Source organism: Lacrimispora struthionigena, from assembly GCF_048627165.1.
Classification (GTDB): Bacteria; Bacillota; Clostridia; order Lachnospirales; family Lachnospiraceae; genus Lacrimispora.
The window spans coordinates 1,556,483-1,787,168 of sequence record NZ_JBMBWP010000001.1 but is presented as its reverse complement, the minus strand read 5'-3'; the positions used below and the strand labels follow the sequence as shown (position 1 = coordinate 1,787,168).

Sequence of the window (230,686 nt, the reverse complement as noted above, 5' to 3'; positions counted from 1 at the left end):
ATAATCACTGAATATTTTCCAGCATAATACTCAACACCATTTAGAAAAACGTCAATTAAAATCAGAAGGCGCGCCAAAGCGCGAGGGGGAGGAATTGTATGGACATGCAAAAGCAGGATCGACGCATACGAAAAACTCAAAGATTATTAAAAGAAAGTCTACTTGAACTTATGGAAAAAAAGGATTTTAAAAATATATCCGTAAAGGATATTACCGAGCTGGCAGATTTAAACCGCGGAACCTTTTATCTCCATTACGCAGATACCTATAGTCTTCTGCAGGAAATGGAAACGGAAGTATTAAGAGACTTTCAAAACATGGTAAATGGCTATCGTGACGCTTTTAAAAAGGCTTCTCTCATGCCAGTAACAATTCCCATCATTCAATATATTGAAGAAAACAAAAAGATATGTAAAATCCTTTTTGAGAACAGTTCATCCAATGATTTTGTTAATCGCTTCCATACTCTTATCTTAAAAAACGGAACTGCCATTATTAAAGAGCAATACCCCAACGCAAAGGATGTAACCTTAAACTATTTTTTGGAATTCATAACCTACGGGCTTACCGGAGTTTTTAAACAGTGGCTCAATACCGATATGCAGCAGCCGAAAGAAGAAGTTGCAGAATTCGTGGATAAGGTTATAATGGGAACTGCAAAAAATCTTTTAACCGCATAATTGTGTGATAAATATAAGACAATCCTTATGTTTCAATAAGTACTGACCGATATATGGTTAGTTAGATTTTGTAACTGCATCTAATCTTTTGCATTAAATATTACATAAGGACGATCATTATGCCTACAAAGAAAACAAAAGAAAAAGTACCTAAAACAAAACAAAAAAAATCAAAAGCTGCAAGAGTAAAGAAAGAAAAGCCTGCAAAAACTGGTAAAAAATCTTTATTGCCGAAAAACAAACGAGTCGTTATCCTATTGGTAGCAGCCCTGTTCATTGTTATTATCGGCGCCGCGCAAGCCATAATTTTATTATCCATGAAAAATAAGAATACGGTAAAAGAAAAGGTGGCCAAAGCACCGGATTATTATTTTTCAAAAGATGAGGACATCTCCTCTTTCACTACAATTGTAGGGGAACGTACCTACGAAGAACCAGCACCTGTTCCCGAAAGCTCAGAGGAGACAAAAAAATCAGAGGCTGAAAAGAAAGAGTCTGTCGATGCCGCAAAGTCTGGCACAGAGGCAGAAGGCAAGGCAGCTTCCGAAGGTGATACAGCTGATGAAGCAAAAGACACCTACAAATATGTACATTTGGAGAATGCCTCAGCAGATTTAAAAACCTATAAGGATTACTTAGAAACCCAGAAAAGTTTTATCGATGTGACCAAGGAAAGCACAACGGCAGAAAGCACGGAAAGTGAAACAAAAAGCGAGAATGCGGAATGTTATCAGCTGGCCGGTCCTTCTTCCGACTCCAAGACCTACCTCTCCATCACGCTGGAAACTGCAGGCGACAGTGTGACTGTGACAGCAGGCAAAGGCAGCGAATCCTGGAACGACTTTTTCAAAAACCAGTGGAATGAGCAGAAAAAAGTAATATCTGATATACAAAAGCAGCCCAAGTCAGAAACTTCCATTGAACAGGCAGAGAACACAGTTCGTTCTCAGGGGCAGGAAAAATTAAAACTTGCAGAAAGCGCAGATTCCTATCAGTTTATAGCTTCTCCGGGAATAACTAAAATCGAAGGAAAGAACTACTACACTGTACGGACTTACAAACGGCTTCCCGACAGTACGCTAGCCTATGTGGCCACTTATTTATGTGATTGCAACGACAACAGCGTAGGCTATCAATTTGACGAGGTAACCGGTCAGACCACCCCACTGGGGTAATCAAAAAGGACCATCGCTCCATAAGTGATTTACACATATGGATCAATGGTCCTTTTTGATAATATCATGATCTGATTATATTCTGGTACCAGTAAAAGCTGTCCTTTGGTATTCTTCTCTGGGTTTCATAGTCTACATAAACAATTCCAAACCGGTCGTCATAACCCTTTTCCCATTCGAAATTATCCAGAAAGCTCCACAAAAAGTACCCTTCCACCTTCGCTCCGTCTGATACTGCGCGCTTCAGTTCAGACAGATGGCGCTCCAGGTAATCAATTCTGGATGGATCGTGAACACCGCCATCTAAGGATATTACATCCAGGGCTGACATACCATTCTCTGTAATAAACAAAGGCAATTGGTAAGTATCGTAAAAGTTCTTTACTGCCCAGTACATGGCTTTCGGAGTAATGGGCCAGCCCATTCCGGTCTTCCCATGTCCGGCCGGTAGCCGACCAAGAATTAAATCACCTGCGTTGGATAAATTAACAGAGGTTCCCTGATAGAGATTCATCCCACAAAAATCAAGAGGCTGGCTGATTAGAAGCCGGTCCCTTTCGGACAATTCTGGTAAGTCTTCCCCAAATAACTGAAGACATTGCCGGTGAAATCTTCCCTTTATAAACAATTCATTCCAGAATGCGGAAGAATGAATCCAGTCTTCCTCTCCTATGGAGTTCTGAAGCTCTTTTGCTTTTGCAGCCAGCAATTCAGTTTCTACCACAGGCCAGTAGGCATTGCCGCAGGTAGGTGCATATCCTACCCGGCAATCCGATACTATTTCCCGTAGTTTCTGGACAGATTTCCCATGTGCCAAAGCAATATTCCTGCACATGGCAAGGATTCTGCCAACCGGATATTTGATTCCCGGAGCATGGGTGCATCTGTCATATCCAAGCCAGGTAAATATCTGAGGCTCGTTAAACGTAATGAAATTCTTTACCCGGTCTCCAAATGCATTTGCTACAACTGCTGTATATTCAGCAAACCAATCAGGGCTGCTGGGATTTAACCATCCGCCCTGCATCTCCAGTTCATTGGGATAATCCCAATGAAACAAGGTCACATATGGAGTAATATGATGCTTTAACAGTTCATCAATCAGATCTGAATAGAATTTAAGCCCCTTTTCATTGACGCTTCCGGTACCATGAGGCATAATTCTTGGCCAGGAAACGGAAAAGCGGTAAGCCCCCACTCCAAGTTCTGCAAGCAGGGCTACATCCTCTTTCATCCGGTGGTAATGATCACATGCCACGTCTCCCGTATGTCCTTCAAAAATTTTGCCTTTCTCTCTTACAAAGACATCCCATACAGACAGCCCTTTTCCATCCTCAAAAGCTGCCCCCTCTATCTGATAGGATGAAGTTGCGGTTCCCCATATAAAGTCTTTTTTCCAGTCCATCGTATTTATCCTTTCACACTACCTGCTGTCACACCGCCAATGATGAATTTTGACAGGCACAGATAGATGATTGCAACCGGAACGATGGCAATGGTAATAAGCATATAAACCTGCCCCATGTCAAATTTTAAGAAATCTGCACTTCGAAGCTGGGCAATCAGGATTGGAAGTGTTTTTTTCGTATTGGATTTAAGGACTAGGGAAGGAACAAAATAATTGTTCCAGGAAGCTACGAATGCAAAGATTCCCTGTACTGCCAAAGCAGGCTTCACAATGGGAATTACAATATAGTTAAAGGTGAAAAATTCATTGGATCCGTCGATTCTGGCTGATTCCACGATTTCTAAGGGCAAATTACTCTGAAAATAAGAAACCATAAAATAAAATACGACTGGTGCAGCCATAGATGGAAGAATCAGTGGAACAAAACTGTCCATAAGCCCCATTTTACCAATCAGGCTTAAAAATCCAAGGGTGGTTACCTGATTCGGAATCATCATAATCAGGATGATAAAAAGATAAACAGCATTTCTGAACTTAAAATCATAGGCGTGAATCGCGTATGCAGTCAGTGCTGATACGTATACCGAAAGAGCTGCAGAAGCACTGGCAATAAATAAACTGTTTACTATTCCACTTACTACAGGCAGATTCTTGTTGTGCAGTACGTTATATAAGTTAGGACCAAATGATTTTCCCGGTAAAAATGAGAATCCCTTAGCTATTTCCGGATGGGATCTGGTCGCATTGATGATCAGGCAATAAAAGAAAAAAAGGCAAAGAAACGATAAAAGCGACAATACAATATAGGCTGCTGCCTTTTTTAAATTCTTCACTTTTCCCATTATCTTGATCCTCCTTTCTCTTTACCTGAACCGGTAAGTATGAAAAATACTACGAGGCTGAGTGCTGCTGTTATAATGAAGAGTATTACAGATAACGCTCCTGCCATACCGTAGTTTTTGCTGTATAAATGATTGTTCAGAAACATAATTAACGTCATGCTGGTCCGGTCAGGCGTACCTTTTCCATTAGTAAGTACCTGGGGTACATCAAACATCTGCAGTCCGCCGATGAGTGAAGTAATCAGCACATAAATAAAAATGGGTTTAATTGTAGGCATGGTAATTTTGGTGAATATCTGAAGAGATTTCGCCCCATCAATGGCCGCAGCTTCAAACAAAGCAGAATCCACTCCTAAAATAGCCGCCATCAAAAGGATGGTCGTATTACCAAACCACATCATAAAGTTCATAAAACCGACCAGTCCCCTGGTTCCCCATACTGTGGTGAGATAACGGATCGGACTGTCAATCAGCCCCATTCTTATCAAAAGATTGTTCATTGGACCGTCATCTGAAAACAGGGCAAAAAACAGCATGGCAAAGGACGCTGCCATAATTACATTAGGAAGATAAATAATTGTCTTGAAAAAAGTACTTCCTCTTAGCTTCATTCTGAAATCAGCAAACCAAACCGCCAGAATCAGGGAAAAGAAAATCTGAGGAATAAAACCGATTATCCAGAGAATCACCGTATTGCCCAGGTATTTCAGGAGATCACTCTGGAAAATAGAAATATAATTTTCAAATCCCACAAAATTAGGTCCGATCTGGGTTAACCCTGAACGGTAATTTTCAAACATGCTGTTATAAAACGTAGTTACCAGGGGGATAAAGGAAAATATTAAATATGTAGCAAAGAAAGGTATTAAAAAAATATATCCCCATTTTGAATAGCTGACTTTCTTTCTGGCTTTTGCCTTTTTTTCTCTTACCATGATGGAGCCTCCTGTTTTCATACAGGGCGGGAAAATCCCGCCCTGTATTTTGCTACTGCTGTACTTCTAATTCCGGATATTTCTCTTGTGCTGAAGTGTAGAAATTCTTAAGTGCTGTATCTTTGTCTACAGTACCGTTAAAATAATCATGCATAGCATTCTGGAAGCTTTCATTCAGACCCTGATCATAAGGAGAAATCTTGCTCATATCGATCTTCTCTGCAGCGTCACAATACATCTGAAGAGGATTCTGTCCGCCAAGGAAAGCTGACTTGTAGTCGCCCTTTGCAAGAGCTTCCATAACTGTCTTATTATTAACAAAGTCATTCTTCTCTTCTACAATTTTCTTCATGGTTGCATCATCACAGCAGATTGTCTTCATGATATCTGCTACGATATCAGGGTTATCAGTACCATTAGCTGCACACAGCCAGGTTCCGCCCCAGTTATAGGATTCTGGTCCAATGGTTGCAGCCCAGTCACCGTAATTACCATTTCCTACTTCCTGCTTTCCGCCGTCTGCTTCTGCTTTTGCAAGAGAGTTTTTAGCAAGAACGAAATCTACGCCCCATGCAGGCATGAAATAACCAAATACTTTTCCTTCAGGTCCCTGTCCGGAAGCCCATTCAGCTGCCCAGAGTGTGGTCTTCTGATTGTAACCGCTGTCTGTGTATTTCTTTGTCTGATCAACCCATTTTTCAAGGTTTGGATCAATGGCTACCTTCTTTCCATTTACCCATGGAGCAGCTACATTGTTAGAGAAAGTACGGTAAGAATCATCATAGCCGGAAAGCATAAAGTAACCTTTGTCTTTCATCTTGGCAGCTGTTTTGTCAAAAGAGTCCCAGTCATTAATCGCTTTTTGAACTTCTGCAGGATCATCGGTTCCAAGTACTGCTTTGGCAATAGAGCGGCGATAGATATAAAGTCCTGGGCAGCCCTGCCATGAAATACCTTTTTGTGCTCCCTTGGAATCCTTAGCGATTACTTTAGTATAGTCATACTGCTTTGACATATCCTGTTCTGTAACACCAACATCCTTTAAATCCATGGTGTAATCAGAATTTACATACTTCAGAATGTAATCTGCTTCAACCAGGAACATATCCACTTTATCATCAGGCTTTGCGTCATTCTGATTTAACAGTGCTTCATCAAGAGCATTCTGATAGGCGTTGTTCTCACTGGGAGTTGTCACAAAATTAACCTTATAACCTGCCGGAAGCTTGGAAGCATAATAATCTTCATATCTGGCTTTGAATTCATCGTTCCAGACATAAATATTAATCACTTTTCCTCCTTCACCACCAGCCTCTTTCTGCGTCTCCGCCTTTGCCTCAGTTTCCTTGGCAGTCGTCGTGTCTGCAGCTGTGCTTCCGCTTTCGCTCGGTGCACTCTTTGAAGAGCATCCGGCAACCAGTGAAGCTGCCATCACCGCGCATAATAATCCGCTTACAACTTTCTTCTTCATATTTCCCTCTCCTTTTCTGATATTACTATCATGAAATATTAGCATTACCAACCGATTCCCCTGTGATCAGTTCGCCTTCCACAATAATCTGTTCCGTGAAAGTCGTCTTAGGTTTATCGATCGTGCTTATCAGTTTTTTAGCGGCCTGCATACCAATTGCTGATGTATCCTGGCGAATGGTAGTAAGCCTGGGGTTTAATATCTGTGATAATCTGCTGCCGTCATATCCGGCAATTGAGATATCATCTGGAACCCTTAAATCCCTCCTCCGGATTTCATTAAGCCCGCCGATCAGTGCGGTATCATCCGGATATAAAATACAGGTTGGTGGATCTTTTCTGTCTAACAACTCACTGGTACATGCCATAGCCTGGCTGACATCCAGATAATCTGCTTCCAGTACATAATCATCTGGTACTGAAAGTTCCCGGCTTTCAAGAAATCGATAGAAGCTGGTGAGTCTGGCTTTTGTAACGGTAGTGCTCGCCTGTCCGTGTATGTAAGCAATCTTTCTATGTCCTTTTTCGTAAACATATTCCATCAGGCTCTCAATGCCCTTTACGTTATCGGACAATACAGAAGAACAGTTTTCATTGATGTGATCGATTGTCACAACAGGAATGTCCCCGTTTAACAGTTCAACCACTTCAGGGTTGTCAAATTTAACACAGGCAATCACCACTCCGTCTACATTTCTGTATTTGCAGTGTTCATAATAGGAAACTTTCTTTTTTCCTATCTGCCCATTAATAAACGTGATATCATAACCCTGCTTTTCAGCCTCTACCTTAAACCCTTCAAGAACCGCGGCAAAATATTCATGGGTCAGACCGCTGTTAGCCTCATCAACGAACAGAACCCCTATGTTATAGCTTCTGTTTGTCTTTAAGGACCTTGCTGCAGCATTGGGAAAATACCCCAGCTTTTCCGCTGCCTGCTTAACTCTTATTTTAGTACTCTCCCCGATGTCGCTCTGATCATTAAGCGCCTTGCTCACTGTGGCAACGGAAACCCCGCAGTGCTGTGCCAGTTCTTTCATAGAAATCATATGTCTCATCCTTTTAACTTAATCGTTTTCGTATTTTCACTATACCCCTTTCTTTGGCAAAAATCAATATGTTTTTTCTTTTTTGTCTAGTTTAAATAGTTTTTATTAATTGTTTTTGTGCATATTTACATCATACAAAAGACTAATATATTTTTTCTTCTATAATTTCAAAGATTCCTCTTGTTTTTTTTCTCAACCCGCGCTATTATGACCGTATAACTCCCTAATATCTTTCTTAATCGTTTTCGAAAAATGTCGTTTTTAGGGATTTGGGTCATCCAACAGGAAGGAGTTATTCAACTATGAAATATGGATATTTTAATGACCAGGACAAAGAATATGTAATTACTTCCCCAGATACTCCTCTGCCGTGGATCAACTATCTGGGAAGCGAGAATTTCTTTTCGCTGGTTTCCAATACCGGAGGGGGATACAGCTTCTATAAAGATGCCAAGATGCTCCGGCTTACAAGGTACCGTTACAATAATGTTCCTCTGGACAGCAACGGACACTACTACTACATTAATGAAAACGGCACTATTTGGAATCCGGGCTGGCAGCCTTCAAAGACTCCCTTGGATTTTTATGAATGCCGTCATGGACTTGGAGTGACCCGTATCACTGGAAAGAAGAATGGTTTAAAAGCCAATGTGACATCCTTTGTACCACTGGGAGACTCCTGCGAGATCAACCAGGTAACATTAAAGAATGAAAGCACAGGGTCCAAAGATTTTACCCTGTATTCTTATGTGGAATTCTGTCTGTGGAATGCCATGGATGATATGACCAATTTCCAGAGGAATTTCAGTACCGGTGAAGTTGAGGTGGAAGGTTCTGTTATTTACCATAAAACAGAATACAGAGAAAGACGAAATCATTATGCCTATTATTCCGTCAATTCACAGATCCAGGGATTTGATACTGACCGGAATACCTTTGTAGGTGTCTATGGTTCCAACCAGAACCCTGCTATGGTGGAAAAAAATGCTTCCGGTAATTCCATGGCAAGCGGCTGGTCTCCCATCGGTTCTCACCGGATCACACTCCATTTAGAGCCCGGAGAGGAAAAAACCTTTGTTTTTGTACTTGGTTATGCTGAGAATGAACCTGATTCAAAATGGAGTGCACCAGATGTGATTAACAAAGCTCCATCTGACGCTGTTCTGAAAAAATACCGCACTGCTGCTGATATTGAGACTGCACTGGAAAAGCTGAAACAGTATTGGACAGATCTTCTATCCACCTACAGCGTATCGCTGAAAGAGGAAAAGACAGCCCGCATGGTTAACATCTGGAACCAGTATCAATGTATGGTTACCTTTAACATGTCCCGTTCTGCCTCCTATTACGAATCCGGAACAGGTAGAGGTATGGGATTTCGGGATTCCTGCCAGGATTTGCTTGGTTTCGTGCATATGATACCGGAACGGGCCAGAGAGCGGATCATCGATATTGCCTCTACCCAGTTTGAAGACGGAAGTGCTTATCACCAGTATCAGCCTCTTACAAAAAGAGGAAACATGGACATTGGAAGCGGTTTTAATGACGATCCTCTCTGGCTAATCGCAGGTGTCAGCGCATACATACGGGAAACCGGCGACTGGGATATTTTAAAAGAAAATGTTCCTTTCGATAATGATGCTGACAGAAGCCAGACTTTAATGGAACATTTAAGACGTTCCTTTGGATTTACAAAAACCCATTTAGGGCCTCATGGACTTCCGCTTATTGGCCGTGCCGACTGGAATGACTGTTTGAATTTAAACTGCTTCTCAACAGAGCCAGGGGAATCATTTCAGACCACCGGACCATCAGAAGGGCCTGTTGCGGAATCGCTGATGATTGCAGGAATGTATGTAAAGTATGGTAAAGAATACGCAGAAATCTGCCGTTTGACGGGATTGGAAGAAGAAGCCATTGAAGCAGAGACTTCTGTAAAAGCGGTTTATGACGCAGTCCTTAAATCTGGCTGGGATGGAGAATGGTTCCTGCGGGCCTATGATGCTGCAGGCAATAAAGTCGGCTCAAAAGAGTGCACAGAGGGGCAGATCTTTATTGAACCTCAGGGATTCTGCATAATGGGCGGTATCGGAATAGAAGAAGGACTGGCTAAGAAAGCTCTTGACAGTGTAGAGGAAAGACTTGATACCACCTATGGAATCGTTCTGCATCAGCCGGCATATCAGACTTACCACAAAGAGCTGGGTGAAATTTCTTCCTATCCGCCAGGATACAAAGAAAATGCCGGTATATTCTGCCACAATAACCCATGGATTTCCATTGCAGAAACCATGATTGGCAGAGGAAACCGTGCATTTGAAGTATACCGGAAAACAGCTCCTGCCTATACTGAGGAAATCAGTGAGATCCATAAAACAGAGCCTTACTGCTATTCCCAGATGATCGCCGGTAAGGATGCTGCTAATTTCGGTGAAGCAAAGAACAGCTGGCTCACTGGTACAGCTGCCTGGACCTTTGTCTGTATCTCCCAGCACATTCTGGGAATACGTCCCGGCTTCCATGGGCTGATTGTTAACCCTTGTCTTCCGGATTCAATCGGGGAATTTTCTGCGATCCGTAAATTCCGGGGTGCTACCTATCACATTCATGTAGTAAGAAAAGGGGAAACAGGCAATAAGATTTCATCCTTCCTGGTAGATGGTTCTGCCATTGAGGGGAATGAGATCCCATTCCAGGCTGGAAAAACAGAATATCGTGTAGATCTTACACTGGAATAAGCAAAAGGGAGAAAGCCAAAATCATGGCTTTCTCCCTTCTCTTTTCTATCCTCTATTCTTTATCATACGCTTCCAGTGCAACGGGCAGCGCCTGAATTACTACATTACCCGCTGCAGGCAGCCCCACCAGAATGCTGCTGATTATTTCCTCTCTTGTGGCTCCATGGGCTTTTGCCATCTGAACGTGGAAAGGCAAACCGCTCTCCAGCCTCATAACAGCCATAACGGCTATATATGCAAGTTCCTCTGTTTTTTTATCAAGGCTGCTCACTGAATCCAGCTTGTGGATCATCTCCATCCATGGGTTCTGAACCTCCGGTACCTCCTGTGCAAATACTGAAAATGCATTACTTACCTGCATACGTTTACTCCTCTCTTTTTTGTGTACCTCTGTTTATTCTTTAGAAAACTCATTCTTCCAGGCGGGCAGCTTCTTCATACTGCTCACTGCAATTTTTTCTGCTGCTGACTCATCAAACCCCTGTGTTTCCATAATAAACTTTGTCATACCGGCTTTCGCCTCTTTAAAAGACCGCATGGTTCCGTCAGGTCTGGCACAATAGACACAGTATTCTTTCTGCTCGTCGCCCTGTGGAAAATCCGATTTCTTTTCCATAGGCATACCGCAGGCAATGCATACCTTCATATCGCTCTCCTCCTCTATTTCGTAATCAGACTTATAAATGTGTGTTTCAATTCTCCTGCATAGCGGGCTAAAACTGGTTCGTCCGGGGAAAAGAAATCCTTATTCCATAAATAATAATGGATCATGCCAAGCCAGTTATTAAAAAGCATATGGACTGGAACCTCTTTTACAGTTCCATTCTTCATCTCCCTTGATAACAGGAGATTGAAATGATGGGCAATCGTAGACTGATTATCCGCATACATATACTGTACCTCTTCTGGCAAAAGGCTTCTCTCCGTAATCAGGCGCAGATAAAACTCCTCATGATCGATGAGAACCTTTAAATGTGCATCCAGAAAATCACTGACACTGGCACTGGTTTCTCCCATATCGTGAAATTCAGCAGCAAGGCTGATCTGAAACTCACCTATGATGCACTCCAGCAAATCATTCAGAGACTGGAAATGGGCAAAAACGGTTCCATGTGAGACCCCGGCCTCTTTGGCAATTCTCGCTGTTGAAGCGGAGAAACCTTCCGTTGCATAGATCCGGTATGCCGTATCAATAATTTTCTGCCTGGTACTTTCTTTTTGTATCTGTCTTTTTGATTTCATATTAATGACCACCAATTCATTGAGTGTATACTCAATATAATCTTTTTTTTCTATCTTGTCAATATTTTTATAGTAAAAATAATTCTGTCATCTGAAAAGAACCGGCTAGCGCTTCTCACCGGTTATACTTAACCCCATAAAATCCTTTACCACTACTCCCCCTTTAAGCTTGCTGCTGTTAAGAAGTTTCTGCATCTCTTCCTGAGTATAAGATGCATACAGCGAAGAAAGAAATCCTGGTCTTATCTCTTTGGGCTTTGTACTGAAATAAATTATATATTTTTTTAAAAAACCGATATCCCGTCTCATATCTGTGATGCAATATCTTCCGCCTATGCGCAGAACACGGTAGATCTCGTTAAAAACCTGAACCGGATTTTCCCACTCATGAAGGGATCCATTGGATACTACGCCATCAAATGCGGCATCCTCAAAAGGCATATTCATTCCATTGCCCTGTACATAACGAGCTGAAATTCCATATTCCCTGGCATTTTTCTCTGCAATACGAATCATGGCAGGGCTAATCTCGCAGCCAGTAAATGTTCTGGGATTTACCTGTTTCGCCAGCTCCAGGCCAACGTAACCAGGGCCGGGGCCTATTTCCAGTATATCTCCCCCATTTATTCCGGAAGCTATCATCTCAGCCACTCCATTCCAGCCCTTATCCCTCATGAGCTTTGCAAACTTATCGAATATCTCTGCTGCCACTTCACTCTGGATCCCCTCATTGGTTTCAATTATTCTTGCTGCTGTCATAACCTGCTCCTTTCTTCCTCATCGCCTCTATGGATTCTTCGGCCCAGCTTAGCTCAGCCTTGTAATGCATCAGATGGTGATTAAATATAATATCAGCATAAATCTTCATTTCTTCCGGTATTACTTTTTCCATCTCTGTTCTGTGATCTTCAATTCCCATAATCACCTTTTTCAACTTGCTCATATGAAGATTCAGACTCTGTAAAAAGTCAGATGCAGTCAGATATTCAGAAAAATAGAATGCGGCGTCAGCGTCAAAAACCGGACGGTAATTCATATCCAGAGTCTGCTTTAGCAACTCCTTAAATTTTTCTGCCCCGCTCTCTCCCACAAAGTAAACAGTTTTTTCAGGTCTGGTACTTTGCTTATCTCTTATGGCTGTTAAAATACCAGAAGCTTCCATCTTCTCAAGATGGTAATACACATTCGGTAATTTGATCCTGGTAAAATCCTCAAGCTGCTCTTCCATGATCTTTTTAATCTGGTAGCCATGCTGCGGTCCAAAGCGCAGTAATATTCCAAGTATATACAATGGTATCATATAAATTCGCTCCTTTTATAGTCAGTACTGACTATTTATAATTCTCATTATACTCAGTACTGACTAATTGTCAATGCTGTTTTTACCTATTTTTTTGTTTTTTCCCTATTCCGCCATTTGTTAGGTATTTGGTCACTCCATTGGCATAAAATGGTTATATACTGTATATAGAAAGGCAGGCTTGTCATGAACAAAATACTGGATAATGATTATTATGACTTTATCATCAGCAACTCCCTGATCCCTTCTAATGACCTTTCAGAAAATGTCACAAAATTAAACAGTGATTATTCTCTGCTTCATCTGGCAAAAAAAAATATGCAGGCCTGCGATTTAGGCTTACATCCATACGAAAATTTTCCTTCCATTTTTACACTGACTTCCACCATATCCTCAGATCCTCCCGACAGTGCCGCCGTTGCTGACCAGCTTCTTTCCAATTATATGGGGCTTGGAATTGTTATTGGTATCATAGATACAGGCATTGATTATTCCCACCCTGCTTTTCAAAATCACGATGGAACAACACGAATACTTTCAATCTGGGACCAGACTGACCAGACTGGTAAGCCTCCGTCTGGTTTTGCGTTTGGCTCTGAATATACGAAAAATCATATTAACACTGCTTTGAAATCTCCTCTTCCATTAAATATTGTCCCTGAAGTTGATACCGTCGGCCATGGCACTGCCATTTCCAGTATTATATCAGGAAGCCGTGATGAGAAGAATTCCTTCGTGGGAATTGTTCCGGAGAGTAAGCTGGCTGTTGTAAAATTAAAAGAAGCAAAAGATAATTTAAAGCAGATTTATTTCATTCCCACACACTCCCTGTGCTATCAGGAATCTGATATTATGCTTGGTATCCGGTATCTTCTGGGTGTGGCGGAACAGTTAAACCGACCTCTGATTCTTTGTATCTGCATGGGCAGCAGCCAGGGGGGACATGATGGGCGCGGCCCTCTTGGTTCTTATTTAGACCAGCTGACCAGACAGCCACGTATTGGTACTGTCATTGCAGCAGGCAACGAAGCGGCCCTTAAGCGGCATTATTATTGTTATTCTCATACACCACCCTTTTACAGCAGCTTTGATCTAAAAGTTGGAATGGAGGACCGAATGTTCTCCATGGAAATCTGGCCATTTCCAGCGGGGCGGATCACCCTTGAACTTTACTCTCCTGATTGTGAAATAGTAAGCAGTCACTATACGTCTATTAATACCTGTCAGACGTTCAGTCTGTTACAGGGACAGAGTTCCGTCTTCATTAATAATATTATTCTGGAAGGTTCTACAGGAGATCAGATGATTCTGGTTCGTTTCAACAATCCGTTACCCGGAATATGGCACTGCAGGGTTAAAAGCGAAGGAAATGAACCCTTCTCCTTCCACTGCTGGCTTCCATCGGGAAACCTTATTACTGCTGATACCTACTTTTATCAATCGAATCCAAATACAACCATTACATCTCCAGGTGATGCACGTGTTCCCCTGACAGTAACGGCTTATAATCAGCTTGATAACTGTATTCTGGAAGAATCCGGCAGAGGATTCTCCCGGTTTGGCGAGATTGTTCCAGATGTTTCTGCTCCTGGTTTTAAAATCCCCTGCGCTCTGCCGGAAAACCGGTACGGTACGCTAACTGGCACCGGTGCTGCCGCAGCTCATGCAGCTGGAGCTGCTGCAATGATAATGGAATGGGGATTTATCAGAGGCAACCATACCCCAATCACAGGGGTGAAGGCAAACCGTATGATAATACGCTGCGCAAAACGCGATAACGCTTACTTTTATCCAAATAACATATGGGGATATGGCAGAATAGACATGCATCATTTTTTTGAACAGATCTCTACTTTTACCTCATAGAAAAAGACCTGTGAATCTGGATTGCTCCTATTTCACAGGTCTTATAAATCACTTTATGAAAATGCAATATTAATATCGATTGGAATATCATCTGCCAGCAGCTGAATACAGAGTATCTGATTGGAATTCATCTTTACGGAAACCTGATCTCCATAGAGCAGCGTAGGAGTTGAAATATCTACTGTAATACCAATGTTGGAGAAAAATGTAGCAGCGTTCGCTGTAAGCATATTGGCCAGTTCTGAAATTGCACTCTGTGCCATTTCATTAAAATCGTCTACTGGCATACCCATCATCATCGTAGATGCTACTTTTTTTGCACTTTCCAGATCAAGATAATAGACAACATTTCCTTTTATCTCTCCTACAATACCAACTGTCATAATGACTCCGGTATAAGTCAGATTGCTATCTTTCAGGCTTAAATTGGTTTTTTCAACTTTTTCAAATCCCAGCTGTGGCATAACGGATAGAAATGCTTCAATAAAAGGATTTATGTATTTTACATCCACTGATCATCACCCCTTTGAAAACCAATATTTAAAAAGATTTCACCAAAATCGGAATCTGCCAGTATGTTTGTTGTTGTATATCCAGGAGCAGTAATATGGATACTTTCACCATGCATGATTGTCGGTGGTGCCACCCGGAGTCCATAAGCCTTATTCATTCTGTTTATAATAGAACAGGCGTTTCCTGATACTATGTTGGTAAACTCTCCAAGTACTGCAAGTACCTCATCAATGCCGGTAGCCTCTCTTTTCATAATGGAAGCTGTCAGCTTATAAGCTGTTTCCATCTTTACATCAATCAGCATTCTTCCGGAAAACTTACCGATAATACCTACGATCACTGCCAGACCTTCTGACTGGAATTCCTGGCTGCAGACATGCTCTTCCTTATACTGGATCAGCGACTTTGTAAGTTTGTTTGTTCCGTCAAGAAGTGCTTCTTTAAAAATCTTAATATACTCACTTGATAAAAAACGAAACAGCTCTTCCGATGACATAACACGGTTTACCGCAGTCATCAGCTCGTCTTCATCAATTGGTTTCTGGACATAAGCTGAAACCTTGTTTTCTTTTGCTTCTTTCACAATTTCATCATCCATCATGGAACTGATAACAATAACTTTTATGTTTCTGTCAATTTCATGAATTGCACGGGTGCACTCCAATCCATCGGTTCCAGGCAGTGTCATATCCATCGTCACAAGCTGAGGCTTTGTTTCCTGTATCACCTGTTTTACTTCTTCCAGTGTCCCTGCTTCTCCAACTACTTCAAGACCGTTTCTAACAAGAATTCCTTTGATAAACGCGATAGAGAAGGGAGAATCATCAACTATAACAACTTTTGTACCCGCCATAGAATAAAGCCTCCTGTAATTAATAATGATTATTACCTTTTGTATTATACAACAATATCATATAATGGCGTATTTTGTCAAAAGGTTTACTTGTCCGATTACAAAGGTTCGTTTATTAAGTCATATTTTTTCCAAATATCACCAAAAATGGTATCACTCATATTTTTCAGCTCATATAATAATAGAAACAATTATATCGGTGAATGATGCTATGTTTGAAAATGACAAGACGGAATTCGATTCTGAAATGACGAATCTGCCGGAATTTCCTTCGGATTTCGGACCAAATCCATTTATTATTGACATGCAGAAAGCAGCCAGACAAAATGACAATTTTCGCACTACATTGTGGACTGGAGACCATCTTCAGGTCACACTAATGAACATCCCAGTGAAAGGGACAGTGGGACTGGAGGTCCATTCAGATCTTGATCAGTTTTTAAGAGTGGAGGAAGGCCTGGGCCTGGTTCAGCTTGGAACTTCAAAGCTTTCCATGGATTCCCAATACCTGGTATTTGACAATTACAGCATATTTGTTCCTGCAGGCATCTGGCATAATATTGTTAATATTGGAAACCAGCCCCTTAGAATGACTTCTGTTTATGCTCCTCCTCACTATGAATGGGGCACCGTACATCCAACCAAGGCCGACAGCATTCAAAACGAAGAAAGCTGATCCGGTTCTTATGAGACATAAAATTACAGCCTGCCCGGTTGAACCAGGCAGGCTGCAGTATTTTGGAATTATTGTGTGACGTTAATAGTAACTGCTTTTGGTCTTGTCATTGCTTCTATGGAATATCTTACCCCCTGAGTTCCCATACCGGAAGCCTTTACTCCCAGGAACGGAAAATGATCTGGTCCTCGTTCTGTCTTGTTATTAATCTGTACCGTTCCCACTTCTAATTTCTCAGCAATGAGAAAGGCCTTATTGATGTCTTTTGTGAATACAGAAGATTGTAAACCATACTCGGAACGGTTGGCGATTTCCACTGCTTCATCCATATTCTTTACCCGGATAATAGGCAGAATCGGCGAAAATGGTTCTTTCCATGCGATTTCCATATCCACTGTCACCTTATCTAACAAGGTAGGATAAACCAGGTTCCCCTCTCTCTTATTACCCACAATCAGTTCAGCCCCTTTGTCGATGGCATCCTGAGTTAAAAACACTGCAAAATCCGCAGCTTTCTGATCAATTAAGGGTGTAACAACTGCAGAATTTCTGGGATCTCCTACGGATAATTTATCAATTCTTGATTTCAACATGGTGACTAACTGGTCTGCTACTTTATCTGTTGTAATAATTCGTTTCACCGCTGTACAGCGCTGTCCGGAATAGGAAAATGCGCCTTCCACAATATTATCTGCAGCATACTCCAAATCTGCATCTTCCAGTACAAGAGCCGCATCCTTGCCACCAAGTTCCAGAAGCAAGGGCGTCATACAGGAGATTTGGGATATGTGCCTGCCCACCTCTGTGCTGCCTGTAAAATTAATAAAATCAATTCCCTGGTGGGTTACAATGTAATCGCCGATCTCACTTCCTTTTCCGGTTACTGTCTGTATCACCCCTGCCGGAAGTCCTGCATCCTGCAATGCCTTTACAAGGTGAAGTGCACTGATGGCGCCCTGTGTTGCCGGTTTCAATATGACTGCGTTGCCTCCCATTAATGCAGGTGCTATCTTAGAGGCCGATAAATTAATTGGATAGTTAAAGGGGGATATTGCCAATACGGTACCAAGGGGAATTCTCTTTATATAGGACATTTTATTTCGTGAGCCCCCTGGAAAATTCTCACCGCTCACTGCAATTCCTTCCAGACTTTTCCCAGCATCTGCAGTAAAACGTAAAAAATCCACAGTTCGTTTGACTTCTGATACGGAAGATTTCTTATCTTTTGCAATCTCCATCATGAGGATATCTGATATTTCTTCTGTCCGTTCTTCCAAAAGCGCTGCAGCCTTATAAAGAATTGCTGCTTTTTCGTATATGGGTACAGTGCCCCACTGGGATTGACCGGCTTTGGAATACCGGATTATTTCATCCACCTCTTCCTTACTGATCGCCTGTATCTTACCCACGAAAGAACCATCCGCAGGTGATGTTATGGTAATGACATCTCCTGATGCAGATTCTGTCCACTGCCCATTAATTAAATTGTTATATATAAGATTCTCATTGCATAATCCAGCCATATGATTCTCTCCTCTCATTTCTTTATAGTTACCATCTGACTATAATATACCAAAAATATAAAATCAAATACCAATGATTTTATATGCTAACAGTATACTGAACATTAGTTCCTAATGCAATAAATTTTTTATTAATTATATGCTAACAGCAATATATATGATACAATTAATATTTAAACGCCGGATACTTTTATATTAGGCGTACAATATTTCTATATACGGGGTGAAATGAGATGAAACGCAGTGTGATATTTTTATTATTTGCAATTACTATTACCATTATGTTATCCAGTTGTGGAACGTCACTGAGCGAAGAGGAAATTCAAAAGCGCAGGGAGGATTATTTAGTTTTAATTGATTCTCACCATGCAGTAGGTTATGATAATAACTTTAAGTTACTGAAAGAGAAAAATTCTATGGAAGAGAATTTGAGAATTTTATGGAAATACTATCTATCAGACCACGATTTCCCTGACAGAGATACACGAAAGAATGTGGAACTGCTTATTAAGCTTGGAAATTTTGACTTTATTGCAGAGGGGCTGCGGTCCAAAGCTGCTCCTGAAAATCCATATTATAACGATTGGCCGCGTGATAGCCAGTATAACACGAAATCAGAAACAGTGTGGTTTGAAGATGATGAAGTGCTTTGGCTTATGCTTCTCTTGCCAGACTCTGATATTCCAGAGGAACACTCAGGGCTTAAGGAGGTTTTGGCTGAATGCGGGAAAAATATTTTAGGAGGAGATCTGGACGAGCCTGCGACAAGCGAGGGCATCTGGTTTTACTATGAAAAAACAAGCCCTGGTTTATTAAAGAAAATAGATCCTAAATTTCTGGAATATTTCTCAAATGAGATTAAAACCGCCTATAAAAATGCAGACGAAGACATTCAAAATCGATTTATAAATGCCATCGACATTGAACAAATCAGGTATATAAAACATAACGATAGTCCGGTCCATGTTTTTTCACTGAACGAAGCAGAACAGCTGATGAAGGAGTTTCCACCTGCAGGCTCATGGGATGGTGGCTATATTCGTATCGTGGATCTTACCTACTGGGAGTGGATTGATAAGTATGGGAAAGGTGACAAAAACATTAATGAATCCGTATATGATGCTTATACATACGCAAGAGAGTCTGATGTTTTAGTTCCTGTTATCAATCCGGTGGATGCGCGTTTTGCAGTTTACGAAGAATATACGGATGGGAAGTATTATGCCACTTACACTGGTAACACAAATTTTGCTGTATATCTTTTAAGCTTAAATATACGCATAGTGGATTTATTAACCGGAGAGGAAATATTCAGCGAGTTAACACTCAGTAATCCCCCTCCTAATGAAATTTCATGGACTTCTTATGGGGGCAACGATTTCAAAATCGTTGACGGCAAATATTTTTACAATGATTTTGATTGGGGCAGGTACGCCGCTGTGATGGAGAAGTACTGTGATAATCCGGTTTCGTCAAGCCAGCAGGAACGGTAACTACATAATTGTTATGAACGTCAATCAGGGAAAGGAGCTCTCCAATGAGAACTCCTTTCCCTGATTTATTTCACTACTACTCCCACCCCATCGGGTATGACTGTTATGTCAGCATCTGACCCTTTTATTTCGAAAGCCCTCTTAAGTGCTTCCTCAAATGTATATGCATGCTGCATATGCATTTTTTTAATCATTTCCGGATCACATAGATCGGAAACCAGAATGACTGTATGCTTTTTAAGTATCCGTGCAAGTATCTGGAACTCCCATTGATCCGGTATTGTTTCTGTTCTTCCGGTCTTCATCACACGGTTAAGAACTTCATCCGGACTCTTTGCATTTGCCATGTTTTCATAGAAGGATTTCCCTCCATGCCCGTCATTGCAGGCAGAGACCATAATAATAACCCCGCCCTCTTTGCACACAGCTTCTGCTGCCGTCATTCCTTTCACAGACTGATATACATTCTGGTCAAGAGGATATCCTCCATTGGAGGTTATGGCGATATCTGCTTTTACAGCCTTGACGGAAGCCAGATCCATAACAAATTTGCAGCCCTCTGCATGTGCCAGCTCGCTGTCTCCTGCGAAGGCATTAATAATATTTTTTTCACTGTCAATGACAACATTCAGTATAAAAGCAAGCTTTGCCTTTCTGGCTGCATAAAGCATATCATTATGAATGGGATTGTTATGAATGACTCCGGTCCTGGCGTACTCGCTTGCTATAAATTCAGAGCAATGGTTTGCCATTACGGTTTTCGCCGATGCCACGCCTGGAAGTACGCTCTTTCTTCCTCCGGAAAATCCCGCAAAAAAATGAGGCTCTATAAATCCTTCTGAAATCAATAACTCCGTTTCCATTGCCAGCTTATTAAGCCAAAGCTCTCCGCCGGAAGGTAGAGTTCCCACTCTCACTACGCTGTTTTCATCTTCTGATAAATGATTGATGATCACTTCATGGTCTGCTATTTCCTTTCCAAACTTATGAATCAGTTCTTCCATCGTATCAGGCCTGTGAAATCCGGTAGCAATTAATATTTTAATGTCAATATCAGGGTTGACCTTTCTGATCCGTTTAAGAAGGATGGGCATTGTCACTTTACTTGGTACGGGTCTTGTATGATCGCTGGTTATAATCACCATGTTTTTTCTGCCCTGAACCAGTTCTTCCAAGGTGGCACTTCCGATTGGGTGATCCAAAGCCCTGTTTACGATCTCCTCCTGACTGCCACAGGCGTGAAAAGTATGGGCTTTTGATTCTAATATTCCAACCAGATTATGATCTGGAATTTCAACCTCTAAAAATCTGTTTGAATACGGAATTTTTATTTTAGCCATAAGATTCCCTCACGATCTTTTTATCAGATTGAATTACTGAAAAATCTTCCCCGGGTTTAAAATATTTCTGGAATCAAATGCCAGTTTTATATTCTTCATCAGTTCTACATATTCCTGACTGTACTGCTCCAGCATATATGCTTTCTTGGCAAAACCAATTCCATGTTCTCCGGAAACCAGACCGCTTAGCTCCCTTGATTTACTGTACATGGCTTCAAATACTTCTGAAAGTTTCTTTTTCCAGGCTTCCTCTGAAAGCTCATCCTTTAATACATATACATGAAGATTCCCATCCCCTGCATGACCAAAACTTCTGATTCTTACTTGAAATCTGTCTTGAAGTTCGTGGGTATATTTAATAAATTCAGCAACTTTATTCCTGGGAACTACTACGTCACATTCATCCATATCTGTGGTCGATGCTTTCACAGCTTCCAAAAATGCTCCTCTTGCAGACCAGACAGAGTCCTTTCTCTCATCTGTATCAACGATAAATACATCGCAGGCACCTTCCTTCAGGCAGATATCCGCCACTTTTTCATATGCCCGTTCGATTTCCTCCCTGGTATTTCCGTCAAATGTCAGTAAGAGATATGCATCGGAAGAATTATCAGGGAATTTCTTTCCTAAGTATTCCTCAGCAGCCAGAATTACCTCTCTCTGCATAAATTCTATGGCAGTGGGAGCGGCTTTTGATTTCACGATTTCCGGAACCGTACTGATTGCCATATCCAGGCTGGGAAATGGAATTAACAGTGATATCGCCTTTTTAGGCAGAGGAAGCAGTTTTAAAATGGCCTTTGTTACAATTCCGAGGGTTCCTTCTGACCCGCATATTAAGTCTTTTATGCTATAGCCAGAGGAGTTTTTTACCACCTTGCCACCGATTTCAAGGATTTCCCCGTTTGGAAGAACAACCTCCAGCCCTCTGACGTAATCTCTGGTAACTCCATATTTAACCGCTCTCATGCCTCCTGCGTTGGTATTGATGTTACCGGCAATCGTCGCTGATTTTTCACCTGGATCTGGCGGATAGAATAAATCATGTTCTTCAACAAATTCACTTATTTCCATTAATAAGACCCCTGGTTCCAGAGTCAGTGTGAGATTTTCTTCATCGATTTCCAGTATCCGGTTCATCTTAGACATATTAATCATAATTCCGCCGTAAACAGGAACAGATGCTCCCACTAAACCAGTACCTGAACCTCTGGCTACAACAGGAATCCTGTGGTCATAGGCATATTTCATAATCTTTGATACTTCTTCTGTTGTAAGAACATCCACCAGGACATCTGGCTTCCGGCTTATTCCGCCCATTTCATCATGGCTGAAATCATCATTAATTTCTTCATCGGTAAATACTCTGTCCCTGCCTAGCAGAGTCACCAGATATTCCACGTCTCCGGTATCAATTTTTTTATAATCCATCACATTTATTCCCTCCTTGATTCGTAATTTTTCTATCAGCAAATCGACCCGCATTCTATGTAATAATTGTTAACTACGCTCCTGTACACTTTAATTCTTTCACAAGCTGGGGAACGATTTCATAAATATCTCCCACGATTCCATAATGTGCTGTATGAAAGATCGAGGCGTTTTCGTCTTTATTGATAGCAAAAATACGATCTGAGTGATTCATTCCAGCCACAAACTGAACGGCACCGGATATTCCCAGGGCAATGATCAGCTTTGGCTTCACCGTTCTTCCGGAAAGACCAATCTGCTTCTTTGCCGGAATCAGCCCAGCCTCCACAAGAGGTCTTGTTCCAGCAATCTGGGCATGGAGAAGATCTGCCAGATCCTGCACCATCGCCATGTCTTTTTCGGATTTTATAGCTCTGCCTACTGCAACGATTACCTCTGCATCAGATATGTTTTCTTCAACTTTTTTCTTTGTAACCTTTAAAACCTCTATCTGGGATTTTAATTTTTCCGGTTCCAATTCACATACCGTTATTGTTCCCTTTGGATCCCTCTGTCTTTCTGGTGCATTCATAATCTTATATCTTACCGTTGCCATCTGGGGTCTTGTATTGGGGCATATAATCTGAGCCATAATATTGCCGCCAAAGGCCGGTCTGATCTGAACAAGATCTGTGTTTTCCTTCATTTCAAGTATGGTGCAGTCAGCCGTTAATCCGGTTCTGAATCTGGTAGCTACTCTGGGAGCAAGAGATCTTCCCGTGGTGGTGGCCCCCACCAGTATGGAAGATGGTTTTACTTTATTTATAAAGTCTTCCATGGCTGCCGTGTAAGTTTCGATTCTGAAATCCTTTAATTCTTTGTTATCGTATACAAAGACTTCATCCACACCGTAATGCAGCAGCTCTTCTGCTTTCTTTTTTATATTGTGGCCGATAAAAACGCAATACACTGGAAAATCAACTATTGAAGCAAGCTCTCTGGCTTTTCCGATCAGCTCCATTGTCACCGGATGAATGGTTCCTTCTACATGATCAACATAGACGGCAATCCCTCTCCACAGGCTCTTATCAACCTTTTTTGTCTCTGTTTCAATAAATTCCATTACCCCTGCCGGACCCTTTTTCACACATATCTTACACATCTTACAGCCTGCATTCACCTGCACTTTTCCATCTGTGTATTCTATTGCTCCAAAAGGACAGACTTTTAATAATTCTTCAATATTTGACTCATTCACATTCTCCTGGTTACATATTAACTTGCCCATAAAATCCCCACCCTTCTTTATATGAATTTTAACTCTTTCAGTTTTGATGCCATCTGTAAGCTGAGTTTATCGCCGGTTCCAGTCCATATCTCTCTGTCATTGTTGACGGATGGGGGGAATATTCTCTCTACCTGTGTGGGGGAACCATTTAACCCATATTTCATCTCATCTTTATCTTCAAAATCATTGATGGTCAGGATTTTGATTTCCTTGTCTTTTGCCTCTAACTTTTTCTTATAAGATGGCAGTCTTGGCTGGAAAATATCTTTCTCAACGGTGATTAAACATGGAAACTGGATTTCGGCGACTTCAATGGTGTCCGGCATATCCATTTCTACTATGATTGATTTTTCTTTTATTTCTACAATCTTTAAAACGTTGGTAATATGAGGGATTCCAAGATATTCCCCCATCTCTGGTCCTACCTGAGCGGTATCACCATCTGTTGTCTGCTTTCCGCATAAGATAAGATCAAAATTCCCCATTTTTCTCACGCCCTGGGAAATGGTATAAGAGGTAGCAAGTACATCTGCTCCTGCAAACTTTCTGTCCGTTATTAAGGCTCCGTCGTCTGCTCCCATCATATATGCTTCTTTAATTACCTCTTTCGCCTGAGGCGGTCCCATGCTGATCACCTTTACCAATCCGCCCTGCTGCTCTTTCATTTTCAGTGCGGTTTCCAAAGCATACAAGTCATAGGGGTTCATTTTTGAATCTACACCATCTCTTTTTAAAACACCAGTTACCGGATCCACTTCAACTTTTGATGTATCCGGAACCTGTTTGATACAGACTAAAATATCCATACGTATCCCTCTCTTTCTATGTATTAAATATAGTGTGGCAAATCATACAAACGTAATATGGATTTGTATTGCTTTATTGGTATAATGGTCTGACCACTTATTGCCATAATATCACAATCTAAAAAAAACATCTATACATTTTCAAAAATTTTAGTAAAAATATAAAAATAAAAAGGTCAGAGCGGCTCATCATTTTGATTTTAAGCCGTTCTGACCTTGTACCGTCAGATTCAGATCACTTCTAGCAATACATCAATAACCCCACCGCACACCATGCCTTCCTCTTCTGCATCTGCTCCGGTCATATCCACATGGAAAAGCTGAGACTTCTCCCTGTCACTGTGAAGCATCTGGAATGCGATCTGAAGAACCTCTGACTCCATGCAGCCGCCGCCGATGGTTCCAATACACCTTCCTTCCGGCGTTACCAGCATCTTTGTGCCAACCTCCCGGGGAGCTGACCCTTTTCTTGACACAATGGTAACCAGAACGTTTCGTCCTGTTTTTTCTTCCGGTTTCAAAATGGCATGCAATATATCTTTGGAATATCCGCTGGAGCGCATCTTCTTGTTCTTCACTTCAATGATTTCTGCCATAATTGCAATTCCGATTTCAACTGGAGTTTCCGCATTGATACTCAGGCCTATGGGACTGTATAACTGATCAAGAACTGCCTTATCGCACCCGTTTAGCAATGCAGTCTCTTTTACCTTTGCCACCCGTGCCCGGCTTCCAATCATTCCAATATAGGAATGTTTTTTCCTGGCAATCAGTTCCAGACACGTCTGATCATAGCGGTGGCCTCTTGTTACTATAACAAAATACGTATTGCTGCTTCCCTCCACCTGGCTCAGTCCCTGCTCAAATGGTTCACAAATAACCGTTGTCGCTCCTGCCCGCCTTGCATTGTCTGCAAATTGGGGGCGGTCTTCAAGTACGGTGACTTCACATCCCATCATGAGACCAATCTGTATTACCGGAATTGAGACATGACCCGCACCGCATATCACCAGATGAATCTCCCGGCCCAGCCAGTCACAGTAAATATGCCTGCCATCAAGAGTAATCAACCCTTTTTTGCATTGATCTTTATCACTTGCCACGTTCCATACCATTTCAGCATGACCAGAAAAATAACCGGACTCTTTCGTCTCACAAATAAGCATCCCATCAGAAAATAACGCCTTCTGCCCCAATGCTTCTCCATCGATCACTGTCGCAACCATATTTCTTTTATTGGGATCACAGTCTGCAATGGCTTTGTATAATTCCAACATATTTTTTCTCCTTATCATCAGATCATTTTAATATACTTGTTGGTGTAATCAAGATGCTGACGCATCGCTTTACGTGCTGCAACAGAGCTGTGCATTTCAATGGCCAGATAGATTTCCTTGTGTTGTAACAAAAGTACTTTCTTCTTTTCCTGGTCTGCTATGATTAATTTCCTGGTATCTTTAATGAAATCATCTACCAGATGTGAAACGGTTCTTAGAATGTTAAAAATCAACACATTTCCTGAGTACTCTGCAATCTTATAGTGCAGTTCTTTATCAATCATTGCACTCATTTTTTCATCTGTACAGTTTTCAAACCGTTCCATGATTTCTTTTAATTCCCCTAATTGTTCATCCGTTATTCTCTTGGCAGCCAGACCGGAAGCCTCTACCTCCATGATCTTTCTTAATTCCAGTATGTCTTCCGGATTGGTTCCTTCCAGTGTATACATGATAGATAAAGGTTCAAACAAATTATCCTGAAAGCTTGATTTAATAAAATTTCCTTCTCCCTGCCTGCACTCGATTAATCCAATGACTTCCAACGCCCGGAGAGCTTCCCGGATTGACGCTCTGCTCACCTGTAATTCTTCAACTAAATCTCTCTCAGAAGGAAGCTTGTCTCCTTTTTTCAAAACTCCGTTGTCAATCATTTCCCTGATCTGATCCATTACCTGTTCATAAACCTTCGTGTTTTTAATTGGGCTGAACATCTTATCCTCCTGCTTGCTGACATGCTTAGTCATATTATACAATTAATACCATATTAATTCAACATAATCGGCAGGTCAAGCATGTATGGAGGAGAAACATCCGGAGTTATTCAAATATTATTTTCTTGCTGCTATTGTGAAAATAGGGGTCGGATTATAGAATTGGTTTATTTCACTGTAAATTCTCTCTCCCACCTGTTCATCCAGCCTGATCTCCTTAAATCCCGCAGATTTCAGAAGCTGAACATCCCATGCAGGTCTTGGATTTGAGATAGGACGCAGTTCCGTTTTTAAATGTTCATATGCACTCCACTGTTCCTGTGTAATCTTTGAATGTGCATGATTTTCCGGAAGTTTTTGCTGTTCATTCTCTCTGCTGTAATCTCCGTCAAAATTAATGAGGACGCCATCCTCCTTCAAAAGACTATGCCATTTCTCATAAGCTTTTTTAAGATCCGGCAATGTCCATGCCACATTTCGGGTGACAATCGCATCGAAGCTGTTATCTGGAAAATCCGGCATCTCTGCATCCATCACATAAAATTCAGCAGGTATCCCAAGGATTGCCGATGATTTTCTTGCTTCCAGGATCATTTTCTCAGTGAGATCAATCCCCGTCAGATCGTGGCCTTCCGCTCCGAGTAAAAAGCAGAAGAAACCTGTTCCTGTACCAATATCCAGTATTTTAAGACCTTTTTTAGCAGGAAGATAGGTTTGAAGCTCCTTCAGCCATCGCCCGCGCATATCAGAATTCAGCTCCTGTATTTTTAGTTCATTAAACATCTCTGCGCGTGAGGACCAGTAGTCCGTCATCTCTTCTTTAATTTTTTTATTTAAGTTTATGTCATTCACTTCACTCATAAGTAACTGCTCCTCCAATGCCTGCTATTGATTGACCGTTGTATTTTCATCAACCCAGTAGAAATCTGCAGGGGTAGAATTAATTCCGTCAACATGTTTTTTCATAACAAAGTTCATGATAGGATAACAAAAATAAATTGCTGCCCCGTCGTTTAAAAGAACCTGCTCTGCCTGTTTAATCAAATCTTTTCTCTGTTTCGGATCTGCGCTTACATGCACCTGGTCCATCAGAGAATTGAACTCTTCGCTGTTATATCCAGTGGCATTATAGGTACCGCCCGTTTTAAAATAGGTATTGATTTGATTCTCAGGGTCTCCGCAGTTCATGATGTTAATGCTCATACAAAGCAAATCATAATCACCCGTTTTTTGCATATCCATAACAGTCTGGGTATCATGGACTTCCGGGGTGACTTTGATTCCCACCTCGGCCATTGCTGCCTGAGCTGCCTCCACAACAATCTGCTGTTCCGGACGCCCGGTATAATAGACGAAACGAAGACTTAATGGCTCTCCAGCCGGAGTTTCACGGAAACCATCTCCGTCTGTATCGGTATAGCCTGCTTCATCCAACATTTTTTTTGCATTCTCAGGATTGTAAGAGTTGGGATCCGTCAGTGTATCATATCCATAATCGGATGCGGAAGTTATCAGTGTTTTCCCTGGAACATACTGATTTTTCAGCAAAATTTTGCAGTAAGAATCTTTGTCCTGCATTTGAAGAACTGCTTTACGAAGTACTTTGTCGCCCAACGGTCCGTTCTGGTTCATAAAACCGATGGTAGTACGCCCACTGGGGTTTGTTTTAATTTTATAATCGCCGTTTTTTTCAAATGTACCAATATCATTCATGCTGACATTATAGACCGCATCGAAGTCACCTGACTGAAGTCCCATGCTGATTGTGGACTGATCCTCAGAATAAACAAATTCAATCCGATCCGTCTTTACTTCTCCATTCCAGTAATTCTGGTTTTTAACTACCACACATTTCTTTGTGGCAGTATCAAACGATTCACATACATACGGACCAGTTCCGATTGGACCGTTATCCCCGATTTTGCTGTTATCAACCGATGTGTCTATGATACAGAATAATGGGTCAGCCAGCTTATTGGGCAAAATGGGCTCAGGCTTTTGGGTGGTAATCACCAGCTTTTGGCCGTCAGCTTCTATGGAAACAGGGGTGAAATACTCCACACCCCTTTCCCCATTCTCAAAAACATTCTCCAGAGATTTTTTAACGGCCTCTGCATCCAGCTTGTTTCCGTTGGAAAATGTCACATTGTCTTTTATATTAAAAGCCCATACCGTATTGTCCTCATTGGAGATATAATCATTCTCTGTAAGCCAGCCCGTTATGGAATAATCATCATTCATTTTTGTTAAAGTCTGGCAAATGCCATAGCGTACCGGATACCAGCCATTATAAGCCTTAATGGGGTCCATGATACCCGCTGACTGACCGCTTCCGATCACCAGTGTCTTTTTACCTTCTTCTGCGCCAGTTGATGTCTTCCCAGTGCCTGCGGCAGCTCCGCATCCAGACAACAAGCTGCCCCACATAGCTGCTGACACAAAAACTGCAATTATTTTTTTAACTCCTGCTTTCTTCATTTATCCTCCCGGTATTTAAAACGATTAAATTGATGGCATGCTACCAGATGATTGGGTTCTACCTCCCATAACCCTGGTTTTCCTGCCCTGCATACATCCATACAATGATTACAGCGGTTTTGGAAAGGACAGCCCTTTGGTATATTCAATGGACTTGGTATTTCACTATCCATGCTGACTATTTCCTTTGAAAAATCCATTTGAAGGTCAAAAATGGAATCCAGTAACGCCTGTGTATATGGGTGTGCAGCTTTTGTGCTGACTTCTTTTCCGCTTAAAATCTCAACAACATTGCCCAGATACATAACTGCGATCTGGTGTGCAAATTGCTGTACCAATGCCAGATCATGGCTGATAAAGCCTATGGATATCTGTTTCCTCTTTTGCAGATCTAAAAGCAGTTCCACAATTGTCTGCTGCACAGAAACATCAAGTGCTGATGTTATTTCATCACAAATAATCACTTCCGGTTCCAGCGCCAATGCTCTGGCAATACCGATACGCTGCCGCTGACCGCCACTCATGTCATGGGGATAACGTTCTGCAAAGCTGCCCGGAAGTTCTACCATTTCAAGAAGTTCTCTGGCTTTTGAATCCACTTCATTTTTCTTAATCAGATTAAAATTTAAAAGCGGTTCACAAATTATTTTTTTCACTTTCATCCGCGGGTGAAATGCTTCTCCAGGATCCTGAAAAATCATCTGAATGTTTCTGCGGTTTCGACGCAGTTCTTCGCCTTTTCGCTCTGTGATATTTTTTCCATGAAACAATATTTCCCCGGAAGTCGGTTTTTCCAGCCCCACTGCCATTCGCATAAAAGTACTTTTTCCGCAGCCACTCTCTCCAACAATACCAAGGGTCCGGCTCTTATAGAAATTAAGGCTGACATCATCACAGGCGGTCAGAATTCTATTCCCGGATCGTTGATATGATTTTGTAAGATGCCTGGCCTCAATAATCAGATCATCCGGTTCAAACATAATAATAACCTCCCAGTGACGGCACCGCAGATAAGAGCTTCTTTGTATATTCAGCCTGGGAGTTATACAAAATGTGATCTCTGTCACCGCTGTCTGTTATTTTTCCATCTTTCATCACCACAATATGATCCGACATATATGCCGCAAGAGCCAGGTTATGGGTTATCATAATAATGCTGGTGCCGTATTCCTCTCTCAGTTTCATCATCTGGCGGATCATCTGCGCCTGCATTGTGATATCCAGTGCGCTGGTAGGCTCATCAGCAAGCAGCAGCTTCGGTTTAAAAATCATGGCAAACGCGATTCCAACCCGCTGTTTCATACCGCCGGAAAGTTGAAACGGATAGGATTTCATGATGTGCTCCCCATCAGGCAGACACGCACACTCCAGCATCTGTACTCCTTTTTCCCATGCTTCTTTTCTGCGATAATCTCCATGGGCACAGATGTATTCTACAAACTGGGAACCGATTGTACGAATTGGATTCAACATCGCTCCTGAATCCTGAAAAATCATGGAAATTTCTGTGCCATAAATCTTTCTCCAGTCATTTGCAGTATAGGATAAAAGGGATTCTCCCTCAAAGAAGATATCTCCCTGTGCTACCCTTCCCTGTCCCGACAAATTCCCCATAACTGCACGGATAACGGAAGTTTTCCCGCTTCCGCTTTCTCCCACCAGACAACAGATTTCTCCCTGTTTTACAGCCAGGGAGAAATTTTCAACTGCTGGTTTGCCGCTTTTACTATAATTAACCGAAATATTTTGTATTTCCAGCATAATTTCCTCCTGCTGCCGGTCTTTCATCCATCACTCAACGGATCCAGGATATCTCTCAGACTATCCCCCAGCAAATTAAATACAGCAACAACGATAAATACAGCCAGACCCGGAAAAAACATCATCCACGGAGCGGTCTGTAAATAAGAACGTCCCTCATTAAGCATCATCCCCCATTCGGGGGTTGGTGGCTGTGCTCCAAATCCAAGAAAGGAAAGTGCAGCTATTTCAAGCATCATCGTGCCAATATCTGTAGCAGCCGTAACAATCAAAATAGGCATAGTCATTCTACATATATAGTTTCTAAGGATATAACCAGTCTTCGATCCAGTCAGTACAGCTGCCGACATATAATTCTTATGCTTTATTCGAAGTACCAGACTTCGGGCGAGACGCGCATACTTTGTCCAGCTGACAGCTACAATTGCAATGATGGCATTCAAAAGACTGGGGCCGAGAATACCGGCAATTGCGATTGCCAGTACAAGTCCGGGAAATGAAATCATCATATCAGAAATTCTCATAATAACAGAATCGGTGATCCCGCCGAAATAGCCTGCAAAAATGCCAAGTGCCCAGCCAACCAAAAGTGTAATCACCACTAAGAGCAGTGCCGAAGTCAAAGATGTTCGTGTTCCGTATATAACTCGGGAAAACAGGTCTCGTCCCAGTTTATCTGTTCCAAACCAGTGGTTTGCATTCGGCGGTTGTTCTGCGTTTGCTATCACCGCTTCGTACGGATTATGGGTGGCTATAAAAGGAGCAAAAACAGCTGTCCCAATAACAACAAGAGCTAAGATACAAAAGACCGTAAACTGTTTATGATTTTTGCAAAATGTAAGTATCTTCTGTATGTTTCTCACCTCACTTTCGTCCTGGGGTCCAGCTTCTCATAGGCAATATCAACAATCAGATTAATCACCATATAGATCAGGGCAACCCATAGAACATATCCCTGAATCAGTGGATAATCTCTGGCGGCTACTGCAGATACAGCCAGATTGCCTAACCCAGGGTAAGAAAAGATGACTTCTACCACTGCGGTTCCTCCAAGAAGGGATCCAAAGGATAATCCCAGCAAAGTAACTAACGGAAGCAGTACATTAGGAAGGACATGTCCAAAGAGAACCGTACTTTCCTTTAACCCTCTGGTCCGTGCACCTACAACATAATCCTGATGTAATTCTTCCAATACGGCAGCACGTATCTGCCTTGTATATTTTGCTGTCATGGGAAAAGCCAGAGTGACAGCCGGTAGAATCATTTTCTTAAACCCAGTGTCAGATGATATGACAGGAAGCAGCTTAAACTTCAGTGCAACAATGTAAATGAGCATCACGCCAAGCCAGAAGCTTGGCAATGAAACTCCCACAAATGAGAAGGCTCGTATGATATAGTCAGACGTCTTATTGTGTTTTACTGCTGAAAGAACACCAAATGGAACGGAAACTGCAAGCATGAGAATCATTGAAAATAGAGTAAGTTTTAATGTGGGCCACAGTCTTTGGAGCAGCAGAGACACAACCGGTTTATTCAGTGAATAGGAAGTACCCAGATCTCCGTGAAGACTACTGAATAACCAGTTGAAATACTGTACCGGAAAAGGGTTGTTTAAACCCATTTTCTCCCGCATAGCCTCCATCACTTCTTCACTGGGAACACTTCCGTTTGCGGCATACATTGCCTTTACAGGATCACCGGGCGCAAGATAAGTAAGACCGAATGTCAAGAACCCAATTCCAAACAATACGATGATAATCTGCAAGATACGACTGGCTATGGTTTTCTTTGTCACCTTTTATCCAATCCCTTCATCAACATTTTGTGGCACAAATCTCAAATAAGGGAGACTCACCGTAGAGATCCTTTTCCCATTCCTCATACACGTTTTCTCCAATATTATCCTGTATCTGTACACTCATGCCAATATTCTCAAGTGTCTGTTTATCCCATACCGGACGCAGTGTACTTGTCAGCGGAGAGGCTGCAAAGAATTCCATATTTTCAATTGCTACTACCTCTTTTTGTCCATATTTATGTAAGTGACGTTCTTCTCTTTCTCTGACACGCTTAAGTTTTTCTTCATCAAAGAAATGAAGATGCCAGTTGGCGTCATAAATTAAGAGCTTTCCGTTCCGCTTTAAGATCCTCTTCCATTCATTGTAGACTTGTTTGGGATACTCCAATGTCCAAGTCACATTTCTTGTAACAATCACATCAAATTCTTCGTCCTTAAACTCCAGCTGATTTAAATCCATTTTCTTAAAATCTGCTGACACTCCCAGTTTTTCTGCATTATCTTTGGCGCATGCTATCATTCCGTCCGAATAGTCAATTCCAGTCACCTGTTGTCCTTCCTCGGAAAGAATACACGCAAAAAAGCCGGGTCCTGTGCCGGCATCCAATATTTTTAACCCTTTTCTTCCATTCAGATGTTTTCCAATCTGTCTTTTCCATGCATCTTTTCGAAAGGATGCCAGCTCTGAAACTATGTAACGGTTATAGTCCTCCCCATCTCCCCATGGTTTCTGTCGTTCATCTCTGTTCATAATTCTGCCCCCAGTTCTGTCTGTACAATGTAAAACTACGCAAATGTACCATTTTCACATAGTTGCAATTATACTTTAATGTGGATTTACCCACAAGCCAGGGGAGGGGATATTAATTCCACTAATTTCATATCAGTCGCCTCTAAAAAAAAGAAAACCCGGAGTCTATCCACTCAAGGTTTTCTCAAAATCAACTTATTTGTGTTCCTTCCACATACATTCCGTGATATTCATCTGTGTAAACAATGCTTTAAAGGAAGAGTCTTCCGGGCTGCAGGCATAGATCCCAAAAGATATCTCTCCTGCACCTTCCCACATATGGCAGATTCGCATCTGCTTAAAGTTCACTCCGTCCAGACTGCATTCGATGCAATAATCAGACTCCCGCCTGCTTAACCGATACCACATTTCTTTTATAGAAGCATCAATATCTGTAGTTGCCCAATCTGAGTAACCATGGTTTGTGACAACACTACCAAGCCGCTGAAATTTTTCATTTTCATATTCAACAGATGCCTTCAGCCAGTTCTCACTGTCCAGATACATGACTACGCCACACTGATCAAAGCGGTGGTGGCTTGCAAACTCTGTTTTTACAACAAAGGAAAAATACGTTTCTTTTGTCTTCAGCTGAAGAACCGGAGCATTGTCATTCTGAAAACCATAATACGTGCGCTGCCATAAATCGGTTCCAGGCTCCGTAATCAGTTCAATTCTGTCATCAGAAATCTCGCAGGTTTTCAGTTCTCTGATCCAGTAAAGATTACCATCCGTAAATTTTCCAATAAATTTTGCTTTTTCCTCCACAGAAGATTCCCCCTCACTTACAAAATATTGAAGATAACCGTTTTTTCTTTCATGGATATCTTTCCTACCTGATATCCATATTCAGCCAGTTCTTTCTTATATGTTAAAAAAGAGTGGTCTAAAGGAATTCCTGCAATCTCGCCGATCTCATCAAACGTAAGTTTAAAGGACGGACTGCCATTTTTCTGCACATATTCCCATAAAGCATTGTATTTACTCATTTTGTATCACCTCTTTCAAGCTGTAAGCCTTTATACCAAAAAGAACAAAATTATTATTTAACTATTTGCATCTTTATTGACCGATCTGCGAACCGATGAAATCATTGGCGTAAAATACTTTCTCCAAAACCTGTTGGCAAATGGATTAGCCGTTTCAAAATCAACGTGAATCAACTCAACCAAATGACTGCCACAATACTCCCCTATTGTATTTAACAAATGTACACCTATCTGTTTTCCCCTGTACTCAGGCTTTATATATGCCCCAAGTTCATCGATCAGACCACAGTTCTTTACTGTTAAATTTTCCAAATCATTTTCTGAGGCTATGTTTATGTTCATAAATCCAATGATCTTATTACCGTCACATGCAATAAATATGTTATCACGACTTATTAATTCACGAAGTTTTTCGCTGGAAACTGATTCCCGTTTTAAGAACAACGGCTCCATATTGTAATATTGAACAGATTCATCAACAAGTGACTGCATTTCCTCTAAATCATCTGAAGCAGCAAGTCGTATTTGATACGGACAACTCTGCAAGATTTCTAATGAGTTTAATCGTGAATAGGAATCAGCAAGATATGACCCAAACCCCATATCGTATAAAAATGTCTTTAATCTTATATCCTGATCGAAGAACATCCACAAATGATTGAATATATCATTTTCAACCCATTGTTTTGATACATATTTATAAAGTGCAAGATATATCTGCTCTTTATGAGCTTCCTTTGCAGCATGGGAGGTGATATTGCATAGTGCTGATTTTTCATTGTGAAAATCAAACTTAAAGTAACCTATAAAACCAATTAATTGACTGCCCTGTTTTGCTGCCACAACTGTTTTATCTTGAATCTGGCGCTCAAGTAAACACTTAATTTCTGTTGTATCTGTAAACCAGTGCTGCGGAAACTCTTCTTTATTGCAATATATCTGATATTGCTTTAACCAAAGTTCAACTGCCTGATCAATGTCTTCTGTTTGCATTTCGTTGATTATAAGTTCTAAATACATATTAAATCCCCTCTTTCTATGATACGAGGGCTATTGTAAAAGTGCCCTCCTAAATAATATTTTAAACATATCAAAATCCTCCTCTCCTCATTATTTATTATATCGCTTACGCGTTATAACCAATGTACCCTTTTCTTTCAATCCCATCTGGGGATATTTTATCCTCACTACCATTATAATACCATGAAAATGTCTTACAATCCAGTAAATACGGCAATTGCAGAGACTACATAAGAACTTAAACAATTTCAGCAATGAATATTTTCAATCTTTTATCAAACAATAATAAAAATAAAAGGAGGCGTTACAATGGCCGTAGCTCATAAAAGTGCAATTAGTGTAGGAATGCTCTATATCCCCGTTGGATTATATAAAACCACAAAAGATATTTCTGTTAGTTTTAATCAGCTTTGTAAAGATACTCATGAGCGGGTAAAATACAAAAAGATCTGTCCCTCCTGTAATAAAGAGGTGGAACCTGACGGAATCATTAAAGGATATGAATATGAAAAGGGTAAGTATGTTACATTTACGGAGGACGAACTGGAAAAAATCAAGACCAAGAAAGATAAAACGATCCATATTGAGCATTTTGCAAAATTAACCGACGTGGATCAAATTTATTACGAGAAGAATTATTATGTTGTTCCTGAGCCGGGAGCAGAAAAAGCCTGTGAATTACTGCGTCAGGCGATGCTGTCACAAAAAAAGGTTGGTATTGCAAAAACAGTAATCGGATCGACTGAGAATTTAATGGTTTTGTACCCGACGAAAGATGGAATTATTGCAAAAACTCTTTTCTATCAGGCAGAAATTCAGGCTGTGCCGGTTGCAACAGCCAAGGCCGAGGTTAATAAAGCTGAAATAGATATGGCGAAAACTTTAATTGATTCCATGACTTCAACATTCGATCCTGGTCTTTATCATGACGAGTACCAGGAAAGACTGCGCCAGGCGATTGAGACAAAAATAGCTGGTAAGGAGATTGTAAACGCGGATACGGATGGTCAGAATAATATTATTGACCTCATGGAAGCAATGAAAAGATCGGTTGAAATGGCAAAAGGTACGAAAGGTTTGGCGTAATGGATCTGTTTGACAGTAAAAATGTAAGTCCTATGCTGATATCTGAGATGCAGGCCCCATTTGACTCACCTGACTATATATTTGAAATAAAATGGGACGGTATTAGAAGCATGTCATTTTTGAACGATAAAACAGACATGCGAAATAAAAGAAATAAACTTATGATTCCCCTCTTTCCGGAATTGGAAGATTTATATAAACAGGTAAAGGAAACGTGTATCCTTGACCATGAATTACTTGTGCTGAAAAATGGGATACCTGATTTCTATGAAGTCCAGAAAAGAGCTCTGATGAGTAATCAATTTAAGATTAAATTGGCTGCTGATAAATATCCGGCCAGCATTATTGCCTATGATATCCTGTATTATAAAAATAAAGATATCACGATGCTCCCACTCTTAGAGCGAAAAAAATATTTAGATGATGTTGTGATGGAAAATAATCTGATCTCAGTATCCCGATACATTGAAAATAATGGAATTATGCTATTTAATCTTGTAAAAGAAAAAGGGTTGGAAGGAATTGTTGCTAAAAGGAAAGACAGCCTGTATTGGCAGGGAAAGCGATCGAAAGACTGGATTAAGTGTAAAATAATGGCTACGGATGATTGTGTTATTTGCGGTTATATACCAAAAGAGAATAACATGACCAGCCTAATACTGGGTCAATACGATGACGATTTACTAGTGTACAGGGGGCATGTTACCCTGGGAGTAAGTCTCCGAATATTAAATGAACAAAAGTATCAGATAATTGACTATCCGCCTTTTGGGTATGTTCCTAAAGGGAATGATAATGCTGTCTGGCTGGCGCCAGAGCTGGTATGTATTGTGGAGTCTATGCCAACCCCAAAAGACAGCTTCCGCCAGCCAGTATTTAAAGGAATCAGAGACGATAAATTACCAATCGAATGCAAGGTAACGGCGGATTAGATCTGCTATAATCCCAGCATCGCCCACTGATAGGTATCATAAGCCTGATACAAATCATTGTAAGTGCTCTGTTTTTCACTCTCCGCCTGTAAAAATTTCATCTGAGCCTGTAAGGATTCATTTTTGCTGATAAGTCCGTGCTGAATCGAATGCTCTGCCTTCCCCCATTCCAGTGCCGCCATTTCATAAGCAGTGCAGGCAGCTTCATAGGCGGCCTTTGCCTGCTGGACTGCATGGTAATTGGACTGCATGGTGACAGCAACAGTCTGCTCACCTTTTAAAACACCAGCCTCTTTATATTTCATTCCGGTAGTGGTTTTACCGGAGGAAGCATGCCTGTCTGAAATCAGAGAATAATTGTTACGAACCGCCATTTCCGTGTCAGCTTCCAAATCCAGGTTTGTAATTTCTGTCATATCCAGTTGGGGAATCCCACCGATAACTGGCTGTGATTCTGCGGAGTATCCAGTCATCAGACATAACGAACGGCGCAGACTATCCGTAGTATTTTCTAAAGACAAAAGAGAGGATTGAGCGGAAAGAAGGTCTTTCTGGGCAGAAAGAACATCTGCATGAGCAGCAGTTCCAAGACTATATCTTGCCTTAACTGAATCCAAAATGGCGGTGTCAGCTTCTACCAGTTTTTTAAGAGAGGAAAGGCCTGATTGGGCACTGTTATAGCTGATCATAAGCTGGTTGGCATAGTTCGTGTAGTTTTTTACAGCTTGGGTAATATTAGATTTTGTTGAGGAATCAGCCCTGTTCATATAATCCAGAGTCTGCTTCATGGTATCAGCAGAAGTCTTCAGGCTCTTGACAGTCGTATTCAGCACATTATATTGGACCATGCCTTCCGCACTGGCGGTTTCACCTGAGTCTTTCAATTCATCGGCATCGCTCTCTAAATCCCGGATATAGCCTCTCATCGCATCATAAATATATTGCGTATTACCAATAGAATTAGTAATTGAAGTCACAGTATTCTGTACATCAGGATTAAAGTATCGGACCAGATCAGGCAGCTCATCAAATTCAATAACCTGGTCGTTGAGCCTGTCCCACTGCTCCTTTGTCATTCCTTCCGGAATGGATTCTCCGGCCTGTCCAGGGCCTGCTCCATAGGCATTACCTGTACTGGGAACAGACAGAACGATCACTCCGGATATAACAGCAGCCAGGACAATCCGAGAATGAAAATAAATTCCTTTTTTTCTCATATTATCATCCTCCTGTTGATGCCAGGCCGCTCACTGCATTTTCATAATTCTGAACCGCCTCAAGTAAATTTAGTTCTGACGTTTTTACGGCAATAACCTTTGTATTAGAAGTATTCATCTGTTTCAAATACTCTAACCGGCTGACAATACTGTTTTGATATTTCCGTTCTGCAGTATCTAAATTCTTCTTTTCCAGTTCCATCTCTGCTTTGGCCTGTTCACAGGCAGATTGTGCCATTAAAACTGATTGATATGATTTTACGAGGTCTGCACTGATATTCTGCTTATTATTCATAATCGTCCTTTTCAAAGTTTCCTTTGTCACATCGGAGCTGGCATTTTCCAGCTTTCTAGTATTGATATTCAAGGTATAATTATTTTTCAATGCTGCTTCCACGTCTTTTTCCGGGTTCATAGAAGTTATTTTTTCCTGGTCAATAATCGGAAGTTCCTGTATTTGGGGAGTATCGTTATAATTCCAGCCCAGCATAATGCAGAGGTTCTGCCTGGTTTCCTCAATGGAAGCCGTCAACTTTTCGATGGAAGTATTGGCGTCCTGCAAATCTTTCTTGGCAGAAAGCACCTGGATCTGTGTTCCTGTTCCAAGATTAAGCTTTGCCTTGGCAGAATCGTAAACCGCCTGCAAATATTCCAGACTGGCCTTTGTACTTTCCAACTCATACTGTTGTTTAAAATAGGAGATCATAGAAGTCTGGGCACTGGATACAAGATTGGCCTCTTCCTGGTCATAGCCCATTTGGTACACGTTAATATCTTCTACGTTATTGTCTGCCTGCGCATCCGCATTACTGGCCCCTACCGCATTCTGAGCGTCGGAAAGCGGATTTTCTCCAGTAATGGCATCCCGATAATCACTGGCCGCATCCCGGTAATACTGGGCGTTCTCGTCACTGGTAATCCGTCCGTCTTTTTTCTTATCGCTGATATCCAGCTGGTTCTTCTGAACTGTTAAATTGTACTCGTGAATTAAATCCGCCAGTTCACCATATTCCATTATATTATCCTGAAGTCCGGCCCATTCCTCCGCGGTTCTTGCAAATTCCGGGCTTCCGGCATAGACCGTTCCAGAGCCTGCTGAAGCTAATACTGCAGCAAGACAAAAAGCACCTATCTGTTTCATTTTTCTCATGTCTGTTCTCCTCACTTATTAAGCCGGTATCCCGCTCCCCAGACTGTTTCGATCAATTTGGGATTTGCTGGATCCTCTTCTATCTTTTCCCGGATTCGGTTAATATGAACCGTTACCGTTGCACTGTCTCCCACATATTCATATCCCCAGATACGTTCAAATAGCTGGTCTTTAGAAAATACAATGTTAGGGTAGGTGGCAAGATATTTAAGAAGTTCGAATTCACGGTTGGGAAACCGTACCTCTTCTCCGGATTTATAAACTTTCCAGCTTCTAGGCAATATTTTTAATTCCCCTATAACAATCGCATCATCCGTTTCCTGGCTGTCCCTTGAGGCTCCTGTCAGCCTTTCATACCTTTTTAAATGGGATTTTATTCTGGCCACCAGCTCTGCCGGGTCAAAAGGCTTGGCAATGTAATCATCTGCACCGATACCAAGTCCCCTGATCTTATCTACGGATTCCAGCCGTGCAGTGACCATAAGAATTGGAATGTCTACCTGATCCCTTATTTCCCGGCAAATCTCATATCCATTGACTCCCGGCAGCATAAGGTCCAGAAGAATCAGGGAATAATTGCCGTTTAAAGCAGCTTCTACAGCCTTGCTGCCATCAAATATAATATCAACCTCAAAGCCATTGATCTCTAAGTAATCCCGTTCCAACATAGAAATCTCTTTATCGTCTTCAATAATCAGTATTCGATTCATATTGTCCTTTCTAAGGCCGGTAAAATAATTTCAATGACCAGACCGTTCTCATTTCTGGCACTGGCAGATCCGCCGTGCATCTCCACAATGTGTTTAACAATATTAAGCCCCAAACCACTTCCGCCGCTTCCGTTCCTGCTGCTTCTTGATTCATCTCCCCTCCAGAACTGTATAAATAATTGAGAGATTTTATCTTCAGGAACTCCTTTTCCGTTGTCCGCAAATACCATGTGGATCTTACCTGCATTATTCCATACAGAAATTGTCAGAGTTAAATCCTCTGTATCAGCATACTTCAAAGAGTTGTTCACCAAGTTGGTCAAGAGCCTGTGAATCTGCTCTGTATCCACCATAACCGGATTTTCCTCCGTCCGTATGTCCAGCTTAATGCTGATATTTTCCTGCAGAAATTCATCCCTTGACTGCCGCTCAAAGTTTCTTACCAGCGCGCCCATATCCTCCTCGGTAAGAAACAGAGGCAGTTTTCCCGTCTCCAATTTGGAGTAATAGAAGAAATTTTGTAACATGACCTCCATTTGCGTAGCCTTATTGTATGCAATGGTCAGATACATCTCCATTTTCTCCGGAGTGGTTACAATCCCATCCTTAAGCCCCTTTATATAGCCCTTCACCGAAGTCAGAGGTGTCCGCAAATCATGGGAAATGCCTGCGATCATGTCGGTGCGGGACTTTTCATAAGCGGCAGCTCGTTCCTTTTCTTCTTTCAGATGGCTCTGCATTTGGTTAAAAGCCTCGCAGACACGGGAAAGCTCATCTTTGCCGTCATATAAGACTGGTTCCGACAAATTTCCCTCCATGATTCTCTTGGATCCTTCTGCCAAAGCCTGGATGGGACGAAGGCTCCACTTCACCATTCTGGAAGAAAAGAACTGACCGATAAAAAGAATCAGGATGATAGTTAATGAACATATGATGAGAAAAGCGTTTAATACTGTTTCAAACTGGTTAATATGATTAATATGGTTACCATTGGCATCAGTCATATCTTCTCTTTTTACTGCAGCGATCCGGTAACCGTCAACCTCTCTGCCAACAATGGTTGATCCAAACACATAGCAAGATCTTCCTGTTTCCAACCAGGGGATTTTTTTTAATAACTTTATCAGAGGTTTACTGTTATTACCAATATTCGAATAAACTACTGCTTCTCCCTTGGTTACATAAAGGTTATAATTTTCCTTTTTAAGGACAGCGGCAACCCCCTTCCAGTCTGGGGCGTCAAAGTCCAGTGCCGTAATAGTATCCTCTATCATAAAAGCCTTTTCGTCCAAGGTTACCATTCCGGCATCGTCAAAATTATTGGAAAACTTCCAGACTACAAAACCTCCGATGCAAAACAAAAGCACCAGAGAAAACAGCATGACTACAAAGGTGGATACCAGAATCTTATTTTTTATCTTCATATGAATCTCCTGGGAATTCGCTCATTTTACGTATATCTTAACAGGAATATTCCCCATTTGAAACTATTTTTTACCAAAGTTAATCGGTCCGAAGAGCATCAATTGGCTTTAGGCCGCTTGCTTTCTTTGCAGGCGTCCATCCGAATACCAATCCTACCACAACTGAAAAGCCAATTCCCAGTCCTATTGCTCCCCAGGAAATAGAAAATGTTGTACCGATGAGGAGAATTGCAACCATAGAGATCGTTAATCCTAAGGCGATACCAATAATTCCTCCTATAAGGGACAGGGACAGAGCTTCAATAATAAATAAAATCTGAATCTGGGCAGGTTCGGCGCCTAATGCCTTGCGCAGTCCGATTTCCCTGGTTCTCTCTGTGACTGAAACCAGCATCATGTTCATAATTCCAATTCCTCCTACCACAAGAGCAATGGATGCAATTCCGGTAAGCAATGTGGTCAAAAGATTCTGCATGCTGTTCATGGTGTCTAAAATGCTGCCCAGATCTACAATTTTGTAGCTATCATCCTTATAGTTAAAAGCGGCATCCAAGACCGCCTCTACTTCAGTATTGGTCTCGTCTGACAGATCCGTATTCTCCAGGTAAATATCAACGTTTGAATAGGTGGACGAGCCGGATAAGGCCAGAGCATTTTTGTAAGGAATAATTATGGTTCCATCCGAGGAGGGGCTCGCATTAATTCCCGACATGACATCGCTGTTGCTTTCCGTGTCTCTTACGCCAACTACCTCATACCCCTGACCGTTGACCATAATTCTCTGGCCGATGGGATTAACATTTGGAAATATAGTCTTTACAATATCCTGATCAATGATACAGGTATAAGTATGCCCATCCATATCCAAGGCTGTCAGTTTTCTGCCCATAATTAGTTCTGTCGTATCTTTTTGAAAATAAGTTTCATTTTTACCCATAATGGAAACTTCATCTAACAAAGTTCCCCTCTTTCCTGCAGATCCTGTGATAGACACGGAAGGAGACACCCCTGAAACGTTAGGTATTTCTTCTAATTCCTGTAAATCGCTTGTAGACAGTCCGGATTTTAATGCATTTCCTGTGGCCATAACCGTTATTTTATCGGCTCCCATACTTTCAAACTGAGACATCATTTCTCCGGTAACACTCTGTACAATAGTAATGAGGGCTATTACAGATGCTACTCCTATGACAATTCCCAGAGAAGTTAGAAAAGACCTCATCTTATTGTTTATAATGTTATCCAGAGCCATCATAAAATTTTCTCTAATCACCTAGACCACCTCCTCACTGATGTTACCATCCAAAATACGCACTACCCTTTTTGCTTGTTTTGCAAGGTTTACGTCATGGGTAATCATAATGATGGTCCTGCCTTCCTGATTTAATTGGTGAAACAGCTCCATGACCTGGTGCCCTGTTTTCTGGTCCAGGGCTCCGGTAGGTTCATCTGCCAGGAGAATGGTTGGGTCATTAATCAGCGCCCTTGCTATGGCCACCCTCTGCTGCTGTCCGCCGGATAACTGACGGGGAAGATGATTCATCTTTTCACCAAGTCCTACTTTTTTAAGCATATCAGCTGCTTTTTCATGGCGTAGTTTTTTATCAATTCCAGCGTAGATTAAAGGCAGCTCAACATTTTTTAATGCAGACTGTCTGGAAAGAAGATAAAACGACTGGAAAATAAAGCCGATTTCTTTCCGCCGGATCTGAGCCAGAAGCTTTTCCTCCTGGCCGGACATCTTTCTACCGGATAAAAGATATTCTCCAGAGGTTGGCACATCCAAAAAGCCGATTATGTTCATTAAAGTAGATTTCCCTGAGCCAGAAGGACCCAGAATAGAAAGAAATTCACCAGATTGAACACTTAGGTTGACGCCTTTTAGGATAGTGGATACCTCGTTACCCATCTCATATTCTTTTACAATGTTTTTCATGGTTAGAATTTCTTCAGGCATTATAGTACCTCCGATAATTGTAATGATATCTCTTCCGAGGCATAATTTCCGTAATAGAAACCGGCTTGTGATTCAGCCTTTCCCATTAAGCCTGTTCCTCCAGGAATGCCGCCTCCTGTTTTTTTCTTACCTGCGGACGGCTCATAGGCTACACGGTCTCCTTCGTTTAAGCCTTCCTTAATTTCTACATTTTTTCCGTCACTGATTCCCACAGTCGCATAGACCTTTTCCAGCTTTCCTGCGTTATTATAACGCTGAACATAAGGTGTTGCTCCCTCATATTGAACCGCTTCCACCGGAATGGTAATTACCTGACTGGCGTTCTCCGCCAACACTTTTACCTCTGCAGATAAGCCTACCCGCAGTTCATCATCTTTTGGCAAAGTCAGAGTAGTTTCAAAATAAGAAACGCCGTTTTTCACACTGGCACCTCTGGAAATCTTGGAAACGGTACCAGCAACTGTTTTCTCCATAGCTTCAAAATACACTTCTGCTGTACTTCCTACGGATACGGCAGACAAATCGTATTCATCCACTTTAACCTTGACCTCCAAATCATCATAATCGATGATATCCATGATATTTGTTCCCTGGGTGATGGAGTCATTTTCGTCCACATAGATTTCGGAAACAGTTCCTGACACCTCCGCATAGTATTTTGTATCTTCCAGATCCTTTTGAGCCTGAGACAGGCGGCTTTGCGCGTCAGTTATAGCAGTTTGGGCTTTTTTGTAGTTGTCTCTGGCAGTTTCCAATTCCAGCTGGGATACATCCCCGGTGCTATAAAGGGACTGATTTCTTTCATAGCTTAATTTGCTTGAGGCAAGAGTCGTCTTAGCATCAGCCAAAGTAGTCTCTGCACTTGTTAATGCAGACTGTGCAGAGTCATTGTCCACTTCATATAGAAGGTCCCCTTTCTGAACCTGGTCGTTTTCATTTACATAGAACTTTTTTACGGGTTTGTTGGTGGTGGAAAGAACGTTCTGAACATCACCTGACTCAATATTACCGCTGAAGCTGTAATACTTTACAATATCCTGCTTTACTGCCAACGCTTCCGTAAGATTTGCATTGGTATTTTTCATCATGCCAGGAGCAACGATAACTCCCAGCAGGAGACACGCCCCTGCAACTGCAATCAGAATTCCGAATTTCTTTTTCTGAAAAAATGGTTTTTTTAACATAATGCCTCCTCATTTATATGTAATACTGCTCATGTCTAAGTAGTTTTATAATAAATCAGGGGGATAAACTGGGAATATATAAAAGATAAACAAAAGATAAACGAAATGGAATATTTTGATTAATGTGAGTATTACGGATTGTTTATAAAGGTCATGATGCATTTTATTGTAAGTCTCAGAATCTTAAATCAGCAATGGAATGCAAGGTAGGTTTCATAGCACAGAGGCTGCTCCTCTGATATAAAAAAAGCAAGCCTTGAGGCGACATACTCCCAAGGCTTGTTATAACCAGCTTAGCTTAAACGTTAAGGGGGTGTTATCCCCAAAGCGCATTGGCATCGGTGGCACTTCGGTTCAGACGGGAAAAATCTGTCTTAACAAAGGATATGGTTGAAAGAAGCAGGAACACCAAACCAATGACCAGAATAACACCAAACGTCATAATCGGAGTAATTGCAAACCCATTTATTTCAACCACCAATCCTTCTTTAATCAGTTGGGAAACAGGAAGATTCCCTTTTTCCAAGACGATCATTCTAAAAAATGCTGTGGCATAAGTCATCGGATTAAGGTAAGCTACAAACTTCAGAGAGCCTGGCAGCATGGACAACGGAACATAGGCACCGGACAGAAACGTCAGGGGCATGGTTACTGCTGTTTTGACGATCTGGAATGTCTGACCATTGCGTACCTTCGTGGCTAAAAATAACCCAACGCCAGAGAATACGATGCCGATAAAAATCATGGATACGAGGACCAACAGAGGAGTTTTCCAGCTGGTAAACTTGATACCGATAAATAAACCAATTACCAGGATCAGGATGCCCTGCAAGGTGGCTACCGTTGCTGCAGACAGTAATTGTCCCATTGCAACATAAACTCTCTTTGCCGGGGACACCAAAACTTCTTTCATAAAACCACTGACCATATCATCAACCGTTGAAGACGCAAGATTCAGTGCACTTTCAAATACAGTGGTGATAATAACACCCGAAAGCATGTATGCGATAGGGTTTTCAATGAAATCATTTTTAAATATTGCACCAAACACATATACAAAGAAAAAAGGAAATATGAGTGAAAATATGAGCCCGGTTTTATTTCGTACAAATGCTTTTAATCCTCTTTTCCATAAGGCGAATACTGTATTCATATTATCCCTCCTCCCTGATCTTTTTTCCTGTTATCTCTAAAAACACATCATTAAAGGTTCCTTTTTTAATTTCAATATTGGTAATGTGTTCTTTATGAACGCTTAACACCTCCAGCAGGCGGTCCAGATACTCTGCTTCCACCTTATAATAACCATCTTTTTTTGAATAGTTTAATTGATGCTCCGTTAGCAGGCGTTCAAACCCTTCTTCATCATTTGTATTGATATAAGCTTTATCCTTCGTATACTTTTTCTTCAATGCGTAAGGGGTATCATGTGCTACAATTACCCCGCCATCCATTATCGCTATCTTATTGCAGATCTCTGCTTCTTCCATGTAGTGGGTGGTTAGAAAGATTGTAATGTTCCTTTCTTTTTGAAGCTTCATAATATATTCCCATATATGTGCCCTGGTCTGGGGATCCAGCCCTGTTGTTGGCTCATCAAGGAATAAAACCTTTGGATAATGCACCAGGCCTCTGGCAATCTCAACACGCCGTTTCATTCCTCCCGATAAAGCGGAAACCATTTTCTTTCTTTCATTTGTTAAATCCACAAGGTTTAAAACAAACTTAATTCGTTCTTCTACTTCCTTATTTGGAATGTTATAAAATACACAGTGCATTTTTAAGTTCTCTTCAATGGTCATTTTCGCATCAAGAGTGGAATCCTGAAATACAACTCCAATGGAAGACCGTACCTCACTTTTTTGCCTGCTCACATCTTTTCCATCGATCAATAACGTACCGGAAGTTTTTTCAAAAATGGTACATAACGTATTAATTGTTGTGCTTTTTCCAGCACCGTTTGGTCCCAGAAATGCAAATACACTGCCTTCTTCCACATCAAAAGATATATCGTTTACTGCGACAAAGTCACCATATTTTTTTGTGAAGTTTTTAACCTGAATGATTGGATTCATAGTTTTATCTCCTTATTGCTGATTGTAGTAAAATGTAATTTGGTATAACTTATTATGACGAAGCAAACACAGCATTATCATCAACGAAAAGCCCCTATTTTATGCGGTATACCAGTGTCACTTAAAAAATTTAAGCTGCAATTACTATGAAATGCAGCAAGAATACTGCTATATTATCATAATAAAATATCATTTACAACAGAGAACGTGTATCATGCAATTCCCCTGGTATCTTGTAGACCAATCAAAAAAACGATACCCTGCCATTGATAATTCGAACAAATGGCAAAATACCGCTTTCCATTAAATCTATAAATATAGTTTATATCCCATTGCTTCCAGAAGCTCTTCATTTCCCGTGGAGGCAAGAATCATATTTTTCTCCTCTCTATTCCATTCGTGATCCATCTCTGAAACATTCAGACTTACAAATAATCTTCCCTTTCTTCCATCTCTCACAAAAGTCAACACTCGTTCATCGGTTTCTTCCCATAATACTTCATAGGAAGTGTCTTCCTCTATATATTCTTTTCTTATCTCGATGATCTTTTGCACAAATTCATATAGTTGTGGATTTTGGCTCCATACCATGGGATTCCTGTATTCATTTTCCTTCATTCCGCAAATTGCCTGTTCATCGCCGTAAAATAAACTGGGGACCCCTGGGAACAGCATAAGAAGGATACAAGCTAATTTCCATTTACGCAGTTCGCCCCTGCAAAGAGATAAAAATCTGGGTACATCATGGCTATCCAGAAGATTCAGCTGCCCGTTTACAAGATTGGTGGGGTAACGGAGCCTCATCTGTTCCAGCTGTTTGGCAGCTGTTATTGCATTTTTATTATCACCGATGATGTGATCACGGCAAATTCGTCTGAATTCGTAATTCATGGTTGAATCAAAGATATCTCCCCGAAGCCAGCTTTCTGCATTCTCCCACACTTCACCAATGAGGATTGCTTCCTTATTTTCTTTTTTTACTGCCTCTCTGAATTTTCTCCAAAAATTCCGGTCTATTTCATTTGCTACATCTAGCCGCCAGCCATCTATTTGATACTCACGAATCCAATAAGTACCTACATTGGCAAAATACTTTTGCACCTCTTCATTTGAAGTGTTTAGTTTGGGCATCTTAGGCTCATAAGCAAAGCAGGCATAACCAGGTTTTTCTTTTTTCGACTGCGGCCGGCGAACCGGGAACTTTAAGTCATAAAACCAATCAATATATTTTGACTTTTCTCCCTTCTCCATTACATCTTCAAAGGCAAAAAATTCCCAGCTGCAATGATTAAATACACCATCTATAATGATCTTCATCTCTCGTTTGTGAATTTTTTCCACTAAGTGTTTAAATTCCTCATTGGTTCCAAAACACGGATCAATGTGATAATAATCAATGGTATCATACTTGTGGTATTCTCCTGCTGCAAATATGGGATTGAAATAAATGCAGTTAACCCCAAGTGCCTGAATATAATCCAGATTTTTTATAACTTCTTTCAGCGTTCCTCCTAATCTTGATCTGCAGACCTTTCCATTTTCTAATACCACTTCCTTTGGCTGTGTAAGCGAACCAGATTTCTCACCGACAAAGCTATCGGGAAATATATTATAAACGACTGACTTCTTAAACCATGCTGGTACATCTGGTATTTCACTTCTTAATATGTAGGGGTACTGATAATACTCGCTTCTTTCTTCCATAATGTTACGTTCAAAATAAAGAATTGCAAGTTCATTTGAAAAACGTTCTGAGTAATAATAGGTCCACTCTCCTTCATTTTGCAGCTTAAAATAATAGCATACACGGGTATATGGTGTTTCAAACGTTGCTTCATAATAGTCAAAAAGTTCATCCCTTGCTTTTATTTCCATCTGAATTTCTTCAAAAACAACGGGCGTAGCAGGACAAGCCCGATCACCATAGTATAAGGTGCACGCTGAAACATTGTCCTTTTGTGTTCGTATTCTTATGGTCAATCTATGTTCCGAATTGGCAAATGCATAATTTGATAATGGAATATGCAAAACTGCCTCACGATTTATTTTCATGTTGTTTTTCATTATCCTTTCACTCCTCCTGTAGTCAGTCCTGATACCATATATTTTTGTATGGAAAAAAACAGGATCAAAATAGGTACTGAAACTAAAATTGCGGCTGCTGAAAATAAGGACCAGCTTCTGCTGTAATCATTTGCCTGAAGCTGATAAAGCCCGCCTGCAAGGTTATAGTTCTCCTCTTTCATTAAGAATGTAGTTGCAAACAGATACTCATTCCATACAAAAATCAATACCATGACAGCAGTCACAATAATGGAAGGTCTGGCAAGAGGTAATATGATCTTCCATATGATCTGTCCCGAACTTCCGCCATCGATTCTTGCAGATTCTTCTATTTCGATGGGAATGGTATCGAAGTAACCTTTCATATTCCAGATACTGAATATACACATGCTTCCTGCATAAATCAGGATTAAACCGATGTAATTATTTAATAGGTTCATGTTTTTAAATAATCTAAATATAGCAAACATCGATAAGATTTGTGGAAACGCATTCAAAATCAGCAATAGCTTTAACATCTCATTTCTCCCCCGAAACCGGAAGCGGGAAAATGCATACGACGCTGTCACCGAAGTCCCCATTGCAAGTATCATGGTCCCAAGACTAAGAACAACTGAATTCTTAAGCCATATAAGAAATGGCTCCTCCAACAGGATGGCTTTATAATTTTTCAAGGTAGGACTCTTGGGAAATAAGAATCCGTTTCCAAATGCAGAACTATCACTGCTTACGGAAAGCAAAAATGCATATAAAATAGGAATTAAAGTAATAAAACATAACAATACAAAAAATACATTTAAGATACTTAAACGGGCCATGCGTCTTGCTGTTTTTATTCTCATACGTGTTCCTCCCGAATGCCTCGATTGACAAATAAAGAAAAAAGAATAATAAATCCAAATATCACAATGGATACAGCGGAAGAAAGCCCATAATTATTAGATACAAAGGCATTTTGGTGCGCATATGTAATAACAGTCTGAAGAGTTGCTCCTGTAAGAGAGCCCTTTTGCATCGTTAATAAATAGATAATATCAAACTGCTTAAAGGTGGTAAATGTCGTCATAATAATGGAAGGAGCTAATATGGGTTTAATGGATGGTATTGTTATATATAAATTTTGAGCCCACCACCCGCCTCCATCTAATCTTGCACTTTCATAATAGCTGATATCCACACTCTGCAACGCCCCATCCATCATCATAATAAGAAACGGCAGTGCCATCCACAAGTTTAATACCATACAGGAGATAAAAGCCGGAATGTTTTCCGATAAAAAGTCCATGCTGGAAAATCCCAGCGCAGAACGTATTTTATTTAACAAACCATACTGCGGATTAAAAATACCTACTCTCCATAATAAAATAGATATGTAAGCCGGCATCGCCCAAGGAAACATCAGGAGTGTCTTATATAATCTCGCCAGTTTTAGCCCTTTTGCATTTAATCCCAGTGCAATCAAATAAGCAGCCAAAATCTGTATGACCATATTTAAAACGGTCCAAATGATTGTAGTTAATAATGCAGACATAAAACCTGAATCCAGTTTCGTTAATGCACGTCTATAATTATCCAAGGCTATAAATTCATAGTCCGTCCAATGATACAGATTCATATTTGTAAACGAAATATATATGGTATATATAATCGGGAATACTACAATTAATCCGATTAATATAATTGAGGGAAAACTATATTCCCATGGAAGAATTTTGTTTTTCTTGTTCATAAATTACCCACTCCTATATCCCCAATCTGCAGCAATCTCTCCTATAATAGGACAGGTAAGGTGTCTGTACATACACTTTTAATGCATATCTGCGATTGCAGTCTCTGCCTGTTTTTGATATTCATCCGCAACGTTGTTTAAATCTTTGCCTGATTTATTGACTGCCGCAAGAAGTGATTCTGTAGGTCCCCACATTACGCTCATTTGGGGAATGTTTGGCATTGGCTGGGCAATATCAGCAGTCTTTCTCATAGCAGCTATCATCTCATCCTTTGACACCGTTGGATTTTCATAGGATTTTTGATTGGCAGGAGCGCATCTGGAGTTTTCTGCCAGATCAATTCCAAGCTGGGGATCAGCAATTTCTTTCAGCACTTTTTCCAGCGCATCTTTTTTCGTTTCCGCTGCATGCTTCATAACACCAATTCCCTGCACACCTGAATATGGCACCAGTGCATTACCGTTTGGCAGTTTGAAATCACATAAGGATATTATTCCATAATTAATTTTAGCTTCTTTCACACCTGATATCAGCCATGGTCCACCAATAATTGCGGCGGCTTTTCCGTCTTTAAACAGGGCATTCACCGTATTATAGTCTCCGTCCGCTTCTAATTTGGCGAACTTTTTATTATACTCAATTGCCTCCATGGTCTTTTCATCATTTAGTCCTGGCTTCGCCTGTTCATTGATAATGAATCCGCCAAATCCATTTATCAGGGGAGCTACATTATAAGCAGTTGAATGCTGGTTCACTAAAGCATAAGTTCCTGCAGTGGCATCTGTATGATTTTTCATGTAGGAATAAAGTTCTTCCGTGGTGGAAGGCACTTCTCCCTCCCACAAATCCTTATTATAAATAAAAAGCAGTGTTTCAAAGTAGACAGGCATCAGGTATTGAGTATCCTTATAATTCCCTGCTTTCAGCGTCATGGGAAGCATATCCGCATAAACGGTTTTATCAATCACATCCGTGATTGGTGCCAAAGCTCCCATTTCCACAAACATTCCAAGAGAATCATGGGCATACATATAAAGATCCGGTCCATTCACCTCATCACTTCCATATAGCTTAATCTGATCTGTTAACCCGCTCTTTTGCTCAAATTTTACAGTGATTCCGTCATCATTTAAAGCCTCATTTAGATGATCTTCCATCAACTGTATCATTGCCTTATCTCCATCATGCCAGATACGAATGGTATTCAATGCTTCCTTATTGCCCTTCGTTGTTGCAACGCTATCCGTATTTTTACTACATCCTGTAAACATTGCAGCAGTCATTGCAATACACAAAACCAATGCCATCTTCTTCACTTCTCATGTCCTCCATTCAAAATTTAGAAACTATGTTACGATCTTTACCAGTCTATATTCACTGTCCCTGCCCCCGATGCTGGCACCGTATAGCTGCGATTATCTCCGCTTTGCCAAATGACATTGCCTGCCGCATTCTTCTTAATTGCTTTAAACTCAATTTTCTGGCCTGCCGGAATATAAACGGTCAAATTCCACTCCGGATAATTGGGACAGGCTGCAGGCCCTGCTGCTTTGCTTGGATCCCAGTTACCGAGTTCAGCACAGTTTCCTGAAATATAAACACTCTGTCCCCAGTCCGTAGACGCATTGCAAATATGAATGGTTACCGGAATGGTATCACCTGCAGTTTCATCAACCACATATATTTTAGAACTGTCTCCGGTAAGGGTTATTGTTACTTTCTTATCTTGGGATACGGTTATTTTATCATTGGGATTCATTACATTTACTAACGTAGTCCCTGCCTTTATGGAACTTTCGGCACGTATTGACATCGTTTCAGTATCCGTCCCTTTGGAATTATGAAACGCACAAATTAACTCCTGCCCCGCATTTTTTCCGCTGTCCATTCTTCTTGAAAACCCATAGGTATGCATGGAAGTCCACATCTCACGTTGTGTTCCAAAGCTTAAAGCTTCATATTTTTCCCGAAGATCATTTAAAGTCCGGATAAGCTTATAGGTATTGGTGGATGTGTTAAAATAATCTTTTATTACATTGCCGTTTTGATCCTTCGTTACCATGGACCAACGATTCCAGGTATCTGCAATCCCATTGATTCCCTGACCATTGGCATTTCCTCTGTTTTGCTCCGTTCCCTGGAAGACCACCGGGGTTCCCCTTGCTGTAAATATAAACGTTAGCGCATTATGGAGTTTATCAACATCGCCCCCAGCTTCTGTCAGAAAACGATTTCTGTCATGATTGTCAATAAATGTAACCATATCATTCAGATGAGTGCCATAAAGATAATCCTGTGCCAAAATGGATTGTAGTGATATTTCCGATGTGTTGTTAAAATTCTTACCATATGCAAAATCATTTACAACAGCCTGAAACAGGGGAAAATCAAGCATACCTGTTTCAGCGTTATCTCCGACCCAATCCTTTATAAATTCCACATGCATATCAAAGTTCTCGCCAAAGGTTGCAACTCCCAAATATTCCTGTAATTCATGAATATCAGATGGTTTCATACATTTTGCCGCATCCACTCTGGCCCCATCCGCCCCGGTATAGGTAAACCAGTTTTTTATAGAGTCGAACATTGCACCCCTGGCATCTTTATTATCAAAGTCAATGTCATCCAGACCACCCAGGTCATGATCTTCAAGCATCTGTGTGCTTGTTGATGTGTGAGGATGCTCTATGTTAAAATTGATATCGCCTTTATTGTGGTACCATGAGATATTATTAAATGGCGCCGCAGGCTGCAACTGAGTGCCCTCTTTTAATCCTGTACTGTTGGTATAATGAGCATTGCTTCCGATTCCCTGCAGATAATCTCCCACATGATTGGGAACTACATCAAAAATGACCTTAATTCCGTTTTCATGACAAACATCTACCAATTCCTTTAGCTTATCCTTGCTGGCCTGAGGATCTCTTGAACCGAAATAGCGATTGGCTCGATTGGGATCAAATACATTATAGCCATGATAGGCAGATGGCCACTGTTTGCCACTGGAATCCGGTATCCCCCATAGCTGTGGGTCAGATACCGGTGAAATCCAGATTGCGGTATATCCCATTTCCTTAATGTAAGAGATCTTATCTATGATTCCCTGCCAGTCACCACCATGCATATAACGATAATCTTCTTCTGTGTTCTCTGCATATCGAAAAGCTTCTCCAGTTGCATTATTCGTCTTATCCCCATCATAAAAACGATCAACCATAATCTGATAAATAGACTCTCCCCGAAGACTTTCGGCTGCATTTACCTCCATTGGAGGTAACAGAGGCATTGTCATAATAAAACAAAGTACAAAGCTTACAATACGTTTTAACATCTTTTTCACTACCATTTCCCCTTCCTTCCCCATTCTTGATATGTTGTTTACTATTTTTAAAAATACCGGTATTTATAAGCAAATTATAACAATACCGCTCCTAATAACAAAGTTTTTTTATACATATTGCTTGATTTTTTTAGGTAAACGATATACTATTCTAATGGAGTTTAAGAAGGAGGTGTCCAATGGCTGTAACAATAAAAGATGTTGCCAGGGAAGCCGGAGTATCCACGGCTACAGTATCTAAAATACTGAACAACAAGCCTTATATTTCAGAGAGTACGACTCAGCGTGTCATGGAAGTAATGAAACGTCTCAATTATCATCCCAATGCACAAGCCAGTAATTTCAAATGCAAACGTACTGGCAACATTATCTTTCTTGCTGTTACGGAAATACATACTGCCTTTCATAATCCTCACATGTTTGAAATTCTATGCGGTGCGCAAAATGTAATCCGACACAAAAACTATAATCTGTCTTTCCTGGGCGTATCTGACAAACAAGATGCTTTTGATTCAGCAAATAAAATCGTTGGTTGCAACACGGCTGATGGTATTTTGGTCCATGGATCTGCCACTTCAAGGGCATTGGTTGACTTTTTATCTAAAAACAACTTTCCACACATTATTATCGGGAGGCCCCCATTTGCCAGTCCCTCTTCCTGGATCGATACCAACAATCGTGTTTCTGGACAAATGGCAATGGAATATTTGGAGAAATGCGGTTATTCTCAGACCGCTTTTATCGGAGGACCTAAAAGCGATGAAATATCCAGGCACCGCCTGCAAGGTTTTGTATCGTATATGAATATTAATGGACTGACCATACAAGATGATTTTATAAAATACGGTACCTATACAAAAGAAAGCGGATTTTTAATGATGGAAGAACTCCTAAGTCAGCCCACTCTCCCCGATGCCGTTATCTGCGAAAATAATCAGATTGCAATGGGGGCCGTTGGGGCAATAGAAAAACATCAATTATCCATACCAAAGGATATGGGACTTATTACATTTGACGATTATCCTCTCTCACAGCTCATTGATCCTCCTCTCACTGTGATTGATATAGATGTCCATGAAATGGGGAAACAGGCGGCCTCTATCTTATTAAGGAAGATTAAGAATCCTGGGCTTCAAGTTCAATCCTTTGTAACTCTTCCTAATCTGATTGTTCGATCATCAACGAGAAATCAAAAACAGGTGCCATAATTCCTCTTTAGCTATAATATATCTCAGTATAAAACAAATGCATCTTGAATGGGCTTTTAAAAGCTTTCTCAAGATGCATTTGTTTTTATACTTCCATTGTGTTCATTATAATTCCATGACTTTAAATAATTCTTGAATGACTGTGAATATAAAACTCCTCCTGACATGGTTGGAATTTCTTTTCCATTTTTTCAAAATTCGTATCAAACTGCTCCGCCGCTATTTTATCTACCTCATAGGCTTCGCTTTCGACATAGCGCCACTTTCTCTTGTCCAGACACCCCTCCGTTAACTCCTTTACCATCATGGCTGCCGGATAAATACCTTCTCTAACGCAAATATCAAATTTTTTACAGCTTTTAAATCCACGGGAAACGTAGTTATCCGGATTTCCAAAAATTACGATCACATCGTAGGACATTTCTTTTGCCTTTGCAAATGAGTATTCAAGCAGGACTTTTCCATATCCATTTCTTTGGAACTCAGGATGAATACTTAAGGGGCCGAAGGTCAGTATCTGCTTTTCACGGTTTTCTTCATCTATCAGCTTTGCCTTAGTATACATGATATTTCCGATAATGCGATTGTCTTTTTCAAGGACGAGATCCAGTTCAGGTATGAAATCTGGATGATTTCTCATGACATGTACCATATAATGTTCACTGCAGCCCGGAACATTTAAATTCCAAAAGGCCTTTCTGGTTAAATCCTCTACATTCCAATAATCTTTTGCCTGTTCATTTCTAATGGTATAGTTCTCTATGTTGTTCATTTTATCCCCCTCCCGCTACGAACTCAGAAAATCACTATTTTGATCCATTTGTTATCTATATTCCTTATCTTAATTTAGAAGGTATTCTTCTAATTTCTTTTGGAAAGCGGATAATAAAGTGCCTTGAGAGACTATACCCTCAAGACCTTCCGCTGGACTATGGTAAAACATTACCGGCTGCACAATAGATTTCATACCATTCCTCACGAGTCAGATAAATATCTGCTGCCTTCATACAATCTTTTAGCCTGTCAGCATTCATCGTTCCTGTCACAGGCTGCATATGTGCGGGATGCCGAAGTATCCATGCTAATGCAATTGTGGTATTTGACACTTCATAATTTGCTGCTATTTTATCAATCGCCGCATTTAGTTTTGTGAATTTATCATTATTTAGAAAAACTCCTTCAAAAAATCCATATTGAAATGGAGACCATGGCTGTACCGTAATATCATGTAAGCGACAAAAATCAAGTACACTTCCATCACGGCTAATAGCGGTGTCATCTGACATGTTGACATGGAGCCCTGCGGATATCATAGTGGCATTGGTGATACTAAGCTGTAATTGGTTTGCTATAATTGGCTGGTTTAGAGATTTCTCAAGCAGCTGTATCTGCATAGGATTCTGATTTGAAACGCCAAAATTACGTACTTTCCCACTGCTGTAAAGCTGATCAAATGCCTCAGCAACCTCCTCTGGTTCAACCAAAGCATCGGGACGATGCAAAAGAAGTACATCCAGATAATCGGTTTTTAACCGTTTCAGACTGCCGTCTACCGCCTCTAAGATATGTTCCTTTGAAAAATCAAACATCCCTTTTCGTATGCCACATTTGGATTGCAGGATTATCTTTTCTCTGACAGTACTGTTCATGTGTAAGGCCTCTGCAAATATTTCTTCACATGTTCCGCCGCCATAAATATCTGCATGATCGAAGAAATTCACTCCGCCCTCCAGAGCAGTCTGAACAAGACGTTCTGCATCGGTTGTACTCAGCTCATTAATACGCATACAGCCAACTGCAATAGTTGGCACCTTTAAATCAGATTTACCCAATTTAATATATCTCATGTTAGTTTACCTCCTCATTCAATCATGTCCAAAATCAGTAATATCCTTATTTAGCCATGTCAAATATATTTTATTATAAACCTTTAAGCTAACTTTAAGTCAATACTTTATAATTATAAGTTGTGGATGACTGTTAATAATATTCCAAGGTACACAACCACAACGTATCGAAAAAACCAGGTAAGAAATCCGCGTCCCAAGGGTGGTTTTGCCCCCTTTGTATCCTACTGAAAATAATAATTATTTGTCAAATCGATATGTCTTCATCGCCTATTTTTCTTTATCCTCATATTTATTGTCACGATTCCAATAAAAATAATAGTTACGAAAAGCATCGGCTAAACACACAATGATAATTACTCCCAGTAAAATCAAGCCTTCTATTGAAGAAAATAACTGTCTTACACTATTTTTTCCACTTATAACGATAATAAATAATGCAACAAGAATTCCCGGTAAGTAAATATGAAGGATCCGCAACCATTTTTTTCTACCATGTTTGTATTCTTCTTTCGTTTCTGCCAAATCTTTTCTTGTACATCTAACGATTGCTACCGGAAGCCCTCCTCCTCTTGCGTAATTTCTTTCAGCACTATACTCTATCCCATCAAGCGTGAATTCTGGATACATCCCCTTCTTTGTGATTTCAATCTCCATATCTCGCTCCATTGCATATTTGTAAAGTACATTTTCAAAATCATAGCTATTTATTATGGCATCATCCGGAGTAAAAGTAATGACTCTCTCATGTTCATAATCAATAACTTCCATGTAATCCTTAATCCAAGAAGTGAAAAAATGCTCTTTTCCCATACTTTGTAGATATTCTTCTACATTTAATTCATCTATAGTAATCTGCTTTTTCTTTAATGCCTTGCAAAACTCAATCGCATTTTTGTCATCACTTATTCTTTTTTCTAATATATGCTGTTGTTTGTCCAAGGAATTTGACAGGTTCTCCTTCTCACGCAAAACCAGTTTAATTTGTTCTAATGGCATATCAAGCATGCGGAGCATCTTAATTACTTTTAGTATTCTGACGTCATTCTCTGAATATTCTCGATATCCATTATCAGGATTACGTTTTGTTGAAAACAACCCTGCTTTTTCATAAAATCTGATATTTTGTGCAGATACTCCTGTCCTTTTCTCCGCTTCTTTAATATTCATAGATATACCTCCTTTTTATGAGGTGATTGTAAACCCTATACAAACTATAAAGTCAATAGAAATATATAAAAAATACTGGTTATTTTATGTTTTCTGCATATTTTAATCGTAACGTTTGATCGTACCAGACTGGTACAACCTCCTTAAAATTATTATAATTTTCAAAAGCAATTTCACACCGTTTCTTCATACCCTCTATTTCCTCACTGCCAAATTTTTCGGCCCATTTGATAGAATACAGCGATGCATGTGCAACATAAACAGCAAGAGTTTCCCAAAAATCGATTGGAATGGTATCATTAAAATACTCATCAATCTGGCCAACGCAATATGGGATACTCTCCTCTATCCCAAAGCTTTCTAACTTATAAAACTCTTCATACGGATCTCCGACTTCCCAACGATTAAAATCAATAACTCCTATACTTTCATTTTGAACATAAATCAGATTTCCCGGATGATAATCTCCATGTAAATATACGGGTGGTTTTCTCCACATTTTATTAATATTTTGTTTCACAAATCGTATTGCATCTTCATCATTTGGAACTCTTACCTTGGAATTCTCATATTTCTCAAGCTGTAATAATTTCTTTTCTACTTTTGTTTTTTTAGGTAAGTCTTCTTTATCAACACATATGCTATGAATCTCTTTAAGAATTTTCCCTGCCTGTCTTCCCAAAAGATATTGCTGTTGTTCTGACAATTTCCCCAACTCGTCCTCTAAATCTCTTCCTTCCACCCAAGATAAAACCATGTAAACACTATTTCCATTATTACAGATTCCAAAGGAAAGTGGTTCCGACATTGTGAATCCCAATGTTGCAAATTTACGAATTATGTCGTACTCTTTTTTCTTTATATCAAATTCACTTACATTTGAGATTCGTAATAATAAATGCTTTCCTGAATCCGTTGTTACAAGATACTTTTTATCCGTCGAATATCCCTTTTCAATTAACACAATTTCTTTCCATGATTTGTAATCCGGAATATCCATATATAAATTAGTATTCATAATCTACCACCTCCTTAAATAAAATCTTTGTTCTGGATATTCATTTTCGAAAAAGCATAATTCTCCCTCCTCAAACCCTGCTTTCTTATAAAAAGCTCGTGGAGCAGTTCCCTTTTCATCTTCTTCTCGAAATGTTTCCACAACAATCGGTCTGTTTTTGTCCATTTTGTCAAGCATAACCTTAACCATCTTCGAAGCAATATGTTTTCTTCGAAACTCTGGATGTACCGCCATACAACAAAGCATGTTATGCTTTATTGAAAATAAAAGAATACCTACAACCATATTCCCAAATAACGCACATATGGCTGTTCCCCTATCTATACTTTTCTTTACAGTATTCTTATATTCAATTACTTTTTCCTCTGTTTCTAATCCCGGGAAATTCCATTTTACAGTTTCAACCATACTCATCCATGATGAAAGATTTTCATCGTTCGCATATGCAATCTTAATTGCCGAATTTTCATTACGAAAAGTATTGTACCAACTATCCAATTCAAAAAGTTTATCTAAGAACCAATATGGTATAAAAGTTCCTTCTTGCTGCATTTTTAGTACTTCCTCTTTATCAGCCCATCTAACAGCCTGTACCTCTTCCTTCTGTAATTTAATATGCGAAAGATCAACATCATTTTTTACTATGTAATAATCATCAAACCCATTTTGAAATGTTGTCGTGAACTGTGGAAGCACATCTGACAGATTCATTTTCAATCCCAATTCTTCTGCTAACTCTCTCTCAGCTGCTTGACTACTGCTCTCTCCAGCAATTGCAGAACCTCCTATCGATAAATCCCACATATTTGGCCACCCGGTTTTAAATGGCTGACGTTGTTGAATTAACAACTGATTTTTATTATTAATAATACATACATGAACCACAAGATGGTATTCATCGTCAGACAGTTTTTCACCTCTTTTCTGCAATTTTCCAGTCTTTAATCGTTCTTTTGTATATATATCCCATAATTCCGCTTTTTCATTTTTATCACTCATTTGATACCCTCCAATTCTTAAATTAATATGCATATCGTCGTTTGCCAGCATAATAATTTTACTATAATTTAGAATAATGTATAGACTTGTATTTAAAAATATAGTATACTGTAAAATGAAGTGTGCCTAAAAATGACTTTTAGGCGCACTTCATTTATGTGGTCATAATGTAAGTCTGTAAAAATGCTGCAAATCGTATCAAATTTCTCTATTAGTTAAACACATTTATCGCATCCACATATCCTTGCAACCCATCTGTTTTCAATGCATAAAGACACAATTTTAATATTTTGGCGTTACCCCATCTCCATCTGAGATTCTGTCACACCAAAACAACTCCATTTTTTTATAGAATCCCATCAACTTCCCATAAAATCAAGCTTTCTCGAAAGAGTACAAACCGTCAAAAAAAAATATAATGCATATTTTCCTTTTTTTATAGAACAATAACAAAAAAGGGTTCATTACTATGGCAGTAACTTATAAAATTGCTCTGTAGACTTAAGAGGTAGCCCAATATGCTTACCGGCTTTTTAATATATTTGTTCATATAAAAAATCCAGGCAGCCTTTAATTAGGTTGTTTGTTTTATATTTAGAAAATAAATTATGTCAGGAGATTATTATGGGAATTATTGGTTGGATTATCATTGGTGCTATTGCTGGTTGGCTCGCGAGCATGGTTACTGGGAACGATAAAAAGATGGGAGCTTTCGCAAATATTGTAGTGGGCGTTATTGGTGGCCTTATCGGAGGATTCATTATGAGTTTACTAGGCGGAACGGGCATTTCCGGCTTTAATCTTTGGAGTCTTCTGGTTGCCTTTATAGGCTCATTAATTGTTTTGTGGATATTTAATAAAATCAACAAATAAAATAAAGAATGGAGGCGTAATTTATGAATGATTCAATCAAAAGTAAAACGGATAAAGTTGTAGGTACTATCAAAGAAAATATTGGAAAAGCTATGGATTCTGAGCAGATGGAACTGAGTGGTAAATTGCAAAATCTTGCCGGCGAAGCCAGAGGGAAGGTTGAAGAGACTATGGGAAAATCTGTACAAATCAGTGAGGATATCAAAGAATCAATTGCAAATAAGGCGAATGATTTAATTGATTCAGTTAGGAGAAAAAACAAATAAGTACTTGTTGATCAAAACTCTATGGAACAAGAAACTATTTCAATTGAAAATCTCCCTGGTTATTTAATTGTGCAACTGGAAAAATAACTGTTCCTGAAAAACTAATTTTAATCATTAACCTTGAGACGCCGGTGACCTAAAGGAGCTCTTGCATGGGCTCCTTTTATTTTCATCACGTAGTATTGATATCTTTGAAAAGGCGACTTCCATTTGAAAACCTCCAGAAATTTGGTTGTCAAATGGTTGTCATCGCCCGCAGTTTGCAGTATATCAAATCTGGAAACTCCTTATTTTATGTGCGATAGCAAGCATACAGTTTCAACATTTGCTGTCGAAGGAAACATGTCCACACAACACACCTTAACCACCTCATACCCCCTCATCTGCAGCACTTCTAAATCTCTCACCAGACTCGTTGGCTTACAAGACACATAAACCAGCCTGTCCACCCCAAAGTCGATAATCTTCCCCAACGCCTTGGGATGAATCCCATCTCTGGGCGGATCCAGAATAATAAGATCCGGCTTATCTTCCAGTTCATCAATCACCTTTAAAACATCCCCTGCGATAAACTCGCAGTTATCCAGGCCATTTCGCGCAGCGTTCTCTCTTGCCGCCTCCACTGCCTCTTCTACAATCTCCACACCCACCACTTTTTTCGCAACAGGTGCAATAATCTGAGCAATGGTTCCAGTACCGCTATATAAATCAAAAACCACCTTATCCTTTGTCTCTCCTACATACCCTCTTGTGGTTTCATACAGTACTTCCGCCCCCAGTGAATTTGTCTGAAAGAAGGAAAACGGTGAAATCTTAAACTTCAGTCCCAGTAATTCCTCATAAAAATAATCCTGTCCATATAAAATATCTGTCCGGTCACTCTTTACCACATCTGCCAGACTGTCATTCAATGTATGAAGAATTCCAACAATTTTACCATTTAGTTTCAAGTTAAGCAGAGCATCAGCAAAAGGGTTTAAATCTAGCTCCTCCTGAGTCGTGGTAACAAGATCAACCAGAATCTCTCCTGTTTTCACCGCTCTGCGCACCAGAAGATGACGCAGATATCCGGTGTGCTGCATCTTCTTATAAAACCCAACCCCTAAGTCTTCAAAATAATCCTTAGCCGCCTTTAAAATATCACAAAAATCTGTATCCACAATCTTACATTCTGTCGTCGTCACCACATCATAAAAGCTTCCTCTTTTATGCATTCCCAGGGAAAGAGGACCATCCTTATATTCATCTCCAAAGGAAAACTCCATCTTATTACGATACTTATCTTCGGTTGGGCTGGGTTTAATTCCTTCAAATATAAAATCGCCTGTCACAACACCATCTAACAGGGATTTTACCTGCTGTTCCTTAATCTTTAACTGTTCTTCATAAGGAATGGTCTGATAGGTGCAGCCCCCGCAGATTCCAAAATGAGGGCAGGGATCCTTTGCATATTCCAGAGGGGATTTCTCTAAAACCTCAAGAATCCGGCCTTCACATTTCCCTCCTCTTTTTTTATTAATCATCACTTTCAATTTCTGTCCGGGAAGTGCGTGCTTTACACCAATTCTTCCTTCCGGTAGTTCTATCATGCCTTTATCCGGAAATTCAAACCGTCCGATTGTACCTTCGTATATCTCACCCTTTTTCACTTATGCTGACTCCTTTTATTCTCTTAAATTTTCATTTAAATTATATATTCTGTCATGTAAAAGAGCGTGTCTCACTTTCTGAGGCACGCTCTCCTTTTAATGCCAGATTTTATTCTTCGGAACTAGCTTCCGACTTTTCATCCTCAAAGAAATCATCGTCGAAATCATCATCAAAATCGTCTTCAAAATCTTCCAGATAATCCGGAGTAAAGAAACGATATACGGTGTAAGCAATTCCAGCTACTGCCGCTACTGCGCCTATGATCGCGAGTATCCAGAGGATACAGTTTTTCTTCTTTTCTTCCTGTTCTCTTTTATGAAGCAATTCATTCACTCTGCTTGAGTTCATAAGATCTTCCAGTTTGCTCATAGCTTCTTTGCTCATTGCATCAAATCTGTTCATGTCTCCACGTCCTTTCTGAGAGCCCTGCTTTCATTCATATCCTTTACGGCATAGATTTCTCTCTTTGCCTGTAGCAGTTATTATACCATTATATTGCCTTTTTTACTATGGTTTTTGGTTTTTTTTAAAATTTTATGAAATTTAAATTATTCTCTCACAAGCTTCAGTTTTGCAAATGAAGCAAACATTTTTTTCACACCTGCCTGGTCAAAGTGAACCGTTACTTCGAAATCTCTTCCACCATCCTTGATTTCCTTTACCTCACCGATACCGAATTTGATGTGGCTGACCCGGTCTCCCTCTTTATAACCAAGAGAAAGCGGTTTTTCAATCGTAAATGCTTTTCCGAATCCAGGAGTCGTTACAGGCTTTGATGTCTTCGAGGCATATGCGTTGCTGCCTGGTCCAAAACTGCTGACACCAGCCGTCCGTCCTGCTGCCCCGCTATTTCCCCATGGAAGACCGCTGTCGTCAAAATCGGACTGGGCTCTGGAAGAAAGTCTTTGCTCCAGTCTGCTGGAGTCCAATAATTCGGCTGGAATTTCTTCCACAAACCGGCTGATCTTAGAATATCTGGTTTCACCATTTACCATACGCTGTCTGGCGCCAGTCATCATAAGAAACTTCTGAGCTCTCGTAATACCAACGTAGCAAAGTCTCCGTTCTTCTTCCACATCCTCTTTATTATCGGAAGAAATAGACATCATACTGGGGAATAAACCATCTTCCATACCACTTAAATAGACTCTTGGGAACTCTAGTCCCTTGGCGCTGTGAAGCGTCATCAGCGTGACACGGTTTTCTGATTCATCCATTCGGTCTATATCTGCAACAAGCGCAACCTCCTCCAGAAACTCGCTTAATTGCGGATGCTCATGCTCGCCTTCAAAGCTGACTGCTTTGTTGATCAACTCTTCTATATTCTCCAGTCGGGTCTGATATTCGATCTCTCCCTCTGCTTCCAGTTCCTTCTGATAGCCGGTTTCATCAAGGATATCTTCAATCAGTTCGTGAATGCTGTAGGTTTCTTCCGTCAGACGATCCCTGAAATCTTCTATCTTCTCTGTAAATCCAAGAACTTTATCCGCTGTTTTCCCAAGCCCCGGTACAGCTTTTGCCCTGCAGAATGCATCGTAGATACCCATTCCACGTTCGGAAGCAAATGCCTGGACTTTGCCGATACTGGTTGCACCGATTCCCCTTTTTGGAACATTGATTACTCTTAAGACAGATAAATCATCTCTCCCGTTTGCGATTGTTTTTAAATAAGCTAAAATGTCTTTGATCTCTTTTCTCTGATAGAAATTAACGCCCCCCACCATACGGTATGGGACATTATGCTGAAGACATTTTTCCTCAATCAGACGGGACTGGGCATTGGTACGGTATAAAACGGCACAGTCCTGGTAGTCAGATGAACTGTTTAATATGTCACGGACAATGGCATCCGCCTCCTCCGTTGCATTTTCAAACTGCTTAAACTGAACCATGGGGCCTTCTTCATTGGACGTCCATAATGTTTTATCCTTTCGGCCTCTATTGTGACGGATCACCTCATTGGCCGCCTGTAAAATGTTCTGGCTGGAGCGGTAATTTTGTTCCAGTTTAATTACCTTTGCACCGGAATAGGATTTTTCAAAGTTTAAGATGTTCTCGATATTGGCACCACGGAACTTATAGATGGACTGATCATCATCACCCACAACACAAAGGTTCTTATATTTACCAGCAAGCAGACTGATTAAACGAAACTGAGCCGTATTGGTATCCTGATACTCATCCACCATAATGTAGCGAAAACGCTCCTGATAGTAGTTTAAGACTTCCGGGTTATTCTGAAACAACTCCACAGTCTTCATAATCAGATCATCAAAGTCCAGTGCATTGTTCTTCTTTAACTCACTTTGGTACTCTTTGTAGACAGAAGCTGCTTTCTTCTGACGGAAATCGCCGGAAGCGTTGAGTTCAAACTCCGCCGCACTTATCAACTCATTCTTGGCTGTAGAAATCAGACCCAGCATCGCACGGTCTTTGTATACCTTTGGATCTATATCCAGCTTCTTTAAAACATGCCGCATCAGAGTCTTCTGGTCGTCTGAATCGTATATGGTAAAATTAGTAGTATATCCAAGACTTTCTATATGCCTTCTTAAGATACGCACACAGGAAGAATGAAATGTGGATACCCAGATGCTGTCTGCCCCAAATCCTACCAGACGATCCACACGTTCTCTCATCTCTCCTGCTGCTTTATTGGTAAATGTTATAGCAAGTATGTTCCAGGGATTCACACCCTTTTCTTCTATTAAATAGGCAATCCGGTGCGTAAGAACTCTGGTTTTACCAGAGCCCGCTCCTGCCAGCACAAGAAGCGGTCCCTCCGTTTGAAGTACCGCCTCTTTCTGCATAGAATTTAATGTATCATAAATACTCATAAATTGTACGCTTTTTCCTTTCCTTGTTCCTGCCCGTTTTTCAGGGCATAGAGGGATGCCGCAGGCACCTTGTTCCTGCCCGTTTTTCAGGGCATAGAGGGATGCCGCAGGCACCTTGTTCCTGCCCGTTTTTCAGGGCATAGAGGGATGCCGCAGGCACCTTGTCCCCCCACATCTTCAGCTCAGCTTCAAATAGGCTTTCAGGGAATCCATATGTTCCAGTGCCAGCCGTCTTCCCTCCTGATACAGCGCCTCCAGTTTCCTTTTGTCCTGCTCCGTTCTTTGAACTGTCACATGATGATCCGGACGGATTACGTAGATTCTGCCCTCTTTTTCCAGACGGTCAATCTCCTCCTGCATCCGGTTATATCTCTCCGGAACGTCCTCCAGCGCCTTTAAAAATCTGGGAAGAGGTGCGAAATAGCGCTCATACCCTTTTTTCGTCCATTTATCAAGGGGCGGTTTCCGATACCCCGGTTCTCTGGTGAGAACCAGCACAATCTTTTCATACCCCAGATCAATTGCTCTTTGATAAGCCACCGGCATGGAGCAGCCGCCATCTAAATACTTCTTTCCTTCCACCGTAATCATTCTGGAAAGTATGGGAATGCTGCTGGAAGCTTTGACGGCATCGATGAAATTATCACATTTGCTTTTTTCAAAATATTCCGGCTTTCCCGTCTTACAGCGGGTTGCAATCACTTCAAAAATCTGTTCAGACTTATAGAATGTGTCATAATCAAAGGGAACCAATGTATTGCTTAATTCCCCAAACAGGAAGTCAAAGTTAAAGATCGAACGTTTTTCCACTAAGTTCCGGAAACTTAAAAAACGTTTATCATTGACATAATCCAAATCCACTTTTATGGTTCTGCCTATCTGCTTGCTGACATAACTCATACCTGACATGGAACCGGCCGATACACCATTTACATAGGACATCTCAATCCCCTGTTCCATGAACACATCCAACACTCCTGCAGTAAATACTCCCCGCAGGGATCCCCCTTCTAGAACTAAAGCTCCTTCTGTCATCTTAAATCACCTCGCCTACTATTTTATTTCATTTATCCTGTCCGGTCAATCCCTTTCGATATCGCCAGGCAAACTTGAGAGTTGAAAAAGCAAATTTCATGTCCCAGGAGACAGTTCACAATCACCCTTTTATATAATATATGATATCCTTATAACTCCTTCTGACAGCAATAGAAAGAGAAGGGGCATAGATAACTTCTTTATCAGCCCTCTACCCCTTCTCTTCGATATTCCAACCTTCTCTATCCCTGTATTAGGCAGGTTAGCAGTCGATCCTATATTTTTGCCTCTCCATTCTGAGTTTGCGTGGCATAGTTGACGTTTATTTCCTCCCCTGCCCCTTTTCTTCAATCTTATAACTACTTCTATACTGTTTGAGGCATAGCAGCAGATAGTTCTTGTTCCGTGCCCCCCAACTAAGGAAACTCAAAACCAAGCTGCCCTGAACAGCAAAAACCACCTGAACATCTATGCTCTTTAAAAAAAGTTTATCATTAAGTCAGTCATTACGCGAACTGGCTTTGGTACAATTGATAATAAGCACCTTCCAGTTTCATTAACTCATCATGATTTCCTGCTTCCCGAATCGTCCCCTGATCGATGACAAAGATCCGGTCTGCCTTGCGGATGGTGGATAATCTGTGGGCGATAATAAAGGAAGTCCGTTCCTTTAAAAGCACTTCAATTCCTTTCTGAACCAGCAGTTCCGTATGGGTATCAATGCTGGAGGTCGCCTCATCAAGAATAAGAATGCCTGGCTTTGATACCATGGTTCTTGCAAAGGCCAGAAGCTGTCTCTGACCGATGGAAAGGCCGGCTCCTCGTTCACTGATTTCCGTATCATATCCTTTTTCCGTCTTCATAATAAATTCATGGGCGTTCACTGCTTTGGCAGCCTCTTCAATCTCTTCATCCGTGGCGTTTAAACGGCCGTAACGAATGTTATCCCGAATGGTTCCGGAGAAGAGGAAATTGTCCTGGGTCATTATGCCCATCTGGCTTCTTAAACTCTTTAACGTTACACTTCTGATCTCCTGATCGTCAATATAGATCTCTCCGCCAGTCACTTCATAGAAACGGCTGATCAGGTTCACAATGGTCGTTTTTCCCGCACCCGTGGGGCCTACCAGCGCGATAGTCTCACCTGGTTTTACCGAAAAGCTTACGTGATCCAGGATCAGACGGTCCGGCTCATCTCCATAGGCAAAGGAAACTTCCTCAAACCGTACCTCGCCCTTTAATTCCTTTAGTTCCACTGCATTCTCTTCATCCTTTATCTCAACTTCCGTATCTATGATATCAAAGATTCGCTCCGCAGCTGAGATATTGGTGGTCAGCTTATTATAGAAGTTAGCAAGATTGCGTATGGGACTCCAGAACATGGCGATGTATGTGGAAAATGCAAGAAACGTACCAATTCCGATCTGTTCCACACCAACCACTTTAATACCGATAAAATAGAGCAAAAATCCACCCATTCCCCAGGTTATTTCAACAAGAGGGCCGAACGCATCAGCAACGATTACCGCATCAATAAAGGAACGGTAATGCTGGTCTACCAGATCGTGAAACACCTCTTTTGTCTCATCCTCAGCAGCATAGCTTTGTATAATCCTGATCCCCGATAAGTCTTCGTGAACATAGCCATTTAAATTAGAAGTTTTCTTTCTGTATACCCGCCATCTTTTATGGACATTGGTCTGAATAAAAAACATACCGACCGCCAGAATGGGAATTGTCAGCAAAGCTGCCATCGCCAGACGGTAATTCTTAATCAGCATAATGCTGAGAACACAGATCACCGTAATGAAATCCGGAATCAGCTGGGTGACACTATCGGATAATACATCTTTTAGTGAATTTACATCACCAATAATTCTTGCAAGTACCTTTCCTGTGGGGCGGCTGTCAAAGAAGCCAAACCCCAGAGACTGGATATGCTGATATAGTTCCTCTCTGATGTTTAAAAGCACACGGTTTGAAACTTCCGCCATGATACGCATACGAACCTTGGTACCCACTAAAAACAGCAGAAATAATCCAATTGCTCCAATTCCCACATTTAGAAGTCCATTGATATCCTTTTGTGCCACACAGACGTTTACCGCATACTCCATCAACAGAGGAGCCAGCATACTGATGGTAATGGTGCCGCCCATAATAAACAGAACAAGCACTATTTTCTTTTTATAAGCAAGCAGATAACGAAACAGACGGATTATGGTATCTTTTTTCAATACCTCTTTCTGTTCCTCATCGATTCTGCTGGTATTTACTGACATAGTGCAGCCTCCTCTCCATACTGAACCTCATAGGTTCTGTAATACTGTCCCCGTTTCTCCATAAGCTCCTCATGGGTTCCACGCTCGATAATCTTTCCGTCTTCCAGAATCAGAATCTCATCCGCTCTGCGCACAGCCGAAATTCTGTGGGCAATGACAATTTTAGAACTGTTTTTCAGTTCTGCCAAATGAGATTCAATCTCCCTCTCGGTTTCCATATCAAGCGCAGAGGTGGAGTCATCAAGAATCAAAATAGGCGTTTCCTTTGCAATGGCTCTGGCTATACTGATTCTCTGCTTCTGACCTCCGGATAAGCCTACGCCTCTTTCACCTATTACCGTATCGTACTGTTCTGACAGCTTCTGAATGAAACTGTGTGCCTCTGCGGAAATCGCCGCCTGCTGAACACTTTCCCACTCCGTAGCATCCTTATTTCCGGTTTTGATATTCTCGGAAATGCTGTCGGAAAAGAGAAATACATCCTGCATAACCACCGAAATCTGTCCTCTCAGTAAGGGAAGTGGCAGATCCTTAATGTTGATTCCGTCAAGCAGAATCTCTCCCGCTGTCACATCATAGAAACGCTCGATCAGATTGACAATCGATGTCTTTCCAGAACCGGTGACGCCCATAATACCCAGTGTCTTTCCTTTTTCCAGGGTGAAATTAATATCATTTAAGATGTCTTTTCCATCCAATTCAAAATCTACATGCTGAAAGGTAAGCTTCCCTTTTACAACTTCTGGAAGAACTGGTTTGTCAGGATCTGCAATCACCGGTTTTTCTTCCATGATCTTTTTAATCTTCTTATTGGAAGCAAAGGCTGCCGCAAGGTCATTGCTTAACCAGCCCACCATTTCCATGGGCCAGATGATATTGTTTGCATATTCGGAAAATGCTCCCAAATCACCAATGGACATCTTTCCCTTAATTACAAGAATTCCGCCGATGATGATGACTGACATCATAAGGAACTTAGACAGGAATGAGATGTTTGGCTGGAACCGGATCAGCAGCTTTGCCTGACTCATGTTTAAGTCATAGTACTGCTTGTTGTGCTTCTTAAATTTACTGATTTCATAGTCTTCTCTGGCAAATGCCTTAACTGTCCTGACTCCCGCCAGATTCTCCTGGGCAACTGTATTGAGCTCCGCAGTCTGTTCGCTGATCTTGTCGTAAACCTCACCCAGCCCTTTTTCCATCTTTAACGCATACCAGGCAATAATCGGCAGGATGACAATAGGAATCAGTGTCAGGATGGGGCTTAACCGCAGCATACACACAAGAACGATAATGGTGTGAATGGAGCATTCCAACACAAGCATTCCCACAAAACCAAAGGCATTCCAGATCCGCTCTGCATCATCCTTAATCCGGGCCATCAACTCTCCCGTATTATGGCTGTCAAAATACCCCACAGACAATGTCTGGATATGATCAAACAGATCCTTTCTTAAACCGCAGGCAATCCTAGCAGCTACAAAGTCAAAGATAAATTCCTTTGTATACTGAAATATCGCTCTGCCGAAACCAATTCCCAAAAGCCCTAAAAGCAGCTTCATAAGAATCTTGGTTTCACCGCCCACAATTACATCATCAATAATATGTTTTGTAATCTGGGGGGCTGATGCATCAAGCAAAATGCTGATAATCATCGCTGCAAGGGCAAGAACGTAAAGAAACTTATATTTCCTTACATACTTCCACAAATTTTTCATACCATTTCCTCCTATTCTTTTTAAAAACTTCATGACTTTTTTCCCATATATGTAAAAAAACCGAAAAAAACTGCGTAGTGCGGTCTTTTTCGGTAAATAAGCAAAAAAATAACCGCAGTCATTCAGACTGCGGATAAACTCATAAAAAGATGCTTCGATCAAGAAGCAGCATTTGTCCTGACATCCTTAGATGCAAAGACAGTTTTCCATGAGGCAGACTGAATTCATCAATGTATTTCTAACTATTTGATTGGTTCTGTTGATTCCACGATTACGCATCATAGTTCCTGCCTCCTTTACTTAGATTTTGTTGTATTTAATATACAATCATAAGAATACTGCCAATTTTTTATTCTGTCAAGCAAATTTTGAACTTTTATGAAATAAAGGAAATTACAGTCAATTATTCCAGAAAAAACTTAGTTCTGGTACGAATTTTCTCTTTCCATTTACAGCAGTCATTGAGATGAAGCATCACATGACGGGTTGGCGGCATCAACAGAAGTCCTGCCACATCCTTATTTCCCCAAAACTCCAGCAGCCACTCAGAATCCTTTTGAGAAGTTACGCCGCCTTCTGCTTTAATTTTCATAAGGTCTGCTTCATTCACCTCCCGAATCATATCTTCATAGGTAAACTGGCTTACGATTTCCCTGGTTCTTTCTCCAACAGCACTGCGGTAATTAAGGAGTTCCTCACAGTCCACCTGTTTGCTGAAAGACATAATCTCCTCATCAGTTAATGCATTTCCTGTATCCTTTATGGGAGAATTAATTCTCCTGCTCCAGTCCTCGTCAAAAAGCTGATTTCCCCTTGCAGCCAGAATGCCCATGGTCAAATCTTCAATTCTGGCAATATGCCAGACTACCCAGGCAATTGTCTCATCATCTTTGCCAGGCATAATTGCATATTCCCGTGGTTCCAGATCTCCAAACAGGCGGTCAGTTTCGTTTTCTTCTCTATCTTTTATATTCGTTCGATGCAGCTGTTTATGAATGTCCAGAAAAAAATTAATGGCCTCTTTGGTATTTTGCTTTTTGCGGATCACCTTATTTAATGCCTTATGCTCTTCACTTAATCCCTCACCAAAATATTTCATAGTCTGTCTCACCCCACAGGATTCTGTTATACGTTTCTTTCGTCCAACAATTCCTTCTGTCTTTTTTTAGGCAGCTTTGCAAAAATAAGAGAATAGGACTTTTCCAGCATATCCTTTAACAGGTCTTCCGGCACTTCTCCGTCTGCCATTACTGAATTCCAATGAACCTTGTTCATATAATATCCCGGTACGATGTCTTTGTACTGCTGCCTTAAAAAATCACCTTCCAAAGGATTCAGCTTCATGGATATCAGCTTTTCCTTCCCCTGATCATCTCTGCAGACAGCTGCAAACAGCTTACCGTCAATCATATACCGGTCCCAGTTCCATTCCTCTTTAAAATCACTGGTAACTCCATTCATTTCCTTTAAAAAGCCATCGATCCACGGATAGTTCATAGCACCTCCCAAAATCCTCTATTTTCTGTTAGGACGTCTTTTTATCAGCAGAAGATTCATATAATCATCAACCAAAGACAGATCGTCTGCAGGAAACATGATCCATTTTCCATCATGGTATGTGGTTGAAGTATCATACAGTTCCAGTATCCGGGGGGAGAAGTTTTGCCTTTCCAGTTCAAACTTGTCCCGTTCTGCTTTGCCCAGAATCACCATGAAACCACAACAGCCCTCTCTTGCATAGAGTGCGCAGAGGGTCTTCCCCCCTCTGCGGTATTTGTATTCGTACTTCCATGCCTTACCGCCGCTATTCCAAAGGCGGTCCATGTCATATGTTTCTTCGATCTTCGTGCAGAGAGCTTCCCATGCAAGAAAAGCCTCCTCTCCAATTAAACTGATCATTTCTTCCCGGTCCGGGGTCTTTTCAAGCATGAGTAACTCCTTTCGTTGATTGCTCTGTCACCTGTTTAAAGGATTATATCACCCATAACACGACAGCTGTATGTCATATTTATGAAAAATGATATTCATCGTATTCTTCCATACTCATTCGTTCAATGGTAAATTCCGTTACCAGTTCCCCTTCCCCACTAATGCAGTATTCTGGATGAACCGGTGCTCCCCAGCTGTCATCTCCGCCTACTCCTCTCATTGCTCCAAAAATGTTAATGACTGTATATCGTGGAGCAGAAAGTTCTTCATTATGAGTCGCAACTTCCAGTTCTTCAGCGGTATAGGGGAGAACGGATGCTTCAAACGGCGCTTTAACAGCCCGAAAGCCGATGGAATTTCCCTTTCGGTCAGAAACCTTCAGCCAGCGTACTCCAGTCCTGTTACCGCATTCCTGGGGAACCAGATAAGGCGATACATTTCCTTCCGGAGTATCCTTATAGATTCCAAGTCTGGCACCTTCCTTACGGTCACAGTAATTCTCCTCTGGTCCTCTGCCATACCAGGTAAACTGTTTTGCGGCAGCCGGAGTTATGAGTCTCATACCAAAAGCAGGAAGCTCTGGCAGTCCCTCTTTTCCATGATATACAGCTTTCACATGAATGGCTCCTGTTGAATTCACTTCATAGATAACCTGAGTTTCCGTCTGGGGTACAGTTGGAAGCTGATAGGTATAGGTAACTGTAATGCAACCATCACCCTCTTCTACTTTGCAGTTTTCATTTCTGTAAGCTGGAAATCTGCCTGCACCGAACCACATCGAGCTCTTTACGGAGAATCGGTTACCCTTATCATTATCAGTAGTCGCTCTCCAGTATACAGGCATGAGAGGTCTTCCCACCCACTCTTTTCCATCATAAACAATGGAAACAATACTTCCTTCCTGTCTGGAAAAGAGAATCCGGAATCCTTCCCCTGATACTCCAATATTGACATCTCCATAAACAATGTTTAATGGCTTTTTACTACAAGACTCCTGCTGGCCCTTAATCTCCCGGACACTCTCACCAAACGCAGTTTCAAAACCAGAATCTGCCCATAACGTGTCCTCCTTTAAAACCGCAGACACCTGATGAACGTATTCTCCAACTTCTTTCCATTCTGGGATTTCAACCTTGAAATATGCGCTGTTTAATGGTTCCACATCAGCCTCAAACTGCTTCTGGAAGATCGGTTCCCCATTTCTTAATACAGTATAAATGAATTCACAGTCTGAAGTGTTCTCAAACAGTCTGCGGTTTTCAATTTTCACTCCATTTTCATCGGGAATCAGGCGAAGATCCTGATAAAGGTACTTCACTTCCTGGGCCTTGGGAGATGCCGTGCGGTCTGCGAAAACAATTCCATCGCCGCAAAAGCTGTAATCTGTGGGACGGTCTTCAAAATCACCGCCGTATGTCATATGCTCTTCTCCGTAAGCATCTTTTTTCATCAGAGACTGGTCAATATAGTCCCAGATAAAACCACCCTGATACATCTCATAGCGGTCTTCCAGATCCGTATATTTATTCATACCGCCAAGGGAATTGCCCATGGCATGCATATATTCACACAAAATAAATGGCTTTTTGGGGTCCTCATTCAGATAACGCTCCACCTCATCCGGTTTTGCGTACATCCGGCTTTCCATGTCACTGGTCGGGTCAAACTCCCTGTTCCAGCAGACACCTTCGTAATGAACCAGTCTGTCCGGATCTCGTTCCTTGAAAAATTCTGACATGGCCAGAATATCCTCTCCTGCATAGGATTCATTCCCGCAGGACCAGATCAGGATACTGGGATGGTTTTTATCTCTCTCCAGCATGGATTTTGCCCGGTCTACCACACATTCCTTCCACTCAGGCAGGTTTCCGGGAACATTCCAGGAAGGCTCACAATCTCCCATTTTCTGCCAGGAACCGTGGCTTTCTAAATTCGCCTCATCAATTAAGTAAATTCCGTATTCATCACAGAGCTTGTACCACAGACTCTGGTCCGGATAGTGGCAGGTACGGACAGCATTGATGTTATGCTGTTTCATGAAACGGATATCCCACAGCATATCCTCTTTTGTGATGGCACGGCCTCTTCTGACATTAAACTCGTGGCGGTTGACTCCCCGGAATACAATTCGTTTCCCGTTGAGGCACATAATGTTATTCACCATTTCAAAGCGGCGAAATCCCAGCTTCTGGGGAATTACCTCTTTTAACTGACCCTTCTCATCAAATAAGGAAATCCACAATTCATAAAGATAAGGATCTTCTCCGTTCCATAATCGGGCGACGGGTACACAACCGGTAAGCACAGTATCAGCTTTGGCTGTCTGGGCATCGAAGGACAGAACATCTTTTCCCTCTCTGTCTTTTAAAACAGCACTGACACTTCCTTTGACTTCTCCCATAAGACTTAACTCTGCACGTAAAAGTCCATCCTTGTAATCATCAGAAACATCTGCATGCACAAATAAGTCCCTGACATGGCAGGAAGGAACTGCATATAAATACACATCACGGAATATTCCGGAGAACCGGAAAAAGTCCTGATCCTCAATCCAGCTTGCGCTGCTTCTTTTATAAACCTCCACTGCAAGACGGTTAACTCCGTCACAGACTGCGTGAGTAATCTCAAATTCTGATGGAGTAAAGGAATCTTCAGAGTAACCAATAAAAACTCCATTCAGCCATACGTAAAATGCAGTTTCCACCCCCTGAAACGAGAGAAAGAGACGTTTATCCTTCAATTCAGTTTCTAATTCAAATTCCCGAAGATAGCTTCCTACCGGATTGTTTTCCGGATCCGTAAAGGGAGGTCTTAAATCTGAAATTCCGTCCCACGGATACATGGTATTGATATACTGGCATCTGCCAAATCCCTGTAACTCAATATGTCCAGGCACCATTATAGAATCAAATTTATCTGCATTAAAATCTTTTTCGTAAAATTCCTTTACCCGTTCTTCCGGTTTCTCTGCAAAAGAAAACTGCCAGGTTCCGTTAAGCATCTGGCGCAGTCTCATGTCGCCTTCCTCTGCATCTCGTTTTGTCTCGTAATACTGATGATCGGAATGGGCAGAAATTCTGTTTACAGAAAATACTTGAGGATCATTAAGCCATTCCAGTTTTGCGGTTTTTTCTTCCATTAAAAACCCCTCCTTCTTTTAAGAACATTACACTTATTATAATCGACAACGGTAAAAGAATCCATTGTATTTTTTTGTTTCCGGATGGAAAATAAGGGCGAAGAAGCTGTTATTGATCCACATCTTCTTTGCCCTTAAAATCTCTGTGGTATAAACCGGCTCTGCTAGCGGATGGAGCTTTTTACCTGGGTTTCAATCCGAATGGTTTCTCCTTTTTTAATCCGGTAGGATACTGACGGAATCGCTGCATTGGGATATAGCACGTTGGTGTTCGGATCCGATTCAATGACAAAACCTGCTGCACAAGGACCTTCCCCTGTTACCTGACAGCATTGCTCCTGATTTGATACAAGAGCAGTAGTCCCTGCTGCCTTCTGTTCATATTCACCCGCAAACTTCTTTACGGCAAATCCGCAGTCGTATGCAGTACAGTCGTACTGGCTTTCAATCTCATGAACTCTTAAATGACCGTATTCCTGCGGCACAATGGTGGTAGTTACTGAAATACCGGGAAATGGATGCCAGCTGCTGATTACACGGTCTTCTAAAACTTCGTACTGGTCACTGTATTTTCTCACAAAGACATAGTCATCCCCATCAATTACGAATGCAAGGGAAGAATCCGGTGCATTTTCATGAAGTACAATCTGGCTCCTGGCGACTGAGAAGCCAAAACGGGTGGAGTAAGCAAACTTGGAGTATTTCTCCGGTACGTGGCCATGACCGTATTTTTCACAAACACCTGCTGGATAAGCGATTACATCCGATCCGATCCGCTGCATCAGCATATCCGCCTGTTTTAACAGCTTTTTACTGTCAAGACTGGGCAATGGTTCCGCTTTTGCAGACCAGAACGGATGGCTGTCTGGCAGTCCCAGACACAAAAGCGTCTTCATTCCCCAATAAGGAGACCCAGGCGCATTGTAACGCTCTGCCATAATCAGATTGGGATACGCATATCCAATGGTCAGAACACCGTCCCGGTCAAAGATTTTCTGATCCAGCCACCAGTTTAAATGACGGGATAAAATCCCCTTTACAACGCCTGGGGATATATCATCAAGCCCTGCAAATAAATAGGCAGACCAGAATGCAGCTTCTCCGAACCGATAAGAAAGGCTTCGTCCAAAGGGCAATGCGGCACCATTTTCGTCAAACCAGTAAATAAAATCTCTGGCAAAAATCTTGGCCCGTTCTCTAAATTCGCTGCACCGCTTAGGATCTTCCTCTTCCATAGCTACGGAATATAAAAGCCCGTAATAATGCATGGCAAAAGAAATGTAGTAGTCCTTCTGACTGGAACCGCCATCCCGGTACCAGCCATCACCGATATAATAGCTTTCGATTTTATCAAGACCTGACAGGAGCTTTTCTTTGCTGTATGGATAGCCAAGCTTTTGCAGGGCAATATTTACAAGAATCATAAAAAACTGCCAGTTACAGTCCGGAATGATGTGTTCATTAATTCCGTAAAGCCATTTAGCCAGGTTGTCTTTTTCCCGTTCTTCTAAGGGCTCCCAAAGTTTTTCCGGAGTAAAGATCAGACCGCTTGCAATAGCAGCCATCTCCACAAATCTCTGGTCGTAATCGTTAAAACCGCCCCAGTATTCGCTATGGAGTGGATCGGTACCATTTTTCAAACCATTTACATAAATATCTTCAAAGCCTTTTCCTCCCCCAAGCCACAAGGGCACCAAAGCCCACAGGGGTCTTGAGAAAGCCTCCATCTCCATGCTGACTGCAGGGTAAGTAACACCGCTGTCTCCTAAATGCAGTCTGGCACAGCCGTTGCTGTATAATGGTTTTAATGGATCTAACAGCTGAAACATCAGCTGTCTGTAGTCCTCTTTTGTTTCAAGCTTCATGAACATTCGCCTCTTTTCAATCATTGATTGTTACCAATATGGATTCCAGTCTATGGACAGACGGATCAGCGCCTCTAAATAGAAATAATCTCCCCAGATATTGCATTCATCCACACCTTCCGGAGTGCAGGTATTGTATGGAGATTTCTTGGAATACGTGCTGTGAAGAACCAGTCCGTTAGATTTGGTTCCTTCTTTCACCGCATAACCAGTCACTACTGATTCCATGATCTTTTTCGCAATGGATCGATAGTAAGCCGCTTCCCCTTCTGGCAGATAGTTAGCCATTTCAAGCATTCCGCAGGCTGCAATGGAAGCAGAGGAAGAATCCTTTGGCTCCCCAGATCCATCTGTAAATTCCAAATCCCAGTAAGGTACTAAATCATCAGGGAGATGGTCTAAGAAGTAACCAGTCACATGCTTAAAGTCTTCTACATATTCTTCTCGTTTCGTATAACGGTATGCTAAAGCACAGCCATATACTCCCCACGCCTGACCTCTTGCCCAGGCAGACCCGTCCCGGTATCCCTGGCAGGTTGCACCATGATCCGGCTCACCAGTCTCCATATTCATAAAGAAGGTGTGCCAGGTGGAATAATCTTCTCTGATCACATTGGCAATGGCGGTATGAATGTGCTTTTCAGCAATATCTCTGTACTTTGTATCATTGGTTTCTTCGGATGCCCAGTAAAGAAGAGGCAGATTTAAAAGACAGTCAATGATAAAACGGTAATTCTCCGGCTGGTTCATAGGTCCCCACGCCTGAATAAACTGCCCCACTGGCTGAAACCGGCTGATGAGCTGATCTGCTGCCTTGATTGCCGCTTTCTTTCCCGTCTCATCTCCTACCAGCTTATAAGCTGCCACACAGGAGGGGGAATACAGAAATCCCATATCGTGATGATCCACTTCCACCTTATCTTCAATTCTCTTTAAAAAGCTTTCTGCCTGAATGCTGCCAGCCTTGGCAAAAGCATCATCCCTGCTCCACTCATACGCCAGCCAGAGCTGGCCAGTCCAGAATCCGGTGGTCCAGTTTACATTGGGAGTTGGCTTATAATAGCCGCCTTCACTATATGCTTTTTTAAAAGAGTGGGTAAATTCCCCTAAATTATCCTTCAGCTGTCTGACAGCAAAATCCAAAGCGTTGCGGCACTGGTCTGCCGATAGCTCCGGCCTGTTTTCAAACAATTTCTCCGTCGTTTCCTTCATTTTCCCTTACCTCCTCATAAAACTTCTTCATCACTGCAAATGCAGGCTTTTCTCTCTTTCTGTCCGCAGTCACCAGACCCTTTATGTTGTATCCGTTCTGATATGCGCCAAGCCGCTTGGGCGTCCGGTAATCATACAGGATCCAGGGTGCTGTGCCCTGAATGTATTCTGTTTTACCAAACATCTCTACCTGCTTTTTATAGATTTCTTCCTGTTCCTGTTCAGAGCCACGGACATACTTACCGGTTTTATTTTCAGCATGGTAGCCATCTGCACCAAACTCACTGATAATTACTGGTTTTTCCGGCTTAGAACCATTTAGAATTTCTGTCAGTTTCTCATAATCCGGATCATACCAGCCGTAGTACTCATTAAAACCGATGACATCCAGATGGCTCTCCAGCCGGTCAGCAATTCTTAAATTTACGGTATCTACCAGACACGCAGCTGAAATCAGACGGGAAGGGTCCTTTTCTTTCGCTGTCTCTGCCAGATACTTCATAAAGTGATACCTGTCGTCTGTATCCGGGTTTTCATTTCCAACTGACCAGATGATAACACTGGCGCGGTTAAAATCCCGGGAGATTAATTCTGATAGCTGGTTTCTTGCATCACTGAGGGTCTGGGGGTTTGAAAAGTCGATCCACCAGTAAACCGGGATCTCCTCCCAAAGTAAAATTCCTTCCTCGTCTGCAATCTCTGAAACCCACTGGGTATGGGGGTAATGGGCGAGGCGCAGGAAATTACAATTCATTTTTTTCGCTCTCTGAAATGCTTCCCGGATATCCTCCTTTGTTACCGCTTTCCCATGTACCTGGGTTTCCTCATGAAGACAGGCTCCCCGTAAGAATATGGGTCTGCCATTTAACAGTATCTTTCCGTCTCTTGTCTCTATGGTACGAAAGCCGATGACATCCGTCACCTCATCCTTTGCCTCTCCCTTTTCCTTCAAAGCCAGAATCACCTCATAGCGTTTGGGATTCTCAGGACTCCAAAGGGATAAATTCTGTGCATGGACGATCTTTGTAAAGGTACCGTCTCCACTTACAGGAACGGTTTCTTCTATGTTAAGTTCCGGAATTAAAAAAGTCAACGTATGATCTGTCAGTTTCTTCTCACTCTCAATAAGAGCCTTAACTTCAATCGCTCCGGTTTCCCTGTTAACAAGACTTACTTTCATATTCTTAATGTAGACATTGGGTACAAAAAGAAGGGAAACATCCCGGTAAATACCGCCATATAAGAACCAGTCCGTATTTTCACTGGGGATCTGCTCTTTTCTTCTCGTATTATCCGCTACCACAATTAATCTGTTTTCCGCCTTTAAATGAGGCGTAATTTCTAAGGAAAAGGGTGTGGAACCTCCTTTATGGATTCCAAGAAATGTTCCATTTAAGAAGATTCTGGCTTCATAGGAAACGGCACCAAACTGTAAGAACACACGCCCTTTGTTTTCTTCCTCCAAAGAAAACCGGCGGCTGTATACCGCCGGTCCTTCGTAATAAAAATATTCCGGTTTTGCAAGATTCCATACTCCCGGTACTTTGATTTTTTCCCAGTCGTCAAAGGCGTAATCAAGAGGGATGCTGCGCCCTTCATCATTTATTTCCTGTTCTAAAAACCACTTTGCTCTTAAACAGTTATCGTACTGGTCCACAGAAAAGTTCCATTCCCCGTTTAAAGTCTGGGTTCTTCTTCCTCCTCCTGGGAAAATCAAGGTTTCCTCTTGTATAACGGGGATTCTATAGTTCCTTTTATAATCCCCGTTATGGATATTGTCCACGAAATTTTTTATTATTTCCATTGTTTAACCTTTCACGCCGGTAGCTGCAATTCCTTCTACGAAATATTTCTGGAGGGATAAAAATACAATTAATACGGGAATTAAGGAAAGCACTGATGCTGCCATAATCAGACCAAATTCTGAGCTGTACTGGCTGATAAACATTTTAAGTCCTAACTGAAGTGTTTTCTTGGATTCCGTCTTTAAATAAATTAACGGTCCTAAGAAGTCATTCCAGGTATTAACAAAAGTAAAGATTGTAAGCGTAGACAGCGCCGGTTTTGACAACGGAAGCATGATTTTAGAGTAAATCTGATACTCTGACATACCATCAATTCTTGCCGCCTCACACAGTTCATCGGGAATTCCCTGATAGAACTGTCTCATCATAAATACTCCGAAGGCGGAAAACGCCTGAAGGAAAATAATCGCCAGATGGGAATCATTCAGTCCGAAATTTCTCATCATCATGAACTGGGGAACCATGTAAACCTGCCACGGAACAGCGATGGTGGCAATATAGGCCATAAAAAGGGTATCTTTGTATTTAAATTTCAGCTTTGCAAATGCATAGGCAGCAAAGCTGCTGGTTAAAAGCTGGAGAAATGTTACGATCAATGTAATCTTTACGGTATTTCCCACAAAGGTCATAAGTGGGATTTTTGTCCAGATATCAACATAATTCATCCAACGGGGATTTTTTGGAATCCACTGAATGGGAAAGATAAATACGTCTTTATCAAGTTTTAATGATGCTGACAGCATCCATGCAAAGGGAATCAGCATAACCGCTGTAAGAATGAGCAAAACCACATACAGGAGGGATCTGCTGATTTTATAATTTGTGCTTTTTACTTTCATGTTATATCCTCCTTCTTCTAGTTTGCATATTTTTTCTCACCGCGGAACTGAACCAGGGTGATAGCAAGAACCATTAAGAACAGCACAATTGCAACTGCACTGGAATAGCCCAGATTCCAGTTACGGAATGCTTCTTCATAAATGTGGTAAACCAAAACCATAGCCTGAGAACTTACAACACCGTTGGAACCGCCTGCAAGCATATATACAATATCGTAAACCTTAAAGCAGTTAATGGTCAGAATGATTGTAACAAAGAATGTAGTGGGCTGAAGCTGGGGCCAGGTGATATAACGGAACCGCTGCCAGGAATTACAGCCGTCAAGACCTGCAGCCTCATAGAGCTCTGCATTGATCCCCTGAAGTCCTGCAAGATAAATTACCATGTAGTAACCCATGTTCTTCCATACACTAAAGAGCACGATTGTAAACATAACCCAGTGAGGATCTGCCGACCATTTAGGCAGGCTTTTTGCATGAACTCCCAGATAATATAAAATCATATTGACCGGTCCGCTTTTCTGGGGACTGAAAAGCATGTTCCACACGGCTGCAACTGCAACCAGAGAGGCTACGTAAGGAAAGAATCCTACTGTACGGAAGAAATTTCTTCCCTTTATTTTCTGGTTTAAAACAATTGCCAGTCCCAGTGCACTGACTAAGGTCAAAGGTACGGTGGCGATACAGTATACAATGGTATTGATAAAGGCAGAATGAAACCTTGCATTGCCAAACATGTCAATAAAGTTTTTAAGTCCTGCAAATTTCATGGGACTGTTGCCATCCCAGCTCATAAATGCCAGCACAAACGCAAAGATAATGGGTCCCAGCGTAAATATGGCAAATCCGATAAAGTTGGGAGCGATAAAAGAATAAGCGACTAAATTTCTTTTTTCCTGTCTGGTAAGGATCTCTCCGGTCCTCACCTTCTTAATTTTCTCATCTATTGTTTCGATTTTCGCAATCAGCCTGTCGCGCTGATGAGTACGTTTTGCGTCTTTTAACAAAAGACTGAGTGCATCCCGTTTCTCATGTAAAGCCGCGATTTTTTCCTGTTTTTGCGCTTCTGTTATTGTCTTAGCCATAGTCTGTCTTAAAGCCCGGTAAAACGGCTTATCCTCCTTTTCCAGTTCTTATCCGTCAAAATCAAATCAGAAGTTTTTAAATAAGGCGGGCCGTTATATGCTGCCCGCCTGTTTTTGTTACCACGCTGCTTTATTTGCCAAGAATTGCACCGATTTTTTCATTCATCTGAGCAATGCCGTCATCAACTGACATACTTCCTGTCATGATTGCATCATGTGCTTCATTTAATACAGTTTCGATCTCAGAGCTCTTTGGATTTACAGGCATCTCTAAGTACAGCTTGGAAGTGTTTAAAGCTTCAACACTGGTTCCGTCTGCTTTTGGGAATCCGTCTGCACTGGAAACAAGATCAGCAACTGTGCTGTTCATAACAGCTGGAATGGTTCCGGTAGAAGCAAGAATCTCTGCTCCGTCTTTTCCGCTTACAAAGTTAATGAATTCCCATGCAAGATCTTTATGAGGTGCATTGGAAGGAATTGCAAGAGAAGTAATGGTAGCAAGAGTCGATCCTGGCTCTACTCCTTCTGCATGAGGATATTTCACGATTCCCCAGTTTTTGCAGTCTGTATATTCACCTGTACGGATCTTATCCATTAAAGTGGAGATAAACCAGGTACCCATGTTCATCATTGCAATGTTGCCCTGTGCAAATGCGCCTGAGTAATGAAGTCCGCTGGTCTTTAACGTGGCATAATCCTGGCAAACGCCGTCTTCCTGCTCTTTAATTACCATATCATAGTAAGGCTTTAAGAAATCATATTTTCCATCGATGATGGTGTTCTTTCCGTCAAGTACACCAAATAACTGTACTGCAGATCTCCATGTATGATAATGTGCTCCGTATACTTCCTGTCCTGGTGTGTCTACTGTTAAGCTTCTTGCCAGCTTATCATACTGTTCAAATGTCATATCATTGGTTGGGTAAGCAACACCTGCTTTATCAAAGATGTCCTTATTATAGAACAGTACCCAGAAATCGTTACGGAATGGAAGCTCATATAATTTATTTTCTACCTTAATCTGATCGGTAAGGCCTTTATACTGAGTTAAATCCACTTTGGAAGATTCGATGTAGCTGTCCAGAGGCTCTAAAACGCCTTTGTTTACCAGTGTCATGTAACCTGGAACATCCTTTACAGTTACCACATCAAAATCAGAACCGCTGCCAGTTAATTCTGTTGCAAGAACTGTCTGATAATCGGTAGAACCAAGATCCACCATCTCGATTTTAACATCCGGATGTGCTTTTTCAAACGCGTCGATCAGAGGCTGATAATAGGTAGTGGAACTGATATCCCAAACAGACCATTTCAGTGTTGTCTGTCCGCCTGCTGATGCAGTGGTCTCTGCTGCCTTTGTCTCTGCTTTGCTTGCTTCTGTTGTTGCAGCTGTGGTTTCTTTGGTACTGCTGCCGCAGCCTGCAAGTGCAGTGACTGCCATGGTACAGGCAAGTGCAAGGCTAAGTGCTCTTTTTTTCATTGTATACCCTCCTGATTTGAAATTGTTTTCAGTAAACCAATGTGATTTACTATGGAACTATTATAACCTGCTTCCGTCGGATTTAAGAATGGAAATTATCTAAGAAAATATTCACTATTTATTCACAAATTAATTCTGTATTACTAAAACATGTATTTTTTTATGATAAACAGTAAAATTTATCTTTTGTATACATATTGACCTGTTTTTATAAAAATAACACGGCTCTTTTCATTGACATTTTACAGGAAATAAGCTAACTTAAAAAATGACAGCGTTGGGATTAATACATCTATTATAGAAAGGACTTGTCTGATATCATGTGGAAAACACTGATTCCAAAAACTATTCGAGGCAAAATCATGATTTTGACGGCAGCCGTTACGCTGCTTATCACAGTCCTTACAACCACAGTCTGTTTCTCAGTCTTTCAGTTATTTCTCAGAAGAAATCAGGTTCAGTCTGCAGAATTCAGTCTGCAGGTTGTGAGCAATAACATAGCAACAGACATGAAGGATATCATTTATTTCAGTAAATGGTGCTGCTCCAATGGAGTCATACAGGACTATCTGGAAGCATTTAAAGATGTAAACAAGCTTCCAACAGCTTCCAATGATTCCAGCAATTTACGGCCAATGGCTCTTTCCACCCATAACCGACTGAAAGAAGAATATTATAAAACCCGTTCCTACAAATATATTCGTGCAATCGTTTCTACAAACAATGAAAATAACTTTCTCCATATGACATCTTCCGTCAGCACCTCTTCTCCTTATGCTGCCAAACTAATAAGGAAGAGCGATTTTTTTGAACCCTTGTATCATGCTGACGATTTTTTATGGATCGGGCTGATTCATGATCCATTATCTTCGATCACTCAGGGAGAATTCATTCCTATTGTACGTCCCGTTTATGACAAATTTAATTCGGAAATCATCGGATGGACTTATGTCGAAATTTCTACCAGACTGTTTACGGACTATCTGGCTACCTATCCCCTTCCGGATGACAGTCTTTTTTTCATTAATATGGGAGATAAGACCTATCGTTTTCAGTCCAATACCCTGGTAGAAACAAAAAAGCCTTATGAGATTTCGGAAGATTCAGCCAGAAAGGAATCTTTCTTGGCAGGCACCCAGGTTCATACCGTAACCATGAGTGGCGGAGAAAAACGAATTCTTATTGAACGTCCCATAGACGGTGTCAACGATTGGAGTATATCTCAGATTTTGTCAGAACAGCAGTTTAAACAGCAAAAGAATTTATATACACTGCTGATTATCGGCATCTGCTTTTTTATTGTTTCTATGGGCATCCTCCTTGCATTCTTTTTAAACCGCTTTATTATGGAGCCAATCCATAAGCTGAGTAATAAGATAGACAGTATTTCAACCGGAGATTTTTCCAGAGACAATACCATTGAATGGAATCATGAGCTGGGTCAGATCGGCAGAGGAATTAATAATATGTCCGGCAATATTATCACGCTGATGGAAAAACGTGTATCCGATGAAAAACAGAAAAAGGATCTGGAATATCAGATTCTTCAAAGCCAGATCAATCCTCACTTTCTCTATAACACGCTGAATTCCATCAAGTGGATGGCGACCATTCAGAATGCGGGAGGCATCGCAGACATGACAACTGCCCTGGCCCGGCTTTTAAAGAACGTATCCAAAGGAACTGCTTCCATGATTCCGCTGAGAGAAGAGCTGGATCTTATCAAGGACTATTTTTTAATACAGCAGTACCGTTACGGCGGCAGTGTGACCATTGAATATCAGATTCAGTCTGATGAACTTTACAACTGCCAGATTCACAGGTTCTCTCTTCAGCCCATTATTGAAAATGCTCTCTTTCATGGAATCGAGCCAAAAGGAGCGGCAGGCAGGATCATTGTTTCAGCCGAAGCGGAAGAAATCGCTGGGGAAAAAGGACTGATGATCCGTGTGACAGATAACGGAGTCGGGATGTCGGAGGATATGATCGAGAAAGTACTTCGGGAAGATACCGATTCTCACAACAAAACCGAATTCTTCCGGCACGTAGGCATTAGTAATGTAAACAAGCGGATTCAGTATGATTTCGGTTCAGAATATGGAATTACAATTACCAGCCGGCAAGGTGAATTTACTACCATGACCATTCGGCTTCCTTACGTACTGTTTACAGAAAAACAATTGGCAGAAAGGTAATAAATATGACAAAATTATTGATCGTGGATGACGAACCACTGGTTCAGATCGGAATAAAGTCCATGTTAAACTGGACAGACTACGGGATTGAAATCTGCGGCACTGCAGTAAATGGTCAGAATGCACTGGACTTAATTGAGGAATATTCGCCGGAAATCGTCATTACGGATATTCGCATGCCTATCATGAATGGTCTGGATCTTGCAAAGGCGTGCCGGGAAAAATACGGGAAAATCCCTCTGTTTATATTTCTCACAAGTTATGAAGAATTTCAGCTGATTAAAGAAGCAATGTCATATGAAGCAGTGGATTATTTAATCAAGTTGGAGTTAAATGCCCAGTCCTTACTGGAATCCGTTCAAAAAGCTCTCTCCCGTTTAGAAAGTCTTCGGGTTTCCATCGAGTATAAGGAATCAGGCCGTCCTCTGCTTCAAAGCTATTATGAAAAATTTTTCATGCGGCTTTTACACAATTTATTTGATAGTGAGGAACAGTTTGACTTACAGTCAAAGGATTTAAAGCTGAGTTTTACAGAGCACTGCTACTTTGCGGCATTTTGCGAAATACAGGAAAACAACCACGCCCATATGGAATACAGTAAGTTAATGAATCTGTATAGCAGTACCCTGCAGATGTACCGGGAAATTATAACCAGATATCTTCCCACCTATGTGGTGTCTCTGGATATGAAGCATTTTGCAGTTGTGTTTCACCTGGAATCCTTAGACGGATATGAGGAAGATACCATTAAAAATGCCTTTCTCAATGCTTCGGAAATGGTGAACAATTATTTTAATGTAACTGTGTTAACCGGGGTGGGTTCTCCTTTCTCCCAGCCATTAAAAATCAGTGAATCCTACCAGGAAGCACGTCAGGCCTTTGGACGGATGAACCGGTCCCAGTCCATCGCATTTTTTAATAGCAGCGATACGGATTCCATCCGGAATGCATTTAATATTTCAGTCTTTAAAGGGGAAATTACAAAGGCATTTAATGAATTTGATACGGATGTACTCTCCCGCACCTTAACAGAAATCATAGAACTGTTTGAAGCCCATCCGCTGCGTTTTTCCCAGGCGGCAGACGGTGCCTGCAACATTCTTTATCTGGCCTTGTCTCTTCTGCCCGATGGAGAGGCAAATATGGCGGAGATTTTCTCTTCTTATAGTGATGGTTACCGCTCGATTTACCGGTTTAGCAATGTGGAACAGATTGTTGAGTGGATGACCGTACTACGGGATGGCTTATGCGAGATTTTAAAGTCCAAACGAAAGACCTATAAGGCTCATGTCATTACGAACGTACAAAAGTATATTCACAATCACGTTGCCGAAAAACTCACTTTAAATGAGGTTGCCGGAGTTTTCGGACTAAGCCCTAATTATTTAAGCATTTTGTTTAAAAAGAACTGCCATCTGGGATTTTCGGAATACATCGCCCAGGCTAAGATCAATAAAGCAAAGACTCTTCTCTTGGAACAGGATATGAAGATTTATGAGGTAGCCGACCAGCTGGGCTTTGAAAGCGCTTTTTATTTCAGCAAGGTATTTAAAAAAGTCACCGGATACTCTCCCAGGGACTTTATTCAGCAAAATACTATGGATCCGGAAGAAGAATAAGGAGAATACATCATGATTACAGAAATTTTTCAGCATTTAACGAAACCCATTACCAGCTTTAATCCGTTATTTCCTGCCTCCAACCGGGATTCCTGGGAAGGTCTGCCGGAAGAATTACGATCACGTCTCATTCAGGATGGGGAGCAATATCTTGGTTTTTCTTATCCTTCCCTTCCTGCAACTGAATTTATGGAATTCTCCAGAACAGGAAACCGGAGTCATTTTCAGGATAAAATGTTTTTAAGGAGGACGGTATTAAATTCTCTGGTTCTTGCCGAATGTGCAGAATATAAAGGACGATTTCTGGACGATATCATCAATGGCCTTTATTTAATCTGCGAAGAAAATGCGTGGCAGCTCCCTGCCCATAACTCTTATATCCGGGATACACCCCAATTCATCCTTCCTGACGTAACCCGGCCTGTTATCGATTTATTCGCTGCTGAAACCGGAGCGGTTCTGTCTATCGCAGAGTATCTTCTGAGGCAGGAGCTTTTTTTAGTAAGTCCCTTCCTGTCGGCAATGATCAATAAAAATCTGGAAGAACGGATCTTTCAGCCTTATCTGAATGAACATTTCTGGTGGATGGGGGATGGCAAAAGTCCCATGAATAACTGGACAGTCTGGTGTACACAGAATGTACTTCTCTCTGCATTTACAAGAGATCTTGATGAGGTGAGAAAACAGCAGATTCTTGAGAAAGCATGCCAAAGCATCGATTACTTTCTTGATGAATACGGAGAAGACGGGTGCTGTGACGAGGGAGCACAGTATTATCGTCATGCAGGATTATGTCTGTTTAATTGTCTGGAGGTATTGAACGGCATCACAGATCATTCCTTTCAAACCATATACTCAAATAAAAAGGTTAAGAACATTGCAGCATATATTCTAAACGTTCATATTGACGGGATCTATTATGTTAATTTTGCAGACTGCTCTCCTGTTGCCGGACGCTGCGGCGCCAGAGAATTCTTATTTGGCAAACGGACAGGGAACCAGGAACTGATGGCATTTGCTGCTTCTGATTATCAAAACGGGGAAGATCCACTGGATGTCAGTGAGCACAATTTATTTTACCGGCTCCAGACCGTTTTCACATATGGGGAAATGCTTACCTTTGACAAAGCTCCTTCTATTAAACATAAGGATTACTGGTATGAAAGTGTTGGAATCTTCATTGCAAGGGATGACCATCGGTACTTAGCCGTCAAAGCAGGTGATAACAATGACAGCCACAATCACAACGATACCGGCAGCTTTACCATTTATAAAGATGGCAAGCCGCTTGTGATCGATATAGGGGTGGAAACCTATACTAAAAAGACATTTTCTCCGGAAAGGTATGATATATGGACCATGCAGTCCCGTTATCACAACCTCCCCTCTTTCCTGGATGGAGATATGGAAATTATACAGAAAGACGGAGCTTCTTTTGCTGCAAAAAATGTCTCTTATGAGCTTGGTTCTACCGTGTGCAGCATTACAATGGACATTGCTGGCGCATACCCGGACAAACGGATTCATTCTTATGTGCGAAATGCTGTCATGAAAAAGGGCGAACAGATTGTTATAACGGATCATTACGAAGGGGAGGGATTACAGCCGGTATTATCCCTTATGTTTTATGAGGAACCAACATTAGATGGGAACCAGATAAAAATCGGAGATCTTGGAACAGTAACCGTAACCGGCAGCTCTCATATGAGAAAGGAATGCCTTCCCATAACAGATGACCGGCTAAAGACAACCTGGAAGCATGATATATACCGGGTTCTGGTGTCAATGGATTTAAACGATTTAGTATTAACCATAGAATAGATATAGATTCTGGAGAGAATAGGGCAGAAATCCATACAAAAGGATTTCTGCCCTGATTTTCTGATTATCAGCCAAACAGATTAAAGGTAAGGAAAATAGTAGCGGTCAGAGAAGCCACCAGGGATACAACCGTTATCTGAGTATTAATTGACGGACCTGCTGTATCTTTAAATGGATCTCCTACTGTATCTCCCACTACACCTGCCTTATGAGCCGGCGAATTTTTGCCTCCATTATTACCTGCCTCAATATATTTCTTTGTATTATCCCACAGTCCCCCTGAATTGGACATGAATAATGCAAATAATAATCCGCTGACAATATTTCCAGTAATGAAACCGCCAATGGACTGTACGCCTCCGATAAATCCAACTAACAAAGTGGCGATAATGGTCATAAGTCCGGCTGGAACCAGCTCCTTAATTGCGCCGTCAGTGGCAATTTCGATACACTTGTCGTATTCCGGAACAACGCCTTCTTTTCCCTCTTTTAATCCGGCAATCTCTCTGAACTGACGATGAATTTCAGAAACCATACGCTGTGCATTCCGGTCAACACCAAGCATCAGCATGGCTGAAAACAATGCAGGAATTGCCGCACCGATTAACAGTCCAAAAAAGACATTGGGATTAATCACATCAAAGCCTGTGATCTTATCCATAATTGCTCCTGCTGAAGCAGCATTAAGCTCATCAATCGCACCGTTCACTTCACTCATAAATGCTCCCAGCAAAGCAATTACTGTAAGTCCGGCAGCTCCGATGGCAAACCCTTTTGTCACTGCCTTTACTGTATTTCCTGCGCTGTCCAGGGAATCGGTTATCTCAAGCGCCTTGTCGCCAAGATCGCCCATCTCCACCAGACCTCTTGCATTGTCAACGATTGGACCATACGCATCGTTTGATATAATCATACCTACAATTGATAGCATTCCAACTGCAGCCATGGATATTCCAAACATGGCATATTCCACACTTCCTCCGCCCATTGGATAGCAGAGTTTGTAGGCAGCAAGTGCTGACACGCCAATTCCGATCATAGACGGAAGGGTACTCATTAAACCATAGCTGATTCCAGATAAGATAGTAAATGCAGGTCCGGACTCACAGGCCTTTGCCACTGCACGAACCGGAGGTCTTTTGTCGTCCGTAAAGTAATCACTGGCAAGCCCAATCACAACACCTACCAAAAGACCAATCACGCTGGCTCCCCAAATCCGCCAGGAAAAGCCGAAAGCCCAGGTTGCTGCACCAGTCAGCACACCGTATAGTCCCGTTGTTACGTATGTATTTGTATTTAATGCCAAAGTGGGATCACCGCCCTCTTTCATCCTTGCGGTCATTACACCCACCATGGAAGCCAGAAGACCAACTGCTGCATAGCAGAAAACCATGGCTGCATTGTTGGCAGTCTGACCGGCTGCCTTACAAACACCATCCAGGGAAACTGCCATAACCAGCGCAGCCGCCATAGAAGCCACATTGGAATCAAATAAATCCGCTCCCATTCCAGCCACATCTCCTACGTTATCGCCTACGTTATCAGCAATAACTGCTGGATTTCTGGGATCATCCTCAGGAATTCCAAGTTCAACCTTACCAACCAGATCCGCACTGATATCTGCTGTCTTTGTAAAGATACCGCCACCTGCTTTTGCAAAAAGGGCCATGGAGCTTGCTCCGAAGCTGAATCCCAGAAGTGCTGTGGTATTATTTGTCACCAGTAAAACCAGAGTCACGCCCAGAAGACTGGATCCCACTACTGCCATTCCCATAACCGCTCCGCCTCGAAATCCAGACATGAATGACTGTTTAATCCCCTTTGTGGAAGCCTCAGCTGCCTTCACATTGGCGATTGTTGCAATACTGATACCAATCTTACCCGCAATTGCGGAAAAAACTGTGCCGAACAAATACGAAGCTGCCATAATGATGTTGCCAATAATATTGCCCTTCCATATGGGTGATGGTAGGAATATTAAAATAACAACTGCTGCTACAAGACAAAAGCGTGATAAAGTCTTGTATTCTTTTGTGAGAAATGTGTTTGCGCCATTGCGAATCAATTTACTTATTTCTGCTATCCTTTGATTGGAGGAAGGCTGTGCTTCAACCCATCGGTAAAGCCAGAATGCTACGCCAAAAGCAAGCATTGAAATAATAATAGATAAGATCTGAAAAAACTGTAAATTAAGTACCAAAGAGCTCATCTCCCTTTCATTTATTAAGCAAAATTCGCTTTGCTTCCAATACTAGCATTATAGTGCAATAAGTTCAAGCATTAAATAAATGCTATCTTATAACTGAATATAATGCACATGTATAATAGGCCTTTAAACCAGTTTAGAACTATTTATTTGTATATTTTGTATATTCTGTTGTATTTTTGTTATTAAATACTACTTATAACCTTATAGTTTATGACAATAATTAGATATAACCAATCGTTTGAATTATATAAGTTATCTGCAATATTAACGAATAATTAACAGGTAAAAATCCAAGTACGCATTGACACAAATAATGGTCATAGTATAAAATAAAATTGTTTATTTTTATTGTTATTTCATAAATTTTATATTATATTTATTAAATATATCTGCAGTTTATACAAAAAGGAAACCTAGCTAAGGAGGATTTTCATTATGGAATTTTTATTGTCAGGTGTCACAGCAATTACTTGGCAGCAGTTGGTTATGTATGGAATTGGTGGTTTATTAATCTACCTGGCCATAGTCAAAGGATTTGAACCTTCACTACTGCTGCCAATGGGGTTCGGAGCAATTCTCGTTAACCTTCCCTTGTCAGGGGTACTAAACCAGACCATTGAAGGAGTGGGGAATGTAAACGGAATAATCCAGTGGTTATTTGAGACTACCATTGAATCTTCTGAAGCTTTGCCAATTCTTTTGTTTATTGGAATTGGAGCTATGATCGATTTCGGACCACTGCTCTCCAATCCAAAAATGTTCTTATTCGGCGGTGCTGCACAGTTTGGTATCTTTTTTACTATATTGCTGGCGGTAATCTTTAATTTTGATCTAAATGATGCAGCTGCCATTGGTATTATCGGTGCTGCGGATGGTCCAACCTCTATTCTGGTTTCCCAGATCATGCACTCAAACTATATGGGAGCAATCGCAGTTGCTGCATATTCTTATATGGCACTGGTACCCATTGTACAACCGTTTGCAATCAGACTGGTTACTACAAAAAAGGAACGTATGATCCGGATGGAATATAATCCGGCATCAGTGACAAAATTAACCAGAATACTGTTTCCAATCATAGTTACCATAGTTGCGGGACTCATTGCACCCCAGTCTGTTGCACTGGTTGGCTTCCTTATGTTTGGAAATTTAATCAGAGAATGCGGCTGCCTGGGAAGTTTATCTGACACGGCACAGACCACGCTTGCTAACCTTATCACTTTGCTGCTTGGCATCACAATTTCCTTTAGTATGCAGGCGGAAGCATTTGTAAATGTCAATACTTTACTCATTATGCTGCTTGGATTAATTGCATTTGTTTTTGACTCTATCGGCGGCGTCTTATTTGCCAAGTTCCTGAATCTGTTTTTAAAGAAGAAAATCAATCCGATGGTTGGCGCTGCAGGAATCTCTGCTTTCCCTATGTCAGCCCGGGTCATTCAAAAAATGGGACTTAAGGAAGATCCTACCAATCATCTCCTGATGCATGCGATCAGCGCAAATGTAGCAGGCCAGATTGGTTCCGTTGTTGCAGGAGGCGTGGTTATAAATCTGGTTAGTCAGATTCTTAAGAATATGGGTTAGGTGAAAGGAGCTTTATTATGAATACACAAAATATAATTTACGCTTTAGAGATCATGGGAAAAGGTATGGCTTCCATATTTATAGTAATTGGAATCTTAACAGCAATTGTAGTCCTGCTCTCTAAGATTACTAATACATCTAAATTGAAACAGGACAACTCTGAAAAAGACTGATTATATTATTCTGTCGAACAAAAAGGCTTCTCACGCTGTGAGGAGCTTTTTTTGTGTTCATTTCATTCGGTTTTATAAAATGATTTGCAGTGCTCAGATCCCTATGCCGTATGTCCCAAAATCCAACTGATAACATACTATATATAGATACTATTGATTAACAATAATCTGCATCATTATTTAACTCAATTTAAACAAGGGGGATAACCATGGCTGATATTGCTCTACAATTGGAATTAAACAATTCCGTTAGCATAGAGGCTGGAAATAATGTTCTTTTTGACAGCACTGTCTTCGCTTCAGGAAATATAGTTTACGATCCTGCCACAGGTGTCATCACGTTTCTGTCAATAGGAAGATTTTCTATTGACTGGTGGCTGGCAACACAATCTTCTCAATCTACAAATGGAACTTCATTTGCACTTGTTACCTCACAAGGTGATTTTCTAAGAGGAAATTCTCCATTAAAAACTGGTGAAGTATATGGAGCTGGAATTATTGAAGTCGTCAGTGCTCCTGTTACTTTATCGTTAGAAAACATTAGCACAGGACTTGTGTATTTCTCTCCACAGGTTCCTTTAAAAGGTTCTATTGTTATAGTACAGGAAAATGCTACAGGTGATGGGTCTACTGGACCGACCGGGCCTACTGGGCCTACTGGAGATACTGGACCTACCGGGGCCACCGGAGCTACTGGACCTACTGGACCTACCGGAGCTACTGGACCTACCGGAGCTACTGGAGCTACTGGACCTACCGGAGCTACTGGACCTACCGGAGCTACTGGAGCTACTGGGGCTACTGGACCTACCGGAGCTACTGGACCCACCGGAGCTACTGGACCTACCGGGGCTACTGGGGCTACTGGATCTACCGGAGCTACTGGAGCTACTGGGCCGACCGGGCCTACTGGACCGACCGGAGCTGTTGGCCCAACCGGAGCTACTGGGCCGACCGGGCCTACTGGATCTACCGGAGCTACTGGCCCCACCGGAGCTACTGGACCTACCGGGCCTACTGGATCTACCGGAACTACTGGAGCTACTGGGCCGACCGGGCCTACTGGACCAACCGGAGCTGTTGGCCCAACCGGAGCTACTGGACCTATCGGGCCTACTGGATCTACCGGAGCTACTGGACCTACCGGGGCTATTGGACCTACCGGGCCTACTGGATCTACTGGAGCCGCAGGACCTACTGGAGCTACTGGAGCTACTGGACCCACCGGAGCTACTGGACCCACCGGGCCGACTGGATCTACCGGAGATACTGGACCCATCGGAGCTACTGGACCTACCGGAGCTACTGGGTCTACCGGAGTTGCTGGAGATACTGGACCCACCGGAGACACTGGACCCACCGGAGCTACTGGACCTACTGGCGCGACTGGGCCTACTGGTGATACCGGGCCTACTGGTGCGATTGGACCTACTGGTGTAACCGGACCTGCTGGTGATACTGGACCTACTGGTGATACCGGGCCTACTGGCGCGGCTGGGCCCACTGGCAATACCGGACCTACTGGCGATACTGGACCTACCGGGCCTATTGGCGTAACTGGACCTACTGGTGATACTGGGCCTACTGGCGATACTGGACCTACTGGTGATACTGGACCTACTGGCGATACTGGACCTACTGGTGATACTGGACCTACTGGTGATACTGGACCTACTGGCGATACTGGGCCTACTGGTGATACCGGACCGACTGGTGATACCGGACCTACTGGGCCTACTGGACCAACTGGCGACACGGGGCCTACTGGTGATACCGGACCCACCGGTGATGCCGGGCCTACTGGCGATACTGGACCTACTGGTGATACTGGACCTACTGGTGATGCCGGACCTACTGGGCCTACTGGACCTACTGGCGACACGGGGCCTACTGGTGATACCGGACCCACCGGTGATGCCGGGCCTACTGGCGATACTGGACCTACTGGCGATACTGGGCCTACTGGTGATACCGGGCACTACCGGTGATACCGGACCGACTGGCGATACTGGGCCTACTGGTGATACCGGACCTACCGGTGATACCGGACCGACTGGCGATACTGGGGCTACTGGACCTACTGGTGATACCGGACCTACTGGCGATACTGGGCCGACCGGCGACACCGGGGCTACTGGACCTACTGGTGATACCGGACCTACTGGCGATACTGGGCCTACCGGCGACACTGGACCGACCGGTGTGACCGGACCGACCGGCGATACTGGGCCTACTGGACCGGCAGGAGGGCCTACAGGCGATACTGGACCTACTGGTAATACCGGACCTACTGGCGATACCGGCACCTACTGGGCCTACTGGACCGACTGGGCCTACTGGACCTACTGGCGATACCGGGCCTGCTGGCGATACCGGGCCGTACTCAGCCGACCGGTGATACCGGAGCTACCGGTGATACCGGGCCTACTGGTGATACCGGGCCTACTGGGCACCTACTGGCGATACCGGGCCTACTGGTGATACCGGGCCGACTGGACCTACTGGCGATACCGGACCCGTACTGAGACCGACCGGTGATACCGGACCTACTGGCGATACCGGGCCTGCTGGACCTACTGGCGATACCGGACCGACTGGACTGACCGGGCCTACTGGTGATACTGGGCCTACCGGACCGACTGGCGATACCGGGCCTACCGGGCCTACTGGTGATACCGGACCGACTGGGCAAGTACTGGGCAGGTACTGGGCCTACTGGACCTACTGGCGATACCGGGCCTGCTGGCGATACCGGGCCTACTGAGCCGACCGGTGATACCGGGCAGGTACTGGGCCATACCGGTGATACCGGGCCCACTGGACCTACTGGCGATACCGGGCCTACTGGTGATACTGGGCCTACCGGGCACGACTGGCGATACCGGGCACTACTGGACCTACTGGCGATACCGGACCGACTGGTGATACTGGGCCTACCGGACCGACTGGCGATACCGGCAACTACTGGACCTACTGGCGATACCGGGCAGCTACTGGTGATACCGGGCCTACTGGTGATACTGGGCCTACCGGGCCGACTGGCGATACCGGGCCTACCGGGCCTACTGGTGATACCGGGCACCTACTGGACTGACCGGTGATACCGAGCCAACCGGGCCTACTGGACCTACTGGCGATACCGGCCCTACTGGTGATACCGGACCTACTGGTGATACCGGGCCTACTGGTGATACTGGGCCTACTGGTGATACTGGGCCTACCGGACCTACTGGCGATACTGGACCTACTGGCGATACCGAGCCGACCGGGCCTACTGGCGATACCGGCACCTACTGGTGATACCGGGACCTACTGGTGATACTGAGCCGACCGGGCCTACTGGACCTACTGGCGATACCGGGCCGACTGAGCCGACCGGTGATACTGGGCCTACTGGACCTACTGGTGATACCGGGCCTACTGGCGATACCGGGCCTATTGAGCCGACCGGTGATACCGGACCTACTGGACCTACTGGCGATACCGGACCGACCGGTGATACCGGGCCTGCTGGACCTACTGGCGATACCGGCCTACTGAGCCGACCGGTGATACCGGGCCTACTGAGCCGACCGGTGATACCGGGCCTACTGGACCGACTGGTGATACCGGGCCTACTGAGCCGACCGGTGATACCGGACCTACTGGACCTACTGGACCGACTGGCGATACCGGCCAGACTGGTGATACCGGACCGACTGGTGATACTGGGCCTACCGGACCAACTGGCGATACCGGCCTGCCGGGCCTACTGGTGATACCGGGCCTGCTGGGCAGTTGCTGGGCCTGCTGGACCGACTAGACCTACTGGCGATACCGGGCCTGCTGGCGATACCGGGCAGCTGCTGAGCCGACCGGTGATACCGGGCCCACTGGACCTACTGGCGATACCGGGCCTACTGGTGATACTGGGCCTACCGGGCAGACTGGCGATACCGGGCAGGTACTGGACCTACTGGCGATACCGGACCTACTGGTGATACTGGGCCTACTGGACCTACTGGGCCTACCGGGCACGTACTGGCGATACTGGACCTACTGGCGATACCGGGACCTACTGGTGATACTGGACCGACCGGGCCTACTGGTGATACCGGGCCTACTGGACCTACTGGCGATACCGGCACCTACTGGTGATACTCGAGCCGACCGGGCCTACTGGTGATACCGGGCCTACTGGACCTACTGGCGATACCGGACCGTACTGGTGATACTCAGCCAGACCGGGCCTACTGGTGATACCGGGCACGTACTGGTGATACCGGGCAGCTGGGCCAACTGGCGATACCGGACCTACTGGTGATACCGGGCCTACTGGACCATACTGGCGATACCGGACCGACCGGGCCTACTGGCGATACCGGACCTACTGGTGATACTGGACCTACAGGGCCTACTGGACCTACTGGCGATACCGGACCGACCGGTGATACCGGGCAGCTACTGGGCCTACTGGCGATACCGGGCCTACTGGTGATACCGGGCCGACTGGACCTACTGGCGATACCGGGCCTACTGGGCCGGACCGGTGATACTGGGCCTACTGGACCGACTGGTGATACCGGACCTACTGGCGATACCGGACCTACTGGACCGACCGGTGATACCGGGCCGACTGGACCTACTGGTGATACCGGACCGACTGGACCGACTGGTGATACCGGACCTACTGGACCTACTGGCGATACCGGACCGACCGGACCTACTGGCGATACCGGGCCGACTGGACCTACTGGTGATACCGGACCTACTGGACCTACTGGCGATACCGGACCTACTGGACCTACTGGCGATACCGGACCGACCGGGCCTACTGGCGATACCGGACCGACTGGACCGACCGGCGATACCGGGCCGACTGGACCGACTGGCGATACCGGACCTGCTGCCGGTGCATTAGCCTTTGCTAACACACCCGGAACGATAGCTGTGTTCCCGCCTCTAAACACAGAGGTAACGGTTGCGTCAACATCAACTCCAGTTACTGCCGGCAACAATATAAAAGTTGACTATGGAATTGATTTACAAAATGTAACATCTGCTGCTTACAGTTATACTACTGAATTTAGATTATACAGAGATGGAACTTTAATAGACACAAGAACTTCAAGTTTCAGTGGTTCAATTGCAGCTACGCAAGATACAGCAATCGCTAATACTTTTGTTGATACTGCTCCTTCTACTATTACTTCAACCTATGAATTAAGAGTAATATACACTGCTGCTACGAATATCACAAACGCAAATGTTATTAATAGAAATCTGAACTTAATCGTATTCCAGTAAACAAAATCTCTTACGAAAGTATTATTACCAACAAAATGTGACATTCAACAGGCCAATTTACTGATCGTGTCCATTGTCAACCAAGTTTTTTCTAACAAACTTGCAACTAATCACATATGATATGTTATAAAGGATTGAAAAAGCCCTTTATAATACAATTCACATCTACAAGACATCATACAAGTAAAAAAATTACACCTTGACAGGAGGGAGTTATAATGAGTAATTGTAGAGATTGGGACAGAAACCACTGTGGTTGTGGTGGTTGCGGCGGGGGCTGTGTAGGCCCAGTCGGACCACAGGGACCTAGAGGCTGCCCAGGCCCAACCGGGCCACAAGGACCTAGAGGATTCCAGGGTCCAACCGGACCTACTGGACCTCAGGGTATTCCAGGGCCTGATGGTCCTAGAGGACCACAAGGACCGCAGGGTCCTGTAGGACCAGCAAGGACCGCAGGGTATTCAGGGTCCAGTTGGACCTACTGGACCTACTGGTGCTACTGGTGCTACTGGTGCTACTGGCGCTACCGGACCTACTGGACCTACTGGCGCTACTGGTGCTACTGGCGCTACCGGTGCTACCGGACCTACTGGCGCTACTGGCGCTACCGGTGCTACTGGCGCTACCGGACCTGCCGGGCCTACCGGACCTACTGGCGCTACTGGCGCTACCGGTGCTACCGGACCTACCGGACCTACCGGCACCTACTGGTGCTACTGGTGCTACTGGCGCTACCGGTGCTACCGGACCTACTGGCGCTACCGGCGCTACTGGCGCTACCGGACCTACCGGACCTGCCGGACCTACCGGACCTACCGGTGCTACTGGTGCTACTGGCGCTACCGGACCTACAGGGCCTACTGGACCTACCGGTGCTACTGGCGCTACTGGTGCTACCGGACACTACCGGACCTACCGGCGCTACCGGCGCTACCGGACCTACAGGGCCTACTGGACCTACCGGTGCTACTGGCGCTACTGGTGCTACCGGACCTACCGGAGATACTGGACCTATCGGACCTACCCGGACCTACCGGACCTACCGGACCTACTGGTGCTACCGGTGCTACCGGACCTACCGGAGATACTGGACCTATCGGACCTACCGGACCTACCGGCACCTACTGGCGCTACTGGTGCTACCGGACCTACCGGAGATACTGGACCTATCGGACCTACCGAGCCTACCGGACCTACTGGTGCAGCTGGACCTGGTGCTCAGCTAAGAGGCCTGGAAGTACTGTTAAATACAGGAACAACTGTTGCAGATGGCAGCCCTGTCATCTTTAATACAGTGGTAAATGACCAAAGTTTAAATATTTCTTATAATACAGTTACAGGTGTCGCAACCATTACAGCCACAGGTATCTATTATGTTTCCTGGTGGATCTCAACAGATGGTGCCGGACCTTCCACTTATGTTGAATTCTCAACTCAGATAAATGGCAGCGGAGGAATTCCTGCGGATTCACCAATCGTTACTGGTCAGCTTAATGGTTCTGCATTAGTGACAGTAGGTGCAGTTCCTGCTACCGTACAAATCATCAATACAACTGGTCAGACTGTATTCTACGGTACAACTCCGGTTATCGCTCATATGATAATCCTTGAAGTCTCTGTATTGTAATAGATCTTAAACCACAAAAAGCGCCGGTGCAAAAACCGGCGCTTTTTCTATCACATAAGCGGTGCAAATAGCCTGAGTGCCCGCCCCGCAAATCTTTCATACCAAGGATCATTTGGTATGTCTTCTAACAAAACCCTTCTGCATAAAGACAGGGTTTCCTGATAATCCCGTTCCACATCCCGGATTACTTCATTGCGGTACAGATACGTTCCACATTCAAAATGAAGATACAGGCTTCGAAAATCCAAATTAATTGTACCAACTGCTGCTTTTGTATCATCACTTGTAAAGACTTTTGCATGCATGAACCCCGGAGTATATTCCCATATTTTAACGCCTGCCCGAATCAGCTCTCCATAGTGTGATTTAGCAAGCAGAAAAGCATATTTTTTATCGGGGATATGCGGGAGGATAATGGAAACATCCACCCCTCTTTTCGCAGCAAATGTCAGAGCTTTCACCATCTCATAATCAAGAATCAGATAGGGAGTCATAATATGAACATAATACCTGGCATTATTAATAATATCCAGGTAAACCTCTTCTCCAACCGATTCCTTATCAAGAGGACTGTCTCCATAGGGAATCACAAATCCTTCCATATTAAGTTCCAGGGGATAAAAATACTCGGGGTCTCTTAAATAATCTTCATATTTCTCCGGTTCCTTCTCAGATATATTCCACATTTGAAGAAACATCATAGTAAAGCTGGTGACGGCATCTCCTTTGAGCATAATTCCTGTGTCTTTCCAATGACCAAACCTTACTTTTCTGTTGATATATTCGTCTGCCAGGTTTATCCCACCTGTAAAAGCAGTATGTCCGTCTATCACAAGGATTTTTCTATGATCCCTGTTATTCTGATAACTGGATAGCACTGGCCTGATTGGTGAAAAAACTTTTGCCTTCAGCCCCTTGTCCTGAAGTATTTTAATATAATTATATGGAAGAACCGTGAACGAACCCATTCCATCATACATAATCCGTACTTCTACCCCTTCTCTGCTTTTTGATTCCAGCAGTTCCAGTATAGAATCCCACATTTCCCCTCTTTCGATAATGAAAAATTCCAGAAAGATAAATCTCTTTGCCTCAGCTATCTCCCGTTTCATAGCTTCAAACATTCCTTCTCCCAAAGGATAGTACTGTGCGTTGGTATTTCCATAGGTTGGATAATGACCATATTCTTTGATATAATGTGCCAGATTTGCATTTCTCCTGCTGACTTTTAATAAACGTTCCATAACCCTGGGATTCTGATGCAGATAGCACTCCGTCTCATCCATGCTGGACTTTAACTTCTTCTCCATTAACCGTTCAATAATCTGTAATTCCACCAGCATATAAAAAAAGGTTCCAAAAACAGGAACTGCTGTTACAGGTACCATCCAGCTCATTTTAAAACTGGGATTCTCTTCTTTATTTAAAATATAAATGATAACCAGTGCGCTAAGTAATGTAACTGCACCATAAAAATACGCCAGATAAAAGCTCAGAAAGCGGTATGCTGCTGCTAAAACCAGAATCTGTATCACAAGTGAAATAACCGCAAACATAGACCTTCCAAAAATAATCCTAAGCATCTTTTTGATACGACCCATCCTCTGTACCTCCACTCCGCCAATTTGTTTCTTTACATGGTTCATATTATACCGCCTGACCAGGTATCTTGCAACTATTTGCCAAACAGTCCACGGAACAAATAAGTTTTATTGAAATTCCCACTTATTTACAGTATAATGCTTAGTAATAAAAATTATCAAAAGGAGAATATCTATGGAAAAATCCAAGGTTTATTACACAAACTTTCATACCACTTTCCGTGAAAACCTTCCTCAAAAACTTGCCCGGCTTATTAAAACAGCCGGTATGTCTGAGCAAATTGATTTCCAGAATAAATATACCGCAGTAAAAATCCATTTTGGAGAACTGGGCAACTTATCATTTTTACGCCCTAATTACGCAAAGGTAGTGGTTGATTTAATTAAAGAAGCTGGCGGAAAACCATTTTTAACCGATTGCAACACCTTATATGTGGGAAGCAGGAAGAACGCCCTGGATCATCTGGATACTGCCTATGAAAATGGATTTTCACCATTTTCCACCGGCTGCCATGTTCTGATTGCCGATGGTCTGAAGGGAACAGATGAAACTCTGGTTCCAATTAACGGAGATTACATTAAAGAAGCTAAAATCGGACGGGCAGTTATGGATGCTGATGTTTTCATATCACTCACACATTTTAAAGGACATGAAAGCACAGGTTTTGGAGGAACTTTAAAAAACATCGGAATGGGTTGTGGTTCAAGAGCTGGAAAAATGGAGATGCATAACGCCGGTAAGCCTCATGTAACCGAAGAAACATGCATCGGCTGTCATGCCTGTGAGAAAAATTGTGCCCATGATGCTTTTTCATTTGAAAACAAAAAAGCCATGATTAACAGCAACAAATGTGTCAGCTGCGGCCGTTGCATTGGCGTTTGCCCGGTAGATGCCATTGAATCTGATTGTGATGAATCAAACGATATTTTAAACTGTAAAATAGCGGAATATACACAGGCAGTACTAAAGGATCGTCCCAACTTTCATATCAGCCTTGTGATGGATGTTTCCCCTTACTGCGACTGTCACTCAGAAAATGACATCCCAATCATTCCGGATGTGGGAATGTTCGCCTCCTTCGATCCCATCGCACTGGATGTTGCATGTGCAGATGCAGTAAATAAGCAGCCGGTTATGGCAGGAAGTATTCTTGAGAAGCACGGCAGCCATCACCATGATCATTTTAAAGATACCCACCCTACTACAAACTGGAAATCTTCCATTGAACACGGGGTAAAAATAGGACTTGGCAGCGCTGAATATGAATTAATTTCAATATAAGGATCCAAAAAGAGAGAGGTTTACAAAAACCTCTCTCTTCTCTCTTAATCAGACCACCCCATATGATAGATTCCATCTTCACTGAGAGGGACTTTATCCCTTCCGATCTGCCATACTGAAATCTCACTGTTGTTGACCTTTTTTTCAGAAACATCTTTGGCTATAATCAGCTGAGGCCAAACATAGGTGGTGTCTACCTCTTTTCCATCAAGACATACTTTCGAATAAGGAGTAAAATTCTCACCATAAATCAACAGGTTAAAATCATTGTAAACCACTCTATCGATTTTTATTTTATCAATTCCCATCTTTAAATCAGTTTTCTGATAAGGACTATCTCCCCCATATACTTTATGCTCTCCATAAAGGATATCATACTCCAGATTTTTCATGTCCTCCAGATAGCTCTCCTCATTGGTATTTTCCCCATTTAAATATTTTTGATGAAACCGGATCATGGTTCCTTCGTGAATATTCAGCATATTAAGAACATGAGAAGAAAGCTGATAAGCCTCCACATCCTTTTTAACTACAGGCAGATTCATGTTATTCCAGATAACGTATTCTGTCTGAAACAGGGAGTGATTCTTCATCTCATCCTCACTCCATTCAAAACCTGGAAGATGATCTCCATACATCACCAGTACGATGGGTTCTTTGCGGGTTCTTAACGTATTAACAAGAGAACGGATAAACTGATCCATTTCATTAATCTGCTGGCAGTAATATTCAAAATTTGGATACTTTCCATGTCCCTGTACCGATATGGTATAGATATAATCCGGACCTGGCGTAGAATCCAGGGTCTTTATAATCTCGCCAGTTAAAATTTTATCCTTACACCACCCAGTGGGATTGCGCTCAATATTGTTCATATACTCAATAGGAGTAAAGGTATCAAATCCAAGCTGAGCAAATACCCGGTTTCTGTCATAAAAAGTGGCTTCGTTATTATGAATGGTATGAGCCGTATATCCCAGATTTTTCAAATCAAAGGCAGTGCTTTCACAGGAGGTTTTTTTAAGAACTGTCTTATACGGATATTCGCCCGGGCCGAAAAAGTCCAGATTCATACCGGTTATGTTTTCAAACTCTGTGTTGGCAGTACCTGCTCCAACAGAAGGAACGCTTAAATATCCCCCTGGATAATTTTTTTGAAGCTGATGGAAAAATGGAATGGGATCATAATCCACCGGATTGTTTTTCCACAAAGAAGGGTCAAAAAACGATTCCAGCTGAATAAAAATTACATTGGGTTTTGTGTTTTCCGTAATTGCATAGGTGTTTTCAGGCACCAGTTCCTCCGACTGAATGGTTTCCAATGTTTCAGACCCATATCCTTCCGGCTTTGCTATCCCGGTATTAAATACGGAATTGGAAAAACAGTATGGGAATCCGTATGATCGAAAGCCTTGTCCGATGTTGCCAAAATGAACCGCTACCAGTCCGTACTTCATGGCACCGCTTGTAATACCAAGTACCAGTGCAGTACTTAAAAAAATGATAGCCAATCCATGACTCAGCCTGGTTTTTTCCTGACTGACCGGTGCTTTTTTCCAGACTCCCACTAATAAGATAAATGCCAGTACACCAGCGCACATCATGAGAATAATCTGCATCCAGGTAAAGTAAACGGTAGCAAGACTTATGGCATACTTCACAAGACGCAGATCGGCTGCCGTAAAGGGAGTTGTACGGAAGATCAGAAGAATACCGTTTACAATCCCCATAAAAATCCATAGAAAAGTAATTAAGATACAGGCAAATGCTTTTCGCCTTGTAATAAACATAATCGTAAAGGGAAGAAAAATAATTAAAGTATTAAGCATAAAGATAAAAAAACTATTCCCTATATAAGAACCCAGATTCAACAGCGACTTCCGGCTGGCCAGCTCTATCACCATATTAATACCTGCAGAAAGAGCTAAAAGCTTCCAAAGCCATCTGAAATAAACTTTCATTGTATACCTCATCTTCTATGCACATTTGCGAACCGGGTTTAGTCTACCACATTTTACAGCAAATTTACATACCTTTTTTTAAAAATAAGCACAAATAAACATAAAAAAGAGCCGGATTAAATCCGGCCCTCCATAATCATTCCTGTTCTTCCGTAGGTTCAAACACATCATCATTCACAGCGTTAATGCCAGCAGTTGCATTCACTTCCTCTGCTGAGGTAGTCTGCTCCTTCTCATCCATCTCTTCTGAATCAGGATCAGCTGCTGCCTCTTTCACAGGTGCACCGCACTTTCCGCAATACAGAGAGCTTTTGGGAACCTTTGCTCCACATTCCGCGCAGATACGGCTGCCTTCGCTTTGGGTCAATTCAATCTCCAGGGCGGCAATTCTTGCCCGGCTGGCTCTGACAGCTTCATAAGCTTTGGTATAAGCTTCCTTAGGCTCACTGTTGTCTTCATAATACAGTTTTCCAATGACTGCATAAGCTTCTTCCAGCTTGGTTTTCTCTGCACCGATCTGTGTCTTTAGCTGTATCGTCTCAGTCAATGCTTTCGCCTTCGTTGCAACCTCTTTGCCGGTATCACTAAGTGTCTTTCCCAGCTCTTCAAAAAATGCCATCCGTGATTCCTCCTTTGACTTTTGCTCCTACCATTGTAACTTTATTGGAAGAAAAAGTCAATGAAAGACTGTTATTACAATTCCTGTTTATGGCTTTAGTGCTTCTCTTACAGAATCAGGAAGCTGCTTAAGAGGTACAATATACTGAATCTCACTGCGATTGCCCAATGCACTGCTGACAGCAGAAAAACTGATACGATCTGTATTCCAGATACCAAATGGGTTCATGCCTGCATATTCATCAATCGCGGCCTGACTCATAATCTGAGCAATTAACTGGGGATCTGAAACAGTATAGTATTGAGAACTGCTGCTTTCATAAGGTTCCTTATCATACTTAGATAACTGACTTAAATCAAAGCTGATTTCTTTAATTTCTTCATAGGAATTCCAGCTATCTACATCCAGCTGGCATTCTCTTAATAAATTCATAGTATTTGTAAAGGAAGGATAGATGGGGTAATATCCTCTGGAAGTCAGATCACTATACTGCCAGGAATTCTGGTTTCCCTCTCTCTTACTGTCTGCTTCAGCCTGAATCTTTGTCATAAACTGAATGGAGGCAACCGGATTTTCTTTGCTCATAGTCTCAACTTTCAACTGACTTAAATCAGTCTGATATGCAAGAAGGAGTTTTTCCGTCATAGCCTTATCTGTACCATTTTTGTCACGGCTTATAATACTTGACTGTGATCCTCTGCTGACTCTCACTGCAGATGTATTCTCAGTAGTCTGACTGAAAATAGGATATATTGCCTGAATGAAGTCCTGATCTTCGTATAGCTGGGACAGTTCCTCTTTTACCTCTGAATTTTTCAGGGAATAGCTGCGATATACATTTTTTCCGTTCTTAAGGGTATATTTTACAGAGAAATCACAACTCCTGTCTGATTCATCCCAATCGTTATCAGGTAATCTATCCCAATTTTTGCCCCTGTTGTATTCAACCGCCTTTTTAACCATAGACAGCGCCGGTGCTTTATTCTCCAGCTTCATATGGCTGAAGATATAATCATCTCCACTTTGATATTCCCATTGATAATCTTGTGTGATATCCCGCACTGCATCACCATATGAAACCCAATTGTTATCATTATTCAAGGATATCGCCATGGAATCTATGGAATTTTCCGAAGGGATATAACTGTCATATCCAAACAGATCCATTTGAAAACTACCAAATATTACTGCCGCTACAAGAGCTGAGGCAATCATCTGCTTCCAGTTTGAAAATAATTTTCTAAAGTCAAAGTGGTATATGATTTCAATGACACAATGAGATAAAAACATGCCACAAAGCAAACCAAATACCGCCCACCCCATATCAGAGCGGATAGTCCAGAAAACAAAGCATCCGGAAAGGGAAGATAAAACAACAATGGGAATCCGAATAATCGGCATACTGATTTTAAATGCCATTGCCTTTTTTGCAGACTCAGACCCTCTTTTTCTATATAAAAACAGACAAAGAAAGGTGAATATAACAAACAAGACAGATACAATTATAATCTGAGAAACTAATTCAGCTCCCAGTCTCCCGCCATTATCAAGTGCAACATTATAAATAAATATCGCGTATGGAGAAGATTTGACCAGAAACGGGCGGAACAGTTCTTCTCCGCTTCTATAGCTGGTATGAAAAAAGTATCCATAACACCCCTGTAAAACAATCAGTAAAATTGTAAAATAACCTTCGAAAACCGCTGTGCCAAAGATACCTACAATCACGCTTCCTGTCATAATCATCGCCAGCACTGTAACAGCGTAGATCATGGCATAATGAAGCATAAAAAGCAGATATCCAGAAATAACTGAACCCATAAGTTGAGAAGGTGATATACCATAAGCTGTAGTAACACCCAGGGTAAGAATTAAATTAACCCCATATACAACTGCCACAATCAGTATACCATTGAGATAGTTGGCCCAGAATAAGTGTTTTCTGTTTACTGGAATACCATGATAGAAGTCAACCTTCTGCCTGGAGTGAAGATAGGAAAAACTTGTAACCCCCATCACAATAGATAAAGCAATCATCAAAAAGGTAATAAAACCATTCTGAAATCCCATTAAATGCCTTAGTTGAGAGTGTATGGTAGTTAAGGTTTCCTCTTGTTTCAAGAATTCTCCAACTGCCATAGCTATTGTAACCGGGAGTGAGAAGAAAAACATCAGAAAAGCAAGAGTCACCGCCCAAAGTCTGCGCTTCACATCTTCCTGTATCAGTCTAAAAAATAAGCTTTTTGATGTCATATCCTGCCACCTCCGTTTCACTAATAAATATTTCTTCCAACGACAATGGAATAATCTCATAGAAGACCGGCTGGAAAGATTCCATCATTCCAACAACATCTTCCCTGGTTCCCCGCACTGTCATGGTATAAAGCTTTCCTCTCGTCTCCGTCTTAATCCGGTCTAAAGATACCAGATCCGCATCTGTCATACCATCTTTTAAAACACACTGAACCTTATGAATATTCAGCTTTAAATCATCCAAATCCTTGGAGAGCAAAATGCCTCCTCTATGGAGCAGTCCTACATGGTCACATATATCTTCCAGCTCCCTTAAATTGTGAGAGGCGATAATGGGAGTTAAATTTCTTTCCGCCATATCATTGGCAAAAATACTTTTTACTGCCTGGCGCATAACCGGATCCAGACCGTCAAATGTCTCATCACAGAATAAATAATCTGTGTTGGCACTAATGCCGCAGGCTACTGACAGCTGCTTCTTCATACCCTTTGAAAAGGTATGTACCTTTCTTCTCATTTCCAACCCAAAATTACCGATCAGACTTTCAAAGCGCTTCCGGTCAAATTCCGGATAAACTTTACTGTAAAATTCCATCATATCCTGGGGAGTTGCATTATTAAAATAATACTGATCATCTGAAATATAGAAAAATCTCTTCTTCACATTCTCATTTTCAAAGACAGCCTCTCCATCTATAGTCACAGTTCCCTCATCTGGTTTTAAAATTCCGCTTAGCAGCCTTAAAAAAGTGCTCTTGCCAGCGCCATTGGTACCGATGAGACCAAATACATTCCCGTCCTTTATCTCAGCACTTACATGATCCAGTGCCATGATATTATCAAATTGTTTTGTCAGATTTTCTGCCTTAATCATTCCTTCACTCCTCCCCCTGATCCGTTTTCTTCATAAATCCATTCCTCTGCCAGCCACGAATGGGCTTTATCCTCTTTTATTCCAGCCCGCTTTGCCTCTTCCACCCAGTCCCCCAGCTTATTCTTTAATTCACTGGTTTTAAGAGCACGGATAGAGCTGGTATCTGCAACAAAACTGCCTCTTCCTTTCACGGAATAAATAAAACCTCTCCTCTCAAGCTCCATATAAGCTCTCTGTATGGTATTGGGATTGATGGATAAATCTGTAGCCAGACTTCTAACCGAAGGCAACTGGCTGTCTTGTTCCAATACTCCGCAAATCATAAGGTCTTTTAATTTTTCCACTATCTGTTCATAGATAGGTCTGCGATCTTTATAATCAAGCAGAATCATAATTCACCTCTTTCTTAACTGTACCAACACATTTAATACACTTAATATAGCAGATCGCCTCCGATCTGTCAACCGGAGGCAGTGTTATTTTAATAATTTCTTCTGTCTTCTACAATCAGGATCCGAATCGCATTCATAGTATTGCTCCAGTTAAATACATATAATGTATAAGAGGCATTTCCTCTGATGTAAATATTAGAAGAAAGCAGGATGTTTTCGCTCTGGGCATTGCTGCTCATTACCGAAACCAGGTAAAAACCGATCTTTTGGTATTTAAAGGCGGTTACCTCTTTATAGTCTACTTCCTTAAATGTAAGTACTCCTCCATTTAAAAATACGTTCACTTTTCGATTTGTAATGGATAAATTGCAGACCCGAAAGCACCCGGTGTTAATTCCACCGTTGCAGTACATATCCATAATCTCCATTATTTCAAGACCGGTGTCTGAGTTAAACACTGCCACCGTCATTGCCTGCCCCAGTGGGACATCAATCTGTTTCTCTAAATATACGTATCCATTCTCCCCTTGAACAGTCACAGTCTGCGTCTTGGCCGAAACTCTTCCGTATTGACTCATGTCCCCGTTATCCAGCCCATTTACCGCAAGCTGTTTGTTAATATAGATCTGAAATGGATCGTAGCCCGCAGCAGCATTTAAGAATCTTACCAGTCCGTATTCACTGGTATTACAAAAATAGCATGGTATAATTGGCTTGGGAAACACAGTGATAACGGAAGTCCAATGTTCGTCAGTATCCGAATTTTCACTGGGATTTTGTTTTAATGGCCAATCCTCACTAAGATCCGGAGCGGGTACATTAGATGGGTTGGCTTCCTGATTAGGGTCAGGGGGTTGATTTTGATTGGTGTCATTTTGCATATAATAAATAATACCCATAAAATCCCTCTTTATTATCGTTATATAGTAAGTTTATTCCACGAACAATCCTCAGTGCCTGTCAGACAGGAATCATCCCGTATTTGTTATCAGAATATCAAATTTTATGGATTATATGCAGTATGGGCAGATAATAGAAAAGAGGTGCACCCGGTCTTCTGACCAGGTGCACCTCTTTCTATCAATATTCTAATTATTCATTACCGTATAAAGTAACCAGCTTCTGAAGATATTCAAATCTTGCTTTTGCATCTTCCTCATTCTTACCGAATAATTCAGCTGCTCTTTCCGGATTCTTCATTGCTAAGGATGCGTAACGAACTTCACCCTTTAAGAATTCCTGATATCCTTCCAGTGCAGGAGCCTTGCTGTCTAAGGAGAATTTCTTCTCAGCAGCAGGATTGAAACGGAAGTTATTCCAGTATCCGCACTCTACAGCAAGCTTCTCTTCTGTCTGTGCCTTTGACATACCCTTCTTGATACCATGGCTGATACATGGAGCGTATGCGATAATTAAGGATGGACCTGGATAAGCTTCTGCCTCTGCAATTGCTTTAACAGTCTGATTGTAATCAGCACCCATAGCGATCTGAGCAACGTATACATAACCATAGCTCATAGCAATGCTTGCAAGATCTTTCTTCTTCGTATCTTTTCCGCCAGCTGCGAACTGTGCTACTGCACCAGTCTTGGTAGCCTTGGAAGACTGACCGCCTGTATTGGAATAGATCTCAGTATCGAATACCATGATGTTGATGTCCTTACCACTTGCAAGAACGTGGTCAACGCCGCCGAAACCGATATCATATGCCCAGCCGTCACCACCAAAGATCCACTGAGACTTCTTACCAAGGAAATCTTTATTTTTTACTACAGCCTTTGCTAAATCGCAGTCAACACCATCTAATGCTGCAACCAGTTTGTCAGATGCAGAACCGTTGGTAACACCGATGCTGAAAGTATCTAAATACTCTTTGCATGCTGCTTTTACTTCATCAGATGCTTTATCGGAATTAGCGATTTCTTCTACTTTGCTCTTTAAGCCTTCTCTGATTGCATTCTGAGCTAAAAGCATACCGTAACCGAACTCAGCATTATCCTCAAATAAGGAGTTTGCCCATGCAGGACCCTGTCCCTTTGCATTTACGGTGTATGGTGTAGAAGGTGAGGAGTTACCCCAGATGGAAGAACATCCAGTTGCATTGGCAATGTACATTCTGTCACCGAATAACTGAGTGATTAATTTAGCATAAGGTGTCTCGCCGCAGCCTGCACATGCTCCTGAGTACTCAAGAAGAGGCTGTTTAAACTGGCTTCCCTTAACAGTTGCTTCTTTGAATTTATCAATAACTTCCTGCTTAATTGGCAGAGTCTGACCATATTCAAATCTTTCCTGTGTTACGTCGCAGTTAGCTTCCATGTTTACCATAGTAAGAGCTTTTTCGCCCTTCTTTCCAGGACAAACATTTGCACAGGAACCGCAGCCGGTACAGTCAAATGCAGATACAGTGATTGCGAACTGATATCCTGGCATTCCTGTCATAGGAAGAACCTTCATGCTCTCTGGTCTCTTAGCAGCTTCTTCCTCTGTTAAAGCAACAGGACGGATAACAGCATGAGGACATACATAAGAACAGAAGTTACACTGAATACAGTTGTCTGGATTCCACTGAGGAATGTTTACTGCAATACCACGTTTCTCGTAAGCAGCAGATCCGGAAGGTGTAGAACCGTCAACGTAATCAACGAATGCAGATACTGGTAAGGAATTACCGTCCTGAGCGTTAACTTTTGTCTGAACGTTGTTAACGAAATCAACAACATCCTGTCTTCCTTCTGTGATCTTTTTATAATCAAGTCCTTCGTCTTCGCCGTTTTTCCAGCTTTCCGGAACTTCTACTTTAACAACGCCCTTTGCACCGGCATCAATAGCTGCCCAGTTCTTCTGAACGATCTCTTCACCCTTACGGCCGTAAGTTGCTTTAGCAGCAGCCTTCATAAGCTCGTTTGCTTTTTCTGCAGGAATGATTCCTGTCAGTTCAAAGAATGCAGACTGAAGAATTGTATTGATACGGGTTGCGCCCATACCAGTTTCGATACCGATCTTCACACCGTCAATGGTATAGAACTTAATGTTATGATCAGCAATATACTTCTTAACCTGTCCTGGTAAGTGCTTTTCAAGGCCTTCCTGATCCCATGGGCAGTTTAATAAGAATACACCGCCGTCAACCAGTTCCTGAACCATGTTGTACTTACGGATATAGGAAGGATTGTGGCATGCTACGAAATTAGCTTTGCGGATTAAATAAGTGGATTTAATCGGCTTATGGCCAAAACGTAAATGAGACATGGTGATACCGCCGGACTTCTTGGAATCATAGTCAAAGTAAGCCTGAGCATACATATCTGTATTATCACCGATAATCTTAATGGAGTTCTTATTAGCACCTACAGTACCGTCAGCACCAAGACCCCAGAACTTACAGTTAGAAGTTCCTTCTGGAGTTGTGATGATATCTTCTCCTGTCTCAAGAGAAAGGTGAGTTACATCATCAACGATACCGATCGTAAATGGAGTTTTTGTCTTGTTCTCGTAAACAGCTACGATCTGAGTTGGAGTAGTGTCTTTGGAACCAAGGCCATAACGTCCTGTAAGAATCTTAACCTGATCAAACTTTGTTCCCTTTAAAGCTGCAACAACATCTAAGTATAATGGTTCGCCTAAGGAGCCTGGTTCTTTGGTTCTGTCTAAAACAGAAATAGTCTTAACAGTATCAGGAATCGCATCGATCAGAGCCTGTGCGCTGAATGGTCTGTAAAGACGAACTTTAATCACACCAACCTTATGGCCAGCTGCAACTAAATAGTCAAGAGTCTCTTCAATGGTATCATTAACAGAACCCATGGAAACAATTACATGATCTGCATCAGCAGCTCCGTAGTAATTGAAAAGTCTGTAATCCGTACCAATCTTTGCATTTACCTTATCCATATATTTCTGAACAATTGCAGGCAGTGCATCATAATATGGGTTGCATGCTTCTCTGGCCTGGAAGAAAATATCAGGGTTCTGGGCAGAGCCTCTCAGACATGGATGATTCGGATTTAATGCGTGACGGCGGAACTCGTCAACGGAATCCATATTTACCATCTCTTTTAAATCTTCATAATCCCATGTTTCGATCTTCTGGATCTCGTGAGAAGTACGGAAACCATCAAAGAAGTTAATAAATGGTACTTTACCTTCAAGAGCTGCCATATGAGCAACTGGAGTTAAGTCCATAACTTCCTGTACGCTGGATTCACATAACATTGCACAACCGGTCTGGCGACATGCATAAACATCAGAGTGGTCACCAAAGATTGATAAGGCATGGCTTGCAATAGCACGTGCAGATACATTGATTACACCTGGTAACTGCTCGCCGGCAATTTTATAAAGATTAGGGATCATGAGTAACAGACCCTGGGAAGCTGTATAGGTGGTGGTCAGAGCACCTGCTGCCAAGGAACCGTGAACCGCACCTGCGGCACCTGCCTCAGACTGCATCTCTGTAATGTGCACTGTCTGGCCAAAAATATTAGTTCTTCCGTCTGTAGACCATTCATCTGTAGCTTCTGCCATAGGTGAAGACGGTGTAATAGGATAGATTGCCGCTACATCAGTAAATGCATAGGATGCATGTGCTGCTGCATGGTTTCCATCCATGGTTTTCATTTTTCTTGCCATTCTTGATTTCCTCCTGCAAATGTGAATATTTGTATAATTTGGTTCCCCTTAGGGGAAAGTGACCTGACATTATTATAACAATTATTCAACAAAAAGCAAATATTAAAACTGGAAATTAAAGTATTATTTTCAAAACAATTTAAAAAAAGACAGTACCAGACCTTAAATATGTGTCTGATGCTGTCTTTTTGGGTTGTTAATACTACTGACTCATGGGATTTGGCTGTATGATACTTTGGGTATTTTCCGCTGTTGTCCCTTCCGTCTCAGCCTGAGTAGCCTGAGTTGCCGGAGTGTTCTGGGTCTCCGCTGCTGTAGTGGGCGCGGTCTCACCTGCATTCGTTCCCGGACCGCTGCCTGGTAACGTCTGAGCAGGAGTATTCCCCTGGTGATTCTCCGGTACAGTCTGGGATGCTTCTGTGGCAGGTACCACAACACCGGTTGTATTCCGCTTTATTGTAGCCGGCTTGCCGCGGTAGGTGCTGTTGTGGAAGAATTCATCACTTACCACAGTACCGTTCTTCTTTGTAACCAGATTGGTTACCCAGCGGCTTCCCTTTGTCTCCTGCTTAATCACTTTTTCTTCCCCTGGCTGCATGGTCTGATCCTCTTCATAAATTGGTGCCGGAGCATCTAACTCTGCTGTCTTGTTGGAAGTCATTGACAATGTAACACCATCTTCCAGTATGGGGATACCTACAATAGAAATTTTAAGCTTGCGGTCAGCAAAACTGGTTCTGATGGCAATGGCACTGGAAGAATTATTTACAAACTTCATGTCCGGTCCACCAAAGCTTACCATCGCATCCTCACCCGGAGTTACATAACTGGGTTCATAACTGTGGGCATGGCGCTCCGTGGTTGTCAGTCCTGCAAAAACAACTGCATTATACAGGGTAGAAGAAACCTGACATACACCGCCACCGGGTTCTTCAATCAGGACTCCGTTTAAATAAGCTCCTGCCGGACGGTATCCCTTTGCAGAGGAACGCTCGCCTGTTGTCTTATTAAAGGAGAATTCCTCCCCTGGCTGCAGAATCATTCCATTGAGCGCCGTAGAGGCAAGCTCAATATTCTTATTCCTGTCACTGTTAGTCGTTGTTGTTGTTGTGTAAGTTCCGATTACTTTATACAAAGCCTTTGCCTGCTCTTCCGTAATCTTAGGAGCTGTCTCTGTGGCCTGTGCAGCAATGGAACCCTTATAATTCTTTGCTTTAATCTGTGCCAGAATATCGGCAGTCAGCTTGTCCTGGTCTATTGCAATTCCCTTTTTTTCGCCAGCATAAACAAACTTTCCTGTGGCTTTGTCAAATCCTGAGATAGAACCATTCTTAGCAGGTACATCCCACTTTCCAGCAATGGCTTTCACCTCAGTTTGTACTTCATCATCCAAACCATCTGTATCGATGGTATATTCCTCTTTTGTATCCTTACTGTAAATTTCATCTAACAGGGTATCAATCCTGTCATCTAAAAAATTCTTCAGTTCGTATGTTTCACTCTCATAAGTAACTTTCATTCCCCAGCCTATGGACTGGTCAATTGCTTTTTTAGCTTCCGTCTTTGACAGACCTGTAATGGAAACTCCGTCTACATGTACCTCTTTTTTTAACTGGGTCTCAGAGACTTTCGTAGAGTTCACATCGGTCTCTTTTGTCTTATGACCCCCAATATACTTAACAGCAGCCATAACACTGATAACGGAGGCAACAGCGAAAACAGCCGCCAGTAAAATCTTCGTAATTCCGTACTGCGGTCCTCTTCTTCTCTTCTTACCGTGTCTTTGCTGATAGGAGCTTCCTCCTCTGTAAGACTGGCTTGTCCTTCTGCCTGAATTGGGCGTATTTCTTTTGCTTCCGTTCTGGGAGGAATGGGTTCTTCCACCGCTTCTTTGTCTGTTATCATCCTGACTCATTTACTTCACCTTTTTACATGATTATGTAGCATTACACTGAGTAGTATACCATACTTTGTGGGAAATGCTATTACGTTTTTATGAATTTTCTTAATTATTTTTCGCGTAAATTCTACATTTTACAGAACTAAAAAAACATGTTACTATAGTATTAATAAACTATTTCATTTCGGAGGTACCTATGAATTTTATTGATCTTCACGTTCATTCAAACGCTTCTGACGGCACCTTAACACCTGCCAGAGTTGTAGAACTGGCGGCGCAAAAAGGGCTTTCGGCAATAGCACTTACAGACCATGATACAATCGAAGGCATTCCAGAAGCTTTGGAGGCTGCAAAAAGTCTGCCTTTGGAAGTGATCCCAGGCATTGAACTCTCCTGCGTTTATCTGGGTGAAGAAATTCACATTTTAGGGCTTTATGTCGATCTGTCTGATAAAAATTTTATCACTGAAACTGACACGTTAAAAGACATCCGCATGATGAGGAATACGGAGATGATTCACCGTTTTCAGAATGCCGGTATTGACATCACACTTTCTGAGGTACAGGCCGGTAATCCCGATACGGTCATTACCCGTGCACATTTTGCCCGGGTTCTGTTAGAAAAGGGCTATGTCAAAAATATGGATCAGGCATTTAAAAAATATTTAAGCTACAGCGGACCGTATTGCCCGAGAAAAGAGAAGATTACTCCGGAGCATGCCATGAAAATACTTCGTGACTGCAAGGCATCCCCCGTCCTCGCCCATCCATACCAGTATCACCTGGGGGACAAAAAAACAGAAGAGCTTGTTTCCTATTTAAAGGAGATGGGACTTCATGGTCTTGAAGTCTATCACTCTTCCAATAATCAATATGATAGCGGAAAATTAAAAAAGCTTGCAAAAAAATACCAGCTCTTTCCTACCGGCGGCTCTGATTTTCACGGAACCAATAAGCCTGATATTGATTTAGGCACAGGAAGAGGCGGTCTTCGCATCTCAGCCCTGCTTCTCGATGACATCAAAAGAATACGGCAGGAAAAGGGGCTGTAACCTCTCCTGCCAAAATCACGTACTATCCGATTTTTCCTTCGTCCATATAGCGGGCAAGATCTATGGCAAAATATGTGATCAGAATATCTGCTCCTGCACGAAAGATACTGATGGCTGATTCACAAACAGTTTTTTCCTCATCCATAAAGCCGGCCTTTGCTGCAGCCTTAATCATGGAATACTCTCCGCTTACACTGTAGGCTGCCACAGGCACGTTAGTGCTGTCTGACACCTCACGTATGATATCCAGATAGGAAAGAGCTGGTTTTACCATAATAATGTCTGCTCCTTCTGCTACGTCAAGCTCAACTTCCTTTAATGCTTCTTTCCTGTTATGGTAATCCATCTGATAGCTCTTGCGGTCTCCAAAGGCAGGTGCAGATCCGGCAGCCTCCCGAAACGGACCGTAAAAGGCAGACGCATATTTTGCAGAATAAGCCATTATTGGTACATTTACAAATCCAGCTTCATCAAGTGCCAGCCTCATCGTATGAATTCTTCCATCCATCATATCAGAGGGAGCGACCATATGAGCGCCTGCTTTTACATGTGAGACTGCAATGCGGTTTAAATACTCCAGCGTCTGATCATTATCCACATACTCACCATCTAATATCCCGCAATGACCATGAGAAGTATATTCACACATGCACACATCCGTTATGATATATACTGCCGGATAAAATTCCCTGATGTAGCGGACTGCGCGCTGCACAATTCCATTTTCATCGTAGGCCTGGCTGCCGCAGCTGTCTTTTTGAGCTGGTATGCCAAACAAAATTACCTTATTAATTCCGGCAGCAGTCAGTTTATCAAGAATTACACAAAGCCGGTCTACACTATATCGATATTGTCCCTCCATAGAAGGAATTTCTTCTACAATCCCTTCTCCATCCACGGCGAACAGAGGATAAACAAGAGCCTGTCTGGAAACTCTGGTCTCCCGCACCATTGTTCTTAAAGTCTCAGATGTTCTGAGTCTTCTGGGTCTATATAATAAATCCATTTCCATTACCTCCCTTTTATTCCTGTCCTATTATACACCCTCTTAAATAAGATTCAAGTAATTCTTGCGACATTGGAAAAGATTGCTTATAATAGCAGATGTACAACACGAACCAGAAATGAGGTATTTTATTATGGAAGAATTTTATCAGGCAATTGAAGATGCCATTCGTAATACCGGATATGAAGGCCCAGTAAGCGGACAGGATATCTACGATGAGATCTGTGATGAGATTGAAGACAAGGAGCCGGGAGCTTATGTGTTCATGTCTAAAAAAACAGATGATATATTTTTTGAGTACAAGATTCAGATTTTTGAAGATCAGTTTAACTTAAGTGCCATTGACATTCATAGCTCCGGTACGGTTTATCACGCAAACCTTGATTAAGCCAGAAAAAAGGATTCCCCGATGTCTTCATTCAGGGAATCCTTTTTTATTGTTTTACTGTTGTTTTACTATCTTTTTGCGTTTTGCCCGTTCTTTTGCCAAAATTCTTTTGTTCACAGTTTCTCTTAAAATCGCATAGAGAACGGAACAAAGCGGGATAAATATCAGCATACCGACGATTCCCATGGCACTGCCGCCAATGGTTACCGCTACCAGAACCCAGATAGCCGGAAGTCCCACTGAATTGCCGACCACGTGGGGATAAATTAAGTTTCCTTCGATCTGCTGAAGAACGAAGAAGATGATGAGAAACAAAGCTGCATCAAAGGGCTTCACCATCAGCATTAAAAAGGCTCCGATTGCACAGCCGATTAATGCCCCAAACATAGGAATCAAAGCGGTAAACGCGATCAGGACTCCAATAAGAAGTGCATACGGAAGGCGTAATAAGGATAATGTGAGAAAGAACATGCTTCCCAGTATTACTGCCTCCACACACTGTCCAGTGAGAAAATTGGAAAATGTACGGCTGGTAAGACTTAATACCTCTAAAATTCTGTTAGAAACATGATCTGGCAGAAACGCTTTCATAAACTTCTTTATCTGCCTTGATAAATTTTCCTTCTGTAAAAGAATGTAAACTGCAAATACCACACCAATCGCAAAGGTTGTCACTCCGCTTATAATATTTAAAGCTGCGGATAAAGTAGAGGACAGCACTGTTCCGGCACCTACAGATAAAAACTGTACTATTTTCTCAAGATAGGATTTCCAGTCAATCTGAATGTTGTTAATATAATCTGAAATTTCCGGATATTGGGCAAACAGCTTCTCTGCTCCCTGCTTTACATCATTGAAAAAAACAGGTAAGCTGTACTGCAGACTTAAAACTGTATCAAACAGCTGGGGCATGACTACAAAAGTAACCACAAGCAAAATTCCGATTACAAACACAAAAGTGAGAACAAGGCTTAAAGGGCGGCGAAACTGGCTTTCTTTTTTTACCGGCAAAATGCGTTCAATCGCCCGCATGGGAACATTTAATACAAATGCCATAACTCCGCCTAATAAGAAAGGAGTTAAAATCCCCACTGCCCTGACAATCAGGGCAAATAAACTTCTATAATTAATACCAGCTACTACGGCAATCACAGTAAATATAATTAACCATCGTAATTTTTTTATTGTGCTGTCATTTAATTCCATTAAATCCTCCTTTGGAGCTCTTCCTGAAACACTTTTTTAATCTCCTGAAACGATGTCTGAAAAGTTCCCTGTGCCAGCAGGGCATTCCCTCCGCCACGGCCATTTAATTTTTCATTTAACTGGCGGCTGAATTCCCGCATATCCATATCACTGCTGCCTGCTGCATACTGAAACAGTCCATCTTCTCCGGAACATACCAATACAACGTTCCCCTTCTTCTCCTCATAAAGCATGGTGGCAAACTGTCTGAGCTGTGCTGGCATAAGATGCTCTTCAAACACCAGCAGGGGATCGCTGCTAACAGGGAATTGCGCAGTTTTATATGTAAGCAGTTCTCTGGTGAGTCGGCTTACATCACCATCCTTTTTCGCTCCGTCCTCTTTTAGTTTTGTGACTGTCTCCAGTACACTGTCGGGTTTCGCTGATAATAACACAGAAATTCCCTGGACAGCTTTTAATTTTCTGCGGTAATCATGAAATGCGTCTCTGCCGCACAGCAGGGATATTCTCACGCCGCCTTTATACCGCATCAGACCGGTGACTTTTAAAATCCCAATCTCTCCTGCAGTCATCACATGGGTTCCGCAGCAGGCACATATATCTGCTCCAGGGAATTCAATAATCCGTACCTGACCGCTTAATTCCTTCTTGCTTCTGTAATTCAATGCATTCAGTTCATCCTTTGACGGATAAGTCTCTAAAACCGGTATATTCTGCCAGATCAGTTCATTCACTTCAGCTTCCACTTCTTCTGCCTGTTCCAGAGTCAATATCCCGTTAAAATCAACGGTGACCTCATCTTTCCCCATGTGAAACCCTACATTATCGTAACCGTAATACTTATGTACCACGCCTGAAAATAAATGTTCTCCGGAATGATTCTGCATATGACTGAATCTTCTCTCCCAATCCAAAATACCAGTCACCACCGAATTTTCAGGAAGAGGCCTGTCCGTAATATGAACGATTCCCTCCGGACGCTCTCTGACATCCAAAACATGGGCGTCTCCCAATGTGCCTGTATCCGCCGGCTGCCCTCCACCCTCAGGGTAAAAGGCTGTCCTGCTTAACTGAACCAGATATTTACCATCTTTCTCCGGTATACACCCAGTCACCTCTGCTTCAAACTGTTTCACATAGGGTCTCTCATAATATAATTTTTCCATCTTTTGCTCCTTTTAATCCTGTTGTTACTAATTATACACAACATTTCTTTAAGTTCAATCATATGAAATCTAAAATTTTTCAGAAAAAAAGGAAACAGTGGCAAGCTGACATTCATACACTTACAGTGTAAACAAATTATTTTGGAGGAACCAATATGAGTGATCTGGCAGCAACTAACTGTGGATGCGGATGCGATTGCAACAACGGAGGGTGTGGTAATAACAACGGTTGTAGTTTTATCTGGATTATCCTTCTTCTGTGCTGCTGCGGCGGCGGTAACAGCTGCGGTGGTGGATGCGGCAACAGTTGTGGCGGTTGCGGAAATGATGGTTGTGGTAGTTGGATTTGGATCATCATTCTTCTGTTCTGCTGCGGCGGATGTGGCGGCGGATTCGGCGGCGGATTCGGCTGCTAAACAAAACATAAAGCAGGACCCGAACCATCTTTGGTTCGGGTCCTGTTTACGTCTAATTTCGATTCTGACCTTTTTCCTGACCCGGTCTTGTAAAAGCAGACTGGTTTACAGTTCCTTCCTGGTTGTTTCTGTTTTGCTTTTGTTTCATGCATTCATCATCAATTTCATAAACCGCATTTCCATCTATGATTAATCGGTTTCTCATATAAATCACTCTCCTGTAATACTAATATATGCGGCCGCATATATTGTCAACAAGAAAAGTAAGGATCCCATGCAATGAATAATGAACAAAATGTCCACGCAAATGAATTAGACTCCCGTATCGGGGATAATCATCTTGATATGATGAAAGCCGCCCTGCCTTATATGAATGTTCCCCAGCAACGTATGATATCCACCTTTGTTAAATTCAACGAACTGCAGCGCACCATAAACTTATTTGAAGATGGAGAAGTGGCTGCTATGGGTATCTGTTCTGCAGGTGAAAAGGAACGGTCTAACTCCCCCCTTGAGATGTTAAACACCATTAAACCCTATGCTGATCCTTCCGAGCAGGACTTAATTGACTTATTTATCAACATCTTCCAGGGATTTAATATGGCAAATGCCTATTCGGAAGCCGTCCCAAGTTCTACGATCCCGCTTCAGGCGCAGACACAATCACAGCCCCGTAATCAGGCTCAGTCAGACGGACAAAACCGTACCAATAACTCACATCGACAAAACAGCAATCCATTTGGCAGAATGCCCTTTGAGCAGTTAAAGAACTTCATGCCTCCGGAACAGCAGTCACGGCTGGAAACCATGCAGATGATGATGTCCGCCATGCAGCAGATGAACTAAAATACAACTGTCACCATCTTACTCCATACATATTCACAGGAAAGGAAGGATAACAACTTATGAATTCCAACTGGAAACAGGACCCACGGTTAAAAAATATGAATCCCCAGAAGCTTTCCATGCTGACCGAATTTGCAAAACGTGCTGAGGCTGCTCCAAAGGACCAGCTTTTTCCGACGCTTATGAGTCTGACCGCGGAAGCCAATCAGAAGGGGATCCATTTTAACGATGATGAAACAGATCTTCTTATTTCTATACTGGGCGACAATATGAGTCCAGGTGAGCGGCAGCGGATCGAAACAATCCGCATGCTTTCGAAAAATATGATGAAACGAAATGGAAAGAAATAAAAAATCGGTGTCAGGATATATATCCTGGCACCATTTTTTACAATATTTTATTAAAAACTTAATGTTGCCAGAAAAACTTGAATTAATAGCAGAGATAAATAAGATCTTCGAACACGCAGCCTGTATATATAACCAATGGTAAAATATATCAACCACATTTTAAAAATATAAATGGCTATGACTCCATCTTTAACAAATATAAGAGTCGCAGCACTGACGCTTATACTCCCAAACAAAATGACTAATCTAAATATGTCACCAAACCGGAACAATATATCTTTGAATTTAGTACGGCTGGAAAAATATATGACACCATCTGAGTATATTCCTTTACCTTGTATAATATCGTGAAGATCACCTGTGAAATATAACAAAAAAGTGATATTTAATGCTAGGTAAAGTACTATACTGAACTGATTGATAAAATTTCCTTTATTTATCAACAATATTTTCAACACTAAACTGATTACAGAAAGAATAAGTAATATTGAAATAAATGCTACAGATTTTTTTATTGGAATGCCAAGTAATTTATTTTGCTTTTTTATCGTATCTGATTTCAAACTAACAGCTTCACTGAAATGAATCCTAAATATGATATAATTATTGTTTAGGCATATAAGTTCCATTTTTCAGATTTCATTTTTTTAATTTCTGCATCAATCTTTTCATCCAAATGTTTATGATAAATAACACATGACTTTGGTTTTTTAGTTTTATCATAACAAAATTTTAATAAATTACTGGATTCTCCTATTATGCGAAAAAAATAATATCATTCCTTCATCTGACTTTCTATCAATTCAGTTAAAGCGTAATGTTATAGTCCAGTATCTTATCTTTCATATATTGCTTTATTTAGTTACTTAAATACTAATTATAAAAGTAGCCTAACGTAAAACTATTTTAACATGAAGGGTAGAATGACCGCATTTCCATATACCGGATAAATATCAAATCATTAATGTTTTAAATAAAGTATTGTGCACTCATATCTTAACAATAAATCCAGATACACCTTTTATGGCTGAATGTGTTTAAGAAAAGGGACTCTTACTAAGTTATTAGTGACAGCCCCTCCCGTGATATTAGTATGGAATAAATTCTCTTTGTTTCTGTTGACCAGCTGCAAAGGCTGCAATTCGCGCATTCTCATCCTTTTCTGCTTTAGTAATCCATCTACCACTTATATCTATTTTTCCAGTAAGTATGTATGGAGACTTTATTAATAAATCCTCATCAAACAAAATCTTAGATATTATTTTAAACAATTCTTCTTTTGAGGTCTTTTTATAAATAGGTTTTTCTGGAATTTCATTTTTTCTCCATCTGTTTATTGCAGTTCGAGATTGTCGTTTTTCCCAATATGCTTGGGACGTTTTATTATCAATAATAAAATTATATCCATTAGATTTTAAAGTATCACCAATAGAACTATAAATAGCTTCATAATTTGCGCCTGTATTTTCAATCTTTACACTGGACAAGTTTTTATTGGTATATTTATAGTACTCATCTGTTAAACATTTACTTCCAATATATTTCATAAAATCTCTTATTGGAACAACAAAAGTAATCGGTTGAAAATATATATCATTTTTAATAAAAAATCTAATTACATCGCCTTCTACTCCTATTATTTTTACGTCACAGCTATCAAAATGGGCCATAAAAACTGGTATCTTGCCTTTTATAAAATTCGGTTCGCAAATAAACCTCAATGATTCTTCGTTTAGGATTCCACTATTCTTTTCAATCACTTCCTGAACATGAGGACAGTTATCGACTATCCAATTAGTTAGGCTTCTATCACAAATTAATGGATGATTTTTTACGGCTTCAAAGTATTTTAAGGCTTTCTTATGCAGATATTTAAAAGTTTCCCTTAGAGTGCTAAAAGTTTCAAATGCCTCATCAATATTGTTACCATTTTTTATATAGATGTTTTTAGCACGGTTACAATCAGCTAAAGTGTTTTTTAAATCACAACTTAAATTATACGGTAGAAGTATAGGAAAATTTACTAATGTAGATTCTGCCTGTTTGAGAAATCCAACTTCTTCTCCTTCTCTTACTTCAAAATCTATACGTCTTTCGTCCTTTTTGTAGTCTCGTTGTGCTTTATCAAGATTTGAAATTACAGTCTTTAATCCGCTAATTGTATCGAATTTAGAAACACAATCTCTTCCAACATTTAGTTCAATACCATTAAGACGATTTACAATATAACAAACATAAACGTTCTTTCGTCCACATAATTGGCAAAATGTATCTTCTGTTGCGATCATGTATAAAGTTTTTGAATACCATTCTTTTTTTACATTTTCCATTAATAGCTTTTTATTGTTAGTAATTGTCATTCTTGCTTTACTATCAAACACAAGATCTTTATTCAATTTGGATTTGGTTAAATCGGTGTAAGCTTCTAAGCAACCATAAAGATTCCCATAAATATTTGTATTTTTTGCCTCCTCACTATTTTTTATTAACACCATTTCTTGTTTTGTAATAAGCTTGATGTTACTAGATACAGAATTTGCGTCTTTTTTAGACATTCATACCTCCATATTTTTTTCGAACAGACGTTTATACGGTTAAATGTATTATAACGCAAATAAAAATAATAGTCAATGATAAATACCATATATTGTGTGCGTGTTGTATTCAATCATACATATTGATATTTGTATGCCTATAATTGCAACAACCGTACATACCTTTGGGTGCACGGTGACTTTCGCATATTTCTGAGAGAAACTATTTACAGAGTAACTATATTGTAGTCACCCTAATTACTGGATTTCACTTTCACAGAAAGTAGAGAAATCTAATTACTCCAGATGGAGAACGGTTAAATGACATTTTATTCAATTTTTAGTTCGATTGTTCGAATCCTCCTTATCTGCATTATTGAATATGGAAGCAAAATAAAAAAGCCCTCAAATCCTTATAAAGGATTCTTAGACTTTTATGTGTTCGGTGTCGAACTATTATAGTTTATTTTTGCTGTCCAAAAGTATATAAATTTGGAATCAAGAGAAACTACTAAAAGAAACTTATGTTCGACATTGCTAATAAGTTCCGAATCATAGGAATTTACTACATATCTAATTCAATTCCAGATAGTTGTTTACTCTCCGGACACAAGAAAATTTACGCTCTCTGATAGAGGACACAGCTGTTCTACTTTCACACCAAGTTAAAATTTAGACCTTTCCTAACTATATATAATTGTTTCCATTAAAAGTGATTAGTATTTTATATTCTTTGCTTTTTTTGGGAAATGCAGCTACAAACCGCAGATCCGAAATTTCAAAATTTTCATTTCCTTCTATGATATAGATAGTGTCTTCAGTATTCTTAGACGGATTTCCAATCAATACACTTAAGTAATATACCTTATTTCCAATTTTCAAAATAGAAGAATCCCCTGGTAATAGGTCAACAGTATTGCGGTCATATTGTTTGCCCAAAATTTTTAAAACTATGGTAGTATCATTTTCCCTTTCTTTTATCATATAATCTTTTCTTGTGTTAAAATTGGGGATAACAATATCATTTACTGTATGCATATCATTGCTACAATCAAAATTCATATTATGAATTATCTCTTTATCCTCTATTATTAATCTATTCTCATGATATATTTTTAGTGCATATTCTGGAATATTCATTTCTTTCTCTAACGGTTGTAAATCAGATACCATAATATTATCATAAGAGCCTGTACCATTTCCATCTTGTATAAAAGCTGGTACCTTTTCTTTTCCTAGTAAAACATGAGCAAAGTACCTATGTTTACCATCTAATATATGGTATCCAGCACTACGTCTCATTAGCCGTATAGGCTCACATTTATCTTCTAAAATATACGGGATGGCGTTAATTACTCTTTGGAAATTATCGTCTGTGATAGCATGTGAATTGGCACTTATTATCTCATCTATATTTATCTCTCCATAATATGTTGTTTGCCCTAAACTACTGAGTGGAAACTCTATAGTTTCAAAAAATTCAAAATAATTAAATGGATTATCAGTTTCACTCATAAAGTCTTTATATAAATCCCCATTTTTATCAATGAATTTACACAGTTTTATTTTGTATTCTTCAAATTTTTCTTTATTTTTATATTTGATCATTGCACCTACCCCTAATTTAAAATATGATTTATAAATACAATCATACCACACCATCAATATAAAATAATAGGCATACCAGATATTTTTATCCAGTATACCTATTATTTTAATCTTCAATTTCAATATTCCATTCCAACATTGCCTGATACACTTTATCTGGTATCATACCCTTATACTTTTCAGCCATATCCTTAATTACATTATCCCTATACTCCTTATATACAGCAAAGGCAGCTGCAGGATCTTTTAATAAAGTTTAAATAATTATAACAAGTTATAATTAGTTTAACCCTTATAGAATCAAGGCTTTTCGCTTATCTAAAGGATTCTTATTACCGCCAAAACTATTTGCACACGATATTTACAATTCTTCCAGGAACATAAATTTCCTTCACAATGGTTCCGGTAATCTTATCCGGAATCAATGCCTTACCAGCCTCAATTGCATCTTCCTTTGAAACATCCGCCGGAAGTTTTACAACTGCTCTTGTTTTACCATTTACCTGAACAGCCACTTCGATTTCATCCTCTTTCATTGCTTCCTCACTCCACTCCGGCCATGTGGCATGGAATACAGAGTCTGTGCCGCCAAGCTGCTGCCACAGTTCCTCGCCAATATGAGGAGCAAATGGAGCTAGAAGAATTACAAAGGTCTTTAATGTCTCTTTGTCAATACCGCCGGCTGTTTTTGCAAGCTCGATCAGCTTGTTGTTATATTCCATAAAGCCGGATATTACAGTGTTTAAGTTAAACTGGTTGAAACGCTGTTCAATGTCAAATACCAGTTTGTTGCGGAGACGGATCATCTCTTTGGTCGCTTCTACATTCTTTTCACAGTTATCTGATACCAGATTATAGAAACGGTTTAAGAAACGGCTGACGCCTTCAATTCCTCTGTCATCCCACTCTGCATCTAACTCCGGCGGTCCTACAAAAAGTTCATACATACGGAGGGAATCACAGCCATAATCCTGAACAAGCTCATCAGGAGAAACCACATTGCCCTTTGATTTACTCATCTTAATTCCGTTTTTACCAGTAATCATTCCCTGGTTAAACAGTTTGGTGAATGGCTCGTCAAAATCTACCACACCGATATCATTTAAGAACTTGGTGTAGAAACGGGAATACAGAAGATGAAGAACTGCATGCTCCACACCGCCGATATACATATCAACAGGAAGATATTTGTCCGCTTTCTCTCTGGATACCAGTTCTTGATCATTGTGGCTGTCTACATAACGGAGGAAATACCAGGAAGATCCTGCCCACTGAGGCATGGTGTTGGTCTCTCTCTTTGCAGCTGCACCGCATACCGGACAGGTGGTATTAACCCACTCGTCAATATCTGCCAGAGGGGATTCTCCTGTACCAGTCGGCTGGTAGCTTTCCACTTCTGGAAGAGTAAGAGGAAGCTGATCTTCCGGCACGGGAACATTGCCGCAGTGAGGGCAGTGAATAATCGGAATCGGCTCACCCCAGTAACGTTGTCTGGAAAATACCCAGTCACGAAGTTTGAAGTTTACTGTTTTCTTACCAAGACCTCTTGCTTCGATCATGGCAGGCGCCTCTTTTTTAAGAACGGCTGATTCCATGCCATTCCATTCGCCGGAATTGATCATGGTTCCGCTGGCGTCTGTATAGGCCTCTGTCATATTCTCAATTTCTTTGCCGTCTTTTGCAATTACCTGAATGATTGGAATATTAAATTTGGTTGCAAATTCAAAGTCTCTGTCATCGTGAGCCGGAACGCACATGATTGCGCCAGTTCCGTAGTCACCCAGTACATAATCGGAAATCCAGATGGGAACTTTTGCTCCGCTTAAAGGATTGATTGCATAGCTTCCGGTAAATACTCCAGTTTTTTCCTTATCCTGGAGACGGTCTACATTGGATTTCATGGAAGCGTCATAGATATACTGATCCACTTCTGCTTTAGTTTCCTCTGTTGCAAGAGAAGATGCAAGGGCATGCTCCGGTGCAAGAACCATAAAGGTTGCTCCGTATAAGGTATCAGGTCTTGTGGTGTAAACCGTAATGGCTTCTTCTTTCCCCTCAACTTTAAAATCTACTTCTGCACCGTAAGATTTTCCGATCCAGTCAGTCTGCATCTTTTTAACCTTTTCCGGCCAGTCAAGCTTATCCAAATCATTTAAAAGGCGGTCTGCATAGGCAGTGATCTTTAACATCCACTGTCTTAAATTCTTTTTGGTAACTGTGGTTCCGCAGCGCTCGCAGCAGCCGTTTACCACTTCCTCGTTGGCAAGACCGGTTTTACAGGAAGGACACCAGTTAATGGGGAATTCCTTTTCATAGGCAAGACCCTTCTTAAACATCTGGACAAAAATCCACTGGGTCCACTTATAAAATCCAGGATCTGTGGTATTTACTTCCATATCCCAGTCGTAAACAGCCGCGATTTCATTGATCTGCCGTTTAATATTACTTACGTTCTCAGCCGTTGATTTTGCCGGATGAACGCCCATCTTAATGGCATAATTCTCTGCAGGAAGGCCAAATGCATCCCAACCCATAGGGTGAATCACATAATGTCCCTTTAAAATCTGATAACGGCTCCAGACGTCAGAGATCACATAACCTCTCCAATGGCCAACATGAAGGCCGCTGCCAGACGGATATGGGAACATATCCAGACAATAATATTTTGGTTTCTTTCCATCGTCAACATTGATGGGGTTCTTTTCCCAATTCTCGCGCCATTTTTTCTCAATGGCACTGTGGTTATAAGATGATGCCATAACAAAATTCCTCCTTATTAGACAATCACGGTAAATTTGATTCTGATTGCATAAAAAAAGCGCCTCCACCCGTAATAAAACGGCTATAGAGACGCAGTATCTACCGCGTGGTACCACTCTATTTCATACAGAACGTATGCGCTCAACCGGACAGACTCTCCTGTCCGCCCGCTGTAACGGTCGGGATTCCGGCTATACCTACACAAAAGCCATGGCTTTCTTCAGTATGCTACTCAAAGGCCAGTTCAGCAATCTTTCCCAACCGGCTCTCACCAGCCGCCGGCTCTCTGAATGTTTCAGACTGCTTACTACTCCTAATCACAGTATTTTTGCTAAGTGTAAATGTAACATAATTGCCCGGATGTGTCAACCCGATTTTATGAAAACTCTGCAACAACAAAGGAAATGGCAGACAATACAAAAAATAAAATCATACCAACGTTCAAAAACAGGATTTTACCTGCTCCCCTGCCCCATACCGATTCCTCACCCTGCCAGAAAATCCATTTTTCCCTTGTGACAAAAAACAATACGGTACCAGCGATCATAGCTCCATACAAAAACAGGGCATAGAAAACTGCAAGGGGCTTGATATTCTGAATATAAATAGCTGCAACGGATCCAAGGAAATTAATAAACATATGAAACCCAATGGTATAGCGGATTCTTCCTGTTCTGGTATAAATATAGCCAAATACAAGACCGATCCCAAATGCATAGAAGAATTGATAAAAATTCCCATGACACAATCCAAAAATAATAGCAGATACCAATACAGCTGCCTTATCCCCATATCTGCGGACACGGTCAATGATGAGTTTTCGAAAGAGAATCTCTTCGCAGACCGGCGCCATGATTACCATAATTGCAACGATTGTTCCTGTATTCAGTCCCTTAAGTACTTCTGCAACGGGATTCATCATAGGCTTTCCTTCCAGAGCACTGATGAGATACATAAGCAGCTGTCCCGCCAGGTTACCGGCAACCAATGCACTGATACAGATAAAAAAAGAATAAATCAACAGCATTTTTTCCGGTTTTTGGCTTACCGGCTTATGGGTAACAGGTATATTCTTTATAATCAGAAATAAAACCAGCCCTCCCGCTGCATAATTAGCCAGGGAAACCGAAAATAAGGACCAGCCCCTGGACAAATTAAAAATTCCTTTCTGACTGACCACCTGAATCACAATCCTTAACACAATCTGCAGTACAATAGATGCACTGAGAAACCCCGTATATCCAAGTCCGATTCTGCCAAATACTTTTTTTGCGCCTTTTGTCTCTTCCACCAAAAATCTTACCTCCTGCTGAATTGATACCAGTGTAACACAGAATGGGTAAATACGCAATTCTGCTGGTTTCTTACATTGGAACCAGAATCCTGATGCTGCAAAAAGCGGATCCAATCATGCATTGGATCCGCCCTGGTACCTGTTTTATACTTCTGTACGGTCAACCTTGGATGCCCGTTCCTCCACTTCTTTCTTCTGAACATCTCCGGGAGCCAGCTCATACCGGCTGAACTCATATTCAAAAGTACCAATACCACCTGTCATGGAGCGAAGGTCTGTATTATAGCCAAACAGCTCGGACATGGGAATATCCGCCTCTATAACCTGTTTTCCATGATGATTGGAGTTCATTCCAAGAACACGTCCTCTTCTCCGGTTTAGATCTCCCATAACATCGCCGGTAAATTTATCGGGCACTGTGACTTTTAAGGAAGCGATGGGTTCCAGCAGTACCGGATTGGCATCCATAAAGCCTTTTTTAAAGGCCATGGTCGCCGCCATCTTAAATGCAAGCTCGGAGGAATCCACTGGATGATAGGATCCGTCGGTGAGCGTTGCCTTGATTCCTACAACAGGATAGGCAGCTAATGGTCCTTTTAAGACACATTCAGCAATTCCCTTTTCCACTGCAGGAAAATAATTCTTGGGAACTGCTCCGCCAAATACAGATTCTTCAAATATATAAGGAGTCTCCAAATCACCGGAAGGCTCAAAGGTCATCTTTACATCACCAAACTGGCCATGACCGCCGGACTGCTTCTTGTATCTTCCCTGAACCTCCACTTTTTTGCGGATGGTCTCACGGAAAGCAAATTTAGGTTTGCTTAATTCAATCTCAACCTTATAGCGGTTTAACAGCTTGCTGACCACTACCTCCAGCTGCTGATCGCCGATTGCATACAGAAGAGACTGACGGTTCTCCGTATCATTCACTGCCTTTAAGGTCCAGTCCTCTTCCGTTAATTTAGCCAGTGCATTGGAAACCTTATCATCGTCACCCTTTGTTTTCGTCTTATAACGCATATACGTATAAGGAGTAGAAATCTCAGGCTTATGATAGACAATGGGTGCAGAGCGAAGGGCTATGGTATCACCGGTCTGTGTCACGTTCAGCTTGGATACGGCTCCAATATCTCCCGCTTTTAATTCCGGAACTTCGATGGCATCTTTTCCCCTTAGTACATAGAGTTTTCCACTTTTTTCTTCCGTATCTTTATTTACATTATAGATGGCTGAATCCGCTTTCAATGTTCCTGTACAGATCTTCATCAGAGAATACTTGCCGATAAACGGGTCTAAGATTGTCTTAAATACCCGGGCTGACAAAGATACATTGTCATTGTATCTGGCAGTAAAACGTTCTCCGGTGGAAACATCCACACCGATGCATTCATAACGCTCCGGTGATGGAAAATACTTGTCAATTGCCTGTAAAACCATCTTTACACCCTGGGCATTAATTCCGGAACCAAGCATGACCGGAACGATATTTCCCTGTATTACATGTTCCCGAAGTGCAGAAGAAATCTCTTCCAGGGTAAACTCGTCGCCTGAGAAATACCGTTCCATGTATTCCTCACTGATTTCAGCAACTGCTTCCATCAAAGCTTCTCTGGCAATTCCTAAATTCTTCTGGCTATACTCAGGAATCTCACATTCCACATAATCACTGTTAACGGTGAAGCGCCGCCCAGCCATTTTAACCACATTCACAAATCCTACGAACTTTTCGTTCTCTCTGATAGGAAGGTGGAACGGAGCTATCTTTCTTCCGAATTCTTTCTCCAGCTTTAAAAGAAGTTCACGAAAGCTGGCCTGATCGTCATCCATATTGGTTACAAAAAACAGTCTGGGAAGCTTGTACTTTTCACAAAGCTCCCATGCCTTTAACGTACCAACTTCAATTCCTGCCTTGCAGTTTACTACGATAACAGCAGCATCTGCTACACTGATTGCTTCTTCAACCTCACCAACAAAATCAAAATAACCGGGAGTATCAAGTAAATTAATCTTGATCGGTCCATCCTCTCCTTCATATTCCAATGGAATCAGGGAAGTGGAGATGGAGAACTGTCTCTTAATCTCTTCTTTGTCATAATCGCTGATGGTATTGCCATCGGTAACTTTTCCCATTCTGCTGATGGCTCCGGTCACTAACGCCATTGCTTCAGCAAGGGTAGTTTTACCGGCGCCCCCGTGCCCAAGTAAGGCGACGTTACGGATTTGTTTGGTTCCATACACGTTCATAAGCATTCCTCCTGTTCGGTATTTAAGTCTATAACAATATTTTACTAAAAATGTCTTATAATTGCAAGTAAAAGGTACAATTTGCACAAATATTTTTCGACATTTTTCTATATTTTGATAAAAGAAAAGAGGGCACCGCCCTCTTCTTTTCCTATATTCACCTATAAATATTGTATTTATACCAAAATCCGATTTTTCAGGGTATGTGATGCAATTTCACTGCAGCCTGGAGTGCTGCATCAAGTGCTGTAATCCGTGGTATGGAAGTCCTCACCCCCGGCAGTCCTTTGTTAACTCTTTCATCCACCATCTCCCGCAGAATATCATTTTTCACAAGAAGGCTTCCCCAGTACCAGAGATCAAATCCATCTGCTTCCATTTTAGCTGCAGTATCACGGATCAGCCCCCATAAGGCGTCTGCACATTCCCGGTGAATCTCTATGGCAGTCTCGTCTCCTAATGCTGCCGCCTGACAGGCAAGAAGGGAGAATCTGGCGATCTGGGATTTCTCCATAAGATTAGCATTGATATAATCATCTATTTTTCCCAATGTATCAATTCCGGTCGACTTGATAAAAAGAGGCGTAAGAATGGGACTCCCGCCCCGCCCGGATAAATCATTGCCTACCGATCTTAAAACCTTTAGTCCCAGATCAAAACCGCTGCCTTCATCGCTTACAATGTGATTATAGCCTCCTGTTCTGTGTATGAGCCCGTTCTCATCTCTTCCAAAGCATACGGAACCGGTGCCGGATATTATTATAAGAGCCGGCGTTTCGGTCACATAAAGAAATACTTCGCAGTCATTGATTACCTTCAGTTTGTCAGGCAAAAATTCCATTTCTACAAAAAAGGATCTGCAATCACGTTCATGCGCCGGAACATCAATTCCACTTGCTGCCACACAGATCCCCAGGCAGCTGCCCGGATCCAGATTCAGCTCTTTTAAAGCTGGGATTACCAGTTCCCGGTAACGCAGCCTGCTTTTTTCGGCTCCATCTGTGTTGAGGCTGCAGCCAGGTGCTGTAAATTCACCCAGCACGTTACCTGCGGGATCGCAGATCTTTAAACGTCCATTGGTTCCTCCCACATCCAGTCCGGCATAATATCCTGTCATAGCCTTGTACTCCTCCCGGTTGTTATCTCCATAGCATAAAACCTGCTGTGGTAAACATCTCATTTCCATCTAAAAGATACTTCTTTAATGAGGCCTGCAGCGAAGTAGTGCAGGAAAAATATTCCAGTGCTTCCATGGTAAAATCAAAGCCCATAACCCGTTCCAGTATCTGTGGCTGCCCGGTTAGTACAGGCATTTTATGAAATCGTTTCATAAAGCTTATAATTTTGCTGGACTCAGGCAGAATATGATTAAGATGGGGATCCAGAAGCCAGCTGTCGCAGACAAGAATCTGATTTTCATAATAGTTCTTTGCAGTATGAAAAGAAGAGTCAATGCTGTCAGGAGATAAATCAGAACCTTCCGGAATATGAACGGCAACCGCCTTCTCTCCCGGTGCAAGCTTAAGGTCCCACTCCTTTTGATCCAACAGTACGGGAGCATCCATCTTTACTGTTCCTGATTTTAAATCCACCATATATCCAGTCAAAGCACTGTCTCCAAAATCCAGAAAGGTTTCTGTTTCACGTTTCACACTTCTTCCATTTGTGCCTGAGATATATCCGTCCTGATCAATCATCAGATCCGGACATGCCAGTGCCTGAAACTCACCGGATTGTCTGTTTTCAAAAATCACAAACGGGAATTCATAAGTCACTTCCTCAAACTGCAGACTGCCAAATCTTCGGACTTTTCCGGTAAGGGAGTGGAATACCCACTCAATCCGGTCAATCCCCACCTGGCCATTATGATATTTGCGAAATGACTGAATCCATATTTCAACATCTTTGAAAGAATCCCGGATAACAGCTTCCGGTATGCCCTGCTTTTTTAATTCCTGTACCAGTTCCGGCAACATCCAGTCAATGTAAATAACAGGAAGCAAAAAGTCATCCAAATGAAGGAGTCTGGCATGCCTGATTCCAAACATCACGGCTTCTGCTGCTCCCTCAGGATCTTTTTCCACCAGCAGAAGTTCCCGGCATCTGCTGTAATTTCTTATAAAATATTCATTACTCTCGTAGGCAGCGGCAAAAAAAGCCACCGCTGCCTGAGTATCTTCACTAAATATACTGAGTTTTGTCATTGTTATTTGTAAATCCCACTTTCAACGGTCCTGCTGTTAAAATACGTTGCTTTTCATCAAATACCGGTCTGAGATTTTCTGCATAGGCTGAAAACTGGGCAAGGGATTTAAATTCCTGATTATCTGCACATACACAGAAGTAAGCAATATCATCCCCATAGGTACGGAATTCGCATTCAAACAGCTGGTCATCCACGGGTTCCAACGTACTGCTGCACCAAAGAGCCACAAAGCCACCTGCCTTACTGCCGAAAAGCCAATTGCCGGAGATCATGGTCTCGGAAAACTTCGGTGAAGGAAAATAAGCATGGGTGAAATGAATGGGATGCTCCTCTGGTATATGATAAACAGCTCCCAGTAAATTTCCTTCCTGAACCAGTGCAGGCATTACTCCATTACCGAACCAGTATCCCGGTCTCATGGAACAGGAATCACAGGTTCCGCCCGGGTGGTTTGTAAAGATGTCGGTCTCCATATCAAGGGCTGCATACCACATATGCTGCTGATAGCCATATACGCCAGGCTCAAAGCAGGTAGTTCCATGGAACCGTTCATTCAGCGACTTGGTGTATTCACAGGTTGTGGGATCGGAATCGGGATCAAGAGTCAGGTTTTTCCAGCGTTTAAATTCCGGGTCCGGTCTTGGTGACTGAACAGAAGTCATACAGTACTCTGATGTTTTCTTCAGCCTTATGAGCGCATTTCCAGTGGAATAATCCATATCTGCCGGACGCTCCATAAGTTCTTTTAATCCTTCTGGAAGTTTGTAGCTGCTGCAAGAATAAAAGCCCAGCCAGCCTTCTCCGTAGGAATAAGGGACGTCAGGATTGATTAAATTCATCAGTGCCTGGGCTCCCTGCTCAAAGGGATGGATCACTTCCCTGTATACGCGTCCCATAGGTGCGATTACAACACCGTCATAGGTATGGAGGCACAGCATTTCAAGAAGTTTATCGGTAATCCTGACTGCCCTTTTTGAAATGGCTTCCTCTGAAAAATCAATTACATTTAACAGTGCTGCAAACGTAACGCACATATAAACTGTGCTTAAGAATTCTTCAAATCCATGTTCCTCCACATCCGCCAGCCATGCTTCAACTTTAGCTCTTCCGATTTTAAAAAGCTCTCTGCCGGTCATGTCTGCCCGCGGGAAATACTCATCCGGGTACATCTCTCCTGCATTCATGGCGCAGGTATAGAACATAAGAGAATGGTTTTCGCTCCAGAAGCACATGGCGTCAGATCCTTTTTGATCCATCCAGTAACGCCAGTTTAAAAGAACTTCTTTTGCACGTTTCGCCAGATCCTCACTGACCGGATAATTCTTTAGATACCGGACCATGCCGCACACCAGAAAATCAGAGCAGTCGTATCTGCTTTCAATCTGATCCAGAGTCTCAAAAAGAAGTTCTATATCCCGCCCGCGGTCCATTCCAAGGGCTTTTCTTGCAAGAATATTAGAAATGGAAAATCCGAATTTATCCCCTCTGGACAAACTTTCTGCTTCTGCAATTCTATGAAAAATAGCTTTTTTATTCTCCTCAAAGCCTTTGTCTTTCCCATATTCCGGTTTCTGAGCCAGGATATTCTCCACTTTTCTGGTGAGTACTCCATGGTCATTTTTTACACTTACTAAAATAACACCTGGCTTCCCGGCCTCAAGCTTCACCTGATTTTTCCCGCTGATCTCCTGCCATTCCTTCCGGCTTTTCACCTGTGCAAAATCAGGACTTTGGCTGTCATAGGCCAAAGAGGCACCTTCGGGAGCACTTTCCTTAAAAGTCATGATGGAATTTTTAATGGAGATGGAACTGAGCCAGTTTTCCATCCGTACCAGTTCATCGGTATGTTTCTCATCAGGCAGTACAACACAGATCTCTTCCATATGATCCATAATCTGAATGCCAAATAACGTTCTTGTATCCCTGACACCAAGTGTCTGCAGACTGATATAAATTTCATTGATTCCTTTTTTCAGCCGAAGCTCCATCTGTTTCTTTTTAATGGGCTTATAAACCGGCGTATCCATGCGGCACACCAGTTCTCCATTGCACCACACATCTACTGCCGCATAGGACCATACAACAGCATTCACTGTGATGTCTTCTTTTACCTCGATTCCCGTCACTGCATCCAGTTCCACTTTCTGCAATGTAGAATAGAATGTGCTTTCATCTACAAACCAGTTTCCATAATGATAATAATACTTCCACGGCATCTGAAGTCTGCTGTTTTCCCCAAGGATAACCGGGCCTTCGGGGCAGGATTTGTTTAAGTCCGCCACGAGGGATCTTAAATGCTGTTCATAACGCAGCTGGTTGTCATCTGATTCATGATTGATAAAATCCGTTACTTTTGGACCGGAAATCAGGTAATTCGTTAGAAACCCGGTTCTGTTCAATTGTAATTTTTCCATTGTCTTATCCCTTTACTGCCCCAATTGGTGCATAAATAAATATATTTTTGACTTGTTTTATCTCTATATTAAATGATTTACGTAGAAAATTACATGGCATTTTCCACGTTTGATGTAACTTTTTTTAACATATTCTTGGTATATAACTGCTATTTATACAAAAATGTCCGTGTGTCAGGAGATTATTTTTGACGGCTTCACTAATATTTCTTATAATTTGCAGGCAAATTTATCATAATAAATCTAGATCTTACCCTTTTTCACTGTGCAAAATTACCAATAAAAATTTTTAAATTAATAATTTACTTTAAAGTGTTAAACTTTAACGTATAAAAGCGTTGACAACTTCCCCGCTATCCATTACAATGGGGATTAATCATTTGTAAGAAAAGAGGAAAAAGAGATATGATTATTATTATGAAACCAAACGCTTCTGCAGAGGCTGTAAGTAAAGTAAAGCACTTGATTGAATCCAACGGCCTGACCGCTCATTTATCAGAGGGAACGGAAGTAACCATAGTAGGTGTTGTAGGGGATAAAACGAAACTTCAGGGTGCTAATATTGAGATGATGGATGGGGTTGATAAAATCGTTGCGGTAACAGAAAGCTACAAGGTCGTAAACAAGAAGTTTCACCCGGAAGATTCTGTTATTACAGTGGGCAATGCCAAAATCGGCCCAGGCCACCTTACCATGATGGCGGGTCCCTGTGCCATCGAAAACCATGACATGCTTTTAGAAACTGCCTATGCAGTAAAAAAAGCCGGAGCACAGTTCTTAAGAGGAGGCGCTTACAAGCCAAGAACTTCCCCCTACGCATTTCAGGGTCTGGAAGAAGAAGGATTACAATACATGAAAGAAGCCAGAGAGGCGACTGGACTGAATGTAGTCTGTGAGGTGACCAGTCTCAGAGCACTGGAAACTGCGGTAAAATACGTGGATATGATCCAGATCGGCGCAAGAAACATGCAGAATTTTGAGCTTTTAAAAGAAGCAGGAAAAGCAGGAATTCCTGTTCTCTTAAAAAGAGGTCTCTGCGCTACCATTGACGAGTGGTTAAATGCAGCAGAATACATCGCTTCCGAAGGCAATCCCAACATTGTTCTTTGTGAAAGAGGAATCCGCACATATGAAACTGCAACCAGAAACACCCTGGATATCAGCGCAATTCCGGTTATCCGGTCCAAGAGCCATCTTCCGATTATTGTGGATCCCAGTCATGCCACTGGAGTACGTGCTTACATTGAGCCCATCTCCAAGGCAGCCCTTGCAGTGGGTGCAGACGGTCTGATTGTGGAAGTTCATCCCTGTCCTTCCTGTGCATTATCTGATGGTCCTCAGTCTCTCACCTTTGAGCAGTTTGAACAGTTGACAGAGCAGTTACAGCCTTACGCAAAACTTTCAGGGAGGGTTTTCAATGAATGATGAAGTCATTGCCTTTATCGGGCTTGGTCTGATCGGGGGATCGATTGCCCGGGGGATCAAGCGTGAAGCTCCAGATACAAAAATAATGGCTTATATGCGGACACGTTCCAGACTTGACAAAGCCAGAGAAGACGGCATCGTAGATGTTATTCTCGACGGTATTGGAGAAGAGCTTTCGGAATGTGACTTTATATTCCTTTGTACGCCAGTGGAATACAATGCAGAATATCTAAGCAAAATCCAGCCCTTTTTAAAACCAGGAGCTATCGTCACCGATGTGGGGAGCACCAAAACCGACATCCACGAAGCCGTAATCCGCCTTGGAATGGAATCCTGGTTTGTGGGCGGCCACCCAATGGCAGGCTCAGAAAAAACAGGCTATGAAAATTCTACGGATCATTTGCTGGAAAATGCTTACTATATTATTACTCCGACTGCGCAGACAACGAAGGAGCAGACCAATCGTCTCGTACATATTGCAGAGATGATTGGTTCCATTCCCATCGTTTTAGATTATCATGAGCACGATTTTGTGACGGCTGCTATCAGTCATCTGCCCCATATCGTTGCCTCAAGTCTGGTAAACTTAGTAAAGGACTCTGACAACCAGCAGGGTCTTATGAAACGGCTTGCTGCCGGAGGATTTAAGGATATCACGCGAATCGCCTCCTCTTCACCGGAAATGTGGGAACAGATCTGTATGACAAACCATAAAAATCTTTCTCTTATTCTGGAGCGCTACATCGCTTCCTTAAATCTGATTCTGGGTGAATTAAATAAAAAAAATGGCAGTTATATCAACCAGCTGTTTGAAACCTCCAGGGATTACCGGAATTCTTTTTCTGAAAAAGCAACCGGTCCCATTGCGCCTGAATATTCCTTTACCGTTGATATGGCAGATGAAGTTGGTGCCATTTCCACCCTTTCTGTTATCCTGGCTGCCAAAGGGATCAGTATCCGGAATATCGGAATCAATCATAACAGAGAGCACGGAGAAGGAACTCTGCGCATTGCATTTTACGACAAGGAAACCATGGATCAGGCCTGGAAGCAGCTGGAACGCTATCATTATGAATTAATATCCAATTAAGAGAGGTATCCTATGAAATTTACAAAAGCCTCCCCTCTCAGGGGAGAACTATCCATACCTGGCGATAAATCCATTTCCCACCGCAGTATAATGTTCGGTTCTCTGGCAAAGGGAACCACTGAGATCACCAATTTTCTACAGGGCGCTGACTGTCTGTCCACCATTGCCTGCTTTGAAAAAATGGGAATCGGGATTGAAAATAACGGGGACTCTGTGATCGTTCACGGAAACGGTCTGTTGGGGCTGAAAAAACCGGATACAATACTGGACTGCGGAAACAGCGGTACCACCACCCGCCTCATATCCGGCATTCTGGCAGCCCAGGACTTTGACGTCACTCTTACCGGCGATGATTCCATTAAAAAGCGGCCGATGAAACGGATCATGGATCCGCTCTCACATATGGGCGCAGACATAAGAAGCCTGGAAGGCAATGGTTGTGCGCCTCTTGCCATTACCGGAAAGAAGCTTTACGGCATTCATTATACCAGCAAGGTAGCCTCTGCCCAGGTAAAATCAGCCATACTTCTGGCAGGTCTTTATGCGGATGGAGAGACAAAGGTAACGGAACCTTATGTATCAAGAAACCATTCTGAAATCATGCTGAAATACTTTGGTGCTGATGTATCCACAGAAGGTACAACTGCTACCATTCGGCCTGCGAAGGAATTGTACGGAAACAGAATCGTGGTTCCTGGAGATATCTCCTCTGCCGCCTTTTTCATCGCAGCAGGTCTTTTAGTACCTGGCTCTGAAATACTTTTAAAGCATGTGGGAATCAATCCAACCAGAGACGGAATTCTTTCCGTATGCAGGGATATGGGTGCAGACATCACACTGCTTAACAAAAATACCGATTCCGGTGAACCGACTGCTGATATTCTTGTAAAATACAGTACTCTTCGCGGAACAGAAATAGGTGGTTCCATCATCCCCACATTAATTGATGAACTTCCTGTCATAGCTGCCATGGCATGCTTTGCAGAGGGGGAAACCGTAATAAGAGATGCAGGGGAATTAAAGGTAAAGGAATCCAACCGCATTGAAGTAATGGTACGCAATCTTTCTGCAATGGGCGCCGATGTCACAGAGACAGAGGATGGGATGATCATCCGTGGGGGCAGAACCCTTCATGGAGCCGTGATCGACAGTAAACTGGATCATAGAATTGCCATGACCTTCGCGGTTGCCGGATTATGTGCAGAGGGGGAAACAGAAATTAAGGGAGCAGAATGCGTAAATATCTCCTACCCCGGTTTCTATCAGGACTTAGAACGCCTGGGCAGATAATTACAATAAAAAAGCAAAAAAGCAACTGCATGAGTTGTTTTTTTGCTTTTTATATTTTATTTATAAAATGGTAACCTGGCACATCTTCATGGAATTCAGCGCATTTTCATGACTTTCTGGTGTTACTCCCGCACAGCAGGAAGAATCCACAAGTACCGGAGTCTCCGGAAGAAAAGCCTTGATTAACAGGGCATTGGAGATAACGCAGATATCGGTGCACAGACCGATCAGCTCTATGGATTCATAATTGCCTGATGCTGCATATTCCCCCACAGCCGTACTTGCAAAGGTGTTTTTCTCAAAACGCCTGCCCGGTATCTCTTTTAAAACATCAGCCAGTTCCCAACCGGAGGTCCCCTTCACGCAGTGCAGAACTGGAAGGTTCTTTCCTTCCTGGGTATCCATATAATTATCTTCATGAGTATCAAGAGTAAAGATCACATCGTCTCCTGCAGCCTGATATTCTTCAATTTTCTTTTTTACGTTGGCAACGATTGCCTGCGCCTCTACCGTTCCCAATGAACCGTCTATAAAATCCTTCTGCATGTCCACCACAACTAACAGTCTGTTCATAAATTCTCCTTTCAGCCCACATCTTTTTTTTATTCTATCACAGATTCGGGAAAATAAATAAAGTTTTTTTAATTACCTGTTGACAAAATTCCTTTCACGCATTAATATATTGATTAATAAAAGAAACCGTTGAAAAAGAAGAGTAAGCTTTCCCAGCAGTATTTCAGAGAGCCGCCGGTGGTGTGAGTGCGGTATAGTGCAGATAGCTGAATGGACTTTTGAGGGCAGCCTTGAACCGAATGGTAGTAGGGGCTGACGGAATCCACAACCGTTATATGATGTGGCATATATGTTAGTATATGAAAAGAGGGCTTATAGTAAGCCAATTTGAGTGGCACCGCGGATTGTATGATTCGTCTCAAGTATGTGTATAACATACTTGGGACTTTTTTTATGCAACAAAAGGGATTCTATCAATAAAAATAAATTCTAGGAGGAATTATTATGAAAAAATCTTTAAAAATCATGTTACTGGCAGCACTTGCTGCTTCTCTCACCGGATGTGCCTCTGGCAAAGCACCGGAAAAGGCACAGGAAACCACATCAGCAGCATCTGCAAAAAGTGAGGCAGGAACTTATACCATCGGAATCGCCCAGTTTGCAGAGCACGGCTCTCTCGACAACTGTCGGGAAGGGTTTTTACAGGGACTTGCCGCAGAAGGGATTGAGGAAGGAAAGAACTTAACTGTCCTTTATGAAAATGCACAGGCTGACGGTGGTACAGCAAGCCAGATCGTAAACAACTTTCTTGCAAAGAAGACTGATCTGATCTGCGCCATTGCAACTCCCATGGCACAGGCTGCCTACGGCGGAGCTAAAAAAGTCAACGTACCTGTTATTTTTACAGCCGTAACTGATCCGGTGGCTGCTGCTCTTGCCAAAGAAGACGGAACTCCGGTGGGGGAAATAACCGGCACCAGCGACAAGCTTCCTGTTGAAAAACAGTTGGAAATGATCCGCAAGATTCTTCCGGATGCAAAGAAAATCGGTATTTTATACAGCACAAGCGAAGTAAACTCAGAGACAGCAATTAAAGAATACAAAGCTGCTGCTGCAAATTATGGATTTGAAATCGTGGAAGGCGCAGTTACCTCTACTGCTGATATTTCCCTGGCAACTGACAGTCTTTTAGAAAAGGTTGACTGCCTTAACAATTTAACTGATAATACCGTAGTCAGCTCTCTCCCACTTATCCTTGACAAAGCAGGCAAGAAAAACATACCGGTATTCGGCAGTGAAGTGGAACAGGTAAAAATCGGCTGCCTTGCAGCAATGGGTCTTGATTATGTGGATTTAGGAAAACAGACCGGCGTTATGGCTGCTAAGGTTTTAAAGGGAGAAGCCAAAGCAAGCGAATTAAACTTTGAAGTAATTAAAGATGCAGCATTTTACGGAAATTCCAAGGTTGCTGATACACTTGGTATTACCTTACCAAAGGAACTGACCGACTCTGCTGCCAAGGTGTTTACTGATATTTCAAAAGGAACAAAATAAGAAGAAACTAAGTGGAGGAAGTTAAATCATGTCAATTATACTTGGCGTTTTGGAAGAAGGTCTGGTTTATGCCATTATGGCGCTGGGCGTATACATCACCTATAAGATTCTGGATTTTCCCGATCTTTCCGTTGATGGCACGTTTCCCCTTGGAGGCGCTGTCACCGTTACACTTATATTAGCTGGTATAAATCCTCTGGCAACCCTGTTTATCGCATTTGCCATCGGAGCTCTGGCCGGGTGCATCACAGGTTTTATCCATGTAAAATTAAAAGTGCGGGATCTTTTGTCTGGTATTATTGTCATGACTGCTTTGTACTCCGTTAATTTAAGAGTTGCCGGAAAAGCCAATGTTCCATTTTTCAATGTGAGCACCATTTTTGAAAACAGCCTGGTTAACAGGCTGTTTCCGGCGTCACTAAGCAGCGTTACTGCGGTTGTGATTCTGGCAGTCATCGTTTTCGTAGTAAAATTTATTTTAGACCAGTACTTAAAAACCCGCTCCGGATATCTGTTAAGGGCAGTTGGCGATAACGAAACACTTGTCACTTCCCTGGCGAAAGACAGAGGGATGGTTAAAATTGTGGGGCTTGCAATTGCAAATGGTCTGGCTGCTCTGGCAGGTTCTGTATACTGCCAGCAAAAAGGCTTCTTTGAAATCAGCATGGGAACCGGAACCATCGTCATCGGGCTTGCCAATGTCATTATCGGTACAAAGCTTTTTAAACGGATCGGATTTGTAAAATCAACCACTGCTGTCATTATAGGCTCTATCATTTACAAAGCCTGCGTATCGTTTGCAATTTTCTTAGGGATGGAAGCTTCAGACTTAAAACTGATCACATCAGTTTTATTCCTGGCCATTCTGGTACTGAGCAACGGCAGGGAAAAGAAGGTGAAAGCATGATTGAACTGAAAAACATTCATAAATATTACAATCACGGGACTGTCAATGAAATGTGTCTGTTCCACAATTTTGAATTAACCATAAAGGATCAGCAGTTTGTTTCTGTTGTGGGAAGCAACGGATCTGGAAAGACTTCTCTTTTAAATCTGATCTGCGGCAGCATTCCTTTAGACAGCGGATCCATACTCATTAACGGCACCGATATCACCAGCATGCCCGAATACCGCCGCCAGCGGCGCATAGGAAGAGTCTATCAGAACCCCGCCATGGGAACCTGCCCGAACATGACCATTCTGGAAAATATGGCACTGGCTGATACGAAAGGAAAACCCTTTAATTTACTTCCCGGAACCAATAAGCAGCGGATTGGCTATTACAAAGAACAGCTTCATACATTAGGTCTTGGACTGGAAGACAAACTTCACGTTAAGGTTGGAGTTTTATCCGGAGGTCAGAGACAGGCTATGGCACTTTTAATGTCAACCATGACTCCCATCGAGTTTTTGATTCTTGATGAACACACAGCAGCACTTGACCCCAAAACTGCTGAGATTATCATGCAGCTGACAGATAAGATCGTGAAAGAGAAACAGCTGACGACCATCATGGTAACCCATAACCTGCGCTACGCAGTGGATTACGGAAACAGGCTTCTGATGATGCATCAGGGCAATGCAGTTGTGGACTGCGCAGATGAAGAAAAAAATGGCCTGGATATTAACTTTATTCTTGAGAAATTTAATGAAATCAGCGTGGAATGCGGAAACTAAAAATAATAAGCCTGGATCAAATCAACTCAATGATCCAGGCTTATTTCTATTCCTTTTCTCTCATCCAGACAGTCATCTCTCCCTCTCCCCTATTGTTCCAGCAAAAGTAAGGGATTGCTTTCAACTCTGTTTTTTTATAAACCGGCCTCTCTTCTCCATATAGAGAATCTCCTGCCTTTTCATAATCAATACGGCTTCCCTGTAATCTGGCGCACAGGGTGCCTCTTAAGAGCTCATGGTCATATTCTTCCTGTGGCCCTACGCTGGTATCGATAACCGTCCCGGATAGATATTTTCCATTATCCGCCTCTTCCAGACAATAAACCACCGGTCCCTTCATCAGGCTTACTTTTCCTATATTATGGCGTACCCTGGGGTTGGATCTGACGTATCGAAACGGAACATTCAGTTCCATAACAACCTTATCATCCATTTCCCAAATTCGGTTTAAATAAAGATACCCTTTTTCCAGGGTTCCAGTCTCTTCTTTTCCATTGATTTTAAGTACCGCTCCCTTGCAGTAAGAAGGAATGCGCACAGCAAGGGTAAACTGGCTTCCTGGTTTTTCCGGACTTATGGAAAGAGTAACCGTTCCATTTTCAGGATAGTTGCATTCCTGACTTACGCAGATGCCAACGCCTGAGAGCTGACACTCCATTCTGCTTCGTATAAAAAGATTGACGTAGATCGTACTTTCATCTGAAGCGTATATGTAATTACCAAGGGAAGCAAGGGTTCTGGCAATATTGGGCGGACAGCAGGCCACTCCGAACCAAAGCTGTCTGGTGGTTTTTATATGCCGGTATGTGGGATTTTTTTTCGCCACCTCTGGCACTACCTCCAGTGGATTTACGTAGAAGAAATGTGTTCCATCCATGGCAATTCCTGCAAGAAGGGTATTATATAGGGCTTTCTCCACGATGTCCATGTATTTTCCATCTCTGGTGAGATGAAACATCCGGTTGGAGAACATGGCAAGACCCACCGTTGCACAGGATTCTGAATAATTGGTATCATTGGGCAGGTCATAGTCTGCTGTAAACCGTTCCCCATAGGCCGCCGATCCAATACTGCCGGTTATATACATCCGCTTGTTTACAATATTTTCCCACAGCGCTTCACACTGGTTGGTAAGGGCTCCGTCCTGATATTCATAAGCCAGGTCTGCCATTGCACTGTAAAGATAAACAGCCCGGACACAATGACCTTCTGCTGTCTCCTGTTCCTTCAATGGCATATGGGACTGATTATAATCCAGATCAAAATCTTTAAATTCAGGGAAAATATAGTTCCCGTCCTTAATACAATCCTCATTTAAGAAATAGCAGGGTCTCTCTCCCCTTGTCCTCACAAAATAATCCGCAAGCCAGAGATAATTTCTGTTTTCCGTCACCCGGTATAATTTCACCAGTGCCAGCTCAACTTCCGGATGTCCCGGATAGCCATGAATTTTACCTTCCTCCGGTCCAAAAACAAGGCAGAGATGATCTGCGAATTTGCACATTACATCAAGAAATTTTCTTTTTCCAGTGGCCTTATAATACGCCACAGCTGCCTCAATCATATGACCAGCAGTATAAAGCTCATGTCCTTCAAATAAGTCTGACCATCTTTTATTTCCGGTAATTGTATAATAAGTGTTTAGGTATCCGTCCTCGCACTGGGCTGCAGCAATCAGATCGATGGCCTGATCCGCCGCTTCTTCAAGGCGCTCATTTCTGTTTTTATTAAGGGAACAGGCAACTGCCTCCAGCCATTTTGCCGCATCAGTATCCTGAAATACCATCCCCTTATGCTCTCCTGTCTCCTTCCCGGCTGCAATGCGGAAATTCCTGATGCAGTAGCTTTTTTCCGCTCCCTCCACCCGGTCATTAATCAGGTCCCATTGAAATGGCAGAATTACCTCATCCACCAGATCTATATATTTACCCCAGAATGTATCCTGTATTGTAACATGTTTTAAATCTGCACCCGTCAGTTTATTTCCCACCATACCTTTTCCTCGCTCTGCTATCTATTTTCCTGATTCAGTTTTTTTACCGACTCCCCTTCAATCAGAGTACAGGGAAGTGTGATGCTCACATCTCCAACGCTGACTCCGCTTACATTTTCAAGCAGCAGCTCCATAGCGCGGTAGCCCATCTCCTGCAATGGCCGTTCCACGGTTGTAATCCTTGGCGTTACGTATTGAATAATATCAGAATTGTCAAAGCCTGTGACAGAAACATCATCAGGTACCTTCAGCCCCAGCTCTCTTGCTGCATCACAGACACCCACTGCCATATCATCATTCATTGCCACAATTGCTGTGGGGTGACCGCTTTTATTCAATAGTTTTTTGGCAGCTTCTTTTCCTTCCTGGTACTTCCAGTTCCCACAGGTTATATTCTCCTCTTTCATGGTAATGCCAGCCTCGTTTAAAGCTTTCAAAAACCCATTGTACCTTAATGCGGCGGGCTCTGACTCCTTTAATCCATTAATAACCCCAAACTCTCTATGTCCGTTTTCAATGAGCATTTTTGTCATATGATAAACTGTCTTTTCATTGCTATAGCGAACCGATGATCCTTCTCCGTCAGTGTAACAGTAGCAGTAAACCACCGGCTTTTTAATATTGCCCAGGATATGACTGATTTTCCGGTCATGCATGCCTACATAAATAATGCCATCCACCTGCATTCCAATCATTACATCCAGTGCCTTATCAATATCCTTCTGATAGTTGGAAATGTGATCGAACTGGGATTCAATTTTATTTAACAGCCTTAAATTGCTCAGTATGGTGTTATAGCCTCTTGCTTCAGCAATCTCATTGATTCCGTCAATAATATAAGCCGTATGCCATACTGTTACATCCTCTACAATCACTCCTACCAGAAAGGATTCATTCCTTCTTAAGCTCTTTGCCAGGATATTGGACCGATAACCGGTTTCCTTGATAATCTTCTCTACCTTTTTTCTGGTTTCATCACTGACCTGTGCCGTATTATTTAAAACATACGATACCGTTGCCACGGAAACTCCTGCCATTGATGCAATTTCCTTTAGTGTCATGTATTCTCTACTCTCTCTTTCCTTTTTCCTGTTTAGCCCTTCAGCCCGGACGTTTTAATTCCTTCCACTAAAAATCTGGATCCGAACAGATAAAGAAGCATGGGAGGCAGAATCATAAGTGTGGAGGCAGCCATTATAGAAGGCCAGTTGATTACAAACGCATTACCTGAAGTATACATAAATGTTGTCATAAGTGCAATGGTCAGAGTCCTCCATTTATCACTGTTTATGTAAAAGACCGGCTGGGTCAGTTCGTTCCACCAGAAGACGCAGGATAACACGCCAATTGTGGTAAAGGTTGACTTTGATAAAGGAATCAGCACACGGAAAAAGATACCGATTCTGCTGCAGCCATCCATGGTAGCAGCCTCATCCAGTTCCTTGGGGATGGAACGAAAAAACTGCCGGAACAGAAATACGTTATAGGGATATGCAAAAAATGCAGGTACAATCATGGGAAGCAGGGAATCCAGCCAGCCAACTTTTCCAAACATGATATACTGGGGAACAATGAGTGCAATATTTGGAATCATCATTGTTCCCACAATCAGGGAAAAAATCAGATTTTTCCCTGGAAACTCCATTCTGGCCAGAGGATAGGCAACCAGTGAGGAGGAAATTAAAGTTCCCGCAGTGGTTCCCGCCATCAGAAGAACTGTGTTTCTGACATAAAGCACATAGTTGGAGTGATAAAAAATATACTTATAGTTTTCTAAGGTCCCTTTCTGAGGAAAAATACCAGATGATGAAGTAAACTCTGTTAAGGTCTTAAAAGATCCGGTGAGGACCCAGATAATCGGAGAAAACATGATTATTCCCACCAGAATTTTCATCATAAAAACCAGAATCCGGCTGGCTCTTTTTTTCGTTTTAGCTGATTTCATGCCTCTCCCCCTTTAATTTTCATAGTAAACAATCTTTTTTGAGATTGCAAATATACCGATACCAAAACAACACGCAATCAGAAACAGTATGACAGACATGGCACAGGCATAGCCTACCTTCATATTGCTGAATGCTTCTTTATAGATCAGAAGGCTGAGCACCTGTGACATTCCGTTTGGATCACCATTTTCTCCAGTCAGTGGATATAAAAGAGCAAATGAGCCATTCAATGCGCTAATACAACCCATAACCGCATTAAACAGGATAATGGGTGATATCATGGGAAGGGTAATCCGGAAGAATTTTTTCAATGGACTGGCTCCGTCAATTTCACATGCCTCATAAAGCTCTCTGGGCACATCATTTAAACCGGATCTAAATATCAGCATCATTTGACCTGTGTTGTACGTAAAGAGGGTGATAAAAAACAGAGCCAGATAGACGGTACGGCTGTCGTACAGCCAGTTAATCATCACATTTTTACCTGTTAATGCAGAAATAATCCCATTTAAAAGCCCTGCTTCCTTACCGAATATAGTTCGGAATGTATAGGCAAGTGCTACCGTCGGGATAACCGACGGTAGAAAATAACAAAACTGAAAGAGACCATTGAGCCTTTGCCTGTAATTTAGCAGCAGGGCCATAACTACAGCCCATATTGTAGTTACAATCATCATAACAATTGTGAAAAACAAGGTAACACGAATGGAATTCCAAAACGTGGCACTTTGAAACATGTTTATATAATTGGCCAGACCTATGAACTGGGAAACACCATTTAGTTTCCGGTTTGTCAGACTGACAGCAAATAAAAAGGCAATGGGAAACAGGGTGAAGCATACAAATCCTATCATCCACGGAGCGCAAAAAGCATAGGCTGTCAAATGATTCATAAGCTTTTTCTTCTTCGCCATCTTACTGCTTTCTTTTTCCATTATCATTCACTTTCCTTCCAGCTTACCGTCTAATAACCAATGGTTTCCCGGGCATAGGCATCGGCTTTTTTTACAGCTTCTTCGGGTGTCTTCTGGCCAAGTACTGCCGCGTTAAATTCGCTGATGGCATTGTTGGTAACTCCGGAAGGAAGGCAGGTATATCCGAAAACCCCGGCTTTTAGGGAATCCGTCATAGCATCCCAGTTTTTGATGGTAGTGGCACTTTCCACCTTCCATGCACCTTTTTCAGCAATGGATTTGATGGCAGATGGATTGCCGCTGGACTTTGAGTTAATGGTCTGCCCCTCCTCTCCCATCAGATATTCGATTACCTTAAATGCTGCATCCTGGTTCTTACTTTTTGAGTTAATACTGTAAAAGCCTGTATGAAGGGTATTGTATTTTACCTTATCTGTAGGTATGGTAGCAATATCCCACTGAAAGGGAAGGCTGCTTCCATAAGTTCCGATATTCCAGCTTCCCTGCCAGCTCATAGCCGCTTTTCCAGAGGCAAATAAATCTGCCGTATCGGAAGATGGTTCCGGCATCACCCCGCTTTTTGCCATGGCAGCTACATCTGAAACAAAGGATACCGCTCCGTCTCCAATGACCATCTGGCCCTTGGCTGGGTCGTATACCTGATCGCCTGCTCCGCCAATTCCAGCCCACCAGGTCTGGGTATTGGGAAGTGTACAGCCATACTGTTTCGTTGTACCGTCAGCCGCCTTTTGGGTCAGCTTTTCTGCAGCGGACTTATAGTCCTCATAAGACCAGTTGTTGTCCGGATAAGAAATCCCCGCAGCATCAAACATATCTTTATTATAGAAAAGAAGCTCTGTCGCAGCACACCACGGCAGACCATATGTACCTCCAAGCCCTGCGGACAGTGCGGAGACTGCGTCAATAAAATCTCCTGTTTTAACGGTTGAATTTTTCAGGTAATCATCCATGGGAATAATACCTTTTGCCTTGGCAAAATTGGCAATATCATTTTCCCAGATCACATAGATGTCAGCAGAATTATCCCCTGTGGAAACCATCTGATTTAACTTGGAAGAATATTCGCTTTCCGGAATCACCGTTACTTCCACTTTAATTCCGGTTGCCTTTTCTGCCTGGGCATACATATTCAGCGCCTCATCCTTATTGGGTTCATTCCATACAGCGATGGTAACCTTCTGTCCTCCGTCTTTTTTTGTACCCCCGGCTGTCTCTCCCCCCTTTGTGCTGCATCCGGCCAGCATTCCCACTGCAGCCGCTGTCAGAAAAAGTAGTCCCCATAATTTCTTCCTTCTCATAAAATTTTCCCTCCAGATTATTTTTTATTTAATCGTTTAAACTTACATGTTTAAGAATAGCTAAAAGATAATATAGAATCTCTCAGCATTAGCATTGTTTAAACGTTTAAATTATAAATTATAGAACTTTTATTACGCACATTAACTAACCTAACTATATAATATAATTTATATTTTGTCAATTATGCATTATAAATTTATTTTTAAATCATATAGATCATCTTATTTTATTTAAAGGTTTAAATGGGTTGTGGAATAAAGCTTTTGATATCAAATCAGGCGGAGCAGGATTTTCATTATCCTGCTCCGCCTGTCAATGGATCTTATTTACCTACCTGCTCATCTCGCTTTGAGGTCCCTTATCATTATGTTCCCGAATTACAGTATTCACTTCACTTAAATCAGAGGTTGGAAGATCACCTGGTATGGTGTTCTTTAAAGCCGCAGTGGCATTGCCGTACTGAACTGCTTTCATGCAGTCACCGCCAGTGCTTAAAAGGCCATAAAGTGCACCTGCTATATAAGCATCTCCGCTTCCAATCCGATCAACAACATCAATATTATGGTATGGTTCTTCCTCATAATATTCGTTTCTCGCAGCATCGTAAATAATGGAACCGAAGGTATGGCTCTTCGGACTATGTACGATTCTCTGCGTAGAAGCCACGATGGAAATGGGATAATCTTTTGTAAAGCTCTTCATCATCTCTTTGGCTGTTCCTTCTTTTTTGAAGGTCAGCCTTGCTGTATCTTCCGAACAGAAGAAAATGTCCACAAATGGAAGAATCTGCTCGATGCAGGCTCTTGCTTCGTCTCCTGACCATAAATTACCACGGAAATTTACATCAAAAGAAATAATGGTGCCGCTCTCTTTAAATTTGCGTATCATATCAATGGCAGTCTTTCTCGTATTCTCACACAGAGCAAGGGTAATGCCGGTGGTATGAAAGCAGGTGGTTGCTTTGTACATGTCCTCTGGAAAAGAGGCTTCACTGATATTATAGAAAGAGCTGTTCTTTCTGTCGTAAATTACCTTGGGTTTTCTTGGATATGCACCATATTCGTAATAATAAAGTCCAAGTCTGGCATTGGAGCTGTTATCATAAACAAAATAATCATCACTGATTCCATAAGAACGCACTTTGTTCTTTACAAAATTTCCCATATCATTGGCTGGAAGCTGAGTAACCACACCGGTATGAAGCCCTAAAAGAGCCGCTCCTACCGCAACGTTTAACTCTGCTCCACCAACCTGTTTCTGAAAGGAATCTCCCCGGACCAGTCTTTCCACTCCGTCCGGAGACAGACGTAAAAGCAATTCTCCCAGGCTTAATAAATCAAATGGTCTGTCACTCATCTTGATCGTTCCTCCATAGATTTTAAAAAAGGGGGTCATGCATAATGACCCCCAATGTATCTGTCTGATTATCTCTGAACACGTCCTGATCCGTCACCGCCAGCAAGGCTGTCAACATCTTCTCTGGATACAAGGTTAAAGTCGCCAGGAATGGTGTGCTTTAATGCGGAAGCAGCTACTGCATATTCCAGAGCAGCCTTGAAATCTTTCTTATCAGCCATACCGCAGATCACGCCTGCTGCGAAGGAATCTCCGCCGCCTACACGGTCTACGATTGGTGTGATATGATACTTTCTGGAGTGATAGAATTCACGGGTAGCTCCATCCATAATACATGCAGACCAGCCGTTATCAGAAGCGGAATGGCTTTCACGTAAAGAGCTGATTACATATTTGAAGTTGAACTTGTCAACCATCTGATTGAAGATATCAACATATCCCTGTAATTCCAGTTCTCCGGAAGTAACATCAGTGTTGCCTGGCTTGAAGCCAAGTACTTTCTCTGCATCTTCTTCGTTACCGATACATACGTCAACATACTGCATTAAGTTAGTCATAACCTTCTGAGCTTTCTCAGAAGACCATAATTTCTTACGGAAGTTTAAGTCAACGGATACAGTTACGCCATGAGCCTTAGCTGCCTTTAAAGCTGCCTCAGTCAGTTCAGCTGCGCTGTCGCTGACAGCAGGAGTGATTCCTGTAAAGTGGAACCAGTCTGCGCCTTCGAAGATCTCATCGAAGTTGAAGTCTGCTGCTGTTGCAGTTGAGATAGAGGAATGTGCTCTGTCATATACAACAGTGGAAGCTCTCATAGCAGAGCCTGTCTCTAAGAAGTAGATACCAAGTCTTTCACCAGTCTTTGCAATGTGCTTTGTTCCAACATTGTATTTTCTTAATGCTGCAACTGCGCAATCACCGATTGGATTCTTCGGAACTGCAGAAACGAATTCTGCTTCATGTCCGTAATTTGCAAGAGAAACAGCTACGTTTGCTTCGCCGCCGCCGTAATTTACATCAAACTCATCTGCCTGAATAAACTTTTCATTGTTCGGGGTAGATAATCTTAACATGATCTCGCCCATGGTTACGATCTTTGCCATTTTGTATTCTCCTTAATTCTCAAGTTGTTTTCTATTATTTGCGAGCTGCTGCTACTGCTTCAACAAATTCTTTTGCTTTTGCTGTAACTGCTGCAAAATCGCCTGTGTTAGCGCCCTTTGTCAGGCTGCTGCCTGTACCAACTGCATATGCACCTGCCTTGATCCACTTATCAACGTTATCAACGTCAACACCGCCGGATGGCATGAAATCACCCTGAGGAAGGGGTCCTTTAAAGGAGCTGATAGCTGCTGGTCCCATGATGTTGCCTGGGAAGATCTTGATGATGTCACAGCCGCATTCCAGTGCAGTGATAGCTTCGGTTGGTGTCATAACACCTGGGAGCATCGGTACTCTGTAACGGTTGCAAAGCTTGATTGTCTCTACGTTTAAGCCTGGGCTTACCACATAGTTTGCTCCTGCAAGGATTGCTGCTCTTGCAGTTTCAGGATCAAGTACTGTACCTGCACCGATTACAACATCTTCATTAGTGCTATATTTTTCAGACATTTTAGCGATGAATTCAATTGGGTTTCCTTCATCCATAGTCATAGTGATTTCAATAAAATTGATTCCGCCTGCAATGATTGCATCAACGACTTTCTCGCCCTGCTCCAGGCTTTTTGCACGAACAACAGCAACCAGACAGTCTTTTTTCATCTTTGATAAAACTTGTTCTTTTTTCATGATTGTTCTTCTCTCCTTTTTTTGAATTCGCATATACGAATTAATTTCATATTTACGATTCTTATACTTGAAATATTAATCGCTTCCAGGCATTTTGTCAATAAGTATTCCTCATATTTTTCCAAGAAAGCCTAATAACCTGGAAACCTCCATACCCTTTCTGGAAACCAGCGTTCCAAGAGCCTCATAATCTTCTGCCGGCTTATATAAGCTGGATATGCTGATCGCTCCCAGTACGTTGCCATCCCGGTCAAAAACCGGTGCTCCCACGCACTGCATATGCTCTTCCATCTCTCTTGCATCAAAGGCGTATCCTCTTTCTCTGACCTGTTCCAGTTCAGCAAGGAGACCTTCTCTGTTTGCAATGGTTCGTTCTGTATACCGGGTAAATCGGATACGGCTGATAATCTGATCTCTGCTTTCCTCGTCGCTGTATGCAAGAATCACCTTCCCAAGGGAAGTGCAGTACATAGGATTTTTTGATCCCACCGTAGCGGTTGTAATGATAGGATTCTCCGGTTCGAACTTACATATGTATACAACATGATGATCCGACGGAATTCCAAAGAAAACGGTTTTTCCTACTTCTTTGGAAAATGCCTTCAGTACCGGTTCAATAATTCCGATGAAATTCAGATTATTGGTATAATTAACCCCGATTCTGTATGCCATTAAGCCAATGGTATAATTCTGCTTCTGCCCCCGTGTCACATTGACCATGCCCATCTCTCCCAGAGTGGTGACAATATCATAGGCACTGGTCTTAGGTAAGTCCAGTTTCTGACAGATATCATCTAACGTTGCGCCTTCCGGTGTTTTCGAAATAAGCTTCAGGATTTCTACTGTACGTTGTGTGGTTCTGTTAAGTTTCATGGTATAGCCTCCGTTTCTAGGCTCTAGTATACTCCCGGGATCTACAAAAAAGCAAGATTATTTTCGCATATACGAAGTATTTGTAAGTGTTTACAGGATTATACTGATTTTATGGATTATTTTGCAAAATTAATAAATGAGGGATTGTAATATATATCATAATTATGTATAATAACTTAGGAATGTAAATACTTACAATTACGGAGGGATGCTTTTGAATATTTATGATGTTTCCGAACATGCTCATGTTTCAATCGCCACCGTTTCCCGCGTGATTAACGGGAATCCCAATGTCAGTGAGAAGACCAGAAAGCGGGTTCTCGCTGTCATGGACGAGCTTGGTTATACACCGAATGTGTTCGCCAGAAGTCTGGGGCTTAACACCATGAAGACCATTGGAATCATGTGTGCGGATTCCTCTGACCCATGGCTTGCAGAAGCTGTCTATTTTCTGGAAAAGCAACTGAGAAGCAGCGGATATGATTCCATCTTATGCTGCAGCGGCTATCTTCCCGAAACCAAAAAGAAGTATCTGGAACTGCTTCGTTCCAAGCGCGTGGATGCCATAATCCTTGCCGGCTCCCATTACGTGGAAGCCAGAGAAAAGGACAATGCCTATCTTTTGGAAGCTGCAAAAGACATCCCCATTATGCTGGTCAATGGCTGTCTGGAGGGCGGACAGATTTACAGCACAGTCTGTGACGATCAGGCTGCTGTCTATTCTGCTGCTACAAAACTTTATAAATCAGGCCGGTCGGCTCTGCTGTATCTTTATTCCGGTACTTCATACAGCAATTTACAGAAACTCTCCGGATATCGTCAGGCCACTGCTGCTGCCAGCTTACCGGTTCGGGACGAACTTATGGTTCTTTGCTCCAAAGATCCGGATCTTGCCATGGAACAGCTTAAGGAACTGTCTGATTCCGGCTTAAAATTTGATTCCATTTTAGCTGCTGAGGATATTTTGGCCGTTGGTGCGGTAAAATATGCGAATCAGACCGGAATTTCCATCCCTGAGGGCTTAAGCATCATCGGATACAATAATTCCATATTGTCCCGTTGTACAACGCCCGAAATCACTTCCGTGGACAACAAGGTTGAAGCTCTCTGCACCACTACCGTCAATACTTTGATGAAGGTGCTGGAAGGAGGCAATGTGCCTGCAAAGACCACCATTACTCCAGAGCTGATAAAGCGAGGTACTACTAATTTCTAATCACATATATTTTTAAGGAGGACTCACCAACATGAAACAGTTTATGGACAAGGACTTTTTACTGTCTACCCAGTCTGCAAAAGATCTTTATCACAATTATGCGGCAAAGATGCCTATCGTAGACTATCACTGCCACATCAATCCACAGGAAATCTATGAAGACCGCAAATTTGATACCATTACACAGGTATGGCTGGGCGGCGATCATTATAAATGGCGTCAGATGCGTTCCAACGGTGTAGAGGAAAAATACATTACAGGAGATGCCACTGACAGAGAAAAATTCCAGAAATGGGCAGAAACCATGCCAAAGCTCATTGGAAACCCTCTTTATCACTGGAGCCATTTGGAACTTCAGAGATATTTTGGTTACACAGGCTACTTAAACGGAGATACAGCAGAAGAAGTCTGGAATTTATGCAACGAAAAGCTTCATCAGGATTCCATGAGTGTGCGTAATTTAATCAGACAGTCCAATGTAACCTTAATCTGTACTACTGATGATCCTGCTGATACACTGGAATGGCACCAGAAAATTGCTGCTGATTCTTCATTTGAGGTAAAGGTTCTTCCAGCATGGAGACCGGACAAAGCCATGAATGTGGAAAAGCCTGATTTCGCAGCTTATATTGCAAAACTGTCCGCAGCAAGCGGCTTGGAAATCAAAGACTTCACTTCTTTAAAGGCTGCTTTAAAGAACCGTATGGAATTCTTTACAAGCCAGGGCTGCTGCGTTTCCGACCATGCCCTTGAGTACGTAATGTATGTGCCTGCAGATGATGCAGAGCTTGATGCTATCTTCGCAAAGAGCGTTTCCGGAAAAGCTGTTACGAAAGAAGAAGAACTGAAATACAAAACTGCATTTATGATATTTGCAGCAAAGGAATACAATCGTATGGGATGGATCATGCAGCTTCATTACGGCTGCAAGAGAGATAACAATGCGTTTATGTTTGAGCAGTTAGGACCAGATACCGGATTTGACTGTATTAACAACTACGCTCCTTCCGCACAGATGGCTGATTATCTTAACGCCTTAAGCGCTACTGATGAGATTCCAAAAACTATCATCTATTCCTTAAACCCCAATGATAACGCTTCCATCGGAACAATCCTTGGCTGCTTCCAGAGTCAGTACCCAGGAAAGATTCAGCAGGGTTCTGCCTGGTGGTTTAATGATCACAAGACCGGCATGACAGACCAGATGACTTCTCTTGCCAACTTAGGATGCCTTGGAAACTTTATCGGAATGCTTACCGACTCCAGAAGCTTCTTATCTTATACCAGACACGAATATTTCCGCAGAATTCTTTGTGAACTGGTAGGCGGCTGGGTAGATAACGGAGAATATCCGGATGATCAGAAAGCTTTAAAAGAAATTATCGAAGGCATCTCTTATAACAATGCAATGAACTATTTTGGATTCTAAATTATCAGAATAAAGACAGGGTGCCGTAAAGCATAGCTGATTTCAGCTGCTTGACGGCATCTTTTCTTTTCACTTCACGATTTATGGTCATTTTGGGGAATCAAATATACCGTTTCACTACCATTATGCTCGGAATCCGGCTGTTTGACAATTAAGAGATTATCCCCATAAGACAGCATGACACGTATATTTGATGATTCGTTTTCTAAATCAAAATTTTGAAGCTCAATTTTCCCAGTGCCTGTATCCATTCTGTAAATCTGGTTCGTATTTCTTTTATATAAGTATTTATTAGTAGAAAGCCCTGAATAATCACGAACATACTCAACGTCAGTTTCATATAAAAGAGCCTGATTATCTCCTTTATCAAAATCACTAACAATGGTATTACTGGAATAATCCGTAATAGTAAAATAGTGATTGAATACGCTAAATGAGCCTATCCCACTGGCTAATTCATACTTTTTTAGCAGATCGGTTATATTGCTTTCACTTATAAACTTAAAATCAGAATCATATTTGGTAATAAAGCAATTCAAACTGGAACCGGACCTGCTTTTTTCTATGGCATATAAATAACTCCCATCACTGGTGATATATATAATTTGACGGGGTGAGTTTGCTTCACTTGAAATCTGGGCACCAGCTTTTGAATCCAGTTCAACCCGTTCCATATTCTGATTACGGTTCAGTGTTTCCACAAAAGAATTAAAGGCCTTATTTTCTGTTTTATCACCTTGAAGAGATATCAGGTTTCCGTCTAAGACTGTTAATGGTATAAGCTTCTGGGAATACATATTTTTAGATACTTTATACATTTTATCTTCCGAGAAATTTACAGCATATAAGTCATTCTCCAGATCAGATCCATTATAAAGACTTAAATAGAAATAGAGCGTGTCATTGATCAATGCATTGCTCATCCCTTTTAGAGCAAAATTATCTACCGTTAAAATCTTCTGGTTACTTCCATTCTTAAAATTATAAATATAAAAAGTGGCATCTGACTGGCTCATCTCCATATATAATAATTTGGTCTCATAAATTTCAATATAGGTTCTCAAAGCAGAATCATCAAAGGTCACGTTGTATGCCTGGACTTCATTTGATGTGGAATTTGATATGGATTCGCCGGTATTTTCATGATTGGGCCGAATATGACATCCGGAAAGGAATAGGATGCATACCATGGTCAGCAGCAGGATAAAACCTTTGATTTTCTTATTCATATATTCAGGAACTCCCTCTTAGTGCCTTAAAAAGACCAAAGGGAAAATATCCCCTCAGTCTTTTAAGAAATCTGACATTGTGTAAACTTAATACATAAATCCAATATTTACCCGGCTGTATGCTTTATATAAAGTAGAGGCTGACTTCGTGTATGTCCATGATTCTCCGTCCAATCCCGAGCCAGAATATCCAATCCATGGATCGCCCAGGGCAAATGCGGACTTATCACTTTTTGCTCCATACACTGACATGAAATGACCGTTTGTTGAATAGAGCCAGCCGTCGCTGGTTGAAAAGGTCAATCCAATAATGGGAGCCGCTTTTGATGTGGAAACACCATTGTATAAAAGTCTGCACATCTCAGATGAGGATTCATTGTATCTTCCCACGTATCTGTTTCTTGTCTGCTGCCCGTTTATATAAGTTATCATATCAGCTAGGTAAGAGCCATTGGTGGTAGTCCTGCATCCTCTGGCAATATCCGACTGATTGCGGGCAACGCCGAGATAATTTAATGCTGCCTGTACAGTTGCCGGGCCGCAATTGTAGTTTGTGATCTGACTGTATACGGTATATCCGTTTAAGTACTTCCAGGAAGTGGCTGCCTGGCGTGAAAGGCTTTGGTTCAGTAAATCATCCTTCTTAACGCCTGATTTATCCTGTGGTCTTGCAGATCGGGCTCCTTGGGGAGCTTTCAGAGAATCCCCGCTTACAGTGCTGCTCTCACCTCTTACAGATACTGTTTTCGCTTCTATAAATTCTTTCGCGGAATCCTCTTGAGCTGCAAAGGAGATGCTGTTGGCTGACAACGCCATGGTCAAAGTCAGAAACATTAATAGTAGCTTTTTCATAATAGTTACCCTCCATTTTCTTTGTTACCAGATTCTTTTGATTTTAATTACCGGGTATCCGGCGACCTGCTTTATTACTTAGTGCAAAATGGTACTCACCTCCCCCCAGGTCTGTTATTCCAATATACAACAAAATTCTACAAAAAACGCAACCTTGTTGAAAATAGAAGTTTATATGTAAAAAATACTGGTTATATGCTTCATCAAATAAAACAGACCCACATAGGTAAGATTCTTATTCTACCTATGCGGGCCTTGTTCATAAACCAATGTAATAAAGCGCTCCTGGTGCCAGTAGATGCAAAGCGATAAAAAGAATCGCCAGTAACGCTGCTCTTCTGTGCCAGACCAGGAATACTGCTTTCTTCTTAATGGAAAAAAGTACTCCAAGAATTACTGCTGTAATACTGACTATATACGCAAGCGTACCTGTATGAAGCCTGATTGAACCAAGCGCCAGGTACCCATGAATCAGGGAAATCACTGCCAGACCAAACCCGGCAGGTTTATGAATCTTTCTAAACCTCATTCTCCAACTGGTAATCATACGATTTTTCCCTTTGTAGAATATCCGGTTTATATGCCTCAGCAAAAACGGCATCATAACAATTCCGAACAAAACTGCGCTTGTAATACCTAACACTTCATACATATGATCGCCTCCGGTTTATTCCACTATTTTTCCTACTTCTTTCATCTTCTTTAAAACAGAAGTTCCGTGAGGAGATACTTTCTTAATCTCTTCTGTCAGATCCTTACCTGCCGTATAGCCGTTGTGTTCTCCATCCTTCCACATCTTGCTTTCTGTAACATCATAGATCACGCCGTCAACCGCGATATAAGCAGGATTTCCGTCTTTGCCATTATATTTTGAAAGTTCATCCAATGTAAGCTCCAGTTTTTCTGAAGATCCAGTGGTATTGTCCTGAACTTTTGAACCGGCACAGCCCGCAAGCAGGAATATAATCATGAATGAAAGAACATAAATTATCATGTTTTTTTTCATAGAACCATCTCCTTTGTGTCTTTTTTGTATTTGCTATTATATCAGTATATTTGTTTTTTATCAAGAATTAATCTAAATTATAAATTATTTTTTTTACATTTTCTGTTAAATTGCCAAGAAATTAACAAAAAAAATGCTGTAACACAAGACTGTTATGAAACAAGCCTGTATTACAGCACTTTATACCGATAGCTTTTTATATAATTACCTTAACCGGGCACTTGGCGGCACATTTACCGCAATTGGTGCATTTGTCATAATCAATGATTGCAACATTATTGTCCATATGAATGGCATCAAATTCACACTGTTTGATACACATGGTACATCCAATACAGCCCACATCGCATTTAGCCTTTACATCTTTTCCCTTATCATGGGAGTTACACTGAACTAAATACTCTGCTTTATATGGAACCATATCAATTAATGCATTGGGACAGGAAGCCACACATTTGCCACAGGCAACGCACTTCTCCTTATCAACTACCGCAATACCGTCAACAACATGGATGGCATCAAATTCACATGCTTTCACACAGGATCCGTATCCCATACAGCCATAAACACATGACTTCTCACCAGATCCAGGTACGACTGAAATCTTACGGCAGTCATCAATACCATAATAATTATACTGAACTTTTGTTTTATCACAGCTGCCTTTGCACTTAACAAAAGCGACCTTCTTCTCAGCGGAACCTGCAGCTACTCCCATGATTTCACTGATCTTTTCTGTTACGGAAGCACCTCCAACCGGGCAGGCACCTACATCAGCCTGACCTGCAGCAATGGCTTTTGCAAGAGCATCACATCCTGCATAACCGCAGCCGCCACAGTTGTTGCCTGGCAGCTCATTTCTGACCATGATCTCCTTCTCGTCGACCTCAACTTTAAATTTCTCACTTGCAATGCCGAGGAATACTCCAATCAGAATACCGATAATGCCAACAACGGCCGCCGCAAAAATAATTCCTGTTATCATATTCTTTCGTCTCCTCCCTTAAATTAATCCGGAAAATCCGAAAAATGCAATTGCCATCAGGCCAGAGGTAATCAGAACAATTGGTGATCCCTTAAAGGAATGAGGAACGTCATTATATTCGATTCTTTCACGGACACCAGCCAGCATAATAATGGCAATGGTGAAACCAACGGAAATACCCACACCGTTTACAACGCTCTCCAGAATGTTATAGTCCTTTTGAACATTGGTCAATGCTACACCTAAAACAGCACAGTTTGTTGTAATCAGGGGCAGATACACACCAAGTGCCTCATAAAGAGCAGGCATGGATTTCTTTAAAAACATTTCTACAAACTGTACCAGAGCTGCAATTACAAGAATAAATACGATGGTCTGTAAAAATTCCAGATGAAGACCTACTAATACACTCTTGTAAATTAAGCTGGTAACAAATGATGCAATGGTAATTACAAAGATAACAGCCGCGCCCATGCCGGCAGAAGTTTTCACATTTTTGGAAACTCCAAGGAACGGACAAAGGCCGAGGAACTGACTGAGCACTACGTTGTTAACCAGTGCGGAGCCAATGGCAATTAATAATAATTCTTTCATCGATCCACTCTCCTATTCGTCTTTCTTGGAAGTTGCAGTTTTTAATTCTGCTTCTTTTCTGGCCACTTCTGCTTTTTTCGCTGCAAGAGCTTCTTCCTCTGCCTGTCTTTTTCTGGTCTCTAAAACTTCATGGTTTGACATACAGGAAGAACCGGTACAGGACATACAGTTGCCTCCACAGGCTAACTTAGACTGTGGAACAGAGCCGTTGGTTGCAGATGGAGCTTTAAATTTATTCTGCAGAGCAGTTAAAATAGAAAGCACAAAGAATGCACCAGGAGCCAGAACAAAAATAGCTATGTGGTAATTCTCCGGAATGATGGTGTGTCCGAATACGGCACCGGAACCCAGGATCTCACGAACAAGACCGATACAGGTTAAGGCTACCGTGAAACCAAGTCCCATACCAATTCCGTCAAAGGTGGATTCTGCCACCCCGTTCTTGGAAGCATAGGATTCCGCACGACCTAAAATAATACAGTTAACTACGATCAGCGGAATGTAAATTCCAAGAGCCGAATATAGACTGGGCACATAAGCCTGTAAAAGCAGCTGCACGATGGTAACGAGAGTTGCTACAATAACAATGTAAGCCGGAATTCTGACACGATCCGGAATAATCTTACGCATAGCAGAAATAATCATATTAGAAAATAACAGTACCACAGTTGTGGAAAGTCCCATACCTGCTCCGTTTACTGCAGATGTGGTAACAGCCAGAGTCGGACACATACCGAGCATCAGCACGAAGGTCGGGTTCTCTTTTACGATACCGTTAAATAAACGTTCTGTACATTTGTTGTTCATCTTCCCACCTCCTACTGATTCATATAGTGATGCACATAATACAATGCTGCATTAACCGCATTGGTAGTAGCGCTTGATGTAATGGTAGCACCGCTGATGGCGTTGATTTCAGCATCGCCTGCATTACCTGATTTGGTAACCGTAAGTGACTCCGCACTCTTTCCATTGTACTGATCTTTAAATGCCGGTTCTTTGGCCTTAAGACCTAAACCTGGAGTATCGCTGATTGCAAGAAATTCAATACCGCTTATGCTTCCATCGGCTTTAATTCCTACAGACAGTTCGATTGTACCGCCATAGCTGTCATCAGAATGGGACGTGATAACATAACCAAGCAGTGTTCCGCTTCCATCTACCGCCTGAAGCGCATTGTTCACACCAACTTTACCAAAGTTCTGTGTGGTAAGATCTGTATTGCAGGTTTCAATGGCTGCCTTCATCTTATCATCAGACTTAAAATCAGCTGCTTCCGGAAATACTGCCTTATATGCCTCAATATTTGCAGCAAGAGTTGCTTTTTCAATGGGAGCTTTCGTAATCTGATAAGCACCGCCTAACAGGAAACCGGAAACCAGAGTAATGACAAATAAAATCAACGCGTCTTTCATATATCCGCCACTCTTCATCTTATTTGCCCTCCTTTCCAAATGCTTTTGGAAGTGAAATCTTCTCAATCAGCGGAACCAGAATATTGCTGATGATGATTGCATAAGAAACTCCCTCTGCAGAACCTCCGAAAAGACGGAACAGACCGGTAAGCACACCCAACAGAATTCCAAAATAGATCTGCCCTTTTATTGTAACAGGACTTGTTACATAATCGGTTGCCATAAAGAATGCACCAAATATGATACCGCCGCCGCATAAGTGAGTCAGGACGTACATCAGGTCATGCTGTCCAAACACAAATACAAACAGAGAAAATGTAATTAAATAGGCAGCCGGAATACGGATTGATATTACTTTTCTTGCGATTAAATACGCCGCACCAATCAGAAGGGCGATAACGGAAACTTCTCCAATTGTTCCAGGAATTTTTCCGATAAACATTGCAGCCACATCAACTGACTGACCAGCTTTAAACGCTGCAAGAGGAGTAGGACTTACAACCGCGTCATTGTATGTAAACGTGGTCATAGGACCTGCAAAAGAGATCAGAAGAAAACATCTTGCCGCAAGTGCAGGGTTCATAAAGTTCTGTCCCAGACCGCCGTAAAGCTGTTTTACAACAATGATCGCGAACACACCGCCTAAAAATGGCATCCATAACGGAATTGCCGGAGGCATGTTAAGTCCAAGAATCATTCCGGTTACAAGTGCACTGCCGTCACTGACAGTTACTGGTTTCCCCATAAGGGTTTCAAAAACATATTCACTTAATACACAGGATAAAATGCTGACAAGTAACACCAGTGCAGCTTTTACTCCAAACTGATATACACCATACGCAGTAGCCGGGATCATGGCAATTGCAACATCCAGCATAAGATTCTGTGATGTTACCTGGTCCCTGACATGAGGTGATGATGATACGTTTAATAATTTACTCATACTTCACTCTCCTACGCTTTTTTTCTGCTTGCGATAACTGTTTTGCGCATCTCTTTAAACGCCTGGGTTAATGGCAGTTTCGCCGGACAGGCATATGCACAGCAGCCGCATTCGCAGCATTCCATACCATCTAATTTTACAAATGTATCTATGTCAGATCTCATAGCTGCCTGCATCATCATCTGGGGAACCACGCGGCTTGGACATACATTGACACATCTGCCGCAACGGATGCAGGCAGTAGGTGCACTCAGTGCAACCTCATCCTTTGACATGCAGGTAAGCGCAGAGGAGGTTTTGGTAACAGGAATATTCATGTTAAACAACGCCTGCCCCATCATCGGTCCTCCGGAAATTACTTTCTCCGGTTCTGTTTTAAATCCGCCGGAAGCCTCTAACAGCTCGGCATAATTTGTTCCTGTTCTCACATTATAGTTCTGTGGGTTTGCAATGGCATCGCCGGTAACTGTTACAATTCTTCTGATTAAAGGAGTGGAATTTGCAACTGCATTGTAAATGGATATAACCGTATCTACGTTATCCACGATGCAGCCTGCATCAGCCGGAAGCATGGAAGAGTTAATCTTTCTTCCTGTTACCGCATAGATCAGCGCGCGCTCTCCACCCTGTGGATATTTTGTCTTTAAGGGGCAAACCGTGATTCTTGGCTCATCTTTTACAAGCTCCGTCATCACTTTTATTGCCTCTGGTTTATTGTCTTCGATTCCGATTACACCTTTTGCATTATCAAACAGCTGAAGAATGATATTCAGACCTTTAATAATACTTTCCGGCTCTTCCAGCATCATCCGATAATCGGAAGTCAGATACGGTTCGCATTCTGCTCCGTTTACGATAATCGTATCAATCTTTGTCTCATCCTTTGGTGTAAGCTTTACATGTGTGGGAAATCCTGCACCGCCAAGTCCTACAATGCCGGCTTCCTTTACGATATCACGTATTTCCTCTTTTGACAGGGATTTGGGATCCCGCTGTTTTCCAAAACCTTCCGCCTCCTGATATTTGCCATCATTCTCAACAATGATTGACATTACCATGGAGCCGTTGGCAACCATTCTTGGTTCAATGGTTTTTACTGTTCCTGAAACAGAACTGATCACACAGGCAGAAATAAAACCGCCTGCTTCTCCGATCTTCTGACCAACTAATACCTGATCACCTGCTGCCACCAGAGGCTTCGCAGGAGCACCGATATGCTGGGATAGCGGGAACACCATCTCGCCTTTTGGCTGCAGTACCTGCACAGGTTTATTTTCCGACAATTCTTTTCCTTCATAGGTGTGAATGCCGCCTTTAAATGTAGCCAAACCCATTAGACTAACCCTCTTTCTCTACAATTCTTTATCTCTCCCGACAAAATCTTCTCACTTTGTCACCGGAGTAAGTATAACACAATCTGTAGGCCGAAACAATCCGAAATTACATATTGTATACTGTGTTCCGATTGTAATTCTTACCATTGGTGGGAGGAATGACCTGCCTTAAGTTACAATTCATTGTTAAATGTTAAACAATCAAACTTTGTAACCAATGCCTTTGTTTTCCAAAAAAAACAATCATTTCTTCATGTATACATAAAAAAACAAAATAATCAGTTTTTTTAATTATTGTTTTTATTTTTATACATTTAACCTTGTTAAATTTTTGTTAATTTTTTCTTTTTGTTTAAAAATTCTCTTTATTATTAATAAATATTTTTCATTAATGAACCCATTTATTTATTAAAAAAAATAATAACAAAACAGGAGCATCCGGCTTGCCATGAGCAGAAATCCCTTTCCATTCATAGTTTTGCCCAATGCTCCCTCACTGAATTAACGGTTAAAAACCATGGATTAATCCAGTTCTGCTGCTCCGGTGTAAAGTTGATAATATCGTCCTTTATGATTTAAAAGTTCCTCGTGATCCCCCCGTTCGATGATCTCACCATTTTCCAGTACCATAATGGCATTGGCATTTCTGACTGTGGACAGCCGGTGAGCGATAACAAAGGTAGTCCGGTTGGCCATAAGGCGATCCATCCCCCGTTCAATATGCTTTTCTGTTCTTGTATCTACGGAACTTGTTGCCTCGTCAAGTATTAAAATGGGGGCTTTGGAAATAGCTGCTCTTGCTATGTTAAGAAGCTGTCTCTGACCCTGGCTTAAATTTGCTCCATCTCCTTCTAAAACCGTTTGAAATCCGTCATGCAGTCTCATGATAAAGGAATAGGCAGACGCTGTTTTTGCCGCCTCGATCACTTCTTCATCTGTGGCATCCAGTCTTCCATAACGAATATTCTCCATTACGGTTCCTGTAAACAAATGGGTATCCTGGAGCACCATGGCGATGTTTTCCCGAAGATTTTCTCTTTTTATATTTGTGATATTCACTCCGTCAATGTTAATTTCTCCGCCCTGTATATCGTAAAAACGGTTTAACAAATTGGTAATTGTTGTTTTACCAGCTCCGGTTGAACCTACAAAGGCTATCTTCTGGCCTGGCTTTGCATAAAGGCTGATATCTTTTAAAATAACTTTATCCGCATTATAGCCAAAGGTCACGTTCTTTAATTCCACAAAACCATTCATTGGATCCAGCACTTTTGCATCTTCCCCGTCTGCAGGCTCCGGACTTTCATCCATAATTGCAAATACCCGCTCTGCTCCTGCAAGAGCAGAAAAAACATTGCTGATCTGCATGGAAATTTCATTAATCGGCCGGCTGAACTGTCTGGAAAAATTCAAAAATACTGTCAGTCCGCCAACGTCAAAGCCTTTTATTACACATAAAAGTGCGCCGATACAGGCTGTTAAAATATAATTTAACTGACTTAGGTTAAACATGATCGGCATCATGACGCCGCCGAAAAACTGGGCTTTTATCATGTTATTCTTCAGATCATCATTGAGAATTCCAAACTCCTCTTCTGCCTCATTTTCATGGCAGAATACTTTTACCACTTTCTGTCCGCTGATTGTCTCTTCAATATATCCATTCACTGCACCCAGAGAGCTTTGCTGGGCGCTGAAATACTTCTGACTTCTCCCACCAATCATTCCTGCTGCCTTTATCATAACCGGTATCAGAACAAGTGTCACCAGTGTCAGCCAGATATTGGTATAGATCATAAGAAACAGCGTTCCCACAATACTTAATGCTCCTGAGAAGAGCTGGATTAAGGTATTGCTTAACATCTGACCGATGGTATCCACATCATTGCTGAAACGGCTCATTAAGTCTCCGGTATTGTTGGTATCATAAAACCGTACCGGAAGGGTCTGCATCTTTTTAAATAAATCATCTCTTATTTTTTGAAGGGCGTTCTGGGCAACCGATATCATGATTCTTGACTGGGCATAGTTGGCCGCTACTCCCACCAGAAAAACTCCCGCCATAACTGCAAGCCCTTTTGCAAGACCTGCCACATCTCCCCTGCTTCCATCTATGGGTGCAATAAACTGATTCATAATAGGCCGCAGCATATAGGAACCGCCTAAATTAGAAAGAGTTCCTATCACTACACACACGAATGCAATTACCATCTGGGGTCTGTATTCTCTTAAATAAGACAGGAGACGTCTGGCAGTAGCATTGGCATTCTTGGGAGTGCCTTTTTTCATGGGTCTTCCATGCCCGGGGCCTCCCATACCTCTCCCGCCTTTTTGAGTTGAGGCAGACCGGCCGTAACGCCTTTTTAAGCTTTCTATCTTCTTTTGTTCTTCCATTATGCACCTGCCTCCTTTTCCCGGTCTTTTTGTGAATAATAAATCTCCTGATAAGCCTCACAGGATTCCATCAGCTCCTGATGAGTTCCAATCCCTGCAATTTTCCCTTCGTCAAGAACGATTATTTTATCCGCATTTTCCACTGACCCGATTCTCTGGGCAATAATAAATTTTGTGGTATCTTTCAGTGTGGTTGTAAAGCTCTGCCTGATCCTTGCTTCAGTTGCTGTATCCACTGCAGAGGTGCTGTCATCAAGAATGAGAATTTTAGGCTTCTTTAAAAGGGTTCTGGCAATACACAGTCTTTGTTTTTGTCCTCCTGAGACATTGGAGCCGCCCTGGCCCAAATCAGTATCATACCCGTCTTTGAAACTGGAGATAAATCCATGAGCCTGAGCGCTTTCTGACATCAGGACTATTTCATCCAGATCAGCCGTTTCATTTCCCCATCGTAAATTTTCTTCAATGGTTCCGGAAAAGAGAACATTTTTCTGAAGCACCATACCTACGTTTTCTCTTAAATGCCGGATGGAATAATCTTTTACATTAATCCCGTCTACCAGCACTTCGCCTTCCCCTGCATCGTAAAGGCGGGGGATGAGCTGAACCAGGGATGTCTTTCCGCTTCCGGTCGCACCGATAATACCAATGGTCTCACCGGGATTTGCAGTGAAATTGATGTGATCCAGAACAAGATCATCCTTGGCATATTGGAAGCAGACATTGCGAAACTCCACTTTTCCAGCAGTAATCTGTGCGGATTTTTGTGAAGCATGTTCATCTGTTAAGTCAATTTCCGTATCTAAAACCTCTTTTACTCTCTTTAAAGAGGCCATGGCACGGGAGGCCTGTAAAAATACCATGGAAAGCATCATCAGAGACATAAGAATCTGAACAATGTATATGGTAAATGCAGTTAAATCTCCCACTGGCATTTTACCTGCAATAATTAAATTTCCTCCATACCACACGACCGCGATGGTGGTGATGTTCATCATCAGCATCATTAAGGGCATGGAAGTGATCACTACCTTCATGGCATTTAAGCTGCCTTCTTTTAAGTCCCGGTTGGTAGCCTGAAACTTTTCTTCCTCATAGCTTTCCCTGACAAAGGATTTTATTACCCTGACATTGGTTAATGCCTCCTGTACGCCGGAGTTTAGACGGTCGATCTTCTTTTGCATAACCTCGAACCGGGGAAATGCAATGATCAGTATAATGGCGATTATAATAATCAGCACGGGAATCACCACAAGAAGAATGCTGACCAGCTGCCTGTTCATTAAATATGCCATGATCAACCCGCCAATCAGCATACCGGGAGCCCGAAACATCATACGAAGGGTTAACATCACTACGTTTTGAATCTGCTGAATATCATTGGTCAGCCTGGTTACCAGTGATCCGGTACTGAAATCATCAATATTTTTAAAAGAAAATTCCTGAACCTTATGAAAAACATCTTTTCTTAAATCAGTGCTGAAGCTGATGGAAGCCTTTGCCGAAAAATAAGCGGCTCCGATTCCACCGATTGCCATGACTACAGCAATGAGAACCATGATAATTCCCATTTTTACAATGTATGTTTCATCTCTTACCAGCACTCCGTTATTGATAATCAGGGAAGTCAGCCTGGGCAGTAATATCTCGCCGAACACTTCCGTGAGCATCAGAACAGGAGCCAGAATAAAGGCACCCAGATAGGGTCTTATATATTTCCAGTATCGTTTCAAGTTGTTATTCCTCTCTTTCTGCCATGTCTCTTTCTGCCATGTCCTTTTCTACAGGTATTTGGGATAAATTATCATAAATACGGTCCAGAACCTTGCCCATATTCATTAAATCTTCATCGGAAAAGCCCTGAAACATCTTCATTTCTACATTACGGAAATATTCCCGGCTTTTGCTTACCATATCCCTCCCTTTCTCTGTCAGGCACAATTGGTTCATCCGATTATCCTCTTTATCGACGATCCGGGTAATGTAACCTCCTTTTTCCAGTTTCTTTACTGATACCGCTATGGTGGCAGTGGAAACGTAAAGGCGTTTTGCGATCTCCTTTTGCGACACATTGGAATGTTCAGAAAGCATCATTAAAATCTGATGCTGGCTTCGGAATACTCCCGTCTGCTTACCCTGTTCATCTAAAATACACCGGTGCATCTTCATGATCTTCATATATTTTGTCATGACGCTGTGCATGGGTGAGCTCATTCCCATTGATCCTTCCGCTCCAAAATGGCACATGGGTTTCATTTTCACGCCTCCTTTTGTTAGCTTGTTAATAGTTAGCTAATTAACTATATGAAATTATAGCACCGCCTGATTCCCTTTACAATCCTTTTTTTAATGGAATTCAGGCGGCAAAACCTCTTTTTTTTGTTGGTTTTTGATATAAATTCTCAATAATGGTTTAAAAAAGCTTCAGCTCCTGCTGCTCATAGTCCTGACGCCGTTTCAGCGGAATCTGCCTCTCCGCCAGCATATCCCGGAATGCTTCTTTGTCCCAAAGCCAGTCCCTGATCTCTTCTTCTTCCAGTATCAGAGGCATCCGGTCATGAACCGGTGCCACAGAAGAATTGGCGTTGGTTGTGAGAATTACGAAACGGTCTTCCTCAGCCCGCTGATAAAAGCCAGCCAGAAACATGGTTGGATGATGTTCCCTGTAAAAGGCCGCCTTTTCCTTGTTTTTACTCCATTCATAAAATCCGCTGCATGGTATGACTGCCCTGCGTAAGAGAATACTTTCACGAAACATGGGTTTTTGAAGCACAGACTCCGATCTGGCATTAAAAATCACACCTTTTTTCTGAAAGCTCTCAAATCCGAAGCGCTGCCGGGCAGGCATTACCTGACGGTCCCTGCTGATAAGAACCATTGCCTGGCTGGTGGGATAAACGTCGCCGGTAAGGCGCTCTCTGTTTATTTTATTGTCAATTTCTTTTACCAGCTGTTCAATTTCCCGTGCTGTCTCATCATCCACATAATACCTTCCGCACATGCCATTCTCCCTGTATTTTATTTTGGTAATATCATAACCCATTTGCAGGCTTCCATGTAAAAAATCAGCTTAAATTCATGGCGTATTCCTCCGATTATGGCTTCGCACCCATATTCTTTGGAAGGAATTCCTGAATAAATTTTATTTTCGCTATGTTTTACCGTAATTTCCCTTACCGTCTGGATCTCTCCGTCATCGCCTTCAAATTTAAAGCTTAACGGTCTTAGATTACAGCTGGCTGTAAACCACGCCTTACAGGCTATATGATACATTTTACCTTTTATTTCTCCGCTGTCAATCGCCTCTGCATTGATCCCGATTCCAAAAGTGGACATCCTTCTCACTTCCTGTTTTTATAAAATAGTCTGTCTGCTGTAATCCACAGTCCTTTTTTCCCTGCTGATTCCGCCTCCCATATGATCCAGACAGCGTGCCGCCGTATTCTGTGGTGATGTTAAAAAAGAGGCTCTTATAATAGAATCATTGCCGAACCGTTTTCTGATCTCATCCACGGTCTGATCAAGGCGCTGCTGTTTTTCATAATCCCCTGTATCAAACAGGCCAAGCTGCCGGTCACTCCCCTTTGTAATCCGGGTTGTGTGAATTCCAAGGTGACGGACCGGCTGTCCATCCCATGCCTCATCAAATACCTGGCAGGCTGTCTGAACGATCTCTTCTGTTATATTAGTAGGGGAAGAAAGAATGGTCTGATGGCTGTAATAGTGAAAATCCCAGTCCTTGATTCCAACAGATAACACTCCGGCCCGGACGTTATCCGACCGAAGTCTTGCGGCCAGGGTTTCCGCAAGAGATAACAGCACCAGATGGGCATGTTCCTTATCTGCTACATCAAAGGCAATGGTGGTGCTGTTTCCGTATCCTTTGTTGGGCGGCGGAACTGGTTCTACCGCTGAAAAATCCAGTCCATTGGCAAAGCACCAGATCACCTCTCCCATCTTGCCAAAATGGCTTTTTATGAGACCAGGGTCGGTTTCCGCCAGATCTTTGATTGTTTTTATTCCCAGCTGGCTAAGCTTGCGAAACGTAGCCCTGCCTACAAAAAACAGTTCACTGACTGGCAATGGCCAGAGTTTTTCCTGGATTTCTCCGGTCCACAGCGTATGAACCCGGTCCGGCTTTTTAAAATCCGAAGCCATCTTTGCCAGGACTTTATTATCAGCAATCCCAATATTAACGGTAAAGCCCAGCTCTTCTCTGATTCTCCTCCCGATTTCCAAAGCTGCTTTTTCGGGTTCTCCAAACAATGCTTCCATTCCCGTCATATCCATGTATGCCTCATCAATGGAATATTGCTCCACTGTGGGTGAATACTCCTTTAAAATGCGGATAAAGCTTTGGGAAGAGCGCTGGTACAAATTATAATTGGGTGGAACCAGTAAAAGTCCGGGACACTTCTGGAGCGCCTCCGTAACGGACTGACCGGTGTGGATGCCATACTTCTTTGCTGGGATGCTCTTCGCCAGAATAATTCCATGGCGCATAGTCACATCTCCCCCAACTGCAGACGGCACCAGCCGCAGATCCAGATTTCCCGAGAGATGCTTTAAACGATAAACCGCTTCCCAGCTTAAAAACGCAGAATTTACATCAATATGAAAAATAACCCGATTCATACACTCACCTCTGAATATATGATAACCGAATGTATGTTCGATTAATAGTGGAAATAAAAGGATGTATTTTTATCGGAATACATCCTTTATGCCCTTGGGAATTTCCATAGAATCAGAAAGTTCAAACATCTGATTCCCCAGTTCTATGTACTCCCTGCTGCTGACATCCTTTATCAGTCTTTGTTTCTCATATAATTCATGGATTTTTCCGCTCTTTATACCGAAGCTCTCCGGTGTATGATACTGAAGCTCAAACATCTGCCCCTGTGGTGACCGCAGTATGGTATTAATTCCATTATAGGGATTTTGATTGTCAAGCCAGTAATTCTCAATTTCAACCGTATTATAACCAGAATTTTTGTATATCTCAATGATTTTCAATACTTTTTCTGAAAGCACTTCGGGAGAAATGGTGTAGGTGTAACGCAGTATGTCGTTAATTTCCCACGCCTGCCCCGTCTGGCTGTATTTGCGGTAGAATTTTTTTAAATAAGAGCCCACAGACTTGATCCGGTACTGGGTACCGACCATATTCACACCAGTCTGCTGTGCCACACGTTTTACTTCCGTTGTAATAAGCGGTTCCTGCTTCAGTGCCTGTTTATACCACATTATGCCTTTTATCCACGCTCTTAGTACATTTCTTTCTTTCCTGACTGCTTTCAGGCAGTAATATGGTTCCCTTACCGGCAGGCAATCCCGGTAGTATTTCCCCCTTTGCATCGCTCTGAATTTCCTTTAATATTTTTATAGTACCATTCAGAATATGCAGCCTGCCCTTTAATTGTGTCTGTTTTCTATTTTGTTCAAGTGAAAAGCGGAAGCCGGTACCACCTGACTTCCGCTTGTTTTAACTACAATCGTCGCCGCTGCAGTTCCCATTACAGTTATTCCAGCAAGATTCGAAAAAGCAGTTCAACGTTCACACCTTTTAGTTAATACACTTAGGTATTTAAATGTTCCTGACAGCAAAGAGCTTTCTGCGACGTAAAAGTTTCACTAGCCATTTGTGTGTTTTGATTTATCTGCTGTACACTTTATTATATGGAATGCAGAGACAAGATGTGAACCGGCCCAAAAAGGGTTCCGGCTCCTGAAAATCCCCTTTTAATCTTCCTTATTTTTAAAAATAATACGAAAGATGGGGAAAAAGACCCAGAATGAAACAGCTGAATTAATCAGCATTGTAATCACATCTGCCATAGTTTCACCGCTCCTGCCTAAATGTAACCTGTTCATAAAGAGATCATAGACCGGAGCCTTATAAAGTCCCTGCAGGGCAGCAGCACCGATGGTAATGATCACGTAGGCGATCACATACCACACGGCAGCCTTAAAAATACTGTTATTGGCTTTGAATGTCACATTTCTCTGAAGAAAGAAATTGATCACCTGTGCAATTGCCATGGTAATTTCCACTGCCAGAAAGTATGCAAGTCCTCCGCCTCCGCCCATGGAAAGAGTTCCTGCCCCGTAATTAAAAATATAGTAGGGAGAGCCATCTAAGTTGGAACCGATGTGGCCGATCTGGAAACTGGTATTTACAAGAGCGGTCATTTCAAATACATTCCTGAAAACCGGCATTAAAATCATCTGCAGAACCGTAACCCCGTTGGATACCATAAAAAATATTATAAATTGTGCCATTGCGGGATGTCTGCCTGCAAACGACTTCCACCCTCTTTTTAAACCTGTCAGCATTTCATCACTCCAATCTATTTCCCGGACAGCTTCTTTTCATAAATCCTGTTTGCTTTTGCATTGGAGAAAAAGCCTCCGATCAATTTTTTTATCCCTTTGAGGAAATGTCCGTTAACAATAAGAACCATTCCCTCTGCCATTTCCATGCTGACCACGCCATTTGTCATTTTTGCAATTCCCCGAAACGGCATGCTGTAAATAAAAAGGAGGTTCAAATCCGGTTTCCCCTTTGCTTCACTTTTATTTTTCAGTCCCGTCAAAACGGCATAAATAAATCTTGCCAGCCGGCTCTTTGCATAGTACATCTGGCAGAATGCATCATTGATTCCCAGCTCTCCCCTCCATTTCCCATTTGGAATGGGGTGTCCTAACAGCGTCTCAAATTCTTCTGCGGATACATCGGCAATTTGCCCGGAATAATAAGATTTCATTTTTTCCGGTGCATATGGCAGTACCTCGGTGGTACCCGAACGAGTAAGCGTCCCGCTTAATCTTATATCTTCCACGCTGGCTCCAATGGATATGGTATAATCTCCTTTTTCCACTTCAAAGCGTTCTGTCACCACATTCCAGTACCGGAACGTCTTGTCGTCGAAGGGGATCTCCACTGTCTTACTCTCCCCTGCTTTTAAATCAACCTTTACAAAGCCTTTTAATTCTTTTACCGGACGGAAAATTGTTTTCTTAAGCCCGCCTACATAGAGCTGGGCCACCTCTTTCCCATCCCGGTCCCCCTTGTTGCTGATGGTAAAACAAACACGGTCTTCCAATAACTGCAGACCGGAATACTCAAATGTTGTGTAGGACAATCCGAATCCAAAGGGATAACGAACGGGGATCCCTGCCGTATTGTAATACCGGTAACCCACAAAGATCCCTTCCCTGTATTCTGCACAGCGTTCCTTCCCCGGAAAATAACGATATGCGGGGGTATCCGTAAGGTTCATGGGATAGCTTTCTGCCAACCGGCCGGAGGGATTAACCTCACCGGTTATGACAGATATCATGGCTCCGGCACCTGCCTGACCACCTAAGTAACCATGAAGAATGGATTTACAACAGGACTGCCACGGCAATTCTATTACAGCTCCTGCACTTAAAACTCCCACAATGTTGGGATTAACCCTGGCCAGATCTTTCAGCAGGCTGATCTGGTTGCCTGGTATTTCCAGATGGGTCCGTCCTGCCCCTCGGATTCACTGAGTTCATCAAGCCCGAAACAGTAAAGAACTGCATCGGCTTTTGCCGCCAGGGCAAGCGCCTGGTTTTTCAGCGTTTCATTCTCTTTGCCGTTTCGTTCGTATCCTTTGGAACACCCTACCAAATTTAAGGGGGCACTCTTTATCACTGACTCAATGGTCTCCAGTGACAGCGGATTTACAATGGAAGATCCTGCCCCCTGATAACGGGGGATAAATGCAAAATCTCCGATTACGGCTACCTTACAACCAGAATTTAACGGAAGCAGACCATCGTCATTTTTAAGAAGTACAATGCTTTCCAAAGATGCCTTTCTTGCCAGTTCATGGTGGGCTTCTTTGTCAAAGGATTTCTTTTTATTTTGGGGAGCTGCTGTAAGATCCAGAACAGCATCTAATAAATCATCCACACAGGAATCCAGTTCCTCCATGGCAAGTGTGCCGTTTTCTACCGCCGCTAACAGCTCTCTTGCAGAACCAAGCCCTGGTGCCGGCATCTCTAAATTAGAACCGGCCAAAACTCCCTCCACATGGCTGTTGGAACCGCCCCAGTCCGTGATGACAATTCCGTCAAATTTCCAGTCAGTTCGCAGAATATCCTTTAGCAGATGCTTATTCTCATTGGCATAAACCCCATTGACTGCGTTGTAGCTGGTCATAATGGACTTTGCTCCGCCTTCTTTTACCGCAATTTCAAAGCCTTCCAGATAAATCTCTCTCAGTGTCCGTTCGTCAAGGACGGAATCAACGGACATCCGAAGCCGCTCCTGGCTGTTGACTGCAAAATGCTTGTGGCAGGCGTAAACTCCCTCACCTTGGATTCCCCTGATATAGGCCGCTGCCATCTTACCTGACAAAAGAGGATCTTCTGAAAAATATTCAAAATTTCTTCCGCAAAGTGGACTTCGTTTGATGTTCAGCCCTGGCCCCAGCAGGACATTTACATCCTGGCTGGAAGCCTCTTCTCCAAGGGCCTTTCCGATTTCCTCTGCAAGATCCTCATCCCAGCTGTTTGCCACTGTGGCAGCTGTGGGGAAACAGGTCGCCGGCAGGGAGGCATTGAGTCCTAAATGATCCCCTGCACCGGCCTGTTTACGGACTCCATGGGGTCCATCCGCACAAAATATGGAAGGAATTCCAAGCCGGTCGATATTTCTGGACTGCCAGACGTTTTTTCCGCTTAAGAAAGCCGCCTTTTCCTCCATTGTCATTTTTCGGATGATATCCTCATGTTTCATTCTGTCATTCCTTCCTTTTCCAGCCGCTTTTTGTAGTTTTTAATAATTCTAATCTCTAAAATTATGATTCCTGCTGCCAGAATTACATCAATGATAATTGCTGCAATCTGCCACATCAGCAGGCTTACATTTGCATTGTTTCCTTCATAGGCACGGCTGTTTACTACTGTATACATAATATTTTTACTGGATTTTCTCATGGCATTTAAGCTGGTAGCGCTGGTCTTGTCTTTTACATGATTTGTTTCCGTATCATAGGCAACTAACATGGCGTCATTACCGTTGCGGATCTCCTGATCTGCATTCTGGAATCCATAACCTCCAAAATAATCGGTAAGAACAAATCCCTGAAATCCCCATTCATCACGCAGAACTGTATTAAGCAGCGTATTATTGGCACCGGAATACACGGTTCCTATATAATTAAAGGAGGACATAACTGCCTTTGCGTGACCTTCTTTTACCGCGATTTCAAAAGGCTTTAGATAAATCTCACGGATTGCCTGCTCATTGGACCAGGTACATAGCATATTAAGACGGTTGGTTTCCTGGTCGTTTAATGCAAAATGTTTGATATATGCGTAAACTCCGTGCTTTTCGGCTCCAGCCACCGCTTTGGCTGCCATCTGTCCGGAAAGTACACCGTCCTCAGAATAGTACTCGAAGTTACGGCCGGCAAATGCACAGCGGTGGATATTCATGGCCGGCGCATACCAGCCGGACACCTTCATTTCATCCGCCATCTTACCGATCTTCTCTCCAAAAGCCTCTGCAATATCGTGATTCCAGGTGCTGGCAATCATAACAGCAGATGGAAAACCGATGGACCCGGTTCCGGTAAAGTTGTTATTGATGGAAGCAGGGCCGTCACAGTCTACGGTTCCAACTTTATTTACACTTTTTGCCTCTGAGGTCTGATAACCTCCGATTGCAGTCAGCGCATCCATATCACTCACAGTCAGCTGGTCAAGCAGCTTCTCCCACTTGGGGTCATCAAAGGACAGTCCCCGCATATCAGCAAGCTTTATCCCGTTCTTTGCTCCTGTTACCGGCATGGGATCACTGTCATTGTTGTGGGCTGCCGGATCGTAATTGCTGTTGTTTACAAAGGTTTTTTTGTATTTCTCCGGCATGCTCATATTTTTTGGTGCTGCCGTGGCTTTTTCATAGTTGGCAAATCCATCTGCGCGGGAAAGATAGGTCAGATCTCCGCTGGCATCTTTAAACTGATTTACTGCAACTGCCTTATCTGAAGTACGTGGTGCGGACTCATTATATATCACATTCTCTGGTACATGATAATTCTGTTCTGCAATGATATTGTGGGAATCAGACCGGATGGATATGCCATAATCACCGGATTCCAATACATAGCAGCCATTTACATCCTCATCAAAGGAAGCCATGTCTTCCGCCTGAACGGAGATCTTGATGGTCTGGGAGTCCCCTGGTTTTAAAACATCGGTTTTATCAAATGCGATCAGATTCGCGGAAGCTTTTTCAATTCCCTTATTGGTATAAGGCGGATTGTAATAGACCTCCACTACATCCTTACCCGGATTTTTCCCTGTGTTGGTTACTGTCACATCAAATGAGATTGTTCCGTCCTGTTCTGTTAATTGCCCCATTTCCTGCTGAAAGGACGTATAGGACAATCCATAGCCAAAGGGATAGATCACCTCTTTTTTATATTCAATCAGTCCTTCTGCTGCTGCCGTCTCGTAGAAACGATAGCCGGTGTAAATACCCTCTGTATAGTTGACAAAACTGGGATAGGTATCCGCTCCTTTAAATGCCTTGCCTTTGAATTCATTCATGTTATCGTAGGTGAAACTTCCAAAGTTATTGTAATTAGGTGCTTTTGTCAAATCAGCCGCAAATGTATCACTTGTTTTTCCTGATGGATTGACGGCACCGCTCATAATCTCACCCAGTCCTTTAAAACCGGACTGACCGGTACCCGGACACCAGAGAACGCCTTTTATCTGGCTGTAATCATTGACAAAGCCAAGTTCCATGGCGTTGGCACCGTTATATACCACAATGACATTGTCAAAGCTTGAGCATACCAGATCCATCAGATTTTTCTCTGTCTTGCTTAACTGCAGATAATGTTCCCCAGGTTCAAAATCCTTGTAATCCTTGGAGTTATCGGTGTATGTAACCTTGCTTACATCTGTGGGAAGATCTGCCCCCTCTCCGCCAACTCGGGTAATGACTACCATAGCCGTATCGGAAAAAGCCTTGGCGTCTTCCATAAGCTTATCGCCATAAGTATCTGCTGCAGGCTCCGGCAGCGTCCAGTCCTGATCAAACATACCAACGATCGGGCGGTCTGTCCGGTATGCCGTATAGAAATCAGTCAGGCTGGTATTCAGTTTAAAGCCCGCATCCGTAAGACCCTGAAGCAGTGATTCCGTCTCATATGCCTTTGACAAAGATCCTGAGCCCGTTCCTCCATAGCATGGGTTTGTGGATGCCCATCCAAATACGTTTAAATTGGAAGAATTCTTTAAGGGAAGAAGGTCTGCATCATTTTTTAAAAGAACAATTCCTTCCCTGGCAATCTCGGTACAAAGAGCGGTTGCTTCATCAGATGTTTCCTGTGAAATAGTACCGCTGCCGGTTGCCAGTGAAATCAAATTGGACATCGGTCCCCAGCAGATTAAGTTTACAACTACAACCAAAGCAAGAAGCATAGCCATAAGACTGTTTTTACGGATCAGATATCTTGTAGACCCTTTCCTCTTTCGACATACCACCATGACTATGACCGCAGCTGCCACAACTACCGCAAAGCCAATGAGATATGGTACACACAGCTTGACGATTTTTAGCACATCATCAATATTGATCTGTAACATTTCTTTCATCCTCCTCCATACATCATTTTTGTAATCTTACTTTAGCACAGTTATGGCGGACCGGACTGCCAATTGCACAACTGGTCGGTTTTTCTGCATGAAAAGCAGTGCCGCCTGTCCGGGTGGATAGGCGGCACTGCCGGATTATTTACTTAATCCTCTCTGGGAAGTGGAATGACTACATTCAGTTTAAACCAGTTATCTTTCGTATCAATGGTCACCCAGCCATTGTATTTTTTAACCGTATATTTAATGCTTTTAATGCCATATCCATGATACTCCTTGTTGGCCTTAGTGGTCGCTGGCTGATTATTCTCAAACTGAATATTTCCTTCAAAATAATTCTCAAACCGCAGAACAACAAAGTCTTTTTTTGATAGAACTTCCACGTGAATCAGCCGCTTTTCCTTTTCTTCGATTTGTATGGCACATTCAATGGCGTTATCCAACGCATTTCCAAGAATGGTGCAAATGTCCATCACATGGATGAAATTTAACAGCTTTCCATCCACCACAGAAGTCAGCTCGATCTCATGTCTCTGACAGGTCATACTTTTCCCGGTGAGTATGGTGTCCACCACGGAATTACCTGTTTTGTTCTGGGCTTCATAAGTACGGATCTCGCTTTCCATTTCGTCTAAGAATGCCAGACGTTTCTCCGAGTCCTGTTCTGCCCTTAAAACGGCGATCTGATGTTTTAAATCATGGTATTTCCGGTTGACCATCTCGATGCTTTCCCCGGATTTGCGGTACTGGGAATACTGGCTCTGCAGGATGTTACGCATAGCCTCTAAATCGTATTTTACCTGCATCTCCTGTCTTAATATGTGATACGCAAAAAGAATGACAAGGCCGCTTAGATCCACCAGAGTCCTGATGTTAAAGATCTCTTTTGTAATCTGGCTGCTGAATGGGGAATTGGAATAAACAAAGCTTAAATTGCTGACAAAAAATACAGTTGCACCGGTAGCGGTCACAAACAGCAGTTCTTTCAGCGTAATCGTTTCCTTCCGGATATGTTTCCTCTCCAAAAAATAAGCGCCTCCAAATACAGCTCCGAAGACGATGAAAAAAACAAGAATGTTAAGCCACATCTCAGATATCTGGGTACTTAATACGGCATTATAATAAAGCTGCCACTCTAAAGATGCGGTAAATTCTGCCAGAATAAAAGACCGGACACAGTAATACCCTGCACTGCCCGCCGTAACCTCACAGGTGATCATAAAATATGCCTGCATCAGGCCGATTGCCAGAAGCATTCCGGGAATCCACAGTGACTTGGGAAATGTGCCTGCTGCCAGCTGTATCCCGCATTGCAAAAGGCAGGCAGCACACATAACTGCAGCCAGGGAAGGCCCTTTCAATTTCCTTTTCAGATTCAAAACATAGATGGTGCATGCAGCCCATTCCGCAATCCCTGTGTACAGCCTCGGAATCTCTGTCAGCGCAATATGGTTCATTATAAAGCCCCTCCCAGATAATTGGTCAGTTCCTCCATAAACTCCTTTTTCCTGGTTCTGCTGATGGTCAGCCGGGCTCCCTTCATCAGTACGCAGCCCTCCTGCACGCTTTCCACATGTTCCAGGTTTAAAAGATATCCTTTACTACAGCGGAAGAAATTTAACCCCTTCAGTCTTTCCTCCACCTCTTTCATTGCCCCAAAGGTCACATACTCCCCTGTCAGTGTATGAAAAATAAGACGGTGTCCCAGACTCTCAATATAATAAATATCCGGCAGATACAGTTTCACCGTACCTCCCTTTATATTAACTGCCATATATTTTTTCACATTCCGGTTGATACGACCGATTACCTTATCAAGTCTCTGGGAAAAGGAAAAATAGGAAACGGGTTTTAATACATAATCGGTTGCCCCGACAGTGTAACCCTTAATGGCATACTGTGCCATATTGGTGATAAAAATAAGAATCACCTCCGGATCTTTTTCCCGGATCAGCTGTGCTGCCGTCATCCCGTCCATAAATCTCATCTCAATATCCAGTAAAATAATATCGTACTCTGCTTTATAATTTTCAACGATTTCATCTCCGTCAGAAAAAGTGAGAATGCTAAACATCTCATTTCGCTCGTTCTGATACCGGAGTAAATATTCCTTTAGCTGTAATACACTCTCTGCATCATCATCCACGATTGCAATTCGAATCATACCTCTCTCCTCCAGTGGTTTAATCAATACATATCTTTAAGGATACACCAATTTTTTCCAGCTGGCAATCAATTTGGATTATGATTCATTGGCAAAAAAATAAGAGATACCAATCGGTACCTCTCATAAAATTTTTCTTATTTTGTCCTAGATATCAGAAATTCTTTTAAATCCGTGATAGACATCTTCTGCTGATCCAGAATGGAAGATACTTCCTTAAACTGTTCCAGACTGATCTTTTCCTGGATTTCCTTTTCTTTTTCTATTAATTCAGTAATTGAATTCTTATGCTGCTGAATTGATTCCTGTACGTCTGCCAATTCCTTTTGAAGCTTTTCCAGTGATGATTTTCTTACTCCTCTAGCCATATTTAAGTCTCCTTGCTGATTCTGGTATTCTGTCCATATATTAACAATTATTGGAGTAAAAATCAATATTATTTCCATAAAATGGAATTGGTAATTTTTTCCATCTGTTTTAACAAAATGTTCTCTTAACAATTGGGTTCGGATGACCATGTTTCATCAAGTTGATTTCCTTTAAATACACGTCTTAAACCATTGGACTTTTGCATATAAACATCCTCATCGGGATAATAACAGGTATCCTCATTCTCTTTTGTTCCCACATCAAGAATTACCAGCGCTTCATTACCGGAATTAAAGAATGTATGAGCGATGTTTTTCCCCGCCGGTTTTGCAATAAAATCATCTTTTCCCACTTCCTGTTCCTGTCCATTTAACCGTAAAGTTCCTTTTCCGGATAAGATCAGAAAAAACTCCTCCTGTTGTGAATGGCTATGGTATTTGGTGCTGAATGCCCCCGGAGGAACGTAATCAATATTTACATAAAGTTTCTGGCTTCCTGCTGCATCCCCTAGTGATTTGGTAACCAGTCCGGCTTCATCGTTCCAAATAAACTGCTTTGATAATTTTTCTATATTCATTTTTATATCTCTCCATTCTGACCTGATTTTTCCATTATAATATCTTTGCATTGATTAAATAACGAAAATCTCCTGATTGCCGCATCAATGGCTTCATCCATCCTTTTCGTCCGTTTCACATCTGGCTCAAACCATATATTTTTTACCAGCAATGTCTGTTTTTTCGTATCAGCAGATGCCTCAATTCTGCCAATAAAACGATCACCGTAAATGACTGGCAGCACATAGTGACCGTATCTGCGTTTTTCTGCCGGTGTGTAAATCTCCCATTTATAATCAAATCCAAAAAGTGCCTGTATTAATTTTCGATCCCACATTAAATTATCTAATGGTGCAATAAATTCGCATCTTTTTTTCCAGTTTGTGTGATCTTCACACTGTCTGGCAAGGGGAATGTCCTCCACCAGCATATAAAGTTCTTCTTTAATGCCTTCTACATGAACGGCTTCTATCTTCTGTTCCCTGAGAAGCCGGGTAAAGGCGGCGCTTCTCTCCGCTGATTTTAGCCCTCCGATGTTCAGCCATGCATCAGAAGCCCTGTCCCATAACAGACCCACTGAGCCAATTCTGCGTAAAACACGCCACGTCTGATGGTCATGCTCATCCGGGTAAGGCTCGGGGGCTGATAAAATTGTCTTTGGAATACAGTTTTCAATCAGATCATAGTACTTGATGGATCCCACTTTATGATGAACAGCCAGCTCACCGGTAAAATACATATGCTCAAGCACTGCTCTGGACAGTTTGGTACGGCTCCAGTACCAGTCCACCTTATCCGGCATATCAAGATCCCCGGAACACACCGGACCGTGATCTGCGATATGTTTTCTCACCTGCCCCCGAGCCCCACGAACTGTCTCATGACTTCTCTCCCACTGCCGGTGCTGCTCCCGGAAGCGTTCAAAATACGGCCAGTCACCAACTGGAATAATTGATAAGTTTTTATCAAAATAATCGACTAGTACCCGGTCCTGATATAAAAGATGAGAAAGCATTTCTTTAGAGAACCGCTTTATTCGTGACTGCAAAACCAACTCAGCATTTTTACCGCACACATCCACTGGGTCAAACTGGATACATCCTGCCTGACGGATAAATTCCATAATTCCCTGCTTTCCCTCAAACCGGTAGTCTCCAAGCAGACCCTGCTTTAAAAGCAGAAAGCGGCAAGCCTGTCTCTTTGTAAATGATATCATTTCCATCTCTTCCCTCTCTTTGCAAATGTCCCTTATATATGTATTACTCTCAGAAAATACCAGTGTACTTAGCGTAATTACTGATGTAATATAGAAAAAAAACGTAAGGGGTAATACATAATGCCAAATTCATATTTTAACAAAAATAACTCTGATCAGAACGGTCTGGTACTGGGTGTCAGCGTTGGTTTAATCTGTGCTTCAGTAATTAATAATCTATTAATTGGATTAGCAATGGGAATTGTCTTTGGTATGTTATTTCAAAAGGGATTTTTTAGAAAAAAACTGTAATACATAATCAGGATTATTTCCCCATAAACGTTTCCTGAAAAATTGTTTGAAGCAGAGAAACAGGTTCCTGATTCAAATAGATCTGGAGCATCCCTTTGGGTGTCATTTTATATTGCCCCAGGTCGGTTTTATGGGACAATAATGCGGATGCCTCAATATTGATATGATCTTTAAAAGGAATAAGACGGACAAACTTATCTCCCACATAATAGCTTGGTAATGTGGCCCACAGCCGCTCCTCTGCTTCACATGGTATGCTTTCCATAATCTGTTCTCTTATTTTCACAAAGAGCTGCTTTATTTCATCACTGTACTTATTCATATAGTTTTGTATGTCTTCACTCATAAGAAACACCCCCTTTTTAAGTATATTAACTCCAACACCTCCCGCAGTCAAGAAGAGTTACCGGAGCGGTACATGTGATTCCCTTGACTGTCTTTAAATTAGCAAATAGTAGGGATTAAAATACATTTCATAGAATCGGCATGCCTAATCTCATGTTCCGGCGCCATTCAGGAATTTCACTATCATCACCCCAATACTCATCCAACTGTAGAATCTTACCTTGTTCCACTTGAAAAAATGAAACAACATGGAAGGATACCTCAGAAGACCAGATATGAGCTGCAGTAATAATCTGATCACCATTCTGCTCCATTCGTTCCATTTCACCATTCCATCTCCCTGGATATTCACAGTTGGCTTTTATAAATTCTGGAACAGTGAACTGTTCATTTGTACAATGCCAGCGGATTACCCCTTTCTCATGAAAAAATTTCAGAAGCTCATCTGCATTTTGTTTCGCCACATACTTCCAATAAAGATTCATTCTTTTTCTTTCATTCATACTTCATTCCTCCAGTATCAGACTGCCCAAAATTCATTGAACATAAAATCATCTTATCACAGAAAAAAAGACAGCTGTATGTCATGTTTTATAAAGAAAAGGTATTAAAATATTTCAGTAAAACATCATATAAAATAATTTATTTTATGAATAAGCTAATATCACAATAATACGTTATATTCACAAATTTTACACACATCTCACATATTTTCAGCTTTACATAATGATGTTTTTAGGTTATACTTACTATAACTCTTCTTTGGAGCATCGTTTCCCCAATTTCTACGATGCTCTTTTTTTGTCCTCATTTCGTTATGAATCATAATACATAGAGAACTTCTTGAACCTTTCTTCATGAAATGTTATAATCATTTCATTACAAGACAGGAGGTATTATATATGAACTTTACCTACACCCCTAATAAGATTGCACTTTATCATTCAGACAGTAATCTGCTGGCTGAAGTTACATTTCCAGACGTAGATGACAACACGGTTAATATTAATCATACCTTTGTGGATGATTCTCTCAGAGGACAGGGCATCGCAGGTCAGCTGATGAAAGCGGCGGCAGATCATCTGCGATCGGAAGGAAAGAAAGCAGTTCTTACATGCTCCTATGCTATCACCTGGTTTGAAAAGCATCCGGAATATCAGGATTTGCTGAAATAAATAATATAAAAATAGCAGGTCTGATACAACAGATCTGCTATTTTTATATTATGCCTTTATTTTTTCATTTTACCATCTATGAATTTTATGAAGCTTTCTGCATCTCCTTCCATAAAACCTTTTTTATCAAGAGGAATAAACATTCGCCCTTCTATAATAAGTATAATCAAATTTTTAGTCTCTATATGTTTTAAAATATGTTGATACGAAATCTCCCGTTGATTTTTATTTTCTGTAGTAATCAGAATGAGGTCATTAAACTCAACCATGCATTCACAACCATACTTTCCATACATTACCTGCATACGCCGCTGATTTAATTGAATCACTTTTTCCAGCTTGGCAATCAATACTCCTGCCAGAAAAACTGGAGCAACCATATTAAATATGGTCAACACTCCAATGTCGTGCTTCATAAATCTCATGACAAAATTAATAATAATCAACAAGTACACAATTATAAACGAGATTATCAGCTTCCGGTAATAATCCAGCATAACTGCATAATGGTATTCCTTCATGACCTTTTGAGTATGTATACATCGGTTTTTCATCTTTCTCCCCTTGAATCTATATTTTACCTTTTCATTTTATCAACTAAATCTTCAACAATCAATGTAAATTGTACCCCCATATGAGGATAAGCCAGGTAAAACAGCATTGACCTGCGCTGTTACCCGGCTTACGATTTCACTTCGGTATTGTATATTAATTTTTATTCTACCAGGGAATTACATTGAATAGTAACACAGCTGCAAGTGCACCAATCACAGGACCTACTACCGGTATCCAGGAATATTTCCAATTGGAATCACCTTTTCCTTTAATGGGAAGTAATGCATGGGCGATCCTGGGGCCTAAATCACGGGCTGGATTAATGGCGTATCCAGTTAAACCGCCAAGAGACATGCCAACGGAAACAATGATACCAAATACAAGCAGTTTATCGACACCTGGGGCTAAATTTGCCACATTTCCAATGCCTTTGATTGCAAAAACAAGCACGAATGTTCCGACTGCTTCGCTTAACAGATTCAGTCCTGTATTGGGTACAGATGGACCTGTAGAAAACACGCCCAGCTTTGTTGCAGTATCTTCTGTAAGATCAAACTGTCCCTTAAACAACACATAAACCAGGGTTGCTCCAAGAAATGCTCCAAGTAATTGTGCAATGATGTACGTTGGAACTACATTCCAGCTTACAGATCCCTCTGCCGCAAGGGCGATGGTTAATGCAGGATTAAAATGTGCTCCGGAAGATGCTCCGAAAATAAAGGCAGGCAGCAAAACTGCAAGACCCCATGCAAATGTTATCTGGACCGATCCGGCCCCTTTCATCCCCGACTTATTTAACGTAACGTTTGCTACTACGCCATCACCAAGTAATACCAGCAACATGGTACCGATCAGTTCTGAAATAAAAATCAACATACTCCCTTACCTCCTGAAATCTCGGTTTATAGAAACGATATCATTCCTTTGCCCAGCCATAAGAACATTTAACAGCTTTATTCCAGCCATTTACAAGTTCTGTTCTCTCAGCTTCGGCCATATCGGGTTGGAATACTTTGTCAATCTGCCAGTTCTTTACAACCGCTTCCTTACTCTCCCAGTAACCCACTGCAAGCCCTGCAAGGTATGCAGCTCCCATGGCAGTCGTCTCTACACACACCGGCCTGTGCACCGGAGCTCCCATAATGTCAGACTGGAACTGCATCAGGAAGTTGTTTGCACTGGCTCCGCCATCCACTTTTAATGTGCTGAGGGTGATGCCTGAGTCTGCCTGCATAGCGCTTATTACGTCATTTACCTGGAAAGCCAGTGATTCAAGAGTCGCCCGGATAATATGGTACTTGTTGACTCCTCGTGTGATACCTACAATGGTTCCTCTGGCATATTGATCCCAGTGTGGCGCGCCAAGTCCTGTAAATGCAGGAACTACGTAGCAGCCATTGGTATCCTTTACCTTTTTCGCCATATACTCCGAATCCTGGGAGGAATCAACCAGCTTCATCTCATCACGAAGCCACTGTATGGCAGCACCCGCCACGAAAATGGATCCTTCCAGAGCATAATTCACTTTTCCATCGAGACCCCAGGCAATTGTGGTAACCAATCCATTTTTCGAATATACAGGCTTCTCTCCGGTATTCATAAGGAGGAAACATCCGGTTCCGTATGTATTTTTAGCCTCTCCGGCTGTAAAACAGGTCTGGCCAAACAGAGCGGACTGCTGGTCTCCTGCTGCCCCGCCAATGGGGATCGGACCGCCAAAGTACTGGGAATCGGATTCCCCGTACACAAAGCTTGATGGCTTCGCTTCCGGAAGCATACATTCCGGAATATTTAATTCTTTTAAGATATCCTGATCCCATTTCAGCTCCTGTATATTAAATAACATGGTTCTTGATGCATTGGAATAATCCGTCACATGAACTCTGCCCTTTGTCAGCTTCCATATGAGCCAGGTTTCCACTGTACCAAAGAGCAGTTCTCCTGCTTCGGCCCGTTCTCTGACCCCCTCCACATTATCTAAAATCCATTTCAGCTTGGTTCCTGAGAAATAAGCATCAATGATAAGACCTGTTTTTTGCCTGAACGAATCGGTGAGTCCCTTTTCTTTTAAAGAGTCACAATACTCAGAAGTACGTCTGCACTGCCATACGATTGCATGATATACCGGCTCTCCCGTTGCTTTGTCCCAGACAATTGTTGTCTCTCTCTGATTTGTGATACCAATTGCAGCAATATCTTCAGCAACTGCACCAATCTTAGACATTGCTTCAACCGCTACCCCTAACTGGGAAGACCAGATTTCATTCGCATCGTGTTCAACCCAGCCGGGTTTGGGGAAATACTGTGTAAACTCTTTTTGAGCCACACTGCACATCTCACCCATCTCGTTAAATAAAATGCATCTGTTGCTGGTTGTTCCTGAGTCCAAAGCCATTACGTACTTCGCCATCAATAATACCCTCCTTTGATTTATTCATTTAATAAGTACTTTACGTACCTTTTAAAACTTGTTTACATATCCTGATTTTGTCAGATTCCGGTATATCAATTCCAAAGACTGACCACCTGCTGCTGCAATGGTTCCGGCAACGGCACCTTCCACCAGCGGGCAGTCAACCATTTTTACTTTGTGATTCTCCATGGATTCCAACACCATTTCTGTTGTCATCACGGCACTTCCCATATCCATAAGCACCAAAACACCGTCTCCGCTATTCGCCTCTTCTATGGCATCTGAAATAAGCTGATAGCTGGTGCCAAAACTTCCATCCTCCAACCCACCGGCTGGAATAACTGTGACACGCTCCGCCATGAGCCTGGTAAAATCAGCTACACTTTCTGCTAACATCCGGCTATGGGATACAATTACAAAACCAACCATATATCCCCTCCTGTCACATCTGGGAAGCAATTGCTTCCAAAAGGAATACAAACGACGTTGCGCCGGGGTCCTGATGGCCGATGCTGCGTTCACCAAGATAAGCTGCTCTTCCCTTTGTTGCTATAATTGTCTTTGTATACTCAATTCCCTCTCTGGCAGCAGTAAGACCTGCCTCCAGCGACTTTTTCCCGTCACCGGAAAGTGACCACTCCTGTTCCATTGCACGCTTTGCAGGCAGCATGGCATCAAGCATTGTCTTTTCACCCTCTGCCGCCTTTCCTCGTGCCATTACTCCATCAATGGCACAGGCAAAAGCCTCTAAAAAATCGGGAAACGTAACTTCTTCTTTCCCTTTTAGAAACATTCCTGCTTTCATAAAAGCGGTGCCATATAGTGGACCGGAGGCACCTCCGACCGTAGACACCAAAATCATTCCAAGGTTTTTAATCATATCACCGGCATCCATCTTAGCCAGTGAATCTCTTTTTTTGATTACTTCTGAGAAACCTCTTGCCATATTAATGCCGTGGTCCCCGTCCCCAATCACATTATCAAGCTCCGTCAGAAACTCTTTCTGTTTTTCCATAGCAACTGCCATCTGATCAATTACCAGGATTATTTTTTCTTTGTTCATCTCATCACTCCATTATTATCATGCTTTCCATGCGGGTGTATCAGCTTTTTCATCTAACAGCGATTTTAACTGCGCATCTAATTTTAACAGGGAAACAGAAAATCCTTCCATCTCAATGGAGGTCATGTATTCGCCAACGTAAGTCTTATAGACAGAAATACCTTTTTCTTTTAAAACGTCTGATACCCGGTTGTTAATGATAAACAGTTCCATCAGAGGAGTCGCGCCGGAGCCATTAACCATAACCGCCACTTCGCTTCCCTCATAATCAATATCAGCAAGTATTTTATCAAGGAGCAGATCTACGATTTCATTGGCTGTTTTTATTTTCTCCCGGTGAGTACCGGGCTCGCCATGAATTCCAATCCCGACCTCCATCTCATCCTCTGCCAGCTCAAATCCCGGCTTACCTGCGGCGGGTACGGTACAGGGACGGATTGCTGCCCCCATTGTACGGACATTAGCGATTACTTTATTGGCTGTTTCCTGAACCTGACCCAGATCATCTCCCCTCTCAGCTGCAGCTCCCGCTATTTTATGTACAAACACTGTGCCAGCCACACCTCTTCTGCCTACGGTGTATAAACTGTCTTTTACAGCTACATCATCATTTACAATTACCTGTTTTACCAGAATTCCCTCAGCCTCCGCCATTTCTGCTGCCATTTCAAAATTCATTACATCACCGGTGTAATTTTTAATCACCATTAATACACCGGCATCATTTGCAATTGCTTTGATCCCTTCATAAATCTGGTCGGGAGTGGGGGAGGTAAATACTGCTCCTGCCACGGCCGCATCAAGCATTCCAGTTCCTACATATCCTGCATGGGCAGGCTCGTGCCCGCTTCCGCCGCCGCTGATCAGTGCAACCTTATGTTCTTTTTTATTTCTTCGGACTACAACATTACCGCAGTCAAGCTTTCGTAAATCCTTTGGATATGCTTTAACAAGTCCCAAAATCATCTCGTTCTCTGCCTGGTTCACGTCATTCATGAACTTCTTCATCTTTAACTACCTCCTCACAATTAAAAACAGTTTCTTTTTCGCTACATAAACCATACCGCCTGGTCAGAGGTTGATATGGAAAGTGCACCGCTTCCTAACGCTGACATCACATCTTCTTTATCCGAAATCAGCCCGCCAGCAATTACAGGCACTTTGCTGATTTTACAGATCTTCTTTATTACTTTTGGCATAACTCCCGGCAAGATCTCAATGACATCCGGATGTACCCCACAGGAGACATTCTGCTTTTCAATATTCACCAGAGCCATGGAATCAATCACAAAATATCTCAGTACCGTATATAGTCCAATCTCTTTTGCCCGCTGGATCAGAGACTGTTTGGTGGTTATAATTCCATCTGCCTTTGTATGCGTTTTGATAAAATCAACAGCAGCCTCCTTTCCACTTAAGCCAACCAGCAAGTCCATATGTACCATAATGATGTTATCTTCTTTTTTCACTTCGTCTACGATCTCACTGATATTGCAAACGTCTCCAAATAATATGAAAATTACTTTAACATCTGATTCTGCACATTTCTTTAAGCCAGCCATATCTTTTACTGCAGCAATGATAGGGTTGTTTTCAATAACAGTCCATAATTTGTTGTCCACCTTCAACACTCCTTACTTGTCTATTGACCAGCTTTTGTAAATATGAATTTATTTTTTCTTTCAAAAAAAAGAGTGCATAACGACTAATCAGCATTTCTGCTGCCGTATCTGCACTCTTCTCTCTAGGATTTTACTTATATACAATATAGCACATATTTGTGCATATTGCAATATTTATTTTAAATTATTTTGATTTTGTTATATATATTGCATTGTTTTTTATTTAACATAATTCTTTTTATATACATATTGCATAGTTTATTTTCGGTTTTTTGCAAATTAATACATGCCATTTGACTGTTTTCTACCAGTTTCAACGGGTTTGTACCGTCACGTGATTGAATGTATCCTACAAAAAAACAGTTAAATCTCTGTGATTATCAACAGGATAAGACTAAATGTGCGTTACCTTCGTTATTAGTTTCACATTGTTGACTTGTAAGGGTAATTTTAGCATGAAGGGATCCTATGAAGTGATTGCTTATAACGAGAACTCTGCACTAATAAAATAATCTACACGCTATATCACTTACTTTTAATGATTCCATACAACAAAACAAAACGGATGACCGGCTGGGTCCAGCATAGTAATCCATTCTTCACCACCATACTGTTCATCTGCTATTTTTGCACCTAATATAATGGCTTTTTCCACTGCTTCCTTTAGCTCACGCTTATCCGCTACAGCAAAATCCAAATGCGCCATCATCTGTTGCTGTCCCGGCCTGGTAGGCCAGGTGGGGGGAATATAATTTTCATCATACTGAAAAGCGATTCCCATTTCGTCTTCATCGGAGTGTATTCCTACAAATGTTTCTAATTCATATACTACCTGCCAATGTAAAAGACTTGTGTAGAAAGACACTAATTGGGGTATATCCTGGCATTCTAAAATTACTGTTTTTAATTTTATGCTCATTTCAGTTTACTGCCTCCTCTTAATTTCTTTCATAGTAACAAAGAAGGCGAATACTTGAAACCTTAATGATAATTAGAAATAACGTTGAGTTTTAGCGACTACTGTTTTTGCTTCATACCAAAAGCAATCCACCGCCCATCTATGTCTTCTAACACAAATTCGAAATTATTGTAATCTGTCATCTTTAGTGGACGAACAATTTTAGCGCCTTTGCTTATAAATTCATTTTGCAATTCTTCCTGATTATCCGTAATAAAATAAGAATCTTCCCCGTAACCATACAGTTCCCTGTTCGTGTAAACTTTGTCGGTATTTGCTTTCGTCAAAACTATTTCCACACGATCACGGTAAAGGCAAATATGAGGCTCCTTTACCTCTAAATATTTAACCACTCTAAATCCCATAACTTCATTATAAAATTCAGCGGTCTTTTCGATATCTGGTGTGGGAAACACAGCCAGTATTGAATAAAGTGTCTTCTCCATACATAACCCTCCCTATTATATCGTCTAAATGAAGTATCCTTTATTAATAGACTACCATTAAATTAACCAATTATCAATATTAAGTCAAATCAAAGGCCGCTTTAAAAACTATTGACAATTCAGTGTTATAATACTACCATATGATTGAAACTTACGTTGAAAGGAGAACACTATGTTAGATGCTGGTTGGCTGAATATAGCAAGCCTTATATTGGGGCTCATTGCATGGACACTTCCTGTTATTAACCTGGTACAATATAATAAAGCCAGCAATCGTAAATGGGTTATATTTTCCATAACAAGCATTAGTGCCTGTGGGATTTCTCTATATATGCAAATCCTGTATACTGATCATCTGGTAAAAATAAATGACTTGTCTGCACTTATGGATACTTCAGGCGGAGTGGTTTCAATTACTGGATTGCTCCTTGTAGTCACAATCATGCTCAACTTAGTCACGTTGTTATTACGTTACAGAAAAAATCAGTAAACTGATGAATCTCATTTTTGTTCTGTTTCATTACCTTCGTATTATATTTATTTTCCGATAGAGTTCTGCTGAGCACTGTCTTCGAATAAACGTTTAGAAAATTTAAAATGGAAGTTATTCATACCCTCTCTTTTATAAAAATGATGGGTATTCTCTCGCAATTGGTTGCAGGCCACCTCAATTTGTGAACAGCCGTTAATTTTTGCAATCTGGCAGCTTTTGGAAAACATTTCTTTTCCAATACCTTTGTTTCTGTATGTATCTGCAACTGCAAATTCAAGGATCTCCGCGATATGTTCTGTATGATGCAGCTGTGCTTCAAAACGTAAGTTCAAAACACCAATCACTGCGCTGTCCTGTTCACAGACCAAACAATAATAGTGGCAGTCACTTAACTGATCCTGTTAGATTGTATAAAACCTGTCATAGGGAAGTTCCCTATTTTCCATATCACATATTAAAGAATGGACTGCTTTACAATCTTCTAAATTACCTTTTCTGTAATTCATTCAGATAGCCTCCTTGAATTTTAAACCAATCGCATATATAAAATCGGATAAGGATTCCCCTGCTCATCCGTGTCAGTTCTTTTATAAACCTGAAATCCCATATGTTTATAGAACGCTTTCGCTTGCGGGTTTTGTTCATTCACTCCTAATTCATTTATGGAATAATTCTCTATCCCATACTGGATCAGCTGTTTTCCTAAACCCTTTCCACGATACCCGGGGGTTACAAAAAGCATTTCTAATTTTCTATCTTCAATTCCCATAAATGCAACAGGATTATTTTCATCATTACATGCAACAATCAAATGAGCGATTGAACTCAAAGCCTGTGGAATATACCTGGATATATTTTTAATCTCTGAATCAGATAAAAATAAATGTGTTTCTCGAACCGATTTGTCCCAGACTTCAAAAAGTTGCTTTGTTAGTACCGTATTTAATTCTTTTACTTCAATCAATTTCATATTTACTCTCTCTCTTGATAACGAGTGTCCGCCGGACACACTGAAACTGGAAAAGTCTGGATAACATCAGACTTTTCCAGTGAACCTTACGGGTGTTAATTAATAAAAACTACAGGTTTAATCAGATCCTTTGGCTTTTGATCCATTAAATAAAAAGCATCTTCTATTTTTGATAAGCCATTATATCGATGTGTGATCAGTTTTGTTGTATCTATCCTATTATATTCAACTAAATTAAGCAATTTTCTAATTCGTCGGGCACCACCAGGACAGAATCCTCCACGAATAGTTTTATCGGCCATGCCAAGACCCCATGATGATGTTGGCATAGAGAGCACGTCCTGAGCGTCAAAGAAATTTACATTGGAAATATATCCACCCGGAACCGTCATTTCAACTGCCTGCCGGAGAATATCGCCGCTTCCTCCTGCAATAATGACAGAATCAGCACCGCCTTTGGTTAATTCAAGTACCTGTTTTACGATATCGCCATCTTTGTAGCTTACAATGTCTGTTGCTCCGTATTCCTTTGCAATTTTAACACAATTAGGACGAGTACCAATTGCAATCAACTGACCGGCACCCTGCAGTTTGGCTCCTGCAACTGCCATAAGTCCAACAGGGCCTATTCCGATTACAACAACCTTATCACCAAATCTCACATTTGCGTTTTCTACACCATGAAAACCAGTGGACATCATGTCCACTGTCATGAGAGCAGCCTCCGGCAATACGTTTTCTGGCAGAAGGACCAGATTGGCATCTGCCTGATTAACATGAAAATATTCCGCAAAAGTGCCGTCTTTGGAACCCAGGAATTTAAAACTTTTCATGAGTCCTTCATCATGTGCATTATATTCTCCTTGTACATTTTCAGCGAGCCAGTTGGGAGTCGTGCAAGGTACAACGACCATATCACCTGTTTTAAAATTATTAACCAGATTGCCCACTTCTACTATCTCACCAACAGCTTCATGTCCAAGAATTAATTCATTACGTTCTCCGAAGCCACCATGAAGAAGATGGTTGTCAGAGGAACATGGTGCGAGTACGATTGGGCGGATAATTGCGTCTAAAGCCCCGCATTTCGGCCGTTCTTTTTCAATCCATCCCGCTTTTTCAATAGAGTGCATTCCAAAACCTTTCATTATGTATACCTCCTTTTCATTATATAGAAGAGTATATGACATCGATAAAATTATATCAATATTTTTTTACTTATTTAATAATTAATCCTTTATTGAAAAATGGCAAAAAAATCGTCCAAATTACTTTTGTCGACTTTTCTTTTAAGTGGAGCAGGCGGGATTTGAACCCGTAAAGAAGAACAGCGGGAATATCAGTATATATCTCGCGATAAAATGAAACGATTATATCTTGTCACATAAACTTACTTGATTTCGTAAAACATCATCGCGTAAAATATTGCACATCTTTTCAGGCTCTTCAAAGCAAGGGCTGTGTGCAGAATTTTCAAAAGTGTAAAAACCTTTTATGGGGGCCTTTAGCGCTGTTACAAAATCCTTTGCAACTACGTAAGATGCTTGATAGTCGTGCCTGCCTTGGAAAATATATACGGGCACCTGCAAACAGGGAACCTGCTTTATTAAATCCATTTGAATCATACAATCACACAAACATTTTAGGGAAAAGATACTACCTAGCGAAAATTTGAACTTTTCACCTAAAGTATATCCCTTACATTTAAGCACAATTGCAACAAAACCCAACATTGATGGCATGCTTCGCATAACACCAATACCAAGCTTATTCATGCCTTCACTCCGCACTCCAGCAAGATATTTCAAGCTAATATCTCCACCAGTTTCAATTGGAAATTTTTTTAATTGTCGTATCATTTTTTTATCGTTTGATTTGCAAAATTCCTCCAGCATATATGTATATGCCAAACGTTCTGATCGCACCTGTTGTGCTATTTGTCCAATGCCTATATAAGCATGAAATAGCTCAGGCTGTTGCTTAACTGTTATCACACCCAACAAAGACCCCCATGAATGCCCCATGATATATATCTTTTCTTTTCCAAATCGATTGCGTAAATAATGCGTCACTTCAATCGTGTCCGAAACCATCTGTTCAAGTGTCATTTCTTTCGGAGTAATTTTACGGTTATATGATATTCCACTACCTCTTTGTTCCCACCAGCAAACAGTAAAGAGCTTTTCTAAGCCAGTCGTTAATCTTTCAGCAAATGCTATTTCAGGTGAGCCAGGTCCTCCATGTAAATATAGCAACACAGGGTTTTCTGTATTTTCACTCTGCAAAAACATGCCTTGCTTTAACCCATTAATTTCTACAAAGGACTTTTCATTCATTTTTTTACCTCGCAAATTATAAATAATATTAATGAGTAGAATACCACAATACTTACTAACTAACAATATAATGATTTAATGTGCATTAATTCATTATATTCTAATCTTTACCATTGATGATGAACTCCGACATTTGTTTTCAGACGACCGTTCTCTCCTGGACTGTCTTTTTCAGGCTGTCCACAGTGTTGTTTTACGAATGTTTCATAACATAAACAAATCCAAAAACTTTGTCCCCGGCTTTATTTGTGTTCTCCACACCTTCGGACGATCTCTGGAATGGAATCCTCACATTCATTGCCTGATTTCTTACATTTATGCCAGACCCAATCTCTCCGATACCGATACTGTAATCAAATATATCAGCCGATATTATGACGATGAATTTGATTTATATTGACCTGTTCTAGCCACCGTCTATTTGTTGTGCCCGCCTCTGTGCGGGCTATTTTATTTAAAAGTTAAACTAAGGTCGAACTTTCCTATTATACAAAAAAGAGACACCGGGGTGCCTCTGCTGGGTTGATCATTTCTTTTTAGTTTTCTTATAATATTTAACTGCCTCTACCACAATGGAAACAATAATTAACAAACCAATCACATCAATTAATATTTCCAGCATATTCTCGCCTCCCCTTTACATGATTACACTGATAGCTGTTAAAGAAAAAAGATGGGGTTGACCGTCTCTACTTCTTTTTATTCTTCTTATTTTTTTTATAATATTTAATCGCTTCAACAATGATTGAAAAAAATAATACTATGTTAATTATATTAAGTATCATTAATAACATATACTCCCCTCCCTCTTCAGCATACCACTACAGGCAGGAAAAGAAAAGAGACGGGATTGGCCACCTTCTCATACTGCAGAAATGATCTCCCATCTAAAAGCTTATATATTGACCATTCTGAAACCTTGTTTATTCGCTTCCTCATCAAAATTTTCTCCATCTATATGAATGCAATAAACCTGACTTCTATATTCTTTAGGTACTAATTCACATAACTTTCTTAGTGATGTATGAACACTATCTTTTGAATCATCTATGCATGCATCATGATATACTATATTTCCAAGATTTAAAAAATTGATGATATTGATATTAGTCTCATAGGTATCTCCACTATAAAAAATACTATTTCCTATATCAAATTCTAAAATATACGAATAAGTATTAAGTGATTTAACATGTTTGGTTATTTTTGAATCTATATTCAGACTTAAAGATTCTATTCTATTCTCATTGGGGTTTAGTAATTCGAAACTTTCATTTTCTTTTAGGCCCAATAAATCTAAAAACACCTTTATTTTATCTTTTTCATTAAAGTATACTTTTGTTGATATTTTATATTTCCAATAACAAAATCCAATAAATCCTCCTAATGACCCTATATGGTCTGAGTGCATATGTGTTATTAGTACATGAACTTCTTTAACTCCGTCCATTAAATTTTTCTCTAAGATTTTCTTAAATACCGTTTCTCCACAGTCAATTAATAATAATGTTTCATTCTCTTTAATATATGCTGATGTATTGGATTCTGTAGAATGATATCCTGAACCTCTACCCAAAAATAATAGCTCATTCATAAATTACCCCTTCGTTATATCTTTGTTTTCTAAATTAAGGATAGCATTAAACTTACTAACTATCAATATGTACAATAAATTAACCAAATATCAGTTTAAGTTAATATTGAGTATATTATATTATTCTTTTATGTTAAGCTTAAAGAGAAAATTATATCAGGAGAAAAATATGATTAAAGTAATTGCAAGAAGCGTCATAAAAGAAAATCATTTATCTGACGCATTAGAAATCTATAAGCATCTGGTTGCTGAAACCGTAAAAGAAACTGGCTGTATTGCTTATGAATTATTTCAAGAACTAAATAATCCCAATAGCTTAACTTTAATTGAAGAATGGGAGAATACGGAGGCTTTGCAGCGTCATACTCAGACGCCACATTTCATCACCTTAGTTGAACAACTTTCTTTATTTGAAAAAGAATTACCAGTTCTAATATATAAAAAATTATTTTAGCCTATAGTGCAGATGTTGATTAATTTTCGAAAATTCCTTTAACATCTGCACTCCTTATGCAACATGATATGAAACACAAAAATAAAAAAGCCTAGTATTTACTAGACTTTTTCGAGTGGAGCAGACGGGATTTGAACCCGTGTCCAAAAACCAATTCCCTGTTCTTCTACTATCATAGTTAGTTCATTGACATTCCCTCCACAGCCCGGGAACTAACACCCTGACTGCTTTAGTAGCTTCATAATACATCCGCATACTCAAAGCTTTGCATACGTCGTTTCTCACATAGTCGATGCCGGGATCTTAAAGTGTGAGTGCTCTAAGGCCGACAAGCTGCATTAAGCAGCTAAAGCTAATTTATTATTGTTAGCGTTTATATTTAGGTTTGCCATTTAACGCATCGCATACGGATAGCTTCACCAGCTGCATAGCCCCTGTCGAAACCAGTACTGCCCCTGACTGGTACTCTTCAAGCGAGCATTATCATAGTATCACGAAAAAAAATAAATGTCAACATCCACTGTGTTCCATTTACAGATCGTCAATCAGGGCGCTGCTCTTTGCATATGCTGTGCTTCTTGCTTCAAAAAAATCAGTTTTTATTAAATTTGCGTTGCTATACTGGCTGACCCAGGACATACTCTCCGGCTCTCTTTTATGCCCCTCATAAATCCGCTCCCAGCCAAGACTTTCACACCGGAAATTTCCCAGATACATGATGTAATCTGTGATCATTTCCTTTGTCAATCCAGGAACATCATCGCCGATAGCATAGATCCCCCATGCGATTTCCTGCTCACACCCTTCTTTGATCATGCTCCGGTACTCACTGACGCATTCCGGAGTAAACAGCTGGGGTTCTTCCTTTTTCAGTTCCAGAATGATGTTGCGAAACAGCCATAGGTGCGTATTCTCATCCCGGTTAATATAGCGGATCTCCTGAGAGGAACCTGTCATTTTATGATTCCGTCCCAGATTGTAGAAGAACATAAAACCACTGTAAAAATAGATTCCTTCCAGAATAAAGTTGGCAACCACTGCTTTCAAAAATGCCCGGCTGCTCTTGTCTTTCTGAAATTCATTATACAGATCTCCGATAAAAGTGTTTCGTGCCAGCAGATGAGGATCATTCTTCCACTGATACAAAACCTCATTTCTCGTCTGGGGTTCACAGATGGTATCCAACATATAGCTGTAGCTCTGACTGTGAACCGCCTCCTGAAAGGTCTGAATTGCCAGGCAGAGATTGATCTCATTGGCGGTTATATATTCGCTGATGGCCGGTAAGTTGGCTGTCTGGATGCTGTCTAAAAACACCAGAAATGATAAAATCTTATCATACGCCCTGCGCTCACCGGGACTTAAAAGGGGATAATCCTTGCTGTCTCTTAGCAGATTAATCTCCTCCGGTATCCAGAAATTATTCATGGCCTGACGATACCAGTCACTTACCCAGCCGTATTTCATGTTGTTAAAATCATTGAGATTGGTGGTATTGCCATTGATCATGCGCCGATCTCTTACTTCCACGGATCCTTCCGGATTAAATAGAGGTCTTTTCTTTAACTGTTCCATGGGTTCTGGTTCCACTCTCCTTTTTATTGTCTTATTTTCTTAACTTCTTAGCTGGAGCATGCCTCACAGTCGTCCACTTCAAGGCTTTTGGAGCGGATGTAATAAATGGTCTTTACTCCCGATTCCCACGCCAGAATGTATAGCCCAAGCACCTGCCTTAAGGTATAATCATTGGTGATATACAAATTCATGCTCTGGGCCTGGTCAACATGGCGCTGCCTGACCCCTGCTGCCTTTACAGACCAGGTCTGGTCAATATAATGAGCATTTTTGTATAGCCAGAATGTATCCGGAGTAAGCCCAGGCGCAACCCTTGGAACCAGTCCGTTCTTTTTCTCTTCCAGATAGTACCGGCTCATAATCGGATCAAGTCCTGCCGTTGTCCCTGCAATCATGCTCATACTGCTGGTGGGGGCGATCGCAATCAGCCAGCCGTTTCTCATACCCCATGCATTCACTTTCCTGCCTAATTCGTTCCACTCACGGGATTCATAGCCCCGTTTTTTAAAATAAGCACCCGTCTGCCAGTCGCTCCCTTCAAAGAACGAATAGCTTCCTTTTTCTCTTGCAAGATCACAGCTGGCCTCCACCGCTGCATAATTTATGGTCTCAAAAACCTGATCTGTAAAAGCCAGATGTTCCTCTGATTCCCAGGCGATTTTGTTGTTGGCAAGCATGTGGTGATAGCCGCTAACTCCAAGACCGATTGGGCGGTATCGTTCATTGGTGATCTCTGCATAAGGAACTGGAAAATAGTTAAGATCAATGACATTGTCAAGCGCACGCACTGCACTGCGGACCAGCCCGGTTAATTCTTCTTTGGAATTTACATCTATTTTTCCAAGGGATAGACTGGCCAGATTACAGACAACAAAATCTCCCGGCTTTGTCACGGTTACTACAACCGTTTCCCCGTCCACGGTCTTCATGCTCTGTTCCACCTGTTCCACTGCGCTCATATTCTGGGCAATTTCCGTACAGAGATTGCTGCAGTAGATAATTCCCTTATGGCTGTTTGGATTGAAATTATTGACTGCATCCCGGTTAAATGTAAATGGAGTTCCTGTTTCTACCGCACTCTTTAAAACAAGTCGGATAATGTCCTTAATCAAGACAACCCTCTTATGAATTCTTTCGTCATTTACACACTTAAGGTAACGTTCCTCCCACAAATCTCCCCAGCAATCTTCCAATGCCCAGCCCATTACAGTCAGTATCTCGTGGGGACACATCAGATACCAGTTACTTTCAATATCTTCCTTCGCCTGCCGCCAGAAAAGATCGGGGTAGCATACTGCCGGGAAAACATCGTGGGCTTTCATGCGGTCATCGCCATTATTGGTCTTAAGCATTAAAAATTCCGGAAGATCTTTGTGCCATACGTCTAAGTACACTGCTACCGCCCCCTGGCGCATTCCCAGCTGGTCCACTGCAACAGCCGTATCATTGGCAAGCTTGATCCAACGGATCACACCTCCGGCCGCTCCTTTAAATCCCCTTATGGAACTTCCAGTCGCCCGGACTTTTCCAAAATACAGTCCCATGCCGCCGCCAAATTTACTGATCTTGGCAAAGCTGTCTATGCTTCGGTAAATTCCGTCCAGACTGTCCGGCACTGTATCTATAAAACAGGAAGAGAGCTGATGGTATGGTTTTCTCGCATTGGATAAAGTCGGCGTTGCCATGGTCACCTTTAATGTGCTGAGCATATCATAAAACTTCCTTACCCAGCCGTCCCGGTCTACCTGTTCCAGCATGGCAAGATGCATGGCAATCCCTAAAAACATCTCCTGAGGTGTTTCAAGGGGAACATTCTCCCTGCTATGAATAACGTAACGGTTTAACACCAGTTCCAGTCCGGAGTAATTAAACAGACGGTCTCTGGTATGATCAATATAAGCTTCATACCGGTTAAGTTCGTCCTCGCTGTAATTGTCAAGAATGTAGCTTCCGTACAGATTCTCACCCGTTAAATAAGCAACTTTATCATAGAAGCTTTTTAATCCATGCCTGTTAAGCTCTGCTTTCAGGATTCGTCCAAATTGAACCAGATAAATTCTGGCACTTACGTATTCCCAGTCAGAGGCTTCCTGGGTCGTCAGCTCAACTGCTGCCTGAATCAGTGCAGAAAGTCTCTCTCTGACCGTCATGTCCTCTTTAAAAAATGTCATAAACTTTATATAAAGCTTGTTAAGACCGTATGACGGTGAATTGTATTCCCGCTCTATCTCATCAAGTACCGGACTTAATTCAGGTACTTCCTTAAAGTATGCCAATATCTCATTTTTACCGTATAATTCATCCATACTGATTCCTGCCATTCTATTGCGTTATAATAATATCAATAACTGTTATCAAAGCTATATTCATGAATATACCACAAGATATTGTTAATTTCAACCATCCGATCACAAAATATTCGTTTTTTATCTTTTCAAAAAAATCACCGGGGAAGAAAATCCATAGAAGATTTTAACTCCAGATCCTGAAAAAGTGCATTTACAGCAGAGGTGTAGTCCCATAGATTCTGGGATTTTTGTATCTTTTTCCCGTGCTTTTCGCTGTTTTCAAAAGACTGAAGCATATAAGCCCACAGTTCTTTCATTTTAAACAGCAGATTGCGGTCACCAAAAATCGTTTCCTGGTATCCAGAAAGAATTTCGTCATGAAATGCCCTCAGCTGTTCTTTTTTAAGACGTCCCTGTCCTTTTATTTCTCCTGCAAGCATGGGGTTGGCAATCAGTCCCCTGCCAAGCATCACCCGGTTCACAGATGGAAATGTCTGAACCATTCGGTCATAAGCCTCAGGAGTAAATATATCTCCATTATAGCAGACGGGATTTTTACTAACGGTGACTGCCATCTGAAACATGTCCCAGTTTGGAGTATTCCGGTAAAAATCCGTTTGAATTCTGGGATGGATAATCAGCTCCTTAACAGGATACTTGTTATAGATTTCCATAAGTCGGTAAAATTCCTCCGGACTGTCCTTTCCGATTCTGGTTTTAATGGAAATGCTCATATCAATGGAAAAAATCCGGTCCAGAAACTGATCTAACTGATCAGGAACTGCAAGAAAACCAGAGCCTCTTTGCTTGGATACAACTGTTTTAGATGGACAGCCCAGATTTAGATTTACCTCATCATATCCATATTTTTTAAGTTCCATAGCGGTCCAGACGAAGCCCTCCCAATGATTGGTCATAATCTGGGGAATCGTCCTTGCGCCCTCATTATGCTCCGGAAGAATATCATTTTTTTCTCTGGAAGAAAATTCACGGTTCTGGGTCGGCACAATAAAAGGTGTGAAGTATACGTCTACATCCTTGAAAAACTTACGATGTGCATTTCTGTAAATATATCCTGTAATCCCCTCCATGGGGGCGAAGTAATAGTTCATAAGCAGTTCTCCTGTTCCTTTTTTACACTCCCCATTCTACCACAGGAGATGAAAAATTCATAGAATACCATTTGCAGATTATGGAAATTGGTGCTATAATATTGGGCAAAATGCCATTACTCAGGAGGATCTATCATGTTTCGTTTTAATCAGATTTTTAAACGTACTACCGGTGTCATAATGCTTGCAGCCCTGTTCTCATCTTCTGTTGTTTTTACAGCAAAAGCGGAAGAAGAATCCGGACCTGCCTTTGCTCCTCCGGTTAACCATACTGCTGCGCCTGAGATCGGTCCTGGAATGAGTTTAAAATCCAACTGTGTGGTTGTTTTAGACCCTGGTCACGGAAAAACAGACGGTCACTACTCCGGCTGCCACTTCGAATACGACGGAGTTACCTATTACGAAGATATCATTACAATGAAAATAGCCAATTATACGAAAGAATATCTGGAGAAAAACTCCAATTATACCGTTTATATGACGAAAGACAGTTCCGAGGTCACCGTCCCATTGGATCAGCGGGCTGCCTTTGCGGCTTCCGTCCGCGCAGACTTATTTGTCAGTCTCCACGTGGATTCCATCGCAGGAAACGGCACTACGAGGAACGCTTACGGTGCCAGTTCCATGTCCCCCAGAACCGGACGTTTTAACAATGACGTTGCCATTCAATCCCAGGACGCAGCAAATACGATTTTAAACCAGCTAACCGGCCTTGGACTTCACAACAGAGGATTAATCCTTCAGGATTCCAAAAACGGAACCTTATATCCAGACGGAAGTACTGCTGATTACTATGCAATTCCCCGATATTCCCAGATGTACGGTCTCCGTGGCTTTATCATTGAGCATGGATACATCAATTACATCAGCGACTTAACCGGATTCCTCTCCACCGACGAGCAGTTAAAGAAACTGGGAGAGGCTGACGCCAAAGGTATCATCGAATATTTAAACAAAGCTGGAAAGTCCACTTTTACAACGGCCACTGCTACTGTTTCAGCACCACCTGCTAACTAAGAGCTCATAATCCCTGCCTTCCTGCATAAAATATATCATAAATTACGGCCCAAACTGGCAGGGAGGAACAGGTTTGTCAAAAATTCTGGATAACAGTTATTATGATTTAATGATCAGCACCGCCCTGGCTCCAACCTATGATACCGGTGATAATATCACTTATTTAAACAGACAGAACTCTCTGCTTCATATCCCCGCCGGCAACGGAGATCCCTGTGACCTTGGAAAGCATTCTTACAGCAGCTTTCCTACCCTTTACACCCTTGCCTCAACCATAAGCCTGGAAAAATCGGGAGTTACTACGGTACAGACAAATCCCTATCTGGCTTTATACGGGCAGGGGGTATTGGTAGCGGTCATTGACACCGGGATTGATTACCGTCACCCGGCATTTCTCTTTAATGACGGTACTTCCCGGATTCTTACCATGTGGGATCAGACCGATCAGTCAGGCACCATCCCCAATGAATTTACCTTTGGTTCTGAATACAGCAGGGAACAGATTAATGCTGCCCTCAAGTCGCCAGCCCCTTTAAGCGTTATTCCCATGACAGATCCGTTGGGACACGGAACTGCCATTGCCAGTATTCTGGCTGGATCCCCTAACGAACAGCAGGGATTTAGCGGCGTTGTTCCCCAGTCTGATCTGGTGATTGTTAAGCTAAAGGAAGCAAAGCCTGTTCTGAAAAAAGTATCCTTTGTTCCTGAAAATGCAAACTGCTATCAGGAATCTGATTTAATTCTTGGAATCCGCTATGCTGTTACAGTTGCTTCCCGGTTTAACCGTCCTGTGGTTATCTGTATTGCTATTGGAAGCAGTCAGGGCGGTCATGACGGAAGAGGCGCGACCAGCGCTTATTTAGACCATCTGGCACTTCTTCCCGGCAATGGGGTCTCCGTTGCTGCCGGCAATGAGGGAAACAGCCAGCGTCACTACTACAATTCTACTTCCACCGTTCCTTACTACAATGACATAGAGCTGAGAGTGGGCAGCAGTGACACTTTATTTGCCATGGAAATCTGGACTTATGCACCTGCCAGACTTTCCATTGATATCTCCTCTCCCAACCGGGAATCTACCCAGCCGGTTTATCCGGGATTGAACCAATGCAGAAAGTTCAGCTTTATTTTTAATAAAACTACTATTTATGTTAATAATATTATTTTTGAAGAGGAGACAGGAGAACAGTTAATTCTTCTCCGTTTTAGTAACCCCCTTCCCGGAATCTGGTATCTCCGGGCGCAGAGTCCCGAAAACGAAGCTTTTTCCTTTCATTCCTGGCTACCCTCCGGCAGTCTTTTATCAAACGATACCTTTTTCCTGGATTCAAGTCCTGACACCACCGTCACATCGCCAGGCAATGCAAGGCATCAGCTGACTGTAGCTGCCTATAACCAGCTAAATGACAGCATTCTTCCTGAATCAGGAAGAGGCTATACAAGAACAGGTCAGGTAAAACCGGATATTGCAGCTCCGGGCTTTGAACTCACCTGTGCAGTTCCGGGAGGCCTTTACGGAACCGCAACCGGAACGGGAGCTGCTGCTGCCCATGCGGCGGGAATCATTGCCATGGTATTTGAATGGGGAATTGTAAAGGGAAATTATCCCAGACTCACCGGCAATGACGTGAACCGGCTGATGATAAGCGGCGCTGTAAGAAATCCGGCAAACACCTATCCCAACAATATATGGGGATACGGTCAGGTTGATATAAACCGGCTGTTTGAGCGTTTCACCAGTAATTAAAAAAAGCCTTCAAGCCAGGCAATAAATCGCCGGTGGCTTGAAGGCATGTCTGCGGTTCAAAGATGACTGCAGGTTTATTCTTCAACAAACATATCTTTACCAACTCCACATACTGGGCAAACCCAATCCTCTGGAATATCCTCAAATGCAGTGCCTGGCTCAATACCAGAATCAGGATCACCGATTTCTGGGTCATATACGTAACCACATGGTTCACAAACATATTTTGCCATCCCTGTCACCTCCTTACATTTCTCTGTGCTTCTTTTATAGCATATAATATGTTTTTTATCAATAGATTTATGATGATTTGTCCTTTAACTTACAAATCTGCTGTGTCATGGTTCCCATGGGACAGTATACGCACCAGGATCTTGGTTTATACAAAACCATGGTAATAATACCAAGCACTGTGGATGTGAGCATGACGCTGTAGAATCCGAAGGCAAACTGGGCAACCCAGTCCGCTGCTATGGTTCCATGATAAGCAAAATGCCAGGGTAGTTTAAAGGTCCATAAAAGCTGCACTGCCTGCTTTAAGCTTCCTGCATCTGAAAAAACCAGATAGGTGGTAAACAGCATATTTCCAAACATGATAAGAAAAAAGATGAGAAATCCATATCGGAATCCACGGCTTCTAATAAATGCTGGTATATCTTTTTTCCGGGATAATTTCAGTCTGTTTCCAAGAAGATCCAGAAGCTGGCCTCTGCCGCAGTAGTGATTGCAATAGGTTTTATTCCCCTTAACTGCAGAGATTCCCAATGGAATCAGGAAACAAAGGAGTCCCAGCCAGGCAAAAAGGATATTAAAGAATCCCAGGATCAGATAGAGTAAGGATGCCAGCCAGAGATAATCATACCAGTTTTTTTTCTTATTTGTTCCCATCTTCTTCCCCCCTTTTCAGTATTTCAATATGAATCACTGATGCCGGACAGGCCTTTGCGCACAAACCACAGCCAACACATTTTAACGTATCTATTTTTGCTGTGATCCCACATGGTATTGTAATGGCTCCTTTCGGACACACTTTCATACAGCCGCCGCAGGCGACACAATGGGTCTCATCTACAACTGCATACCTCTTGTTTTTTTGTAACGTCATTGCTTCCTCCATGTTTTTTTCTAGATCTTAACAGATTTTTTCCAATTTTTCCGTGACCATGTCACTTTAGACAATCCATTTTGATCCGAAAAGAGGAAAAAGATCTGTCTCTGCCTTGATGTCAGGCAAAATACAGATCTCTTTAACGATTTATGATACAAAATCTTCTCTCATTGGGGTGAAAATATCAACTAGAATTCCTTTTTCCAGGCATACACAGCCATGCATCACACCATCCTGTTTTAATAAGGTATCTCCAGCCTTAACTGTCTTTACTTCGTCACCGATGGTAAATTCAAAGGCACCGCTTGCCACATATGTAATCTGTGTATGAGGGTGATTATGCATCTTACCAATGGCTCCCTGCTCAAAATGATTCTCCACACACATCATGCCATCACAGTATGCCAGCACCTTTCTGACAACACCGTCTCCTGCTTTCTCTCCATCAATATCCTGATTGAATACCCACCTTTGATTTTTTTCCGTTTTCATGTTATGCCGCTCCTTTTCGTAGTTTTCTTAATTTTAAGTAATTTTAATCATAATGTCAAGATGATCTGACAGCCGTACACTAACTGTCAGTTTTTATTTCCAGTCTTTCCACGTATCTGGCTGATAGCCGATTGTTGCCTGTTTTCCATTTCTGACAATGGGAGTTTTTAACACTTCCTGGTTTTCTAAAATCTTATCATCTTTATCCTCAGGAGCAATGTATCTGATAAGAGCCAGAACATCCTGATTCCGGCAATTCTCATCAAGCATGGCATCTGTACCTCCCACCGCCTGCCTCACGCTGTTATACTCCCCTTTGCTCATCCCTTTTTCCTTCATATCAATCAACTGATACGGAATTTTACGCTCTTTAAAATAACGTTCTGCTTTTTTCGTATCAAAACACTTTTTGGTTCCGAATATCTGTACATTCATGGTGTGCCTCCTTTGCCAAACTAAAAATGGTACTGTTGTTTTTATGTCTCAAACAACAATACCATTTTAAAGATAATTTTACCAGACCTCTTCTGAAATTTCTTTAACCAGTTTTATTTTTTCCCACTGTTCTTCTTCCGTCAGTTTATTTCCCTCTTCCGTTGATGCAAAACCACATTGAGGACTTAAGGATAAGCGGTCCAGGGGGATATAACGGGAAGCCTTGCGGATTCGCTCAATGATCCGTGATTTTTCTTCTAAATCCGGGGATTTGGTAGTAATCAGCCCAAGGACTACCTGCTTATCTCCATCCACATAATGAAGGGGTTCAAAATCTCCCGAACGCTCATCATCAAATTCCAGGTAGTAAGCAGAAACATTTTCTTTTCCAAATAAATGGGGGGCAATGGGGGCATATCCGCCGGAGGAAGCCCAGGTGGAATGATAATTGCCTCTGCATACATGTGTATTAATTACCAGATCTTCCGGCAGATTTTCCATCGCCAGATTATTCAGTCTCACATACTTTTCTGCCTCGGAAGTAACAGATTTTGATCCCTTCTGTCTGGCTTCCCAATACTTAGTGTCACAGAACATTCCCCAGGTACAGTCGTCAAACTGGACATTTCTGCATCCTGCTTCATACAGATCAGCCAGTACGGTGTGGTAAGCAGATGCAATATCCAGGATCAGTTCCTCTTCGTCCGGATAGTAAGATTTTGTCTGTTCCAGATTATCTCCCCGCTCCAGCTCCGCCAGAAACTGGGCTGGTGCCGGTATGGTCTGTCTTGCAGTAACTGAATCATCCTCAAACAGCTTCACAAATTTAAAATGCTCTACAAAGGGGTGATTTTCCCCGGAGATTTTCCCGCTCAGACCGGCCGATTCTCCTCTGGTAACTTCGTCATGAAACGCATAGCCACGTTCTACTTCCAGTTTTTTAACACCCTGAAGTCCCCACATGAAATCCAGATGCCACCAGCTTCTGCGAAACTCTCCGTCTGTGATGACGGGAAGTCCCGCCTCTTTTTGCTTTTCGATCAGCTCTGTAATGGCTCTGTCCTCAGTCTTTCTTAATTCTTCCTCTGTAACGGTTCCATTTTTCCATCCTTCTCTTGCCTCCTTTAAATAATCCGGACGCAAAAAACTTCCTACTATATCAAATTTAAATGGGGCTCTTTTTTTCAACTGTGTCATGATTTTACTCTCCTCTCTTTTTTCCTGTCTTGTTTTTCTTTATTCTAAAGGATAAAGGGATATCTGTAAAATTCTATATTTTTATGACCTGGTATAGTTTTAAACTATATCACTTTGTGTTAGAATAAAAGCAGAACAAGAAAGAGAGGAATCCATTGCAATGACGCTACAGCAGCTTCGTTACATCATCACCATTGTAAACTGCGGGTCTATATCAGAGGCTGCAAAACAGCTTTTTATTACCCAGCCCAGCCTTTCTAATGCAGTGAAAGAACTGGAACAGGAATACGGCATCACCATATTTAACAGAAATCCAAAGGGGATCTCTCTTTCCTCAGATGGAAGTGAATTTCTTTCCTATGCAAGGCAGGTTCTGGAGCAGGCTGATTTACTGGAACAGCATTATTTGAAAAAAACTCCGGCAAAACGGATCTGCTCCATATCCACCCAGCATTATGCATTTGCTGTAAATGCCTTTGTCAATCTGGTGGAAAGGCAGGATAATGACGAATATGAATTCACCTTACGGGAAACAAGAACGTTTGAGATCATTGAAGATGTGAAAAATTTCAGAAGTGAACTTGGTATTGTTTATTTAAATGATTTTAATGAGAAGGTACTTGAAAAGCTTTTTAAAGACAGCGGACTGATCTTTCACCCATTGTTTGAAGCTTCTCCTCATGTATTTATCAGTTCATCCCATCCTCTTTCCAGTCGTTTATCTGTTACAATGGAGGATTTAATGGCTTATCCATTTCTGGCTTTTGAACAGGGGGAAAATAACTCCTTTTATTTTTCTGAGGAAATATTAAGCACTGTTCCAAGGAAGAAAATCATCTACGTCAGTGACCGGGCTACGTTATTTAATTTATTAATTGGGTTAAATGGCTATACCATCTGCAGTGGAATCTTAAACAGCAACTTAAATGGAGATAATATCATTGCAGTTCCTCTTGTCACCTCGGAGTGTATGAGGATCGGCTGGATTGAGAATCCAAAGATACACTTAAGTATATTCGCCCAAAACTATCTGGAAGAGTTAAAGGATTTAATCCGGGCGGATGGGCTGGCGGTTTTTGTGATGTGATTTTAACAGAAAAAGCGGTTCTGCATCATTACACCTTGCAGAACCGCTTTTATACTATCTTACTGTAACCGGACAGGCCTTATACTGTAACTCTTCACGAAAATATTTCATAATCTCAAACACAGCAGTTTTCACTTCCTCTAAAGGACCAGTCAAAATCAGGGTACCGCTGAACCGGTCTAAAAATCCCAGTTCCACGTACCCGGCTTTTACCGCAATATCTGCTGCAATAACTGTGGATTCCGGAGGGGACATATGAATGGTGCCGATTGACATTCCCTTAAAGTCCTCTCCTGCATGGGTACCTATGTCCAGGCCCAGATTCTTATATACAGAAGGTTCGGAAACTCCGATGACATGGGCCATTGATATTTCTTTCCCGGATACGGAGACTTTCACCACACGCATCTGCTCATTTCCCCCATGTCCGTGTGTTTTTCCTAAAATCTGCTGTAATGCTTCCTGATCAGGCCGCTTTTCTGTCATTTAAACACACCCTTTCTGGGTTTATCCTTTTTTCTCTTCCCCTAAATATTCCTTTAACAAGGCAATGCCTTCCCCGGTGATACTGCTTACTGGGAAAATCCGTTCACATCCGGCTTCCTCCAGCCACTGCCGCACCATGGCAACCTTCGCCCCGGGAGCATCTATTTTGGTTATGATACCAATCATAGGCCGGTTGCAGGCATTGATAATCCCCGGCGGAAAGAGATTAAAGGGCTCATCTGCCCCGCACAGCAGGCCAATGACATCTGACTCATAGGAAAAACAGCAGAGTGCCTGCATGGATATATTCTTATTTTCCACGTATTCTCCCGGTGTATCAATGGTAACATCCCAGTGATTGACATACTGGGTCTTATGATAAACCACCGGCTCTCCCTTTAATGCCTGGGTCAGAGAAGTCTTGCCTGCCTCGCTTCTTCCGCATAAAAACAATTTTTTCATCTTATCACCGCTTTGTAATCTGACAGGTCACGTACCCAAGTTCATCATGAAAATACTGTACAATCTCCGTAATCGCAGCCTGAACCTCTGCGATCTCACCAGTTATAATCAGTGTACCGCTAAACCGGTCAGCAAATCCCAGATCAATATTTCCGCTCTTTACCGCAATATCGGATGCTATGACTGCCGACTCCGGAGGAGTCATATTCATAATTCCGATAGCAGATGAACGGTAATCAATTTCCGGATTTAAACCCAGCTTACGATATACCACTGGCAGCGGTCCTCCGATAATATGAGCCAGAGTAATTTCTCTTCCTGCCACTGTTTCCTGAACGATACGGATCTGCTCTCCCTGTTCTGGTGAAGCTCCATATTCATTTCCCATTTAATACCACCTCGATCCATGCAAATATAAACTTTACCAGTCAATTATAAGCGTTTCCCTCTAGGGCAATGTCAATGCCTTATTGTCAGGGGAATCACATGTCCATATTTTCAGCATTCTAATCGTTCTATCTCTCCAGTCTTACATTTTCCAGGCAAAAACCTTTCCCAAGAGGGTAATGTTGTCATCAAAGAATTCAGAGCGCCCCAAGCCCTTTCAGTACACAGGAAACCACACTTCTTAAAAATTCTTCATCAATTCCCTCCCCGGTAATTAAAAGCCGGTAAAATAATGGGGCATAAATCATCTCCACACACAATTCCAGATTCAGTCCGCTCTTCATCTCCCCCCTCTTAACTCCACGTTCCAGAATTGTTCTGGAAACTTCTCTGCGAGGTGAAAAATATCTGGACTGGTAAGCCTCTGCTACATCAGAGTCAGACTGGCCTTCTGCAATCAATTCCCTTATGATCCGTCCTTCATCGGAAGCCAGGAACGAAGAAAGATTGCTGATCTGGATTACCAGATCTTCTATTACCGAACCGGTATCCGGCACAGGATACTGCTCCTTTAGAGTTGTGAAAAAGCTATCTGCCACTACAGCCGCCTTATTCGGCCACCATTTATAGATTGTTGCTTTGCTCACACCTGCATGCTTAGCAATCCCCTCTATTGTAACAGCCTGAAATCCATGGTCTGTCACCAGCGTGTGGGCTGAATTAAGGATTGCTTTCTCTGTTGATTCACTGCGCGGTCTTCCCTTGCCTGCCATATTGAGTTGTTATCCTTTCTATTAGCAATTTTATATAATGAACGTTTCGTTTATTATATATCTTTCGTTTATTTTTTTCAAGGAAAATCGATTGACATTTTTAAAGAATAGGATTAAGATTTAATTACTAAACGATACGTACAGTTTATATATTTTGAGAGAAATGAGGTCTCTTTATGAAAGAAACTAAAACAAACAAAAATCAATCTCCTTTATGGCTGGTATTTCTGCTGGCTGCCTCCTGCGGCCTGATTGCCGCAAATTTATATTACGCCCAGCCTCTTGCCGGATTGATCGGAAATTCCCTTTCCATGCCCAGATCAATGACAGGGCTTATTGTCACCATGACTCAGCTGGGATACGTTATTGGTCTTCTTTTTATCGTACCTTTCAGCGATATGGCAGAAAACAGGCTTTTAACCGGCTTAGGGCTGATGACGGCTGCCTGCGGTCTGCTCATCAGTGCTCTCACTCACCATGCCGGCCTGTTTCTTTTTGCAGCCTGCCTGACCGGTTTTGGGTCTGTATCTGCACAGATATTAGTTCCTTACTCCGCTTCGCTGGTTCCGGCGAAGGAGCAGGGACGTATGGTGGGCAATGTCATGAGCGGACTTTTACTTGGTATTATGGCAGCACGCCCGATTTCCAGCTTGCTTGCCCAATTTACGGGCTGGCGGAGTGTATTCCTTTTATCTGCAGGTATTATGACAGTCATTGCAGTTTTGCTGGTGTTTCTGCTACCTCCCCGCAGTCCCCGGAAGAATCAGTCATACCGCAGTCTAATCGCTTCCTTGTTACCACTGTTAATTCACACACCTGTACTAAAGCGCAGGGCGGTGTACCAGGCCTGTCTCTTTTGCTCTTTCAGTCTTTTCTGGACTGTGGCTCCCATGTGGCTGGAAGAACATTATCACCTGACCCAGACTGGGATTGCATTATTTTCTCTGGCTGGTGTGGGGGGAGCAGCGGTATCCCCTATTGCCGGAAAGCTGGCTGACAAAGGGTACACAAAACCACTTACCCTACTGGCGTTCCTCACTGCATCGGCGGCATTCCTGCTCACCCACGGGATCTTATCTCCCATCAGAATCTCCCTTATGGTCTTTCTGGCAGCTGCCCTTCTTCTTGACATGGCCGTTTCGGGAAACCTGGTACTGAGCCAGAAGGCAATTTACGAACTGGGTGATCAGACCCGGGGAAGGATGAATGGCCTATTTATGGCAGTTTTCTTCACGGGAGGAGCGCTTGGCTCTTTTCTGGGCGGCTGGGCTTATGCATCTGCAAGCTGGTTTGGCGCTTCTCTCATAGGAATGGCCATGCCGCTCATCGCCCTTCTTTACTTTCTCACTGACAATGGATATAATCATAATTATAAAAAGGAGATCATCAATGAACAAATTATTTAATTCAATGAAGATTCGTAATCTGGAGGTAAAAAACAGAATTGCCGTACCTCCCATGGTAATTTACAACCGTACCGATGATACAGGCTATGTAACTGATATTCAGGTCGAGCATTACCGTAAAATTGCCCAGGGCGGGCCGGGACTCATTATTCAGGAGGCTACCTGTGTGGAAAAGGACGGACGACTCTGTGATTCACAGATTGGAATCTGGGAAGACGGGCAGATCGAAGGACTTAAAAGAATTACAAATGCGGTTCATGAAACCGGGACACCCATCTTTGTACAGATTCATCACGGCGGCGTCTTCGGCTTTATGGAAGAAACCGTCTGCCCCAGTGATATTCAGTGTATGGTGAAGGGAACCATGAAAAAATCCAGAGCACTCACACGTTTAGAATTGCACCGGATTCAGAACTCATTTGCAGATGCTGCAGAACGGGCATATAAGGCAGGTTATGATGGAGTGGAGCTTCATGGATGCCACAACTATTTAATCAGTCAGTTCTTAAACAGCCGGGTGAACGTGCGAAATGATGAATATGGGAATAATCCGGCGCTGTTTGCTCTGGAAATAATCAGAGAGATCCGGAAACGGACACCTGATTCTTTTATCGTGGGAATGCGGCTGGGTGCGTTTGAGCCCAAACTATCTGATGGGATTGATCATGCCAAGATTTTTCAGGCAGAGGGTATTGATTTTCTCAACATTTCTTTTGGATTCATGCAGCTTTCTGATCCATTTAAGACAGCTGATTACCGGTTCACGGACTTAATTTACGGTGCACAGGAAATCAGGAAACAGGTATCTGTTCCGGTTTTCACCGTGGGAGAAATCATTTCCCCAGAGCAGGCCGATGAGATATTAACTGCAACCGGGATTGATATGGTTAACATCGGACGGGGAACTTTGGTTAACCCCAACTGGGCAAATGACGCCAGAAACGGAAAAGATACAGGAGCCTGCATTCACTGCAAAATCTGTATGTGGCGGATCAATCCGGAAAAGTGTCCTGGCAGAATCAGATATGAACGAAATAATAAATGACAAAAAGAAGCGCAGCTCTATGGATGAAACACCATCCTAAGAGCTGCGTGTCTTTTTCTTAATATCTCATAGGCATAATTTCAAGATAATCCTGAACTGTTGCACCCTTCATGAACATCTCGATAATCTGCTTTCCTAACGGATTTAAGTCATCTGTATTGTATTTAACCAGTTCCTGTCTGAAGAACTCAGTTAAGATTTCCGCACCTGCATCGTAGCCTTCAATTCCCACTTCCTGCTGAGTCTCCGGTCTTAAGAATGCTCTTCTGATATATTGTCCGTCAATCTTTAATGAATCAAGACCAAATCCTAACAGAGGGCAGCGGGCTTCTACCAGATGCTCTGGTTTGAACTTCGCGCTTCCGCGGCGTGCAATATATTCTCTGGAGATCCACTCCGGCATAAAGCTCACTTCGTACGCTCCGATATGCTGATTGGGAATCAGAACATAGCGGGTGTTGGTAGACTGTAATATCTGATCCAGAAGAAGGTTTGCCTGTGTTACCATCTTACCTGTTGCAAATGGCCAGTAGGAACCCACTCCTTCGCTGGTCATTCCCTGGGAGTCGATAATACTCGGGTTGTTGTAGCCTCTTGGTGCTACCAGACGCCACAGCCATGCAAGAGCGGGAGGAAGGATATGCATAATACCCATAATTCCGTATGACGGATTTGCCTTTGTACAGGCTGGTGTTCTGACTCCAAAGCTTCTCACATCAACCTCAACCGGCTCATCAATGGAATTTGGAACCAGCTTTCTTGGCAGAATTACTCTTGGATTCGGGCATGGTTTTCCAGTGCTGTCCATAGTATGCTCCCATGGCAGACAAGTCGCTTCCGGTACTCCCTGAAGGTTTAAAAAGATTAACGGTTCTTCCGGCTGAATGAATATTCTTTCATACTGGGGAGAAGCTCCGTAACGCTTAATATTATCCACTCTTAAGAACCAGGAGGACTCTGCGTCCTTTACAACCAGCTTCTTACTTCCCTGCTGCATCTGGGGATGGCACAGTGCCATATCATCTGTTACAGGAATTAAATCACAGGTCTCTGAGAGATTTAAGTAGTTCTTCTCTCCTGTCACTGTATTTCTTCCTAAAACAACTCTTCCATCCATCTCTTTATGGATATCTTCCAGCATTTCACTTTTTCCGCCGCCGGAAGCACCTTCATGCATAATCACGATTTCATTGTCGTAAGGAGTGATAACCTTTACTGCGGATGCATGTGCTGTTACCCAGCCTTCTTCCTCACCAATGTCTAAAAGCACACCATAAATACCTTTTTTGGCACTTGGACCTGGATAAAGATTATAGGCATATACCTCATGTATTCCCTGAAGACGGTTATGAACCACTACCTGTTTTCCATTAAAATGTGTATGACGGAATGGTGGTGCGAGAAAAACAACTGCTCTCGGTTTAAAATCATATGTGATTTCGTCTATGTTTAGAAATCCCTGGAGATCTGCAAGGCCTGCTGCAAAAAATCCTGCATTGGCCGGAGCTACTAAAACAGAATCATAACCATACTCCAGACCGCCGGATTTAAATGGGAAAAATATCAGTTCCTGATTTTTCAGCCAGTCAAAGGTATCCATTCTGAGAATTTCGAAATCTTTGTGATAAACATCTTCATATCTTGGCTTATCCGTAGGATTCTTATCTGCAATCAGCATGGAGTTTGGATCACGTCTGCGCATGTAATCTTCCATATAATTCACTACAATACCATTTTTACATTTGGTTGCAGTCGCCTCTAACACTCTTCCCTTGCCTTCCACTTCATAATCAATATCGAATGTAATGTTCTCATCGCCGCCCATAGCAAGAGTTAACAGTTCTTTTCTTGATTTTGGAATGACCACACCTTGTGACTGATTTAAAATATCCTGTACATACTCCGGTAAATTTAATTTACGTAAACATTCTAGCATATTTTCCTCCATTCCTGTGCATAATTATGCACCTGAAGTTTGTACCGAAGACCGCACTGGTACAAACTATGTAGTTTCAAAACCCCAAACATTAGCATTACATAGTTTATTTTAGACATTTTTCGTCATATTACTCGCCCAGCATTTTTTGCCAAATTTTGACATCCCCTCTACCCTTAAACATGAACTTTATTTTTCTTACTCCTGCCGATCAGCCTCCCTTTATCAGGCATTATGGGAAAAGCCGATACCCGTAACCTGGATATCGGCTCAGTTACACCTTTATGCAACCCGTTTTATATGTCTTCCGGTACTATGAAACTGTGTAAGTCCAGTCTTATCCTATGCCGTCATTAGATAGTGATGTAGAAAAACACTTTAAAAGAACAAAGTCCTACTGTAGAGATACAATATCATGAAAATTCTGTCGTGTCAACGTTTTTTTATGCAGAAAACCGGCTGACATTATGTGGCTTTACGCTTCATCAATCGCCTTACCAATATCATGTCTCATGTATTTATTTTCAAAATCCACCCATTTAACGGCTTCATAAGCGTTGGCTCTCGCTTCTTTTAAATTATCTCCAAGAGCTGTTACACCAAGAACTCTTCCACCGTTAGTTACAGGAATTCCCTCTTTATCAAACTTACTTCCTGCGTGGAATGCATAGTATCCATTCTGTCCTTTAAAATGCTCCAGCCCTTTGATTGGAAACCCTTTTTCATAATGCTCCGGATATCCATCAGAAGCCAGAACCACACAAACCGCTGCATTATCTTCGAATTGTAAGTCAATGTCACTTAGTGTTCCATCGATGCAGGCCTCAAACACCTCTACAATGTCATTTTTCATTCTGGGAAGTACCACCTGTGTTTCAGGATCACCAAATCTTGCATTATACTCTAAAACCTTAGGTCCTTCGCTGGTCAGCATTAAACCAAAAAAGATGATTCCCTTGAATTCCCTGTTCTCAGACAGCATTGCATCCACTGTTGCCTGATAGATGTTTTTTTTGCAAAATTCATCTATCTCCTCTGTATAGAAGGGACTGGGGGAAAATGTTCCCATTCCGCCTGTATTAAGACCTTGATCCCCATCCTGAGCCCGTTTATGATCCTGGGCAGAAGTCATTATCTTTATGTTTTTGCCATCTACAAAAGAAAGTACGGACACTTCCCGGCCAATCATGAATTCTTCCACTACAATCCGGTCACCCGCAGAGCCGAACTGCTTGTCCAGCATCAGGGTTCTGACACCGTCCTTTGCCTCTTCCAGTGTACTGCAGATTAATACGCCTTTACCAAGAGCCAGGCCATCTGCCTTTAAAACAACCGGCATTTTGGCAGTTTCCAGATAAGCAAGTGCATCCTCTGCAGAATCAAAGGTTTCGTAAGTGGCCGTGGGTATTCCATATTTTTTCATCAGATCCTTAGAAAAAGACTTGGAGCCTTCCAGACAGGCAGCTTTTTTCTCCGGACCGAATACCCGGATTCCGGCATTTATAAATGCATCAGCAGCACCTGCCACAAGAGGATCATCGGGTCCAACAATTACCAGGTCAATCTCTTTGCTTCTGGCAAATTCCACCTGACTGTCAAAATCCATCACTCCGATGTCAACGCATTCTGCAATTTCAGCAATTCCGGCATTTCCCGGAGCGCAGTACAGCTTTTGAACCTTAGGGCTCTGGGCGACCTTCCATGCAATGGCATGCTCTCTGCCGCCGCCTCCAATGATCAGAACCTTCATGCTTTTTCCTCCTGTTCCTTTGCAATCAGTGCAATCGCCTGGGGAAGAATGACCCACTCCGCTTCTTCCATGACTCTTTTCTGAAGTTCTTCCGGCGAATCGCCTTCCTTTACTTCCACTGCCTTTTGTAAAAGTATGGGACCTGTATCCGTTCCCTCATCAACATAATGAACCGTAGCACCTGTAATTTTCACACCTCTTGCCAATGCGGCTTCGTGAACCTTCAGACCAAAATAGCCGGTTCCGCAAAAAGATGGGATCAGGGAAGGATGAATATTTATAATGCGGTTTCTGTATTTCTGAATCATCGCTTCAGGAATGGTAACCAGAAAACCTGCAAGTACGATTAAATCAAGATGATACTCATCAATTCTGGACAATAATTCATCGTGAAACTGCGTCCTGCTTTCAAATTCCTTAGGGGAAATACAAAGAGCATCGATTCCACGATTCCTTGCACGTTCTAATGCATAGGCACTTTTGTTATTGCTGATGACTACTTTGACTTCTGCGTTTTGAATCTCCCCGTTGTCAATGGCATTTAGAACCGCCTGAAGATTAGTTCCCCCGCCGGATACCAGAACGCCGACTCTTAGCATAAGACCACACCCTTCTCACCGGCTTTTGTACAGCCGATTACATAAGGAGTTTCTCCTGCAGCCTTGATTGCCTCTATGGCCTTATCCTGATCGGCAGGATCCACAGCCAGCACCATACCAATTCCCATGTTAAAGGTATTGTACATAATCTCTTCTGCTATCTCACCTTTTGCTTCCATAAGCTTAAAGATTGCGGGCACTTCATAGCTGTTTTTCTCCACTTCAGCGCAGATTCCATCTGGAAGCATACGGGGTATATTCTCATAAAATCCGCCTCCCGTAATATGGCTGCAGCCTTTAATGGTCACACCACTCTCTTTTACGCTTTTTAATGCTTTCACATAAATTTTAGTGGGCACGATTAAGCATTCCCCAAGGGTTTTACCAAGTTCTTCATAATAAACATTTAAATTCTCTTTTGTCACATCAAACACCTTGCGGACAAGGGAAAAACCATTGCTGTGGACACCGGAGGAGGTAATACCGATTAAAACATCCCCAGCCTTAATCGATGTACCGGTAATCAGATTTTTTTCATCAACCACTCCTACTGCAAAACCTGCAAGATCATATTCATCCTCAGGATAAAAACCAGGCATCTCTGCAGTTTCTCCTCCAATCAGTGCGGCTCCTGCCTGCTTACAGCCTTCTGCCACACCGCTGACAATCTCAGCTATCTTTTCCGGATAATTCTTTCCGCAGGCAATATAGTCAAGGAAAAACAGAGGTTCACCGCCTGCACAGGCAATATCATTGACGCACATGGCTACACAGTCAATACCAACGGTATTATGTTGATCCATAAGAAATGCTATCTTCAGCTTAGTTCCTACTCCGTCGGTTCCGGATACCAGGGTGGGCTTCTCCATATCTTTGAATGCTGACATGGAAAACGCTCCTGAAAATCCGCCAAGTCCGCCAAGTACCTCTGGTCTCATGGTTTCCTGTACATGCTTTTTCATTAATTCAACCGATTTGTATCCAGCTTCAATATCAACTCCGGCATTCTTATAATCCATCTCTTTTTCCTCCGCTTTTTCTTCCTCTATTTCATCTGGGACAAGTATTCCCGATACCCGATCTTATCCAGTTTCTCTGCTTTTTTCACTACATCATTCTTCAAGTTCTCAGAATAATCCTTCAGTCTTGCCAAAAGCTCTCCATCTCCTGCAGCTAATATCTTTGCAGCCAGTATACCAGCATTGGTACCTCCGTTAATAGCTACTGTGGCTACCGGAATACCGGAAGGCATCTGTACGATGGAATACAGGGAATCCACTCCCCCCAGGTCTGAAGTCTTCATAGGAATACCAATGACAGGCATTGGAAATAATGCGGCACACATTCCCGGAAGGTGAGCTGCTTTACCTGCTCCGGCGATGATCACTTTGATGCCTCTGGCTTCTGCTGTTTTCGCATATTCAAAAAATATATCCGGTTCTCTGTGTGCAGAAATAACAGTCATTTCAAATTCTACTCCCAGTTTTTCAAGAACCTCTGCAGCCTGCGCCATAACAGGCATATCTGAATCACTTCCCATAACAATAGATACGTTTGCCATAGTAATTTCTCCTCTTTCTCTTCCAATCGTGTGTAATTCATTATTAAGAGTAATGCTATTAATAAGTATATCTAATATTGTATGCTTATTAATTAATTTGCACTTATTAATTATAATACTAGCTTTTCTCTGACTCGTCAATATTTTTCTTTATATTTTTAAGTATACCCGGTAACGAAAAAAACAGGCGTGAAAAACCGGAAGGATTAAACCACCTCCTGCTTTTCACACCTGTCCTGTATTTAATATTTGCTATTCTTAAATGAAGAGGAGTCTTCGAAGTATACCGGGTCAATGACAACAGGCTCAAGCTCTGCCTCTTCCTGATAAACCGGAATAAAATCAGCCTCTGCTTCTTTCTTTTCCGTGTTTAAAGTCAGGCTACTCTTCTCAGCTGTACTGCCATGTACCTTGAATTGCTGAATCAGGCTTTTCATAATCTGTGCCTGTCCGGATAATTCTTCACTGGCAGCCGCACTCTGTTCTGCTGTAGCAGAAGTGGTCTGAACTACACTGGAGATCTGGTCGATTCCCAGAGTAACCTGATTAACAGCGGCAGCCTGTTTGTCCGAAGCGGCAGCTATTTCTTCTATAATCATATTAATGCGGCGGCTTCCTTCAACAACCTCCTGCATGGCTTTTGCTGTTTCAGCCGTGATTCTGTTTCCATTCTCCACTGCCTGCAGACTTTCTTCAATGAGAATTGTAGTATTTTTAGCAGCTTCTCCTGACTTGCTTGCAAGGTTGCGGACTTCGTCTGCTACCACAGCAAACCCTTTTCCTGCCTCTCCTGCTCTTGCAGCTTCTACTGCTGCATTTAATGCCAGAATATTGGTCTGGAATGCAATGTCCTCAATGGTTTTAATGATCTTGCCGATCTCACTGGATTTGGTGTTAATCTCAGTCATGGCCTGATTCATTTCTATCATCTTCTGATTGCTCTTTGTTACATTAAGACTGGCTTCTTCTGATTTTAACCGTGCTTCTTTGGCGTTCTCGGCATTTTTATTAATCTGATTTGAGATATCATTAATGGTGGCTGCCAGCTCCTGAATGGATGAGGCCTGTTCAGTGGCTCCCTGGGACAGAGCCTGAGCTCCGGATGATACCTGCTCAGAACCACCTGCAACTAAGTCAGCGGATTCATTAATCCGGGTAAATGCATCGCTTAAATTATCCCTGATATTCCTGATTGCCAGTAATATTGGTTCATAATCCAGAACATACTGTTCCTGGTTCTTTGAAACAACTGTAAAATCTCCAGCTGCCATGGATCCGAGGATGTAAATTATATCATCAATGATACTTCCAATATTTAATATAGTGGAACGCATACTGTTACCAAGGCCGCCAAGTTCATCCTTTGACTGATAATTTAAATCAACATGGAGACTGCCTTTTGACATCTCTGCTGCTGCTTTTTCAATCTGTTTGACAGGAGCAACTATGCTTCTTGTCATGGCAGCTGCAAGAATGATCGTGGCTGCCGCTCCAATAATCTGAAGCAGGATAACAATCACCTCAGTGCCGGTCATATCAGACTGGGATCTTTTATAATCACTGTCAGCACTCTGCTTGGCAGAATCACTGATCTGGATCAAATCAGCCTGAATCTGGTCAAAACGCGGCTCCAGTGATTCAAAGAAAACCTCTGTTGCCTGCCTGGTTCTATTATCTTTTGCCAGGGTGAAGACTTCTTCTTTGGAAGGCTCTGCTTCGCTGAGGGCCTTTTCAATATCTTCAACCAGGGCTTTGTCACCCTTGTATTTGTCTTTTAACTGTTGAAGGTTTTCTTTTAATTCATTAAAGTCCGCCTCAGACTGGTCAATATAGTTACCCTTTTTTATTAAATCCGAAATCATGGTTGCATAGCCCACATTCTTTGCTGCTGACTCAACATTGCGTCTCATCTCAACCGTCAGCATCGATACTTCATGACCGTTGTTGTAAAATTCTACAAACCTGGAATTATTAACGATCAGACTGTATAACGAGGTGCCTGATACAATTAAAAACAAAATAAAAATAATCCCAAAAGAGACTGCAATTCTTTTGCCAATCTTTAAATTCTTCATATGGTATCCTCCAACTATCTCTTTTGTAAAGTCCTCACACCGATAGTGTATTATCGGCAATTATAACTATATCTTAATGGCAATCTCTAAGTTTTCAATTATGAAAGCTTACAGCCCGGAAAATGGCAGGTTTAATTCTTCCGTACCTTTTAATATAAATTTTCCATCTTCAATTATCAAAGTTCGTTTTCCATCTCCACATACGGTTTCAATCTTATCCAGTTCCGCGTAAGGAATGGTGATATCTGTATGGCAGTTAAAATATGCCTTGGAAGCATCCTCTTTTCTCAGTGCTGAAACCTCATTTTCCTTGGCGATAATCTCCTTGCCATTGGGGTTATACAGCTTGCTGTCTTCCGCCCAGCTGTAGCACGTATCACCAACCGCAAAATGTGGTCCCATCTTCTCCACAATTAAAATAGGAAGCTTATCAAGAATATTAAACTTTCTTGCCATAGCGTAAGCAGTGGTATTGGTTCCGATTGCAAACTCACCCATGGGCAGAGTGTCATGATTCTTTAAAATCACCTGTCTGATCAGTTCTTTTCCTTCCTTTGGATCATTAAAATTACTGCAGGAATAGTCTTTGATCATGCCGTCTTCAAATGTCATTACCAGATCCTTAAACTGGAAATCAGCAATGTATACCGTGCTGACTTCTAATACACCGCTTGTTCCAGCCAGTCTGGGTGAAGTAAACACTTCTCCAAGGGGAATATTCACATCGGCAACACAGTTTTCAAAATTCGTTTCTTTTTCTCTGTCTTTTAAATGATGGAGTGCGACTGTCAAACGGGTTTTATTATTCCCTTTTCCTGTAATTTCCACATAGTCTGCTTCATCCAGTGCATCTATAATGGTTTGCTGCAGACCTTTGTACTTTTCATAATCCAGGGTATTGATGGCAATGGTCTCATTAAATATCTCTTCAAAATTATCACCGATTTCCGGAACAGGAAATGCGATGATGGTAAAGCTGATCTCATCACCGGGAACATACTCATTTAAAATTCTGGCTGTTTCACTGGACATTTCCACAGAAAGCTTCTCCTGTTTGGAATCAAGGTGGTTGGCTTCCGGTTTATTAACCGGCTGGAAGCCTTCTTTTCCAAAGGTCTCAATTACTGCAGGTCCTGCAAAAGCCGCAGCCAGGTCTTTATAAGTCTCGTATGCAACTTTCAGGACAGAAGCTTTTCGGTCTTTAAAGGCTTTATTGACATAGATCGCATCATCGTAACGGTGATCATAATCATACTGACGGTTTGGTGATGTACTATAATAGCCTGCTTTCCGTCCAGCATTGGTATTCACTGCCCAGACTGCAGCACGGCATAAAATCACCTTAAGCCCCAGTTTTTCAAAATTCTCTATGGCATATTTTACCATGCGTTCAAAGCCAAGCTCATAGCGAATCTGGACTGCTTTCTTTTTGGATAAATCTCTTCCCATTACCTCAAAGCCTTTTCTGTACCCTTCCGTATAGGTATCCGCCATCAGACGAACCTTCTCCTCTGGAAGAGAATTGAGATAATCTGCAACTTTAAGCTCGGAATCCGAAATATATTCCCCAAAGTGGTAGAGATAGCGAAGATCCGTTAAATCACTGTTCCGAATAATATCAGTTGCAAAGGAAAGGGAAGGATCTAACCCCTCTCTTACACGAAAAGTCACTGTATGATCCGTATAATCACTGACAAACCAGTAAATAACCTCTTTTACAGAGGCCACCTCCGGCACTCCCTCTTCAAATATGTTATAGATTTCTATCAATGCCTCATTTAAAATCGTAATATCAGTCAGCCTGTTTTCATGAACAAAAACAATATCTCCTCTGATTTCCTTATAAAGATAGCAAAGGAGCTGTCCGAGTCCGTCTCCCAGCTTTTCCACTGCATAAGCTGGATTGGCATAACTGGTTTCATAAGCGTCAGGAAGAATGTCCTCATAAAATTTCAGGTTCCATTCTCTCAGTTCATCTAAGGAAGCCGTATTAAGCTTCCCCTCTTCTATAAAGTCAAGGTATTGCCCCATAAGGCATATAAATGAAGCTGTCCTTGTAAAATAATCATGAAACGGCTGTGACACTGTCTTCTCGGAAGAGATCTGACTGATCCGCTCCATAGACAATTGAAACCGTTCCATAATTCCTTCATTTTCCTGTTCAAACATTTTTCTACTATCCATTTTTTTACCCCTTCATTCCAATAATAAGAAGAACTATCCAAAAAATAATCAGCAAAACACTGATGCCAATTCCGATCTTGGACAGTATGTATTTTTTTTCCTTTTCAAAGAAAGAAAGAACACCATAAAACAGGGAAAAGATAGAAATCAACATGCTGCAAAAGCAGACAGCCGCAACGTTTAACTGCGCCTGTCCTGCAGTGATTGCAGCACTGGATATTCCAAGTATCCCTAAAACCAGTGCTCCTAAAGCCAGTCCCAACGACAGAAAACTATTTTTAGCATACGGTTTTCTAATGTAGGATACTCTTTTCTGCTTTGCCACGCCTCATCCTCCTTACTCTTATGTGCTGTACTATTTTATAAAAGATATATCCGATCATTCCTCCCAGGGAGTTTAAAATCATATCATCCACATCAAAGCTTCCCACCTTGAAAATAAGCTGGGTGGTTTCAATGCAGAGACTGAATAGAAAACTGAGCAGAGTTGTATTGAAAAAGCGGCGGCTCCTGCGGCTTATCACCGGCAGGAAAAAACCAAAAGGCATGAAACAGACTATATTCCCAACTACGTTTAAAAGGAAAGACTTAATACCCACCACATGGCGGTAAACAATAAATCTCTTAATTTCCTTCAGCGGAATGAGGTTATAAGCGTATTCCTCCCGTATATGGCCGCTTCTTCCAAAATAATCGGAGAAAAACAGAAAATACGCCAAAAAGATCAGGTAAATTATAAAAATCACCCAACCAAATTTCTGCCGTTTCGTCGCATTTTTAATCATAACAGCTCCATCTTTATTCCAAAAGGAGAGAGCTGCCAGAATTTTATGAATTCTGACAGCCTCCGCTCTTGTGATAACGGTTAAAATGTAATTTCAGATTTTCTTTTCATTAAGATTGCTCCGTTTACGATAGAAATGATACCGGCAGCAAGTCCGATGGCTGTCACTATAATTCCAACAACAATATTTAATGCACCTGCATTTCTCATGGTTTTATATACTCTTTCCATATCCCGCTCTCCTTATTTTACGCCATACACTTCATAATAATCATCAATTGCTGCATTTAATTCATCATCAATCAGTACTCGTCCCTTGTATTCCCGGTTGTAAAGATGTTCGATTACTTCTGCCATAGATACGATGGCAGATGCTTTAAATCCATATTTTTCCTGGATTTCATCCAGTGCGCTCTGCTCTGTTTTTCCCTTCTCCATACGGTTTAAGGAAACTATAAGACCCAGAATCGTTACATCTCCCTGAGCTTTGATAATGGGAAAGGTCTCTTCAATGGACTTTCCGGAAGTGGTCACATCTTCAATAATGACTACTCTGTCTCCATCTTTTATAGGACTTCCAAGCAGAATTCCGGCATCGCCGCCATGGTCTTTTTCTTCTTTTCTGTTGGAGCAGTATTTAATTTCCTTTCCATACAATTCATGGAATGCGATTGCAGTTGCAACGCTTAAGGGAATTCCTTTATAAGCTGGTCCGAACAGTACATCGAAATCAGTACCAAACTTATCATGTATCGCTTTGGCGTAATACTCACCCAGCTTCTTTAACTGTGCTCCTGTTACATAAGAACCGGCATTCATAAAAAATGGAGATTTTCTTCCGCTTTTCAGTGTAAAACTTCCAAATTTAAGGACATCACTGTCCACCATAAATTCAATAAACTCCTGCTTATACTGTTCCATCTTTCTGTCCTCTCTATTCAAAAACCGTTCCGTTATCGTACTGCACCGATCAGCTCGTTAATGTCTTCTACCTGATATCTTATCATATAATCTTCAATACCTGCAATAATTTCCGTGGTTGCATAAGGATTAACAAAATTGGCTGTTCCTACAGAGACAGCACTTGCACCTGCAAGTATAAATTCAAGGGCATCCTCAGCAGACATAATTCCACCCATTCCAATAATGGGTATTTTAACCGCACACGCTGCCTGATAAACCATTCGCACTGCAATTGGCTTGATTGCAGGACCGGATAACCCGCCTGTCTTATTGGCCACTGCAAATGTACGGCGGTTTACATCAATCTTCATTCCTGTCAGAGTATTAATCATGGATAAGACATCTGCCCCGCCTGCTTGTGCAGCTTTTGCCATAACGGTGATATCCGTTACATTGGGGCTGAGCTTCATAATAACAGGCTGTTTTGCATACTTCTTTATCTCTCTTGTTATGGCTTCCACCGCTTTTGGATCCTGGCCGAATGCAATTCCCCCCTCTTTTACATTGGGACAGGAAATGTTGATCTCCAGCATATCCACTGGTTCATCCGAAAGCCGTTCCACTACTTCAATATAATCTTCCGTGGTCTTTCCGCAGACATTGACAATGATTTTTGTATCATATTTCTTTAAAAATGGAATATCCCGCTTAATAAATACATCCATACCGGGGTTTTGAAGTCCAATGGCATTAATCATTCCACCATAAGTTTCCGCAATTCTGGGAGTTGGATTCCCTGCCCAGGGAATATTGGCGACTCCTTTTGTCACCACTGCACCCAGGCGGTTTAAATCCACAAGCTCGCTGTATTCTTCACCGGAACCAAAAGTGCCAGAGGCTGTCATAACCGGGTTGTTTAATGTAACACCGGCAAGATTTACTTTCATATTCATCTAGAATTCAACCTCCTCAGCCTTAAATACCGGACCGTCTTTGCAGACTCTTTTATTATGAACCATGGAATGTTCATCTTTCTCACTGCTTTTGCAGACACAGGCAAGGCAGGCTCCGATTCCACAAGCCATCTTCTCTTCCAGGGAAAGATAGCATTCAATATGATGTTCCAAAGCATACGCCCGCAAAGACTTTAACATGGGAGTCGGACCACATGCAAAAATCACATCGCTTTGTAAGCCATGCTCTCTGATTGCATCCATAACATTGCCTTTGGTTCCTGCAGTGCCGCTTTCTGTTGCAAGGAACGTATCTCCATAGGGGAGAAACTCTTCATTTAAAAACAACTCGTCCCGGTATCCCAGAACCATCTGTTTTGTACAGGAAAGATTCTTTGCCAGTTCTAACATGGGAGGTATTCCGATACCGCCTCCGATTAACAGTGCCTTTTTCCCGGAGTTCCCTGCTTCCAGCGGAAATCCATTGCCTAAAGGTCCCATAATAATAACCGGATCACCAGTCTTATAACGGGAGAACTCATCGGTTCCTTTTCCCGCTATGCGGTAAACAATTCTTAAAAGACCTTTTTCCCGGTCTGTCTCACAGATACTGATGGGACGGGGCAGCAGCTTTGAACTGTCCCCTGTATAAACGGAAATGAACTGTCCAGGCATTGACTGGTCTGTAATTTCCTTCGCGTCAATCCACATGCTGTACACACCGTCTGAAAGCATGACCTGACTGGCAACTGATGCAGTGATTTTTATTTTTCCCATGATTTCCCCCTATAACACCCGGTTAATATCAGAAACCATATCAATCACGGCCTGTCTGGATGCTTCTCCAAAAAGCTGGGGTCCGAATTTCTTATATGCATCCTGTTTATAGGCGGCGATGATGCCTCTGGAAGAATTCACGATTGCTCCAAGGCCATCTTCATTAAAACAAGGTTTTAAATCTTCAGCAGTTCCTCCCTGTGCTCCGTAGCCAGGTACCAGGAAATAGGTGTTTGGCATCATTTTTCTTAATACAGCGCTCATCTCCGGATATGTGGCTCCTACTACTGCACCCACGTTGCTGTAGGTTCCATCCATACAGTCTGCGCCCCATTCCACAACCTTCTTTGCTACGTGTTCATAAAGAGGGGCGCCGTCTATCAGACGGTCCTGAAATTCTCCGCTGGAAGGGTTGGAGGTTTTAACCAGTACAAACAGACCTTTGTCCTCTTCTTTGCATACATCAACAAAGGGACCGATACCGTCTGTTCCAAGATAGGGGTTGACTGTAAGAAATTCTGTGTGAAACGCCGGAATACGTTTAGAACCAACCTGTACTTTACCGATATGAGCCATAGCATAGGCTGCAGATGTAGAACCAATATCTCCTCTTTTTGCATCAGCAATGACAATGAGTCCCTTCTCCTGACAGTATTTCACTGTTCTGTCGT

The 230,686-nt window shown here is 42.0% G+C and carries 203 protein-coding genes, 1 other RNA gene, 6 pseudogenes and 2 other annotated features (1 of these 212 only partly in view); of the genes and pseudogenes, 44 read left to right on the top strand and 166 right to left on the bottom strand.

Going from position 1 to position 230,686, the window contains the following annotated elements; all coding sequences use genetic code 11:
* Positions 1 to 98: 98 nt before the first annotated feature.
* Both ACOAOT_RS08090 and ACOAOT_RS08085 read left to right on the top strand, forming a co-directional pair.
* Positions 99 to 680, top strand: coding sequence for a TetR/AcrR family transcriptional regulator (locus ACOAOT_RS08090; protein ID WP_170823437.1), 582 nt, complete (start codon positions 99 to 101; stop codon positions 678 to 680).
* 119 nt (positions 681 to 799) lie between these two features.
* A complete protein-coding gene (locus tag ACOAOT_RS08085; protein WP_420216513.1) occupies positions 800 to 1,855 on the top strand; it encodes a hypothetical protein in 1,056 nt (351 codons plus the stop codon).
* Between the two features lie 64 nt (positions 1,856 to 1,919).
* On the opposite strand, the gene ACOAOT_RS08080 is transcribed toward ACOAOT_RS08085, so the two are convergent.
* Genes ACOAOT_RS08080 through ACOAOT_RS08060 form a run of 5 tightly spaced genes read right to left on the bottom strand, consistent with a single transcriptional unit; the run spans position 1,920 to position 7,559 of the window.
* A complete protein-coding gene (locus tag ACOAOT_RS08080; RefSeq protein WP_420216512.1) occupies positions 1,920 to 3,260 on the bottom strand; it encodes a GH1 family beta-glucosidase in 1,341 nt (446 codons plus the stop codon).
* Between the two features lie 5 nt (positions 3,261 to 3,265).
* Positions 3,266 to 4,105, bottom strand: coding sequence for a carbohydrate ABC transporter permease (locus ACOAOT_RS08075; protein ID WP_420216511.1), 840 nt, complete (start codon positions 4,103 to 4,105; stop codon positions 3,266 to 3,268).
* Positions 4,105 to 5,040: a carbohydrate ABC transporter permease gene (locus tag ACOAOT_RS08070; protein WP_104436058.1), complete on the bottom strand. Its 936-nt coding sequence runs from the start codon at positions 5,038 to 5,040 to the stop codon at positions 4,105 to 4,107. The genes ACOAOT_RS08075 and ACOAOT_RS08070 overlap by 1 nt, the downstream gene beginning before the upstream one ends.
* Before the next feature lie 52 nt (positions 5,041 to 5,092).
* Positions 5,093 to 6,511 (bottom strand): carbohydrate ABC transporter substrate-binding protein, encoded by a 1,419-nt coding sequence (locus ACOAOT_RS08065; RefSeq protein ID WP_420216510.1) that lies wholly within the window; start codon positions 6,509 to 6,511, stop codon positions 5,093 to 5,095.
* Between the two features lie 28 nt (positions 6,512 to 6,539).
* Positions 6,540 to 7,559: a LacI family DNA-binding transcriptional regulator gene (locus ACOAOT_RS08060; RefSeq protein WP_104436057.1), complete on the bottom strand. Its 1,020-nt coding sequence runs from the start codon at positions 7,557 to 7,559 to the stop codon at positions 6,540 to 6,542.
* Between the two features lie 302 nt (positions 7,560 to 7,861).
* Between ACOAOT_RS08060 and ACOAOT_RS08055 the strand changes: the two genes are divergently transcribed.
* Positions 7,862 to 10,297: a glycoside hydrolase family 94 protein gene (locus tag ACOAOT_RS08055; protein ID WP_420216509.1), complete on the top strand. Its 2,436-nt coding sequence runs from the start codon at positions 7,862 to 7,864 to the stop codon at positions 10,295 to 10,297.
* A 52-nt stretch (positions 10,298 to 10,349) separates the two neighbouring features.
* Here the strand turns inward: ACOAOT_RS08055 and ACOAOT_RS08050 are convergent, their stop codons facing one another.
* The 5 genes from ACOAOT_RS08050 to ACOAOT_RS08030 all read right to left on the bottom strand — a co-directional run bounded on the left by ACOAOT_RS08050 (position 10,350) and on the right by ACOAOT_RS08030 (position 12,839).
* Positions 10,350 to 10,658, bottom strand: a complete 309-nt coding sequence (locus tag ACOAOT_RS08050; RefSeq protein WP_420216508.1) for a carboxymuconolactone decarboxylase family protein — start codon at positions 10,656 to 10,658, stop codon at positions 10,350 to 10,352.
* Between the two features lie 33 nt (positions 10,659 to 10,691).
* Positions 10,692 to 10,943: a zinc ribbon domain-containing protein gene (locus tag ACOAOT_RS08045; protein ID WP_420216507.1), complete on the bottom strand. Its 252-nt coding sequence runs from the start codon at positions 10,941 to 10,943 to the stop codon at positions 10,692 to 10,694.
* 14 nt (positions 10,944 to 10,957) lie between these two features.
* Positions 10,958 to 11,539, bottom strand: coding sequence for a TetR/AcrR family transcriptional regulator (locus tag ACOAOT_RS08040; RefSeq protein ID WP_420216506.1), 582 nt, complete (start codon positions 11,537 to 11,539; stop codon positions 10,958 to 10,960).
* A gap of 105 nt (positions 11,540 to 11,644) precedes the next feature.
* Entirely contained in the window at positions 11,645 to 12,298 is a 654-nt protein-coding gene (locus ACOAOT_RS08035) for a class I SAM-dependent methyltransferase (RefSeq protein ID WP_420216505.1), read from the bottom strand.
* Positions 12,276 to 12,839 (bottom strand): PadR family transcriptional regulator, encoded by a 564-nt coding sequence (locus ACOAOT_RS08030; protein ID WP_420216504.1) that lies wholly within the window; start codon positions 12,837 to 12,839, stop codon positions 12,276 to 12,278. Before ACOAOT_RS08030 ends, ACOAOT_RS08035 begins: the two co-directional genes overlap by 23 nt.
* 186 nt (positions 12,840 to 13,025) lie before the next feature.
* Between ACOAOT_RS08030 and ACOAOT_RS08025 the strand changes: the two genes are divergently transcribed.
* On the top strand, positions 13,026 to 14,705 hold the full coding sequence (locus tag ACOAOT_RS08025) for a S8 family peptidase (RefSeq protein WP_420216503.1): 1,680 nt from the start codon (positions 13,026 to 13,028) through the stop codon (positions 14,703 to 14,705).
* Positions 14,706 to 14,758: 53 nt separating this feature from the next.
* Here ACOAOT_RS08025 and ACOAOT_RS08020 read toward each other — a convergent pair whose 3' ends face one another.
* On the bottom strand, positions 14,759 to 15,217 hold the full coding sequence (locus tag ACOAOT_RS08020; protein WP_420216502.1) for a chemotaxis protein CheX: 459 nt from the start codon (positions 15,215 to 15,217) through the stop codon (positions 14,759 to 14,761).
* Positions 15,208 to 16,071 (bottom strand): response regulator, encoded by an 864-nt coding sequence (locus ACOAOT_RS08015; protein WP_420216501.1) that lies wholly within the window; start codon positions 16,069 to 16,071, stop codon positions 15,208 to 15,210. The genes ACOAOT_RS08020 and ACOAOT_RS08015 overlap by 10 nt, the downstream gene beginning before the upstream one ends.
* Before the next feature lie 211 nt (positions 16,072 to 16,282).
* On the opposite strand from ACOAOT_RS08015, the gene ACOAOT_RS08010 reads away from it, so the two are divergent.
* Positions 16,283 to 16,747, top strand: coding sequence for a cupin domain-containing protein (locus ACOAOT_RS08010; protein ID WP_420216500.1), 465 nt, complete (start codon positions 16,283 to 16,285; stop codon positions 16,745 to 16,747).
* Positions 16,748 to 16,815: 68 nt separating this feature from the next.
* On the opposite strand, the gene ACOAOT_RS08005 is transcribed toward ACOAOT_RS08010, so the two are convergent.
* On the bottom strand, positions 16,816 to 18,270 hold the full coding sequence (locus ACOAOT_RS08005; RefSeq protein WP_420216499.1) for an NADP-dependent glyceraldehyde-3-phosphate dehydrogenase: 1,455 nt from the start codon (positions 18,268 to 18,270) through the stop codon (positions 16,816 to 16,818).
* 233 nt (positions 18,271 to 18,503) lie between these two features.
* Between ACOAOT_RS08005 and ACOAOT_RS08000 the strand changes: the two genes are divergently transcribed.
* Positions 18,504 to 19,763, top strand: coding sequence for a hypothetical protein (locus ACOAOT_RS08000; protein ID WP_420216498.1), 1,260 nt, complete (start codon positions 18,504 to 18,506; stop codon positions 19,761 to 19,763).
* Positions 19,764 to 19,828: 65 nt separating this feature from the next.
* On the opposite strand, the gene larA is transcribed toward ACOAOT_RS08000, so the two are convergent.
* The 16 genes from larA to ACOAOT_RS07920 all read right to left on the bottom strand — a co-directional run bounded on the left by larA (position 19,829) and on the right by ACOAOT_RS07920 (position 35,433).
* Positions 19,829 to 21,103 carry a nickel-dependent lactate racemase gene (larA, locus tag ACOAOT_RS07995; protein ID WP_420216497.1) on the bottom strand — a complete coding sequence of 425 codons (1,275 nt, stop codon included), beginning with the start codon at positions 21,101 to 21,103 and terminating at the stop codon, positions 19,829 to 19,831.
* A gap of 33 nt (positions 21,104 to 21,136) precedes the next feature.
* Complete coding sequence (locus ACOAOT_RS07990; protein ID WP_420216496.1) at positions 21,137 to 22,534, bottom strand: FAD-binding oxidoreductase; 1,398 nt, start codon at positions 22,532 to 22,534, stop codon at positions 21,137 to 21,139.
* A 73-nt stretch (positions 22,535 to 22,607) separates the two neighbouring features.
* Complete coding sequence (locus ACOAOT_RS07985; protein ID WP_420216495.1) at positions 22,608 to 23,801, bottom strand: electron transfer flavoprotein subunit alpha; 1,194 nt, start codon at positions 23,799 to 23,801, stop codon at positions 22,608 to 22,610.
* Positions 23,802 to 23,818: 17 nt separating this feature from the next.
* Entirely contained in the window at positions 23,819 to 24,607 is a 789-nt protein-coding gene (locus ACOAOT_RS07980; RefSeq protein ID WP_420216494.1) for an electron transfer flavoprotein subunit beta/FixA family protein, read from the bottom strand.
* A gap of 230 nt (positions 24,608 to 24,837) precedes the next feature.
* Positions 24,838 to 25,884: an XdhC family protein gene (locus ACOAOT_RS07975; RefSeq protein ID WP_420216493.1), complete on the bottom strand. Its 1,047-nt coding sequence runs from the start codon at positions 25,882 to 25,884 to the stop codon at positions 24,838 to 24,840.
* Positions 25,885 to 25,901: 17 nt separating this feature from the next.
* Entirely contained in the window at positions 25,902 to 26,597 is a 696-nt protein-coding gene (locus ACOAOT_RS07970) for a FadR/GntR family transcriptional regulator (protein WP_420216492.1), read from the bottom strand.
* Positions 26,598 to 26,714: 117 nt separating this feature from the next.
* Positions 26,715 to 27,458 carry a class I SAM-dependent methyltransferase gene (locus ACOAOT_RS07965; RefSeq protein ID WP_420216491.1) on the bottom strand — a complete coding sequence of 248 codons (744 nt, stop codon included), beginning with the start codon at positions 27,456 to 27,458 and terminating at the stop codon, positions 26,715 to 26,717.
* 24 nt (positions 27,459 to 27,482) lie between these two features.
* Positions 27,483 to 29,075 carry an ABC transporter substrate-binding protein gene (locus ACOAOT_RS07960; RefSeq protein WP_420216490.1) on the bottom strand — a complete coding sequence of 531 codons (1,593 nt, stop codon included), beginning with the start codon at positions 29,073 to 29,075 and terminating at the stop codon, positions 27,483 to 27,485.
* A complete protein-coding gene (locus ACOAOT_RS07955; protein WP_420216489.1) occupies positions 29,072 to 30,055 on the bottom strand; it encodes an ABC transporter ATP-binding protein in 984 nt (327 codons plus the stop codon). The genes ACOAOT_RS07960 and ACOAOT_RS07955 overlap by 4 nt, the downstream gene beginning before the upstream one ends.
* Entirely contained in the window at positions 30,048 to 30,836 is a 789-nt protein-coding gene (locus tag ACOAOT_RS07950; protein ID WP_420216488.1) for an ABC transporter ATP-binding protein, read from the bottom strand. The genes ACOAOT_RS07955 and ACOAOT_RS07950 overlap by 8 nt, the downstream gene beginning before the upstream one ends.
* Positions 30,837 to 30,859: 23 nt before the next feature.
* Positions 30,860 to 31,699, bottom strand: a complete 840-nt coding sequence (nikC, locus tag ACOAOT_RS07945) for a nickel transporter permease (protein WP_420216487.1) — start codon at positions 31,697 to 31,699, stop codon at positions 30,860 to 30,862.
* Entirely contained in the window at positions 31,696 to 32,631 is a 936-nt protein-coding gene (gene nikB / locus ACOAOT_RS07940; RefSeq protein WP_420216486.1) for a nickel ABC transporter permease, read from the bottom strand. Before nikB ends, nikC begins: the two co-directional genes overlap by 4 nt.
* Positions 32,632 to 32,650: 19 nt before the next feature.
* On the bottom strand, positions 32,651 to 33,385 hold the full coding sequence (locus ACOAOT_RS07935; RefSeq protein WP_420216485.1) for a class I SAM-dependent methyltransferase: 735 nt from the start codon (positions 33,383 to 33,385) through the stop codon (positions 32,651 to 32,653).
* Positions 33,386 to 33,580: 195 nt separating this feature from the next.
* On the bottom strand, positions 33,581 to 34,138 hold the full coding sequence (locus ACOAOT_RS07930; RefSeq protein WP_420216667.1) for a DUF1349 domain-containing protein: 558 nt from the start codon (positions 34,136 to 34,138) through the stop codon (positions 33,581 to 33,583).
* A gap of 71 nt (positions 34,139 to 34,209) precedes the next feature.
* Positions 34,210 to 34,413 carry a hypothetical protein gene (locus ACOAOT_RS07925; RefSeq protein WP_104436035.1) on the bottom strand — a complete coding sequence of 68 codons (204 nt, stop codon included), beginning with the start codon at positions 34,411 to 34,413 and terminating at the stop codon, positions 34,210 to 34,212.
* A gap of 57 nt (positions 34,414 to 34,470) precedes the next feature.
* Positions 34,471 to 35,433: a GNAT family N-acetyltransferase gene (locus tag ACOAOT_RS07920; RefSeq protein ID WP_420216484.1), complete on the bottom strand. Its 963-nt coding sequence runs from the start codon at positions 35,431 to 35,433 to the stop codon at positions 34,471 to 34,473.
* 309 nt (positions 35,434 to 35,742) lie between these two features.
* Between ACOAOT_RS07920 and ku the strand changes: the two genes are divergently transcribed.
* Together ku and ACOAOT_RS07910 are read left to right on the top strand one after the other, a co-directional pair.
* The gene (gene ku / locus ACOAOT_RS07915; RefSeq protein ID WP_420216483.1) at positions 35,743 to 36,519 is read left to right on the top strand and encodes a non-homologous end joining protein Ku; all 777 of its coding nucleotides are present in this window, start codon (positions 35,743 to 35,745) and stop codon (positions 36,517 to 36,519) included.
* Positions 36,519 to 37,451, top strand: a complete 933-nt coding sequence (locus tag ACOAOT_RS07910) for an ATP-dependent DNA ligase (RefSeq protein ID WP_420216482.1) — start codon at positions 36,519 to 36,521, stop codon at positions 37,449 to 37,451. The genes ku and ACOAOT_RS07910 overlap by 1 nt, the downstream gene beginning before the upstream one ends.
* Before the next feature lie 5 nt (positions 37,452 to 37,456).
* Here the strand turns inward: ACOAOT_RS07910 and ACOAOT_RS07905 are convergent, their stop codons facing one another.
* From ACOAOT_RS07905 to ACOAOT_RS07840, 14 genes are all read right to left on the bottom strand, one after another.
* Positions 37,457 to 38,668, bottom strand: coding sequence for a TolC family protein (locus ACOAOT_RS07905; RefSeq protein ID WP_420216481.1), 1,212 nt, complete (start codon positions 38,666 to 38,668; stop codon positions 37,457 to 37,459).
* Positions 38,669 to 38,672: 4 nt separating this feature from the next.
* Complete coding sequence (locus ACOAOT_RS07900; RefSeq protein ID WP_420216480.1) at positions 38,673 to 39,818, bottom strand: TolC family protein; 1,146 nt, start codon at positions 39,816 to 39,818, stop codon at positions 38,673 to 38,675.
* Positions 39,819 to 39,829: 11 nt separating this feature from the next.
* On the bottom strand, positions 39,830 to 40,528 hold the full coding sequence (locus tag ACOAOT_RS07895; RefSeq protein WP_420216479.1) for a winged helix-turn-helix domain-containing protein: 699 nt from the start codon (positions 40,526 to 40,528) through the stop codon (positions 39,830 to 39,832).
* Entirely contained in the window at positions 40,525 to 41,952 is a 1,428-nt protein-coding gene (locus ACOAOT_RS07890) for a HAMP domain-containing sensor histidine kinase (RefSeq protein ID WP_420216478.1), read from the bottom strand. Before ACOAOT_RS07890 ends, ACOAOT_RS07895 begins: the two co-directional genes overlap by 4 nt.
* 79 nt (positions 41,953 to 42,031) lie before the next feature.
* Entirely contained in the window at positions 42,032 to 43,225 is a 1,194-nt protein-coding gene (locus ACOAOT_RS07885) for an ABC transporter permease (protein ID WP_420216477.1), read from the bottom strand.
* Entirely contained in the window at positions 43,226 to 43,909 is a 684-nt protein-coding gene (locus tag ACOAOT_RS07880; RefSeq protein WP_420216476.1) for an ABC transporter ATP-binding protein, read from the bottom strand.
* Positions 43,909 to 45,093, bottom strand: coding sequence for an efflux RND transporter periplasmic adaptor subunit (locus ACOAOT_RS07875; protein WP_420216475.1), 1,185 nt, complete (start codon positions 45,091 to 45,093; stop codon positions 43,909 to 43,911). The genes ACOAOT_RS07880 and ACOAOT_RS07875 overlap by 1 nt, the downstream gene beginning before the upstream one ends.
* 316 nt (positions 45,094 to 45,409) lie before the next feature.
* Positions 45,410 to 46,246: an ABC transporter permease gene (locus ACOAOT_RS07870; protein WP_420216474.1), complete on the bottom strand. Its 837-nt coding sequence runs from the start codon at positions 46,244 to 46,246 to the stop codon at positions 45,410 to 45,412.
* 1 nt (position 46,247) lies between these two features.
* A complete protein-coding gene (locus ACOAOT_RS07865; protein WP_420216473.1) occupies positions 46,248 to 47,168 on the bottom strand; it encodes an ABC transporter ATP-binding protein in 921 nt (306 codons plus the stop codon).
* Positions 47,169 to 47,477: 309 nt separating this feature from the next.
* Entirely contained in the window at positions 47,478 to 49,232 is a 1,755-nt protein-coding gene (locus tag ACOAOT_RS07860; RefSeq protein ID WP_420216472.1) for a glycoside hydrolase family 13 protein, read from the bottom strand.
* Complete coding sequence (locus ACOAOT_RS07855; protein WP_349673779.1) at positions 49,232 to 50,074, bottom strand: sugar ABC transporter permease; 843 nt, start codon at positions 50,072 to 50,074, stop codon at positions 49,232 to 49,234. Before ACOAOT_RS07855 ends, ACOAOT_RS07860 begins: the two co-directional genes overlap by 1 nt.
* Complete coding sequence (locus ACOAOT_RS07850; RefSeq protein ID WP_420216471.1) at positions 50,071 to 50,961, bottom strand: carbohydrate ABC transporter permease; 891 nt, start codon at positions 50,959 to 50,961, stop codon at positions 50,071 to 50,073. The genes ACOAOT_RS07855 and ACOAOT_RS07850 overlap by 4 nt, the downstream gene beginning before the upstream one ends.
* 78 nt (positions 50,962 to 51,039) lie before the next feature.
* A complete protein-coding gene (locus ACOAOT_RS07845; protein ID WP_420216666.1) occupies positions 51,040 to 52,269 on the bottom strand; it encodes an extracellular solute-binding protein in 1,230 nt (409 codons plus the stop codon).
* A gap of 53 nt (positions 52,270 to 52,322) precedes the next feature.
* Entirely contained in the window at positions 52,323 to 54,293 is a 1,971-nt protein-coding gene (locus tag ACOAOT_RS07840) for an alpha-amylase family glycosyl hydrolase (RefSeq protein ID WP_420216665.1), read from the bottom strand.
* 188 nt (positions 54,294 to 54,481) lie between these two features.
* On the opposite strand from ACOAOT_RS07840, the gene ACOAOT_RS07835 reads away from it, so the two are divergent.
* Positions 54,482 to 55,510, top strand: coding sequence for a LacI family DNA-binding transcriptional regulator (locus ACOAOT_RS07835; protein ID WP_420216470.1), 1,029 nt, complete (start codon positions 54,482 to 54,484; stop codon positions 55,508 to 55,510).
* Between the two features lie 121 nt (positions 55,511 to 55,631).
* Here the strand turns inward: ACOAOT_RS07835 and ACOAOT_RS07830 are convergent, their stop codons facing one another.
* The 5 genes from ACOAOT_RS07830 to ACOAOT_RS07810 all read right to left on the bottom strand — a co-directional run bounded on the left by ACOAOT_RS07830 (position 55,632) and on the right by ACOAOT_RS07810 (position 60,544).
* Positions 55,632 to 56,282, bottom strand: a complete 651-nt coding sequence (locus ACOAOT_RS07830; RefSeq protein WP_349673775.1) for a GNAT family N-acetyltransferase — start codon at positions 56,280 to 56,282, stop codon at positions 55,632 to 55,634.
* A 157-nt stretch (positions 56,283 to 56,439) separates the two neighbouring features.
* Positions 56,440 to 57,357 (bottom strand): aldo/keto reductase, encoded by a 918-nt coding sequence (locus ACOAOT_RS07825; RefSeq protein WP_420216469.1) that lies wholly within the window; start codon positions 57,355 to 57,357, stop codon positions 56,440 to 56,442.
* Positions 57,358 to 57,627: 270 nt separating this feature from the next.
* Positions 57,628 to 58,527 carry a MerR family transcriptional regulator gene (locus ACOAOT_RS07820; protein ID WP_420216468.1) on the bottom strand — a complete coding sequence of 300 codons (900 nt, stop codon included), beginning with the start codon at positions 58,525 to 58,527 and terminating at the stop codon, positions 57,628 to 57,630.
* Between the two features lie 79 nt (positions 58,528 to 58,606).
* Positions 58,607 to 59,545 (bottom strand): aminoglycoside phosphotransferase family protein, encoded by a 939-nt coding sequence (locus ACOAOT_RS07815; RefSeq protein ID WP_420216467.1) that lies wholly within the window; start codon positions 59,543 to 59,545, stop codon positions 58,607 to 58,609.
* A 3-nt stretch (positions 59,546 to 59,548) separates the two neighbouring features.
* The gene (locus ACOAOT_RS07810) at positions 59,549 to 60,544 is read right to left on the bottom strand and encodes a GNAT family N-acetyltransferase (RefSeq protein WP_420216466.1); all 996 of its coding nucleotides are present in this window, start codon (positions 60,542 to 60,544) and stop codon (positions 59,549 to 59,551) included.
* A gap of 624 nt (positions 60,545 to 61,168) precedes the next feature.
* On the opposite strand from ACOAOT_RS07810, the gene ACOAOT_RS07805 reads away from it, so the two are divergent.
* On the top strand, positions 61,169 to 61,417 hold the full coding sequence (locus ACOAOT_RS07805) for a GlsB/YeaQ/YmgE family stress response membrane protein (protein ID WP_420216465.1): 249 nt from the start codon (positions 61,169 to 61,171) through the stop codon (positions 61,415 to 61,417).
* Positions 61,418 to 61,440: 23 nt separating this feature from the next.
* Positions 61,441 to 61,683 (top strand): CsbD family protein, encoded by a 243-nt coding sequence (locus ACOAOT_RS07800; protein WP_420216464.1) that lies wholly within the window; start codon positions 61,441 to 61,443, stop codon positions 61,681 to 61,683.
* A gap of 287 nt (positions 61,684 to 61,970) precedes the next feature.
* On the opposite strand, the gene rlmD is transcribed toward ACOAOT_RS07800, so the two are convergent.
* The 16 genes from rlmD to ACOAOT_RS07720 form a co-directional block, all read right to left on the bottom strand.
* Positions 61,971 to 63,332: a 23S rRNA (uracil(1939)-C(5))-methyltransferase RlmD gene (gene rlmD / locus ACOAOT_RS07795; RefSeq protein WP_420216463.1), complete on the bottom strand. Its 1,362-nt coding sequence runs from the start codon at positions 63,330 to 63,332 to the stop codon at positions 61,971 to 61,973.
* Between the two features lie 109 nt (positions 63,333 to 63,441).
* Positions 63,442 to 63,735: a DUF4366 domain-containing protein gene (locus tag ACOAOT_RS07790; protein WP_104435983.1), complete on the bottom strand. Its 294-nt coding sequence runs from the start codon at positions 63,733 to 63,735 to the stop codon at positions 63,442 to 63,444.
* Between the two features lie 146 nt (positions 63,736 to 63,881).
* Positions 63,882 to 66,170 carry a DNA helicase PcrA gene (gene pcrA / locus ACOAOT_RS07785; RefSeq protein ID WP_420216664.1) on the bottom strand — a complete coding sequence of 763 codons (2,289 nt, stop codon included), beginning with the start codon at positions 66,168 to 66,170 and terminating at the stop codon, positions 63,882 to 63,884.
* Positions 66,171 to 66,347: 177 nt separating this feature from the next.
* Complete coding sequence (locus ACOAOT_RS07780; protein WP_420216462.1) at positions 66,348 to 67,205, bottom strand: patatin-like phospholipase family protein; 858 nt, start codon at positions 67,203 to 67,205, stop codon at positions 66,348 to 66,350.
* A gap of 506 nt (positions 67,206 to 67,711) precedes the next feature.
* On the bottom strand, positions 67,712 to 69,487 hold the full coding sequence (locus ACOAOT_RS07775; RefSeq protein ID WP_420216461.1) for an ABC transporter ATP-binding protein: 1,776 nt from the start codon (positions 69,485 to 69,487) through the stop codon (positions 67,712 to 67,714).
* Entirely contained in the window at positions 69,478 to 71,205 is a 1,728-nt protein-coding gene (locus tag ACOAOT_RS07770) for an ABC transporter ATP-binding protein (RefSeq protein ID WP_420216460.1), read from the bottom strand. Before ACOAOT_RS07770 ends, ACOAOT_RS07775 begins: the two co-directional genes overlap by 10 nt.
* Before the next feature lie 403 nt (positions 71,206 to 71,608).
* Positions 71,609 to 72,304 (bottom strand): DinB family protein, encoded by a 696-nt coding sequence (locus ACOAOT_RS07765; RefSeq protein WP_420216459.1) that lies wholly within the window; start codon positions 72,302 to 72,304, stop codon positions 71,609 to 71,611.
* A 26-nt stretch (positions 72,305 to 72,330) separates the two neighbouring features.
* On the bottom strand, positions 72,331 to 72,702 hold the full coding sequence (locus tag ACOAOT_RS07760; RefSeq protein ID WP_420216458.1) for an MmcQ/YjbR family DNA-binding protein: 372 nt from the start codon (positions 72,700 to 72,702) through the stop codon (positions 72,331 to 72,333).
* 18 nt (positions 72,703 to 72,720) lie between these two features.
* Positions 72,721 to 73,134, bottom strand: coding sequence for a DUF3788 domain-containing protein (locus ACOAOT_RS07755; RefSeq protein WP_420216457.1), 414 nt, complete (start codon positions 73,132 to 73,134; stop codon positions 72,721 to 72,723).
* 79 nt (positions 73,135 to 73,213) lie between these two features.
* Positions 73,214 to 76,273: a beta-galactosidase, LacZ type gene (lacZ, locus tag ACOAOT_RS07750; RefSeq protein ID WP_420216456.1), complete on the bottom strand. Its 3,060-nt coding sequence runs from the start codon at positions 76,271 to 76,273 to the stop codon at positions 73,214 to 73,216.
* Positions 76,274 to 76,437: 164 nt separating this feature from the next.
* Positions 76,438 to 78,138: a DUF2264 domain-containing protein gene (locus ACOAOT_RS07745; protein WP_420216455.1), complete on the bottom strand. Its 1,701-nt coding sequence runs from the start codon at positions 78,136 to 78,138 to the stop codon at positions 76,438 to 76,440.
* A 30-nt stretch (positions 78,139 to 78,168) separates the two neighbouring features.
* The gene (locus tag ACOAOT_RS07740) at positions 78,169 to 79,350 is read right to left on the bottom strand and encodes a glycoside hydrolase family 88 protein (protein WP_420216454.1); all 1,182 of its coding nucleotides are present in this window, start codon (positions 79,348 to 79,350) and stop codon (positions 78,169 to 78,171) included.
* Positions 79,322 to 81,067 (bottom strand): glycoside hydrolase family 2 protein, encoded by a 1,746-nt coding sequence (locus tag ACOAOT_RS07735; protein ID WP_420216453.1) that lies wholly within the window; start codon positions 81,065 to 81,067, stop codon positions 79,322 to 79,324. The genes ACOAOT_RS07740 and ACOAOT_RS07735 overlap by 29 nt, the downstream gene beginning before the upstream one ends.
* 90 nt (positions 81,068 to 81,157) lie before the next feature.
* Positions 81,158 to 81,994, bottom strand: coding sequence for a carbohydrate ABC transporter permease (locus ACOAOT_RS07730; RefSeq protein ID WP_420216452.1), 837 nt, complete (start codon positions 81,992 to 81,994; stop codon positions 81,158 to 81,160).
* 17 nt (positions 81,995 to 82,011) lie between these two features.
* Positions 82,012 to 83,079 (bottom strand): carbohydrate ABC transporter permease, encoded by a 1,068-nt coding sequence (locus tag ACOAOT_RS07725; protein ID WP_420216451.1) that lies wholly within the window; start codon positions 83,077 to 83,079, stop codon positions 82,012 to 82,014.
* A gap of 130 nt (positions 83,080 to 83,209) precedes the next feature.
* Positions 83,210 to 84,559: an ABC transporter substrate-binding protein gene (locus ACOAOT_RS07720; RefSeq protein ID WP_420216450.1), complete on the bottom strand. Its 1,350-nt coding sequence runs from the start codon at positions 84,557 to 84,559 to the stop codon at positions 83,210 to 83,212.
* A gap of 362 nt (positions 84,560 to 84,921) precedes the next feature.
* Here ACOAOT_RS07720 and ACOAOT_RS07715 point away from each other — a divergent pair, with 362 nt between their 5' ends.
* From ACOAOT_RS07715 to ACOAOT_RS07705, 3 genes are read left to right on the top strand one after another with little or no spacing between them, the layout of a single operon-like run.
* The gene (locus ACOAOT_RS07715) at positions 84,922 to 86,754 is read left to right on the top strand and encodes a sensor histidine kinase (RefSeq protein ID WP_420216449.1); all 1,833 of its coding nucleotides are present in this window, start codon (positions 84,922 to 84,924) and stop codon (positions 86,752 to 86,754) included.
* 5 nt (positions 86,755 to 86,759) lie between these two features.
* The gene (locus ACOAOT_RS07710; RefSeq protein WP_420216448.1) at positions 86,760 to 88,373 is read left to right on the top strand and encodes a response regulator; all 1,614 of its coding nucleotides are present in this window, start codon (positions 86,760 to 86,762) and stop codon (positions 88,371 to 88,373) included.
* 12 nt (positions 88,374 to 88,385) lie between these two features.
* A complete protein-coding gene (locus tag ACOAOT_RS07705) occupies positions 88,386 to 90,194 on the top strand; it encodes a heparinase II/III domain-containing protein (protein WP_420216447.1) in 1,809 nt (602 codons plus the stop codon).
* A gap of 67 nt (positions 90,195 to 90,261) precedes the next feature.
* Here the strand turns inward: ACOAOT_RS07705 and ACOAOT_RS07700 are convergent, their stop codons facing one another.
* Entirely contained in the window at positions 90,262 to 92,394 is a 2,133-nt protein-coding gene (locus tag ACOAOT_RS07700) for a sodium-translocating pyrophosphatase (protein ID WP_420216446.1), read from the bottom strand.
* Between the two features lie 444 nt (positions 92,395 to 92,838).
* Here ACOAOT_RS07700 and ACOAOT_RS07695 point away from each other — a divergent pair, with 444 nt between their 5' ends.
* From ACOAOT_RS07695 to ACOAOT_RS07665, 6 genes and pseudogenes are all read left to right on the top strand, one after another.
* Positions 92,839 to 93,987, top strand: a complete 1,149-nt coding sequence (locus tag ACOAOT_RS07695; RefSeq protein WP_420216445.1) for a sodium ion-translocating decarboxylase subunit beta — start codon at positions 92,839 to 92,841, stop codon at positions 93,985 to 93,987.
* Positions 93,988 to 94,004: 17 nt separating this feature from the next.
* Complete coding sequence (locus ACOAOT_RS07690; RefSeq protein ID WP_170072229.1) at positions 94,005 to 94,160, top strand: OadG-related small transporter subunit; 156 nt, start codon at positions 94,005 to 94,007, stop codon at positions 94,158 to 94,160.
* 209 nt (positions 94,161 to 94,369) lie between these two features.
* On the top strand, positions 94,370 to 96,148 hold the full coding sequence (locus ACOAOT_RS07685; protein WP_420216444.1) for a hypothetical protein: 1,779 nt from the start codon (positions 94,370 to 94,372) through the stop codon (positions 96,146 to 96,148).
* A 145-nt stretch (positions 96,149 to 96,293) separates the two neighbouring features.
* A pseudogene (locus tag ACOAOT_RS07680) lies at positions 96,294 to 97,928 on the top strand (collagen-like domain-containing protein); the annotation flags it as partial.
* Positions 97,929 to 98,464: 536 nt separating this feature from the next.
* Positions 98,465 to 99,044: pseudogene (locus ACOAOT_RS25230) on the top strand (collagen-like domain-containing protein); the annotation flags it as partial.
* Between the two features lie 620 nt (positions 99,045 to 99,664).
* Positions 99,665 to 100,347 (top strand): annotated as a pseudogene (locus ACOAOT_RS07665) (collagen-like protein); the annotation flags it as partial.
* A 776-nt stretch (positions 100,348 to 101,123) separates the two neighbouring features.
* Here ACOAOT_RS07665 and cls read toward each other — a convergent pair.
* Positions 101,124 to 102,674 (bottom strand): cardiolipin synthase, encoded by a 1,551-nt coding sequence (gene cls / locus ACOAOT_RS07660; RefSeq protein WP_420216442.1) that lies wholly within the window; start codon positions 102,672 to 102,674, stop codon positions 101,124 to 101,126.
* A 175-nt stretch (positions 102,675 to 102,849) separates the two neighbouring features.
* Here cls and ACOAOT_RS07655 point away from each other — a divergent pair, with 175 nt between their 5' ends.
* The gene (locus ACOAOT_RS07655) at positions 102,850 to 103,956 is read left to right on the top strand and encodes a DUF362 domain-containing protein (protein ID WP_420216441.1); all 1,107 of its coding nucleotides are present in this window, start codon (positions 102,850 to 102,852) and stop codon (positions 103,954 to 103,956) included.
* A 44-nt stretch (positions 103,957 to 104,000) separates the two neighbouring features.
* Here ACOAOT_RS07655 and ACOAOT_RS07650 read toward each other — a convergent pair whose 3' ends face one another.
* From ACOAOT_RS07650 to ACOAOT_RS07615, 8 genes are all read right to left on the bottom strand, one after another.
* The gene (locus tag ACOAOT_RS07650; RefSeq protein WP_420216440.1) at positions 104,001 to 105,917 is read right to left on the bottom strand and encodes an LTA synthase family protein; all 1,917 of its coding nucleotides are present in this window, start codon (positions 105,915 to 105,917) and stop codon (positions 104,001 to 104,003) included.
* Positions 105,918 to 106,053: 136 nt separating this feature from the next.
* The gene (locus tag ACOAOT_RS07645) at positions 106,054 to 106,536 is read right to left on the bottom strand and encodes a zinc-ribbon domain-containing protein (RefSeq protein WP_420216439.1); all 483 of its coding nucleotides are present in this window, start codon (positions 106,534 to 106,536) and stop codon (positions 106,054 to 106,056) included.
* Between the two features lie 87 nt (positions 106,537 to 106,623).
* Entirely contained in the window at positions 106,624 to 108,789 is a 2,166-nt protein-coding gene (locus ACOAOT_RS07640; RefSeq protein ID WP_420216438.1) for a DUF6449 domain-containing protein, read from the bottom strand.
* Positions 108,764 to 109,663: an ABC transporter ATP-binding protein gene (locus tag ACOAOT_RS07635; RefSeq protein ID WP_420216437.1), complete on the bottom strand. Its 900-nt coding sequence runs from the start codon at positions 109,661 to 109,663 to the stop codon at positions 108,764 to 108,766. The genes ACOAOT_RS07640 and ACOAOT_RS07635 overlap by 26 nt, the downstream gene beginning before the upstream one ends.
* Positions 109,660 to 110,055, bottom strand: a complete 396-nt coding sequence (locus ACOAOT_RS07630) for a GntR family transcriptional regulator (RefSeq protein WP_349669787.1) — start codon at positions 110,053 to 110,055, stop codon at positions 109,660 to 109,662. The genes ACOAOT_RS07635 and ACOAOT_RS07630 overlap by 4 nt, the downstream gene beginning before the upstream one ends.
* Before the next feature lie 89 nt (positions 110,056 to 110,144).
* Positions 110,145 to 110,954 (bottom strand): DUF4397 domain-containing protein, encoded by an 810-nt coding sequence (locus ACOAOT_RS07625; RefSeq protein ID WP_420216436.1) that lies wholly within the window; start codon positions 110,952 to 110,954, stop codon positions 110,145 to 110,147.
* A gap of 193 nt (positions 110,955 to 111,147) precedes the next feature.
* Positions 111,148 to 114,687, bottom strand: coding sequence for a pyruvate:ferredoxin (flavodoxin) oxidoreductase (nifJ, locus tag ACOAOT_RS07620; protein ID WP_420216435.1), 3,540 nt, complete (start codon positions 114,685 to 114,687; stop codon positions 111,148 to 111,150).
* Between the two features lie 202 nt (positions 114,688 to 114,889).
* A complete protein-coding gene (locus tag ACOAOT_RS07615; protein WP_420216434.1) occupies positions 114,890 to 116,602 on the bottom strand; it encodes a VanW family protein in 1,713 nt (570 codons plus the stop codon).
* Between the two features lie 181 nt (positions 116,603 to 116,783).
* Between ACOAOT_RS07615 and ACOAOT_RS07610 the strand changes: the two genes are divergently transcribed.
* Positions 116,784 to 117,638, top strand: a complete 855-nt coding sequence (locus ACOAOT_RS07610) for a PHP domain-containing protein (protein WP_420216433.1) — start codon at positions 116,784 to 116,786, stop codon at positions 117,636 to 117,638.
* 22 nt (positions 117,639 to 117,660) lie between these two features.
* On the opposite strand, the gene hemB is transcribed toward ACOAOT_RS07610, so the two are convergent.
* A complete protein-coding gene (gene hemB, locus ACOAOT_RS07605; RefSeq protein WP_420216432.1) occupies positions 117,661 to 118,644 on the bottom strand; it encodes a porphobilinogen synthase in 984 nt (327 codons plus the stop codon).
* A 133-nt stretch (positions 118,645 to 118,777) separates the two neighbouring features.
* On the opposite strand from hemB, the gene ACOAOT_RS07600 reads away from it, so the two are divergent.
* On the top strand, positions 118,778 to 119,032 hold the full coding sequence (locus tag ACOAOT_RS07600) for a hypothetical protein (RefSeq protein WP_420216431.1): 255 nt from the start codon (positions 118,778 to 118,780) through the stop codon (positions 119,030 to 119,032).
* A 54-nt stretch (positions 119,033 to 119,086) separates the two neighbouring features.
* Here ACOAOT_RS07600 and ACOAOT_RS07595 read toward each other — a convergent pair whose 3' ends face one another.
* Positions 119,087 to 120,238 (bottom strand): AI-2E family transporter, encoded by a 1,152-nt coding sequence (locus ACOAOT_RS07595; protein WP_420216430.1) that lies wholly within the window; start codon positions 120,236 to 120,238, stop codon positions 119,087 to 119,089.
* Positions 120,238 to 121,404 carry an alanyl-tRNA editing protein gene (locus ACOAOT_RS07590; RefSeq protein WP_420216429.1) on the bottom strand — a complete coding sequence of 389 codons (1,167 nt, stop codon included), beginning with the start codon at positions 121,402 to 121,404 and terminating at the stop codon, positions 120,238 to 120,240. Before ACOAOT_RS07590 ends, ACOAOT_RS07595 begins: the two co-directional genes overlap by 1 nt.
* 155 nt (positions 121,405 to 121,559) lie before the next feature.
* On the opposite strand from ACOAOT_RS07590, the gene ACOAOT_RS07585 reads away from it, so the two are divergent.
* Positions 121,560 to 121,820 carry a chorion class high-cysteine HCB protein 13 gene (locus ACOAOT_RS07585; protein WP_420216428.1) on the top strand — a complete coding sequence of 87 codons (261 nt, stop codon included), beginning with the start codon at positions 121,560 to 121,562 and terminating at the stop codon, positions 121,818 to 121,820.
* A gap of 52 nt (positions 121,821 to 121,872) precedes the next feature.
* On the opposite strand, the gene ACOAOT_RS07580 is transcribed toward ACOAOT_RS07585, so the two are convergent.
* Positions 121,873 to 122,025: a hypothetical protein gene (locus tag ACOAOT_RS07580; RefSeq protein ID WP_420216427.1), complete on the bottom strand. Its 153-nt coding sequence runs from the start codon at positions 122,023 to 122,025 to the stop codon at positions 121,873 to 121,875.
* A 74-nt stretch (positions 122,026 to 122,099) separates the two neighbouring features.
* Between ACOAOT_RS07580 and ACOAOT_RS07575 the strand changes: the two genes are divergently transcribed.
* Positions 122,100 to 122,666 carry a hypothetical protein gene (locus ACOAOT_RS07575; protein WP_420216426.1) on the top strand — a complete coding sequence of 189 codons (567 nt, stop codon included), beginning with the start codon at positions 122,100 to 122,102 and terminating at the stop codon, positions 122,664 to 122,666.
* 59 nt (positions 122,667 to 122,725) lie between these two features.
* Positions 122,726 to 123,016, top strand: a complete 291-nt coding sequence (locus ACOAOT_RS07570) for a hypothetical protein (protein WP_420216425.1) — start codon at positions 122,726 to 122,728, stop codon at positions 123,014 to 123,016.
* Positions 123,017 to 123,066: 50 nt separating this feature from the next.
* Here the strand turns inward: ACOAOT_RS07570 and ACOAOT_RS07565 are convergent, their stop codons facing one another.
* The 9 genes from ACOAOT_RS07565 to ACOAOT_RS07525 form a co-directional block, all read right to left on the bottom strand.
* Complete coding sequence (locus ACOAOT_RS07565; protein WP_420216424.1) at positions 123,067 to 123,579, bottom strand: hypothetical protein; 513 nt, start codon at positions 123,577 to 123,579, stop codon at positions 123,067 to 123,069.
* Positions 123,580 to 124,104: 525 nt separating this feature from the next.
* Entirely contained in the window at positions 124,105 to 125,571 is a 1,467-nt protein-coding gene (locus ACOAOT_RS07560) for a hypothetical protein (RefSeq protein ID WP_420216423.1), read from the bottom strand.
* A 666-nt stretch (positions 125,572 to 126,237) separates the two neighbouring features.
* Complete coding sequence (locus ACOAOT_RS07555; protein WP_420216422.1) at positions 126,238 to 127,275, bottom strand: hypothetical protein; 1,038 nt, start codon at positions 127,273 to 127,275, stop codon at positions 126,238 to 126,240.
* Positions 127,276 to 127,502: 227 nt separating this feature from the next.
* On the bottom strand, positions 127,503 to 129,917 hold the full coding sequence (leuS, locus tag ACOAOT_RS07550) for a leucine--tRNA ligase (protein ID WP_420216421.1): 2,415 nt from the start codon (positions 129,915 to 129,917) through the stop codon (positions 127,503 to 127,505).
* An 84-nt stretch (positions 129,918 to 130,001) separates the two neighbouring features.
* Positions 130,002 to 130,248: a binding site (T-box leader), on the bottom strand.
* Positions 130,249 to 130,294: 46 nt separating this feature from the next.
* Complete coding sequence (locus ACOAOT_RS07545; protein ID WP_420216663.1) at positions 130,295 to 131,209, bottom strand: CPBP family intramembrane glutamic endopeptidase; 915 nt, start codon at positions 131,207 to 131,209, stop codon at positions 130,295 to 130,297.
* Between the two features lie 147 nt (positions 131,210 to 131,356).
* Positions 131,357 to 133,459, bottom strand: a complete 2,103-nt coding sequence (locus tag ACOAOT_RS07540) for an elongation factor G (RefSeq protein ID WP_420216420.1) — start codon at positions 133,457 to 133,459, stop codon at positions 131,357 to 131,359.
* A 196-nt stretch (positions 133,460 to 133,655) separates the two neighbouring features.
* Positions 133,656 to 134,576, bottom strand: coding sequence for a BadF/BadG/BcrA/BcrD ATPase family protein (locus ACOAOT_RS07535; protein WP_420216419.1), 921 nt, complete (start codon positions 134,574 to 134,576; stop codon positions 133,656 to 133,658).
* Between the two features lie 22 nt (positions 134,577 to 134,598).
* A complete protein-coding gene (locus ACOAOT_RS07530) occupies positions 134,599 to 135,663 on the bottom strand; it encodes an acyltransferase domain-containing protein (protein ID WP_420216418.1) in 1,065 nt (354 codons plus the stop codon).
* The gene (locus ACOAOT_RS07525; RefSeq protein WP_420216417.1) at positions 135,641 to 138,079 is read right to left on the bottom strand and encodes a hypothetical protein; all 2,439 of its coding nucleotides are present in this window, start codon (positions 138,077 to 138,079) and stop codon (positions 135,641 to 135,643) included. Before ACOAOT_RS07525 ends, ACOAOT_RS07530 begins: the two co-directional genes overlap by 23 nt.
* A gap of 405 nt (positions 138,080 to 138,484) precedes the next feature.
* On the opposite strand from ACOAOT_RS07525, the gene aroF reads away from it, so the two are divergent.
* From aroF to aroA, 3 genes are read left to right on the top strand one after another with little or no spacing between them, the layout of a single operon-like run.
* Positions 138,485 to 139,504 (top strand): 3-deoxy-7-phosphoheptulonate synthase, encoded by a 1,020-nt coding sequence (aroF, locus tag ACOAOT_RS07520; RefSeq protein ID WP_420216416.1) that lies wholly within the window; start codon positions 138,485 to 138,487, stop codon positions 139,502 to 139,504.
* The gene (locus tag ACOAOT_RS07515; protein ID WP_420216415.1) at positions 139,497 to 140,594 is read left to right on the top strand and encodes a prephenate dehydrogenase/arogenate dehydrogenase family protein; all 1,098 of its coding nucleotides are present in this window, start codon (positions 139,497 to 139,499) and stop codon (positions 140,592 to 140,594) included. The genes aroF and ACOAOT_RS07515 overlap by 8 nt, the downstream gene beginning before the upstream one ends.
* 12 nt (positions 140,595 to 140,606) lie before the next feature.
* Positions 140,607 to 141,884 carry a 3-phosphoshikimate 1-carboxyvinyltransferase gene (gene aroA, locus ACOAOT_RS07510; RefSeq protein ID WP_420216414.1) on the top strand — a complete coding sequence of 426 codons (1,278 nt, stop codon included), beginning with the start codon at positions 140,607 to 140,609 and terminating at the stop codon, positions 141,882 to 141,884.
* 60 nt (positions 141,885 to 141,944) lie between these two features.
* Here aroA and ACOAOT_RS07505 read toward each other — a convergent pair whose 3' ends face one another.
* The gene (locus tag ACOAOT_RS07505; protein WP_420216413.1) at positions 141,945 to 142,457 is read right to left on the bottom strand and encodes a cysteine hydrolase family protein; all 513 of its coding nucleotides are present in this window, start codon (positions 142,455 to 142,457) and stop codon (positions 141,945 to 141,947) included.
* A 120-nt stretch (positions 142,458 to 142,577) separates the two neighbouring features.
* Positions 142,578 to 142,821: a binding site (T-box leader), on the top strand.
* 80 nt (positions 142,822 to 142,901) lie between these two features.
* On the opposite strand from ACOAOT_RS07505, the gene ACOAOT_RS07500 reads away from it, so the two are divergent.
* From ACOAOT_RS07500 to ACOAOT_RS07490, 3 genes are read left to right on the top strand one after another with little or no spacing between them, the layout of a single operon-like run.
* Entirely contained in the window at positions 142,902 to 143,951 is a 1,050-nt protein-coding gene (locus ACOAOT_RS07500) for an ABC transporter substrate-binding protein (RefSeq protein ID WP_420216412.1), read from the top strand.
* A 28-nt stretch (positions 143,952 to 143,979) separates the two neighbouring features.
* Positions 143,980 to 144,858, top strand: coding sequence for an ABC transporter permease (locus ACOAOT_RS07495; RefSeq protein ID WP_420216411.1), 879 nt, complete (start codon positions 143,980 to 143,982; stop codon positions 144,856 to 144,858).
* Positions 144,855 to 145,628 (top strand): ABC transporter ATP-binding protein, encoded by a 774-nt coding sequence (locus ACOAOT_RS07490; protein WP_420216410.1) that lies wholly within the window; start codon positions 144,855 to 144,857, stop codon positions 145,626 to 145,628. The genes ACOAOT_RS07495 and ACOAOT_RS07490 overlap by 4 nt, the downstream gene beginning before the upstream one ends.
* Before the next feature lie 46 nt (positions 145,629 to 145,674).
* Here the strand turns inward: ACOAOT_RS07490 and ACOAOT_RS07485 are convergent, their stop codons facing one another.
* The 9 genes from ACOAOT_RS07485 to ACOAOT_RS07445 all read right to left on the bottom strand — a co-directional run bounded on the left by ACOAOT_RS07485 (position 145,675) and on the right by ACOAOT_RS07445 (position 155,815).
* A complete protein-coding gene (locus ACOAOT_RS07485) occupies positions 145,675 to 147,621 on the bottom strand; it encodes a glycoside hydrolase family 127 protein (protein WP_420216409.1) in 1,947 nt (648 codons plus the stop codon).
* 17 nt (positions 147,622 to 147,638) lie between these two features.
* Entirely contained in the window at positions 147,639 to 148,682 is a 1,044-nt protein-coding gene (locus ACOAOT_RS07480) for a LacI family DNA-binding transcriptional regulator (RefSeq protein WP_420216408.1), read from the bottom strand.
* Between the two features lie 32 nt (positions 148,683 to 148,714).
* Positions 148,715 to 149,566: a carbohydrate ABC transporter permease gene (locus ACOAOT_RS07475; RefSeq protein ID WP_420216407.1), complete on the bottom strand. Its 852-nt coding sequence runs from the start codon at positions 149,564 to 149,566 to the stop codon at positions 148,715 to 148,717.
* 12 nt (positions 149,567 to 149,578) lie between these two features.
* The gene (locus ACOAOT_RS07470) at positions 149,579 to 150,508 is read right to left on the bottom strand and encodes a carbohydrate ABC transporter permease (protein ID WP_420216406.1); all 930 of its coding nucleotides are present in this window, start codon (positions 150,506 to 150,508) and stop codon (positions 149,579 to 149,581) included.
* A gap of 23 nt (positions 150,509 to 150,531) precedes the next feature.
* On the bottom strand, positions 150,532 to 151,800 hold the full coding sequence (locus ACOAOT_RS07465) for an ABC transporter substrate-binding protein (protein ID WP_420216405.1): 1,269 nt from the start codon (positions 151,798 to 151,800) through the stop codon (positions 150,532 to 150,534).
* 331 nt (positions 151,801 to 152,131) lie between these two features.
* Entirely contained in the window at positions 152,132 to 153,157 is a 1,026-nt protein-coding gene (locus ACOAOT_RS07460; RefSeq protein WP_420216404.1) for a sugar kinase, read from the bottom strand.
* Between the two features lie 68 nt (positions 153,158 to 153,225).
* The gene (locus ACOAOT_RS07455) at positions 153,226 to 154,257 is read right to left on the bottom strand and encodes a PfkB family carbohydrate kinase (protein WP_170821685.1); all 1,032 of its coding nucleotides are present in this window, start codon (positions 154,255 to 154,257) and stop codon (positions 153,226 to 153,228) included.
* Positions 154,258 to 154,291: 34 nt separating this feature from the next.
* The gene (locus ACOAOT_RS07450; protein ID WP_104435835.1) at positions 154,292 to 154,942 is read right to left on the bottom strand and encodes a bifunctional 2-keto-4-hydroxyglutarate aldolase/2-keto-3-deoxy-6-phosphogluconate aldolase; all 651 of its coding nucleotides are present in this window, start codon (positions 154,940 to 154,942) and stop codon (positions 154,292 to 154,294) included.
* Between the two features lie 111 nt (positions 154,943 to 155,053).
* On the bottom strand, positions 155,054 to 155,815 hold the full coding sequence (locus ACOAOT_RS07445; protein ID WP_420216403.1) for an IclR family transcriptional regulator: 762 nt from the start codon (positions 155,813 to 155,815) through the stop codon (positions 155,054 to 155,056).
* A gap of 214 nt (positions 155,816 to 156,029) precedes the next feature.
* On the opposite strand from ACOAOT_RS07445, the gene ACOAOT_RS07440 reads away from it, so the two are divergent.
* Together ACOAOT_RS07440 and uxaC are read left to right on the top strand one after the other, a co-directional pair.
* Entirely contained in the window at positions 156,030 to 157,031 is a 1,002-nt protein-coding gene (locus ACOAOT_RS07440; protein WP_420216402.1) for a LacI family DNA-binding transcriptional regulator, read from the top strand.
* Positions 157,032 to 157,062: 31 nt separating this feature from the next.
* On the top strand, positions 157,063 to 158,460 hold the full coding sequence (gene uxaC / locus ACOAOT_RS07435) for a glucuronate isomerase (protein WP_420216401.1): 1,398 nt from the start codon (positions 157,063 to 157,065) through the stop codon (positions 158,458 to 158,460).
* A gap of 74 nt (positions 158,461 to 158,534) precedes the next feature.
* Here uxaC and ACOAOT_RS07430 read toward each other — a convergent pair whose 3' ends face one another.
* The 25 genes and pseudogenes from ACOAOT_RS07430 to ACOAOT_RS07310 all read right to left on the bottom strand — a co-directional run bounded on the left by ACOAOT_RS07430 (position 158,535) and on the right by ACOAOT_RS07310 (position 185,167).
* Positions 158,535 to 159,689, bottom strand: a complete 1,155-nt coding sequence (locus tag ACOAOT_RS07430; protein ID WP_420216400.1) for a hypothetical protein — start codon at positions 159,687 to 159,689, stop codon at positions 158,535 to 158,537.
* A gap of 87 nt (positions 159,690 to 159,776) precedes the next feature.
* Positions 159,777 to 160,541 (bottom strand): C39 family peptidase, encoded by a 765-nt coding sequence (locus tag ACOAOT_RS07425; protein ID WP_420216399.1) that lies wholly within the window; start codon positions 160,539 to 160,541, stop codon positions 159,777 to 159,779.
* Between the two features lie 259 nt (positions 160,542 to 160,800).
* Positions 160,801 to 161,193 (bottom strand): hypothetical protein, encoded by a 393-nt coding sequence (locus tag ACOAOT_RS07420; RefSeq protein WP_420216398.1) that lies wholly within the window; start codon positions 161,191 to 161,193, stop codon positions 160,801 to 160,803.
* A gap of 15 nt (positions 161,194 to 161,208) precedes the next feature.
* A complete protein-coding gene (locus tag ACOAOT_RS07415) occupies positions 161,209 to 161,547 on the bottom strand; it encodes a cytochrome b5 domain-containing protein (RefSeq protein WP_420216397.1) in 339 nt (112 codons plus the stop codon).
* Between the two features lie 196 nt (positions 161,548 to 161,743).
* Positions 161,744 to 162,532, bottom strand: a complete 789-nt coding sequence (locus tag ACOAOT_RS07410; RefSeq protein ID WP_277407266.1) for an RnfABCDGE type electron transport complex subunit B — start codon at positions 162,530 to 162,532, stop codon at positions 161,744 to 161,746.
* 18 nt (positions 162,533 to 162,550) lie between these two features.
* Positions 162,551 to 163,126 (bottom strand): electron transport complex subunit RsxA, encoded by a 576-nt coding sequence (rsxA, locus tag ACOAOT_RS07405; RefSeq protein ID WP_170821694.1) that lies wholly within the window; start codon positions 163,124 to 163,126, stop codon positions 162,551 to 162,553.
* Positions 163,127 to 163,138: 12 nt separating this feature from the next.
* Positions 163,139 to 163,933, bottom strand: coding sequence for an electron transport complex subunit RsxE (gene rsxE, locus ACOAOT_RS07400; RefSeq protein ID WP_420216396.1), 795 nt, complete (start codon positions 163,931 to 163,933; stop codon positions 163,139 to 163,141).
* Positions 163,934 to 163,944: 11 nt separating this feature from the next.
* Entirely contained in the window at positions 163,945 to 164,559 is a 615-nt protein-coding gene (locus ACOAOT_RS07395) for an RnfABCDGE type electron transport complex subunit G (RefSeq protein WP_420216395.1), read from the bottom strand.
* Position 164,560: 1 nt separating this feature from the next.
* The gene (locus ACOAOT_RS07390) at positions 164,561 to 165,484 is read right to left on the bottom strand and encodes an RnfABCDGE type electron transport complex subunit D (RefSeq protein WP_170821697.1); all 924 of its coding nucleotides are present in this window, start codon (positions 165,482 to 165,484) and stop codon (positions 164,561 to 164,563) included.
* An 11-nt stretch (positions 165,485 to 165,495) separates the two neighbouring features.
* Positions 165,496 to 166,818 carry an electron transport complex subunit RsxC gene (rsxC, locus tag ACOAOT_RS07385; RefSeq protein ID WP_420216394.1) on the bottom strand — a complete coding sequence of 441 codons (1,323 nt, stop codon included), beginning with the start codon at positions 166,816 to 166,818 and terminating at the stop codon, positions 165,496 to 165,498.
* Positions 166,819 to 167,340: 522 nt separating this feature from the next.
* Positions 167,341 to 169,212, bottom strand: a complete 1,872-nt coding sequence (locus ACOAOT_RS07380; RefSeq protein ID WP_420216393.1) for an ABC transporter ATP-binding protein — start codon at positions 169,210 to 169,212, stop codon at positions 167,341 to 167,343.
* A complete protein-coding gene (locus tag ACOAOT_RS07375) occupies positions 169,212 to 170,945 on the bottom strand; it encodes an ABC transporter ATP-binding protein (protein WP_420216392.1) in 1,734 nt (577 codons plus the stop codon). The genes ACOAOT_RS07380 and ACOAOT_RS07375 overlap by 1 nt, the downstream gene beginning before the upstream one ends.
* 4 nt (positions 170,946 to 170,949) lie before the next feature.
* Positions 170,950 to 171,468, bottom strand: a complete 519-nt coding sequence (locus ACOAOT_RS07370; RefSeq protein ID WP_420216391.1) for a MarR family winged helix-turn-helix transcriptional regulator — start codon at positions 171,466 to 171,468, stop codon at positions 170,950 to 170,952.
* 157 nt (positions 171,469 to 171,625) lie between these two features.
* On the bottom strand, positions 171,626 to 172,255 hold the full coding sequence (locus ACOAOT_RS07365) for an SOS response-associated peptidase (protein ID WP_420216390.1): 630 nt from the start codon (positions 172,253 to 172,255) through the stop codon (positions 171,626 to 171,628).
* Positions 172,231 to 172,548: a hypothetical protein gene (locus ACOAOT_RS07360; RefSeq protein WP_104435797.1), complete on the bottom strand. Its 318-nt coding sequence runs from the start codon at positions 172,546 to 172,548 to the stop codon at positions 172,231 to 172,233. Before ACOAOT_RS07360 ends, ACOAOT_RS07365 begins: the two co-directional genes overlap by 25 nt.
* 18 nt (positions 172,549 to 172,566) lie before the next feature.
* Positions 172,567 to 173,847 carry a DNA polymerase Y family protein gene (locus tag ACOAOT_RS07355; protein ID WP_420216389.1) on the bottom strand — a complete coding sequence of 427 codons (1,281 nt, stop codon included), beginning with the start codon at positions 173,845 to 173,847 and terminating at the stop codon, positions 172,567 to 172,569.
* A 69-nt stretch (positions 173,848 to 173,916) separates the two neighbouring features.
* Positions 173,917 to 174,570, bottom strand: a complete 654-nt coding sequence (locus tag ACOAOT_RS07350; protein ID WP_420216388.1) for a hypothetical protein — start codon at positions 174,568 to 174,570, stop codon at positions 173,917 to 173,919.
* 384 nt (positions 174,571 to 174,954) lie between these two features.
* Positions 174,955 to 175,548 carry a hypothetical protein gene (locus ACOAOT_RS07345; protein ID WP_420216387.1) on the bottom strand — a complete coding sequence of 198 codons (594 nt, stop codon included), beginning with the start codon at positions 175,546 to 175,548 and terminating at the stop codon, positions 174,955 to 174,957.
* A gap of 14 nt (positions 175,549 to 175,562) precedes the next feature.
* Positions 175,563 to 177,985 (bottom strand): annotated as a pseudogene (locus tag ACOAOT_RS07340) (beta-glucosidase).
* The gene (locus ACOAOT_RS07335; protein WP_420216386.1) at positions 177,982 to 180,849 is read right to left on the bottom strand and encodes a glycoside hydrolase family 3 N-terminal domain-containing protein; all 2,868 of its coding nucleotides are present in this window, start codon (positions 180,847 to 180,849) and stop codon (positions 177,982 to 177,984) included. Before ACOAOT_RS07335 ends, ACOAOT_RS07340 begins: the two are co-directional and overlap by 4 nt.
* Positions 180,850 to 181,001: 152 nt before the next feature.
* The gene (locus tag ACOAOT_RS07330) at positions 181,002 to 182,312 is read right to left on the bottom strand and encodes an ATP-binding protein (RefSeq protein WP_420216385.1); all 1,311 of its coding nucleotides are present in this window, start codon (positions 182,310 to 182,312) and stop codon (positions 181,002 to 181,004) included.
* The gene (locus tag ACOAOT_RS07325) at positions 182,312 to 183,019 is read right to left on the bottom strand and encodes a LytR/AlgR family response regulator transcription factor (RefSeq protein ID WP_420216384.1); all 708 of its coding nucleotides are present in this window, start codon (positions 183,017 to 183,019) and stop codon (positions 182,312 to 182,314) included. The genes ACOAOT_RS07330 and ACOAOT_RS07325 overlap by 1 nt, the downstream gene beginning before the upstream one ends.
* A gap of 137 nt (positions 183,020 to 183,156) precedes the next feature.
* Positions 183,157 to 183,387 (bottom strand): hypothetical protein, encoded by a 231-nt coding sequence (locus ACOAOT_RS07320; protein WP_420216383.1) that lies wholly within the window; start codon positions 183,385 to 183,387, stop codon positions 183,157 to 183,159.
* Between the two features lie 125 nt (positions 183,388 to 183,512).
* Positions 183,513 to 183,965, bottom strand: a complete 453-nt coding sequence (locus tag ACOAOT_RS07315) for a cupin domain-containing protein (protein WP_420216382.1) — start codon at positions 183,963 to 183,965, stop codon at positions 183,513 to 183,515.
* Positions 183,966 to 183,967: 2 nt separating this feature from the next.
* The gene (locus tag ACOAOT_RS07310) at positions 183,968 to 185,167 is read right to left on the bottom strand and encodes a winged helix-turn-helix domain-containing protein (RefSeq protein WP_420216381.1); all 1,200 of its coding nucleotides are present in this window, start codon (positions 185,165 to 185,167) and stop codon (positions 183,968 to 183,970) included.
* Positions 185,168 to 185,281: 114 nt separating this feature from the next.
* Between ACOAOT_RS07310 and ACOAOT_RS07305 the strand changes: the two genes are divergently transcribed.
* Positions 185,282 to 185,452 (top strand): hypothetical protein, encoded by a 171-nt coding sequence (locus ACOAOT_RS07305; RefSeq protein WP_277407248.1) that lies wholly within the window; start codon positions 185,282 to 185,284, stop codon positions 185,450 to 185,452.
* A 13-nt stretch (positions 185,453 to 185,465) separates the two neighbouring features.
* Here the strand turns inward: ACOAOT_RS07305 and ACOAOT_RS07300 are convergent, their stop codons facing one another.
* Positions 185,466 to 185,798 carry a DUF1801 domain-containing protein gene (locus ACOAOT_RS07300; protein WP_420216380.1) on the bottom strand — a complete coding sequence of 111 codons (333 nt, stop codon included), beginning with the start codon at positions 185,796 to 185,798 and terminating at the stop codon, positions 185,466 to 185,468.
* Between the two features lie 127 nt (positions 185,799 to 185,925).
* Positions 185,926 to 186,300 carry a nuclear transport factor 2-like protein gene (locus ACOAOT_RS07295; RefSeq protein WP_420216379.1) on the bottom strand — a complete coding sequence of 125 codons (375 nt, stop codon included), beginning with the start codon at positions 186,298 to 186,300 and terminating at the stop codon, positions 185,926 to 185,928.
* A 399-nt stretch (positions 186,301 to 186,699) separates the two neighbouring features.
* Between ACOAOT_RS07295 and ACOAOT_RS07290 the strand changes: the two genes are divergently transcribed.
* Complete coding sequence (locus ACOAOT_RS07290; RefSeq protein WP_491711666.1) at positions 186,700 to 186,972, top strand: GNAT family N-acetyltransferase; 273 nt, start codon at positions 186,700 to 186,702, stop codon at positions 186,970 to 186,972.
* A gap of 56 nt (positions 186,973 to 187,028) precedes the next feature.
* Here ACOAOT_RS07290 and ACOAOT_RS07285 read toward each other — a convergent pair whose 3' ends face one another.
* The 9 genes from ACOAOT_RS07285 to ACOAOT_RS07245 form a co-directional block, all read right to left on the bottom strand.
* Positions 187,029 to 187,526: a YcxB family protein gene (locus ACOAOT_RS07285; RefSeq protein WP_420216378.1), complete on the bottom strand. Its 498-nt coding sequence runs from the start codon at positions 187,524 to 187,526 to the stop codon at positions 187,029 to 187,031.
* Between the two features lie 166 nt (positions 187,527 to 187,692).
* Positions 187,693 to 188,403, bottom strand: coding sequence for an MIP/aquaporin family protein (locus tag ACOAOT_RS07280; RefSeq protein ID WP_420216377.1), 711 nt, complete (start codon positions 188,401 to 188,403; stop codon positions 187,693 to 187,695).
* A 40-nt stretch (positions 188,404 to 188,443) separates the two neighbouring features.
* A complete protein-coding gene (glpK, locus tag ACOAOT_RS07275; RefSeq protein ID WP_420216376.1) occupies positions 188,444 to 189,937 on the bottom strand; it encodes a glycerol kinase GlpK in 1,494 nt (497 codons plus the stop codon).
* A gap of 51 nt (positions 189,938 to 189,988) precedes the next feature.
* Positions 189,989 to 190,369 (bottom strand): dihydroxyacetone kinase phosphoryl donor subunit DhaM, encoded by a 381-nt coding sequence (gene dhaM, locus ACOAOT_RS07270; RefSeq protein WP_420216375.1) that lies wholly within the window; start codon positions 190,367 to 190,369, stop codon positions 189,989 to 189,991.
* Positions 190,370 to 190,382: 13 nt separating this feature from the next.
* A complete protein-coding gene (dhaL, locus tag ACOAOT_RS07265; protein ID WP_420216374.1) occupies positions 190,383 to 191,003 on the bottom strand; it encodes a dihydroxyacetone kinase subunit DhaL in 621 nt (206 codons plus the stop codon).
* Positions 191,004 to 191,021: 18 nt separating this feature from the next.
* A complete protein-coding gene (gene dhaK / locus ACOAOT_RS07260; protein WP_420216373.1) occupies positions 191,022 to 192,011 on the bottom strand; it encodes a dihydroxyacetone kinase subunit DhaK in 990 nt (329 codons plus the stop codon).
* A gap of 41 nt (positions 192,012 to 192,052) precedes the next feature.
* Positions 192,053 to 192,625 carry a glycerol-3-phosphate responsive antiterminator gene (locus ACOAOT_RS07255; protein WP_420216372.1) on the bottom strand — a complete coding sequence of 191 codons (573 nt, stop codon included), beginning with the start codon at positions 192,623 to 192,625 and terminating at the stop codon, positions 192,053 to 192,055.
* 535 nt (positions 192,626 to 193,160) lie between these two features.
* On the bottom strand, positions 193,161 to 193,544 hold the full coding sequence (locus ACOAOT_RS07250; RefSeq protein ID WP_420216371.1) for a VOC family protein: 384 nt from the start codon (positions 193,542 to 193,544) through the stop codon (positions 193,161 to 193,163).
* Between the two features lie 98 nt (positions 193,545 to 193,642).
* Positions 193,643 to 194,029, bottom strand: coding sequence for a VOC family protein (locus ACOAOT_RS07245; protein WP_420216370.1), 387 nt, complete (start codon positions 194,027 to 194,029; stop codon positions 193,643 to 193,645).
* Positions 194,030 to 194,201: 172 nt separating this feature from the next.
* Here ACOAOT_RS07245 and ACOAOT_RS07240 point away from each other — a divergent pair, with 172 nt between their 5' ends.
* Positions 194,202 to 194,519 (top strand): hypothetical protein, encoded by a 318-nt coding sequence (locus ACOAOT_RS07240; protein WP_420216369.1) that lies wholly within the window; start codon positions 194,202 to 194,204, stop codon positions 194,517 to 194,519.
* A 47-nt stretch (positions 194,520 to 194,566) separates the two neighbouring features.
* On the opposite strand, the pseudogene ACOAOT_RS07235 reads toward ACOAOT_RS07240, so the two are convergent.
* The 4 genes and pseudogenes from ACOAOT_RS07235 to ACOAOT_RS07220 form a co-directional block, all read right to left on the bottom strand.
* A pseudogene (locus ACOAOT_RS07235) lies at positions 194,567 to 194,902 on the bottom strand (GNAT family N-acetyltransferase); the annotation flags it as partial.
* A 146-nt stretch (positions 194,903 to 195,048) separates the two neighbouring features.
* Positions 195,049 to 195,492 (bottom strand): GNAT family N-acetyltransferase, encoded by a 444-nt coding sequence (locus tag ACOAOT_RS07230; RefSeq protein WP_420216368.1) that lies wholly within the window; start codon positions 195,490 to 195,492, stop codon positions 195,049 to 195,051.
* Positions 195,493 to 195,587: 95 nt separating this feature from the next.
* On the bottom strand, positions 195,588 to 196,640 hold the full coding sequence (locus ACOAOT_RS07225; RefSeq protein ID WP_420216367.1) for an NAD(P)-dependent alcohol dehydrogenase: 1,053 nt from the start codon (positions 196,638 to 196,640) through the stop codon (positions 195,588 to 195,590).
* Between the two features lie 222 nt (positions 196,641 to 196,862).
* Entirely contained in the window at positions 196,863 to 197,828 is a 966-nt protein-coding gene (locus ACOAOT_RS07220; RefSeq protein WP_420216366.1) for an alpha/beta hydrolase, read from the bottom strand.
* A 91-nt stretch (positions 197,829 to 197,919) separates the two neighbouring features.
* On the opposite strand from ACOAOT_RS07220, the pseudogene ACOAOT_RS07215 reads away from it, so the two are divergent.
* A pseudogene (locus ACOAOT_RS07215) lies at positions 197,920 to 198,201 on the top strand (transposase); the annotation flags it as partial.
* A 522-nt stretch (positions 198,202 to 198,723) separates the two neighbouring features.
* Here the strand turns inward: ACOAOT_RS07215 and ACOAOT_RS07210 are convergent.
* Positions 198,724 to 199,422 (bottom strand): MBL fold metallo-hydrolase, encoded by a 699-nt coding sequence (locus ACOAOT_RS07210; RefSeq protein WP_420216365.1) that lies wholly within the window; start codon positions 199,420 to 199,422, stop codon positions 198,724 to 198,726.
* Positions 199,423 to 199,591: 169 nt separating this feature from the next.
* Here ACOAOT_RS07210 and ACOAOT_RS07205 point away from each other — a divergent pair, with 169 nt between their 5' ends.
* Positions 199,592 to 199,876 carry a putative quinol monooxygenase gene (locus tag ACOAOT_RS07205; RefSeq protein ID WP_420216364.1) on the top strand — a complete coding sequence of 95 codons (285 nt, stop codon included), beginning with the start codon at positions 199,592 to 199,594 and terminating at the stop codon, positions 199,874 to 199,876.
* A 113-nt stretch (positions 199,877 to 199,989) separates the two neighbouring features.
* Here the strand turns inward: ACOAOT_RS07205 and ssrA are convergent.
* The 4 genes from ssrA to ACOAOT_RS07185 form a co-directional block, all read right to left on the bottom strand.
* Positions 199,990 to 200,332: a transfer-messenger RNA gene (gene ssrA, locus ACOAOT_RS07200) on the bottom strand.
* Between the two features lie 75 nt (positions 200,333 to 200,407).
* On the bottom strand, positions 200,408 to 201,451 hold the full coding sequence (locus ACOAOT_RS07195; RefSeq protein WP_420216662.1) for a ribonucleotide-diphosphate reductase subunit beta: 1,044 nt from the start codon (positions 201,449 to 201,451) through the stop codon (positions 200,408 to 200,410).
* Between the two features lie 47 nt (positions 201,452 to 201,498).
* Positions 201,499 to 203,757, bottom strand: a complete 2,259-nt coding sequence (locus ACOAOT_RS07190; protein ID WP_420216363.1) for a ribonucleoside-diphosphate reductase subunit alpha — start codon at positions 203,755 to 203,757, stop codon at positions 201,499 to 201,501.
* A gap of 137 nt (positions 203,758 to 203,894) precedes the next feature.
* Positions 203,895 to 204,851: a tRNA dihydrouridine synthase gene (locus ACOAOT_RS07185; RefSeq protein ID WP_420216362.1), complete on the bottom strand. Its 957-nt coding sequence runs from the start codon at positions 204,849 to 204,851 to the stop codon at positions 203,895 to 203,897.
* 135 nt (positions 204,852 to 204,986) lie between these two features.
* Between ACOAOT_RS07185 and ACOAOT_RS07180 the strand changes: the two genes are divergently transcribed.
* Together ACOAOT_RS07180 and ACOAOT_RS07175 are read left to right on the top strand one after the other, a co-directional pair.
* Positions 204,987 to 205,868: an N-acetylmuramoyl-L-alanine amidase family protein gene (locus ACOAOT_RS07180; protein WP_420216361.1), complete on the top strand. Its 882-nt coding sequence runs from the start codon at positions 204,987 to 204,989 to the stop codon at positions 205,866 to 205,868.
* 73 nt (positions 205,869 to 205,941) lie between these two features.
* Positions 205,942 to 207,615, top strand: coding sequence for a S8 family peptidase (locus ACOAOT_RS07175; RefSeq protein ID WP_420216360.1), 1,674 nt, complete (start codon positions 205,942 to 205,944; stop codon positions 207,613 to 207,615).
* A 74-nt stretch (positions 207,616 to 207,689) separates the two neighbouring features.
* On the opposite strand, the gene rd is transcribed toward ACOAOT_RS07175, so the two are convergent.
* The 6 genes from rd to ACOAOT_RS07145 form a co-directional block, all read right to left on the bottom strand.
* Positions 207,690 to 207,848, bottom strand: a complete 159-nt coding sequence (rd, locus tag ACOAOT_RS07170; RefSeq protein WP_104435728.1) for a rubredoxin — start codon at positions 207,846 to 207,848, stop codon at positions 207,690 to 207,692.
* A 67-nt stretch (positions 207,849 to 207,915) separates the two neighbouring features.
* Positions 207,916 to 208,503: a 4Fe-4S binding protein gene (locus ACOAOT_RS07165; protein ID WP_420216359.1), complete on the bottom strand. Its 588-nt coding sequence runs from the start codon at positions 208,501 to 208,503 to the stop codon at positions 207,916 to 207,918.
* Positions 208,490 to 208,720: a 4Fe-4S dicluster domain-containing protein gene (locus ACOAOT_RS07160; RefSeq protein WP_420216358.1), complete on the bottom strand. Its 231-nt coding sequence runs from the start codon at positions 208,718 to 208,720 to the stop codon at positions 208,490 to 208,492. The genes ACOAOT_RS07165 and ACOAOT_RS07160 overlap by 14 nt, the downstream gene beginning before the upstream one ends.
* Before the next feature lie 150 nt (positions 208,721 to 208,870).
* A complete protein-coding gene (locus ACOAOT_RS07155) occupies positions 208,871 to 209,215 on the bottom strand; it encodes a cupin domain-containing protein (RefSeq protein ID WP_420216357.1) in 345 nt (114 codons plus the stop codon).
* Positions 209,216 to 209,308: 93 nt separating this feature from the next.
* A complete protein-coding gene (locus ACOAOT_RS07150; RefSeq protein WP_420216356.1) occupies positions 209,309 to 209,650 on the bottom strand; it encodes an arsenate reductase family protein in 342 nt (113 codons plus the stop codon).
* 78 nt (positions 209,651 to 209,728) lie between these two features.
* Positions 209,729 to 210,847: a 5-methyltetrahydropteroyltriglutamate--homocysteine S-methyltransferase gene (locus ACOAOT_RS07145; protein WP_420216355.1), complete on the bottom strand. Its 1,119-nt coding sequence runs from the start codon at positions 210,845 to 210,847 to the stop codon at positions 209,729 to 209,731.
* A gap of 160 nt (positions 210,848 to 211,007) precedes the next feature.
* On the opposite strand from ACOAOT_RS07145, the gene ACOAOT_RS07140 reads away from it, so the two are divergent.
* Positions 211,008 to 211,934: a LysR family transcriptional regulator gene (locus ACOAOT_RS07140; RefSeq protein ID WP_420216354.1), complete on the top strand. Its 927-nt coding sequence runs from the start codon at positions 211,008 to 211,010 to the stop codon at positions 211,932 to 211,934.
* A gap of 54 nt (positions 211,935 to 211,988) precedes the next feature.
* Here the strand turns inward: ACOAOT_RS07140 and ACOAOT_RS07135 are convergent, their stop codons facing one another.
* The 4 genes from ACOAOT_RS07135 to ACOAOT_RS07120 all read right to left on the bottom strand — a co-directional run bounded on the left by ACOAOT_RS07135 (position 211,989) and on the right by ACOAOT_RS07120 (position 214,042).
* Positions 211,989 to 212,420: a BMC domain-containing protein gene (locus ACOAOT_RS07135; RefSeq protein ID WP_420216353.1), complete on the bottom strand. Its 432-nt coding sequence runs from the start codon at positions 212,418 to 212,420 to the stop codon at positions 211,989 to 211,991.
* A gap of 21 nt (positions 212,421 to 212,441) precedes the next feature.
* A complete protein-coding gene (locus ACOAOT_RS07130) occupies positions 212,442 to 212,882 on the bottom strand; it encodes a EutP/PduV family microcompartment system protein (RefSeq protein WP_104435711.1) in 441 nt (146 codons plus the stop codon).
* A gap of 4 nt (positions 212,883 to 212,886) precedes the next feature.
* Positions 212,887 to 213,270 carry a BMC domain-containing protein gene (locus ACOAOT_RS07125; protein ID WP_170819954.1) on the bottom strand — a complete coding sequence of 128 codons (384 nt, stop codon included), beginning with the start codon at positions 213,268 to 213,270 and terminating at the stop codon, positions 212,887 to 212,889.
* Positions 213,271 to 213,466: 196 nt separating this feature from the next.
* Complete coding sequence (locus ACOAOT_RS07120) at positions 213,467 to 214,042, bottom strand: TetR/AcrR family transcriptional regulator (RefSeq protein WP_420216352.1); 576 nt, start codon at positions 214,040 to 214,042, stop codon at positions 213,467 to 213,469.
* A gap of 176 nt (positions 214,043 to 214,218) precedes the next feature.
* Between ACOAOT_RS07120 and ACOAOT_RS07115 the strand changes: the two genes are divergently transcribed.
* A complete protein-coding gene (locus ACOAOT_RS07115; protein ID WP_420216351.1) occupies positions 214,219 to 215,448 on the top strand; it encodes an MFS transporter in 1,230 nt (409 codons plus the stop codon).
* Positions 215,432 to 216,493, top strand: a complete 1,062-nt coding sequence (locus tag ACOAOT_RS07110) for an NADH:flavin oxidoreductase (RefSeq protein WP_420216350.1) — start codon at positions 215,432 to 215,434, stop codon at positions 216,491 to 216,493. Before ACOAOT_RS07115 ends, ACOAOT_RS07110 begins: the two co-directional genes overlap by 17 nt.
* 58 nt (positions 216,494 to 216,551) lie before the next feature.
* Here ACOAOT_RS07110 and ACOAOT_RS07105 read toward each other — a convergent pair whose 3' ends face one another.
* The 14 genes from ACOAOT_RS07105 to pyrF form a co-directional block, all read right to left on the bottom strand.
* Positions 216,552 to 218,429 carry a DUF4914 family protein gene (locus ACOAOT_RS07105; RefSeq protein ID WP_420216349.1) on the bottom strand — a complete coding sequence of 626 codons (1,878 nt, stop codon included), beginning with the start codon at positions 218,427 to 218,429 and terminating at the stop codon, positions 216,552 to 216,554.
* 475 nt (positions 218,430 to 218,904) lie between these two features.
* Complete coding sequence (gene purD / locus ACOAOT_RS07100) at positions 218,905 to 220,179, bottom strand: phosphoribosylamine--glycine ligase (RefSeq protein WP_420216348.1); 1,275 nt, start codon at positions 220,177 to 220,179, stop codon at positions 218,905 to 218,907.
* The gene (purN, locus tag ACOAOT_RS07095) at positions 220,176 to 220,778 is read right to left on the bottom strand and encodes a phosphoribosylglycinamide formyltransferase (protein ID WP_420216347.1); all 603 of its coding nucleotides are present in this window, start codon (positions 220,776 to 220,778) and stop codon (positions 220,176 to 220,178) included. The genes purD and purN overlap by 4 nt, the downstream gene beginning before the upstream one ends.
* Positions 220,772 to 221,797 carry a phosphoribosylformylglycinamidine cyclo-ligase gene (gene purM, locus ACOAOT_RS07090; protein ID WP_420216346.1) on the bottom strand — a complete coding sequence of 342 codons (1,026 nt, stop codon included), beginning with the start codon at positions 221,795 to 221,797 and terminating at the stop codon, positions 220,772 to 220,774. Before purM ends, purN begins: the two co-directional genes overlap by 7 nt.
* 26 nt (positions 221,798 to 221,823) lie before the next feature.
* On the bottom strand, positions 221,824 to 222,339 hold the full coding sequence (gene purE, locus ACOAOT_RS07085; RefSeq protein ID WP_420216345.1) for a 5-(carboxyamino)imidazole ribonucleotide mutase: 516 nt from the start codon (positions 222,337 to 222,339) through the stop codon (positions 221,824 to 221,826).
* A 242-nt stretch (positions 222,340 to 222,581) separates the two neighbouring features.
* Positions 222,582 to 224,414, bottom strand: a complete 1,833-nt coding sequence (locus ACOAOT_RS07080) for a methyl-accepting chemotaxis protein (protein WP_420216344.1) — start codon at positions 224,412 to 224,414, stop codon at positions 222,582 to 222,584.
* Positions 224,415 to 224,522: 108 nt separating this feature from the next.
* On the bottom strand, positions 224,523 to 226,598 hold the full coding sequence (locus tag ACOAOT_RS07075; RefSeq protein ID WP_420216343.1) for an aminopeptidase: 2,076 nt from the start codon (positions 226,596 to 226,598) through the stop codon (positions 224,523 to 224,525).
* Positions 226,599 to 226,602: 4 nt separating this feature from the next.
* Positions 226,603 to 226,923: a DUF6142 family protein gene (locus tag ACOAOT_RS07070; RefSeq protein ID WP_420216342.1), complete on the bottom strand. Its 321-nt coding sequence runs from the start codon at positions 226,921 to 226,923 to the stop codon at positions 226,603 to 226,605.
* The gene (locus ACOAOT_RS07065) at positions 226,892 to 227,383 is read right to left on the bottom strand and encodes a VanZ family protein (RefSeq protein ID WP_420216341.1); all 492 of its coding nucleotides are present in this window, start codon (positions 227,381 to 227,383) and stop codon (positions 226,892 to 226,894) included. The genes ACOAOT_RS07070 and ACOAOT_RS07065 overlap by 32 nt, the downstream gene beginning before the upstream one ends.
* A gap of 80 nt (positions 227,384 to 227,463) precedes the next feature.
* A complete protein-coding gene (locus ACOAOT_RS07060) occupies positions 227,464 to 227,613 on the bottom strand; it encodes a hypothetical protein (RefSeq protein WP_170072231.1) in 150 nt (49 codons plus the stop codon).
* Between the two features lie 12 nt (positions 227,614 to 227,625).
* Entirely contained in the window at positions 227,626 to 228,303 is a 678-nt protein-coding gene (gene pyrE / locus ACOAOT_RS07055; RefSeq protein WP_420216340.1) for an orotate phosphoribosyltransferase, read from the bottom strand.
* A gap of 32 nt (positions 228,304 to 228,335) precedes the next feature.
* Entirely contained in the window at positions 228,336 to 229,238 is a 903-nt protein-coding gene (locus ACOAOT_RS07050) for a dihydroorotate dehydrogenase (protein ID WP_420216339.1), read from the bottom strand.
* Complete coding sequence (locus tag ACOAOT_RS07045; RefSeq protein ID WP_420216338.1) at positions 229,239 to 230,015, bottom strand: dihydroorotate dehydrogenase electron transfer subunit; 777 nt, start codon at positions 230,013 to 230,015, stop codon at positions 229,239 to 229,241.
* Positions 230,016 to 230,024: 9 nt separating this feature from the next.
* Positions 230,025 to 230,686: the 3' portion of an orotidine-5'-phosphate decarboxylase gene (gene pyrF, locus ACOAOT_RS07040; RefSeq protein WP_420216337.1), read on the bottom strand. 256 nt of this gene lie beyond the right edge of the window; 662 of the gene's 918 nt are visible here — the last part of the coding sequence; the start codon falls outside the window, past its right edge; it ends in the stop codon at positions 230,025 to 230,027.

Coding starts and splice junctions, on each gene's coding strand:
- ACOAOT_RS07515 (WP_420216415.1), top strand. CDS start 139,497: ATGAATGATGAAGTCATTGCCTTTATCGGGCTTGGTCTGATCGGGGGA.
- ACOAOT_RS07640 (WP_420216438.1), bottom strand. CDS start 108,789: ATGACATCAAAAAGCTTATTTTTTAGACTGATACAGGAAGATGTGAAG.
- ACOAOT_RS08035 (WP_420216505.1), bottom strand. CDS start 12,298: ATGACAGCAGCAAGAATAATTGAAACCAATGAGGGGATCCAGAGTGAA.
- ACOAOT_RS07615 (WP_420216434.1), bottom strand. CDS start 116,602: ATGAGTCAGGATGATAACAGACAAAGAAGCGGTGGAAGAACCCATTCC.
- ACOAOT_RS07630 (WP_349669787.1), bottom strand. CDS start 110,055: ATGATTCTGCTTGATTATAAAGATCGCAGACCTATCTATGAACAGATA.
- rsxA (WP_170821694.1), bottom strand. CDS start 163,126: ATGAAAGAATTATTATTAATTGCCATTGGCTCCGCACTGGTTAACAAC.
- ACOAOT_RS07935 (WP_420216485.1), bottom strand. CDS start 33,385: ATGAACAGAGATGAACGACAGAAACCATGGGGAGATGGGGAGGACTAT.
- ACOAOT_RS08085 (WP_420216513.1), top strand. CDS start 800: ATGCCTACAAAGAAAACAAAAGAAAAAGTACCTAAAACAAAACAAAAA.
- dhaM (WP_420216375.1), bottom strand. CDS start 190,369: ATGGTTGGTTTTGTAATTGTATCCCATAGCCGGATGTTAGCAGAAAGT.
- ACOAOT_RS07155 (WP_420216357.1), bottom strand. CDS start 209,215: ATGAAAACGGAAAAAAATCAAAGGTGGGTATTCAATCAGGATATTGAT.
- ACOAOT_RS07110 (WP_420216350.1), top strand. CDS start 215,432: ATGAACAAATTATTTAATTCAATGAAGATTCGTAATCTGGAGGTAAAA.
- ACOAOT_RS07685 (WP_420216444.1), top strand. CDS start 94,370: ATGGCTGATATTGCTCTACAATTGGAATTAAACAATTCCGTTAGCATA.
- ACOAOT_RS07595 (WP_420216430.1), bottom strand. CDS start 120,238: ATGGAATTAAATGACAGCACAATAAAAAAATTACGATGGTTAATTATA.
- uxaC (WP_420216401.1), top strand. CDS start 157,063: ATGAAACAGTTTATGGACAAGGACTTTTTACTGTCTACCCAGTCTGCA.
- ACOAOT_RS07525 (WP_420216417.1), bottom strand. CDS start 138,079: ATGGAAAAATTACAATTGAACAGAACCGGGTTTCTAACGAATTACCTG.
- ACOAOT_RS07770 (WP_420216460.1), bottom strand. CDS start 71,205: ATGAAAAATTTGTGGAAGTATGTAAGGAAATATAAGTTTCTTTACGTT.
- ACOAOT_RS07195 (WP_420216662.1), bottom strand. CDS start 201,451: ATGGAACAGTTAAAGAAAAGACCTCTATTTAATCCGGAAGGATCCGTG.
- ACOAOT_RS07050 (WP_420216339.1), bottom strand. CDS start 229,238: ATGAATATGAAAGTAAATCTTGCCGGTGTTACATTAAACAACCCGGTT.
- ACOAOT_RS07125 (WP_170819954.1), bottom strand. CDS start 213,270: ATGGGAAATGAATATGGAGCTTCACCAGAACAGGGAGAGCAGATCCGT.
- purE (WP_420216345.1), bottom strand. CDS start 222,339: ATGGCAAACGTATCTATTGTTATGGGAAGTGATTCAGATATGCCTGTT.
- ACOAOT_RS07715 (WP_420216449.1), top strand. CDS start 84,922: ATGATTTTGACGGCAGCCGTTACGCTGCTTATCACAGTCCTTACAACC.
- ACOAOT_RS07850 (WP_420216471.1), bottom strand. CDS start 50,961: ATGAACAAGAAAAACAAAATTCTTCCATGGGAATATAGTTTTCCCTCA.
- rsxE (WP_420216396.1), bottom strand. CDS start 163,933: ATGAACAACAAATGTACAGAACGTTTATTTAACGGTATCGTAAAAGAG.
- ACOAOT_RS07250 (WP_420216371.1), bottom strand. CDS start 193,544: ATGAGCATAAAATTAAAAACAGTAATTTTAGAATGCCAGGATATACCC.
- ACOAOT_RS07985 (WP_420216495.1), bottom strand. CDS start 23,801: ATGGGCAAGTTAATATGTAACCAGGAGAATGTGAATGAGTCAAATATT.
- leuS (WP_420216421.1), bottom strand. CDS start 129,917: ATGGCATCATCTTATAACCACAGTGCCATTGAGAAAAAATGGCGCGAG.
- ACOAOT_RS07725 (WP_420216451.1), bottom strand. CDS start 83,079: ATGGCTAAGACAATAACAGAAGCGCAAAAACAGGAAAAAATCGCGGCT.
- ACOAOT_RS07310 (WP_420216381.1), bottom strand. CDS start 185,167: ATGGAAATGATATCATTTACAAAGAGACAGGCTTGCCGCTTTCTGCTT.
- purN (WP_420216347.1), bottom strand. CDS start 220,778: ATGCTAAGAGTCGGCGTTCTGGTATCCGGCGGGGGAACTAATCTTCAG.
- ACOAOT_RS07875 (WP_420216475.1), bottom strand. CDS start 45,093: ATGTTAAAAAAACCATTTTTTCAGAAAAAGAAATTCGGAATTCTGATT.
- ACOAOT_RS07975 (WP_420216493.1), bottom strand. CDS start 25,884: ATGTTGGAATTATACAAAGCCATTGCAGACTGTGATCCCAATAAAAGA.
- ACOAOT_RS07225 (WP_420216367.1), bottom strand. CDS start 196,640: ATGAAAGGTTTTGGAATGCACTCTATTGAAAAAGCGGGATGGATTGAA.
- ACOAOT_RS07950 (WP_420216488.1), bottom strand. CDS start 30,836: ATGCTGGAAATACAAAATATTTCGGTTAATTATAGTAAAAGCGGCAAA.
- ACOAOT_RS07690 (WP_170072229.1), top strand. CDS start 94,005: ATGAATACACAAAATATAATTTACGCTTTAGAGATCATGGGAAAAGGT.
- ACOAOT_RS07585 (WP_420216428.1), top strand. CDS start 121,560: ATGAGTGATCTGGCAGCAACTAACTGTGGATGCGGATGCGATTGCAAC.
- ACOAOT_RS07325 (WP_420216384.1), bottom strand. CDS start 183,019: ATGATTCGAATTGCAATCGTGGATGATGATGCAGAGAGTGTATTACAG.
- ACOAOT_RS07835 (WP_420216470.1), top strand. CDS start 54,482: ATGGCTGTAACAATAAAAGATGTTGCCAGGGAAGCCGGAGTATCCACG.
- ACOAOT_RS07710 (WP_420216448.1), top strand. CDS start 86,760: ATGACAAAATTATTGATCGTGGATGACGAACCACTGGTTCAGATCGGA.
- ACOAOT_RS07695 (WP_420216445.1), top strand. CDS start 92,839: ATGGAATTTTTATTGTCAGGTGTCACAGCAATTACTTGGCAGCAGTTG.
- ACOAOT_RS07540 (WP_420216420.1), bottom strand. CDS start 133,459: ATGAACGTGTATGGAACCAAACAAATCCGTAACGTCGCCTTACTTGGG.
- ACOAOT_RS07760 (WP_420216458.1), bottom strand. CDS start 72,702: ATGAACTATCCGTGGATCGATGGCTTTTTAAAGGAAATGAATGGAGTT.
- nifJ (WP_420216435.1), bottom strand. CDS start 114,687: ATGGCAAGAAAAATGAAAACCATGGATGGAAACCATGCAGCAGCACAT.
- ACOAOT_RS07720 (WP_420216450.1), bottom strand. CDS start 84,559: ATGAAAAAAAGAGCACTTAGCCTTGCACTTGCCTGTACCATGGCAGTC.
- ACOAOT_RS07210 (WP_420216365.1), bottom strand. CDS start 199,422: ATGAATGAGCTATTATTTTTGGGTAGAGGTTCAGGATATCATTCTACA.
- ACOAOT_RS07395 (WP_420216395.1), bottom strand. CDS start 164,559: ATGAAGAGTGGCGGATATATGAAAGACGCGTTGATTTTATTTGTCATT.
- ACOAOT_RS07635 (WP_420216437.1), bottom strand. CDS start 109,663: ATGATTAAGGCAGAAAATCTGACAAAACAATTTGATAATATCATGGCA.
- ACOAOT_RS07285 (WP_420216378.1), bottom strand. CDS start 187,526: ATGAAAAACCGATGTATACATACTCAAAAGGTCATGAAGGAATACCAT.
- purM (WP_420216346.1), bottom strand. CDS start 221,797: ATGGATTATAAGAATGCCGGAGTTGATATTGAAGCTGGATACAAATCG.
- ACOAOT_RS07165 (WP_420216359.1), bottom strand. CDS start 208,503: ATGGGAACAAATAAGAAAAAAAACTGGTATGATTATCTCTGGCTGGCA.
- ACOAOT_RS07180 (WP_420216361.1), top strand. CDS start 204,987: ATGTTTCGTTTTAATCAGATTTTTAAACGTACTACCGGTGTCATAATG.
- ACOAOT_RS07805 (WP_420216465.1), top strand. CDS start 61,169: ATGGGAATTATTGGTTGGATTATCATTGGTGCTATTGCTGGTTGGCTC.
- ACOAOT_RS07470 (WP_420216406.1), bottom strand. CDS start 150,508: ATGATAATGGAAAAAGAAAGCAGTAAGATGGCGAAGAAGAAAAAGCTT.
- ACOAOT_RS07900 (WP_420216480.1), bottom strand. CDS start 39,818: ATGAGAAAAATGAAACAGATAGGTGCTTTTTGTCTTGCTGCAGTATTA.
- ACOAOT_RS07230 (WP_420216368.1), bottom strand. CDS start 195,492: ATGAAATTGATTGAAGTAAAAGAATTAAATACGGTACTAACAAAGCAA.
- ACOAOT_RS07455 (WP_170821685.1), bottom strand. CDS start 154,257: ATGGCAAAGATCGTAACCATGGGCGAGATCATGTTAAGATTATCTACC.
- purD (WP_420216348.1), bottom strand. CDS start 220,179: ATGAAGGTTCTGATCATTGGAGGCGGCGGCAGAGAGCATGCCATTGCA.
- ku (WP_420216483.1), top strand. CDS start 35,743: ATGGCCGTAGCTCATAAAAGTGCAATTAGTGTAGGAATGCTCTATATC.
- ACOAOT_RS07790 (WP_104435983.1), bottom strand. CDS start 63,735: ATGAACAGATTTGATGCAATGAGCAAAGAAGCTATGAGCAAACTGGAA.
- ACOAOT_RS08040 (WP_420216506.1), bottom strand. CDS start 11,539: ATGAAATCAAAAAGACAGATACAAAAAGAAAGTACCAGGCAGAAAATT.
- ACOAOT_RS07655 (WP_420216441.1), top strand. CDS start 102,850: ATGGAAAAATCCAAGGTTTATTACACAAACTTTCATACCACTTTCCGT.
- ACOAOT_RS07355 (WP_420216389.1), bottom strand. CDS start 173,847: ATGAATCGGGTTATTTTTCATATTGATGTAAATTCTGCGTTTTTAAGC.
- ACOAOT_RS07495 (WP_420216411.1), top strand. CDS start 143,980: ATGTCAATTATACTTGGCGTTTTGGAAGAAGGTCTGGTTTATGCCATT.
- ACOAOT_RS07530 (WP_420216418.1), bottom strand. CDS start 135,663: ATGACAAAACTCAGTATATTTAGTGAAGATACTCAGGCAGCGGTGGCT.
- aroF (WP_420216416.1), top strand. CDS start 138,485: ATGATTATTATTATGAAACCAAACGCTTCTGCAGAGGCTGTAAGTAAA.
- ACOAOT_RS07825 (WP_420216469.1), bottom strand. CDS start 57,357: ATGAGATATATTAAATTGGGTAAATCTGATTTAAAGGTGCCAACTATT.
- ACOAOT_RS07060 (WP_170072231.1), bottom strand. CDS start 227,613: ATGGAAAGAGTATATAAAACCATGAGAAATGCAGGTGCATTAAATATT.
- ACOAOT_RS07905 (WP_420216481.1), bottom strand. CDS start 38,668: ATGAGAAAAAAAGGAATTTATTTTCATTCTCGGATTGTCCTGGCTGCT.
- rd (WP_104435728.1), bottom strand. CDS start 207,848: ATGGCAAAATATGTTTGTGAACCATGTGGTTACGTATATGACCCAGAA.
- pcrA (WP_420216664.1), bottom strand. CDS start 66,170: ATGAGTATTTATGATACATTAAATTCTATGCAGAAAGAGGCGGTACTT.
- ACOAOT_RS07160 (WP_420216358.1), bottom strand. CDS start 208,720: ATGACGTTACAAAAAAACAAGAGGTATGCAGTTGTAGATGAGACCCAT.
- ACOAOT_RS07830 (WP_349673775.1), bottom strand. CDS start 56,282: ATGAACAACATAGAGAACTATACCATTAGAAATGAACAGGCAAAAGAT.
- ACOAOT_RS08070 (WP_104436058.1), bottom strand. CDS start 5,040: ATGGTAAGAGAAAAAAAGGCAAAAGCCAGAAAGAAAGTCAGCTATTCA.
- ACOAOT_RS07120 (WP_420216352.1), bottom strand. CDS start 214,042: ATGGCAGGCAAGGGAAGACCGCGCAGTGAATCAACAGAGAAAGCAATC.
- ACOAOT_RS07775 (WP_420216461.1), bottom strand. CDS start 69,487: ATGTCAGTAAATACCAGCAGAATCGATGAGGAACAGAAAGAGGTATTG.
- ACOAOT_RS07840 (WP_420216665.1), bottom strand. CDS start 54,293: ATGTTAAAACGTATTGTAAGCTTTGTACTTTGTTTTATTATGACAATG.
- ACOAOT_RS07300 (WP_420216380.1), bottom strand. CDS start 185,798: ATGAGTGAAGACATACAAAACTATATGAATAAGTACAGTGATGAAATA.
- ACOAOT_RS07185 (WP_420216362.1), bottom strand. CDS start 204,851: ATGAACTATTACTTCGCCCCCATGGAGGGGATTACAGGATATATTTAC.
- ACOAOT_RS07745 (WP_420216455.1), bottom strand. CDS start 78,138: ATGAAGCTTGAAACAAAAGAGGACTACAGACAGCTGATGTTTCAGCTG.
- ACOAOT_RS07570 (WP_420216425.1), top strand. CDS start 122,726: ATGAATTCCAACTGGAAACAGGACCCACGGTTAAAAAATATGAATCCC.
- ACOAOT_RS07880 (WP_420216476.1), bottom strand. CDS start 43,909: ATGCCTGAAGAAATTCTAACCATGAAAAACATTGTAAAAGAATATGAG.
- ACOAOT_RS07955 (WP_420216489.1), bottom strand. CDS start 30,055: ATGTTTGAACCGGATGATCTGATTATTGAGGCCAGGCATCTTACAAAA.
- ACOAOT_RS07245 (WP_420216370.1), bottom strand. CDS start 194,029: ATGGAGAAGACACTTTATTCAATACTGGCTGTGTTTCCCACACCAGAT.
- ACOAOT_RS07415 (WP_420216397.1), bottom strand. CDS start 161,547: ATGAAAAAAAACATGATAATTTATGTTCTTTCATTCATGATTATATTC.
- ACOAOT_RS07865 (WP_420216473.1), bottom strand. CDS start 47,168: ATGAATCCAATCATTCAGGTTAAAAACTTCACAAAAAAATATGGTGAC.
- lacZ (WP_420216456.1), bottom strand. CDS start 76,273: ATGGAAGAAAAAACCGCAAAACTGGAATGGCTTAATGATCCTCAAGTA.
- ACOAOT_RS07205 (WP_420216364.1), top strand. CDS start 199,592: ATGATTAAAGTAATTGCAAGAAGCGTCATAAAAGAAAATCATTTATCT.
- ACOAOT_RS07705 (WP_420216447.1), top strand. CDS start 88,386: ATGATTACAGAAATTTTTCAGCATTTAACGAAACCCATTACCAGCTTT.
- ACOAOT_RS07365 (WP_420216390.1), bottom strand. CDS start 172,255: ATGGGTTATGATATTACCAAAATAAAATACAGGGAGAATGGCATGTGC.
- dhaK (WP_420216373.1), bottom strand. CDS start 192,011: ATGAAGAAGTTCATGAATGACGTGAACCAGGCAGAGAACGAGATGATT.
- ACOAOT_RS07190 (WP_420216363.1), bottom strand. CDS start 203,757: ATGGATGAATTATACGGTAAAAATGAGATATTGGCATACTTTAAGGAA.
- ACOAOT_RS08030 (WP_420216504.1), bottom strand. CDS start 12,839: ATGATACCATTGTATATACTTGGAATATTACTGCGCTTTGGACCGCAG.
- ACOAOT_RS07075 (WP_420216343.1), bottom strand. CDS start 226,598: ATGGATAGTAGAAAAATGTTTGAACAGGAAAATGAAGGAATTATGGAA.
- ACOAOT_RS07410 (WP_277407266.1), bottom strand. CDS start 162,532: ATGATAACAGGAATTATTTTTGCGGCGGCCGTTGTTGGCATTATCGGT.
- hemB (WP_420216432.1), bottom strand. CDS start 118,644: ATGGATTTATTATATAGACCCAGAAGACTCAGAACATCTGAGACTTTA.
- ACOAOT_RS07895 (WP_420216479.1), bottom strand. CDS start 40,528: ATGAATCGAATACTGATTATTGAAGACGATAAAGAGATTTCTATGTTG.
- ACOAOT_RS08075 (WP_420216511.1), bottom strand. CDS start 4,105: ATGGGAAAAGTGAAGAATTTAAAAAAGGCAGCAGCCTATATTGTATTG.
- ACOAOT_RS07855 (WP_349673779.1), bottom strand. CDS start 50,074: ATGAGAATAAAAACAGCAAGACGCATGGCCCGTTTAAGTATCTTAAAT.
- ACOAOT_RS08025 (WP_420216503.1), top strand. CDS start 13,026: ATGAACAAAATACTGGATAATGATTATTATGACTTTATCATCAGCAAC.
- ACOAOT_RS07815 (WP_420216467.1), bottom strand. CDS start 59,545: ATGAATACTAATTTATATATGGATATTCCGGATTACAAATCATGGAAA.
- ACOAOT_RS07115 (WP_420216351.1), top strand. CDS start 214,219: ATGAAAGAAACTAAAACAAACAAAAATCAATCTCCTTTATGGCTGGTA.
- ACOAOT_RS07580 (WP_420216427.1), bottom strand. CDS start 122,025: ATGAGAAACCGATTAATCATAGATGGAAATGCGGTTTATGAAATTGAT.
- ACOAOT_RS08080 (WP_420216512.1), bottom strand. CDS start 3,260: ATGGACTGGAAAAAAGACTTTATATGGGGAACCGCAACTTCATCCTAT.
- cls (WP_420216442.1), bottom strand. CDS start 102,674: ATGGGTCGTATCAAAAAGATGCTTAGGATTATTTTTGGAAGGTCTATG.
- ACOAOT_RS07740 (WP_420216454.1), bottom strand. CDS start 79,350: ATGAAGGAAACGACGGAGAAATTGTTTGAAAACAGGCCGGAGCTATCG.
- ACOAOT_RS07765 (WP_420216459.1), bottom strand. CDS start 72,304: ATGAAATATTTTGGTGAGGGATTAAGTGAAGAGCATAAGGCATTAAAT.
- ACOAOT_RS07820 (WP_420216468.1), bottom strand. CDS start 58,527: ATGAATATTAAAGAAGCGGAGAAAAGGACAGGAGTATCTGCACAAAAT.
- ACOAOT_RS08090 (WP_170823437.1), top strand. CDS start 99: ATGGACATGCAAAAGCAGGATCGACGCATACGAAAAACTCAAAGATTA.
- ACOAOT_RS07990 (WP_420216496.1), bottom strand. CDS start 22,534: ATGGATTATAAAAAAATTGATACCGGAGACGTGGAATATCTGGTGACT.
- ACOAOT_RS07220 (WP_420216366.1), bottom strand. CDS start 197,828: ATGAATGAAAAGTCCTTTGTAGAAATTAATGGGTTAAAGCAAGGCATG.
- ACOAOT_RS07130 (WP_104435711.1), bottom strand. CDS start 212,882: ATGAAAAAATTGTTTTTATGCGGAAGAAGCGAGGCAGGCAAGACTTCT.
- ACOAOT_RS07755 (WP_420216457.1), bottom strand. CDS start 73,134: ATGCTTGAAAAGACCCCGGACCGGGAAGAAATGATCAGTTTAATTGGA.
- ACOAOT_RS07140 (WP_420216354.1), top strand. CDS start 211,008: ATGACGCTACAGCAGCTTCGTTACATCATCACCATTGTAAACTGCGGG.
- ACOAOT_RS07490 (WP_420216410.1), top strand. CDS start 144,855: ATGATTGAACTGAAAAACATTCATAAATATTACAATCACGGGACTGTC.
- aroA (WP_420216414.1), top strand. CDS start 140,607: ATGAAATTTACAAAAGCCTCCCCTCTCAGGGGAGAACTATCCATACCT.
- ACOAOT_RS07730 (WP_420216452.1), bottom strand. CDS start 81,994: ATGAAAGTAAAAAGCACAAATTATAAAATCAGCAGATCCCTCCTGTAT.
- ACOAOT_RS07450 (WP_104435835.1), bottom strand. CDS start 154,942: ATGAAAAAAGAACAAGTTTTATCAAAGATGAAAAAAGACTGTCTGGTT.
- ACOAOT_RS07430 (WP_420216400.1), bottom strand. CDS start 159,689: ATGAATAAGAAAATCAAAGGTTTTATCCTGCTGCTGACCATGGTATGC.
- ACOAOT_RS07980 (WP_420216494.1), bottom strand. CDS start 24,607: ATGGATATTTTAGTCTGTATCAAACAGGTTCCGGATACATCAAAAGTT.
- ACOAOT_RS07575 (WP_420216426.1), top strand. CDS start 122,100: ATGAATAATGAACAAAATGTCCACGCAAATGAATTAGACTCCCGTATC.
- ACOAOT_RS08010 (WP_420216500.1), top strand. CDS start 16,283: ATGTTTGAAAATGACAAGACGGAATTCGATTCTGAAATGACGAATCTG.
- ACOAOT_RS07475 (WP_420216407.1), bottom strand. CDS start 149,566: ATGAAATCAGCTAAAACGAAAAAAAGAGCCAGCCGGATTCTGGTTTTT.
- ACOAOT_RS07105 (WP_420216349.1), bottom strand. CDS start 218,429: ATGCTAGAATGTTTACGTAAATTAAATTTACCGGAGTATGTACAGGAT.
- ACOAOT_RS07845 (WP_420216666.1), bottom strand. CDS start 52,269: ATGGCATTGGTTTTGTGTATTGCAATGACTGCTGCAATGTTTACAGGA.
- ACOAOT_RS07335 (WP_420216386.1), bottom strand. CDS start 180,849: ATGTTACAGATCAATATTGATGATGTGCTAAAAATCGTCAAGCTGTGT.
- ACOAOT_RS07960 (WP_420216490.1), bottom strand. CDS start 29,075: ATGAAGAAAGCAGGAGTTAAAAAAATAATTGCAGTTTTTGTGTCAGCA.
- ACOAOT_RS07315 (WP_420216382.1), bottom strand. CDS start 183,965: ATGAATATAGAAAAATTATCAAAGCAGTTTATTTGGAACGATGAAGCC.
- ACOAOT_RS08015 (WP_420216501.1), bottom strand. CDS start 16,071: ATGGCGGGTACAAAAGTTGTTATAGTTGATGATTCTCCCTTCTCTATC.
- ACOAOT_RS07890 (WP_420216478.1), bottom strand. CDS start 41,952: ATGAAGATAAAAAATAAGATTCTGGTATCCACCTTTGTAGTCATGCTG.
- ACOAOT_RS07065 (WP_420216341.1), bottom strand. CDS start 227,383: ATGATTAAAAATGCGACGAAACGGCAGAAATTTGGTTGGGTGATTTTT.
- ACOAOT_RS07810 (WP_420216466.1), bottom strand. CDS start 60,544: ATGAGTGATAAAAATGAAAAAGCGGAATTATGGGATATATATACAAAA.
- ACOAOT_RS07925 (WP_104436035.1), bottom strand. CDS start 34,413: ATGAGTAAATACAATGCTTTATGGGAATATGTGCAGAAAAATGGCAGT.
- ACOAOT_RS07645 (WP_420216439.1), bottom strand. CDS start 106,536: ATGGCATTTTTTGAAGAGCTGGGAAAGACACTTAGTGATACCGGCAAA.
- ACOAOT_RS07350 (WP_420216388.1), bottom strand. CDS start 174,570: ATGCAAAGGGGGAAATACTACCGGGATTGCCTGCCGGTAAGGGAACCA.
- ACOAOT_RS07420 (WP_420216398.1), bottom strand. CDS start 161,193: ATGTATGAAGTGTTAGGTATTACAAGCGCAGTTTTGTTCGGAATTGTT.
- ACOAOT_RS07305 (WP_277407248.1), top strand. CDS start 185,282: ATGCCAAATTCATATTTTAACAAAAATAACTCTGATCAGAACGGTCTG.
- pyrE (WP_420216340.1), bottom strand. CDS start 228,303: ATGGAACAGTATAAGCAGGAGTTTATTGAATTTATGGTGGACAGTGAT.
- ACOAOT_RS07290 (WP_491711666.1), top strand. CDS start 186,700: ATGAACTTTACCTACACCCCTAATAAGATTGCACTTTATCATTCAGAC.
- ACOAOT_RS07460 (WP_420216404.1), bottom strand. CDS start 153,157: ATGAGTGACAGACCATTTGATTTATTAAGCCTGGGAGAATTGCTTTTA.
- ACOAOT_RS07500 (WP_420216412.1), top strand. CDS start 142,902: ATGAAAAAATCTTTAAAAATCATGTTACTGGCAGCACTTGCTGCTTCT.
- ACOAOT_RS07080 (WP_420216344.1), bottom strand. CDS start 224,414: ATGAAGAATTTAAAGATTGGCAAAAGAATTGCAGTCTCTTTTGGGATT.
- ACOAOT_RS08005 (WP_420216499.1), bottom strand. CDS start 18,270: ATGGCTGGATTATGCAATGAGAATCTTATATATAACAATTTAATTAAT.
- dhaL (WP_420216374.1), bottom strand. CDS start 191,003: ATGAACAAAGAAAAAATAATCCTGGTAATTGATCAGATGGCAGTTGCT.
- ACOAOT_RS07240 (WP_420216369.1), top strand. CDS start 194,202: ATGTTAGATGCTGGTTGGCTGAATATAGCAAGCCTTATATTGGGGCTC.
- ACOAOT_RS08065 (WP_420216510.1), bottom strand. CDS start 6,511: ATGAAGAAGAAAGTTGTAAGCGGATTATTATGCGCGGTGATGGCAGCT.
- ACOAOT_RS07920 (WP_420216484.1), bottom strand. CDS start 35,433: ATGTATTTAGAACTTATAATCAACGAAATGCAAACAGAAGACATTGAT.
- ACOAOT_RS07135 (WP_420216353.1), bottom strand. CDS start 212,420: ATGACAGAAAAGCGGCCTGATCAGGAAGCATTACAGCAGATTTTAGGA.
- ACOAOT_RS07780 (WP_420216462.1), bottom strand. CDS start 67,205: ATGACAGAAGGAGCTTTAGTTCTAGAAGGGGGATCCCTGCGGGGAGTA.
- ACOAOT_RS07480 (WP_420216408.1), bottom strand. CDS start 148,682: ATGACACTAAAGGAAATTGCATCAATGGCAGGAGTTTCCGTGGCAACG.
- ACOAOT_RS07800 (WP_420216464.1), top strand. CDS start 61,441: ATGAATGATTCAATCAAAAGTAAAACGGATAAAGTTGTAGGTACTATC.
- ACOAOT_RS07505 (WP_420216413.1), bottom strand. CDS start 142,457: ATGAACAGACTGTTAGTTGTGGTGGACATGCAGAAGGATTTTATAGAC.
- ACOAOT_RS07345 (WP_420216387.1), bottom strand. CDS start 175,548: ATGCTGACAGGTTTAAAAAGAGGGTGGAAGTCGTTTGCAGGCAGACAT.
- ACOAOT_RS07860 (WP_420216472.1), bottom strand. CDS start 49,232: ATGAAAAACAACATGAAAATAAATCGTGAGGCAGTTTTGCATATTCCA.
- ACOAOT_RS07045 (WP_420216338.1), bottom strand. CDS start 230,015: ATGGGAAAAATAAAAATCACTGCATCAGTTGCCAGTCAGGTCATGCTT.
- ACOAOT_RS07965 (WP_420216491.1), bottom strand. CDS start 27,458: ATGAGTGAAGTGAATGACATAAACTTAAATAAAAAAATTAAAGAAGAG.
- ACOAOT_RS07425 (WP_420216399.1), bottom strand. CDS start 160,541: ATGAAAAAGCTACTATTAATGTTTCTGACTTTGACCATGGCGTTGTCA.
- ACOAOT_RS07370 (WP_420216391.1), bottom strand. CDS start 171,468: ATGAAACCCATGTGCCATTTTGGAGCGGAAGGATCAATGGGAATGAGC.
- ACOAOT_RS07380 (WP_420216393.1), bottom strand. CDS start 169,212: ATGGAAGAACAAAAGAAGATAGAAAGCTTAAAAAGGCGTTACGGCCGG.
- ACOAOT_RS07150 (WP_420216356.1), bottom strand. CDS start 209,650: ATGAATGTACAGATATTCGGAACCAAAAAGTGTTTTGATACGAAAAAA.
- rsxC (WP_420216394.1), bottom strand. CDS start 166,818: ATGGGTTTGGCTACATTTAAAGGCGGCATTCACACCTATGAAGGAAAA.
- ACOAOT_RS08050 (WP_420216508.1), bottom strand. CDS start 10,658: ATGCAGGTAAGTAATGCATTTTCAGTATTTGCACAGGAGGTACCGGAG.
- ACOAOT_RS07485 (WP_420216409.1), bottom strand. CDS start 147,621: ATGGTGGGAAATAAACTGACGGGTGCAGATTTAAAACATGTTACAATA.
- ACOAOT_RS07870 (WP_420216474.1), bottom strand. CDS start 46,246: ATGAATACAGTATTCGCCTTATGGAAAAGAGGATTAAAAGCATTTGTA.
- larA (WP_420216497.1), bottom strand. CDS start 21,103: ATGGCTAAAATAAAAATTCCGTATTCAAACAGATTTTTAGAGGTTGAA.
- ACOAOT_RS07320 (WP_420216383.1), bottom strand. CDS start 183,387: ATGGCTAGAGGAGTAAGAAAATCATCACTGGAAAAGCTTCAAAAGGAA.
- ACOAOT_RS07145 (WP_420216355.1), bottom strand. CDS start 210,847: ATGACACAGTTGAAAAAAAGAGCCCCATTTAAATTTGATATAGTAGGA.
- ACOAOT_RS07560 (WP_420216423.1), bottom strand. CDS start 125,571: ATGTCTAAAAAAGACGCAAATTCTGTATCTAGTAACATCAAGCTTATT.
- ACOAOT_RS07330 (WP_420216385.1), bottom strand. CDS start 182,312: ATGAACCATATTGCGCTGACAGAGATTCCGAGGCTGTACACAGGGATT.
- glpK (WP_420216376.1), bottom strand. CDS start 189,937: ATGGCGAAGTACGTAATGGCTTTGGACTCAGGAACAACCAGCAACAGA.
- ACOAOT_RS07625 (WP_420216436.1), bottom strand. CDS start 110,954: ATGGGTATTATTTATTATATGCAAAATGACACCAATCAAAATCAACCC.
- ACOAOT_RS07360 (WP_104435797.1), bottom strand. CDS start 172,548: ATGTCCACTTTTGGAATCGGGATCAATGCAGAGGCGATTGACAGCGGA.
- ACOAOT_RS08055 (WP_420216509.1), top strand. CDS start 7,862: ATGAAATATGGATATTTTAATGACCAGGACAAAGAATATGTAATTACT.
- ACOAOT_RS07600 (WP_420216431.1), top strand. CDS start 118,778: ATGGAAGAATTTTATCAGGCAATTGAAGATGCCATTCGTAATACCGGA.
- ACOAOT_RS07590 (WP_420216429.1), bottom strand. CDS start 121,404: ATGGAAAAATTATATTATGAGAGACCCTATGTGAAACAGTTTGAAGCA.
- ACOAOT_RS07280 (WP_420216377.1), bottom strand. CDS start 188,403: ATGTTGATTTTTATTTCAGAACTGATCGGTACCATGTTGCTGGTATTA.
- ACOAOT_RS07610 (WP_420216433.1), top strand. CDS start 116,784: ATGAATTTTATTGATCTTCACGTTCATTCAAACGCTTCTGACGGCACC.
- ACOAOT_RS07650 (WP_420216440.1), bottom strand. CDS start 105,917: ATGAAAGTTTATTTCAGATGGCTTTGGAAGCTTTTAGCTCTTTCTGCA.
- ACOAOT_RS07445 (WP_420216403.1), bottom strand. CDS start 155,815: ATGAAACTTAACAGAACCACACAACGTACAGTAGAAATCCTGAAGCTT.
- ACOAOT_RS07465 (WP_420216405.1), bottom strand. CDS start 151,800: ATGAGAAGGAAGAAATTATGGGGACTACTTTTTCTGACAGCGGCTGCA.
- ACOAOT_RS08000 (WP_420216498.1), top strand. CDS start 18,504: ATGAAACGCAGTGTGATATTTTTATTATTTGCAATTACTATTACCATT.
- ACOAOT_RS08060 (WP_104436057.1), bottom strand. CDS start 7,559: ATGATTTCTATGAAAGAACTGGCACAGCACTGCGGGGTTTCCGTTGCC.
- ACOAOT_RS07535 (WP_420216419.1), bottom strand. CDS start 134,576: ATGACAGGATATTATGCCGGACTGGATGTGGGAGGAACCAATGGACGT.
- ACOAOT_RS07390 (WP_170821697.1), bottom strand. CDS start 165,484: ATGAGTAAATTATTAAACGTATCATCATCACCTCATGTCAGGGACCAG.
- ACOAOT_RS07910 (WP_420216482.1), top strand. CDS start 36,519: ATGGATCTGTTTGACAGTAAAAATGTAAGTCCTATGCTGATATCTGAG.
- ACOAOT_RS08045 (WP_420216507.1), bottom strand. CDS start 10,943: ATGAAGGTATGCATTGCCTGCGGTATGCCTATGGAAAAGAAATCGGAT.
- ACOAOT_RS07295 (WP_420216379.1), bottom strand. CDS start 186,300: ATGAATGAAAGAAAAAGAATGAATCTTTATTGGAAGTATGTGGCGAAA.
- ACOAOT_RS07970 (WP_420216492.1), bottom strand. CDS start 26,597: ATGTTCAGCCCAATTAAAAACACGAAGGTTTATGAACAGGTAATGGAT.